At 52.9% G+C, this 219,510-nt stretch carries 166 protein-coding genes, 1 tRNA gene, 2 rRNA genes and 1 pseudogene (1 of these 170 cut by a window edge); 81 read left to right on the top strand and 89 right to left on the bottom strand.

What is annotated here, in order from left to right:
* From HW115_RS03925 to HW115_RS03955, 7 genes are all read left to right on the top strand, one after another.
* Positions 1 to 94, top strand: the final stretch of a protein-coding gene (locus HW115_RS03925) for a permease (RefSeq protein WP_178931254.1). It extends 1,208 nt beyond the left edge of the window; only the last 94 of its 1,302 coding nucleotides appear in the window; the start codon falls outside the window, past its left edge; it ends in the stop codon at positions 92 to 94.
* A 35-nt stretch (positions 95 to 129) separates the two neighbouring features.
* On the top strand, positions 130 to 366 hold the full coding sequence (locus HW115_RS03930) for a thioredoxin family protein (RefSeq protein WP_178931255.1): 237 nt from the start codon (positions 130 to 132) through the stop codon (positions 364 to 366).
* A gap of 36 nt (positions 367 to 402) precedes the next feature.
* The gene (locus HW115_RS03935; protein WP_178931256.1) at positions 403 to 942 is read left to right on the top strand and encodes a nitrophenyl compound nitroreductase subunit ArsF family protein; all 540 of its coding nucleotides are present in this window, start codon (positions 403 to 405) and stop codon (positions 940 to 942) included.
* Positions 902 to 1,618, top strand: coding sequence for an aromatic aminobenezylarsenical efflux permease ArsG family transporter (locus tag HW115_RS03940; RefSeq protein ID WP_178931257.1), 717 nt, complete (start codon positions 902 to 904; stop codon positions 1,616 to 1,618). Before HW115_RS03935 ends, HW115_RS03940 begins: the two co-directional genes overlap by 41 nt.
* 140 nt (positions 1,619 to 1,758) lie before the next feature.
* The gene (gene nagZ / locus HW115_RS03945; protein ID WP_178931258.1) at positions 1,759 to 2,856 is read left to right on the top strand and encodes a beta-N-acetylhexosaminidase; all 1,098 of its coding nucleotides are present in this window, start codon (positions 1,759 to 1,761) and stop codon (positions 2,854 to 2,856) included.
* A 19-nt stretch (positions 2,857 to 2,875) separates the two neighbouring features.
* Positions 2,876 to 3,586, top strand: a complete 711-nt coding sequence (locus HW115_RS03950; protein WP_178931259.1) for an alpha/beta hydrolase — start codon at positions 2,876 to 2,878, stop codon at positions 3,584 to 3,586.
* 859 nt (positions 3,587 to 4,445) lie between these two features.
* Positions 4,446 to 5,192, top strand: a complete 747-nt coding sequence (locus HW115_RS03955) for an NYN domain-containing protein (protein ID WP_178931260.1) — start codon at positions 4,446 to 4,448, stop codon at positions 5,190 to 5,192.
* Between the two features lie 8 nt (positions 5,193 to 5,200).
* On the opposite strand, the gene HW115_RS03960 is transcribed toward HW115_RS03955, so the two are convergent.
* The 3 genes from HW115_RS03960 to HW115_RS03970 all read right to left on the bottom strand — a co-directional run bounded on the left by HW115_RS03960 (position 5,201) and on the right by HW115_RS03970 (position 8,912).
* Positions 5,201 to 6,766, bottom strand: coding sequence for a sulfotransferase family protein (locus HW115_RS03960; RefSeq protein WP_178931261.1), 1,566 nt, complete (start codon positions 6,764 to 6,766; stop codon positions 5,201 to 5,203).
* Between the two features lie 54 nt (positions 6,767 to 6,820).
* Positions 6,821 to 7,543 (bottom strand): hypothetical protein, encoded by a 723-nt coding sequence (locus HW115_RS03965; RefSeq protein WP_178931262.1) that lies wholly within the window; start codon positions 7,541 to 7,543, stop codon positions 6,821 to 6,823.
* Between the two features lie 289 nt (positions 7,544 to 7,832).
* Positions 7,833 to 8,912: a substrate-binding domain-containing protein gene (locus HW115_RS03970; protein WP_178931263.1), complete on the bottom strand. Its 1,080-nt coding sequence runs from the start codon at positions 8,910 to 8,912 to the stop codon at positions 7,833 to 7,835.
* 121 nt (positions 8,913 to 9,033) lie between these two features.
* On the opposite strand from HW115_RS03970, the gene HW115_RS03975 reads away from it, so the two are divergent.
* Both HW115_RS03975 and HW115_RS03980 read left to right on the top strand, forming a co-directional pair.
* Entirely contained in the window at positions 9,034 to 11,817 is a 2,784-nt protein-coding gene (locus HW115_RS03975; RefSeq protein ID WP_178931264.1) for a sodium:solute symporter family protein, read from the top strand.
* Between the two features lie 34 nt (positions 11,818 to 11,851).
* Entirely contained in the window at positions 11,852 to 13,036 is a 1,185-nt protein-coding gene (locus tag HW115_RS03980) for an AGE family epimerase/isomerase (RefSeq protein ID WP_178931265.1), read from the top strand.
* 169 nt (positions 13,037 to 13,205) lie between these two features.
* On the opposite strand, the gene HW115_RS03985 is transcribed toward HW115_RS03980, so the two are convergent.
* Complete coding sequence (locus HW115_RS03985; protein WP_178931266.1) at positions 13,206 to 14,123, bottom strand: dihydrodipicolinate synthase family protein; 918 nt, start codon at positions 14,121 to 14,123, stop codon at positions 13,206 to 13,208.
* Positions 14,124 to 14,546: 423 nt separating this feature from the next.
* Between HW115_RS03985 and HW115_RS03990 the strand changes: the two genes are divergently transcribed.
* Complete coding sequence (locus tag HW115_RS03990) at positions 14,547 to 17,702, top strand: sialate O-acetylesterase (RefSeq protein WP_178931267.1); 3,156 nt, start codon at positions 14,547 to 14,549, stop codon at positions 17,700 to 17,702.
* A gap of 77 nt (positions 17,703 to 17,779) precedes the next feature.
* Here the strand turns inward: HW115_RS03990 and HW115_RS03995 are convergent, their stop codons facing one another.
* From HW115_RS03995 to HW115_RS04010, 4 genes are all read right to left on the bottom strand, one after another.
* Positions 17,780 to 18,424 (bottom strand): hypothetical protein, encoded by a 645-nt coding sequence (locus HW115_RS03995; RefSeq protein WP_178931268.1) that lies wholly within the window; start codon positions 18,422 to 18,424, stop codon positions 17,780 to 17,782.
* Between the two features lie 184 nt (positions 18,425 to 18,608).
* Positions 18,609 to 19,454, bottom strand: coding sequence for a hypothetical protein (locus HW115_RS04000; RefSeq protein WP_178931269.1), 846 nt, complete (start codon positions 19,452 to 19,454; stop codon positions 18,609 to 18,611).
* Between the two features lie 364 nt (positions 19,455 to 19,818).
* Positions 19,819 to 20,511, bottom strand: a complete 693-nt coding sequence (locus HW115_RS04005; RefSeq protein ID WP_178931270.1) for an outer membrane protein — start codon at positions 20,509 to 20,511, stop codon at positions 19,819 to 19,821.
* Positions 20,512 to 20,685: 174 nt separating this feature from the next.
* Complete coding sequence (locus tag HW115_RS04010; RefSeq protein ID WP_178931271.1) at positions 20,686 to 24,261, bottom strand: proline dehydrogenase family protein; 3,576 nt, start codon at positions 24,259 to 24,261, stop codon at positions 20,686 to 20,688.
* Positions 24,262 to 24,446: 185 nt separating this feature from the next.
* Here HW115_RS04010 and HW115_RS04015 point away from each other — a divergent pair, with 185 nt between their 5' ends.
* Positions 24,447 to 25,946: a sulfatase/phosphatase domain-containing protein gene (locus HW115_RS04015; RefSeq protein ID WP_178931451.1), complete on the top strand. Its 1,500-nt coding sequence runs from the start codon at positions 24,447 to 24,449 to the stop codon at positions 25,944 to 25,946.
* 49 nt (positions 25,947 to 25,995) lie between these two features.
* Positions 25,996 to 26,748: an AraC family transcriptional regulator gene (locus HW115_RS04020; protein WP_227021252.1), complete on the top strand. Its 753-nt coding sequence runs from the start codon at positions 25,996 to 25,998 to the stop codon at positions 26,746 to 26,748.
* Between the two features lie 22 nt (positions 26,749 to 26,770).
* Here HW115_RS04020 and HW115_RS04025 read toward each other — a convergent pair whose 3' ends face one another.
* Positions 26,771 to 27,850, bottom strand: coding sequence for a substrate-binding domain-containing protein (locus HW115_RS04025; RefSeq protein WP_178931272.1), 1,080 nt, complete (start codon positions 27,848 to 27,850; stop codon positions 26,771 to 26,773).
* A gap of 310 nt (positions 27,851 to 28,160) precedes the next feature.
* On the opposite strand from HW115_RS04025, the gene HW115_RS04030 reads away from it, so the two are divergent.
* The 9 genes from HW115_RS04030 (at position 28,161) to HW115_RS04070 (ending at position 39,689) form a co-directional block, all read left to right on the top strand.
* Complete coding sequence (locus tag HW115_RS04030) at positions 28,161 to 29,228, top strand: substrate-binding domain-containing protein (protein ID WP_178931273.1); 1,068 nt, start codon at positions 28,161 to 28,163, stop codon at positions 29,226 to 29,228.
* 155 nt (positions 29,229 to 29,383) lie between these two features.
* Positions 29,384 to 30,265 (top strand): LamG domain-containing protein, encoded by an 882-nt coding sequence (locus HW115_RS04035; RefSeq protein ID WP_178931453.1) that lies wholly within the window; start codon positions 29,384 to 29,386, stop codon positions 30,263 to 30,265.
* Positions 30,266 to 30,338: 73 nt separating this feature from the next.
* On the top strand, positions 30,339 to 30,956 hold the full coding sequence (locus HW115_RS20025; protein ID WP_319609272.1) for a PEP-CTERM sorting domain-containing protein: 618 nt from the start codon (positions 30,339 to 30,341) through the stop codon (positions 30,954 to 30,956).
* 264 nt (positions 30,957 to 31,220) lie between these two features.
* On the top strand, positions 31,221 to 31,895 hold the full coding sequence (locus HW115_RS04045; protein ID WP_178931274.1) for a PEP-CTERM sorting domain-containing protein: 675 nt from the start codon (positions 31,221 to 31,223) through the stop codon (positions 31,893 to 31,895).
* A gap of 382 nt (positions 31,896 to 32,277) precedes the next feature.
* The gene (locus tag HW115_RS04050; protein ID WP_227021253.1) at positions 32,278 to 33,816 is read left to right on the top strand and encodes a sialidase family protein; all 1,539 of its coding nucleotides are present in this window, start codon (positions 32,278 to 32,280) and stop codon (positions 33,814 to 33,816) included.
* A gap of 151 nt (positions 33,817 to 33,967) precedes the next feature.
* Positions 33,968 to 34,714: a PEP-CTERM sorting domain-containing protein gene (locus HW115_RS04055; protein ID WP_178931275.1), complete on the top strand. Its 747-nt coding sequence runs from the start codon at positions 33,968 to 33,970 to the stop codon at positions 34,712 to 34,714.
* 382 nt (positions 34,715 to 35,096) lie between these two features.
* Positions 35,097 to 35,735 carry a PEP-CTERM sorting domain-containing protein gene (locus HW115_RS04060; RefSeq protein ID WP_178931276.1) on the top strand — a complete coding sequence of 213 codons (639 nt, stop codon included), beginning with the start codon at positions 35,097 to 35,099 and terminating at the stop codon, positions 35,733 to 35,735.
* Positions 35,736 to 35,968: 233 nt separating this feature from the next.
* Entirely contained in the window at positions 35,969 to 38,029 is a 2,061-nt protein-coding gene (locus tag HW115_RS04065) for a family 20 glycosylhydrolase (protein WP_178931277.1), read from the top strand.
* A 46-nt stretch (positions 38,030 to 38,075) separates the two neighbouring features.
* Positions 38,076 to 39,689 (top strand): sialidase family protein, encoded by a 1,614-nt coding sequence (locus HW115_RS04070; protein ID WP_178931278.1) that lies wholly within the window; start codon positions 38,076 to 38,078, stop codon positions 39,687 to 39,689.
* A gap of 87 nt (positions 39,690 to 39,776) precedes the next feature.
* On the opposite strand, the gene HW115_RS04075 is transcribed toward HW115_RS04070, so the two are convergent.
* Positions 39,777 to 42,500 (bottom strand): DEAD/DEAH box helicase, encoded by a 2,724-nt coding sequence (locus HW115_RS04075; protein WP_178931279.1) that lies wholly within the window; start codon positions 42,498 to 42,500, stop codon positions 39,777 to 39,779.
* Between the two features lie 378 nt (positions 42,501 to 42,878).
* Between HW115_RS04075 and HW115_RS04080 the strand changes: the two genes are divergently transcribed.
* Positions 42,879 to 44,999, top strand: a complete 2,121-nt coding sequence (locus HW115_RS04080; RefSeq protein WP_178931280.1) for a TonB-dependent receptor — start codon at positions 42,879 to 42,881, stop codon at positions 44,997 to 44,999.
* Positions 45,000 to 45,011: 12 nt separating this feature from the next.
* Here HW115_RS04080 and HW115_RS04085 read toward each other — a convergent pair whose 3' ends face one another.
* On the bottom strand, positions 45,012 to 48,785 hold the full coding sequence (locus HW115_RS04085; RefSeq protein ID WP_227021254.1) for a CotH kinase family protein: 3,774 nt from the start codon (positions 48,783 to 48,785) through the stop codon (positions 45,012 to 45,014).
* Positions 48,786 to 49,015: 230 nt separating this feature from the next.
* Here HW115_RS04085 and HW115_RS04090 point away from each other — a divergent pair, with 230 nt between their 5' ends.
* Both HW115_RS04090 and HW115_RS04095 read left to right on the top strand, forming a co-directional pair.
* Positions 49,016 to 50,419, top strand: a complete 1,404-nt coding sequence (locus HW115_RS04090; protein WP_178931282.1) for an MBOAT family O-acyltransferase — start codon at positions 49,016 to 49,018, stop codon at positions 50,417 to 50,419.
* A 3-nt stretch (positions 50,420 to 50,422) separates the two neighbouring features.
* Positions 50,423 to 51,454, top strand: coding sequence for an SGNH/GDSL hydrolase family protein (locus HW115_RS04095; RefSeq protein ID WP_178931283.1), 1,032 nt, complete (start codon positions 50,423 to 50,425; stop codon positions 51,452 to 51,454).
* Between the two features lie 52 nt (positions 51,455 to 51,506).
* Here the strand turns inward: HW115_RS04095 and pyrF are convergent, their stop codons facing one another.
* The 3 genes from pyrF to HW115_RS04110 form a co-directional block, all read right to left on the bottom strand.
* Positions 51,507 to 52,286 (bottom strand): orotidine-5'-phosphate decarboxylase, encoded by a 780-nt coding sequence (gene pyrF, locus HW115_RS04100; protein ID WP_178931284.1) that lies wholly within the window; start codon positions 52,284 to 52,286, stop codon positions 51,507 to 51,509.
* A gap of 148 nt (positions 52,287 to 52,434) precedes the next feature.
* On the bottom strand, positions 52,435 to 52,992 hold the full coding sequence (locus HW115_RS04105) for an SET domain-containing protein (protein ID WP_178931285.1): 558 nt from the start codon (positions 52,990 to 52,992) through the stop codon (positions 52,435 to 52,437).
* A gap of 62 nt (positions 52,993 to 53,054) precedes the next feature.
* The gene (locus HW115_RS04110; protein ID WP_178931286.1) at positions 53,055 to 53,726 is read right to left on the bottom strand and encodes a hypothetical protein; all 672 of its coding nucleotides are present in this window, start codon (positions 53,724 to 53,726) and stop codon (positions 53,055 to 53,057) included.
* Positions 53,727 to 53,783: 57 nt separating this feature from the next.
* Between HW115_RS04110 and HW115_RS04115 the strand changes: the two genes are divergently transcribed.
* The 3 genes from HW115_RS04115 to HW115_RS04125 all read left to right on the top strand — a co-directional run bounded on the left by HW115_RS04115 (position 53,784) and on the right by HW115_RS04125 (position 56,569).
* Positions 53,784 to 54,632, top strand: coding sequence for a YitT family protein (locus HW115_RS04115; protein WP_178931287.1), 849 nt, complete (start codon positions 53,784 to 53,786; stop codon positions 54,630 to 54,632).
* A gap of 74 nt (positions 54,633 to 54,706) precedes the next feature.
* A complete protein-coding gene (locus HW115_RS04120) occupies positions 54,707 to 55,585 on the top strand; it encodes a ParB/RepB/Spo0J family partition protein (protein ID WP_178931288.1) in 879 nt (292 codons plus the stop codon).
* Between the two features lie 36 nt (positions 55,586 to 55,621).
* Positions 55,622 to 56,569: a M28 family peptidase gene (locus HW115_RS04125; protein ID WP_178931289.1), complete on the top strand. Its 948-nt coding sequence runs from the start codon at positions 55,622 to 55,624 to the stop codon at positions 56,567 to 56,569.
* A 165-nt stretch (positions 56,570 to 56,734) separates the two neighbouring features.
* Here the strand turns inward: HW115_RS04125 and HW115_RS04130 are convergent.
* The 6 genes and pseudogenes from HW115_RS04130 to HW115_RS04155 all read right to left on the bottom strand — a co-directional run bounded on the left by HW115_RS04130 (position 56,735) and on the right by HW115_RS04155 (position 64,158).
* Positions 56,735 to 56,810 (bottom strand) — tRNA-Phe (locus tag HW115_RS04130).
* Positions 56,811 to 56,999: 189 nt separating this feature from the next.
* Positions 57,000 to 57,347 (bottom strand): hypothetical protein, encoded by a 348-nt coding sequence (locus HW115_RS04135; RefSeq protein WP_178931290.1) that lies wholly within the window; start codon positions 57,345 to 57,347, stop codon positions 57,000 to 57,002.
* Positions 57,348 to 57,535: 188 nt separating this feature from the next.
* Positions 57,536 to 59,338, bottom strand: a complete 1,803-nt coding sequence (locus HW115_RS04140) for an arylsulfatase (protein WP_178931291.1) — start codon at positions 59,336 to 59,338, stop codon at positions 57,536 to 57,538.
* Positions 59,339 to 59,513: 175 nt separating this feature from the next.
* Positions 59,514 to 60,995, bottom strand: coding sequence for a sulfatase-like hydrolase/transferase (locus HW115_RS04145; RefSeq protein WP_178931455.1), 1,482 nt, complete (start codon positions 60,993 to 60,995; stop codon positions 59,514 to 59,516).
* Positions 60,996 to 61,425: 430 nt separating this feature from the next.
* Positions 61,426 to 62,394, bottom strand: a pseudogene (locus tag HW115_RS04150) (sulfatase family protein); the annotation flags it as partial.
* Between the two features lie 174 nt (positions 62,395 to 62,568).
* Positions 62,569 to 64,158 carry a sulfatase family protein gene (locus tag HW115_RS04155; RefSeq protein ID WP_178931293.1) on the bottom strand — a complete coding sequence of 530 codons (1,590 nt, stop codon included), beginning with the start codon at positions 64,156 to 64,158 and terminating at the stop codon, positions 62,569 to 62,571.
* 304 nt (positions 64,159 to 64,462) lie between these two features.
* Between HW115_RS04155 and HW115_RS04160 the strand changes: the two genes are divergently transcribed.
* Positions 64,463 to 65,944, top strand: coding sequence for a carboxypeptidase M32 (locus tag HW115_RS04160; RefSeq protein ID WP_178931294.1), 1,482 nt, complete (start codon positions 64,463 to 64,465; stop codon positions 65,942 to 65,944).
* Positions 65,945 to 66,059: 115 nt separating this feature from the next.
* Here HW115_RS04160 and HW115_RS04165 read toward each other — a convergent pair whose 3' ends face one another.
* The 7 genes from HW115_RS04165 to HW115_RS04195 all read right to left on the bottom strand — a co-directional run bounded on the left by HW115_RS04165 (position 66,060) and on the right by HW115_RS04195 (position 71,881).
* Positions 66,060 to 66,782, bottom strand: a complete 723-nt coding sequence (locus HW115_RS04165) for a class I SAM-dependent methyltransferase (RefSeq protein WP_178931295.1) — start codon at positions 66,780 to 66,782, stop codon at positions 66,060 to 66,062.
* A 99-nt stretch (positions 66,783 to 66,881) separates the two neighbouring features.
* A complete protein-coding gene (locus HW115_RS04170; RefSeq protein WP_178931296.1) occupies positions 66,882 to 68,216 on the bottom strand; it encodes a YiiX/YebB-like N1pC/P60 family cysteine hydrolase in 1,335 nt (444 codons plus the stop codon).
* Positions 68,217 to 68,284: 68 nt separating this feature from the next.
* Positions 68,285 to 69,565, bottom strand: coding sequence for a dihydroorotase (locus HW115_RS04175; protein WP_178931297.1), 1,281 nt, complete (start codon positions 69,563 to 69,565; stop codon positions 68,285 to 68,287).
* Positions 69,566 to 69,608: 43 nt separating this feature from the next.
* Positions 69,609 to 70,535: an aspartate carbamoyltransferase catalytic subunit gene (locus HW115_RS04180; RefSeq protein ID WP_178931298.1), complete on the bottom strand. Its 927-nt coding sequence runs from the start codon at positions 70,533 to 70,535 to the stop codon at positions 69,609 to 69,611.
* Entirely contained in the window at positions 70,504 to 70,911 is a 408-nt protein-coding gene (locus HW115_RS04185) for a hypothetical protein (protein ID WP_178931299.1), read from the bottom strand. Before HW115_RS04185 ends, HW115_RS04180 begins: the two co-directional genes overlap by 32 nt.
* Positions 70,911 to 71,447 carry a bifunctional pyr operon transcriptional regulator/uracil phosphoribosyltransferase PyrR gene (pyrR, locus tag HW115_RS04190; RefSeq protein WP_227021256.1) on the bottom strand — a complete coding sequence of 179 codons (537 nt, stop codon included), beginning with the start codon at positions 71,445 to 71,447 and terminating at the stop codon, positions 70,911 to 70,913. The genes HW115_RS04185 and pyrR overlap by 1 nt, the downstream gene beginning before the upstream one ends.
* Positions 71,448 to 71,473: 26 nt before the next feature.
* Positions 71,474 to 71,881 carry an AIR carboxylase family protein gene (locus HW115_RS04195; protein WP_178931301.1) on the bottom strand — a complete coding sequence of 136 codons (408 nt, stop codon included), beginning with the start codon at positions 71,879 to 71,881 and terminating at the stop codon, positions 71,474 to 71,476.
* A 185-nt stretch (positions 71,882 to 72,066) separates the two neighbouring features.
* On the opposite strand from HW115_RS04195, the gene HW115_RS04200 reads away from it, so the two are divergent.
* Positions 72,067 to 72,765, top strand: coding sequence for a hypothetical protein (locus HW115_RS04200; RefSeq protein ID WP_178931302.1), 699 nt, complete (start codon positions 72,067 to 72,069; stop codon positions 72,763 to 72,765).
* Between the two features lie 6 nt (positions 72,766 to 72,771).
* Positions 72,772 to 73,764, top strand: a complete 993-nt coding sequence (dusB, locus tag HW115_RS04205; protein ID WP_178931303.1) for a tRNA dihydrouridine synthase DusB — start codon at positions 72,772 to 72,774, stop codon at positions 73,762 to 73,764.
* A 236-nt stretch (positions 73,765 to 74,000) separates the two neighbouring features.
* Here the strand turns inward: dusB and HW115_RS04210 are convergent, their stop codons facing one another.
* From HW115_RS04210 to metK, 4 genes are all read right to left on the bottom strand, one after another.
* Positions 74,001 to 75,560, bottom strand: a complete 1,560-nt coding sequence (locus HW115_RS04210; RefSeq protein WP_178931304.1) for a M56 family metallopeptidase — start codon at positions 75,558 to 75,560, stop codon at positions 74,001 to 74,003.
* On the bottom strand, positions 75,557 to 75,982 hold the full coding sequence (locus HW115_RS04215; protein ID WP_178931305.1) for a BlaI/MecI/CopY family transcriptional regulator: 426 nt from the start codon (positions 75,980 to 75,982) through the stop codon (positions 75,557 to 75,559). Before HW115_RS04215 ends, HW115_RS04210 begins: the two co-directional genes overlap by 4 nt.
* 139 nt (positions 75,983 to 76,121) lie before the next feature.
* Positions 76,122 to 77,555 (bottom strand): adenosylhomocysteinase, encoded by a 1,434-nt coding sequence (gene ahcY, locus HW115_RS04220; RefSeq protein ID WP_178931306.1) that lies wholly within the window; start codon positions 77,553 to 77,555, stop codon positions 76,122 to 76,124.
* Positions 77,556 to 77,603: 48 nt separating this feature from the next.
* The gene (gene metK, locus HW115_RS04225; RefSeq protein ID WP_178931307.1) at positions 77,604 to 78,779 is read right to left on the bottom strand and encodes a methionine adenosyltransferase; all 1,176 of its coding nucleotides are present in this window, start codon (positions 78,777 to 78,779) and stop codon (positions 77,604 to 77,606) included.
* A gap of 76 nt (positions 78,780 to 78,855) precedes the next feature.
* Between metK and HW115_RS04230 the strand changes: the two genes are divergently transcribed.
* Together HW115_RS04230 and HW115_RS04235 are read left to right on the top strand one after the other, a co-directional pair.
* The gene (locus HW115_RS04230; RefSeq protein ID WP_178931308.1) at positions 78,856 to 79,770 is read left to right on the top strand and encodes an ArsR/SmtB family transcription factor; all 915 of its coding nucleotides are present in this window, start codon (positions 78,856 to 78,858) and stop codon (positions 79,768 to 79,770) included.
* Between the two features lie 105 nt (positions 79,771 to 79,875).
* Complete coding sequence (locus HW115_RS04235) at positions 79,876 to 80,610, top strand: TlyA family RNA methyltransferase (RefSeq protein WP_178931309.1); 735 nt, start codon at positions 79,876 to 79,878, stop codon at positions 80,608 to 80,610.
* A 4-nt stretch (positions 80,611 to 80,614) separates the two neighbouring features.
* On the opposite strand, the gene HW115_RS04240 is transcribed toward HW115_RS04235, so the two are convergent.
* The 5 genes from HW115_RS04240 to HW115_RS04260 all read right to left on the bottom strand — a co-directional run bounded on the left by HW115_RS04240 (position 80,615) and on the right by HW115_RS04260 (position 85,786).
* Positions 80,615 to 81,742, bottom strand: coding sequence for an endo-1,4-beta-xylanase (locus HW115_RS04240; protein ID WP_178931310.1), 1,128 nt, complete (start codon positions 81,740 to 81,742; stop codon positions 80,615 to 80,617).
* Positions 81,732 to 82,739: an NADPH-dependent aldehyde reductase Ahr gene (gene ahr, locus HW115_RS04245; RefSeq protein WP_178931311.1), complete on the bottom strand. Its 1,008-nt coding sequence runs from the start codon at positions 82,737 to 82,739 to the stop codon at positions 81,732 to 81,734. The genes HW115_RS04240 and ahr overlap by 11 nt, the downstream gene beginning before the upstream one ends.
* A gap of 100 nt (positions 82,740 to 82,839) precedes the next feature.
* On the bottom strand, positions 82,840 to 83,400 hold the full coding sequence (locus HW115_RS04250) for a Maf family protein (RefSeq protein ID WP_178931456.1): 561 nt from the start codon (positions 83,398 to 83,400) through the stop codon (positions 82,840 to 82,842).
* 108 nt (positions 83,401 to 83,508) lie between these two features.
* The gene (gene lexA, locus HW115_RS04255) at positions 83,509 to 84,126 is read right to left on the bottom strand and encodes a transcriptional repressor LexA (protein ID WP_178931312.1); all 618 of its coding nucleotides are present in this window, start codon (positions 84,124 to 84,126) and stop codon (positions 83,509 to 83,511) included.
* A 274-nt stretch (positions 84,127 to 84,400) separates the two neighbouring features.
* Positions 84,401 to 85,786, bottom strand: coding sequence for an AsmA family protein (locus tag HW115_RS04260; protein WP_178931313.1), 1,386 nt, complete (start codon positions 85,784 to 85,786; stop codon positions 84,401 to 84,403).
* A gap of 74 nt (positions 85,787 to 85,860) precedes the next feature.
* Between HW115_RS04260 and HW115_RS04265 the strand changes: the two genes are divergently transcribed.
* Positions 85,861 to 86,229, top strand: a complete 369-nt coding sequence (locus tag HW115_RS04265) for a hypothetical protein (RefSeq protein WP_178931314.1) — start codon at positions 85,861 to 85,863, stop codon at positions 86,227 to 86,229.
* 19 nt (positions 86,230 to 86,248) lie between these two features.
* On the opposite strand, the gene HW115_RS04270 is transcribed toward HW115_RS04265, so the two are convergent.
* From HW115_RS04270 to HW115_RS04280, 3 genes are all read right to left on the bottom strand, one after another.
* Positions 86,249 to 87,502, bottom strand: a complete 1,254-nt coding sequence (locus HW115_RS04270; RefSeq protein ID WP_178931315.1) for a L,D-transpeptidase family protein — start codon at positions 87,500 to 87,502, stop codon at positions 86,249 to 86,251.
* A 114-nt stretch (positions 87,503 to 87,616) separates the two neighbouring features.
* Positions 87,617 to 90,421: a glycoside hydrolase family 2 TIM barrel-domain containing protein gene (locus HW115_RS04275; RefSeq protein WP_178931316.1), complete on the bottom strand. Its 2,805-nt coding sequence runs from the start codon at positions 90,419 to 90,421 to the stop codon at positions 87,617 to 87,619.
* A gap of 209 nt (positions 90,422 to 90,630) precedes the next feature.
* On the bottom strand, positions 90,631 to 91,212 hold the full coding sequence (locus HW115_RS04280; protein WP_178931317.1) for an HNH endonuclease: 582 nt from the start codon (positions 91,210 to 91,212) through the stop codon (positions 90,631 to 90,633).
* A 149-nt stretch (positions 91,213 to 91,361) separates the two neighbouring features.
* Here HW115_RS04280 and HW115_RS04285 point away from each other — a divergent pair, with 149 nt between their 5' ends.
* Entirely contained in the window at positions 91,362 to 92,423 is a 1,062-nt protein-coding gene (locus tag HW115_RS04285; protein WP_178931318.1) for an Lnb N-terminal periplasmic domain-containing protein, read from the top strand.
* A 59-nt stretch (positions 92,424 to 92,482) separates the two neighbouring features.
* Here HW115_RS04285 and guaA read toward each other — a convergent pair whose 3' ends face one another.
* Together guaA and guaB are read right to left on the bottom strand one after the other, a co-directional pair.
* The gene (gene guaA / locus HW115_RS04290) at positions 92,483 to 94,006 is read right to left on the bottom strand and encodes a glutamine-hydrolyzing GMP synthase (protein WP_178931319.1); all 1,524 of its coding nucleotides are present in this window, start codon (positions 94,004 to 94,006) and stop codon (positions 92,483 to 92,485) included.
* Between the two features lie 102 nt (positions 94,007 to 94,108).
* Positions 94,109 to 95,563: an IMP dehydrogenase gene (gene guaB / locus HW115_RS04295; protein ID WP_178931320.1), complete on the bottom strand. Its 1,455-nt coding sequence runs from the start codon at positions 95,561 to 95,563 to the stop codon at positions 94,109 to 94,111.
* 384 nt (positions 95,564 to 95,947) lie between these two features.
* Here guaB and HW115_RS04300 point away from each other — a divergent pair, with 384 nt between their 5' ends.
* The 7 genes from HW115_RS04300 (at position 95,948) to trhA (ending at position 106,543) form a co-directional block, all read left to right on the top strand.
* Complete coding sequence (locus tag HW115_RS04300; protein WP_178931321.1) at positions 95,948 to 97,099, top strand: AAA family ATPase; 1,152 nt, start codon at positions 95,948 to 95,950, stop codon at positions 97,097 to 97,099.
* Positions 97,100 to 97,154: 55 nt separating this feature from the next.
* A complete protein-coding gene (locus HW115_RS04305) occupies positions 97,155 to 98,048 on the top strand; it encodes a DUF58 domain-containing protein (protein WP_178931322.1) in 894 nt (297 codons plus the stop codon).
* Between the two features lie 38 nt (positions 98,049 to 98,086).
* Positions 98,087 to 100,036, top strand: a complete 1,950-nt coding sequence (locus tag HW115_RS04310) for a BatA domain-containing protein (RefSeq protein WP_178931323.1) — start codon at positions 98,087 to 98,089, stop codon at positions 100,034 to 100,036.
* A gap of 16 nt (positions 100,037 to 100,052) precedes the next feature.
* The gene (locus tag HW115_RS04315; RefSeq protein ID WP_178931324.1) at positions 100,053 to 102,299 is read left to right on the top strand and encodes a hypothetical protein; all 2,247 of its coding nucleotides are present in this window, start codon (positions 100,053 to 100,055) and stop codon (positions 102,297 to 102,299) included.
* A 56-nt stretch (positions 102,300 to 102,355) separates the two neighbouring features.
* The gene (locus HW115_RS04320) at positions 102,356 to 104,068 is read left to right on the top strand and encodes a PP2C family protein-serine/threonine phosphatase (RefSeq protein ID WP_178931325.1); all 1,713 of its coding nucleotides are present in this window, start codon (positions 102,356 to 102,358) and stop codon (positions 104,066 to 104,068) included.
* A gap of 184 nt (positions 104,069 to 104,252) precedes the next feature.
* A complete protein-coding gene (locus HW115_RS04325; RefSeq protein ID WP_178931326.1) occupies positions 104,253 to 105,770 on the top strand; it encodes a pyruvate carboxylase subunit B in 1,518 nt (505 codons plus the stop codon).
* A 128-nt stretch (positions 105,771 to 105,898) separates the two neighbouring features.
* Entirely contained in the window at positions 105,899 to 106,543 is a 645-nt protein-coding gene (trhA, locus tag HW115_RS04330; RefSeq protein ID WP_178931327.1) for a PAQR family membrane homeostasis protein TrhA, read from the top strand.
* A 65-nt stretch (positions 106,544 to 106,608) separates the two neighbouring features.
* Here trhA and HW115_RS04335 read toward each other — a convergent pair whose 3' ends face one another.
* Genes HW115_RS04335 through HW115_RS04345 form a run of 3 tightly spaced genes read right to left on the bottom strand, consistent with a single transcriptional unit; the run spans position 106,609 to position 108,623 of the window.
* Positions 106,609 to 106,836, bottom strand: coding sequence for a hypothetical protein (locus tag HW115_RS04335; protein ID WP_178931328.1), 228 nt, complete (start codon positions 106,834 to 106,836; stop codon positions 106,609 to 106,611).
* Between the two features lie 45 nt (positions 106,837 to 106,881).
* Positions 106,882 to 107,679 (bottom strand): nucleoside triphosphate pyrophosphohydrolase, encoded by a 798-nt coding sequence (mazG, locus tag HW115_RS04340; RefSeq protein WP_178931329.1) that lies wholly within the window; start codon positions 107,677 to 107,679, stop codon positions 106,882 to 106,884.
* Positions 107,680 to 107,717: 38 nt separating this feature from the next.
* Positions 107,718 to 108,623: a rhomboid family intramembrane serine protease gene (locus HW115_RS04345; RefSeq protein WP_178931330.1), complete on the bottom strand. Its 906-nt coding sequence runs from the start codon at positions 108,621 to 108,623 to the stop codon at positions 107,718 to 107,720.
* A gap of 132 nt (positions 108,624 to 108,755) precedes the next feature.
* Here HW115_RS04345 and HW115_RS04350 point away from each other — a divergent pair, with 132 nt between their 5' ends.
* The 4 genes from HW115_RS04350 (at position 108,756) to HW115_RS04365 (ending at position 111,582) form a co-directional block, all read left to right on the top strand.
* Positions 108,756 to 108,971, top strand: a complete 216-nt coding sequence (locus HW115_RS04350; RefSeq protein WP_178931331.1) for a hypothetical protein — start codon at positions 108,756 to 108,758, stop codon at positions 108,969 to 108,971.
* Between the two features lie 137 nt (positions 108,972 to 109,108).
* On the top strand, positions 109,109 to 110,461 hold the full coding sequence (locus HW115_RS04355; RefSeq protein WP_178931332.1) for an LptF/LptG family permease: 1,353 nt from the start codon (positions 109,109 to 109,111) through the stop codon (positions 110,459 to 110,461).
* A 180-nt stretch (positions 110,462 to 110,641) separates the two neighbouring features.
* On the top strand, positions 110,642 to 110,872 hold the full coding sequence (gene rpsU / locus HW115_RS04360) for a 30S ribosomal protein S21 (RefSeq protein ID WP_178931333.1): 231 nt from the start codon (positions 110,642 to 110,644) through the stop codon (positions 110,870 to 110,872).
* 134 nt (positions 110,873 to 111,006) lie between these two features.
* Positions 111,007 to 111,582: a hypothetical protein gene (locus HW115_RS04365; protein ID WP_227021257.1), complete on the top strand. Its 576-nt coding sequence runs from the start codon at positions 111,007 to 111,009 to the stop codon at positions 111,580 to 111,582.
* Positions 111,583 to 111,686: 104 nt separating this feature from the next.
* Here the strand turns inward: HW115_RS04365 and HW115_RS04370 are convergent, their stop codons facing one another.
* The 5 genes from HW115_RS04370 to HW115_RS04390 form a co-directional block, all read right to left on the bottom strand.
* Positions 111,687 to 113,888: a sodium-translocating pyrophosphatase gene (locus HW115_RS04370; protein ID WP_178931457.1), complete on the bottom strand. Its 2,202-nt coding sequence runs from the start codon at positions 113,886 to 113,888 to the stop codon at positions 111,687 to 111,689.
* A 45-nt stretch (positions 113,889 to 113,933) separates the two neighbouring features.
* Positions 113,934 to 114,710, bottom strand: coding sequence for a hypothetical protein (locus tag HW115_RS04375; RefSeq protein WP_178931335.1), 777 nt, complete (start codon positions 114,708 to 114,710; stop codon positions 113,934 to 113,936).
* Positions 114,711 to 115,002: 292 nt separating this feature from the next.
* Positions 115,003 to 115,743 (bottom strand): biotin--[acetyl-CoA-carboxylase] ligase, encoded by a 741-nt coding sequence (locus tag HW115_RS04380; protein ID WP_178931336.1) that lies wholly within the window; start codon positions 115,741 to 115,743, stop codon positions 115,003 to 115,005.
* 14 nt (positions 115,744 to 115,757) lie between these two features.
* The gene (smpB, locus tag HW115_RS04385; RefSeq protein ID WP_178931337.1) at positions 115,758 to 116,216 is read right to left on the bottom strand and encodes an SsrA-binding protein SmpB; all 459 of its coding nucleotides are present in this window, start codon (positions 116,214 to 116,216) and stop codon (positions 115,758 to 115,760) included.
* A gap of 62 nt (positions 116,217 to 116,278) precedes the next feature.
* The gene (locus HW115_RS04390) at positions 116,279 to 116,494 is read right to left on the bottom strand and encodes a DNA-directed RNA polymerase subunit omega (RefSeq protein WP_178931338.1); all 216 of its coding nucleotides are present in this window, start codon (positions 116,492 to 116,494) and stop codon (positions 116,279 to 116,281) included.
* Positions 116,495 to 116,848: 354 nt separating this feature from the next.
* Between HW115_RS04390 and HW115_RS04395 the strand changes: the two genes are divergently transcribed.
* Genes HW115_RS04395 through HW115_RS04405 form a run of 3 tightly spaced genes read left to right on the top strand, consistent with a single transcriptional unit; the run spans position 116,849 to position 121,774 of the window.
* On the top strand, positions 116,849 to 118,516 hold the full coding sequence (locus HW115_RS04395) for a Ppx/GppA phosphatase family protein (RefSeq protein WP_178931339.1): 1,668 nt from the start codon (positions 116,849 to 116,851) through the stop codon (positions 118,514 to 118,516).
* A 19-nt stretch (positions 118,517 to 118,535) separates the two neighbouring features.
* Entirely contained in the window at positions 118,536 to 120,641 is a 2,106-nt protein-coding gene (gene ppk1 / locus HW115_RS04400; RefSeq protein WP_178931340.1) for a polyphosphate kinase 1, read from the top strand.
* 38 nt (positions 120,642 to 120,679) lie between these two features.
* Positions 120,680 to 121,774 (top strand): acyltransferase family protein, encoded by a 1,095-nt coding sequence (locus tag HW115_RS04405; RefSeq protein WP_178931341.1) that lies wholly within the window; start codon positions 120,680 to 120,682, stop codon positions 121,772 to 121,774.
* Positions 121,775 to 121,783: 9 nt separating this feature from the next.
* Here the strand turns inward: HW115_RS04405 and mtnP are convergent, their stop codons facing one another.
* From mtnP to HW115_RS04420, 3 genes are all read right to left on the bottom strand, one after another.
* Complete coding sequence (gene mtnP / locus HW115_RS04410) at positions 121,784 to 122,647, bottom strand: S-methyl-5'-thioadenosine phosphorylase (RefSeq protein WP_178931342.1); 864 nt, start codon at positions 122,645 to 122,647, stop codon at positions 121,784 to 121,786.
* Positions 122,648 to 122,707: 60 nt separating this feature from the next.
* Entirely contained in the window at positions 122,708 to 123,598 is an 891-nt protein-coding gene (locus tag HW115_RS04415) for an AraC family transcriptional regulator (protein WP_178931343.1), read from the bottom strand.
* Between the two features lie 136 nt (positions 123,599 to 123,734).
* Positions 123,735 to 126,776 (bottom strand): SUMF1/EgtB/PvdO family nonheme iron enzyme, encoded by a 3,042-nt coding sequence (locus tag HW115_RS04420; RefSeq protein WP_227021259.1) that lies wholly within the window; start codon positions 126,774 to 126,776, stop codon positions 123,735 to 123,737.
* A 445-nt stretch (positions 126,777 to 127,221) separates the two neighbouring features.
* On the opposite strand from HW115_RS04420, the gene HW115_RS04425 reads away from it, so the two are divergent.
* Complete coding sequence (locus HW115_RS04425; protein WP_178931345.1) at positions 127,222 to 129,999, top strand: SMP-30/gluconolactonase/LRE family protein; 2,778 nt, start codon at positions 127,222 to 127,224, stop codon at positions 129,997 to 129,999.
* 18 nt (positions 130,000 to 130,017) lie between these two features.
* Positions 130,018 to 130,647, top strand: a complete 630-nt coding sequence (locus HW115_RS04430) for a 3-keto-disaccharide hydrolase (protein ID WP_178931346.1) — start codon at positions 130,018 to 130,020, stop codon at positions 130,645 to 130,647.
* Positions 130,648 to 130,768: 121 nt separating this feature from the next.
* Here the strand turns inward: HW115_RS04430 and HW115_RS04435 are convergent, their stop codons facing one another.
* The 7 genes from HW115_RS04435 to HW115_RS04465 all read right to left on the bottom strand — a co-directional run bounded on the left by HW115_RS04435 (position 130,769) and on the right by HW115_RS04465 (position 138,472).
* A complete protein-coding gene (locus tag HW115_RS04435) occupies positions 130,769 to 132,139 on the bottom strand; it encodes a tetratricopeptide repeat protein (protein ID WP_178931347.1) in 1,371 nt (456 codons plus the stop codon).
* A 1-nt stretch (position 132,140) separates the two neighbouring features.
* Positions 132,141 to 132,839 carry an energy transducer TonB gene (locus tag HW115_RS04440; protein ID WP_178931348.1) on the bottom strand — a complete coding sequence of 233 codons (699 nt, stop codon included), beginning with the start codon at positions 132,837 to 132,839 and terminating at the stop codon, positions 132,141 to 132,143.
* Between the two features lie 39 nt (positions 132,840 to 132,878).
* Positions 132,879 to 133,283 carry an ExbD/TolR family protein gene (locus HW115_RS04445; RefSeq protein ID WP_178931349.1) on the bottom strand — a complete coding sequence of 135 codons (405 nt, stop codon included), beginning with the start codon at positions 133,281 to 133,283 and terminating at the stop codon, positions 132,879 to 132,881.
* 23 nt (positions 133,284 to 133,306) lie between these two features.
* The gene (locus HW115_RS04450; RefSeq protein WP_178931350.1) at positions 133,307 to 133,870 is read right to left on the bottom strand and encodes a MotA/TolQ/ExbB proton channel family protein; all 564 of its coding nucleotides are present in this window, start codon (positions 133,868 to 133,870) and stop codon (positions 133,307 to 133,309) included.
* A 45-nt stretch (positions 133,871 to 133,915) separates the two neighbouring features.
* On the bottom strand, positions 133,916 to 135,322 hold the full coding sequence (locus tag HW115_RS04455; protein ID WP_178931351.1) for a MotA/TolQ/ExbB proton channel family protein: 1,407 nt from the start codon (positions 135,320 to 135,322) through the stop codon (positions 133,916 to 133,918).
* 2 nt (positions 135,323 to 135,324) lie between these two features.
* Positions 135,325 to 136,122 carry a DUF3450 family protein gene (locus tag HW115_RS04460; RefSeq protein ID WP_178931352.1) on the bottom strand — a complete coding sequence of 266 codons (798 nt, stop codon included), beginning with the start codon at positions 136,120 to 136,122 and terminating at the stop codon, positions 135,325 to 135,327.
* 130 nt (positions 136,123 to 136,252) lie between these two features.
* Positions 136,253 to 138,472, bottom strand: a complete 2,220-nt coding sequence (locus HW115_RS04465) for a TonB-dependent receptor family protein (protein ID WP_178931353.1) — start codon at positions 138,470 to 138,472, stop codon at positions 136,253 to 136,255.
* 182 nt (positions 138,473 to 138,654) lie between these two features.
* Between HW115_RS04465 and HW115_RS04470 the strand changes: the two genes are divergently transcribed.
* From HW115_RS04470 to HW115_RS04515, 10 genes are all read left to right on the top strand, one after another.
* The gene (locus HW115_RS04470) at positions 138,655 to 140,022 is read left to right on the top strand and encodes a sensor histidine kinase (RefSeq protein ID WP_178931354.1); all 1,368 of its coding nucleotides are present in this window, start codon (positions 138,655 to 138,657) and stop codon (positions 140,020 to 140,022) included.
* The gene (locus HW115_RS04475) at positions 140,019 to 141,305 is read left to right on the top strand and encodes a sigma-54-dependent transcriptional regulator (RefSeq protein WP_178931355.1); all 1,287 of its coding nucleotides are present in this window, start codon (positions 140,019 to 140,021) and stop codon (positions 141,303 to 141,305) included. The genes HW115_RS04470 and HW115_RS04475 overlap by 4 nt, the downstream gene beginning before the upstream one ends.
* A gap of 103 nt (positions 141,306 to 141,408) precedes the next feature.
* Complete coding sequence (locus HW115_RS04480; RefSeq protein ID WP_178931356.1) at positions 141,409 to 143,571, top strand: TonB-dependent receptor plug domain-containing protein; 2,163 nt, start codon at positions 141,409 to 141,411, stop codon at positions 143,569 to 143,571.
* A gap of 87 nt (positions 143,572 to 143,658) precedes the next feature.
* Entirely contained in the window at positions 143,659 to 144,918 is a 1,260-nt protein-coding gene (lepB, locus tag HW115_RS04485) for a signal peptidase I (RefSeq protein WP_178931357.1), read from the top strand.
* A gap of 72 nt (positions 144,919 to 144,990) precedes the next feature.
* A complete protein-coding gene (locus tag HW115_RS04490) occupies positions 144,991 to 145,812 on the top strand; it encodes a phytoene/squalene synthase family protein (protein ID WP_178931358.1) in 822 nt (273 codons plus the stop codon).
* Between the two features lie 176 nt (positions 145,813 to 145,988).
* Entirely contained in the window at positions 145,989 to 146,291 is a 303-nt protein-coding gene (locus HW115_RS04495) for a hypothetical protein (RefSeq protein WP_178931359.1), read from the top strand.
* 199 nt (positions 146,292 to 146,490) lie between these two features.
* A complete protein-coding gene (locus tag HW115_RS04500) occupies positions 146,491 to 147,897 on the top strand; it encodes an efflux transporter outer membrane subunit (RefSeq protein WP_178931360.1) in 1,407 nt (468 codons plus the stop codon).
* A gap of 66 nt (positions 147,898 to 147,963) precedes the next feature.
* Positions 147,964 to 149,250, top strand: a complete 1,287-nt coding sequence (locus HW115_RS04505) for an efflux RND transporter periplasmic adaptor subunit (protein ID WP_178931361.1) — start codon at positions 147,964 to 147,966, stop codon at positions 149,248 to 149,250.
* A 59-nt stretch (positions 149,251 to 149,309) separates the two neighbouring features.
* Complete coding sequence (locus HW115_RS04510; protein ID WP_178931362.1) at positions 149,310 to 152,462, top strand: efflux RND transporter permease subunit; 3,153 nt, start codon at positions 149,310 to 149,312, stop codon at positions 152,460 to 152,462.
* A 51-nt stretch (positions 152,463 to 152,513) separates the two neighbouring features.
* The gene (locus tag HW115_RS04515; protein ID WP_178931363.1) at positions 152,514 to 153,875 is read left to right on the top strand and encodes a replication-associated recombination protein A; all 1,362 of its coding nucleotides are present in this window, start codon (positions 152,514 to 152,516) and stop codon (positions 153,873 to 153,875) included.
* Positions 153,876 to 153,911: 36 nt separating this feature from the next.
* Here the strand turns inward: HW115_RS04515 and HW115_RS04520 are convergent, their stop codons facing one another.
* The 3 genes from HW115_RS04520 to HW115_RS04530 are packed head-to-tail and all read right to left on the bottom strand — an operon-like array spanning position 153,912 to position 159,236.
* Positions 153,912 to 156,221 carry a hypothetical protein gene (locus HW115_RS04520; RefSeq protein ID WP_178931364.1) on the bottom strand — a complete coding sequence of 770 codons (2,310 nt, stop codon included), beginning with the start codon at positions 156,219 to 156,221 and terminating at the stop codon, positions 153,912 to 153,914.
* Between the two features lie 12 nt (positions 156,222 to 156,233).
* Positions 156,234 to 157,571: a DUF1501 domain-containing protein gene (locus HW115_RS04525; protein WP_178931365.1), complete on the bottom strand. Its 1,338-nt coding sequence runs from the start codon at positions 157,569 to 157,571 to the stop codon at positions 156,234 to 156,236.
* A gap of 12 nt (positions 157,572 to 157,583) precedes the next feature.
* Positions 157,584 to 159,236, bottom strand: a complete 1,653-nt coding sequence (locus tag HW115_RS04530; RefSeq protein WP_319609274.1) for a DUF1553 domain-containing protein — start codon at positions 159,234 to 159,236, stop codon at positions 157,584 to 157,586.
* A gap of 192 nt (positions 159,237 to 159,428) precedes the next feature.
* Between HW115_RS04530 and HW115_RS04535 the strand changes: the two genes are divergently transcribed.
* Complete coding sequence (locus HW115_RS04535; RefSeq protein WP_178931367.1) at positions 159,429 to 160,304, top strand: phosphodiester glycosidase family protein; 876 nt, start codon at positions 159,429 to 159,431, stop codon at positions 160,302 to 160,304.
* Between the two features lie 94 nt (positions 160,305 to 160,398).
* On the opposite strand, the gene HW115_RS04540 is transcribed toward HW115_RS04535, so the two are convergent.
* From HW115_RS04540 to HW115_RS04625, 18 genes are all read right to left on the bottom strand, one after another.
* Complete coding sequence (locus tag HW115_RS04540; RefSeq protein ID WP_178931368.1) at positions 160,399 to 160,908, bottom strand: hypothetical protein; 510 nt, start codon at positions 160,906 to 160,908, stop codon at positions 160,399 to 160,401.
* The gene (locus HW115_RS04545; RefSeq protein WP_178931369.1) at positions 160,905 to 161,633 is read right to left on the bottom strand and encodes a hypothetical protein; all 729 of its coding nucleotides are present in this window, start codon (positions 161,631 to 161,633) and stop codon (positions 160,905 to 160,907) included. Before HW115_RS04545 ends, HW115_RS04540 begins: the two co-directional genes overlap by 4 nt.
* Positions 161,634 to 161,668: 35 nt before the next feature.
* Positions 161,669 to 162,412 (bottom strand): hypothetical protein, encoded by a 744-nt coding sequence (locus HW115_RS04550; RefSeq protein ID WP_178931370.1) that lies wholly within the window; start codon positions 162,410 to 162,412, stop codon positions 161,669 to 161,671.
* A 59-nt stretch (positions 162,413 to 162,471) separates the two neighbouring features.
* Positions 162,472 to 162,951: a hypothetical protein gene (locus tag HW115_RS04555; protein ID WP_178931371.1), complete on the bottom strand. Its 480-nt coding sequence runs from the start codon at positions 162,949 to 162,951 to the stop codon at positions 162,472 to 162,474.
* 21 nt (positions 162,952 to 162,972) lie between these two features.
* Positions 162,973 to 163,419 carry a type II secretion system protein gene (locus tag HW115_RS04560; RefSeq protein WP_178931372.1) on the bottom strand — a complete coding sequence of 149 codons (447 nt, stop codon included), beginning with the start codon at positions 163,417 to 163,419 and terminating at the stop codon, positions 162,973 to 162,975.
* Between the two features lie 56 nt (positions 163,420 to 163,475).
* A complete protein-coding gene (locus tag HW115_RS04565; protein WP_178931373.1) occupies positions 163,476 to 163,889 on the bottom strand; it encodes a hypothetical protein in 414 nt (137 codons plus the stop codon).
* A gap of 18 nt (positions 163,890 to 163,907) precedes the next feature.
* A complete protein-coding gene (locus HW115_RS04570) occupies positions 163,908 to 165,041 on the bottom strand; it encodes a type II secretion system F family protein (RefSeq protein ID WP_178931374.1) in 1,134 nt (377 codons plus the stop codon).
* Positions 165,042 to 165,130: 89 nt separating this feature from the next.
* On the bottom strand, positions 165,131 to 166,822 hold the full coding sequence (locus HW115_RS04575) for a GspE/PulE family protein (RefSeq protein ID WP_178931375.1): 1,692 nt from the start codon (positions 166,820 to 166,822) through the stop codon (positions 165,131 to 165,133).
* Positions 166,823 to 166,933: 111 nt separating this feature from the next.
* The gene (locus tag HW115_RS04580; RefSeq protein ID WP_178931376.1) at positions 166,934 to 167,557 is read right to left on the bottom strand and encodes a hypothetical protein; all 624 of its coding nucleotides are present in this window, start codon (positions 167,555 to 167,557) and stop codon (positions 166,934 to 166,936) included.
* 27 nt (positions 167,558 to 167,584) lie between these two features.
* The gene (locus HW115_RS04585; protein WP_178931377.1) at positions 167,585 to 169,270 is read right to left on the bottom strand and encodes a type II secretion system protein GspD; all 1,686 of its coding nucleotides are present in this window, start codon (positions 169,268 to 169,270) and stop codon (positions 167,585 to 167,587) included.
* Between the two features lie 208 nt (positions 169,271 to 169,478).
* Positions 169,479 to 170,012: a hypothetical protein gene (locus tag HW115_RS04590; protein ID WP_178931378.1), complete on the bottom strand. Its 534-nt coding sequence runs from the start codon at positions 170,010 to 170,012 to the stop codon at positions 169,479 to 169,481.
* 8 nt (positions 170,013 to 170,020) lie between these two features.
* Positions 170,021 to 170,566 (bottom strand): hypothetical protein, encoded by a 546-nt coding sequence (locus HW115_RS04595; protein ID WP_178931379.1) that lies wholly within the window; start codon positions 170,564 to 170,566, stop codon positions 170,021 to 170,023.
* Between the two features lie 18 nt (positions 170,567 to 170,584).
* Positions 170,585 to 172,345, bottom strand: a complete 1,761-nt coding sequence (locus HW115_RS04600; protein ID WP_178931380.1) for a hypothetical protein — start codon at positions 172,343 to 172,345, stop codon at positions 170,585 to 170,587.
* Positions 172,346 to 172,563: 218 nt separating this feature from the next.
* Positions 172,564 to 173,061 (bottom strand): type II secretion system protein, encoded by a 498-nt coding sequence (locus tag HW115_RS04605; RefSeq protein WP_178931381.1) that lies wholly within the window; start codon positions 173,059 to 173,061, stop codon positions 172,564 to 172,566.
* A 120-nt stretch (positions 173,062 to 173,181) separates the two neighbouring features.
* Positions 173,182 to 174,453 (bottom strand): type IV pilus twitching motility protein PilT, encoded by a 1,272-nt coding sequence (locus tag HW115_RS04610; RefSeq protein WP_178931382.1) that lies wholly within the window; start codon positions 174,451 to 174,453, stop codon positions 173,182 to 173,184.
* Positions 174,454 to 174,542: 89 nt separating this feature from the next.
* Complete coding sequence (locus HW115_RS04615) at positions 174,543 to 175,460, bottom strand: hypothetical protein (RefSeq protein ID WP_178931383.1); 918 nt, start codon at positions 175,458 to 175,460, stop codon at positions 174,543 to 174,545.
* An 8-nt stretch (positions 175,461 to 175,468) separates the two neighbouring features.
* The gene (locus tag HW115_RS04620) at positions 175,469 to 176,131 is read right to left on the bottom strand and encodes a hypothetical protein (protein ID WP_178931384.1); all 663 of its coding nucleotides are present in this window, start codon (positions 176,129 to 176,131) and stop codon (positions 175,469 to 175,471) included.
* A gap of 166 nt (positions 176,132 to 176,297) precedes the next feature.
* A complete protein-coding gene (locus tag HW115_RS04625; RefSeq protein ID WP_178931385.1) occupies positions 176,298 to 177,002 on the bottom strand; it encodes an ATP-binding cassette domain-containing protein in 705 nt (234 codons plus the stop codon).
* A 258-nt stretch (positions 177,003 to 177,260) separates the two neighbouring features.
* Between HW115_RS04625 and HW115_RS04630 the strand changes: the two genes are divergently transcribed.
* The 11 genes from HW115_RS04630 (at position 177,261) to hemN (ending at position 193,648) form a co-directional block, all read left to right on the top strand.
* The gene (locus HW115_RS04630; RefSeq protein WP_178931386.1) at positions 177,261 to 178,496 is read left to right on the top strand and encodes a nucleoside recognition domain-containing protein; all 1,236 of its coding nucleotides are present in this window, start codon (positions 177,261 to 177,263) and stop codon (positions 178,494 to 178,496) included.
* 141 nt (positions 178,497 to 178,637) lie between these two features.
* On the top strand, positions 178,638 to 183,380 hold the full coding sequence (locus HW115_RS04635) for a 2-oxoacid:acceptor oxidoreductase family protein (RefSeq protein ID WP_178931387.1): 4,743 nt from the start codon (positions 178,638 to 178,640) through the stop codon (positions 183,378 to 183,380).
* A gap of 148 nt (positions 183,381 to 183,528) precedes the next feature.
* A complete protein-coding gene (locus tag HW115_RS04640) occupies positions 183,529 to 184,512 on the top strand; it encodes a peptidylprolyl isomerase (RefSeq protein ID WP_178931388.1) in 984 nt (327 codons plus the stop codon).
* A 48-nt stretch (positions 184,513 to 184,560) separates the two neighbouring features.
* The gene (locus HW115_RS04645; protein WP_178931389.1) at positions 184,561 to 185,340 is read left to right on the top strand and encodes an SDR family oxidoreductase; all 780 of its coding nucleotides are present in this window, start codon (positions 184,561 to 184,563) and stop codon (positions 185,338 to 185,340) included.
* Between the two features lie 83 nt (positions 185,341 to 185,423).
* The gene (gene hemW, locus HW115_RS04650; RefSeq protein ID WP_178931390.1) at positions 185,424 to 186,533 is read left to right on the top strand and encodes a radical SAM family heme chaperone HemW; all 1,110 of its coding nucleotides are present in this window, start codon (positions 185,424 to 185,426) and stop codon (positions 186,531 to 186,533) included.
* 145 nt (positions 186,534 to 186,678) lie between these two features.
* Positions 186,679 to 187,380 carry a tetratricopeptide repeat protein gene (locus tag HW115_RS04655; RefSeq protein ID WP_178931391.1) on the top strand — a complete coding sequence of 234 codons (702 nt, stop codon included), beginning with the start codon at positions 186,679 to 186,681 and terminating at the stop codon, positions 187,378 to 187,380.
* A 102-nt stretch (positions 187,381 to 187,482) separates the two neighbouring features.
* Entirely contained in the window at positions 187,483 to 188,028 is a 546-nt protein-coding gene (locus HW115_RS04660; protein ID WP_178931392.1) for a hypothetical protein, read from the top strand.
* Positions 188,029 to 188,035: 7 nt separating this feature from the next.
* Positions 188,036 to 189,229 carry a cytochrome c biogenesis ResB family protein gene (locus tag HW115_RS04665; RefSeq protein WP_178931393.1) on the top strand — a complete coding sequence of 398 codons (1,194 nt, stop codon included), beginning with the start codon at positions 188,036 to 188,038 and terminating at the stop codon, positions 189,227 to 189,229.
* 2 nt (positions 189,230 to 189,231) lie between these two features.
* Entirely contained in the window at positions 189,232 to 191,148 is a 1,917-nt protein-coding gene (locus tag HW115_RS04670; RefSeq protein ID WP_178931394.1) for a cytochrome c biogenesis protein, read from the top strand.
* Positions 191,149 to 191,181: 33 nt separating this feature from the next.
* Complete coding sequence (hemE, locus tag HW115_RS04675) at positions 191,182 to 192,204, top strand: uroporphyrinogen decarboxylase (RefSeq protein ID WP_178931395.1); 1,023 nt, start codon at positions 191,182 to 191,184, stop codon at positions 192,202 to 192,204.
* An 88-nt stretch (positions 192,205 to 192,292) separates the two neighbouring features.
* On the top strand, positions 192,293 to 193,648 hold the full coding sequence (gene hemN / locus HW115_RS04680) for an oxygen-independent coproporphyrinogen III oxidase (protein WP_178931396.1): 1,356 nt from the start codon (positions 192,293 to 192,295) through the stop codon (positions 193,646 to 193,648).
* 1 nt (position 193,649) lies between these two features.
* On the opposite strand, the gene HW115_RS04685 is transcribed toward hemN, so the two are convergent.
* Positions 193,650 to 194,573 (bottom strand): ThuA domain-containing protein, encoded by a 924-nt coding sequence (locus HW115_RS04685; RefSeq protein WP_178931397.1) that lies wholly within the window; start codon positions 194,571 to 194,573, stop codon positions 193,650 to 193,652.
* Between the two features lie 183 nt (positions 194,574 to 194,756).
* Between HW115_RS04685 and HW115_RS04690 the strand changes: the two genes are divergently transcribed.
* The 9 genes from HW115_RS04690 to rarD all read left to right on the top strand — a co-directional run bounded on the left by HW115_RS04690 (position 194,757) and on the right by rarD (position 211,734).
* Positions 194,757 to 195,965: a DEAD/DEAH box helicase gene (locus HW115_RS04690; RefSeq protein ID WP_178931398.1), complete on the top strand. Its 1,209-nt coding sequence runs from the start codon at positions 194,757 to 194,759 to the stop codon at positions 195,963 to 195,965.
* A gap of 60 nt (positions 195,966 to 196,025) precedes the next feature.
* Positions 196,026 to 196,529: a crossover junction endodeoxyribonuclease RuvC gene (gene ruvC / locus HW115_RS04695; RefSeq protein ID WP_178931399.1), complete on the top strand. Its 504-nt coding sequence runs from the start codon at positions 196,026 to 196,028 to the stop codon at positions 196,527 to 196,529.
* A gap of 66 nt (positions 196,530 to 196,595) precedes the next feature.
* Complete coding sequence (locus HW115_RS04700; protein ID WP_178931400.1) at positions 196,596 to 197,918, top strand: OmpA family protein; 1,323 nt, start codon at positions 196,596 to 196,598, stop codon at positions 197,916 to 197,918.
* A gap of 15 nt (positions 197,919 to 197,933) precedes the next feature.
* Complete coding sequence (locus HW115_RS04705) at positions 197,934 to 198,737, top strand: M23 family metallopeptidase (protein ID WP_178931401.1); 804 nt, start codon at positions 197,934 to 197,936, stop codon at positions 198,735 to 198,737.
* Between the two features lie 88 nt (positions 198,738 to 198,825).
* Positions 198,826 to 201,444: a protein kinase domain-containing protein gene (locus HW115_RS04710; RefSeq protein ID WP_178931402.1), complete on the top strand. Its 2,619-nt coding sequence runs from the start codon at positions 198,826 to 198,828 to the stop codon at positions 201,442 to 201,444.
* Positions 201,445 to 201,751: 307 nt separating this feature from the next.
* On the top strand, positions 201,752 to 203,644 hold the full coding sequence (locus HW115_RS04715; RefSeq protein WP_178931403.1) for a serine/threonine protein kinase: 1,893 nt from the start codon (positions 201,752 to 201,754) through the stop codon (positions 203,642 to 203,644).
* Between the two features lie 41 nt (positions 203,645 to 203,685).
* Positions 203,686 to 209,139 (top strand): excinuclease ABC subunit UvrA, encoded by a 5,454-nt coding sequence (uvrA, locus tag HW115_RS20030; RefSeq protein WP_319609273.1) that lies wholly within the window; start codon positions 203,686 to 203,688, stop codon positions 209,137 to 209,139.
* Positions 209,140 to 209,241: 102 nt separating this feature from the next.
* Complete coding sequence (locus HW115_RS04725; protein WP_178931404.1) at positions 209,242 to 210,807, top strand: S1 family serine peptidase; 1,566 nt, start codon at positions 209,242 to 209,244, stop codon at positions 210,805 to 210,807.
* A gap of 21 nt (positions 210,808 to 210,828) precedes the next feature.
* Entirely contained in the window at positions 210,829 to 211,734 is a 906-nt protein-coding gene (gene rarD, locus HW115_RS04730) for an EamA family transporter RarD (protein ID WP_178931405.1), read from the top strand.
* Between the two features lie 25 nt (positions 211,735 to 211,759).
* Here rarD and HW115_RS04735 read toward each other — a convergent pair whose 3' ends face one another.
* The 8 genes from HW115_RS04735 to HW115_RS19715 all read right to left on the bottom strand — a co-directional run.
* On the bottom strand, positions 211,760 to 212,953 hold the full coding sequence (locus HW115_RS04735; RefSeq protein WP_178931406.1) for a vWA domain-containing protein: 1,194 nt from the start codon (positions 212,951 to 212,953) through the stop codon (positions 211,760 to 211,762).
* Between the two features lie 285 nt (positions 212,954 to 213,238).
* Positions 213,239 to 214,042, bottom strand: coding sequence for an HAD family hydrolase (locus HW115_RS04740; RefSeq protein WP_178931407.1), 804 nt, complete (start codon positions 214,040 to 214,042; stop codon positions 213,239 to 213,241).
* Between the two features lie 25 nt (positions 214,043 to 214,067).
* Complete coding sequence (locus HW115_RS04745) at positions 214,068 to 215,387, bottom strand: OmpA family protein (RefSeq protein WP_178931408.1); 1,320 nt, start codon at positions 215,385 to 215,387, stop codon at positions 214,068 to 214,070.
* Positions 215,388 to 215,614: 227 nt separating this feature from the next.
* The gene (locus tag HW115_RS04750; protein ID WP_178931459.1) at positions 215,615 to 217,759 is read right to left on the bottom strand and encodes a polyribonucleotide nucleotidyltransferase; all 2,145 of its coding nucleotides are present in this window, start codon (positions 217,757 to 217,759) and stop codon (positions 215,615 to 215,617) included.
* 268 nt (positions 217,760 to 218,027) lie between these two features.
* Positions 218,028 to 218,288 (bottom strand): 30S ribosomal protein S15, encoded by a 261-nt coding sequence (gene rpsO, locus HW115_RS04755; protein WP_178931409.1) that lies wholly within the window; start codon positions 218,286 to 218,288, stop codon positions 218,028 to 218,030.
* 162 nt (positions 218,289 to 218,450) lie between these two features.
* The gene (locus HW115_RS04760) at positions 218,451 to 218,795 is read right to left on the bottom strand and encodes a hypothetical protein (protein WP_178931410.1); all 345 of its coding nucleotides are present in this window, start codon (positions 218,793 to 218,795) and stop codon (positions 218,451 to 218,453) included.
* Between the two features lie 114 nt (positions 218,796 to 218,909).
* Positions 218,910 to 219,025: ribosomal RNA gene (gene rrf, locus HW115_RS04765) — 5S ribosomal RNA — on the bottom strand.
* A 363-nt stretch (positions 219,026 to 219,388) separates the two neighbouring features.
* Positions 219,389 to 219,510: ribosomal RNA gene (locus HW115_RS19715) — 23S ribosomal RNA — on the bottom strand; the annotation flags it as partial.

Here is a 219,510-nt window from a genome sequence, read left to right on the forward strand (position 1 = left end):
CATCCTCGGAACCCGAAAAACCCTCACCTACATCACCCTCGTTGTTATCTTCAGCACCTTCGCCGGCTGGACCATCGCCCCCCTCCTCAACTAATCAACTAATCAACTAATCAACTAATCAACTACATCATGACCAAGATCCTTATCCTCGGAAGCGGCTGCGCCAAATGCGACTCACTCTATCAACAAGCCCAACAAGCAGCCGAAGAACTCGGCATTGAATACAACATTGAAAAAATCAGCGACATGCTGAAATTCATCGACTATGGCGTGATGATCACTCCCGCCATCGTGGTCAATGGCAAGCTGAAGCTCGCGGGCAAGCTTCCGACATCGGAGCAGCTTAAATCCTTCCTGACCCAGTAACCAGCATTCTGATCATTTTTCCCAATCACACCTACCATGAAACAAGCTAACAAGATCATCACCTTTGCCCGCATTGCCATCTACTTGATTGCCCTGGCTGGACTATCCCTCTGGGGCTGGAAACAATGGCAAATGGCACAATCAAAAAAGGAAACGGCTGAGTCATCTGCCAATGCCCAAAGCGAAGAAAATTACATCCTGAACCAATCGGAACACATCGTCCTGGTCACCTATTTCACATCAGACCAACGATGCGCAACCTGCAAGACGATCGAACAACTCACTCAGGAGGCCGTATCCGAAGGCTTTGCCGAGCAACTCTCGGCAAAGGAGGTCATTTTCCAAACCATCAACTTTGACCGACCGGAAAACGCACACCACATCGACCACTACCAATTGGCATTTAAAACCGTCGTCGTCTCCGAACGCAAAAAAGGAAAAGAGGTGAAGTGGAATAAATATGACCGAGTTTGGGATCTGGTCGACCAGCCGAAAGCATTTAAATCCTACCTTCAGAGCGGCATTCGCCAGTATCTTGAAAACCCGAAACAACCAAACCCCACTCCCGATGCCTGAGTATTCGCTTATCGCCGGAGCCCTATGGTTAGGCATCCTGACATCCATTAGCCCCTGCCCGCTTGCGACTAACATTGCCTCGGTTGCCTTCCTCACCAGACGGAACCCGGGAGAACGAAACATCATCGGCAGTGCCCTGGCCTACACGCTTGGCCGAATGAGCGCCTACAGCTTACTGGCCATCATCATCACCGCCGGATTGCTATCCGCACCACAGCTATCGAGTTTTTTCCGCTCCCACCTTGAGGGCCTTATTGGCCCCGGCCTACTCATTGTCGGTATGTTCATCACCGGACTCATCCGCATCTCTCTTCCCGGGTCCGGAAAGCTCAACGCCTTGGGGACCCAACTCGCCGAGCGTGGTCATGTGGGGGAGTTTTTAATGGGAGCCGTCTTCGCCCTTGCCTTTTGCCCGGTGTCGGCTGCGCTCTTTTTCGGAGCCCTGCTGCCGGGCATCATCCGTTCAGATTCCAGCGTCCTCTTACCTGTGACTTATGGCATCGGAACCGCTGTTCCCGTCCTGATCGCCGTGGCTCTACTCAGCGGCAGCCTCGCTGCAGCACAAAAACGGATCCAAACGATGCAGAACATCGGAGCCAAACTCCAGATGGGAACCGGCGTTATTATTTTACTCGTTGGCGCCTGGATCACCCTGCGGGACATTTTCGCCGGCTGACACGGTACCATCCCAGGGTTCCTACATGAGGGATATGATCTCGATGATGCCTGCGGCTATTAATCCCTGGTGTATTCACCCTGAGTATAATCCACCGTCTTCCCCCTTGACGCGACCTCCTGCCGCGGCATGATTTCCGTATGCACGGCCAGTTACTCATGCTCGGAGTCCCCGGGACCGAACTCACCCCGGAAGACGCAACGCTCTACAAAGCCATCCAACCCGGCGGGTTTGTGCTCTTCGGGCGCAATGTCTCCAGCCCCGAACAAGTCCGCAAGCTCACCGACGACCTCCGCGAACTATGTGACATTCCTCCTATCATTTCCATCGATCAGGAAGGTGGCCGCGTCTCGCGAACCCGCGAAATTGGAACCGAACCTCCATCGGCGCAGCAGCTGCGTGATAAAAACGACCCCGGCCTGATCGCCCAACACGGCCAACTCACCGCCCACCTGCTGCGCCTGCTGGGTTTCAATATGGATCTCTGCCCCGTACTCGACATCTCTTATGACGACGATGCCGATAACGCCATGCAAGGGCGCTGCTACGGATCCGACCCCCAGCAAGTCATCACCAACGCCGGCATCTTCAACCGCAACCTCCGCCACTGCCGAGTGCTCTCAAGCGGCAAACATTTCCCCTCGTGTGGACTCGCCGATGCCGACCCCCACCATGAACTTCCATGGATCGAAAAGTCGATGGACGACATGCTCAAATCCGACCTTTTGCCTTACACGGCTCTGATGCCGGAACTCGATTCCATCATGAGTTGCCACGCCCACTTTACGGCCATCGACCCAGACACCCCGGGGCTCCCCGGCTCTCTCTCTCATAACCTTCTGAGCAAACGACTCCGACTGCAATTAGGCTACGATGGGGTCATCATGACCGACGACCTGGATATGGGAGCCATCGTCAATACCTATGGCCGGGGCCCCGATGTTCAAATGGCCATCGAAGCCGGCAACGACATGGCGATGATCTGCCACCAGACCGACACAGCGGACATTGCACTCCAACACCTCAAAAAACTTCCCAGCTACAAAGTGGATGACGCCCTGAAACGAATCGAAAAAATGAAAAAGCGTCTCTACTCACCACTCACGTTCAGCATGGACATGTGGGAGAAAATCGATGCCGACATTCTGGAGCTGCGTATTCAGGTTCTCGGCCGGGAGAAAGCCATGATCACCACCGATTACTCAGGGGAAAAACGTTCACCCGTCGAAGGTTACTAAGTTCGCAACATCCCAAGAGGTGAAACAAACCATCCAACGCATCGGCTGCTTACGCCCCCCCATGCCATGGCACAAGCCACGGGTAGCCGACTCCGCCAACGGAGACAACGTCATCCTGCTCCACGGACTATGGCGCAGCCTCTGGGCGATGGATCCGATGGCTCGCTACCTGAACTCCGAAGGCTACCGAACCATCAACATTCCCTATCCCTCATTCAGAAAAGACATCTCCGCACTCATGGAACAAGTGCTTCAGGAGATTGAACAACACACCGACCCAGCGCAACCGATTCATTTTGTCACCCACTCGCTTGGAGGTATCCTCACCCGCCACCTACTCAGCAGCATACCAAACGACCGACTCGGCTGTCTGGTGATGCTGGCACCTCCTAACCGTGGCAGCGAAATTGTCGATTGGCTCGAAAATCACCCCGCATTGTTGGCCCTACTCGGGCCAAGTGGCAAACGCCTGGCTCGCAAACAACTCAACATCCCCCCGCTAGACTCCCATCTCGCCAGCGCAGTCATCATGGGTGACCGCCACCCCATCCCCTTTTTTCAAAAACTTCTCGATGAGAAAAATGACGGCATTGTCTCCGTTCGCGACGGTAGGCTCGACGGCCTCACCTGCTTTGAGGTAGTGCATTCCGACCACACCATGATTGCATCGGATCCCAACGTCATGCAGATGACCCTAAACTTTCTCCGATCCGGGCAGACAAGCCCCTGAAGCCACCATCACCGGACATCGTAGGACAGCTTTTCCAAGCTGTCGGCAGGTCTGGAAAACAACACCTCACTTGGCCAACCCCCAGGATGACGGCAGGATGCAATCCTGCCCTACCTTGCACCATTCACGACCTCTTCACGAGCATCGTAGGACAGCTTTTTCAAGCTGTCGACAGGTCTGGGAAACAGCACCTCACTTGGCCAAACCCCAGGATGTCGGCAGGATAAAATCCTGCCCTACCTTGCACCATTCACGACCTCTTCACGAGCATCGTAGGACAGCTTTTTCAAGCTGTCGACAGGTCTGGGAAACAGCACCTCACTTGGCCAAACCCCAGGATGTCGGCAGGATGAAATCCTGCCCTACCCTGCACCATTACGACCGCATCAACGGGCATCGTAGGACAGCTTTTCAAGCTGTCGACAGGCTTAGGAAACAGCACCTTACTTAGCCAACCCCCAAGCTGTCGGCAGGATAAAATCCTGCCCTACCCTGCACCAGTCACGACCTCATCACAAGTATCGTAGGACAGCTTTTCCAAGCTGTCGACAGGCTTGGGAAACAACACCTTACTTGCCCCCCCAGAATACAGACAAGGAACAGTTGTCTCCATTTTGATGGATCAAAGATCAAGTTGTTCACAAGTTATTTTGATGTTAATCACAAAATTTAAATGAATTAACCTATTCTTTTAGGATCTCTAGCATCAAAAATTAAAAAGTTATACCCAAACAACCAACAATTTATTCAGAAGATATAAAGATCGATTTGATGCTAAAAGTCATTTCCATCATCGCTAAAAATCCACCTCGACACAGCAACACAAAGCTCTAGGATATGAGCAGAAGTAATGCTCCTCATGCACCACCCTAACCAAAACAAAACCAATCAAAGCGTCGCCCTTTTGATCGATGCTGATAACGCTCCCGCTGCTAAAATTGAATTCATCATCGGGGAGTTGGCCACCCAAGGTGCTGTTAACATCCGGCGAGCCTACGGCAATTGGAAGAAGCGATCACTGGTCGGATGGGAAAAGGTCCTGCACGAATATGCCATTCAGCCGATCCAGCATTTTGATCTGGTCAAAGGGAAAAACGCAACCGACATGGCTCTACTGATCGATGCCATGGATATCCTCTACACCAAAAACGTCCATACCTTCTGTTTGGTATCATCCGATTGTGACTTCACACCGCTGGTGCATCGCCTCCGAAGCGAAGGCAAGCAGGTCATAGGTTTCGGGCGCCAAAGCACACCTTCCCCCTTCGTCAACGCATGCACGAAGTTCATATTCTTGGAAGATGAAGCGCCTCCACAAAGTGAGAAAGCCCAACAAACTATTTCGGTCAACAAACTCAAGCAGAACACCAAGCTGATGAACACGCTGCGCAAGGCGGTAAAAGCGGCAACGGATGAAAGCGGTTGGGCATCTCTCGGACCTGTTGGCTCACATATCTCAAACCAAGGCCCTTTCGACCACCGAACCTACGGTTTCCGCAAACTCAGTGATATGTTCGCAGCCATCGATCTGTTCGACGTCAAGACCTCGACAAGCGATGGACAACCCCGGCTTCGAGTCCGGATCAAGAAGCAAACGGAAAGCTAATGATCCGTTCACTCAATCCCATAGCCCAGGCGCAAGCAAATCGGCTCTAAGATGGGAAGAACTGGCTGCAACTGTTTTTGGTAATCACGCCAACGACCGATGGCATCACGGTAAATTTCCTTACCCACATCGTGGTATGTCGGGGATGTCACCACACGCTGCAGTCCCCTTTCCGGACGGGAAAGCACCCGCCCGTCCCAAGGCAAACTCAAAAAATCGAGCACCCGGCGAGCTTCGGCATCTGGCTCGTTAACCCAATCCTCATAGCGGGTCTCCAAAAATCCTGACGCCAGCGTGTCCCGGGTCTCTAGCCAAGCCTCCATCGTTAGGATATACTTTTCAGCGGTGGTTTTCAAATCCAGATAAGGCAGGCTACCCGGGTTCATTGGAAAATCCTGGAAATAACAAGAAAGGACAACATCCCTGGGGTCCCTGAGAGCCACCACCATTTTACCGGCAGGAAACAATTCATGATAGGTCCCAAGCGCCAAACTCATGTCCGGATATTTATCAAGAAACAGGGTCTCACCCGCAGCCTCCTGCCCCTCAGGGCCGCCGGGCAAATACCTCTGTAGCGCGGCACGATAATCCTGTTCATATCCATCTCTGGCTGTTTCCCCGAGATGCTGAATGCTCCCGGCAGCGCGTTGAGCATCCCCCCGCCCGCTAGCGGACAAGGGCGTCATCACCAAATCAAAAAACACACTCTGCTCCTCAACACTGGAAACAGCAGGATGCCGGTCCAACATTTGCTCAATCAATGTCGTCCCCGATCGTGGATGCCCACACAAAACGGCGAGCCCCTGACCGCGACCCGACATTGCTGGTGGAGCACCAACAGAGGCATTTAAAACGGCACGGTTCAACAACTTTGCTCGCTGTGCTGCCTGAGGTGCGGTAGTTCCACTGGGAGACCGGTTGATTTGTTTCGCTTGTCGCAACCACTGAAACACCTTTTCCCTCTCGCCCACTCGGTGACTCGCATGGGCTCTGGCGTAAAGGAGCGAAACTTGAAACTTGGGGACCAGGGTATTCATCGGCACCTTGTCTGCGGCTAACATAGCTTCGACCGCTGAACGGTGCTGCAATAACAATTGAACCCACAGAACCTGAAGAAAAGGAGTCCTGATACGAACCTCCTCCCCCAGAGAACTCAAATAATCCATAGCTTCATCCGCCCGCTCATGACGGGCTAAACTACTGGCATAAAAATATCCGACCGAATCCGGCAATGTATCTTTCCGAGGCTCCAGAAACGACAATAGCAAGGCATGCAGGTGGAGGGCATGAATGGCGATACAAACGTCCAGCACCACCTCTGGGTCTCCCCAGGACAAGTCCAAGGATCTTCTGAACTCTCGCTTGGCCTCAGAAGGATAATGAGTATCCAACAAACACAGGGCGTGTTCCTTGGCAAATTCAGGCTGGGAGGGATTCAAACGGCACGCCTTTGCATGCAATCGCAGCGCCATTTGGAGTTTCCCCCGTCTGGCAAAATCGAGAGCTTTACGATGCTCTGCCAAACCTCTGACCGATCCCTTTTTATTCATGTATCCATTGTCATCGGGGCTCATGGTTTGCCAAGCTCATATCGCCAGAAGGTTCCTCAGCTATACCGTAAAAAGCATTCAAGGTGCAGACATCATCACGGTTACACCTCCGATACTGATAACTGGAGCAAAAGGTCGCCCATGCCCTGACGTTCCTTCGGAAGCTACGAACTGTAATCGGGCATGATCCAAAACATACACCCCATTAGTCCCCTGGGTTCGACTCACCACTCTGACACCTACTCGCCCGGACTCCTTCCCGGTCGCTTGGTAACTCACGGTAAAATCCTTCAATTTTTGGCCTGGGGTCAGACCGTCTTCTATCAGTAAGGGCGTGCCCATCACGCGACCGGAACCATCAATAATCTCCAGTGCGATCCGATCAGGAATCGTAAAATTGGAACTTTGGGCCAATGCCACGGTAAAGGTATAGGTTCCGGGGCCCATGGCCGAAAAATGCTTATCACTCAGCTGGCTAACCGCTCCACCCTTGTTACTCAACCAGCACGCTTGCTTTCCATGCAAGGGTCCTATTTGCACTGGTTCCGTGTCGGCATACGCCTGAGTAATCAACGCCGCATCCCAATCTCCAAGTGGCCGGAAAACCGTCCAACCTTCAATCACAGAACTTCGATTATAATGATTTTCATTAAACGGCCCCGGAGGACTCGTTGCATGATTCATCGCATGACTCGGTGTAGACTCAAAACTGGCATTGATCAAAGGGATCGTCCCTGCCGTGAGCACCTGCCCATATAAGAGAGCAATCACAACGCCTTCGATCGGTAATGACTTTTTCATGATGATGTTCCTTCCATTCCGGAGTTCACATCATACTAGTCGCCCAGACCTAGGGAGCAAGCCAGGGCCTCCTGTCCCACAAGGGAACAGCCCTGCTGAAGCTGCTCCCGTATAAAAAACATGCCGGGCATGGGAAACTCCTAAAAAGATCGCCCGTGCCCAGCATGAAACACACAAATGAGCTTCATCCTATAGCGCTCACAGCTCAATAACTCAAGCGAGAGAACACCGGTCTCTTTTAGTTACAGGATCACAACGCCATAAAATGATCCAAGTTGACCGTATCCGATCAGGCACCGTATTTTTTCACCGACCCCCCAAGGACAAAATCGGGAATCAATAATTTTTCATCCAATCCCTGCCCCTTCATCACCGACTCTAACTTACGGACGCCACCACGGGCGATGGTGGCACGATCCATCGTGTAATGAGAAATACCTGGAACCAGCGCGTCAAACACATTGTCATAAGTCAATGAAACCAGAGACATATTCTGAGGAATCCGCAACTGATGAGAGGCCATCCAGGAAATCAAGGTCAAGACCTGGCGTGAGCGCGTCGCAATGATTGCCGTAGGTGGAATTGGTTCATGGCACATCTGATGCAAGGATGTTGCCACAGCTTCGGCGGTTCCCTGCTCCACAATGGTGTGCAAGGTGACATCCCCTGAAGCATTCGCCACCGCATTTTCGATCCCCTTCTGGGCTGCAAACAAACCCTGAAGCTGTGTATCCGGAACCATGTAACCAATCGAGCGGTGCCCATAGCGCATCAGCAAAGAAGCCGCATGAAACCCTGTCGCCTGCCAGTCAACATCCAGACTCGGCAACTTAACTCCCGGGTAAGCCAGGCCCCGAACCATGCACGGGATCTTCTGCTTGGCAAACCACGCCTGTACATGTTCGTTGGATTGATAAAGAATCCAAGCATCATACTGCAAACTATCCACCAATTCCTTGAGCCGTGAGCCAGGCCGCTTCAAACTGAAGATCGCCGGGGTGTGAAACTCCAAGGAAAATTCTTTGCGGGCCAACATTTCGCGCATGTGATCGATCTCCAGTAACATCGTCGGTGGTAGATCCTCCAGCCGCTTGGGCGATAAAAAGCCAACACGCCGGCTTCGATGTTCAGCTTGTTTGCTGGATGCCTTTTTGAGAATTTGCCGCCGCTTTCCATGCTCGCCCACGCTGAGCCATCCGGTTTTTTCCAATTCCGCCAATGCAGTTCGCAAGGTATCACGACCAATTTGAAGCCTCGCGGCCAAATCACGCTCTCCGGGGAGCTTCTGCTTGATCTCTCCGCTCCGGATCATCTCACGAATCACTTCGGCGGTTTCGGCAGTCAATGAACGGCGCTGAGGCAACTTCATGTTGGCATCCTATGTCAAAGTGGTAAGATAAACAAACCAATTGTTTCCATTGTTATTTTGCCTATCCCTGCTGTAGTTATAGCACGTCTCTTCAGTCCGCAATATCCTACGATTCCACATCATGAAACGACTCCGATTTATCTCTCTCTTTCTTACAGCCCTCTGCAGCTGGGCGCTCACTTTTGCAGGGGAAGCCATCGAATGGAATGACGACTTCCCACGCCTTCCTGATGCACATGGCTTTGCCGGTCCCTTCGCCGGAGTGGTCGGAGAAAAAGATAATCGCTGGCTCGTTGTAGGAGGTGGAGCCAATTTTCCCGACGGGGCTCCCTGGACCGTTGATGCCGAGGGATACAAACCACCCAAGATCTGGCACGACAGCCTGTTTGCTATTCAGCTGGAGGCTGACAGCCTGAAAGCCAAAGGGGCATGGAAAAAACTCGACCTCACACTCCCCGAAAAGCTGGGCTACGGATCGTCGGTAACGCTGCCTGCACGTAAAACGGCCCTCTTTATTGGTGGTAATCGCTCAACCGATGCCGGGATGTATCACTCACCCAAGGTCTTTGAAGTCAGCCAAACGAATGCCGGCATCGCCATCAACGAGGTCGCGTCACTTCCTGATGGAATTTCTGCTGCAGGCACCGCAATCATTGGCAACACCGTGTTTGTCTTTTCCGGAGCATCCGAAAAAGGAAGCCTCGCATCGTGCTGGGCCTTGGACACATCAGCCAAGGACAACAGCACCTGGACATGGCAAGCGATGCCTTGGCCTGAATCCGCTCCTGGCATTCCAGCACGGCCTCGAGAGCACTGTATTACCGGCGTTCAGGACGGCAAATGGTATGTATTTGCCGGCCGCACAGCCATCGATGAATCCATCGAAACGGACGCAAGTGACCGCAACCGCATGCATGGTGTGGACTTTTTGAGGGACGCGTATGTCTACTCCCCACCAGCCAAGGGCGCGATCCACACCGGCAGCTGGAAACGGGTTGCCGACCTTCCCCACGGCCTGTCAGCAGCGCCCCAGTCAGCAGTACCAGCAGGCGTTAGTCACCTCTTGGTTCTCGGAGGGGTGGACGTTCCCTTCCTCCGCCAGCAGAAAAAGGATCGCCCTGAACTGAACGGGCAAGGTGAAGCTCACCCAGGGTTCCCGTCATCGATCCTCGCCTACCACACCATCACCAACACCTGGATCCCATCCGGAAACGTCCCCCAGGGGCCGGAATCCGAACGCCGAGCAAACGATCGGGAAGTCAGCTACGCCCCGGTTACAACCCCCGTCGTCATCGTCGGCAAGGAGTTTTTGGTTCCCACGGGTGAAATCAAACCAGGCATCCGCAGCAACCAAGTGCTCTCCGGAATCGTCAAAGGTAAAAAACTAGGATTCGGAATCATCAATTGGATTGTCGTTGTGGTCTACCTGCTCGGTATGGTCGGTATCGGATACTGGTTCATGAAACATGAAGCGGCATCCAGCACCGACGCCTACTTCCGAGGAGGACAGCGCATCCCGTGGTGGGTTGCCGGACTTTCCATTTTTGCCACCATGCTCTCGGCCATCACCTTTATGGCCATCCCCGGAACAGCGTACGCCACCAACTGGAACGGCTACATCGGACAATGGCCGATTCTCGTCATCGTGCCACTGGTGGTCTTCTGCTACCTGCCATTCTACCGCAGGCTCAACATCACGACGGCCTACGAATACCTTGAAAAACGCTTCAACGTTGCCTCCCGGGTGATCGCCAGTATCACCTTCATGCTCTTCCACGTCGGCCGGGTCGCCATTGTGCTCTACCTACCGGCTTTGGCTCTCTCCAGTGTGACCAGCATCAATATCTATGCCGCGATCTTCATTATCGGCATCCTCTGTGTGATCTACACCGTAATGGGCGGAATTGAGGCTGTGGTTTGGACCGACGCCATTCAGGCGATGGTTCTGATTGGAGGCGCCCTTCTCTGCTTCGGACTGGTCGTCTTCCAAGTCGATGGAGGAATCGGAGCTGTTGGCGCTGCGATGACAGAACAAAGTAAGGGCATCACCAAATCCTTCGACCTGACCAACCTGTCGATATCAAAATCATCCACCTCCGGGATCATCTTTTTCCTCGCTTTCATGTTCGCCAATTTGCCGTCATACACAGCTGGTCAGGATGTGGTTCAGAGGTATGTCACCACCCCCACGGAAAAAGAGGCTGCCCGCTCACTCTGGCTGAACATTGTCATGGTCCTCTGCGGATCCGCCATCTTCTTTGCCCTCGGAACCGCCTTGTTTGTCTTCTATCAAGCACACCCGGAAAAACTCGATCCCGCCATGCCCGCCAAAGACGGCATCCTGCCATTCTTTATCATGCAGAATCTGCCCGTTGGTGTCGCAGGCATCATCATTGCCGGCGTTTTTGCCGCCGCCCAGTCCACCATCTCGAGTTCACTCAACTCCGTTGCTACAGCCTTTGTGACCGACGTCTATGGTCGATTGATCAAACCAGAAAGCGACGACGGCCAACGCCTCAAAGTTGCGCGCAATGTCGTGATCATTCTGGGATCGGTAGGCATTGTCGTCTCCAGCTACATCGCGTGGACCAAAATTGACTCGGCCTTCATGCTGTTCAATACCTTTATTGGCTTTGCCCTCGGGCCACTCGGAGGTCTGTTCGCCCTGGGTGTGTTCACCAAACACAGCTCAGGAAAAGCCGGCTTGATCGGCCTACTCTGCGGCGTCGTCACAGTCGTGACCGTACACATTCTCAACGAGACCAAAATCATTGACGTCATGCCCTTACTCTACGGATTCATCGGATTCACCAGCACCTTTATTGCCGGAGCTCTTTTAGGCTGCTTCATGCCGGCCAAAGCCGAGGAAGTGAATGGCCTGACCCTCCTGACCCAGAAGAAATAATCCGCACACAAACCCACACTCACCACTTCTTGTTATGTCCACATACACTCGACCAGACCTCGAACAACTTCGGGATTTCTATCGCGACAGCCTGATTGACGACACCTTAAAATTCTGGCTTCCCCGATCGATTGACACCACGCATGGAGGCTATCTCCTCATGCGGGATCAAGACGGTTCACTGCTGGACGATGACAAGTCCGTCTGGTTTCAAGGAAGATTCAGTTCCATTCTCGGCAACCTTTACAACCACGTCGAGCCCCGCCAGGAATGGCTCGACGGAGCCCGGGCCGGTGTCGACTTCCTGCGCGAGCACTGCATCGATGATGACGGCCAGATGTTCTTTCTCGTCACACGCGATGGAACTCCACTGCGCAAGCGTCGCTACTTTTTCTCGGAGGCCTTTGCCATCGCAGCCTACGCACACTACGCCAAAGCAACACAGGATGAATCCCTGGCCCAGGAAGCCCGCGACCTGTTCAAGCGCTGTACGGAATACGCCGACGGCTCACGACCGCTGCCACCTAAAACCACCGGAGCCCGCCCGACCCAAGGTCTGGGAGTCCCCATGATCTTCCTCAACGTAGCCCAACAACTGTGCGACACCGTTGGCTGTGACTTTGCCGCTTCACAAATCGACGACTACATCAGCCAGATTGAATCCTGTGTCGATGACGAGCTTCGCTGTGTCTGGGAGTGCACGGACCCCGAAGGAAACATGATCGACCACCTTCAGGAGCGCACCATTACCCCCGGACACGCCATCGAGGGCGCATGGTTCATCCTGCACGAAGCCAAACGCCGCGGTGGCGACAAACGCTTGGAAAAGCTGGGGCTAAAAATGCTCGATTATTCTTGGGAACAAGGCTGGGATCAAGAACACGGAGGAATCATCTACTTCCGTGACCCGACCGGCAAACCCGTCATGGAATACTGGCAAGACATGAAGTTCTGGTGGCCTCAGAACGAAGCCATCATTGCCACTCTGCTGGCCTATACCATGACCGGAGATGACAAATACGCTCGCTGGCACAAGATGATCCACGATTATGCCCACGCGCATTTTCACGACAAAGAGCACGGGGAGTGGTTTGGCTACCTTCACCGTGACGGCAGGGTCTCCACTGCCATGAAAGGCAACCACTACAAGGGCCCCTTCCATCTGCCACGAATGCAAACGTATTGCTGGCAATTGCTCGAAGAGCACCTGGCCAAGTAATCAAGCCAGCCCCTCAGCCCGGTCAGCCAGATCAGCCAGATCAACCCGAGGGGCAATGAACCAAGTCGGTGTGCCCTGACGGGCACACCCACAAAAAAACGAGCCCTGCAAAACAACAGGGCTCGTCACACAAAACAAAAAAACAAAAAGTCCTCAAAGGTCCTTCGACTTACACCGCTGGGTTCAGGTAAGGAGCCAAGCCCAAGTCCTGGAACTTCTCCCACAATTCGTCAGCCTGCGCTTGAGTCACTGGGCCCATAGGCAAACGAGCCGGGCCACATGGCACACCAAGGCGGCTAATCACCGTCTTCACCAAGGGGTGAAACGCCCCCACCTGGTTCAATACCCTGATCGCCTCCTCAGATAAATGCTGCAAGCGACGAGCCTCGTCCATATCACCAGCTTTGGCGGCTTCAACCAGCTTGGCATACAAGGGAGTCATGAAATTAAAGGTGCTACCCACATAGGCATCCGCCCCGGCAGACCATCCGGCGATCATCATTTCATCATAACCAAAGGCAATATCATACTTTCCACCCACGGCCTTTCGGCAGGCAAGGAAAACGTGGATTTGCTCATTGGTGAACTTCACACCTCGCAGGTTCGGAATCGCGGTGTCAGCCATCTCAAGGAAATCAAGCAAGTTCGCTCCGGCCGATGTCAGCGCCGGAATATGGTAATAGTAGAATGGAAGCTCTGGACAGGCAGCCGCAATCTGCTGCATCGACTGACACAAAATCTCGGTGCTGTTCATCGGGAAATAGGTCGGGCAAATCGCGGATACAGCAGCTGCTCCAATAGCCTGCGCGTGCGCAGCCAAGTCGGCTGAGTCCGCCAAACTATTGTGGCCAACATGCACAATCACATCACCGTCGTAATGTTTGACATAGGCTTCAGCAACCCGCTTGCGCTCGTCCGTCGTCAGGTTGCAACCTTCTCCCGTCGACCCGCAAATGAAAATCTGGGACGTTCCGGCCCCTTTCAAATAAGCCGCCATGGATTCAATGGCATCATAATTCACAGAGTAATCTGCGTTCATCGGAGTGTAGGCAGCGGGAACGATGCCTTTCATGGTAAATGACTTCATCAGTAAAAAAGTAGAGGTAAAAATTGGAAATACGGAAATGAGCGATTGTCTGAGACAATCAACATCGGCGGCTCATGCCCCTCCCGTTTCATACATCACCATCGATATAGGAACAGAGAGAAATTTTCAGCCGCTTGATGGAATGTATAGCAGCGAAAACAGCCTATTGCCAATATTACCATGTGGTATGGAATCTAAACCAGAATGTGGGTCGTTCGAACCACAGACTAGCATCCGGAAGTAAGACTAGGTAAGCCATTTGCCAGTATACTCAAGCAAGAATATTCATCAGGCGCGCAACACAGCCTGAATCAAGCAAACGATAAGCCACAAGACTTCCGTGCCCCCCGGAGGATTGGTTTGATAATGACACCAATGCAATCCTATTGAAACAGCCGCATGGGCACTCCAAAGTAATTCTCAATGAAGACCTTGACCGCCCTTACCGCTGGATTCGGCCTGTTGCTGATCACTCTCAGCCCCTGCGCACTCGCGGAACACCATCAACTCTTTATTCTCACCGGACAATCGAACTCTCTAGGCACGACCAACGGTGGAGAAAACGATCCAACATCCGGGTCAGACCCAGCGGATCAACACATCCTTTTCTCTTGGCATAATGTTGTTAACTCAAGCACCAGCATCGGCCATTCAGGCCAGACCTTGACTCCGGCTTCAGGCAGTGCCGATTTCACCACCCTACAGGATCAACAAGGTGGCCACTATGCCGGCAGCGCCACCCATTGGGGGCCGGAAATGGAATTTGCCCGCGGACTCTATCGTGCAGGTGTAAGAAACTTCGGCGTCATCAAAGCCAGTCGTGGCGGCGGGGGCAACACCAACTGGCACAAAGACTCTGGCGGACACATGTATCAACACATCCTCGACACGGTCAGCGAGGCTGTCGCCAGCCTCCCCCCCACTGACAGCTATGAGATTGCCGGCCTTCTCTACCTGCAAGGAGAAAGTGACAATGCCTCAGAAGCAGCTGCCGCCGGAACCCGACTGAAAGAACTCACCGACAACCTGCGGGCCGATCTGGCCCATGCCGCCAACCTGTACACTGTCGCCGCAGGAACCACCGCTGCGGGCGGAACCTCCGCCACCAACCAGGCCGCGATCGCAGCCAGCACCTCCTACATCGATTTTTTTGCCAATACCGACCTGAGTAACCAACTCGCTCCCGACGGACTCCACCTCAACAAAGAGGGAAAAACCATTGTCGGGCGCCGATTCACCCAGGCATTTCTCAACGCTGGAATCTCCGGCATCTCCCGACACTATGGCAAGTTAGTGTTTATCGGGGATTCCATCACCCAAGGAGGCAACGGCAATCCAAGCTACCGGTACCAGGTATTTAAAAATCTGGCCAATGCTTCGGTCGCAAAAAATGCCACCCCCGGCTATCTCTTCACCGGTAGTGTCTCAGGAGCCTACAAGTCCAACCCGGGGTCAACGCCCGATGTCAATGGGCAGTCCTTCGACAACCAGCATGACGGCCATTGGGGCTGGCGCGCATTCTGGGAAAACGGTCGTATCCCCTTACCCGCTGGCCGCTACAACGTCAACAACCTAGGCCAGGGAACCCTCGCCAACTGGACGGGCCAATCCACCACGTTCAACACTGCCGATCAAGGAGTCATCAGCTACACGGCCAGCAGCTACATCCCCGACACTGCGGTCATTAAAATCGGCATTAACGACCTCTCCGGAGGAGCCTCGGCCAGCCAAGTGCGTGATGACATCGCGCTCATCATCGATCAATTACGCGCGGCCAATACCAATATCCGGATCCACCTATGCCAGGTCCTCTATTCCAACAACGTCGCCTATTCTTATGTAGACGCCCTGAATGCCCTGCTACCTGATTTGGCCGCAACGAAAAACACCGCGTCCGCTACATCTCCTGTTTGGATCATCGATGCAAACAACGGCTTCGACCCAACCAGTATGACCTACGACAACACCCACCCGAACACGATCGGCGAAACCTATGTTGGGGACCGTATTTCTGGTGGGCTCGGAGTGATCGAGCTCCCCTTGATCCTTTCCACGCCAGCGGCCATTGCCGAAAAAGCAGGTGAAAGACTTGGCTGCAGTCGATTCGAAGGAAGCGACATCTACAATAGTGGTAGCTTTGCCAGCAACTGGGTAGGGACCGGCTTGACCCCCACACCGGTCGCTCCGAACAACCTGCAACTTCAACACCCGGGAAACCAAGGCTACGTGCTGGATGGAACCAACACCGGCTGGTCAGAAATCAACCACCAGCCATGGACTTTCGAAGCTAAGATCAAATTCAACAAGATTGATAATGGCTTCATCTTTTGGCTGGGAACCGGAACCCACAGAATTTTGATCGAAGCCCATCCCGACCGAACCCAGGACTTCGGGGCAAACAGCTTCAATGTCAGCCATAACAACCACGACGGCCAATATCATACGTTTAAGATCACCCATGACCCAGCCAACAACGTCTATCACCTGTGGCGCGACGGTGTCCTCCTCACCCCCGTGGCTGGAGCCGCCTATGATGCAACCGCCAGTGACAACAGACTACTCATGGGTGACTATACCAGTGGAAGTTTCGGTAATCACTTCGACGTAACCTTTGACTACGTCGAATTCTGCACGGGGTTCAAAGGCAACCAAATCTACAACGGAACCAGCTACATCAACGATTGGAGCTCCGTGGGATCTCTCACCTCCAACCTCGTCAACACCGATGATTTACAAATCGTCAACACCAGCTCAGGTGGCACTTGGCTTGAAGGAACCAACACCGGTTGGTCCGACCAGAACGATGCCGCCTGGACCTTTGAAATGCGTGCCAAATTCAACGCTATCGCCAATGGCTTTGCCTTCTGGCTTGGGACCGGCAGTAACCTGATACGAGTTGAGGTCTATGCCGACCGGACCCAAGACTACAACAACAATACCTTCAACGTCAGCCACAACAATCAGGACGGAGAATTCCACACCTTCCGTATTACCCATGACCCCGCAGCCGGAGTATACCATGTCTTCCGCGATGGCGAGCGGCTGACTCAGATCGAAGGGGTGCCCTATGACCAGTCATCTTCGGAACAACGCCTTATTCTGGGTGACACCACCGGTGGCAGCTTCGGCAACGCCTTCGATGTCACGATTGATTATATCAACATCGACTACAATGGAGTCTGGATCCCTGTCGGCACGGATACCGATGGAGATGGAATGTCCGACCTCTGGGAAGACACCCATTTTGGAAACCCTACCATTGCAGCCCCCGACAAGGATGAAGACAACGATGGCAAAAGCAACCTGGAAGAATATCAGGCAGATACCGACCCCTTCGACCCAGATTCTGTGATGAAAATCAGCGCCATCGAGGAAACGGATACCGAAAACGAATTCGATATCACCGTGGTCAATACCTCTTCGCGCAGAAACTACACCCTGTATGCGTCATCGGACCTTGGTATCACAGATCCATGGTCGCCGATTGTGGGCCCCACGGCGGGAGCCGACGGCAGCCTCGTATTCACCGACAGTCCAACATCTTCCCGCTTTTACCGGGTCCTTGTCAATACGCCGTAGAAGCGCCCGACCCGAGGCAGCTCCTCCCACGACGTCACCATCATAGGTAACACGCAAAGGTCACACCCGTTACCCCCTTAATCCAATACCAAGGTCATTCCACCCAGTCCTAGTATAGCGGACGGAACTTGAATCACAGGTGCGCTTCGCTCAAACGTTGCCTTGAACTCCAGATCCCACCCCCGACGCTTGCCTCTGGCGGTATAGCCATCCCCACCCGCGTAACTGTCCTGGGAGCGAAGCTCAAAAGCCCCGGGCACCAAGTGTTCATGATCATTGACCGTTGCCTCTTTCTCCCGATCCGAGGCCATGACAAAAGCGTATTGCTTCTCAGGATCCAAGGCTGCCTGACCGTCAAAAGACCATGAAAGGGTCTGATTTTTGCCAAACTGAGCTGAGTCAAGGCTATGACTTGAAGCTGTCACCAGCTTTCCAATTTGAATAATCTCGCCCTGCTGATTGATCTCAAAACCATCATACACCTGGAGAAACAAGTCCCCTTGGACCGTCTCAGTCCCGGTTCCCGAGCTTGATGACTGAAACTCCATTCGGGTAAGAAACAACGGCCCTTCGGCCTGCCCTGAGACGACCCCTATCGAAGGAGTCACACCCATTCCCCAGATAGGGCCAGCTTGGTCTGCATCATCCGAACCGGAAACGGTGCCATGTGACACCGTAACCGTCCCCGCCTGAAGAGTAGCTCCACAAAAGAGAAACGTCATCAGCATCTGCTCCTTTCGAAAAAATAGAGATTCAAGTCGGCTCATCAGCAGCACCCTACACCACTTCAGGAAAAATCCCAACGAAGCTCAATGGTCTTATATGCCTACCAATTGAACCACAAAATAAAAAACCCGGTGCGCTTTCACGCACCGGGCTATAAATTCAGAGTTGTTTAACTCAAACTTAGAAATTCACGGAAGCTTTCACACCCCAGAGGAACTCGTCGCCCTCGTCGATGCCGGATCCGAATACGTCTTCAGTGCCGCTCAATCCGTCGGTGTAAGTCACGTAAGGAGTCACGGTGAGGTATTCAGTGGCTTTGAGTGGAAGGTCAAGACCGATGAACCAGTGAGTGAAGTCGTCGTTGTTGGACCAGTAGTCGAATCCATAAGCGATTCCGCCGTAGATACCGAGGGAAGCCCACTCGTTGAGTTCGAAGGTCTTCTTACCGTTGAGCTCAAGGTAGTCGCCGTCAAGCACGTCGGAGTCACCAACAAGGTCACCAGCGTCAAGTCCGTCGAGGCTGTGTGCCCAGAAGAGGTTGAGGTTCGTGCCAGTCCATGGGCAAACGAAACCGAAGTTAGCATAGAGCTCATCGAGGTTGCCGGTGTCGACGATCGTGCGAAGGTCGTGATACTGGTAACCCACTTCGATGGAGAAGCAGTCTTCCTGCTGCCAAAGAGCACCGAAACGGTAGGTGTTGTGGTCGATGCTGGTGTCACCGAGGCTGCGCACGGTAGCTCCACCAACAAGGCTGAAGTTTTCAGTGAAGGCATAACCTGCGTTAAGCTCAGCAATCACGATGTTGTCGGTGTCGGAATTACCGTCAGTGAGGTAATCAACAGCGTCAGCAGCAGTGGTGGAAATTCCGCGGAAATCCCACTGGCTCTGGTAAGCGAGGCTCAAGTCTCCGGACAGACCCAGGTTGGATGGGGCTGGCTCAGGAGCAGTATAAGTAACAGGTGTACCTGCGATCGAAGGAGCAGCAAGCGCGATAGCGGCGGCTCCGGTGATGATGGTGTTTTTCATAGTTCTGTCTGGTTGTTGTTATGGTTGTAGGGGGTAAGACTTCGCCAAAATAAAATCGGAAAACTATCAACGGATAGCTTCCCGATCGGCTTCGGCGCCGAATGCACTAACAGCAGAATGTGCCGCAGGCAAGGCCTATATTGCGTTTTTTTATAGCTGAGACAAGTAAATTTTTAATAAATCTTAATATTATACAGCTGCTACATATAGCACTCAGGCTCTGTCTCTCCCCTTAGATTAAGGGATTCCACACCATTCAGCCCCCGCATTCGCCACTGCAGGTCTGGGCTTTTTTTGAGTAAAAAACTAAAAAGCCTCCCCGTCGAAGACCAACGAGAAGGCTTGAAAATGAACAAGTTAGCTATCAAAAATGAAACCGACCGCCAAGTTCCAACAAGACATCACCATCAATTCCGAAAGTATGTGTTGTCGGCTGGTTTGGCACATCCATCAGAGCGTCCCAATCATCCATAAAGATGTAGCGGACGCCTCCGAAGAGCTCAAAAGATTCGCTGATGTCATAGCTCAAACCGGCAAAAACCTGGCCATAAAACCGAACCTTTGTCTCATCTTCGCTGCCCCCACCCTGATTGAAAGGAGGAGCCACAGCCTGTGTCCATTGCCATTCGGCAGATGTATCGAGAATCACAATACCCAGACCGAGTCCTACATAGTAGTTCAGGCATTCCGTTATCGGAGCCTGATACTGATAGTTCAGCGTAATCGGAATGATGTCGGCATCCATATCAACCGTTTCGGTCCGGCCTCCGGTCATTCCCGGTGGTGGGCTGAACAAATAACCCTCGTCATCCTGGGTTAAGCCCACTTCCAAGTAGACCAAATGCGTTCCCCTCTGTGCAGGATGAGTGTATTCCACACCCGCATGCAAGGTGTACATCGGTTCTTCGATATCCGTCAAATAACCGATGCTACCACCGGCAAACCATTCCCAGAGCCCTTGGCTGGGCGCTGGTGTTGTTGTATATGTCTCAGTTCCTGCCTGAGTGGCAGAGGTCAGGAAGATTCCTGCCAGTATGGTGAACGCTGAATGTTTCATGGTTCTGGGTTCTGGGTTCTATCTGTTAACTTGTCAGAGAGAACACAGATAGGCAAATCAGAGGTGGCTCAGCACGAACCCCCCCCAATAAAGAGTCAAACCGTGGATTCTATCTGATCAAGCAATCCGAACCTAAGGTAAGGCCTACCAGATCACAAGAAGAATCGAAACCGTCTAGCCGTTTGCGTTTTCCAGCAATACATCCTTGGCCTTCGGAATCACATTGCCATATCGATGTGTGGTTTCTGATACAGCCTGCTCACGAAGATAATGCAATACCTCGAGACGGCCATTTGCTAGTGGTGGCGCGGTAATGGTCTGCAAGGCGGCGTCATTGGCTGCACGCTGCAGGTTCATGCTGGGATTGAGCACCCTGAGAATACCATATTGTTTGGCATCTTCGCCAAGACGGCCAATCAACTCAGATTCGCTTTCCACAACCACCGGCACACCCAGATCGACAAGGAAGGCTGAGGACTTTGCCACACTCACATCCACCCGCACACCCGCTGTGACACAAGCGATAAGGACTTTGGCCAATTGCACATCCTCCATTCCTTCAGATCGAAGCAGGATACGTGGGAATGGACGATAGCGGAAATGGTTGCTTTCTCCGTGCAGATGGCTCGGATCATGCTCAACAGAGAACTCCTCTTGCCACCATCGGGCACAACTTGATGCGGCAGCTTTCAATTGGTCTTTGGCGTCAGGAAGTTTGGCCACGATCTGATCCAAGACGGCCTTGACCTGACTGGCGGGCTCGGCAAGTGACTGCGGCAATGCATCCTGAGTCCAATCCGCCAACAAAGAAACATAGTTGGGACCTCCGGCTTTGGCTCCCGGACCGAACACCGACTGCTTCCATCCACCAAACGGCTGACGCTGAACAATCGCACCGGTAATACTCCGGTTGATGTAGGCATTACCGACTTCGACCCGATCACGCCAAATCTCAATCTCACGTGCATCCAGAGTGTGAATCCCTCCGGTCAAACCGAAGTCTGAATCATTTTGGATTCGAATGGCATGCTCCAGGTTCGCGGCCCGAACCAGACCTAACACAGGACCAAAACATTCGGTGCGACGGTACCAACTGTCGGGAGCCACATCCTTTTTAATCCCCGGCGACCACAAACACGGGTTGCCGTCGACCATCTTCGGCTCCAACAACCAGTTTTCCTTATCGTCAAGGGTCGTTTGAGCCCGGGACAAGTCCTCGTCCGGTTCATGAATCACGGGCGTCACAATCGATGCCGGATCGGATGACGGGCCGACTTTCAAGCTGGCAGCAGCATCGCGCAGCTGACGCATGAAGCCTGGGCTGTCATAAAGATCCGCTTCGATGATGGCCAGAGAAGCCGCTGAACATTTCTGTCCCGCGTGACCAAAGGCGCTCTTGACAAGGTCCTTGACCGCTTGATCCGGATCGGCGGCGGAGGTGATGATCAATGCATTTTTACCACTGGTTTCAGCGAAGAGTTTCATCTCGGGCTTCCACCCTTGGAACATACGGGCCGTCGGGTAACCTCCGGTTAGAATCACTCCGGAACAACGTTCATCCGTAAGCAACTTCTGGCCGGAACTGCGGTCGGCACACATCACAAACTGAAGCACTTTTTTCGGGATGCCGGCTTTCCAAAGCAACTGCACCATCTGCCAGGATGATAGCACCGCTTCGGATGCCGGTTTTAAAATCACGGAGTTACCGGCCATCAAGGCGGCTAACACGCCACCACAAGGAATGGCGAAGGGAAAGTTCCACGGAGGAGTCACCACAATCGTTCCCAACGCCTTGCAGGATGTTCCATCAAAGAAGGCTTCATCACTCAAGCTGTCAGCATAATAATCGGCAAAATCAATCGCTTCGCTCACTTCGGCATCGGCTTCGGGAGCTGCCTTGCCGCCATCGAGCATGGTGGCGGTAATGCAATCAGCACGCGCATTGGCTATTTCGACAGCTACCTGCTTGAGAATGCGTCGGCGCTCTTCCACCCCGAGATCTTCCCAGGCAGGTTGGGCGTCGGCAGCACATTGCAGGGCACGCTCAATGCCATCGGCATCGGTGCCGCTGAAACGATAGGCCTCCTTCTCAGGACATGAGGGGTCGCGTCCGACCTTGGTTTCCTCTGAGTGTTCGAATTCGCCACCAATTTGAACCGGGATGGGCTCGATCGGGGTGGCACGGTATTGCTCCACCGCCTTCAAAATCCAGCGCATGTTGTGACGCAAAGACCAATCGGTGTCTGCAGCATTTTTGAAAGGAGCATTCAAATCGAGTTCGTTTACTTCCGTTGCCCGATTCTGGGTTCTTGCCGGCAGGGTGCTCACTTCATCCCGGCGCTTACATGCCGTTAGGAACATCTTCCGTTGTTTTTCCCAACTGGCGTCCCCTTTTTTCATTCCAAAAATATCGTGCAGGAAATTCTCCTCGGCTGTATTTTCATCCAGTCGGCGCACCAGATAGGCAATCGCCGAATGGAAGTCCTCTTTTTTGACCACTGGAGCGTAAAGCAACAACCCATCAACCGCATCCCGCACGGCGCGAGCCTGATGGTTGGCCATCCCCTCCAACATTTCAAATTCCACGTGCTCTTCCACACCATTGCCGGCACGAAGAATCATGGCGTAGGTGATTTCAAACAAGTTATGACTTGCGATACCTAACTGCACAACCTTGGCATTGTCAGGATGACAGCCGTAATGCACCATCCGCTTGTAGTTGGCATCCACATCCGCCTTGTTGCTATATGGAGCGAGCTCCCAATCGTGAACGCTGGCTTCCACCTCTTCCATGGCAAGGTTGGCACCTTTAACAATGCGCACCTTGATCGTTCCCCCGCCCTGGGCAACCCGCTCCCGGGCCCAGGCCGTCAGATCTTTTTGCACTTCAAAGGAATCCGGCAAATATGCCTGCAGCACGATTCCGGCACGCAGTTTAAGAAACTCGTCCTCCATCAGAACCTGTTTGAAGGCATCACAGGTCAGATGCAGATCACGGTATTCCTCCATATCAAGGTTAACGAACTTCGGTGACGGAAGTCCATCTTCCGTGGTGAAGGTGTTCGCCAGAGCCGTGCGATACAAACGGCGGAGGCGTTCCTTGATTTGATCTAACGTATCATCATAAGCCACCAGGTTGATCTGGCTGAAAATCGCTGAGATTTTTACCGAGATATACTCGCAATCGGGACTCTCAAGACGAGCCACCACCTGGTCGAGCCGCTTTCCTGCTTCTTCTTCACCGAGAATAGCTTCACCCAATTGGTTGATATTCATGCGAATCCCCTGCGCCTTACGTTTTTTCAGGTGGGGGATCAGTTTTTCATCCTCACTCGGTAAAATCACCTCGCTACTCTCTCCCCGCATCTTCCACGTGATCGCGGGCATGACCAAATCGGGAGCAAGCGCCGAGGAAATGGCTCCCATTTTCATCGCCACCTGCTCATGCAGAGGCAAATAGGTGGGAACCCCATATTCATCGAGTAAGTAGCGGAACTGGGATGCCGAACGGGAGTCGCTGGGAGAACGGAACACCTGATCAGCCATCGCCAGGGTCAAGGTCTTACCCATCGGGTCATCCATCATTCTGGCCATCTTCCATCCCTGGTAACGCTCCGAGGCTTTCTGGCTTTTATTGGCCACTTCGAGAATCTTGCCAGCAAGCTCAACGGCAAGGTCCGCAGCCTGTTCGTCCGTCATCGGCTTGGCCTTCACATCGTTCAATAAGGTAGGTATGCTAGTTGCACTCATATTTCCAAGAGTAACACCCCAGTCTTGACCGAACCAGACATGCCCCCTGTCAATTTCTGCATAAAATACCGAATTCCATGCGTATGAGGGAGGAACAAGGATTCCAACCACTCACCATGCGTAGCTACATTCACCCCTCCTCCATCCTGCCTCTTGCCCTGCTCACCTGTCTGGGAGCTTCCACCATGGCTAAAGCTGACACCTCATCGGCATCGCCAAAACCCAACATCCTCTGGATCTTTTCAGACGACCACTCGTATCAAACCATCGGAGCCTACGGCAAACGCTTCAAATCGCTCAACCCCTCCCCCAATATCGACAGGATCGCCAACGAAGGCATCCGCTTCGACCGGGCCTATGTCGCCAACTCCATCTGCGCACCCAGCAGGGCCACCCTGCTGACAGGCAAACACAGCCACCTCAACGGCAAAATTGACAACCGGGGGCCATTCAACCACGACCAACAACAATTCCAGAAGATTTTACAACAACATGGCTATCAGACGGCAATGATCGGTAAAATCCATCTGAGTGGAAAAATGCAAGGATTTGACTATTGGGACGTGCTCCCAGGTCAAGGACGCTATAATAATCCGACCTTTGTCAGCGAAAAAGGCAACAGCCAGAGTGAAGGACACTCCTCTGATGTCATCACCGATAAAGCGCTCGCTTGGCTTAAAGGCCAACGCCAGAAAAACAAACCATTCATGTTAATGGTGCACTTCAAAGCGCCGCACCGCAACTGGACCCCGGCCAAACGCTTCATGGAAAAATACCAGGATGTCACCATTCCTGAACCCGAAAACCTCTTTGATGACTACGCCACTCGTGGCACGGCGGCCCACGAACAAACACTCAACATCGAACGTTCGATGCGCCTCGCCGGAGACCTCAAGATTGGAGGCCGCCACAGCAAACCCAACAGCCAGTTTTACTCCCGCAATCAATGGTTCGAAAAAAACAGGCCCAAGGGAAAGGAACTGGTTCGATGGAAATATCAAACCTACCTCAAGGATTACCTCCGCTGCACCTGGGGCGTGGATGAAAACATCGGCCGACTCCTGGACGCCTTGAAATCTCAGAATCTGGACGACAACACCATTGTGATGTATTCATCCGACCAAGGGTTCTACATGGGAGAACACGGGTGGTTCGACAAACGTTTTATGTATGAAGAATCCTTCCGCACACCTCTGGTCGCCCGCTGGCCCGGAAAGATCAAGCCGGGCAGCGTCAATACCGACCTGGTTCAGAACATCGATTTTGCCGAAACCTTCCTCGATCTGGCCGGAGCTCCTGTCCCGGAGGACATGCAAGGAAAAAGCCTCGTCCCCCTGCTCAAAGGAAAAACTCCGGACAAGTGGCGAAAAAACCTCTATTACCATTACTATGAGTTTCCGGGTGCCCACAGCGTGCGCCGCCACGAAGGGGTCTTCGACGGACGCTGGAAACTCATTCGATTCTACGGCCCGAAAGTGCCCAACGGTGAAGAGTGGGAACTCTACAACCTCGACAACGACCCCTCGGAAATGAACAACCTCGCCTCCAACCCGGAGTATGCCCAAACCATCAAAACGATGAAACAAAAGCTCTCCAGTTTGAGAAAACAATACAAGGTCCCCAAAGAATCCAAGGAAGATTGGGAAAAGAAACCCCAAAAGAAAAAAGCCAAGGCCTCCCAATAGGACAAAAAACAGTCTGTTTTCATCCCCCGATCTATGATTGGCTCTGCCTATGCCGCTCGCCGCTAAAGCCTTACGTGAACAATTCATCGCAGACCTCGACACCCCGATGGTGGCCGAGCGCTTGTTTGCAGAGGTTCCAGATATTGTCTTTTGCATCAAAAATCGGGACGGCCTGTATATCTCTGCCAACGCCGCGTTTGCAGAACGACTTGGGCTGAAATCCATCAACAGTATCCTTGGAAAAAGCGTTTCCGACATCTTCCCTCCTCCTCTGGCAAAAACCTACCTGGCTCAGGATCACTACGTTTTTAAAAAAGGCAAAGAGATCAACGACCGACTCGAACTGGTCTACAACCGGGACGGCACACTCGGTTGGTACCTTGCCCGAAAAGTTCCCCTGCATGGAAAATCCGGAGACATCATCGGACTCGCCTCCATTTCGCGTGATCTACTCACCCCGGGTGATGCGGATCTCCGATTTACCGGCCTTGCCAAGGTGATTGAAACCATCCACCGCAACTACTCCGAAGACCTCAAACCCGCGGAGCTCGCCAAGCTAGCGAAGCTCTCACAAACCCAGCTCGAACGAAGGATGCGCAAAGTCTTCAAGCTGACCACATCCCAATTCATTCGCAAAACCCGGATTGAGGCTGCAGCCCGTATGCTCGTCAATACCGATAAAGCCATCATCGACATCGCACTGGATTGTGGATACGGCGACCAATCGGCATTCACCCGCCAATACAAAGCCACAGTGGGTATGGCTCCCGGCGTCTACCGCTCGGTTTATAAAAACTCATAAGGAAGCTCGTCCGGCCCATCGCTTAGCTCAGTTTGGCCACAGTCCCACCTGGGATTTGTTCCGAAATCAAGAGAACCTGCCGGTGATCAGTCACCCCTGACACAGAGTCAATCACCTGGCGGACAAGCTTTTTTACCAACACATCGCCCAAACGATAACTCACCGGCCGAGGGCTGAAGCTCTCAAATACCACATCATCAGAGAGCGATATGATCGATACATCTCCCGGGACAGATAACCCGATCGAGGATAAATGGCTGATCATGGTCAACACATGATGAAAATTGACAACCACCAACCCGGTCGGCGGATCTGGCAGGGAAAACAAGCGGTCAAGCTCTCGCGTCAGTCTGGCCACATCATAGTTATGACTCATGACAACCGGAGAAGGCCTGGGCAAGATAGAACTTGGTGACATCAGGGCGTCGACCATACCTTGGTATGCCAAATCATCTCCAGCCAAGGTGGAACGAAACCTGACCATGGCCAATCGACGATGACCACGCGCTAACAGATACCCTGTTGCATGACGCCCAGCGCTTCTAAAATCCACATCCACACTCGGCAGATTGATCCCCGGAAAAGCCGACCCAAAAACCGTGGCACTGATCCCTTGCTCGAAAAACCAGAGCTGAACGAACTCAGGACATTGGTGCAGCACCCAATGCGCTCGATCATGGGACTCGACAAGTCGGGTCAGAACATCCTGCGAAACCTGGTTGTATTGAAAGATATCCGAACTTTCCAATTGGACCTCCAAGCCTACTTTCGATAAATAGTGGCACAATTGGGCATACTGTGACAGCACTTGAGCTGGTGATTCATGCGCAGGTTTCTGGGTCAAAAAAACAACCCGACTCACCGATTCAGCACCTGATTTTTTGGCAAGGATCGCCCTCCGCTTCGATCGTTCTGCAGCGGCAATCAAACCTTCATGCGTAAGTGAATCCAGCGCCTTGCGCAGAGTCACCCGGCTAATCTGCAGCTGCGACGACAGAACTCTCTCGCTCGGTAAAAACTCTTCCCATTCACCCTTGGCGATGGCAGAACGAAGAATCTCCGTTGCCTGGGCAATTTTGCTACTTGGAATTTGACGAGTCATCGATTCAAAACACAATTTCACCTACCTGCTAATCATTTGGCTTGCACATGCTTTCTCTGGTTCTCTGGAAGGCTCGTTTCATCATATCATCTGCCATCATGATTCTATCAGCCGTGAGTTCTCATCCTCCAGAGAAGATCCTGACTCCTTGACTTCAGGCTATCCGCTATCCGATCACTCACCTTTCTTGGACTTATTCTCTCTCCCACACCCCCGCGGATCTCAAGATCCTTGACTTGGTTTAAATTTGGACCACTTTGGTTCTGAACACGTATTGAACGACTGATCCAACCATCGGCAGCATTCTCCCATGCAAGGAATTCCAACCAGCAAGGCAACCCAGACCGCCCAGATCATCCGCGAATCCATTCAACGCGGGGAGTGGGTCGAATTCCTACCTGGGGAGCGAACCTTGGCTAAAGAACTGATGATCAGCAGAGCCTGCCTGCGACAGGCACTCGCCATCCTCACCCAGGAAAAAGTGCTCGCCCCGGTCGAAAAATCAAAACGCCGAAGCATTCGACAACAGTCCGACGTTCCGAAACAAAGCGACAAGGTGGTTTTTTTCACCCCCGAACCCGCACACCGGGCCGCCCCGATCGTTCTGGAGCAAGTCGCACAACTCCGCCACTACCTCAGCAAGGAAAACAAAACCGTCGAGTGGCTTTCCTCCCCGGTCTTCCGCAACCCGCAAACCACGGATTTAACCATCCAGCAAATCACCAGCTCCCACCCGCACGCACACTGGATTTTGCACCAAAGCCCCCAACACATCCAACAGTGGTTTGCTCAATCAGACATTCGCTGTTCGGTCTTTGGTTCTCTTTTCCCCGCAGTCTCGCTTCCCTGCATCGATATCGACTTCTACAGCGCCAGCCGCCACGCCACCGGACATCTGCTGGCAAAAGGCCACCAACGTATCGGACTGATCCGATTCCGATCCCAACTGGCCGGAGACAATCTCGCCATGCAAGGTATGCTCGACGCCATACATGCCCACGGCGGCGACGCCATCCCCCCTCCCGTGGAACTAAGCCACAATTTTCACACGGAGCGACTGACCTCGGCGCTGGACCAACTCTACGCATCATCGCGTCGCCCCAGCGCCCTGATCATAGTCAATCACCACCACTTCATCACAAGTTTCACCCACCTTATCTCACGTGGCCTGCAGGTCCCGAAAGATGTCTCTCTGATCTCTCTCTCACACGACTCGATCCTCGATTGTTTCAGCCCCCTGCCAACCTGTTATTCCGTCGGAAACCGCCTGATCCGCAATCTGGCACAGATGATCATCAATCCGGCAAGCCAAACCAAACCAGCTTTACTCATCCCCGAACTGCGATCAGGAAAAACCGTGAGCCTCATAGAGGTCTAAAAAGTGAACGCTTTTTAGACCCCATACACATGGTCTAAAAACGGACCACCTACTTTTAATTGTGGACAAACCACGTGGTTATATAAAAACTCGTGATAGGTGCATGCATTTTTCACCTCTCCCGAATAACAGCACAAAGCACAAATAGAACTACTATGAAACGCATAACTCACCCCGTATTAACCTTGATCACCTCAGCTGGCATCTCACAAGCAGCCTTGGTGCTCCACAGCTCAATGGACAACATTGACGTTGGTGCAGGTCTGGGAACAGATAATACAAACAGTGGTAATTTCAATGTGGGGAACGCCGTAGGAACTGACGGCACTGCAACAGCAGTCAATACAGGAGGCTCAGTCACCTCCGGAACAACAGGACAATTTGGAGAAGCCATCACATTCAGCACCGGGACAGGAGGAGATCGCAACGTCAACTATGGTAATAATTTCGACGTAGGCAATAGCAGCCAAACGGTTTCGCTATGGATCAATTCAAATAGCTCAGGCACTGGAGCCCGCTTTATAGCATCCAAGGGAAATGTCGGATCAGGAGACAATGGTTGGTCTATCTGGCTTGAAGGAAGCAGCCTGATCATGCGTGGCGAATATACAGGTAGCGATAACAGCACTCAGAATCTTGCTGTTTCACATGCGTTCGACTTCGATGACAACGTCTGGCACCACGTAGCCCTCGTAATCGACAACACAAACGGTACATGGACTGGCTATCTTGATGGTGATTCCTCAGCGGACCATGCATCCAATGGTTGGAGCATTGGTGGTGGTGGTGGTGAAAGCAATACGTTTGCGCCAGGAAGCGACTTTTCCAATACAAGTAGCTTACGACTTGGTGCATCCAACAGCTTAACAGCCGAGTGGGCCGGATCTGCCGACGACTTCGGCATCTGGAATGAGGCTCTCAGCGCTTCTCAAATTGATGAAATCGCACTTAACGGAGTGGCTTCAGTCCCTGAACCATCCTCCGTTGCCCTTCTTGGTCTTGGTGGTCTCGCCCTGCTTCTGCGCCGCCGTAAGTAATCCCTTTTTGTCAAATATCAGTTAGAACCCTAACTTCGCCCCAAATACAGCATCACCCCAACCAACAGACGACGTGATCAAATCCATTACTCACATCGCGCTGACTTTGTCAGCCACGGTTTACACAGCAAACGCCGCAACCACCCTGGCGACCTTGGATCCATTTATCTACGACAGTGAGATGGATCAAGGAACCTGGACTCACCAGTCACTGACTCTCAATGACGGCGGCTGGATTTCATCCGGAGCCCCCCTCAGCAATCCTACTCAAATCACTTCCTTTGAACTCTTCAGGGATAATAGCACTAGTGTAGCAGGTCAAATCTGGATGGCAGCACTCAGCATCCAAGGTGACCTGACCAGCACCGTCGCAGTGTCCTCCCACACCCTTGATGTCAATGGAACAGCTCAAGGTGGCATCCTGGCATGGAACTTCGCAGCCAACAGCCTCGACACCGGCACTCAATACTTCTTTACGCCTATCCTCGACGACGGCGATGGTATGTTTGAAACCGACGGCAGCGATACCGCAACAACTGTTCGCGTAGCCGTTCCGGGCGACATCATTTCCGGTGGTGCCGGTGGAGATACCAAAGATTGGGCCATGCGGATCACCGCTGTCCCAGAGCCCTCCTCCGCGGCCCTTCTTGGCCTTGGTGGACTCGCCCTGATCTTGCGCCGCCGTAAGTAAACAGACAGCAACTCATTTCATTTCGTGTTTTCCCCCTGGCTCTCTCTGTAGAGTCAGGGGGTTTTTCTTTCCACATCACCAAGCTCATTTCCCTCTCGTTTGACAATTTCTTTCACTTGTCACCCGCACTGGTTTAAAACCGAACCACTCACTCCCTTTTGAATCGGTGAGATGAACCATGTTTATATTTTAGTTGAAAGGGCATTATACTTTCCCTCTTAGCAGAGGAAGCCCCCCCCTGAAAAAACATCCAATATCCGTATTATGAAACAAACAATCCATTCACTTCTAATCCTGACGGCCTCCGCTGGAGTATCGAGTGCCGCCTGGACGGCCAGTAACCTTAGCTGGGAAGACGACGGTGTTTCCAACACCCCTCTTACAGGTTGGGTAGAAACATCCCTCGGCTCGGATCCGCTTGACGCGGGAGACTTCCGAGTTGCGCGTGACCCTGACAATTGGTTCCCGGACAGCACAGCCGGAACACACGTCCTCCTGCTTGAGGGAGATAACGGAAACGAATTCGGCAGCCTCAGCCAACTCCTCGGAGGCTCCGCGGAAGCCGGAACTTATACATTCAGCCTGGCCGACGTTGGCGTCACCAACTTTGCTGATAATGAGAATGCCCAGCTCTCGTTCGGATTTTCACTTGATGGCATCAACTTCATTGGAGGATCATCCCAGACACTCACCGAAGGAAGTGGTGGCTTTGGTTCTCCCGACAACGGAGCTACGGCTCTCAATCCATCCGTAAGCTATACTTCCGACGGCACAGAAGGAGCGCTCTACATTATGCTTGCGACAACAGGAGCCCACACTGGGCGCAGTGTGCCAAGCATTGGGTCGTCCAGCCTCGATTTTACGACCGTTCCAGAACCGTCCTCCACAGCCCTTTTCGGACTTGGAGGTATGGCTCTGATCTTACGTCGCCGGAAATAGGCGGCTCATTTCATCAACATACCCGATATTCCATTTGATATGATCACCCCGTATCTCCTCCCGAGATGCGGGGTTTTACTTATCCATCGCTGACCATCAGCCAAACCCATAGAAAATGCCCCTTTCCTGAATCCAGACCGTGCGAAAGCGCAGCACAAACTAAAATAGAGGCATTTCCAAACATCCATAACCCTTGGCTTTTTTATTCTCATGGGCTGCGGCTGCATCATCCTTAGTGACACTCTACATCCGTAGCCCCGGAATACAGCATCGCCACGGTCTTTTCTTCGGGCAAAGAAGGCTATCACACCTACACGCCCCCTCCCCACACAAGAGCTTCCATCCATCTTCTCACGACACATCATCTCAAGCAGCCAATAACATGAAACGCCTGGCCCTCATCATCGCTCTAACGCTGCCTCTTCAAGCGGCAAAATACGAAATCACCACCCATACGCTACCCATCCTCAATGATGGCGAGCCTGCCAGAGTTTTTGACTTTACCTTGCATACCGACAAAGCCCGAACCCTAACATCAATTCATTTCGATACATCACACACCAGTGACATCAGCGACATTGAGGAGATATCGATCATGCATCTGCGCAAGGCGGGTGACCGCCGGTATGCAAACATCAAACCGGATCGTCAACACATGCAGCTCAAGCAGGAGATGAACTTCCCCAAAGGGGGGCATAAATGCCGGGTGTTCGTCAAAGTTAAAAAAGGGTCGAACTTATTAAACCGAATCGGGATCCAGATTTCCCGATTCGAATTTGCCAATGGAGAACACCTCAATGTGGAGTTGAACAAAAATTACAAACCATCAAGGCTAGCTCACCGCATTCATCAACGCGGGGACCACCAATGCCACACCTTCCGTATACCCGCCATCACCAAAGCCAATGACGGAAGTCTGTTAGCCGTGTATGACATGCGCTACAACTCATCCAGGGACCTCCAGGAACACATGGACATCGGCCTGTCCCGCTCCACGGACGGAGGACAAACATGGAGCGCCCCCACCCCCATCATGGACATGGGAACATTCGGAGGAAAACCAGAAAAGGAAAATGGATGCTCCGACCCTGGAATCTTAGTCGACCGCAAAACCGGAGAAATTTTCGTAACCGCTTGTTGGACCCACGGCAAACCCGGCACCCACCAATGGCGGGGTAAAGGATCAGAGCCGGGACTGGATATTCTAAAATCAACCCAGTTCATGGTCGTTCGATCCAAGGACAACGGCATCACCTGGTCGAAACCAGAGAACTGGACCAAACAGCTGAAAGATCCGTCCTGGCAACTCTTCGCACCGGCTCCCGGTAACGGCATCACCCTGAAGGATGGCACTCTCGTCATGCCCACCCAGGGTCGTGACGCCAAAGGCACTCCATTTTCTAACATCACCTGGAGCAAAGACCACGGGAAAACCTGGACCGTTTCCAACCACGCTCGCGACAACACCACCGAATGCGCCGTGGCCGAACTGTCCGATGGTGCGCTCATGCTCTCGATGCGCGACAACCGGAACCGCAAACTCAAGGGAGACAACAACGGCCGAGCTGTAGGTCTCACCAAGAATCTGGGGAAAACATGGTCCATACACCCTGCTGACCATGGTGCTCTACCCGAGCCAGTCTGTATGGCCAGTCTAATCAGCCATACAACGCAATCAGGCAACAATCTTCTCTTTTTCTCCAATCCACACAACCAACATCACCGCCGTGACATCACCATTCAAAGAAGTTCCGATGACGGCAAGACCTGGCCGAAAAAACATCACATCCTGCTCGATCAAGGTGCTGGCTACGGCTACTCGTCACTTGTCATCATCGACAACAAAACGATTGGAATCCTCTACGAATCCTCCGCCGCCGATATGACCTTCCAGAAGATTCCTCTCGACGACTTTGATTAAACAATCAGGTAAAGGTAATCGCCCCTAAGATGTGGTCTAAAAGTTGACCAAGCGCATCCTTTTGCCGGCGAGCACCAACTCATTGTAATTTCATCTAGCTCAGGCGGCACACACCGCCCCCTCAAGTTAAACAACAGACAAATAAAACCATATGATGAAATACATGACACCCATTCTGCTGCCCCTTGCGGCTACAGCTGGAATCTCGCATGCGGCAACAGTCCTCGCCTCAGCGGACTTCTCAACCTTGCCAGATGGCACAGTCACTGACACCACATCCATCTCCGGCATTGGCAGCGGCACTTGGGACGGAGGAACATCCAACGTTTCGGGCGGAGTTGTTGACACGACCACTACAGACGGATACGTCAATTTTACATCGGCCGGATTCAATATGGATCTTGCAGGAGGGAATACCTACACCTTCACGGCAACGATTGATCCAGGCACATTAAGTGGCCAACGCGGTGGTCTTTTCGGTCAAATCGGCTCTTGGACAAGCAGCACAACCGAGTGGTGGGTACGTATCCAAGATTCCACGAACGACACCGTGTTCCTTCTTCGCGATACCTCCGGCAACCAGGTGGTAGCGAACTTCGACACTTCAGCAGCCCTCTCGGCGGACGGAACACACGTCCTGGAATTCACCATTGATTCCTCATCCATCTCCGCCACGGTCAACGGCGTTGCCCAATCGGGAACCGCTGACACCTCAAGTTTAACCAACACCATTGGTGATGCTTCCGGACGCATGGTAATGGGCGCCTACAACAGCACGGACAGCAATCGATTCGATGGACTGGCTAGCAGCTACGTCATCTCCGTTGTCCCGGAACCATCCTCCGCGGCCCTTCTCGGACTCGGCGGACTCAGCCTGATCCTGTGCCGCCGTAGGTAACTCGGAAGCAGACGAACATCGTTCTTTTTTATCATTCACCCCGCACCTTCTCACGGAGCTGCGGGGTTTTTGAATGAACATCATTGAATGAGCCAAGCTCAGTGATGCCCGCGACGATGTGATACCATTCTCCCAGTTAAATTGGCAGAATGGTTTGTGTTTAAGATGATGAGTCAGTCAGCAAGCTGATCAAATGGTATGAGACGAGGCCGAGTGGTCTATAATTGAACCTCCTACTTCATTTTGCCTCCCCCATCCACATAGCCTAATCTCACTTTAAGGATGAGAGGGATCTACGTTGCGGGCAGCAGTCATCGCTAACTAAAACATCTCCCCCCTCAAAAGCACCCTAACAAATACAATCACTAAGAAAAATACTACCATGAAACACACGACATCTATCTTGCTGGCACTCACCACTACTGTGAGCCTTAGCAGTGCCGCAGTCACGGTCATCTCTACAGACCCTACAACATACACAGATGCATCAACAGGAGAAGGGAACTGGCACTACCAGAGCCTTACTCTAAATGACTCTGGCTTCACCGTTACCGGGGGATCACTGGATGCTAATATGAATCTCGAAAGTGTCACATTTGCACATGATACTGCCAGCACAACAGATGGCCTTTACTTGGTAGCCATGACAGACGTCCAAGACACGGCCACAATCGTAGCCCAATCGACCAACTCAATCAACATGACAGGACTCTCTGGCGGAGACCTTCTGACATGGACCTTCGATAGTGACACGCTTAGCACTTCCACTCAGTACTTTTTCGCCTGGTATCAAGACACTAGCGGAGACGGCATCATTGGTGCCGGAGACACTGACGCTGACGCACGCATAGCAATGAAAGGCAACGTGATTGCAGGTCAATTGCGTAATGCACCAACCGGGGGCATTTCCACCAACGACGATGCAATGATGAACATCCAACTCACCGCTGTCCCGGAACCATCCTCCGCTGCCCTTCTCGGACTCGGCGGACTCAGCCTGATCCTGCGTCGCCGCAAGTAATTGAAAGCCTCATCAGGTGTGACCCACCTCAACACCTTTACCCCGCAGCTCTTCATTGAGATGCGGGGTTTTTCTTTGCATACCACCTGCCGATTGATCAAAAAGAATCCAGGCGCTCTCATCCATTCTGGTCTAAAATGAGACCAATCACTAAGTGATAGTGGTTCGGATGATGCCGGGTATTATGCTCATGCCCAAAGCCCCTGTAACTCCACTGAAATGACACACAACCGATGAAGCAGTTCACACAATTACTATGGTTGATTAGCGCAGTCCTCAGCGCTGGTCATCTGACCGCAAACGACCAGCAGGTCAACCCAAGCACCCCGGCCCTGCTTCCGTCGCCACAGAGTATCGAATGGAGCCGACAGACCATCGAAATCATGAAGGCCGGGCTAACACTCCCCAAAGCCTCGGCCAATCCACTCAAGCTGGCTCAACTCAAACGAGAAGCCAATGAGCTTTTCAAGCGGAACAACATCACAGCATCACAACATTCGGAACAACAAATCGTTTTCCGCCTCGGCAAGGTTACGGTTCCCAAGCACTGGAAAGGACAAGAACGAGAAGCCTACGAACTCATTGCTGAAGAGCGGGGTGTTGTCATCACGGCCAATCACATCGACGGCCTCTACCACGGTCTACAAACCCTCCGTCAACTCATTGTGCACAAAAACGGCAAAACCACTGTCGCCAGCTGCAAAATCACCGACTACCCCGCCTTCAAAATCCGGGGCTTCATGCACGACGTCGGTCGCAATTTTCAAACCATCGAACAGCTTAAGATGCAAATCGACATCATGGCTGCCTATAAATACAACATCTTCCATTGGCACCTCACCGACCACTTCGGCTGGAGGCTGGAAAGTAAGATCTTCCCGGATCTCCAATCCAAAAAGGCCTTTGGCCGCCATCATGGAAAATTCTACACCCAGAACGAATTCAAGGACATGGTCGACTACTGCTGGGCACGCGGCATCCGTATCATCCCGGAATTCGATTCCCCCGGCCACTCCGAAGCGTTCCGCCACGGCCTGAACATCAAAAACATGAAAGACCCTCGGGCCAAAGAGTCCATCTGCAAGCTCATCGATGAGCTCTGCACCCTCGCGGACAAAGAACGGATGCCTTACATTCACATTGGCACCGACGAAGTGCGCCACAAAGATGAATACGTCAATGCCGACTACCTTCCCGCCTTACATCAGGCGGTGCAGAACAACCACCGTGAAGTCATCGGCTGGTGGAAAGGTATGACGATCAAAGGGGACACCAAACAAATCCAGCAATCCTGGGCTCAATACCGACCGCTTCAGCACCTGCGACACATCGACTCACGCTCCAACTACGTCAACCACCTCGAGTCGCTCGACTTCGCCACACGTATGCTCTTCCAGCAACCCTGCCGCGTCCCTCATGGAGACAAACAAAACCTCGGTGGTATTCTCGCCCACTGGCCGGACACCCGCGTCGAGGATGAAAAACTGACCCTCACCAACAACCCGGTGATCCCGGCCATGGTCGCCTACTCTGAGGCTGTCTGGACAGGCATCAAAAAAGACCAACCCGAGTACTGGGCCTGTGTCCCGGCAAAAGGAACCAAAGAATACGAGGCCTTTGCTGATTTTGAAAACCGCATCGCCGAACAGCGCGACCGGTTCATGTCCGGTAAACCTTTCCCCATGGTCAAAACACACCAGATCGAATGGCGATTGTTAGGGCCCGTATCCAACCATGAAGTTCCAGAACTCGAACGTGGCATCATCAAAGACCTCTACGACGTAAAGGGTAAACCATACCGCTGGACCAAGCCGCTATACGGGGCAGCGATCCACACCCGGCACTTTTTCAATTTCAGCAGGCACTTGAACCACCACCCGAAAGGCAAGGATATCGTCTGGGGGAACACCCACATCTATAGCCCAATGGATCAAGAAGTGGACGCATGGATTGCCTTCAACACAATCTCCTCATCAGACGACCGAGCCGGGGCTGCTACACCTGGAAACTGGGGAGCCCACCCCGATTGTAATATCTGGCTCAACGGCAAACGCATCGACCCGCCCAAATGGAAAACCGATGGCAAACGAGGCAAGGAGACCCCGCTTGTCGATCAAGTCTACAGCTCTCGCCAACCGAGCAAAATCAAACTCAACAAAGGCTGGAACACCCTGTTAGTCAAATCCGCACGTAAATTCAAGTGGGTCTTCTCCTTCAGCCCTATAGTAAAAGACGGCCAGTCCTACCGCGAAGTGGACAAGCTCCGCTACTCAGCCACCACTCCAACAAACTAAGACCTCCTCAAGCTCCTATTCAATCGCACATCATCCTACGATCATCATGAAAATCACCACACTAGCCCTAACCTCACTCATCAGTCTGACCGCGCTTCAGCTCTCAGCAAAAACGCTCTACGTCGTCAAAGACGGAAAATTCACCGAACACGCACACCGACAAGGCAACTCATGGAAAGAGAGCGGTCAAGTGGCCATTGGTAAAAACACCGGACAGAGACTCGCGTTCAGACACAAGGTGCAAGGCAACGAATTTTCCGTGAGCACCAAACTTTCCCTAACCAAACTCAACCACACCTCCGCGGGCATCTACATGGGAACCGAATTTTTTGGATTCGATGGCCAACGTGGGCTCTTTACGGAAGGTGGCAGTTTTGGTGGTGTAAGCTTCTATAAAGGTCCTGAACTCACCGCAGGAGAACCCTTTACTTTCGTAGCCTCGGGAAAAGACGGCAAGATCAGCTTCAGCATCAATGGACAGCATATCGTCACCAAACCCTACGATCAGTCATTTGTCCGTGGCATTGCCCTCAGGCCACATCGAGGGGAAATGAACATTCACGAATTCAAGGTCAGCGGAACTATCAGCGAGCTGGAAAAACTCAATCACCTCTTCGCCTGTGGAACCGAAGGTTACAAATCTTACCGTATCCCCGCACTCGTCACCACAACCAAAGGCAGCCTACTCGCCTTCTGCGAAGGAAGAAAACATGGTTCAGGCGACCATGGGGACATCGATATCGTCATGAAACGGTCTACCGATGGAGGCAAAACTTGGTCCCCACTCCAAGTTGTCCACGACAACCACAACCACGTCGCCGGCAACCCGGCCCCTATCATCGACCAGCAATCCGGTCGTATCCATCTACTCTCCTGCACCTCGGCCCACCACGAGTATGCCATCTACCAAGGCAAGGGACGCCGCGGTATTTTCATCCAACATTCAGACGACGATGGACAAACCTGGAGCTCGCCTCGCGACATCGCCTCCAACATCTACCCCGAAAACTGGCGCTGGTATGCCACCGGACCTTGTTCCGGCATCCAAATCCGGGAAGGCAAACACGCTGGTCGCCTCGTCTGCCCGGCAAACCACACCTATGTCGAAGAAGGATCGGATAAAAACCACTTCAGAGCGCACTGTATCTTCTCGGACGACCATGGAAAAACCTGGCAGCTTGGAGGATCTTCGGCCTTCGGAGGGAACGAAAGTTCGATTGCAGAAGCTGGCAACGACCTTCTCTATCAAAGTATCCGAATGCAAAGCCACCGAAAAGGGGTGCGAGGTACCCGCTACAGTCGAGACGGAGGAGAGACATGGACCGAACTCAAGCATGATCAGAACCTTCCCTGCCCGATGTGCCAAGGCGCGGTCATTCGTGACTACTCACAATCCAAGCGCTTGATCCACTCCAACCCAGGCACACGCAACGGCCGCAACGGGATGACCATCCGCATCTCGGATGACGGAGGACAAAGCTGGCCATTGGCCAAAACCATCCTCAACACCTCCTCGGCATACTCTGACATCTCCCTGACCAAAGACGGAGACATTGCCATTCTCTTTGAAGGTGGCCACTACGCTTATTCTCAGGAAGGCATTATCTTCAATATCTACCCCCAAAAAGAAATAAAAGAAAAGCCTGCTGGTCAGAAATAGTCCTCGGGGCCATTGATCGGGTAGGCAAGGACCATCTGCCGCCCCTACCTCTCTTCATGTTTCACCTCTCGGTCAGGTGCTCTTGCACTACGGCATCATGCGGTATCGTTGATCATGTCTCAATTCATAACAGATCACGCTGATCGCATGGGCTTTCTGACTTTTCCACTCCGCATACCCGAGCGGAAACAGGCGGAACCCGGCACGCCTCAAAATCTTTCCTTTGTGCCTATCCACCGCTTCAAAACTTGACCCCGGGAAGCCGATTAAATCCAAGCCCATCACCCGCTCTCCATCAACAAGCACCAGGTCAATCCCCACTCCGGCAACATGCCTCATCGGCAAGACCTCAATCCCGCGACGCTCCAACTCACCTAGCACCTCCAGGGTGAAAGCATCAGGCTCAGCTTGCTGTGGGGCCGTCACCTTTTTCACACTCGCGCTGTTGAGGTAATCGGCAAGCAAACCTCGCCTCGGCAAGGACGTCACAGGCAGGGAGTGAAAGACCACTTGCTTCGACTTCGCGCGGGTGATGGAAACATTAAAAACATCCTCGCGCTCGACAAAGCGCAGGGTCGAGGCCCCCACACCAGGATCAACAGCAAAGGAAAGAAGCATCACATCTCGTTCCTCTCCTTGAAAGCTATGCGCCGTCCCCAGACAAAGGTCATGATCGTGAAACAAGGCATTCACCTCATTTGGTTCGAGTTGTTCACCCAGTGCATGCCGAATCGCCTCCACCTGATTTCTAAACGGAGACAACACCCCGATCGATGGATGCTTGACTGGAGTCCGGGAAGATGAAGAAACTAACAAAGACTTCAATGCGTCGATCACCGCATCGACCTCAATCTGGTTAACGCCAGTTGCCTCATCACGCGTTCCTTCACAGAACCGAACTTCGAGGGCATCACTTTGATCCCCCCAGGGGCGCTCCCGCATCAACTGCAAACCACCTCGGTAAAATTTCTGATTACTAAAATCAATAATCCCGGGTCGACTCCTGAAGTGCTCATTAAGAAAACCAATCCGAGATGAGTCGTCTACCATGGCTGATGCCAGATCCATGAGACTCACATCCCGGTAATTGTATTGCTCCTTCTCAGCATCCTTGATCCCAGCTTCCACGGCTAACGACTCTTGTCGGTGTCGAGGAAGAAACGACATGTGCCTTAGCTGCCGTCCGTCGCCGGCGATCACCAGGCGTTTGGCGCGCTGCATAACGGGTAACACACTGGCCAAATCACACTGGCTGGCTTCATCAATGATGGCCACATCAAAGAGCTGCTTCTCCATCGGTAGAACCCGGTGCAGGTCACTGAGATTGACTAACCACACAGGCAAAACATCGAGAATAGATCCCAGATCCATCTTTCGAAACTCCGCTTCCTGCTCGCTCCCCCGATACTTCCGCAGGGCCTTCAGTAAGGTTTTGAAATCTTTACGGACTTCTTTTTGCTGCAATGCCAGATGCAATAAATGCTTTCGTTGCATTCTGATGTATTTCCCTAAATCCTGCTCACGCTCGACATACAAGTCATTCAAATGAGCACTGAGTTCCATCAAAAGCGGCCTCCGATAAACAACATGCTCAGTCCAACGTCTCCGAATCCGGTCAAGTATGTTGGGGTCCGATTTTGCCATCAGCTTCCCCCGCCCCAATGCTTTGCACCATTCTTCTTCCAAGTCACGCTCATCGCCCAACAGCTCACGCATGGTCCCCTTGACCTTGGAAAACTGCCGGGCCAGACCGGCCTCCGACACGGGGTCCGCAGTCAATTGCCCGGATAAACAAGCTTCGATAAAACGTTTCAATGAGGATAGGTACCCGCGTCGTCCGGCACGAACCGTCACCTCCTCGCCACCAATCATCGACTCGATTTTTTCCTGAACCACATCCACCGCATGGTCCATGTGGGAAGCCACCAGAACCCTCTCCCCCCGAGCAACATGGTTCAAGGCAATGGCGGCGATCGTAAACGATTTTCCGGTTCCGGGAGGGCCATGACACAGGGTCACCGGGTTCACCCGGGCCGAAGCCAGGATGTTTTCCTGTGACCGACTCAATAAGGCAGGCACTGCAAAAAAATCATCAGAGCCCGAGTGCTCAGGAAGAACATCGCCCCCCAGCATGAATCTCAAGGGGGCAGACCACCCGCTCTCCCCTGCCTTGACCAATCCGCCCAACTCATCAATCACCCCACGGGACGACACCGAACGAGGCAGGATACCGATCCCTGCTGCTGGAAGCAACGATAACTGCAAGCCCTTGGCTGCCTTCTTCAGCGACTTGGCATCCACAAGATCAGGCCACGACCACAAAGCTTCTGTATCCACACCGTGACGCGCCCCCCACTCCCTCAATGATCCAATCACAGCATCATCCAACACCCCTCCCGCCAGCAGTTCATTCGCAGACTCGGCATCTGCATCCAAGATCTCAAGGCAGTTGGGGTTGATTCTCCAGCGACTGATATCGATCTCAAAGCGACCGGGGTGCTGCGGATCAAAGCACCCTTGATAAAACAGAAAAGGTGCACACCCGGCACGGCCCTCATGTTGGCCACAGAGAAATAAACAAGCATAAACCACCTCCTGCTCTCTACGGTAGAGAGCGGCGTGCTCTGATGCCTTTGCCGCATATTCCGGGGATACCACCACTTCCGGCATCCAGGCGGTAGCCAACTCCTCTCGACCAGCCAGCAAATGACGGTGCAACACTTTGCCCGAAAAGTAATCATGCACGCCTGTCCGGGAGCGATCTTCACGATAACACTCACGCAACCAAGAAACCACACGTTCAACGGACATGGCCTCTATTCAAAACCCAGCATCGGAACGCGTCAACCATTCACAGCCAGTCTTGACTCCAGGGCTCCTACATGAGGGAGAGGATCTCAGTGATTCCTGCGGCGCTGACAGGATTCACATGATTGAGGAGGATTTACAGATTTTTTTTAGAAGGTAGCGATAGGTTTTGGGCAAACCATGACCTTTGAAAATTAAAAATCCTGACAATCCTGTCAGCGCGCAGGCTGTTAGCCCCTAGTGTATTCGCTCTGGTCCTGCCCCCACACACGCTAGAATACCCATCAAAACATCGACCCATCCATCCCACGTTTTTTTCCTCTGGAAAGATCGCAGCATTCCATTGAGTATTGATGCACGGCTCCTGAGCTTCTCCACTTCATGCATTTACCTCGGAACATCCTCCACCCCATAGGCCTGCTACTCGCCATTCCAGTAGGCGCAGAGCAGGAATCGATCACGGCAGATTCATGGAACCAACTCGAGGAATCCGTCATCTCAGCTACGCGACTCGGATCGGATGCCTTTACCTCCCCATACTCGATCCAGACACTCAGCGCTGAGGAGCTGGAACAGCTCATGGCACGCAACTTGACCGAATCGCTGGAATCCACTCCCGGTGTGATGGTCCAAAAAACGGCCAACGGCCAAGGGTCTCTCTACTTGAGAGGCTTTACCGGCTACCGCACACTCGCCTTGATCGATGGCGTCCGCTACAATAACTCAGTCTATCGGGACGGCCCCAATGAGTATTTCTCCTTGATCGACTCCCAGTCATTGTCAGCTATCGAACTTCTTCAAGGACCATCATCGGTGCTCTACGGCAGCGATGCCATCGGTGGAGCCCTCAACTTAAAAACCAAGGCCTCGGATTACCAACAACGTGAAGGCGACTACTTGTCAGGCTCCCAATGGTATCGTTACTCCAGCGCCGAGGACAGCCACATCACCCGAAGTGAAATCGACCTCGGACAAGGAGAACGCTGGGGGCTGCGACTGGGACTCAGCTGGAAGCAATTGGGAGAGGTGGATGCCGCGGACATCGGAGCCCAACGTAAAACCGGCTACGATGAACTGGCTTGGGACAGTCGCTTCGACCTCCACATCAACGACTGCTGGAACTTCACCTATGTCCATCAGTCATTGGGCCAGGATGATGTCTGGCGGACCCACTCGACCATTTACGGTGTCAGCTTTGCAGGCAGCAGCATCGGAACCGACTTGCGCCGTGTCAAAGACCAAGAACGAACGCTCGACTACATCCAGTTCAAAGGCTCCGACATCAACCGCTGGATCGATCGAGCCAGTCTGACCTGCTCATACCAAACGTGGAACGAGGACAGCGATCGACAAAAAGCAAACAAGGAATCCATCGATGAATTTTTCGATTCCCGGATGTGGGGGCTGGACATTCAACTTGAATCCGAAACTTCGCTCGGGCGCTGGATCTACGGCGTTGATTTTTACCGGGATCAGGTTGACTCAGGCCGCAAGGATTTTCTAGCAGACGGGTCTCTGGACTCGATCCGCATCCAGGGCCCGGTTGGAGACGACGCGACCTATGATATGTTTGGCAGCTACGTTCAGGGAGAATTCCAGACGTCCGACAGACTCCAGTGTCTCGCCGGTGTGCGCTACAACTACGTTCGAGCTAAGATTGGGGCCTATGAAGATCCTCTGACGGGGAAAGCCGCCGATTATGACGATCACTGGGACACCCTTGTCGGGTCGCTACGTGCCATCTACGACCTCGATCCGGAAGCTCACTGGAAAGCCTGGGGCGGTATCAGCCAGTCGTTCCGGGCACCGAATATTGCCGACATCAGCCGCTATGGAAAAAGCCGGTCCGACGAAATCGAAGTGGCCGCCACCGATCTCGACCCTGAACATTTTACCACTCTGGAAATCGGCATCAAATCCCAGACCGACACCTCAACATGCTCTGTCTCCTATTACTATACGGACATGCGCGACTACATCACCAGCACTCCGACCGGAAACATTCGTGAGGGGCTACGCGAGGTCAGCAAACAAAACAGCTCGAGCGGCCACGTTCAAGGGCTTGAAGTAGCCGGACGTTTCCAGCTTTCCCCGGACTGGACACTCTGGGGGAATTTCACTTGGCTCGAAGGAGAGCTGGATGCCTATCAGGCAAACGGCCAGTCACTCACCGAACCTCTGAGCAGGGTGATGCCGATGACCCTGAATGCCGGCGTGCGCTGGGATCACCCGAACCGCAAGCTATGGGCGGAGATCTCCTGCACCATCGCCGATGACGCCGACCGCCTCAGCTCTGCGGATCAGCAGGACACCGAACGCATTCCTCCAGGTGGGACTCCGGGCTATCAGCTGGTTCATTTACGGGGAGGGTATCGCTTCAATGAATCATTCGAAATGACAGCAGGGCTGGAAAACATCTTCGATGAAGCCTACCGGGTGCATGGTTCCGGCAGTAATGAACCTGGTTTTGGCCTCACCCTCGCGCTTAAAGCCCAATTCTAACACAGCTCAACCTCACTGTTGGTCGACCACCCACCTGAAGAACTGCGCACTTGTTTCATCGTCATGGCTGGATTGCCAGATCAGAGTTGCGGATCCGTCACCATGAAACACGTGACTTTTCAGCGCCACGGCGCCTTCATCCCCTAGCCAAGTCTTCAAATCCTGCGACCAAAAGACCCCAGCTTGAACATCATCCGCCCCCACTTGATAGGTGAGGTGAAATTCAGGGTAGCGCAAGCCATCGGCAGCGGAAGTTTCGAACTCGACACGATATTGGCCACGCCCCTCACCCGGGTCCAGATCCGAACTTCCCAAGAAGTGCTCCACCAAAGCGCTCAAGCCATCACCATCATGGTCAGCATGCGGATCTCCTACAAATGCAGCACGGGCGTCCTCTGCTCCGGGTTCCCCGTCGTGAACCCGGCTGCATCGCCAGTTTTTTGCCAAGCTGTGATCGGGTTCCCGGTCTGGCCGCATCAAAACAAGAGAGTGGCCGCTACCATCCGCCTGTAATGGCCAGGGAGCATCATCATCATAGGTGAAATGCTGAATATCGATATCCAGCAACGCATCTCTCAACACGATCAAATCACCGGCATTATTTAAAGCCCCCCGGTATGCTCCCGCCACCACCACCCCCTGTCCATAACGATAGCGAAAGGCTGCCTCATTGCGAACCACAACCAGACGTTCCCCAGGTGCCAGAATAGTCACGGCAGATCCGGAGAACTCAAACCCAATCCCACCATCAAGAACCAAAGGCATAAGATCCGCAGATTGATCCCCTACATTAAGAATCTCCAAAAACTCAAAATCATCCGAGTCATCAAAGCCCGCCAGAATTTCAGCTTCGCTCGGATCTGCCGGATGGTAAGATATTTCACTCACCACCAGTCTGGGAAGATCGGAAAGCTGGTGATAGTTTCTCTCAATCAAACCACTCCACGCATCTCCATTCTTCACGCGAACCAACAAACGTGTCCTTTCCGTGAGTTCAAACACACCATCATAGAGGTGTGCAGCCCCAGACACAGCGCCATCGCGCAGACGAGGGTCCGAGCCGTCCACGGTATAATAAATGGACCCGGATGAGGCCCCACTCATGGTGACACTCACACTTCCAGCAAATTGTTCAGTTAGAGGCAATACCTCCGGCAGAGGTTCATACTGACGGTCGAGGTAACGGGCACGATCCACCACCCAGGTCCGCATACTCGCCACCTGGCTTTGCCACGCGGAATAGCTCAGGCCGCTGGCCACGATTTGATCTTCTCTCAAGCCCGCTGCTGCGGTATCAATCAGAGCCTCGAGCGCCGTATCGGTCGCCGATTCCTGACGTGTTTTCTGCCAAAGATCCTGATGGGTTTGCACAAAATATGAATCCTTGAACAGCCCCTTATACCAATCGCGGTCGGCCACGTGCAAGGGGCTGCTTGTCGCCGAGCCATTCTGAGTATACGCCCGGTCAAAATCCCAGACGGGCCCCATCTTGATTTTTTCCGAAGCCGATGCCTGATAAACGTATGTCGACAACACAATGGCATCCGTGTTTTTAGAAAAATTGTGGACCGCATACGTGCGGGCCCAACTCTCAAGATCCAGGTGCACGGCGTAGCCTGATAGCGGGTCGTCAAAATCAGGGGCCCAAACCGCAGCATCCATGGCTCGCACGCTGGACTGCACCGCTTGCCGCTGGGCCGGCAGAATGCCGTATCCGTTGGGGCTGGCAAAATTCAGATACGAGTGATAGTAGGTCGAAATATCGTCAACCGACTGACTCCCCCCGGAGTTCTGTTGGTCGTCCGGAATGCTCAGTATACCATCGGGACCGGCCGCATGGAAATTGGGTTGAATCGTATCCGCCGGCATGTCCTCTGGGATGGCAGCCATCCGATCGACGTTGATCATCCATCCTCCCTGGGTCCCGGTATCGTCCATCTTTTTAAAGTCGAGCCCCATACGTCCACGCTCCACCTTTTCCATCCAAACATATACCCCTGCGAGATCCTCCCGCTTCACCTTACCGCCATCGGTATTTTGAAACACGACAACCACCCGCCATTCGGGAGCCAGGGCCCCGATCATCTTGGCAAACTCGAATGACACCGGGTTGTGCAGCAAGGATTTATCATAGGTCGGGTTAGGCGCGTACAGCACCCAATCGGCCTCTTCCTTCATTCCGAATGGAGACAAGGCCTCATCCTCGTCACGTTCTCCCCAGAACTCCACCGACAACGGTTTTCTTGTGAAATTTGCCGAGCTGGATCCCCGGACCCTGCACCCGCTTCTGGATTCCAAGGTCGGAACCTGCGCAAACGGCTGGCTGTCACCCGCCGGTTCAAAGATACTCATCACATTCGCCTGACGTGGCACCTGCTGGACATCACGGCCATCATTGGTGCGACCCTTGTTCGGATAAGCCCCGGCATTAAAATTATCCATCACCACCACCGGAACATCAGACAAGTAATTCAACATCTCACTTTCAAGAAATGAGTAGTCGGCCACAGCCACCACACCCCCTACTTTCCCAGCCTGAAATGCCCGGGCACGCAAGCGGGAGGGGTCATCCAATATCATGGGGCCGCTGTAGAGGGCACTTGCTTCAGTGGGCTCGGAGCCATCCAGCGTATAACGGATGTCAGCATTTACATCCTCAGCAGTCACCGTAACACGAAGCGCCGAGGTTTTCACCCCGCTGGGTTCGGAAATGACCACGGCACATGAGGGCTCTCCCCTACCGGTGTTATTCACCCAGCCGGGAGTGGCTTCAGTAAAGTAATCATACTCGCCGGGGGCCGCCGTATCCAGCCGCCCCACATCCAGTCGGGGAATCATCAAAAAATCCGAACTGGTTTTCGTTCGGTTGAGCCAATGAATTGCCAAGATGTTTTCGCCCTCCACCAGATGCGGGATCAAGGCATCGGCATTCCATGTTTCATCATTGAGGAGGTCCGCCTCCTGTGAAGCCGTGGCGGCACTACTCCAAAGCGCCGGAGTCGGGGTATTCACCTTGGTGATGAGCTCTCCATTCAAGTAGGCCAAAAAGCCGTCATCATATTTTGCAGCAAAACTCAGAGAAGTCAGCTGCGAAAGATCACTCACCTGAAACGGGATACGTAGATACACACTCGAGTTCACCCCAAATACAAAATCTTCCACATCGGTGGAAATCCAAGGATCGTAACTGCCGCTGGCATCACGTTCGTAACCAAGCCCCGAGCGTCCGCTGATCCAGCCTGAATCATCAAAGCCCGAAAGCTCCCAACCTTCGACCGGAGCGGATGGAACGTGAAAAACAAGTTCAGTCCCAGGAGCAATCACGCCCTCGATGATCTCCCCTCCTTGAGGTAGCCCATATGAAACATCACTTTGCTGTGGTGGGTAGGGATGGAATGCACTTGCCGACGTCACCCCGTCAGGCTGAACCAAAGCAAGGAACTCCCCTGCAGCTGATAGTTTGAAATTCGTATGCAGTTCCTCACCCGCAACGCTCCGGTTTTTATCCGAAGCAAAAACCAGAATATAACCACCCGGAGGGAGGGTCACCGAAGGAAAAGTCCATTTGTTGAGTTCGGTCTCATCATCAGTCAAATGCCAACCGGCAAGATCAACGGCGCTCTCACCCGGGTTATGGATTTCAATCCAATCCGGATAATTGCCATCCTCATCCTCAAGGGTGGTATGATTGGATGCCATGAACTCGGAAATCACCGGCCCCGCTGACAATGAGCCAACACACAGACAGCACAAGCCCCAGACAACCACACAGGTCATCAGGATCATGTAACGCCTGTTGCTCCAATCTCTGTTCATCCCCCTGTCCCTGTATTTGCCCCGCAACTCTTGCACGCTTTCAGCGTAGGTCAAGGGCGAGCGGGTGGTATCATTTACATACCTTTCAGCGCCATCCGATCGATTTCAGGTAAAAATAAAAGTCCTGCAGCGAGCAAGAATCAAAACCAAGCCTACACTTCTGACTTGGTTTTTCACGATTCACCTCGTAAAGCAGGCGCGTGCTCTTCAACAGCTATGCATTCTGGCTCTTTCTCGCCCTGATCTGGGCGATCTACCGCCTGCTGCCCCATCGCGGGCAGAATCTGCTCTTGCTGGGGGCGAGTTATTTTTTCTACGGATGCTGGGACTGGCGCTTCCTCCCCCTGATCCTCACCACCACGCTGGTCAATTATTTCACAGCACTCGGAATCGAATCCAGTGACGACCCCAAACGCCACCGCATTCTCATGGCGGCATCAGCCACCGTTTCGCTCGGCCTGCTTGCCTATTTCAAGTACATGGGATTTTTTGCCGACAGTGCCGAAGAGCTCCTGACCTGGCTTGGCTTCAATGTCCACTGGAGCACACTGAACATCATCCTGCCGGTCGGGATCTCGTTCTACACCTTCCAGACGATGTCCTACACCATCGATGTCTTCCGAGGGCAAGTGAAAGCCACCCGATCATTGAGCGATTTCGCCCTCTACGTTGCCTATTTCCCACAGTTGGTCGCCGGACCCATCGAACGATCCTCGTCGCTGATGCCCCAGATCACCCACCCGAGGAGAAAACGAACCGGCGACTTCTCCGAAGGCCTGTACCTGGTGCTGATTGGCTTGTTCCTCAAGGTGGTGGTCGGAGATAACCTCGGATTCATCACCGACGGGATTTTTTCGGTCGAAGCAAGCAGCCTGAGTGGAACCGAAGCGCTCGTCGGCATCTATTGCTTTGCCTTCCAGATCTACGGTGACTTCGCTGGCTATTCGTCAATTGCCCGTGGGGTCTCGAAATGGTTCGGCATCGACCTGATGACCAACTTCCGCATGCCCTATCTCGCGCGTAATCCGTCCGATTTCTGGCAACGCTGGCATATCTCTCTCTCATCCTGGCTACGCGATTACCTCTACATCCCGCTGGGAGGTAACCGGGGAAGCTCCTTCAAGATATACCGCAACCTGATGCTGACCATGCTGCTCGGAGGGCTCTGGCACGGCGCCGGTTGGACCTTTATCGCCTGGGGGGCCATACACGGCAGCATCCTCTGCATTTACCGCGCCTGTGGCGACCGCTTTACCCTCCCCGGTCTTTGGGGACGCGTCCTGGCAACCGTCGGCTTTTTCCATCTCGTTTGCCTCGGCTGGTTGTTTTTCCGGGCCGATAGCTTTCCCCAAGCATGGGAGATGCTGATCCAGATCTTCAGTCACCAGGAAATGACCTCCCTTGCCCGCTACGGGTTCGGCATGCTCACCTTCTTCTGTCTACCGCTGATGGCCTATGAAATCTGGCTCGACCGGTCCGGTTCACTGCGCCGACTCGAGACCGTGGCCTGGGGTTGGCGTGCCGCCACCTACTGCTACATCATGTTCATGATTATTGTTTTCCCTCCGCCGGTCTTTGGTCAGTTCATCTATTTCCAATTCTAAGCCATGGCAAAATCACACCACGACTACGACGCACTGCCAACGGACGCCCACGCGCCACCGTTTCGCAAGGAAATGCGTGTCGTGGCCACGGTCATCATCTTCATTCTGCTGCTTGAAGTCATTGCCCGGATCATTGCTCCCCACCTGGATTACGACCGGGAACACATCCACCGTTTTCCCGAGATCATTGAAAACCTCGAACAGCATGCCAAGGAATCAGCAAAACCTAGAGTCGTTTTTTTCGGCAACTCTCTGATGATGCACGGACTGAAGGAAGAGATCTTCCACGATGAGTTAAAAAAGCTGAACGGATCCTCCGGAACGACTTCATTCGAAACCTGCAAAATCACCCCAGTGGGAACCGCCATGCTCGACTGGGTTTACCTCTACCGCCGCTACTTCGAGAGCGAAGGCAGCCACCCGGATATCCTGGTGGTCGGATTTGTCCGCCACCACATTCACGATCAGGAAGCCATCAAGCTACGCCGTTTGTCCCGTCACTTTGTGGCAGGCCACGACCTGCCCGATCTCTGGGACAAGGAACAGCTGGATTTCCACAACATCACCCAGTCAAGCCTCTGCAATATCAGTGCGTTGGAAGGAGACCAACCCGAACACCAACTGGGGATCCTCTACTCCATGGTTCCCGAATACCAAGAGGGCGTCAAAGCCAACAACCGCATGGTTGCAGAAGGTAAAAAACAAAAAGCCAAAGCCATGGGCATAGCGCCTGCAGCAGAGCCCGAGGAAAGTTTTCACCGGATGACCCGCTTCATTGAAACCTGTAAGCATCACGGGGTGAAGATCATCTTCGTCCCCATGCCCCAACCCGAAGTCTGGGATTTCAACCCGGATGCCGCAGAGCTGGCCAAAAACAACGGCATGGACGTTTACGATGCGCGCCAAATCGACGGCATGCAAGAATCCGATTTCTCAGACGGCTACCACCTCGGAGAATCCGGCGCAGACAAGTTCTCCCGCTGGTTGGCGAGAAAAATGCAACAAATTCCCGGACCGTCCGGAGTAGCGCGGTAGGGTTGATGGGCCTCAACCAGCCAGCGATGCCCCCTTCAACGCCCCCCTTCAGTTAGACCGCGAGTTGCCCGGCCCACTCTTTGGCCTTTTCAGCGAAGCTCTTGTCCATGTCCTTGTAGGTGATGCCGCGTGAAACGTTGACCACATCCGGTGCGGTGCGATTGCGTCCCTGCAAACTCGCCAAATCCCCACCCTGGGCACCCAGGCCCGGAATCAACAAAGGACTGTCAATGATCCGATCGAGCACTTCCTCACTGGCGTTTGTCAGTCCGACAACATAGCCAACATCGGTTGCCCGACCTTCCTGGCAGGCCCGCTTACCCAACTCCTGCACCAGTTCAAAAACAAAGCGACCATCGGCCAGTTTCTGGCGTTGAAAATCCTGGCTCCCGGGGTTGGAAGTCACCGCCAGCAGATAAATCCCCTTGCCCTCCCAATCGAGAAACGGCTCGATCGAATCATAGCCAAGAAATGGATTCAGCGTAACAGCATCCACATTCCAATTTTCAAAATACGACTTGGCGTAGTATTTCTGGGTCTCCCCGATATCCGAGCGCTTGGCATCCAGGATCACCGGCACCTCGTCCGGCATACCAGCCAACATTTCCTGTAAAATTTCTATGCCTCTCAGCCCCATTGCCTCGAAGTAGGCCATATTCGGTTTGAATGCCGCAGCATACTCCCAGGTCTCCCCCACCACACGCTTGAGGAATTCCGGCACCGCGTCAACACCCCCTGACAATTCAGGGCGTGGGTCAATTCCGACACACAGTCGCGAACCGACCGCTGCTATTCTCTGCGCTAGTTTCTCTCGATAATGGGTGGCTGACATGCCGGCATGTAAAACCGAATCCCCCGCCTTGACCAGCCCAAGATGAGACTTAATCACTCCTTCTCCTTAAGAGCAATCAGCAAGATCAACGGCTGGGGCCAGGGTGAATGCACTCGGGACGAACAATCTGAGGCGCCCCCCCCCCATGTCACGCCTCTTCTTTTTCGGCAACGCGCTTTTCAAGTTCGGGCCACTGCTCCTGAGTGACGATGTAGCCGACACAATTTTCACTACCGCAGCGACACGGGTGATCTTCATAACACTCGACATCAAACCCGTAATCAAACGTCAATTCCTCACCGTTCTTGATATCCCGAAGTGAATAAATACAGATCCGGCGACCGATGATCCACGCTTCACAGTTCGGATCACAGGAATGGTTGATCAAGCGTGCCGTGTTCCATGGCACATTGCCATCGATATCCCACTTTTCGTCCAAAGTGAAGATATACACAGCGGCATCACCATGCTCTTCATGCCGTGCATACTGATCCCATGCCCGGTTCTCACTGATCTCCTTGTTGATCGGCTCACCTACATACTCGATCACTTCCGTTTCCTTCGGAATGTCCTGCGTAGCATACACCCCACGCCCATGGATCTCCGAGCCTTGAACTTCACACAGGTCACTCTGTGCCCGATCATACAATTTTTTAAATCGACGCACCCACTTGGCATCGCGTTCAAGTTTTTGGTTTCTGGTCATGGACGGCAGCTAGAAAAAACCATTCATCCTGCGATGAAAAGGAAATATTTCACCTGTCTTGACTACTTGATCTCCACCGCACTCGGCGCGGGCAAGCCCAAGTCCTCTTCTTTGGGTGGCAACGAAGGAAACAAACTGCGCAAGTCCTGGATCGTCGGCTTCATCCCGGTTAGAAAATGCCATTCCTGGCTTCCCTTTTCAGAAATAGCCAAGGTGTAGCTTTTCTCTTCCAACACATAGTTCTTTCCTGGCACCTGCTTGTCCGGAATACTGACCCGGGTCGTCGTCGGGACCACCACCAACCAATGGTCGACAATGGTTTCGCGCCCGGTCGCGTCCAAGACGATCTCTCCCGTTTTCGGGTCGCGCTTTTTCGCCCGCCAAACCGTAAACGCAGAAGTGGGCACTCCCGCCTGATAGCCAATCACCCGCATCCCCAACTGGACCTGCTTTTGGGCAGAGGCCTCCAGACCTTTTTCCAATCGTTCCATCCCCCCGTAGCGCTTCGCCAAACGGCGCTTCCATCTCGGGTACATATGCTCGTGGCCATACTTAAAATTCCCTTTCATCATCTCCACCCCCATTTTCTGAACCGCAGCCTGAGCCGACTGGCCCAACACCGGGTCGATGATCCCCATCGCTGGATTCTGAGCACGTGCTCCTGTAGTCAAGACCAAGCCAACGGCAACCACCAGCCACAAGGAATTCAAATAGATTATCGTTTTCATCATCATGCTCTGCAGCTATTCATTCCCCCGCGCTTATCAAAAGTCAAGCCCGCCGATCGATCCATGGAAAGACAATCCCTCCACCCACTGACCCGAGCCAGTATGATCCTCTGCGGAATTGTCATTCTCGCATGGGGGTTCAACGCATTGCTCGCCACCAATCGGATCGTGACAGGTGGCCTGCCAGGATTATCCCTGCTGCTCAACATGCTCTGGAACGTCGACCCCTCCATCAGCCAATGGCTGATTGGTATTCCCATTTTCGGCATCGGTTGGATCTGCCTTGGAAAACGACAAATCCTTAACTCTCTTGCAGGCGCTTGTCTTCTGCCACTGGCGATCCTTATCACCAAAGACGTATTCCCGCTTTGGGTGGAAAGTCCGATTTTGGCATCCCTCTTCGGCGGGTTTACCTGCGGGATTGGCCTCGGTCTCGTCTTCCGAGCCAATGCCACCACCGGGGGATTCTCGATCCTTGCACGCATCATCGCCGGCCGGATGGGAATGCCCATCAGCCGCATCATTCTGGCATTCGACGCCGTGATTGTTCTGGCGACCGGAGCCCTCATCGGAGTGGAAGCGGCCATGCTTGCCATCCTCAGCGTCATTGCCCTGAGTAAGGCCATCGACATTGTGCAAACCGGCGTTACTTCCGCCAAGTCACTGACCATCATCACCGAGCGCCACGATGCCATCCGCGAACTGCTCCTGCACCATCTCGATTGCGGGGCCACCGAACTCGATGCCGACGGCTCCTACAGCGGCACATCGAAAACCGTTTTCCTGACGGTTGTCCCTCTAAGCAAAGTTGGCAGACTGAGGAGAAACATCCGGCAGGTCGACCCCGAAGCCTTCACCATAGTCAGTGATGCCTCCGAGGTGCTGGGCTATGGCTTCCAAAACCACGGCTGATCTGTAAAATTTTCGCTCCATGCTGTAAATTCGCCTTTGCCAAATGGGTCGATCTACGCCTATTCTCCCCGCCTATGGCAAAGAAGGCATTAGGAAAAGGACTCGGGGCATTGATCAAGCAACAACCGACTTCAACAGAAACAGCCAAGGAGAACAATGGTTCCCAGGCGAATGCCCAGACTGCGATCGACAACGTCGTTCCCAGCCCACTTCAGCCACGTAAACACTTTTCTGAAGAACAGCTCGAAGAACTGGTCGACTCCATCCGGCAACATGGAATCATCCAGCCACTCATCGTCCGTAAGGTGAATGGTAAAATGGAACTCATTGCCGGTGAACGCCGCTGGCGCGCCTCCAAGCAACTGGGCCTGAAGGAAGTGCCCATCCGGGTCCGCGAGGCCACCGACCACGAGGTGCTCGAGATGGCTCTGATCGAGAACATCCAGCGCAAGGACCTCGACCCGATTGAAGAAGCCCAAGGCTATGTCCGACTCGCCAAAGAGTTTGCTATGAAACAGGACATCATCGCCAAACGCGTCGGCAAATCCCGGGCCTCGGTGGCAAATGCCATGCGTTTACTCGAACTCCACCCGAGCATCCAGGACCACGTCGCCCAGTCCCGGCTCAGCGTCGGTCACGCCAAAGCCATCCTGAGCATCAAAGATCACGACACCCAGTGCCTCGCAGCCGACAAAATCCTGAAAAAATCCCTCACGGTCCGCGCCGCCGAAAAACTCGCACGCGATCTGTCGAAACCGAAAAGTGAAACTCCGAGTCAAACCACCAGCCGTGAGGCGGATGCCGTGATTCAACAAATCCAGAACACCCTGCGCGAGCGCTTCGCCACGGATGTCAAAATGGTGCACAACTCGAAAAAGGGAAAAATCGAGCTAACCTACTACGGGAACGATGACCTGCAGCGCCTTCTCGACCTGCTCGGGATTCAGCTGTAGGCGATCTCCGATATCCCACCCACACCCCCTCACACCATGGCCCTCTCCAAAAAATCCAGAGTTATTGCCATCGCCATCGGCCTTATCGCACTGGCTGGCTTTCTCGGCTTTTGTTTATCCAAACAAGATCAGCATCCGCACGGTCAACAAGCCTATGACCACACCGCAGCCATACTCGCCATCGGCCCCCGCACTGCAGGATCCGAAGGACTGAAAAAAGCCCACCGGTATATCTCGGAAGAATTAAAAAAATCCGGTTGGACCACCGTCACCCAGACCGTTGAACGGGATACCCCGGTAGGGAAACGAACCTTCATCAACCTGATCGCCCGCTATGATGCAGCTGGAATCAAAACCTTCGAAGATGCCGCCAAGCTTCCAGCCAAAGGCATTCTCTCCGCCCATCTCGACTCCAAGGAAATCCCCCATTTACCCAACTTCCTCGGTGCAGATGACGCGGCATCCGCCTGCGCCCTGATGATCGTCATCGCAGAAACCTTGGCCAAGGAAAACCCGGAACTTGCCAAACAGCTTGAACTCGTCTTTTTCGACGGAGAAGAAGCTTTTAACAAGGACATGAGTCTGGAAACCGGAGACGGGCTCTACGGCAGCCGAGCCTACGCCATCACCCTCTATCAGCGCGACCCCAAACCCAAGTTTGGAATCAACCTGGACATGGTCGGCCACCATGACCTCCAAATCGCCGTTCCCGCGGACAGCCCTACCCACCTCTATCACTCACTCCAACGGGCCGCTGCCAAATTCGGAGTCCAAAAACATTTCGGCATGGCCGACGGCGGCATTCTGGACGACCACTACTACCTCAATAAAGCCGGGGTCCCCACCATCGATATCATTGGAGCGGACTTCCATGACTCCCACTGGTGGCATCAGGAAGGCGACACCATGGAGCTCATTTCGGCAAAAAGCCTCGATATCTCCTATCAGGTAACGATCGAAATGTTACGTGAGCTTCTCCCCTAGTTCACCCCGGGCCCGTGCGACCAACCCGCTTGGATTCCTAAATCCAAACTCAACGTGCCCGTAGCCCCCAACTTGGGGTACCCCCTGTCGGAACCCTTCGTATGTCACCTTCGTATGTCAAACACCTGTACACAAAAAAGCCCTTATGGAATAAGGGCTAAAGAGTGGTGGCTCCACCCGGGTTCGAACCAGGGACACAAGGATTTTCAATCCTCTGCTCTACCAACTGAGCTATGGAGCCGTTGACCTTGCGGTGCGGGAGGTGTTTAGTGTTGGATCACCGAATTGACAATAGAAAAATAGAGAAAAATGCATTTTTATTGCCTCGGAGGAAGAACAAGCAAGCTCAGGTCAAAAAAGTTCCCCAAACCCATCAATTGCAGGTTTGGGGAAAAATGAATCTGGATCTCGTTAAAGGGCACCTCTAAGACTAGCTCTCTTTATCTTTTTTATCCTTCTTGGATTTTTCTTTCTTCGTTTTTTCTTTTTTGGCCTCACCTTCTTTTTTCTTTTCGCACTTTTTCTTTTCACCTTCGGGCTTCTTTTCCCCGCTCTTCTTCTTAGACTTGGCGGCTTTTTTCATCGCCTTTTTATCCTCGGGCGTCATCGCCTTCTTTTCCTTGCCACTAAGTTTGCCATCACCATCCTTATCGTATTTTTTGATCAGGGCGGTCATGTCAGCCTTTTGGGATTTCTTTTTCTTCTCTTTCCCCTCTTCGGCGTGCACGGAAAATGCAATGCTCAGCAGGGACAACATGGTAATCAGTAAGGTCTTCATCTTATGGTAATTCTGGTTTGTTTTTATGGTTTCTGGTTTGGCCCCGTTCATGAGGCCGGGAGAGACTATGCCGAGACATACTCTCTTGTTACCCTGTGATACCGAGACGAGGATCGGTCTTGGACAACAAAATCAAAAAAAATCCTCTTTCCGGTTCTCGGGATGCTCCACCGTACAATGACGGAGACTTAGCGGTGCATGATCCGCGCATGGTAAATACTCAAGGTCTCACCACTTTCAGAACGGATGCTTGGTTCAAATTTACATTTACCAGCGGGCAATTCAAGTGCCTCAAACACCCCCATCTTGGTTTCTGGATCAAAGGGAGCTGTAAACTCTTTGTCGCCAATCTTCAGCCTCGCCGTCCACTTCTTGGACTTGTCGATCTTATGCCCCCAGGCAGCCTCGACACGAACATCGAAGCGGCCACTGTGGGCAAAGTCCACTTTGTAGTATCCCACCACGGTCGGCCGCCACGTTCCTTCGATCATATCCTGCCAGGTTAGGACACACGGGTTTTCCTTTTCCTTGTCGATGACAATATACGGAGGTCCGGGTTGATCTGCTCTTTCCACGCTGACCGATGCATACCAAGCCTCATACTCCTTGATCAGTTCAGCGGCAAGCTCGGGCTCCGCAGCAAAAAGATTCTTACGTTCTCCAGGGTCTGACTTCAGGTTATACAACTCCCACGCTGGTTGCTCTCCGGTAAACTTCTCTTTCTGAGTCCCGCTCGGGTGAACCAACTTCCACGCTCCTTTGCGAACGAGGCAACTGTGGTATTTGCTGATTTCATCACCTCGGTGGTATTGAATCACCAACGGGCGTTTTTCCAGAGCAGCGTCAGGCTGCTTCAATTTTTGCAACACACTACGTCCATCGAGATTCGCCGGTATCTCTTCGACGCCACAGGCATCCAACAAGGTCGGCATCAAGTCGATGTGGGCTGCGACCGATTCCTTGACCACCGTGCCTGCTTTTAACTGGGCTGGCCACTGAATCCAAATGGGGGTGCGCACACCGCCTTCGTAAACCTCGGATTTTTTCCCTTGGAAACCGGCCACGTAACGCCGCGTGTTCGGGCCATTGTCGGTGAGAAAAATCACGATCGTGTTTTCAGTCACCCCCATGGAATCCAGCTCTTTGAACAGGCGCCCCATGTTGTCATCGATATTGGTGATCATCGACGCAATGCGGGCAAGCTTGTCGTTTTCCTTTTTATCCTTTTTCTGTTTTCCTTCAGTGATGATCGAAGCAAAATCCACATTTTTGTAGGATTCATAGAGTTCGGTCGGAACATCGTGAAACGGCGAATGCGGAGCATTCAATGCCACATACGCAAAAAACGGTTTCCCCTGCTGCTGACTCTTGCGCATAAACGTAAACGCCCGGTCAAAAAACACATCGGTGCAATAGCCGACGGTCGGAACCTCACGGTCATTTTCAAACAAGAGGGCATCGGTGTAACGCCCCTTGTTGTCACGAGGATCGGCAGGTTGTCCCAGCCCTCCCCCTTTGTGAACCAAAGAATACTCAAAGCCCTGATCACTGGGCCGCATCGGGTAATTATCACCGAGATGCCACTTGCCAAAGATACCCGTCCTGTAGCCAGCCCCCGACAACACTTCAGCAATGGTGACCTCATCCGTAGCCATCATCGAACGACCAAGGAAGGTATCAATACATTTGGTGCGATGGTTATAGCGCCCGGTCATCAAACACGCCCGGGTGGGTGAACACACCGGACTCACATAGAATTCCTGCCATGTCGCACTGCGCGCTGCCATCGCATCGATCTCAGGCGTCCGTATCCAATCGTTCCCCAAGCAGCCAAAGTCACCATAACCTTGGTCGTCGGTCATCACCAAAACGATGTTCGGACGCTCCTTGTTTGTTGGCCATGGCTCTGCAGCCCCAAGTGGTCCCATCATCAACGCCGCCCCGGTCAACAATCCGCCCCAGATACTCAACACTTTGAAATTTGTCATCATATTCAAATTCAGAAATACATCTGCGTGTAAGAGAAATTACCCCCCCTTCACTGGCGTCATCACCCGATGACGCAAACGACACGCGATGCCCCACTCTACGCAAAAAGCCAGAGCCGCGTAACACCTTTCTGCAAGTAACCAAAGGAGACCAGATCGTCCCCCTTCGCCATCCACCCTAGGATTTTGGTTGGGCTTTATTTGTCGCCTTTTTCTTTTTCGCCCTTGGCTTGATATCGAGATCATTATCACGCACCTCAGCGAGCTTCTCCGCGAGATGGGATTGGAACCGCTTCACCACAGGGGTGTATTCCGGGTTCTTGGCGAGGTTTTTAAACTGTCCGGGGTCCTTCTCCATATCGTAGAGCTGCATCCCACCCGAGGCATTTTCGCCATGCTGAATAAACGACCACTTTGCACTGCGCAGCAGGAAGGAGCGACCATTCACCGAAAAAGCCATATCCCGCACACTAAACGACGGGTTCTGGATCGTTTTAGCCAGACTCTCACCCTGGATGTGCTTGGGGATTTCCAGGCCACAGAGTTCAGCTACCGTTGGATACAAATCAATCAACTCGGTAAACGACTCACATACTCCCGGTTTCTGCCCCGGAACCTTAATGATCATCGGCACACGTGAGGATTCATCCATCAGCCCCACTTTCATCCAGAAATCATGCTCACCCAGATGAAAACCATGATCACTAGTGAAAATGACAATGGTTTTGTCCTCCAGGCCTTCATCCTTGAGTGTCTGCATCACTTTACCGAACTGGGTATCCATGAACGAGACCGATGCATAATAGGCGGCAATCGCCTTCTTCTCCTGGTCCAGGTTCAATTGCATGCCCTTGCTCGTGCGGTAATTGATTCCCATCTTCGGGATATCGTCCCAATCTCCGTCAACCTTCGGAGGCAGCTTCACATCCTGCCACGGGTATGGCTCATAATAAGACTTCGGAGCCACAAAGGGCACGTGGGGACGAACAAAACCGACAGCCAGAAAAAACCGTTTGTCTTTATGCGCTTTAATCAATTCACAGGCTTTGGCCGCAGTCTTGCCATCGGAATGAACCAGATCATCGCCATCGGCTTTCACATATTCCAAGTGGTTTCTTTTGCCGTAAGGTTTGCCTCCATTCGGGTTATCCTGTAAGCGTTCACCTTCTCCCGGTGCCATGACTTCGGGGCCCTGACTATTGTAGCGCTCCATCCATGATGCCTCGTCATCCGCTCCATTCGACCCCCGGACAATATCCCCAGGAACCCCCATATGATAGATTTTACTAACACGGGCAGTGAAGTATCCGTGTTTAGCAAAATACTGTGACCAGGTGAGACGATCGTCTCCAATCTGCTTCCGTCCGTTCGTGTATCCCATCACTCCGGTTGCATGCGGGTAATAACCCGTCATCAAGGAGGCCCGGGACGGACCACAAACGGGAAACTGACAAAACGTCCGCGTATAACGTGTCCCCTGTTTGGCTAACGAGTCAATATTCGGCGTCTGGCAGGCATCATTTTCATAACACGACAGAGCCGTGGCCGTCAGGTCATCCGAAATAACAAATAAAACATTGTATTTACCCTCTGCCTGTAAAGAGGGGGCAAGAAGAATCCCCCCATAGAGGGCCGACAACATCCATTTTTTCAGTTTCATCATATGCAGTTTCTATCAAATTGGTTTCAATCACAAGTCCGAGGCTGACAGGTTAGCGCTTTTTCTTTGCCTTTTTCTTTTTCCCGGCGGCTTCTCCACGACTCAGCTTTTCTTCGGGGCGGCTCCCCTCGCTTTTCATCTGCTCCACCACCTTGCGAAGCGCCTCCAACTCCTTGGCTCCACTCTCCGGAGCCTTTTTCAGCGGGCTCTTTTCAAAGTAATCTTCCGCCACATGATACACCGAACCACCACCGTATACTTTATACGATTGGTTTCTCGCAAATTGCCCGGTCTCTGGAGTCCCCCACTTCGGGTCATAGTGGCAATAGGTATAAGTTCTGGCCTGATAGCCATCATCACCACGGAACAACCCCAGCATGCTTCGACCGTCTACGGTGTAGTCTTTCGGCCCAGCCCCGCCTGTAATTTCCTGAACCGTCGCAAAGAAATCACTAAAATCGACCAAATGATCCGAAACCGAGCCCGGCTTCACTTGCTTGTTCCAACGCACGATAAAGGGAACATGGCAGCCGGTATTATCCAACCGACCCTTCCCTCCGGGGAAATCCATGCCACGCCAGGTGGAATGCAATCCGCGCATTGTCCCATTGTCGGAGGTGAACATGATCAAGGTGTCATCAGCCAAACCAAGGGAATCGATTTTACGGACAACCTTACCCACCAACTTGTCGGCATATTGAACCATATCGATATAATATTTTTTATCCTTCTTGGCTTTCGAAACCTTGGGGTCCCAGTCCTTACTGTCAGGAGTCGCTTCAAACGGGAAGTGAGGCAAAATCATCGGATAATAGAGAAAAAACGGCTTCTCTTTATTGGTATCGATGAATTTCAATGCAAAGTCATTGACGATGTCTGGCCCATAACCACCTTTGACCTCGATACTCTTGTTATCGACAACCAATTTGGGGTGCAAGTAGCGCGAACCATAATTCTTGTGGTTGAAGTACCACAGGCAATGGCTATCAAAACCAAAGTTTTTGGCAAAGCTGCCATCCTGCTCGCCATCAAGTTGCCATTTACCACACACAGCGGTGGTATAGCCCGCAGACTTGGCCACATGCCCGAAGGTCATCTGACTCGGATCCAGGTGCTTAAACTTCGTGTAATTGCGAAAATTATATCTGCCGGTCATGATTTTGACCCGCGAAGGCGTGCATAAAGGTTGGGAGTAACAATGGTTGAACTTCATCCCCTGCGCCGCCAGTTTGTCCAGAACCGGAGTCTTGTAGGTTTCAGCACCATAGGTGCTGAGGCATTCAATCCCCATGTCATCCGTCATAAAAAGGATGATGTTAGGTTTGCGGGCATCGGCAACGGCACAGGATAGGATCGCCAGCCCGAAGGCCACGGTAAATGGTTTCTTGATATTTCTCATCTGAATTTCTCTTCAATAATTAGATTACCTCTATGTCTCCCGGTCAGGGGCAATTGATCGAAAAATCATCCGACCCTACCTTCATACCACAGAATCTGCCTCTGATAGCAAAAAAACAACCCCACTTCCAAAACAAGACAAGCGGGGCTGGAATCATTGATTCACGGAGTCTGTTTACTTTTTTTGAGCTTTTCGTTTGGGAGCATACTCCTCGTAAGTCGGAGCCTCATACTGCTTTCTCAACCGATGATACTCCTTGGTCAAAGCCTTCCGAATTTCAGCATACTCGGGGTCATCATGCACACTTTTCATTTCCTCAGGGTCTTTCACCAGATCGAACATCTGCCACTCATCCGTGCCTGGAAGGTAGAACAGCTTGTGGGTCTCGGTCCGCACACCAAAGTGCTGCGGCACGGCGTGCTCACCAATTTCATAATAGGCGTAGTAGACGGACTCCCGCCAGTTCTTTGCTTCCCCCTTGAGCACCGGAACGATCGACTTCCCTTGCACATCCTCTGGAACCGACAGGGCGGCGACATCCAAAAAGGTCGGGGCGTAGTCGATGTTTTGAATCAACTCTTTGGGCCTGGACCCTGGCTTAACCACTCCAGGCCAACGAATCAGGAAAGGCATTTTGAATGACTCCTCAAACATCCAGCGTTTATCAAACCATCCATGCTCACCGAGATAAAACCCTTGGTCCGAGGAATAGATCACGATCGTATTCTCAGCCAGGCCATTCTTCTCAAGGTAATCGAGCATCCGCCCAACACTTTCGTCAACCGCCTTAACGGTGCCCAGATAGTTTTTCAAATAACGCTGGTATTTCCAACGGACAATCTCCTTGTGACTTAACTTACCCGCCTTGACATCGGCAAGAAAGGCTTTGTTCTTCGGACCGAAGTGAGCGTCCCAGACCGCTTTCTGCTTTGGTGTCATCCGATTGTATTCCGCTGGTCCACCTCGAGGAGCCGGTGGCAGCTTGACGTCACCCACTTCATCCTGTCTGACTTTCACATCGTAGCTCCACCGCAAATGCCGATCGATTTCCATCTCATTTTTTGGCAAGGTTTTGCTCCGGTTGGCATAGTCGTCAAACAAGCTCGGTGGCTCAGGGATCGTCACTCCATCAAAAGCATTCAAGTGGCGCAGGGCTGGAGCAAAGGTCCGGTGGGGTGCCTTGTGCTGGCACATCAGGAAGAAGGGTTTGGACTTATCTCGGTTATCCAACCACTTGATGGCCTTGTCCGTTGTAATATCCGTGGCGTATCCTTCAAATTTCTTTTTGCTCCCGTCCATCTGAATGAACACCGGGTTATAATAACTACCCTGCCCAGGCAAAATCTCCCAATAATCAAAAGCAACCGGATTGGTTTTCAAATGCCATTTGCCGATCACGGCCGTTGTGTAACCTCCCGCATGCAGGGCCTTGGCCACCGTCCACTGCGATTGATCAAAGCCCCTGCCCGTATTTCGCATGAAGCCATTTTTATGGCTGTGTTTGCCACTCAAAATACAAGCCCTTGAAGGACCACAAATGGAGTTGGCACAGAAGGAGTTCTCAAAGATCGCCCCTTCCTTGGCCAGGCGATCAATGTGAGGGGTTGGAGCCACATCTTTCAAATGCCCCCCGTATGCCGAAATCGAATTCAAGGCGTGATCATCAGAAAAAAGAAAAAGGATGTTCGGCTTATCTGCGGCCTGACTTTTACCTACGCTAACGCTCATTGCGCAGCTGAGTAAAATGGATTGAACGTATTTCATAATCTTTGGGAATCTATTGGAATCTATTGCGAATGCTTGATCCAGCGTTGGTTCAGCGATGTCTGCATCGCCAGCCCAAGTGGAGAGCATTGTCATAGACAAATATGTGATCACCATACACGAGGGCTGCGGCGGTTCTTACAACGATTTTCTGATAAAAAAAACGCTCTTCCATGTTCAAGGGTATGCAGCCAGATGAAGCCGCAACCTACTCAGCCCAGCGAACGGGCAATACCAATCACTAAAATTGACGCCAAGTTATTTTTTTCTACCCCTCAAACGCAATCACTGGTAGAGCTCGGCCATGTCAGCAACCGCCTACCAATCGCTTTGCCAAAAATCCCGCGAAATCGCCCTGCTCGGCAACACCATGGGTGTGCTCGGATGGGACCAGGAAACCTACATGCCGAAGGGAGGTGTGCAATACCGGGCAAAACAATTAGCGTGGCTCTCAGGAAAGGTGCATGAGCTAAGCACCAGCTCCGAATTCCAACAGGATTTGGAAGCTGCTGAAAATGGAACCGACGGCAAAGATCTGATCGAAGCCGCCAATCTCAGAGAGTTCAGACACCAATTCAACCGGGCAACCAAACTTCCCCAATCCTTGGTTGAACGAGCCTCGGAAGCAGCCTCACTCGCCAAAGTGGCCTGGGCTGAGTCCAGAGAGAAGTCAGATTTCACCCTCTTCGCCCCCCACCTCTCCATCTTACTCGACATCGCCAGAGAAAAAGCCGACCGCTGGGGATACGAGGACGAGCCCTACGATGCCCTGCTCTCCAACTACGAACGCGCGGCCAAAACTTCGGAAGTTGCCGCCATGTTCGATTCCGTTGCCCCTGAGCTGGCAGACATCGCCCGCGAAGCGGTCAAGCGCTCAGCCGAGACCCCGAACCTGATCCCCGACACCGAGTATCCCATCGAACAACAACAGCAACTCAATCGGGAAATAGCCGAAGATATTGGATTCGATTTCAACAAGGGAAGAATCGACACCACGACTCACCCCTTCTGCACCGGCATCGGACCAAAGGACACCCGCCTAACCACTCGCTATCTCTTAAACGATTTCACATCCTCCCTCTTTGGCGTTTTACACGAGGCTGGTCACGGGCTCTACGACCAAGGTTTACCCGAAGACCAACACGGGCTGCCGGTTGGAGATTCCAGCTCACTCGGCATCCACGAATCACAATCCAGACTCTGGGAAAACCACGTTGGCCGCTCCCGCCCCTTCTGGAGCAAGTGGCTGCCACGAGCCCAGGAGATCTTTCCCCAACTCTCGAAACTCGACCTCGACGGTTTCCTGACCAGCATCAACCGGGCCGAAACCTCCTTCATCCGTGTCGAATCGGATGAAGCCACCTACGATCTCCATATCCTGCTGCGCTTCGGCATCGAACGCGAAATTCTCAACGGTTCAATCGCCGTAAACGACATTCCTGAGGCCTGGAACAGCCGCTTCGAAAAACTCATGGGGATGACCCCACCAAACGACGGGCAGGGATGCCTACAAGACATTCACTGGGCGATGGGCGGACTTGGCTACTTTGCCACCTACACCCTTGGTAATTTCAATGCCGCCCAACTCCACCACCGTGCCATGCAAGATCAGAAAGTGGCCAGCGCCTTCAATCAAGCCGATTTCATCCCCCTGCTCAACTGGATGCGCACCCACATTCACAACCATGGCTGCACCTACCTTCCGCAGGATCTTATCGAACGGGCAAGCGGACAAACAACCACCCCCCAGTATCACATCGATCACCTCAAGCAACGATACCTTTAAAGGACCAAGGCTACGGCTCACTAGGGCAGCTTTTCAAGCTGTCGGCAGGCTATGGCCCGACACAATACAGACCGTGCTCAAAGCATCGTGAAGGTTGTCGCCGGGAGGAAGTAAGCTAAACCTCCACATGCCCGGAAGCGATCAGGCGTGTTGGCATCGCCAGACCGTGGGTCAGCATCCAGACATGAATCGACTGGGCTTCCTGCTTTAGGCGTTCCAACTCCTCATATCCTTCAGCCAATTGCAAGCGTTGGTCCACCCGCTCGAGGATGATAGCCATCTCCTGCTGTTCCTGCTCGGCGGTGTATTCCTCGTTGTAATCCTCCATTTGGCAATCGACCAACCCAAGAGAATCAATGATGGAGACCACCGCATTACGGTTGAGGAAATCGTAATGGTGAATACCACGGTAGCGGTCCACTTCCGCCAGCCACTGGTGGTAAAACACATAGCCCATCTGGGCATCCCTCTGCTGGTCACTGTACATTTCACAGACCATAAACTCACCTCCAGGTTTGAGCACCCGCTTCATTTCATTCAGCGTCAACTCGACAAACTCACCCGGAAGATGGTGCAGGACGCGGGCAATACAAACCAAATCAAACGAATCATCGGGAAATGGCAGCTGGTGCCCGTATGCCGTCACCCACTCTGCCACCGGATGATTCAATAAATCCTCGGGAACCAAGGTCCGGGGATCGACAATATCCACCCCTACCACACGTTTGGCCTCAGGCGACGAAGCAATCAATTGACGCAAAAAACTACCGTCTCCACAACCCACATCCAGAATGCTCTCAACTCGGCTACTCGTTGTCGTTTCCGCTAATTCTTTCATTCTCTTTAAGCTACAGATTTTTTATTCCAACCCCAGCCAAAAGGAGAAAAAATTTCTCTTTGAAGGAGACCGCATCAGCCAAGCGCGCGAGGTCCTTATTCAATCTTTATTCATCAAGCTCTCAAGACGCTTGCGGCCGTCCGCCCCCAATGACACCCGTGCCGAATGCCCGGGTCTCATCTTCGATTCATCCACAAACAAGATAAAGTCGAAGCTTTCGGGAGCCTCATCCAGCCAGTAGTGAATGATATCATCAGCGCTCAATGTGAGATGCCCGGTGTGACGGCTCAGCTGAAAATCGATCCCACCCCGACCATTCAGAGCCCGGTAAATAATCTCCGTGCATACCTGCCGACTGGAATCAGCAAAATCGAAACGGAAATCATACTCCTGCCCGAGGTACGTGAACAGCTGGCCGATAAACTGCAAGCGGTCATGCCCGGAGAGCCGGGGCCGAATCACCACCATCCGGTTCATGTGGGTGTCCATGATACGATCCAAATTACTGAACTTCACGCCGCTCAAATCGGCCTCGATCACATTGGCTGTTTCACCATCGCTTGTTCGGCCCTGGGAGTATTTGGCCTCCACACGTTTACGGGCCGACGCCCCACCAGGAAAATCAAGGCTGCCGGGAACCAAACCCAGCTGCTGTCGCTGCTCGGGCGTGCCCACAAAGACCATCGCATGTTTAAATTTCCCGGGGATAAAGACCGTGCTGGCATAACCAGCCGTAAAGGTCAGGATCAGGTCACCCGGCTCGACCCATTCCAGCACCTGGGCCTTCTGCTTGTCGCTGACGTTCAGCAAATAAGCCGTCGGATTTTTAAACTCTGCCACCCTGAGAATCACTTCTGCTTGCACTCCGTAGGAGGAGTCAAACCAGTCGTCCCCCATCTTACGACGCATCGCAGCAAAGCGCCGCTGTGCATCGGATCTAAGCATATCCTCCAATCGATCATAGGTGTGACGGGGAATTTCAGATCGCGGATAGGACTGGTTGAGCTTGGCGATGGCAACCGCATCCTTCGCGAAAACTTCTACGACATAACGGGCCTGTTCCATCTGCAGTTCATGAGCTTTAGCTGCAATTTCCCGACTACGGACAAGCGAAGCTGACTTCGAGCCATCCACTAACTGATGCCGCTTCGCAACCTCGGACAGCTCATGGTGCATCGTGTGAAATCGGTAGAGCAAGACCTCCAAGCGATCACTTTCCTGGGCAGAAAAATACCCCCGATCCTGCCAGCGACCAGAATCATGAAAGGACTCGAAGTCATCCTTCAAGGCCGCTCGGTTCACCACTAAGTCCTGCAAGAGCTGGTCATCATCGCGCTGAGCTTGGACCAACTCTTCAGCCGAAAGGACACGAACCGTATCGACCGGGGCACCCGGCTGGCACGCAGACAGGGCAAGCCCCAAAACTAGCGCCATCAGCACAGCAAACGGTGAGCCACCGGCCCCCAAATGACGAAACTCGGACAGAATCATCGATTCATCCTTTAACGTTCCAACAAAACAGCGTCTCCAAGAACAACCAGATCAATACTCCCATCCAAGGTCTTGTCCAGGAAGGGCGTATTCTGACTCTTCGAACGCATAAACTCGGAGGTAAAAGTCGTTTGTCCCTCGGGATCAAACAACAAGAACTCGGCAGCCCCGCCCTCCTCGATAGGAACTGGCTCAAGACTCATCATCCGACGGGGTTCGGCAGAGTAGCGTTTTACGATCAAGCCCCAACCAAATTCACCTGCTTTGATAAAATGATGGTAGAGGGAAACCAAGGCCGTTTCCAGGCCTGTAATCCCATTGGGAGAGGTCACAAAATCCTGGGCTTTTTCAAAGGGCGTATGCGGAGCGTGATCCGTGGCAATGATGTCGAACACCCCTTCCTTTAAACCTTCCAGCAGTGCCTTGTTATCCTCGGCGGTCCGAAGCGGCGGATTCATCTTGTAGTGAGTATCGTAATTCCCGATATCCTCCTCATTAAACAACAGGTGGTGAGGTGAGACCTCGGCGCTCAGCTTGGCACCCATCGACTTCCACCAACGAATGGTTTCCATCCCCAGCTTACTGGAGACGTGCTGGATATGCAGTCGGGCACCAGCAGCATGGGCAAGGCGGATGTCCCGATCCATGCAAATCTCTTCACTGCAGGCTGGAGAGCCCACAATCCCGAGCCGATGACTCACCACACCCTCGTTCAAAGCTCGTGGCCCGGACAAGTCAAGAACCTCACAATGTGAGGCAAAAAAACAATCGAACTCGGAAGCATACTCCATCGCCCGCTTGAGCAGAGACATGTCGGGAACCGCATCCCCGTCATCCGTCAGCATTTTCACACCGAGTTGCAGCATGCCGTCAATCCCGGCCAACTCCTTGCCTTCTCGCCCTTTGGTAATACAGCCGGAAGTATACACCGGGATTCGGGAGTCCCGTTTGGCAATATCATAGATGGTGCGAACCATCGCAGCCGAATCAATCGCCGGAGCCGTATTCGGCATAAGAACCACACCGGTTACCCCGCCGTTGATAGCCGCTTCGGTCCCTGACTGAATGGTCTCCTTCGCCTCCTGCCCCGGTTCCCGCATGTGAATGTGCGTGTCAAACATGCCGGGCAATAAGACCTTGCCGCTGGCATCCACCACCTTGGCTCCCGCCGGAGCTTCCACACCTTTGGCAATCTTGGAAATGATGCCATTTTCCACCAGCACATCCGCAGGTGTTAGCGTATCGTTTTCTTCGCAGGCAATCTGCGCATTTTGAATAAGTAAAGCGGACATGAGATAAGAATATATGAAAAAATGAACGTTCCGAGTTCCTGGACTATTGATCGGATTCCGGCTTCAACCAGTAAAGGACCGCCATTCGGGCGGCTATTCCATTCTCTACCTGCTGGTTGATCAGACAACGCTGGTAATCCATCACAGCATCGCACAACTCAACACCACGGTTCACCGGACCGGGATGCATAATGTAAGTCCCCTGATCTTCCAAACGTTTGAAGCGCTCGGGCGTTACGCCATACAGCTTCGTGTATTCACGCAGGCTGGGGAAATACGGAGCACTCTGGCGCTCCATCTGAATCCGCAAAAGATACACCACGTCCGGCCCCCACTGCATCGCTTCGTCGTAATTGGTGAAGCGCTTAATATCCCTCGGGCCATGTTTGGGAACCAGAGACCCCGGCCCTAACCAAGCGACCTCCACACCGAGCTTACGCATCAAGGTGGATGTCGAGCGTGCCACCCGACTGTGTAAAATATCACCAACAATCAAAATTTTCTTCCTCTGCATTTCGGGAAAAACTTCGCGGAAGGTAAACCCATCCAGCAACGCTTGCGTCGGGTGGGCGTGAGCCCCATCACCGGCATTGATCACGCTGGCCTTGGTCTCCCGGGCAATCACCAGGGGCAAGCCAGACATCGAATTACGCACAATGATGTAATCCGTCCTCATCGACTGAAGGGTGTCAATGGTGTCTTTTACCGACTCCCCCTTGACCACCGAGGAATGCGGCACATCGAAGGTTGTCACATCCGCCGATAAACGCTTGGCCGCCACCTCAAATGAGGAAAGCGTCCGGGTGCTCGGCTCGTAAAACAAGGTCAGCACCGACTTCCCTTTCAGGGCCGGGACCTTTTTCACCGATCGGGTGAAGAGTTCCTTGAAGGGGCCGGCCTGGTCGAGCAAATGCTCGATTTCCTCACGGCTGAGAGATTCAATATCTAAGAGGTCCTTGCGCGTCGTCATGGGGTGCTTGCTCAAACTGTTCAACGTAATACACAGATCCAAACACCAATACAAGCAATGAAATAATTGCTAGAATCACCGCATGGTGTCGAGACCGTGGTTTTTTCCAAAAGATCCAGAGTGCCAGCAGGATATTCACCGAGACACAAGCCACGCCGGCATAATAAAGGGTTTCATCTACCAAGCCTAGGGAATCGACAGCTCGGATCATCAATCCAGCGGCCAGCACACCAAGGACGTATCCCACGCCCAGAACCAATCGGTTCACCGCCATCTTTTGCAAATGTTGGACGGGAGGCCTGACGGCCATGGCATTGCGCATCCGAATTCGTTGCAATTCCTCGCGCTCGTGTTTTTTTTCTGGAAGGGTCGCCATTAGGCTGGGTTTTTGGTAACCATGACAGCATCCTCACCATCTGTCTGCACCAAGCGGACATCCACGTAATCCATACGCTCGGTTTCAAGAAACACCCCCGTGTAATCCGGGGCAAAGGGAAGCTCACGATGCCCACGGTCAATCAAAGTCGCCAGCTCAATCTTGGCAGGACGACCGTAATCCATCAACGCATCAATCGCGGACCGCACCGTCCGCCCTGTAAACAAGACATCATCAACAATGATGATGTGAGTCCCGTCCACCGGGAAATCGATCTCACTGCTCTGCAACTTCGGGTTGAAGTTCAAATGGGCGAGATCGTCCCGATAGAGGGAAATATCGAGCACCCCCATCGGGACCTCGATGCCGCGTGAGGCCAACTGCTCAAGAATGCGCTCGGCAACTTCGTCGCCTCTGCTACGCAACCCGACCAGAGCAAATTGCCCGTCCGAATTGGCACTGAGGATGGCCGTCACCAGCCGATCCACAGCCGAAGACAAATCCCCGGCATTCAGTTGCATGCTTGAATCTGACATCACGCGGAAAGATAACACCTTTACGATTAACTCGCGAGCGAGATAATCCGGTGAGCAGCCATGGCTGCGTTCATCGGAGCTTTGGAGTGTAATCCGACGGTCGTCGCGGGAACACCTCCGGGAAGCTGACTGATGGAAAGAAGGGCATCCACACCATTGAGAGGGCCTCCGGGAACCGGAACGCCAATCACTGGAAGAGATGTCTTCATCACGACCACACCGGGAAGAGCCGCGGCCAGGCCAGCAATCGCAAGGATCACAGCCTTTTCACCGGACTTTTCAAGCTCGGCCAGGAATTCAATCAACTCGCTGAGGTTACGATGTGCGGAAAGCACTGTTTCTTCGTAAGCAACTTCGTTGTCGGACAGGTATACGCGGGCAGGCTCCATGAACGGTTTGTCGTTCTCACTGCCGTAAATCATAATAACTTTCATCGCGCACACTGAGTAAACCTGCCTCGCGACCTTGGCAAGTTTTTAGCAAGTCAGCATGATAAGAATTTATGCACAGTGGCGAGCCTGCTCGACCATAAAACTCCCGGAAACAAGTGATCCTCCCCAGTCTGGATAATCTAAATCATTTCACTTGAAACTTCGGTGCCGAAACTTGAAACTTGCCTATGGCTCTTCACGAAACATGGTCGATCAAATCCCGGTCCCACACCTGCTCGATCACCGAGCGAAAATTTGACGACGGCGAATCGTTTTACACCGCCATTTTTCCCGACCCTGAATCCAGCGGATACCTACGTAAAGATTTCAGTACTGAGGCATGGAATGACCGAAACGAAGATGAAACGCCCCCCTTCTCTTTCTGGACCAGCATCTACCACGCCCCGGTCAAGGAAGAAGAAGTCCAAGTCACCGAGGAAAGCCCGGAAAACCTGCTGCGCCGCCTGATCGAAGAAGACGAGGAGCACACTGAAAACGCGCGGTATATTCTCGCCATCATGCTGGAGCGAAAAAAACAACTGGTCGAAGCCGATTCACAACCAACAGCCACAGGCATCATCCGCATCTACGAGCAACGAAAAACCGGAGACGTCTTCATCGTCAAAGACCCGAACATCCCGCTCGATGACATCGAAAAGATCCAGGAAGAAGTATCCGAACTCCTCGAGCACGGAGGCCGCAAACCCGAGCCTGAAGAAACAACCGACACCGAAAAAACCGATACCGAGAACCCGGATTCAGAAAGTCACGCGCAAGCAGACGAAGCTGAGCCCCGACAGGATGAGCCCTCACAAAGTGATGAGCCAGCATCAAACACCCCACCCGAACAACAAGCTCCGGGCGAAGACCACATTCCACATTCCTAATTCCCCATGCTTCCCTGGTTTACCGACAAGCAATTCCCTCTTTACCTCGCCCCGATGGCCGGGGTCACCGATGTCGTGTTCCGCACTATCTGCAAGGAGCTCGGCGCCGATGTCATGATCACCGAGTTTGTCGCCACGGAAGGTATCATGCAACAAGACGAGCGGACCCGCAAATATACCGAGTTCACAGATGAGCAACGCCCGGTTGGAGTCCAACTTTTTGGTGCCGATGGTGCCCGTATGGGAGAAGCGGCCAAAAAGATCATCGATTGGAAACAACCCGACTTCATCGACATCAATTTCGGCTGCCCGGTGAACAAAGTCGTTTCTAAAAATGGAGGCTCATCCCTCCTCAAAGACTGCGGCACTCTGGCCAGTGTGGCATCGGGAGTAGCCAAGGCCGTGGGGCACATCGTCCCGGTCACAGCCAAAATCCGGATCGGCTGGGATGAAAAATCAATCAATGCCCCCGATGTGTGCCACATCCTCCAGGAAGAAGGCATGCAAGCGATCTCGATCCACGGAAGAACCCGCTCGCAAGGTTACCGGGGGGAAGCCAACTGGCAGGTGATCGGTGAATGCGCCGAATCGGTATCGGTCCCCGTGATTGGCAATGGCGATATTGCCAGTGGGGCCGACGTTAAAAAACGCCGGGAGCAGACGGCCGTTTCAGGCGTCATGATCGGCCGCGCAGCCATGCAAAACCCATGGATCTTCCGCGAAGCCAAACAGTATCTCGAAACCGGAGAAACGCCTCCCCCGGTCCCCATTCAGGAACGCTGGCAGCTGATCACCCGCCACTGTGACATGGCGGTCAACTCCAACCGCTACGGCAACGAACGCCAAAGTATCATGGCCATGCGCTCTCGACTGATGGCCTACTGCAAGGGCTTCCCCGGGGCAAAACCCCTGCGCCAACGCCTCTGCACGGTTGCCTCTCTCATGGAAATCGAAGATCTGGCAGCGGAACACTTACAAAGTCTCAGAGCCGAAGAATAGAGCCCGGATCCACCATTCCCGCCTCATGGCTTCATACCGTGCTGTTGCACCACTGAAAGGCAACCTTAAAATTTTCACGCGACCATCTTGATCGATGATCACGTTCGCCCACTGCGCTGCCTCATTGGTATAACAAGGAGAACCCAACCGACGCATTAACTGACAGGACGTAGTAAAAACACTCCGCCCTGCCAGTTGTTTTCTGTCGTCAAAAAATTCAATCAAGCATCAACACCTTACTCAGCGCCGCTCTGGCGCTTCATGAACTCCTTAAGCCTGGCATCGGCTTGTTCTTGGGTCATTCTACCTGACTTCACAGCTTTGGCATGCGCCCGTTTAACCTCATCAATGCTGGGAGCCTTGTCTAACCTGTCACTTTGGCCCCGCTTCAGCCGCTCTTGATAGTGCTTCAGCTTGAGATCTGCGTCTTCCTGGCTTAGTTCCCCAGCTTCGACCGCAGCATCAAGCCGCCGCTTGACCTGCTCAATGCTTGGAGCGGCATAAGCGTCCTTTTTCTTCGAGGCCATGGCAATCCGCTTTTTCATATGCATAAGCTTCTCCTTGGCCTCTTCCTCAGACAACTCTCCGGCAGCGACCTTCTTTTTGAGTTCTTGTTCATATTCACGGTAGCGGGCACGCATTCCAGATCGTTTACCTTTTTGACCTTGATTTTTTTTGTAATACTCCAGCTTTTGGTCGGCCTGCTCTTGAGTGAGTTCTCCGGCTTTCACAGCGGCATCAAGTCGTTGTTTGATGACGTCCATCGTAGGTGCCTTGTAGGCATCCTTATAAGCAGCCTTCTCTTTGCGGTCATCCCCTTCGGCCGTAACGATGCCCATCGGCAAAGTCACGGCAACGCCGGCGAACACGCCAGCACGGATAAGCTTTGAAGTCTTACGTATTTTTTCTTGATTCATAATGATGTTTATTCGTTGTTCTAATTGTCCGCCACTGTTCATTTGGCTTGCCATCACCGGTGGGCGGCCCCCGGGAACAACAAGTTTTTCGACGACAGAAAGAAGCGCGTGCGCGTAATCTTTTGGCTGGGCCTCCATGACTTCGAGCACTTCGGTATCACAGCACCATTCTTCATAAATGCGAAGCTGCTTGCGAGCCCACCACATCACAGGATTCCACCAAAACAACACCCCGGCAAAACACTCAAGCCAACGCACGATGTGGTCGCGACGCTTCACATGCGTTAACTCGTGCACAAGCACCCAACAGCATTGATCATCACTCATGGTCTCAAACATCGCCTCGGGCAAGATCACACGCACCCTCTTCCCCATCCACCAGACCATGGGGGATAAATTCGCCGTAGTAACACACAACTCAGGCAATTTACGGAGCCCGATGGCCGAGGCGAGCTGCCGCGCCATTTTATCAACCTTCGGTGGAACGGGCCTCGTTTCAGCTATCACAAGATGGTGAAACGCTATCGCGCGAACGATGGTCCAGATCAAAACAACGACACTAACAAGCGAAAAAACCATCATCAAAGCACTCGACACCCCCAGAGAGGACGCACTCTCCACTGAGACGTTTTCCAATGCAGTAACTTCCATGGGAAGCAACCTACCTGCTTCATCCGATGCCACTTCGGCTGCTTGGATAGGTTCGATACAAGGGATCGAAACCACCGGAGGGGTTACCAACTTCACAAGAACCAGCAACCACAGTAAGTAACTAAGATGAGGGCGCTTTGCAAAGCGTCCCACCAGCCAGGCAAACACAGCAAGGACCGAGGCAAAAACCACGTTGCTCACCACTCCTTGTATGATTGCCTCCATCATACAACCTTCCCCTTTTCGTGTTGGTCTGGTTCAAGGATCGCCCGAATACGATCGATCTCCTCAGCTGTTATTCTGTTCTTCTCCACCAAATGCGTGATCAAGGGAGCAATCGATCCGGCCGTCAGATTGTTTGCCAGACTTTCTAACTGACCACCACCATACTCTTCTCGACTCAAGGTTGTCGAAAAAAGATTCACAGCCGTTTCCCGGTCTCGCTGCACACACCCCTTCCCCTCGAGACGTTGGAGAAGTCGCTGTACAGTCCCATTCTGAGAAGCCCCTTGGCCCGGGTAAAGCTGCTCACGAATCTGACGAGCCGTCAATGGTTCCTGCTTCCATAGCAGATCCATGACCGCCAGTTCAGCTTTGGCCAGATGAGTGACACTGGGGCTCAGATCAGGACTTTCATGTTTCTTCTTCATAACACACAGTAGGCTATTACGACAACCTGTCGCAGGTTTACGACTACTTGCCGTAAACGTCAACAAGAAAAATCCCCCGCTGAGTAATACAACGAGGGATGATGTTGTAGATATTACGATCTATGGCTCTTGAATATCCCTAATAGCGGTAGTGATCAGGCTTGTAAGGGCCCTCCTGGGAAACACCAATGTATTCGGCTTGTTCAGGGGTGAGCACCGTGAGTTTACAACCAATCTTCTCGAGGTGGAGTCGAGCGACTTCTTCATCAAGATGCTTGGGAAGCACTTTCACCTCACCAGGCTTGTAGCTGTCCCTGTTTTTCCAAAGGTCGATCTGAGCCAGTGTCTGGTTGGCAAAGGAGTTAGACATCACAAAACTAGGATGACCGGTGGCACATCCCAAGTTGACCAAACGACCTTCAGCAAGCATATACAGGCTATTACCCGTTGGGAAAGTAAACTTGTCCACCTGGGGCTTGATGTTGAGGTGGGTAACGCCCTCCGCTTTAGTGAGCGCATCCATCTGGATCTCATTATCGAAGTGGCCGATGTTGCAGACAATCGCCTGATCCTTCATCTTCTCCATATGCTCAAGGCGGATGATATCGAAGTTACCTGTGGTGGTGACATAAATGTCTCCCCATCCAAGTGTGTCTTCAACCGTCAGAACACGGTATCCTTCCATGGCAGCTTGGAGTGCACAAATCGGGTCAACCTCCGTGACCACCACCTGGGCGCCTTGTCCACGCAGTGCCTGGGCACATCCTTTACCGACGTCACCGTAGCCACAAACAACAGCCACCTTACCCGAGATCATCACATCCGTTGCACGCTTGATGCCATCAACCAGCGATTCACGGCAACCGTAGAGGTTGTCAAATTTCGACTTGGTTACGGAGTCGTTCACATTGATCGCTGGGACAAGAAGGGATCCTTCCTTGGCCATCTGATAGAGACGATGCACGCCTGTCGTGGTTTCTTCGGAAACCCCCTTCCAATCCTTGATAATCTTGGCAAAGACGCCAGGCTGCTCGGCTCCGATCTTCTTGAGAAGTTCTTTAATGACGCCCTCTTCGTCACTGGATGCCGGCTGATTCACCCAGTCGGATCCATTTTCCATTTCATATCCTTTGTGGATCAACAAGGTCGCATCCCCGCCGTCATCGACGATCAGTTCAGGCCCAAGGTCTCCAGGGAATTGAATCGCCTGCCAGGTGCACCACCAGTATTCTTCAAGGGTCTCCCCTTTCCAGGCAAAGACAGGAGTTCCTGACTTGGCAATCGCCGCTGCGGCATGGTCCTGAGTTGAGAAAATATTACAGGAAACCCAGCGGACATCAGCCCCCAGTTCAACCAGAGTTTCGATCAGTACAGCGGTCTGAATCGTCATATGCAATGAACCCATAATCCGGACCCCCTGCAATGGCTTTTCCGGACCATACTTGGCGCGGGTTTGCATCAGGCCGGGCATTTCGTGCTCAGCAATATCGATTTCCTTCCGGCCGAAGTCAGCCAGATTGATATCTGCGATTTTGTAATCGTTAGTGAGTGGTTTTTCGATCGTTGTTGTCATGGTTTTAATTGATTGGTTTAATTGATTAGATCTTATGTCTGCTTTATTTTACTGCGAAACAGCCGCTAACAGCTCTGTGACCTTATCGGTATTTTCCCAAGGAAGCTCTGCATTCTCGCGGCCAAAGTGACCGTAGTTGGTGGTTTTGCTATAGATCGGGCGAAGCAGGTCAAGCTGGGCCACAATGTCAGCGGGCTTGAAGGAGAACACCTCTTTGACAGCAGCAACGATAGCCGACTCCTCCACACTCGCCGTATTAAAGGTATCGATATCGATGCTCACCGGTTGGGGGTGACCAATCGCGTAGGCAACCTGGATTTCCACTTTCTCTGCCAGTCCGGCAGCCACGATATTTTTGGCCACCCAGCGACACATGTAAGCAGCCGAGCGATCTACTTTGGACGGGTCTTTACCGGAGAAAGCACCTCCACCGTGACGCCCCATCCCACCGTAAGTATCGACAATGATTTTCCGGCCTGTCAGTCCACAGTCACCAACAGGACCTCCGATCACAAACTTCCCGGTCGGGTTGACGAGGATTTCCGTATTCTCGGTGACCAGTTCAGCCGGCAGCACCTTGTGAATGAGTTTTTCCGTGATGGTTTGTTTGATTTCCTCATGCTCTACGCCCTCGGCATGCATGGTGGAAACGACCACTGCGGTGATCTCTTTCACCTGGCCGTCAACGTAGCGGCAAGACACCTGGGTCTTGGAGTCCGGACGGAGCCACTTAATCTCACCATCCTTGCGTAAGCGGGTCAATTCCTCGCCCAGTTGGTGGGAGTAAATCACCGGAGCGGGCATCAGCTGAGGCGTATCCTTACAAGCAAAACCAAACATCAGCCCCTGGTCACCGGCTCCTTGCTCTTCATGGTCCTTGCCATCCGCACCTTTATCATCCACTCCTTGGGCGATGTCGCTGGACTGCTGCCCCAGCGCATTGACAAAAACAAAGCGCTCGGCGTGGAAAGCACAATCGTCATAGGTGTAGCCGATCTCCCTGATCGCCTCGTACACAGCCGATTGATAGTTGAACTGGGAATCCGTGGAAATCTCGCCGGCCAGAACCACCATGTTGTCCTTAACCAGAGTTTCACAGGCTACACGGCTGTTGGGGTCCCCTTTGAGACATTGATCCAGAATGTAATCGCTGATCGTGTCACAAACCTTATCGGGGTGACCTTCGGTAACAGATTCAGAAGAAAAAATAAATTCGCGTGACATAATTTGCTTATTGGTTTTGATTGGCTTCAGATTTCGCATCAACAAATCTTGATGCGTTGATTTAACCCATATTCCCATGCCGTCAATCCTGAAATCCTTAAAACTTCTCTCGGATCCTACCCGGATCAGGATCCTGCTCCTGCTTGAGAGCGAGTCACTGAATGTGGCCGAGCTGCAGGAAATCCTCGGCATGGGCCAAAGCCGGATCTCTACCCAGCTATCTCAGCTGCGCCAAGAAGGGCTGGTCACAAGCTCACGCTCAGGAAAAAACAACGTCTACACCATGAGTGCGCCGGATGCCCTGATGCAAGTGGCCCGACAAGCCGCTGATGAAATCCCGGAAGTCGCGGCCGACTCCCAGACACTTGCCCACATTCTTCGCAAACGCCGAGACGCTGCCCGGTCTTACTTCGACACCTTGGCTGGAAAATTTGGTCGGAGCTACGTCCCGGGCCGGTCATGGAAATCACTGGCCGAAGCGATGCTCAAAATCCTCAACTACAAGGTGGTCGCCGACCTCGGAGCGGGAGAAGGCACTCTGGCCCAACTGCTGGCACCTCGGGCCGATCAAGTCATCGCAATCGACAACTCCCCGAACATGGTCCAGTTCGGCCAGCAACTCGCCAAAGAACACGGCCTCAACAACCTGGAGTATCGACTCGGCGATATCGAAGCCCCGCCCATCGATGACGCCAGCATCGACCTCACCATTTTTTCACAGGCACTCCACCACGCCGAGCACCCCGAACGAGCAATCACCTCAACCTACCGCATGCTCAAACCAGGAGGCACGGTTGTCATCCTCGATCTGCTCCAGCACAGCTTCGAACAGGCGCGTGAACTGTATGCTGACACCTGGCTCGGGTTTTCCGAAGTCGAACTCTACAAAATGCTCGAAGACGCCGGGTTCAAAAACATCGAGACCACCATCGTCGATAAGGAATCCGAAGCCCCTCACTTCCAAACACTGTTAGCCACTGCTACAAAATAGGGTTTCACCCTGCCTGCGAGCCAAGGAATCATCCATCTCATAGCCAGAGCTTCTAGTCCGCGGACAAATCTTGTTCATCTTTCTAAATCCTACTACCTTCCACCTATGGCAACCAAAGAACGCGCCGATGCCCTCCTCGTTTCACGCGGGCTCTGCGACTCCCGGGAGCAGGCAAAACGACTCATCCTCGCTGGTGAGGTACTTGCCGGAACCAACGTCGTCGCCAAACCCAGCACCAAACTCGCCACCGACACCGAGCTGACCGTCAAGGAACGCCCCAAATATGTCGGTCGAGGCGGCTTAAAAATGGAAGGAGCTCTCGACGCCTTTGACATTCACCCTGACGGCTACGTTTGCCTCGACGTCGGAGCTTCCACAGGAGGCTTTACCGACTGCCTACTGCAGCGCGGTGCCAACAAAGTGCACGCCGTTGACGTTGGAACCAACCAACTTGCCTGGAAACTGCGCAACGACCCCCGCGTCGTCGTGAAGGAAAAATTCAACGCCCGCCACATGACCCCGGATGACATTGGTGAACGTATCGATCTCGCCGTCACCGATGTTTCCTTTATCTCCCTGACACGCATCCTGCCGCCCATGTTTGCTACTCTCAAAGAAGAGGGTCAAATTATCTGTCTCATCAAACCCCAATTCGAACTGAGCCGTGAGGATATCAGCAAGGGGGGCATTGTTCGAGACCCCGCATTGCACCAACGCGCCGTCGATAAAATCCACCACTTTGTCACCGAAGAACTCGGCTACATCTGGATCGAATGCATTGACTCACCCATCACGGGAACCGATGGCAATAAAGAGTTCCTCGCCAGGCTTAAAAAATAGGCCCTCACTTGGACGGCGAAGTTTTTGCGGCCTGAAGCAACTCCCGCTGGATTGAATAATAGGCAGGTTTGGCGGCAAACTGATCATCAAACAAGCACCCCTCATACGCACGATTCCGAATCCATGCTTCACCATCGCTGAGGTTCCAGACATTCCAGGTCACCACCCCGGAGGCCCGATGCTCGAGAAGAATACGCAGGATTGCACCAAAGGTGGCCGCCTGCGCTTGGTAATCCTTATCCTTTTTTAACCAAACATTGTTTTCTGTCACGTGAAACGACAGTCCATTAGCATGTGACCAACGAATCAATTCATGCAAGGCCTCCACATTTCCCGGCTGCTTTTCCCAACCAACATCGACGTGTGCCTGCCACCCTATGCCATCCACACGAAGACCCTGTTTTCGGAGATAGAGAACGGTGGATTTGACCTTCTCCCACATGGCCTTTTCCATACTCCCATGCTGGTTGATGATGAGCTTTGTTTTCGGAGCATGTTTGTCCGCTAATAAAAAAGCCCGCTTGATATAGAGCGGAGGCCTCAATGGATCGCTGTCATCATAGCCCATTTTGGGCCATGGGTTCTCCCACTTGTCGACACCCGGTTTCGGGCCGAACCATGAACCATCTGTGCTCACCGCCTCATTCACCACATCGATCCACTTGACGTGATCGTAGCGATCGTATCGTTGACACAAACGGGTCATAAACTCATCCAGACATTGCGACAGCTCTTCGGCTGTTCGTTGGTCTTCTTTTGCCCACCGGGAAACCTGCGGGCTGATCGGCCCGTGCAGCCGCAGCACCTGCTGGCGCTCGGCGCAGCGTTTCACCCAGGCATCCGCATGCTTCCAGTTCCAGACGCCCGGACGTGGATTGATCATCTGCTGCTTAAAATCGTTTTCAGGAGTCACATACGAAAACTCCCGATCCAAAACAGTGCCGGAGCCGCGTTCGAGTTTGGCCCACCCCGTGGTGCCGCCGATGTACACATGTCCCTCAGGAAAATGCTTACGCACCAGTGTTCTCAAGCGCTCCCCATCAGGAACCGGCATCTCTGCTGCAGACAAAGAGGCGGCACCTGCCACACAGCCAAACCCCAAACAAACTAAAAAACTCCTGTTAGTTTTCATTACTCAGAACGATACGATAATGCGCCTTGCCACTGCGCAGACGCTCGATGGCTTCATTGACTTGATCCATTTTGAATGTTTCCACCACCGGTTGAATCTCATGCAACTTGGCAAACTCCAACATGCTCGCAATCGTCGCCGGACTTCCAATCGGTGAACCGGAAACCGATCGCTGCCCCATGATGAGTGAAAACACATTCAAATCAAGAGGCTCCAAAGTGGCTCCGACAAAATGCAAGCGCCCTTTGGCCTTTAAGGTATTTAAATAGAGGTTCCAGTCGAGCTTCACATTCACCGTCGACAGGATCAAATCGAATCGCCCTGCGGCAGCCTCAATCTCTGCCGCATCCCTTGAGTTCAGGGTGTCATGAGCTCCAAGCTCAAGCGCTTCCTTCCGCTTCGACTCACTTGAGGTAAATGCCGTCACCTCACAGCCCCAGGCATTGAGAAACTGTAAGGCCATATGGCCGAGCCCTCCGATCCCGATCACCGCCACCCGATCCGTCGGTTTGACATCAAACTGAACCAAGGGGTTGAACACCGTGATCCCGCCACAAAACAAAGGACCCGCAGATTCCAAATCCACCCCGTCGGGGATGGGAACCACCGCATCCACCATCGCCCTCACCTTGTCGGCAAAACCTCCATGGTGACCGACGATCGTTGCCTGGGATTCTGCACACAGGTTTTGATCCCCGGCATGACAATGGCCACAATCGTTGCAAAACCCCGACTGCCAACCGAGACCAACCACCTTGCCTAACCACTCTCCTTTCACCTCTTTGCCCACCTTGCCCACGGTGCCCACCACTTCATGCCCGGGCACCACCGGATACTGGGTCATCCCCCAGGAATCATCGATCACACTGAGGTCACTGTGACAGATACCACAGAACGTTACATCGATCTCCACCTCATGCGCCCCTAACTCGCCGGGGTCGTATTCAAATGCTTGGAGCTCTCCTTTGGCCTCGTGGGCTGCGTATGCCTTGATCATAACAACTAAACTACGGCATCAGCCCACCCCGTCAACCGGCAATCCACGATTGACAGTCTTCCGATTTTCCGGGTGATAGAGAGAACAGAGCGAGGCTCCATTAAAAACGGCGCAACTCTTGCAACACACGCTGCACGGGCAGACCAACGACATTGTCGTAGTCGCCCTTGAGCTGCTCAATGATGAGATCGCCATGCTCCTGAACCGCGTAAGCCCCTGCCTTATCCAATACATGCACCTTGGATAAATAGTCATCGATTATCGTCAAACTCAATGGTTTGAACACGACCTCGGTGATCTCATGAAAACAATGACTCTCGCCACCACGGGCCAAACACACGCCTGTGCAGACTTTACTCGTTCTGCCTGATAACTGTTGCAACATCTTACGCGCATGCGCCTCATCATCCGGCTTTCCCAGCGGCATCTGGTCGATATAGACCAGGGTATCCGCCCCCAACACCACAGCCTCAGGAAAATCCTTCGCCACCGCAAGCGCCTTGAGCTTCGCATTCCCTTCGCAAAGAACAGGCAATGGAATCGACGCATCATGCAACTCTTCCGCCGGAGAAACCAGCACATCAAAATCCAAGCCAGCAGCCGACAACAGTTCACGCCGACGCGGCGAACCCGATGCCAGAATCAAACGATCTAAACCCATCACAAATCACTAATTACTAATCACAAATCACAAATCACCAATCACCAATCACAAATCACAAATCACCAATCACCAATCACCAATCACCAATCACCAATCACCTGCCCCCTATGCCGCCGAACGCAGCAAGGCAACCAGAACGCCTTGGATAACTAACTCTCTCGCCGGGATCAGGTCGGGAAACTGTTCATTCTCTGCGCGAAGAAACGGTTTCCCATCTTCGATCACGTAGCGCTTCAGGGTTGTTTCTCCATCGATCAGAGCGGCGACTACATCTCCTTTACGCGGCTCGCGAAACTCCATCACCACAGTGTCTCCATCGCAAATATGTGCATCAATCATCGATTCCCCTCGGACTTTCAGAGCAAAGGTCCGGGCATTGCCATGCAGCCCCAGTGAAGAAACATCAATCGACAGGCAACCGTCTCGTTCGGAGTCCACGTCCTGGGACATCCCTGCCGCAATACTTCCGTAAATCGGAATATCCACGATTTCCTCTCGCTCCATTTCCTCGGGAAAGCCGATCCCGCAGGCTTTATTGGCCTTACGCACGATGGCTCCTTTTTTTTCCAAGGCGCGGAGGTGACTCATTGCCGCCGTCTGGCTGGCAAAGTTAAAGTGCCGTTGAATATCACGGGTCGATGGCATAAAGCCCTCAACCCGGTGGGTTTCCTTGAGGTAATCGAGAACCTCCTGCTGGCGTTTGGTAAGTGTAATCTGAGACATGGGAATGAGTGATTAATGATTAATGATTAGTGATTAGTGATTAGTGATTAGTGATTGTGGGGGGATGGATCACCACGATCGGGCAAAGCGTGACAAGCACAGTGGTTTGTTTTTGGAGCCCCCCATCTACCAGCGGCATAAGACCAGCGGCATAAGGGTCGGGCAAGCAATTGAACACTGTTCTTTGGAACAATAAACCAAAAACACACCATGACAAGCGCTAAACTCTCTTTAGGACACCTTTAAGAAGAGAATCATCTTCCGACCTTCCAGATCAATCCCCGAGCAAGCCTTTGAGAAGGCCTCCCGCCTTTTCCTTGATAAGTTTTTTTCCGGCTTCTTCAGCGGATTTGGCAAAATCCGGGATGCCATCGACCAGGCGTATTTTCGGGTCCGACAAGGTTTCTTTTGATTTCACTCGCACCAGAAAACGGTCACCGCGAAATAATTGCTTTTTCATATCCTTACCTACCATCGCCCGAATATCTTCCGGCAAATAATCCAAGCCTGAAGCAATCAACCCATAAAGCTTGGCACTGGCAGGTTTGGATGCCAGCAACTCGGCCTCGATCACATGCTGGTTGGTTTCCGTATGCACCCAGGAACCATCAATCATAGCTACCTCCCAATCACTGACCCAAAGCGACAAATCTTGTAGAACCGTGATTTTACCACGGTGGTAATGCGCTGCCACCGCTTCACTCCGACCAAACACCGCCTTCTCAGGCAAGGGGTCAATCTCTATCCCTATCTTTTTCAATCGATTCATTTCCTCCCAAGCCTCGGAAATCACGGGAATCCGAGTATTTAACCAGGAAGAATCCGCCAAATCAAAATGCCCCAACACATCAGGCTCCAGATCCCCTGACTGCGGGTTGAACAAGCGGGCCTTGGCCTTACCGCTGATATCGAGATTTCCATAATGCCAGCCCTTCACGGAATCCAAACGAACATTGACCGACATCTCAAGCTCAGCGGTATCCGTATCCTGAAGTCGCTTGGGGTCAATAGTCAAACGGCCGAGGGACACATTCAGTGAAGAGCCGCGCACCCGCAAACCGGATTGCTCCAGAGTCAGATCAAAGCGACAGTCGTGCATGAAAAAGCCCCCGAGAGAGGCCACAAAATCGTCGTGATCAAAGACGTTGAACCCGCCCGATTTCTCAGGACTATCCTCTTTCCTCCGTCTGGCTTTACCCGAGGTCCCGGGTCGTTCCTCTTTGTCCGGAGATTCAAACAAGGCCTCCAAGGAGGCTCCTCCCTCTTCATAGACGGTTCCGACCACATTGGCACCCCGCACCGTCATCCGGGAGATATCGACATGTTTCCGCATCAGCGACCACAGGCTGACATCCAAATCCACCTGATCCACTTCAACCCGGGCATCCTTCGCCTTTCGGTCATCCGGCAGCCCCGACAACGCAAGATCGTGCAAGGTGATCCTTGCAGGAGAACGAAGTAAGGATAACTCCAGTTTACCAATACTCGCCTTACACGTCAGGGATGATTCAATTTGCGACTCAAGAAACGACTCACTAATCATTCGGTTCACCAACCAACCGACCAGCAAAACCACCACCAGAAAGACACAGGCAATGAGCCCAAATAATTTGATGAGCACCTGCTTCCGGCGTCGTTGTCGACTCGTTTTCCCTCGCATGACAATGACCATACACATAAACCTCCACCCTAATCAATCCTTGCATCTGAACGTATCCTAAGAATAATCCGTGCATGTTTCTGACGATTCTTAATGCCGTGTGTTTGATCATCCTGGGGCTCGCCGGCTTTTTTAAATGGGAAAGCCTGAATGCCAGCGGGACTCCAACCGAAATGCTGATGCCTGTCTTCTTCGGTGGAGCCTTGCTTATCTGCGCCGGGTTCACCCGGGTTCATTACCGTCACGGACTCTACGGAGGCCTGATCATCGCCCTGCTCGGCGTCTGCTCCGCTATCTACCGCATCTACCAATACGGAGGCATCAGCAGCCTGAGTGAAGCCAAACCCCGACTGATCGCCGCCATGGGAGCCCTCTGCATCCTGCAACTGATCGCCGCTTGGAAAGCAGTGCAAGACGACCGAGAAATCGCCCCCCCGATCTAAACCCCGAGCCCAAACAAACTTAATCCTGAATTACCACCCGAGTGCCCGCAGGGGTCAGGCTAAACATCTTTTTCGCCGACTGATAAGGCATGCGGATGCACCCGTGTGATGCCGGGTATCCGGGGACATAGCCGGAATGGAAACCGATCGCTCCACAGCTGAGTCGTTGAAAAAACGGCATACTTACCCCGTAAATCGTTGACCGGTGGCTCCGATGCTTATCCGTGATCACGTATTCCCCTTTGGGGGTTCGGTATCCCGCCCGCCCGGTCGATACCCGGGAACTGAAAATCACCCTTTGCTGATCATCGTATAGACGGAGTCGCTGATCAGACAAATCGAGCACAATATGTTTGGTTTCCTTAGCCGGGTCGCGCCCCAACATCACCTGCATCGATTTTACATCACTTCGACGCGATGCAAAATTCAACGGATACAATCGAAACCGACCGGATCGAATGTATTTTTCAGCGCCATGGTCCAGCAAGGATTTTATGATCGCGAGGTCACCATTGTTAGCTGCCATCATCAAGGGAGTCAGTCGCCTCTCTTTTTTCAAAAACCACTGCATTGTTTTCGTCTCGGTGATCTCCAACAGCCCATCGGTGACTGGACGTAGGTATTGACGGTTAGGGTTCGCACCTGCATCCAGTAGGGCTCGAACCATCATGGCATCCCGCATGGCGATGGCCATTTGCAATGGCGTCGCCCCTTCCCAGCCCATCCGCTCAGGATCGGCTCCATACTGCAATAACACCACCAACATCTCGAGCTCGCGCTCCCTGACACAATGGGCAAGCAGACCGTCATCTCCGCTTCCCTCCCAGTGCAACAAACTGACACCGTCCCGGAGCAAAGATTCCAAACGCGCCAAATCCCTCTGCCTGACCGCTTTATTGAAGGCACTACCAAAACCCAACAAAGCAGGCTCTCGAAACTCCGATTCCCCAACCGATTCCGCATAGGTCTGGTTCGCCCTCGTGGCCAGGTCTTCAAGCACAGTGACACCCCGGCTTCCATCAACCCCAGTCCCGTCCGCACGGGCACCTGCTTTTGCAGGCGGAGACACCGATGCCAATTTTAAGTCTGACTGCGCCAAACCTTGCCAAGCAAGCACACACAGAGCTAAAGCGAGCACCCAAGCCACAGCCCCTCTTTCAGCCTGAACCCAGCGCATTCGGCGTAGGGAGGGTAGCCCCCGCAAGCCACGCAGCCTGAGCCTACGCGCACACTGATCGCGCTTGGCTGAGACTTGCCGACGTTTGCTTGACATGGCCATAGCATAGAAATCTTATCCATGATCATCTAATACGCAAACTGTTTTCTCTGCTCTGACAAAGGAATCCAACAAGCAGAAGAAACCGGCAGGCCTCACGACTCGGATCATTTACGAAGGAAAGAAAATCAGATGAATCTGCTGCTTGCCTTTGATCTTCGTTGGGAGCCCTGATGGCCCCCGCTGATCGGCAGCATGAAACTTGGTGCCAATCGCAGGTATGGCGTGCAGAAAGGACACGCCGCCATCGAAGTTGGCGGTTCGCGTGTGCAAGGGTTCAGTCCCATTACGCGGTTCAAACACCCGGGCAAACAACCCTGATTGATTGGTCACCACGTTCAGGTTTCCTTCATCCCTTTGAAGTTCCAGCCAATGCATATCAGCGAAGTAGCCTTTGAACTCCGGCAGTGGCCAGTGTTTGCCCGGAACGGCATCGTTGTATTCGCACTGCCACAGGCCAAACTGTGGCCCCCGCATTCGGTTTTGCCAAACCCGATAAGGCCCCTGCCCCAGCCAACGCTTACCCAGAACCCCTTGCTCCGGAAAATCAAAGGTGACTCCGTGAAAAGCATAGGTCTCATCATCCTCATTCCCTCCATAGGAGCACTGCATTTCCAGATACCCTTGCGGATGAATCTTCCAGATCAAACCATTGAGCCCTCCATTCACGCCCTCCACATCCAAGACAAGGACATCACCATCGTAGCGTTGCCGGATAAGAGTCTGGCTTTCGGGAAGTAATTCCATCAAATGAGCCAAGCGTGGTCCCCGGCTCAAGGGAATCACTTTTGCCCCCGAAGCCATCCCCATCAGCAGCCCCGTCCGAGGGTCAAAGTCCGCCGTAAAATCTCCCACCCGAGCCCGTAACCGCCCGGGACTTTCTTCAACTTGCACCGTCTGTTTGTCCCGACCTGCCAGCCCACACAGTGCCAGCGGGTTCGGAGGCTGCAAACTCCAGCACCAAGTAAACAACTCCTGTTTCTTTCCATTCGTCACCCGAACTCTGAGGGCTTGGGTCGAGCTCCAATCACCGGGCAAAAGCAGCTGCGTTCTTTCTCCGGGAGCCACTACCGGGCAGTCGAGACGCCCCCGCTGCACCACCTCTTCGCCTGAAATCGTATATCGCAATTTCTCCCATGCTAAAGTGCATGTATCCAAGTTGGTGAAATCGTAGCGATTCTCCACTTGCACCTTACCGCTGAATCCGGACTCAGCGGTCGACACCATCGACACTTGAACCGGCGACCATATTTCCTTCACCGTAAAAAAGCTTCCTTCCTTTTCCCGGTGTGGGCCGACCAGTCCGTCTGGCGCTCGGTTACCGGCGAGGTCAATCTCACCATTCCGATCTGTCCGAACAATCCCTTCATCAGCAAAAACCCATAAAAATCCCCCTGCGGCATGTTCATGCTGCAAGATGAGATTCCAATAATCATTCAAGCCGGATCCCGATCCGCCATCATAGAGACCGTGCAAAAACTCCGTAGGCATAAAGACCTGCTCACGCTTCGCCATGCCCTCCAAAAATGAATAATTCGGGTAATGCTTTGTATCAATTTCATTAAACAAAGACCACGGGTGAATCACCACCCGGTTTTGCTTATCCCATAGCGCATAGTCGTCGTCCAACTCGGTGTTCCACCCGCCTTCATTGCCATTGGCCCAAAACAGAATACTCGGATGCATTTGATCGCGCCGAACCAACTCACCCACCAGGCGCTCACCCACTTCCGTATCGTAAGCTGGTTGACTCCACCCGCAGAGTTCATTGATCACATACAAACCCAACTCGTCACAAGCTTCCAAAAAATGTTTGTCCGGAGGGTAATGGGACATCCGCACCGCATTCATATTCATCTCCTTGATCAGACGAGCATCCTGATAACTCAATGCCCGGCTCACGGTCCTACCAGTTTCGGGCCAAAAACAATGGCGGTTGACTCCCTTGAGACGGATTTTACGCCCATTGACAAACACCCCCTGCTTCGCCTTCAACTCCACCGTTCGAAAGCCAAATTTCCGCTCAATCCGATGAAGGCAACGGTCTCCGGACATCAAATCCAACCTCACGGTATAGAGATGAGGCGTTTCAGCTGTCCACGTCTGATGCCCCCGCACCTTGGTCGACACACTCACTTTTTTTACACCTGCACCCACCGGGCTGGAAAAGGGCTCACCCAGAGCATCCCCCTGGCTATCGACAATCTGCGCACGAAGACGATCCGCACCTTTGGCACCGACGATAAATACATCGAGATCAAACGACCCGTCCGCCTTCGCATCCACCGACGCCCAATCGATATATTCCTGGGGGAGAGCCTCTAAGAACACCGGCCTGAAGATGCCTCCCAGCACCCAGTAATCCGCCTGCCGCTCCGCCATCTCCACCGTCTTGTTTTTCGACACCTTACAGACATGCACCTCTAACTGGTTCTCCCCTGCTTTGAGCAAAGAGGTGATTTCATAGGCAAACCGATAAAATCCACCTTGATGAATCGGGCCGGCGAGTTGTCCGTTCACCCTGACCTGGGCATCCGTCATCACCCCTTCAAATACAATGCGAACCCGCTTCCCCTTCCACGCCTGAGGTATTTGAAAATTCCTCCGATAGATACCTTCTTCATCGTGATGCTCCACACCTTTCGGCCGGTAGTGATGATCATTTCCATAATCGTAATTGCCAAATCCCTGCTGCTCCCACTGAGAAGGAACACCGATCTTGGTCCAAGTGCCGCTCTTACGCCCTTTTGTACAGAAAAAGTCCCATAGGACAGGATCATCGTTCCCCTTACCCGTGAGATAACGGCTCTGAGTCTCTGCCCCCGATACGCCTCCAACCAAACTCACCATTACGAGTAGGCCGATAGCGAACCAACCAAACCGAACATTGCTGAACATCATCACTTTCATCTTCATGAACACCAAATACGCTAAGCCCAAGATCCTTTCACCATAAAAATCACCCTGTAAAAAGTAAATTGACCCATTCCTCAGTCAGACCGAACCATCCTGCCCATCATGGGCATTTCGCTGACAGCTTTAAGTCCACACACTCTCTCTCCGCCCCTTTACATCCCCGCCGAGTCTCGACACCCTGCATCTTTGAAAGAATACTCAAGGGCTCCTCAATAGAGAAAACTTTCCCAACTGTCATCCATCGTGCCGCCTCGACGAAATCCAAACAGTGGCCGCCAGCGAGGAGCCTCGGGCTGCTTGCGAGGAAACATCTTTGCTTCATGTGGTAGTTTGTTCGCCTTGCGGTTGTTGCACTGAAAACAAGAAGTCACTATATTCTCCCAAGACATCCTACCACCTCTGGCCCTTGGAATCACATGATCGAGATTCAGTTGATGCTCGGGCAGGCAATCCCCACAATACTGGCAAGTATGATGATCTCTTAAAAAGACATGCCGCCGCGTGAACCGCACCTCCTTCATCGGCAACTGATCATACATCGCCAACACAATGACCTTGGGCACACGCATGGCAAAACGCACCGAACGGACAACCCCCTCAGCCAATTTCTCAGCCGAGGATTCCAGCCAGGACCCCAGATCATGGGTTTGATACTTCGACGCCCCCTCGGCCTCGACAACCTGCGCATGCCCGAGACAAAGCAGCTTCAACGCCCGTCGTACCGAACAGGTGTGGATTGGTTGCCACAGTTTATTGAGAACCAATACATTAGAATCGAGAGCACTATCCATAAACTACCTATAATCGTTATCTCCCCACATACCAAAATGTGATGATTCTGACAAGTAGTAATTTAAGATCTCTTAACTAACTGCGACAAACACATCCATGCACCACATTTGCATCGCCACTTGGCGAAATCCGATATAATGATCTCTGTATGGATGCGATCAAACCCCATTCTAAGAAAAACAGCCGCGCCCGATCACGCCTAACACGCATCTTACTCTTCCCTCTGTCCTTCTGCGCGATCACCGCTACGGCATGGACCTTTGGAGCGCTCTACTACGATGGCCCGGCCCGGCTGCCGGGTGGCTGGAACCTGATACTCGCGCTCGTCTGGTTGACCTCGGTCTCCATCATCGCAGTCAAAGCCCAAATCCTCCGTCTCTGGCAAATCCGTCTACTTGTATGTTGTTTGCCCATCTATATCTATTGGCTGAGCATTCGCCCATCTAACGATCGGAACTGGAAACCTGAATTTGCGGAAACGGGTTACGTGGATATCGACGGCGACCAACTCACCTTCCACAAGGTCAGGAACTTCGATTATCGTGCCGACGGATCACCGGCAGGCATCATCACCGAGCGATGGGAAACCCGCCAACACCACCTCAGTAAGCTACGAGGTGTCGACCTCCACTTCGATGCATTCGGAGGAAAACTGATGGCGCACCCGATGCTCAGCTTCGACTTCGGCAAGGAAGGGCATCTGGTGCTCTCCATCGAAACCCGCAGGGAGCAGCATGAATCCTTTTCCGCAATCGGCGGGATCTACAAAATGTTCGAGCTTCAATATATTTTCGGAGATGAGGCCGACCTCGTCCGGGTAAGAAGCAACATCCGGGACGAGCCGATGTATCTCTATCGAACCATCACCAATCCGGAACAAGCACGCCAACTCCTGCTGGAGTGCGTCAGAACCCAAAACCAACTCAAAGATCACCCTTACTGGTACAATGCCATCACCGCTAATTGCACAACCAGTTACCGGGCCCAGACGCCGAGCGACCAACGCAACCCTTTTGACTGGAGACTGCTTGTCAATGGACAGTTAGACCAGATGCTCTACGAAAAAGGAGCCTTCGCCACCGACGGACTCCCCTTCGAAAAACTACGCGCCCAGGCCTTGATCAACGAAGTTGCCCAACAACACGCCAAAGCGGAGGGATTCAGCCAAGCCATCCGCAAAGGACGGGCCGGATTCACGGACAAAAAATAACCCGGCTGGATGGCCGGGTTATACGATCTCATTGTTCGAATCAAAGAAAGAGATCCCTGCTATTCCCACTCGATACTTGCCGGTGGTTTGGTGGAAATATCATAAAGCACCCGGTTGATCCCATCCACCTCATTGAGGATTCTGTTACTCGTTTCCCGCAGCAAGGCCGGTGGTAGCTCCACCCAGTCTGCGGTCATAGCGTCTTCACTCACAACAGCACGCAGGCTAATCGCCCACTCGTAGCTTCGCTCATCACCTTTGACTCCCACTGTTTTCACCGGGATCAGTCCGGCATAAGCCTGCCATACCTTATCATACCATTCATAATCCTTCAGACGACCAATAAAGATATCATCACACTCACGAATGATGCGCAGTTTCTTTTCTGTAATATCACCAGGGCAACGAACCGCCAGGCCTGGACCGGGGAACGGGTGACGGTTCAGAATATCACTCGGGATACCAAGCGACACCCCCAACTCCCGCACCTCATCCTTGAACAACTCTGCAAGGGGCTCGAGAACCTTCCCCTGCTCCTGCAATTCAAGAATCCGGGCAACCCGGTTATGGTGGGTTTTAATCACAGACGCCTTGGACTTGGCATTCGAGGCGGACTCAATCACATCCGGATAGAGCGTTCCCTGAGCCAACATCTCGGCATTCCCCACCGTATTCCAAAAGACATCAATAAAGAGATTCCCGATAATTTTGCGTTTTTCCTCAGGGTCCGCGACACCTGCCAGCTTACTCATAAACAACTCGGAGCAATCGACCGTTTCAATCTCCACACCCATCCGGTGAAAGTTGTTACGCACTTCGTCGCCTTCATCGAGACGCATCAATCCATGGTCGACAAAGATCGCGCGGACATTCACCCCGGCCTCTTTCAATAAAACGGCAAGCACCGTACTGTCGACCCCACCGCTCACACCACAAACCACCTGCTTGTCTCCGACTTTTTCACGGATGCCATCGATCAACTCACGCTTAAAATCTTCAATATGAAACTCCTCAAGCTCACCGGCCTGAAGCAGGAAGTTATGAAGGATACGCAATCCCTCGTGGCTATGGGTAACTTCCGGGTGAAACTGAATCCCGTAATAGCGCTCTCCCCACTTCAAAGAAACAGGAACATCCTCACGGTTCGAGGCAAGAACCACTGCATTGTCCGGCAGTTCACTGACGGTATCCGAGTGACTCATCCAGACCTGCGATTCATGCGAGATCCCCTCATACAAACCTTCACTCACAAGAGGCAACAATCCGGCCGGTCCATACTCACGACGGTTACTCGCTTTCACAGCCCCACCAAATTTAATGTTCAGCAACTGCATACCGTAACAAACCCCGAGAACCGGAACGCCAAAGGCATCGAGCTGATCAAAATCAATATCCGGAGCATCTTCGTCACTGGTACTCTTAGGTCCGCCCGATAGAATAATCGCCCCCGGTTTTCCTATCTGGGATAAGTCTTCCGGCTCATACAACTTGGCAAAGAAACCCAGTTCGCGCACCCTGCGGACGATCAACTGAGTGTATTGGGAACCGAAATCTAAAACGGCAACATGATTGTTTTCTGTCATAGCAATAAATAATAATAGGAAATAATAAAATGTTACGGGTAGCGGCAGCAACACCCGTAACACACAGGATCTATCCGACCCTCAAAGAAGAAACAAATGAGATTAACTCAGTGGTTGGTAATTGGTAGGTTCCTCGGTGATCACAATATCATGGGTATGACTTTCTTTAAGTCCACCGGCTGTGATCTGCGTAAAGATCGCGCGCTCACGCAGCTCATCCAAAGTCGACGCTCCAACATAACCCATTCCGGAACGAAGGCCACCCATCAATTGGAAAACAACATCCGCAAGCGGTCCTTTATAGGGAACCCGGCCTTCTACACCTTCCGCGACGAGCTTCCCGGAGCTATTCTGACCATAGCGGTCACCCGATCCCTTACGCATGGCTCCTAAGGATCCCATTCCGCGGTAGGACTTGAACCGGCGTCCCTGGTAGCGAACCATCGCACCGGGGCTTTCGCGCGTTCCTGCGAGGATCGACCCCAGCATCACAAGATCAGCACCAGCGGCAAGCGCTTTCACAATATCGCCGGAGTAACGGATTCCACCGTCGGCAATCAGAGTTACTCCACGCTCACGGCAATACGATGCCGCATTCTGAATGGCGGTAAACTGAGGCATCCCCACACCGGAAATCACACGGGTGGTACAAATCGACCCGGGGCCGACGCCGACCTTGACGGCGGCCGCTCCGGCATCGGCCAGATCCTTGGCACCTTCAGCCGTTACGACATTACCCGCAATCACGGGAACGTCACCAAGCTCACGCAATTGACGAATCACATCCACAACCCGCGTCGTATGCCCGGTAGCGGCATCAATAAACAAGGCATCCACGCCGGCCGCAATCAATGCTTTCCCCCGGTCGATACAATCAGGCCCCACTCCAACAGCTGCACCACAGCGAAGTTGCCCGTTCGGGTCCTTGGCGGCATTGGTAAAGGTGATACGTTTCTCAATGTCCGCTCCGGTGATCAAGCCAGCAAGCCGACCTTCGGCGTCGACCAAAGGCAATTTTTCAATCCGGTTTTCATAGAGAATACTGCGGGCTTCACTCTGGCATGTGTGCTCAGGCATCGTCACGAGCCTTTCGAGAGGAGTCATCACCTCACTGATTTTAGCATCATCATCGGCCATGTGACGAACGTCACGCCCGGTCACCATCCCTTCAAGCTTACCCGCGGCGTTCACCACCGGGAATCCAGAATACCCGTGCGTGAACATAATTTCACGCAGATCGGCCACCGTCTGATCTTTGGAAACGGTAAACGGATCACTAATCACCGCACTCTCCGAGCGCTTGACCTTGAGAACCTCAGCCGCTTGTTCCTCGATCGTGTTATTCCGGTGAATCACTCCGATTCCACCTTCACGAGCCAGAGCAATTGCAAGCTCACTCTCAGAAACGGTATCCATCGCTGCAGACACGACAGGAATATTTAATCCGATCTTGTCCGTCAGAGAAGTTTTCAAATTGGCCTCGCCGGGCAAAATGCCACTCATCCGCGGGGTCAGCAATACATCATCAAATGATAGTCCTAGGGAAATCTGCGCCATGGCAAAGTCAAGAGAACCGAAGCCCCGATGACAAGCGTGAAATGCGCCCTCGGTGATTTTTTTCCAACAACGACCAAACACCCGCACAAACAGCCAAATCGAATTTCCATCTCCCCCTTACTTTACCAAGCCTCCCAGCCCCAAGAGATCGAGAAAAATAAGTTTTTCCTGCCTCGACAAAATAAATCCCCCCTTTAGTTTCGCTAAGTCCACAACAGCTGCACTCATGGCATCGCAAACTGCCACGAAATAGCCACCAAACCGACGGCAACAACCCGTCATCAGCCAGTCCCCCAGTTTCCAGTTCCCCATCTCCCATACGCTTACCCACTGACTCACATCTCAGCCCAACCTAGCATTTCACCCCAGTTACTATCCGTCACCATGGACACACCTTCTTCCTCAGACGCCACCGAACCAACCGAACCCTTCGCAGCCACAGACGCTTCGGAATCTCAAGCACCCGAACCCTTCGCAGAAACCGCGCCAACGTCAAAAACCACGCCTCCACCAACGGCTACGATTTCCACGCCCGAAGGCGATTATTTGCCCAATGACGACGTTGCAGCCATCGACAAACTCGGGGAGGTCTACAAAGCGTTTAAAGAAGAGATTGGCAAGGTTATCATCGGCCAGGAAGAAGTCATCGAACAGCTGGCCATCTGCCTTTTCTCACGTGGTCACTCACTGCTGATGGGGGTCCCCGGACTCGCCAAAACCCTGCTTGTTTCCTCGGTTGCCGAAACCATGGACCTGACATTCAACCGAATTCAGTTCACTCCGGACCTCATGCCAGCCGACATTACCGGAACCGACATCATTCAGGAAACAGATGCCGGCCACCGGGAATTCGAATTCATCAAAGGCCCCGTCTTTGCCAATCTGGTTCTCGCAGACGAAATCAACCGAGCACCAGCGAAAACCCAGTCCGCCATGCTCGAGGCGATGCAGGAAAACATGGTCACCGTACTCGGTAAAACCTACCGACTCGACAAACCGTTCTTTGTCCTCGCCACCCAGAACCCGGTTGAGCAAGAAGGAACCTACCCTCTTCCAGAAGCCCAGCTCGACCGCTTCATGTTCTTGATCAACGTCGATTACCCAAGCCATGAAGAAGAGCTCCGCATCGCCCGGGAAACCACAGGTGTAGCCAAAAGCGCATTGAAGCACATCCTCAACGGCCAACAAGTCATGGACTTCCAAGACCTCGTTCGCAGGATGCCCGTTCCCGATCACATCTACGAATATGCTGTGGAAATCGTTCGCAAAACCCGCCCGGGAACCGAAGCCTCACCGGAATGGATCGGCGAATACGTCGCTTGGGGTGCAGGCCCCCGCGCCGTTCAATACCTCGTCCTCGGAGCCAAGGCCCGTGCGGCGCTCAATGGATCCTATATGGCAAGGTTAGAAGACATCGAAGCCGTTGCCCGCCCCGTGCTCACCCACCGAGTTCTCACCAACTTCGCAGCTGAATCCCAGGGAATGACCGCGGCCAAGGTCGTTGATCGACTCGTGGAAGAAATGAAGGAAGCCTGAACCGGATAAGCACACGTAAGTCCACACCGGCTTATCACCCACCTGTTCCTCCTTCATGAAATACGACTTCCTGGATCCGGATGCACTGGCAAGACTTGGGGCTCTGCCTCTCGAATCGCGCCATGCGATGAGCGGTAACGTCGCAGGACGACACCGCTCACCCCACCGTGGATCATCGGTTGAGTTCGCGGAATACCGGAAATACGTCCAGGGCGATGACACTCGCCGACTTGACTGGAAAGCCTACGCCCGATCGGACAGATACTACATCAAAGAGTTCGAAGCCGACACCAACCTTCGGGCCTACTTCGTGCTCGATGCCAGTGGCTCCATGGGCTTCAGCGCAGCAGATGAAGCCCGCATCCAGTTTGCACGCAAATTGGTCGCCAACATGGCCTACCTCATCGTCGACCAGGGAGACGCAGCAGGCCTCTCCGTCTGTAAGGAAAAAATCCACCTCGAGATTCCTCCGACCCGCAGAGCGGCCCACCTGAATCACATATTCGAAGTACTCGATCAAACAGAACCATCGGGAGAAACCGGACTGATTGAATCACTGCACACGATTGCAGAAAAAGTAGGCCAACGCGCCCTGGTCATCATTCTTTCCGACCTCTTCTGTAACACTCCGGCACTCGGGGACGCTCTCCAGCACCTGCGCTACCGCAAGCATGACATCGCAGTCTTCCACCTACTCGATCAACAGGAAATCAACTTTGATTTCGAACGCCCCCACCGCTTTGTCGACATGGAAGATAAAACGTCGATTGTCGCCGAGCCTACACTCGTCGCCGAGGAGTACCGACAGGCGATGCGCGACTTTATGAGAGATGTCCAGGTCAAGTGCCACGATGTGCACGCTGACTATCACCTCATAACGACCAACCAGAACTTTGAGGCCATCATTCACGATTTCCTCACCAGCCGACTCTCGAAAAAAGGAAAATAAGATCCCGATCTCCACCGATTCCGCCCATTTGACACTCCATGTCCTTCCTTCAACAATCTTTGCTCTGGGGACTCTTCGCAGCAAGCATCCCCATCATCATCCACCTGCTCAACCGCAGGAGGCACCGCACTGTGCAGTGGGCAGCCATGGAGTTCCTGCTCAAAGCTACCCGGGAATCACGAGGCAAAAAGAAACTCAAGTATCTCATCATCCTTGCCTGCCGAACACTCGCCATCGCCGCTCTCATCTTCGCCATCGCCCGACCACTGGTCGGCGGGTTCCTTGGCTGGGGCGGAGGAAAAATCGACACGGTCATTCTGATTCTTGACCGCTCGAGCAGCATGGAACAATTCTCCCCCGGAAGCACCCTGAGCAAAAGGGAAAGCGCTCTGGCCAGCGTCCACCAATCACTCAAAGAGCTCGACTCCCCCCGTCTGGTCCTGATCGACAGCGCGAGCGGAAAAGCCCAGGATGTTCCCAGCCCGGATGCCCTTCAGGAGCTCACGGCCACCTCGGCCACCGACACCCAGAGTTCGATCCCGGTTCTGATTTCATCCGCCATCGATTACATTCTCGACAATACCCCGGGACGAGCAGAAATCTGGGTAGCCAGCGACCTCCAGCAATCTGACTGGGCACCGGAACAAGGCCGTTGGGACGCCATTCAAGCCGGAATCAGCGACCTCCCCCAAGACACCACCCTGAGAATCCTTTCCCTGCCATCACCAGCCAAGGAAAACACCGCCGTTCGAGTCCACGCAGCAAGACGCAGCGGCGAAGAACTCGTTCTGGATATCGAACTCAAACGCAGCCACAATGACGGGCCGTCCTCGATCCCCGTCACCTACAGCCTGAACGGCACCCGCAGTTCGGATAAAGTCACCGTCAACGGCCAAACCTATCAATTTCAAAAACGCCTTCCACTTGGCAAACGAGAAGGGGTAGGCCATGGATTTGTCGCCATCCCATCAGACAGCAACCCGCGCGACAACGTAGCCTATTTTGCCTACGGCGAGGATGCGCCCACCGCGACCTACATCGTCAGTGAAGGAGGGGAATCACCCACTTGGCTCAGTTTGGCATCCGCTCCTCCCGGATTTGAAAAACAACAAAGCATCCAGCTCGACCCGTCGAAAGCCCACCAAATCAAATGGGCACAGGCTGCGCTCGTCATCTGGCAGGCCCCAATGCCCGAAGGACCGGTTGCCCAGGAATTCTCCCGCTACATCGAATCCGGAGGTGCCGCTGTTATGCTCCCACCCCGGGGCGACTCAAACCGATCATTTCTTGGCCTCAGCTGGGGAGAACTCAGCAATGCCCCCCGTGGTCAGTATTTCATCGTCGACCAGTGGGATCATGCGGATGGTCCCTTGCGTGACGGCATGGAAGGCACACCGGTTCCTGTCCCCCGGCTCAAAGCCATCAAACGAAGAAATATCGATGGAGAGGCCCTGACTCTCGCCTCCTGGGATGACAAACAGCCGTTCCTCGTCCGCAGAACCCTTGGGGAAGGCACCGCCGTGTTTGTATCAACCCTCCCCGATTACACCTGGTCGAACCTTGGCGATGCCGATGTTCTGCTCCCGGCCATCCAGCGCATGATCGCCGTGGGTGACACCCGCTTCGGCTCCGCATTTGCGGCCATTGCAGGAAGTCAACAAAGCTTCACCTCACACGGAGAAAACCGATCCCGACTGGACACCTACGCCAAATCAAATTCAAGCAACGCTCCCTACGAAGCGGGCGTCTGGAAACTCGGAGACCGACTGATCGCCAGCAACCGGCCGGCAACAGAGGATCAGTGGCAAATCCTGACCCAAAACCAGCTTGACCAAATGCTGGAGGATATCCCCTACAAACTCTTCGAAGACCAAGGACAAGCAGATAGCCTGACCCGGGAAATCTGGCGAGCCTTCCTCATCGCCACTCTCGTTTTCCTGATCACGGAAGCCCTACTCTGCCTGCAACCGAAAATCAAAAAGTCTTGATCACCCACCGCTCACTTTGAACTTCTCCATCTCCAATTTGATCTTCTCCCCGACTCCGCTGACCTTCTGGCTCGGAATCATCTCCTTGTGCATGGTTGCCATCCTCTGTGGCATCGCCATCCGGAGAGCCACCAGGCCGTTACGGACAGGAGGACTGGAAACCCTGCGCTTTCTCTGCACCCTGATCGTTGTCCTGATGCTCTGGCAGCCTGAATGGAGAGAAATCACCGAACCGGACACCAAACCCGAAGTCGCCATCCTCTATGATGCCTCGCGCTCCAGCACCACAGCCGATGCCATTCTACCAAGCGAGATCAGCCCAACTCAAGACGTTGTCACCCGCGCCGAGTGGATGGAACAAGTCCTCTCCAGCGAGTTGTTCACGCCCTTAAAAAGCAACGAAAACAACCGCGTATTCGAGCAGGCATTCTCAAGCCCCCCGGAAGATGCTGATCCCAACGTTCAAGCTCTCGCCGGAACCGATATCTACGGAGCCATCGACACCCTGCTCGAAGAACACAATAACCTGCGGGCCGTTGTCCTTTTGACCGACGGCGACTGGAACACAGGCCAGGCCCCCGTAGCGGCAGCCCAGAAAATGCGCAGCCGCAACATCCCGCTCTTTGCCGTCCCCGTTGGCAGTGACAAACGCCTGCCCGACCTCGACATCACCAATGTCACAGCCCCCACCTACGGTATTGTTGGCGAAAATGTCCAAATCCCATTCACCATCATCTCCTCTCTGGATCGCGATGTTCGCACCCTCATCCGCTTACGCGATGTAAAATCCGGGACCGAACGGAGTAAAAACATCACCATTCCGGCCGGCCAGGAATACCACGACTCCATTCTCTGGCGTCTCAATACCGAAGGATCCTCAACCCTCGAACTGAACATCCCCGTGGCCAACGGCGAGATGGTCAGCAAAAACAACCAAAGAAAGTTTACCATTTCCGGCAGGAAGGAATCACTCCGGGTTCTGGTCATTGAGTCCACCCCCCGCTGGGAATACCGCTTCATTCGCAACGCCCTCTACCGCGACCCCGGGGTCCACGTCGACTGCCTGCTCCTCCACCCGAAACTGGGCCCGGGTGACGGCCCAGGCTACATCCAACAGTTCCCGGAAAAACTCGAAGAGCTGCAAAAATACGATGTCATTTTCCTCGGAGATGTCGGCATCAGCAGCAGCGGAAAAGACGGCATTACCATGGAACAAGCCGAACTGCTCAAAGGGCTGGTCGAAAACCAGGCGAGCGGCATCGTCTTCATCCCAGGCTCCAAAGGCAACCAATTCTCACTGGAAGACAGCCCGCTGGGAGAACTCATTCCCGTGCTGCTCGATGAAAACCGGAAAGAGGGCTACAGCGACATCTCAACCTCCAAACTCAACCTCACCAGCGAAGGAAAAGGATCACTGCTCACCATGCTCGGCAATGCCGAGGACGAAAACGAAACCATTTGGAAAAGCCTACCTGGCTTTTACTGGCATGCCCCGGTGGTCAAAGCCAAAGGAGGCACCGATGTTTTGGCCGTCCACGCCAACCGCAGTAATGAGTTCGGAAGAATCCCGATGCTCGTCACCCGCACCGCAGGAAATGGCAAGGTCCTCTTCCTCGCTCACGATTCTGCATGGCGCTGGCGCCGCGGTGTCGAAGACCTCTACCACTACCGTTTCTGGGGGCAGGTCGCACGCTGGATGTCCTACCAGCGCAACATGGCGGCCGGAGAACGCATCCGACTCTACTTCACCCCGGACCGGCCCCAACCCGGAGACTCCGTCACCCTCAACGCCAACGCCTTCGACCAATATGGAGCCCCATTGAAAAAAGGAGAGGTGCTCATCGATATCACGGCTCCGGATGGAACCTCACGCCGGATTAGCCTCGATCGAGCAGAAGGCACCTGGGGGAATTTCAGTGGCCGCTTTAAGGTTGCCCAACCGGGAGCATGGAAAATCCAGGCCAGCATCGACGGGGATACTACCCACGGAGTCAAAACCACCCTACTGGCCCAAGGGAATGAAATTGAAAAAACCGGCATGCCGGCAAAATCCGACGTCCTCGAAGAAATGGCACGCGTGGCCAAAGGCCGACTCATGGATGGAGACAAGCTCAGCTCGCTGGTCAAGGAAATCCACGCCCTGCCCGAACCCACCCCTCAGGAATCGCGCACCCCGCTCTGGTCACACTGGCTGACAGCTACCATACTCATCACCCTGCTCGGCTTGTTCTGGGTCGGACGAAAACTCAACGGCACATTTTAAATCCGAAATGAAAAATATCCGTGACCTGTCAGATAAAGCCTGCTAGAGTCTGACTGTTGAATACAACTCCTCCATCAACATCAGCCGACCACAAGCAGAACACCAGCGAAAGCTCCCACAAAAGCGCTCCCAAAAGCTCCCACAAACTTGAGCTCAAGCTGGGCGTTGGCTTTGCGGTCATGGCGATTCTCATCTCCGCCTTGCTCACGGCCGGACTGTATAAACTTTCGGTCGGATGGCTACGCGACAGTCTGGACCAACGCATCCGTGACACCGTGGCTATTGGTAGCACCTGCTTCAGCGGTGAGGATTTCAACCAATTCACGGAGCCAGAGCAAGAGGGATCCTCCGAGTTCCTCCAACTCCAAAAACATCTGCGCCAAATCCGCGATGCGGCAAACGGCTACCGCTTTGTCTACGCCGTTCGCAAAGCACCAGACGGCAGCATCATCTTTATCGTCGATGCCGAAGAAGATCCGGCCGAGGTCAGCCATCTCGGAGAAATATACGGCGATGCCGGCCCGAGCCTGAAGACCCACATCGATACCATGCAGGAGCCCATGGTCGAACAAGATTTCTACACGGACAAATGGGGAACCTGGCTCACCGGCTACGCACCGATCAAAGGCAAAGATGGAAAAACCTGTGCCATCCTTTGTATGGACGTCGCTGCCAGCACCATCAAAGAACAAGAACGTGCCTTTCTTTGGGCTGCCATCACTGCTTTTGCCATCACCCTGCCCCTGTCACTTCTGGTCGGAGTTCAACTCGGCCGCACCTTGGCCAAGCCAATTAAAGCGCTTACCCAAGGGGCCGAACGCATTGCCGGGGGAGATCTCGATTACACCGTGAAGGCCGACAGCCATGATGAAATCGGAGAACTTGCCGATGCCTTCAACACCATGACGGGCAAACTAAGCCATACCCTTGATGACCTTCAAAAAAGTGAAAGCGAACTCATCGAACACCGCGACCACTTGGAAGAACTGGTCCACAAGCGTACCGCCAGCCTCGAGGAAGCCAACCAGAGAATGCGCAAGGACCTGATGTCCGCAGCCGAGGTCCAACAAGCATTCCTCCCCCAACACCCGCCCCAAATGCCAGGTGTCGACTTTGCGTGGAATTTCACCCCATGCAATGAACTGGCTGGAGATATGCTCGACATCTGTAAAATCGACAAACACCGCGTCGGCCTCTGGGTCGCCGATGTGTGTGGTCACGGCGTCGCATCCACACTGGTATCGGTCAGCCTCAGCCGGCTACTCAGCAATCTGCAGGACAATGGCGAAACGGAAGCCCCCTTCTCCCTTCCCGATGGGGCCGCATTCCTCAATGAACATTTCTCATGGAACTCCGAGTCCATGCGCTACTTCACCCTACTCTACGGCATCCTCGACACCCGCACCCACGAATTCCGCTACGTCTCAGCGGGACACCCTGGCCCAATCCGGGTGACAAAGGACGGTAAGGCCGACAACCTTCCCATGTCTCCTCCCGCCATTGGCATCCTCCCCAACCCGGAATTCATCGAACATCAGGTCACCCTGGAACCAGGAGACCGCATCTACCTCTACACCGATGGCATCACGGAAGCCAGCAACAGTGAACAGGAAGAATTCGGAGAACTGCGACTCACCGAAAAACTCGGCAAGCTGCGCTCCAACACACTCACCGGAAGCATCGATGCCCTGCTCAAGGAGCTGTCAATCTGGCAAGACGACGAACAGCCGGCAGACGACCTGTCAATCGTCGCGCTGGAATTGAAATAATCGGTACAAACTTGTGGCCGAGGATCACCCCCACCCTCTGCCACGAAGCAAAGGATCATGTCACAAGGTCTGGCTTTTTGAGGAATCTGGCACAATTTGATTGTCAGCCCCCCTGCTACTTAGATTAGTCTTATAGCGTCATCTTTTTATTGGATGTATATTCATCACCTATTTCAGACAAACCATGGAAACGAAACCAGTTATCTTCAACAACACCGTTCTTAGAGACGGCCATCAATCCCTCGCAGCGACTCGAATGAAAACCGAGCAAATGCTCGATGCCTGCCCGATTCTTGACAGCATGGGCTACGGATCACTCGAAACCTGGGGCGGTGCCACCATTGATGCCGGCCTCCGTTTTCTTAACGAGTTTCCCTTCGACCGCCTCGATGCCCTCAAAGCAGCCTGCCCAAAAACCCCACACATGATGTTGCTGCGCGGCCAAAACATCGTGCAATATGCCCACTTTCCCAACGACGTGGTTGAAGCCTTCATCCACAGTTCAGCCAAACACGGCATGGACATCTTCCGGATTTTTGACGCCCTCAATGATCCTCGCAACATGGAGTGCGCCATCAAAGCGGCCAAAGCCGCCGGCAAACAAGCCCACGGGGTGATTTGCTACACCACCAGTCCCGTGCACAACGTCGAAAGCTTTGTCCAGCTCGGCATCAAACTCGAATCCATGGGCGCCGATGCCATTGTCGTCAAAGACATGGCGGGCTTGATCCCACCACAGTCAGCCAAGGAGATCGTCTCCGGGCTCAAAGAAAACATTCAGATTCCCGTCTGGATTCACACCCATGAAACCGCCGGCCTCGGAGCCGCCACGTATCTGGCAGCCATTGACGCCGGAGTCGATGCCATCGATGTCTCCATCGCACCTTTTGCCAACGGCACAGGACAACCCGACGCCTTGCGTATGCTCGCACTGCTCGATGGCCACCCACGCAAACCTGAAATCAGTCCAGAATATCTGGAACAACTCGAACAACTGCGCCAGCACTTCACCGAGGTTTACGGAGAACTCTCAGACTACACCAACCACCGCAACGAGGTGGTCGACAGCGACACTCTGCGATACCAAGTACCAGGTGGCATGCTCAGCAACTTCCGCAACCAGCTCAAAGAGCAAAAGATGGAAGATAAATTCGAAGACGTCTTCGCCGAAATCCCGGTCGTGCGAGAAGCTCTCGGCTGGATTCCGCTGGTCACCCCAACATCCCAGATTGTCGGTGTGCAAGCCATGCTCAACGTCAAGTTCGGACGCTGGAAGAACTTCTCACCTCAAGCGATGGACATCGCACTCGGTTACTACGGCAGCACCCCTGCCCCGGTCGACCCCGAAGTTCAAAAGCTCGCAGCCAAACAAGCGGGAAAAGACCCGATCACCTGTCGCCCGGCCGATCTCAAGGAGCCAGGGATGGACAAATTACGGGAGGAACTCGAGGCCAAGGGATATCCAAGCGACGATGAACACTGCGTTATCCACGCCATGTTCCCAATGCAATTGGACGACTATTACAACAGCAAAAAGAAAGCGGAAGAAAAAGCCGAGGCTCCAGCCAAGGCAACCCCGGCTGCAGAAACGGCTGCTGTAACGACTCCGACTTCTCCAGCTGGCCATCCGGACGCCAAGGTTCGCAATATGTCACTGACCATCAACGGAACCGCCCACCACGTTCTGGTCGAAGAACTTTAATCATTGCCTGAGGATTGACAACCTCTGCGCAAGCATACGGATCACCACTCCGAACCCGGAATTTTGCCCACGGCGAATTCCGGGTTCTTGCTTTTCTAGCGATCCATGCTTTATTCCTCCCGCACCATATGAGCAAAGAACGATCCCATCTCTGTGACTCACCGGCCGAGGAAATCGCCAGTGTCGTCACCCACACCATCGCCGCCCTGCTCAGTATCGCCGGCTTGGTGGCCATGATCATCGCATCCGAAGGAGAAGCTCTGAATATCGTCAGTGCCAGCATCTTTGGAGCCTGCCTGATCCTACTCTATTCTGCATCCTCACTCTACCATGCCTTCAGCAGTCCGAAGGTTAAATCATTTTTTCAAGTGCTGGACCATGCCTGCATCTACCTGTTGATTGCGGGTTCCTACACCCCTCTGACATTGGTCGCCATGCAAGGAGCCTGGGGCTGGTCCATCTTCGGCATTGTCTGGTTTTGTGCCATTGCAGGTGTCCTGTTGAAGACCTGCCTCAAGGGCAAAAAGGACTCCAAACTCTCGACCATTCTCTATCTGGTCATGGGCTGGATGATTGTCGTTGCCATCAAACCACTGATGGCATCCATCGATCCCGGAGGCCTCGCATGGATCGTCGCCGGTGGGGTCACCTACTCGCTAGGGGTCATCTTTTACGCTTGGGAAAAACTCATCTTCAACCATGCCATCTGGCACCTCTTTGTCCTGGGCGGCAGCGCCTGCCATGTGATTGCTTACGTGTTTTACGTCCTGTAACAACCAGGAGCAACAACGACCCCTTTGTGTCCCTCTGACGGCTGCGCCCTGCTCTCACGCCTTTGTCAGATGAGCCAAACAAACAAAGCGACCAGGGAGCCAAACATCATCGCCCAAAGCAATACGACCCCGAGCATCTTCCCCCAGCCCATTTCCGGTAAGGGGCTGTCCGCGAAAGGTTTATACCCCCGGCGATGCCGATGCTCAGCCTGCCGTTTCTCATGACTCGCGGATTTACGGACCACCGTTTTCAGCGTTCCGTCACGGCGCATCACCAGTTTTTTCTTTGGCATACCTGTTAGTATTTCACAGCTGTCAACCTCGAGATCGATCGGGCGTCATTTTGCGGCCTGCCATTGGGTCTCCATCTGTTCCAGCGTGGCCGAGGATAAATTCACTCCTTCGGCAACCAGAGCCTTATCCATGGCATCGAAGCGCTGCTCGAATTTGACATTCGTGGACTCAAGCAGCAACTCAGGGTCCAAGCGGTGCCTGCGTGCAAGGTTCACAACAGAAAACAACAAGTCGCCAATTTCCTCAGATAAAGCCTGCTTGTCTCCGGCCTCCAATTCGTCTTCAACCTCGGCCAACTCCTCTTTGATTTTATCGATCACACCCGCATCATCCGGCCAATCAAAGCCCACCTTGGCCGCTTTTTTTTGCAACTTGAATGCCCGTAACATCGCCGGCAGTCCCTTCCCGGTCTTATCCAGATAGGCTTGATCCTCTCCTCCTTTTTCCAAGCGCTTGATCGCTTCCCATTGGCTGAGAACGCCATCCGTGTCCTCAACCTGCGCCTCTCCATAAACATGTGGATGACGCCGCACCAGCTTATCACTGACCCCTCGAGCCACATCATCAAAACTATACCTTCCCGCCTCTTCAGCCAACTCACTGTGAAAAACCACCTGCAACAACAAATCGCCAAGCTCTTCCTTGAGGTGCTCCCAGTCACCGCGCTGGATCGTATCCACGGTCTCATACGCCTCTTCAATCAAATTGGTCAATAAGCTTTCATGCGTTTGCTCCGCATCCCATGGGCAGCCTCCCGGAGCACGAAGCCGGTGCATAATGGCTCTCAGCCTTTGCATCTGAACCCCGTCTTCGGGGCAATCAATCATTTCCTGGTCTGTCATCTCTGTTGCTTCCGCTTGTTCCTTGCTTTGCCTTATCATCACTCACCCGCAGCACGACGAAGGGTTTCGCGCTCCTTCTCCGTCAAACTCTGCAAGCCTTCCCGATTCACTTTGTCGAGAATGCGGTCCACCTCCGAATCGTCGAGGTTAATCTTCACCCGGGGGCGGATCTTTTTTCGACGAACCTCCTGGGCATCCACCACCCGACCTTGCCTTCGCCCCCCTGTTGCAGGGCGTCCAAAACGGTCGATCCATGACAAGCAGGCGGGATAACGCATCAATAAATACCCCAGAACAGCCCCCCCCAGATGGCCGGCTTCACCGCCAGCATTGTGCCCATTGGTCAGCGTCATAAACATGGCAATAGCCAGAGCCACCATCGCCAAGGTCTTCATCTTCATCGCAATGGGAGGAAAAAGCAACCGCACCTGTAAATTCGGAGCAATCACCGCAACGCCCACCAAACAAGCATAAATCCCGGCTGAAGCCCCAACCAGCGGGATAAACTCCGCAGGCATCTCAAAGCCATTCCCAAGGTCGATCGGACTCTTGCCAAATAAACCCATCTGATACAGCACGCTATACAACAGCGCGCCCGCACAACCCGACAGCAAATAAAACACGATAAATTTGCGACTTCCCCACCAACGCTCGACAAATGAGCCAAACATATACAACGCAAACATATTGAATGCCAGATGCCCTAAATGCCCATGCAAAAACTGAAAACTCAAAAAACGCCAGACTTGGCCCTCCCAGAAAACCGTTGCCACACTAAAATGACCGTAAACGGTGAGCCACTTGCCAAAAAACAAGATATCGAGAAAAAAAATCGCAATGTTGCTGATCAGTAACCACTTGATCACAGGCGCCCCGTCCAAACGGGATGGCTGGCGTGGCATATTCGGCGGAGCTTGATGATAGTAGCGGTCGGCAATTCCCATAGGATATCCATGCCATAACACGCCTCCCTACCCGCCGCAAGGCAGGGCGAACACTTTTTCTCCCGAAACTCCAAAAAAAAGACAAGATCGCACCTTGCCCTGACCTAAATCATCCGTTATTGTTCTAGGATCATGGAACCGAAACCTCATATGCGCAAAGTCGAAGTCAGCCTCAGTGACGCCGAAGACTTGACTCTGGACAGCTTGAAACGAATGAACCCCGGCTGGGTTCGTAAAAACGGCGATTGTCCGGAATGTGTCACACTACAACACGAAATGGCAGACACCACCCGGCCGGAATCGGCTGCAGCAGCCTTGCAAGAGTCCGATCAGACAGATTCACCGTAATCGAATTCTAACGCCCCCCGCATCCCGCCCATGCCCGTCATCCACTCCGGATGTAAGCAGGAGAATCCTCTTTCCAGAGCTCGATGACCTAACTCGTGACTCGACACTGTCCCGGCTCCGAGGCAATATCCCCGCGCATGACTGATCTTCCGGCGATCAAACGATTTTTCTGGCCCGCTCTCCTGACCGCTCTGGGTCTGGCGGCATGCCTCTGGATTGTGCCAAGAGAAACCGTCGCCGTTGAAGAGCACATTCTGGGCTTTCCCGACACAGACATCCAGGCACACAACATCCGCCCCTGGCTGCTCGCCTTTCTCTGCATGCTCCCTGCCATCGGAGCATGGATGTATAGCTTTTCTGGAACACTGGACCGCTATATGTCCCGCCAGTTCCTGGGTTCCTTCCTCCTCTGCATGGGAACCCTGCTCGGAGTCTTTGTTTTGATGGACCTACAGAACAATATGTCGGACTTCAAAGAAGCCGAAGATACCATGGGGCTGATTCTCACCTACTACGGGATCAATGTTCCGGCCATTTTTGTTTTTCTCCTCCCCTATGTACTCTTACTGGCGCTGCTTTATTGCCTGGGAAAAATGTCCAGGCATCAGGAGATCGTTGCCATGATCCAAACCGGACGCGGCGTCTTCCGCATCGTGGTTCCCCTGCTCATCACCGGAGCCTTCACCTCCCTCATCTGCCTGATTTTCAACTACCACTGGGGACCTTGGGCCGAAGGCCACAAGGACATCATGATCGACATGGCCAAGGATGGACAAGCGGATCGCGCACGGGCCGTGCTCTACCGCGACGGAGACTCCAGACGAATCTGGTTTGTTGGAGCCTTCCCCTACCGCTTTGAAAAATCCGGAACCGTGCGCAATGTCATGGTCAAAGAGTTTGGGGCCGATGGCCATCCAAGCACCCAACTCAAAGCTGACCAAGCCACCTGGTCCAGAGAAGACAAACAATGGACATTCAGCGGTGTAAACTTACTCGACTTAGAGGCCTCACCCGTGCCACGTAAAATTCCAGTCAAAGGAACACTCGTCCGAGATTGGCAGGAAACTCCATGGCAACTCGTCAAACCAGGCCTCGATCAAAGTCACCTCGGCATCCCGGAACTCAATAGCTGGCTCAAAGCCCATGAAGGGGTCGACTGGGCCAACCGTCTGCCCTACCTCACTCAGTGGCACTATCGCTTTGCCCAGCCGGTGATCTGCCTGATCACCATCCTACTAGCCGCGCCACTCGGCATTGTCTTCAGCCGGCGCGGCATCGGAGGCGGGGTCTCCATCGCCCTGTTTCTCTGTGCGGGTATGCTCTTTGCGTCTTCCTTTTTCCTGACCTTCGGAGAAGCGGGCCACCTTCCACCGGCACTCGCTGCCTGGGGAACCAACATCCTGTTTTCTCTGATTGCCCTTTACCTCTTCCACCGACGCCTGACAGGTCGACCGATTTACCAGAGCCTCATCAAGCTGCTCGGCTCTTAAGCCCCAAAAATAAAGGTATTTTTCCATCTTTCGTGCTTGACCAAGCTCTGATTGCCCCCTAGTTTCCGCGTCCCGTCGCCGAGCATTCCTTGCTCAGGACTGAAAAATCAACCGCTTTCCCCGGCAGAGGCCAAGGAGAGCTCACAGCCAACCCATCAATCATTTACACCCATAATTCTCATGAGAGGTATCGAAATCCAAAAAGGTGAGCCCGTCGACCGCGCCCTCAAGCGTCTCAAAAACATGCTGGACAGCGAAGGCATTCTCGAAGAAATGCGTCGTCGTCGCTCATTCGAGACCGTTACTCAGCGCAAGCAACGCAAAGAGCGCACCGCAGCCAAACGCCACGCCGTTCGCTGGCGCTTCCAACGCAACAAGCCAGCGGCTGAAGAAACCTCCAGCGCTTCCTAAGCTGATTTTTTCACGCTGATCCCTTTTCAGAAGCACTCCTTTCCGGGAGTGCTTTTTTGCGTACCTGCGACAACAAATGCCGGACCAGGCTTTCGTATTGCCCTTGAAGAGTCATCAGGCTAGTATGGGGTTCTATGTTCAAACCCATCATCCTAGCCCACACAAGCCTCGCTATCGCCATGCTCAGCCTCAGTCAGTGTTCACCGCCTGAGGGCACGGCCTCCACCAACAGCAGCAGCCAAGTCAACCAGGCCTCCTACCAAAGAGGCGTTCAAAAAGGCAAACTCGACGGAGCCTCTGGTCTGTCTCGCACCCCGAACCGCCACGCCGCGGACTACTCGGAAGCCGACCGTGACGATTTCTTTCGTGGTTATGAAGACGGATACAAGCGTGGCATCCATAGTGGACCACGGATCATGCCTCCCACGAGCTCCCAGTACGGCCAGCCACTCAAAGCCGTCAAAAGCCAAGGGCAAGTCGCCATCGTCGAAGGCAAACGAACTATCGCCATCTGCCGCACCGCTCTACCCAACATCGAAACCACCCGCTTCATCAGCGAGCAGGAACAAATTGTCATCAAGTCAAGGGGTGCCCACGGCCCTGCCGAAGTTCAATTGTTCAACTCCCGCAATGGTGCCGTGCTTGGCCAAGTGAAAGCCTACGAGTTAAGCAACGGTGGTCCAACATGGGCCGCAGGCATGGCCGACTAAAAATCTGCCATCAGCAGCATGGCCGCCCGACAGACCATCGCCTAAACGGAAAAATCCCCGCCTGACGATAACGTCAAGCGGGGATGAAATGGATCACTTTTAAATTAGATCAGGCTCATGGCGACGGTCACACCGGCCATGGCGATAGCCACAATGCTCATCAGTTTAATCAGGATATTCAAGCTCGGACCGGAAGTATCCTTGAAAGGATCACCAACCGTGTCTCCGATCACCGAAGCCTTATGGGCCGGTGAGCTCTTACCACCGTGATTTCCCTCTTCAATGAACTTCTTGGCGTTGTCCCAGGCCCCTCCCGAGTTGGAAAGGAAGACAGCCAACACAAAGCCGGTGGCAAGGCCACCAACCAGCAGACCAATCACACCGCCTACACCGAAGATCAAACCAACGGCAATAGGAACAATGATCGCAATGATCGAAGGCACGATCATTTCTTTCTGAGCCCCCACGGTTGAAATGGAGACACAGCGGGCGTAATCAGGCTCAACCGTCCCTTTCAGGATACCATCGGACTCACGGAACTGACGGCGAACTTCCTCCACCATCAGTCCAGCAGCGCGGCCAACAGCCTGCACGGTCAGGCCGCAGAACAGGAAGGCCACCATCGACCCAATGAAGACACAAATAAGCACCACCGGGTTCAACAGGGTGACATTGTAGTAAGCCATAAAATCCATCAAGGTTGCATCCTTGGTCGTCACAGCTTCCATTCCATTGCTGAACTCAAGCATCTTGGTGCCTCCGTTGATCAGCTCGATACGAACCACTTCGATGTAGGAGGCAAGCAAGGCCAACGCTGTCAATGCAGCAGAACCAATGGCAAACCCTTTACCGGTAGCAGCGGTCGTGTTTCCAAGCGAATCCAAGGCATCGGTGCGCTCACGCACTTCCGGTCCAAGGTTGCTCATTTCAGCGTTACCGCCTGCGTTATCGGCAATCGGGCCATAAGCATCACTGGCAAGGGTGATACCCAGTGTGGATAGCATACCCACGGCAGCAATCGCGATACCATACAATCCCTTACTCAAGGTGCCAGCATCTGCCAGATTGGAGATGTCAAACCCAGCACCACAGAAAAATGCGGCAGCGGTTCCAATCGAGACAGCCAACACGGGAACGGCCGTCGAAATCATACCCACGGATACCCCGGAGATGATAATCGTAGCGGCTCCTCCCTTGGCCTGCTCAGCAATGGACATCGTCGGCTTGTAGGAACTCGATGTGTAATATTCCGTGGCCTTACCAATCACAATACCAGTAATCAATCCGGAGGCAACAGCACCCCAAACGCCCCAAATATTATCAATCCCCAAAACATGGAGAATACCTGCAGCGGCAACGAGAATCAGAACCGCACTACTGTCGATCCCCAGAGAGAGCGATTTCAGAAGTTGCTTCTGAGTGGCACCTTCTTTGGTGCGAACGAAATAAACGCCCACGATGGAAAGCAAAATACCGATACCGGCAATAATCATCGGAGCGACAACAGCCTTGATCTGCATGGCCTCATTCCCAACATAAGCGGCAGCACCGAGAGCGGCAGCAGCAAGAATCGATCCGCAGTAGGACTCAAACAAGTCAGCCCCCATACCGGCAACATCACCGACGTTATCACCGACGTTGTCGGCAATCGTGGCTGGGTTCCGCGGGTCATCCTCGGGAATCCCGGCTTCCACCTTACCCACAAGGTCGGCTCCGACATCGGCAGCCTTGGTGAAAATACCACCACCCACTCGAGCAAACAATGCCTGCAGGGAAGCGCCCATACCAAAGGTCAAAACCGTGGTCGTAACAATCACCAGATCTGCATCCGGTTGCAATTTACGCACCAGGAAAAACCAGAAGGAAATATTGAGCAGACCAAGGCCAACAACGACCAAGCCCATCACCGCACCACTGCGGAATGCCACTTTTAATGCACCGCCCAATGACTCACGCGCTGCAGCTGCCGTCCGGGTAGACGCCAATGTTGCCGTCCGCATTCCAAAGTAACCTGCAAGAGCCGAGAAAAACCCTCCACAAATAAAGGTCACAGGAAGCCATTGGTTCAACATGCCCAGGCCATAAGCCAGCACAGCAAACAAAATCGCCACCACACCAAACACCACCAGCATCACCCGGTACTGCTGCCCGAGGTAGGCCATCGCCCCCTCGCGAACGTGTTGACCAATCTTACGCATCAAGTCCGTGCCTTCATCGCACTTCACCATCTGCTTGAAATAATACGCCGCAAACGCAAGCGCAATCAGCGAGGCAACCGGAGCGACCCAAAATAGTTGTTCATTCATCATAATTTCTTAATAATAATTGTTAGTCTTTAAAATGTATGGGGATTAAAGATGGGTTGTCTGGGCGGAGCGCCACCAATCGTAGTGCTCACTGTTCAGAGACTCTTGAGAAGGCATGGGGTAATAGCTCATCTCATTCTGATCTCCGACAAAGAAACCATTGCGAATGGTTCGGAAGAAAAAGTCCCTCTGAATCCGTCTGAAGATGATCTTGTTCTGCTTCTCATCCTGGCCCGCAAGTTCCATCAAACCTGAACGCAAATGGTCGATGTGATTGTATGGAAGCTCTCCAATTCTGCCGTGTTCCGGATCCGTTGCAAAGTCACGTAGGATCAACTCGGAAAAGACAACACGAGGCAACTGCACTGCCGCGTCCGGAGAAGTTACCTTCTTACAGAAATCAACGGCATTGAGTGTGCTGGCCACCGTGGGGTGCACGGGCCCAAACTCCTGATACAAATGCAACTGGCGATCTGCTTCAGGCTCATAAGTCTGCTTCTCCAAGGTCAACACCCGACCATCATCCGTCGCCAGATGAAGATTTCCGAGAGCACTAACCGGAACATGCTCAAGCACCCGGTAAATAGATAGATACAAGGAGTTTTTCGGACGTCCGTCAGCGTGCGGAACACATTGTTCCTCAATCAATTGCATCGGGAAATGGTCCGACTTAAAACTGGGGTCGACTTCAAAGAAGATCGCTTGCCCCCTATAGTGTGAAGTGGATCCAACCGCTAGGTAGGCTCCGAACTCCTCCGGCGATAACATCGATGCTACCAAACTCTCTGGCACCAGCGGTAAGTAAAGGTTTCTCTCATTCATAACTCTATAATTCTATTGTCTGGTTTATCATAATTCATGTCTAATTTTCGGTTCACCCCAACACCGAACTTCTCCCCCAGCTGATCTTAACCTGAAATCAGAAAACAGTGCTGCCCACAGCCAACCCAATACTACGCATATCCTACCATACGCAAATTAACCCCATTAAACGCAATCCAACCCACTGAGGATTAAGCCCTAAAGAAAAACAAGACTAACAGATTCTAACATAAATACAGAGCACCCAACCCCTCCAAACCCAACCTAACCGAAACCTAAAACCCGAAACCCTCTAGACCACCCGAATCAACTCAGCTTGCTGGTAAGAACGCTCAACACCAGCGACACGAACCATCAAATCACCTTCGTTCCCAATCCCGGTCACATGCCCATGAATCTTTTCGCCATTCGAAACAAAAGAAACGTCCTTTCCAGTCAACCAACAATAAGACCGCATTCTGACCACCTGGCTGGCAAACTGATCTGCACAGCCTTTCGACTCTTGAAGCACCGCATCGAGAACTGACACCAGCACCTCCTCGCGCGAGACCTCCACTCCCACTTGCTCATGCAGTGACGTGGAATCGCCCCCTTCCGGAGAAGAACTCACATTCAACCCGATCCCTACCACCGCAAAGCCATCCTGCGATTCAACCAATATCCCCGCACATTTTCGACCTTGAATGTAAACATCATTTGGCCACTTGATTGAGGCTTCAATCCCCCATGCAGATCTCAGGGAGTCAACCATACCCAGACCTGCAGCAAGCGCCAAACGGCTCCAGTAACGCCTTGAATAGTCCGGGCGTAAAATCAGCGAAAACAGCAAACCCTCTCCTGGGGCCGACGCCCAAACCGCACCACGCCGCCCACGACCGGAGTGCTGAAGGTCAGCGAGAACCACAGTCCCATGATCAGCTCCTTGTACAGCTAGATCTCGAGCGGTATCATTCGTCGACTCCAACTGCTCATAGTGATGAACCAAACGGCTCCATCTGGGGGCAAGTCGATGCAATTCGCCGAGATCAAACATAGTGGGACGTGCGACTAACGCCGGTTAAACCGAGCCATTTCCCTCTGAGCTTCCCTCATCTCGGTTTTCTTTTTCAGGTCCTGCCTCTGGTCGGCATGGCTCTTACCTTTACCCACTCCGATCTGAACCTTCACCCGGCCACCTTTGAAGTACATTTTCAAGCATGGCAAGGTGCAACCTTTTTGGGAGGTAACCTCCCCCAGCTTCAAAATCTCATTTTTATGCAGCAGTAAGCGTCTCGGGCGGGTAACCCCGTGCTGAAACCACTCACCCGCCGTCTGCCACGGCTGGATATGGCATCCATATAAAAACACCTGCCCGTTCTCAATCCGGGCGTAAGCATCGGCAATATTCGCTTTTCCTTCGCGAATTGATTTAACCTCGGTCCCCTTGAGTTCGATACCGCACTCGTAGGTTTCCAGAATATGATAATCACGACGAGCCTTCCGATTGGTGGCAATATCCGCGCTCATCTTAAAATCCGTCGTTTTTCAGCCGGCCTTGGAATTCTCAGCCTCCAGCCGGGAATACTCAATTATTCGCTGTCCGCATCATCGTTCGAAGCGGCAAGAACCACTTTCCCCTCGATGATTTCGGTCAAAGCGATATCAGCAGCACCCATACTGGGCACGGTATCGATCAGTGGTGCCCGCCCTTGATTGAGCTGAGCCACACGTCGTGAGACCATGTTGATAAGAATCTGGGGATCTTCAATGATCTCGGAAGCTTGGACAATAAGACTGTTTTTCATAGGTTTTGCTGAGAACCGGGGAGCCTGATCAGACTGATCAAACGGAATAATGTTTGATTCTTCCATATCAGGTTACCGTTGAATGTGGTGGTCGATGTGATGGTCGGAAAGGAAAGTGCCTTGAGAAGACACATCGCGGGACGCAGTGGAAAGCATTTTTCAACCAAAAAATCAAGCGTAATATATGCAAAAATCACAATTCGTGTAATTTTCAGCCTCTTCAATCACCCCTCCGGCATCTCTGCCGAATGCTTGATTGTCACGATTTTAAGCAAGACATTTCTCCAACAACTATGCTAGATTGATTCATCTTCGGCCCACTGGGCGAAAATCGACTCCAGAGATCCTTCAAGGGTGGCTGATGCATCCACAGATACGCTCAGGGCCAAGCTTACCCTACCGGCCATCCCAGCCAGCAACGCCAACGCTTTAATTCTTTCCCCAGCCTCCACCATCGACCGACCCTCATCCCAGTCCACCCACATGACGCAAAACCCACCTCCAACGCTCCAAGCCGCGATTCACATCGGAGCATGCTCAGTTTCCCTCCTCGTCGTCGAAAAACACCCGAATGTCGAAGAAGGTCCTGGAGATTTTCTCGAACAATCCATCCCTCTGGGGCGCGACATCTTCCGCCGCGGTGCCATCAGGCGCAATACCATCGAGCGCTGCGTAAAAATTCTCAACGGCTACCGGGAGACCCTGAAAGAACTCGGAGCCACCGAAGACACACCCATCCGAGCCGTCGCCACCAACATCCTATCCGAGGCAAAAAACAGCGACACCTTCCTGAACCGCATCCGGATCGGTTGCGACTTGAATGTGGAAACCATCGACGAAGGGGAAATGACGCGGCTCATTTACCTCAAAACCAGGCGACGACTGCGCGACACCCCGTCGATGAAAAAACGCACCGCACTGGTCGTGCACGTCGGCCCCGGAAACACCCGGGCGCTACTCTTCAAAAACGGACGCATCTCCGACTACAGCAATTACCGTCTCGGAGTGTACCGGACAGGTGAACCCTTGGCGGGAAATGGAGACAGCGACATCAGCCAGAACAAACTCATCCGTGAGCACATCCGTAGCCAAATCAGTCAAATCCACCACGACTACATCGATGCCGGAGTCGAAGAACTCGTCATCATTGGCTACGAAATCCAGCATTTGGCTCATGAACTCGCGAAACCGGGAAAAACAAAAAGCAACTACCGGGCTCTCGCAGATCTCTCTCATGAGATCAGTCATATGACCGAAGAAAATCGTGTCAAAAATTACCAGCTCGACTACCACACCGCTCACTCAGTCATTACCGCTTTGGAGATGAATCTCGCGATCGCAGAAACCTTGCAAGTGGAAACCCTGCGCGTCCCGGGAAGCGACTACGAACGAGGCCTGCTCCTCGATCTCCCAACATCCCAATCCCTTTCAGACGGCTTTCAAAAAGAAGTGCTTCGCTCTGCAGAAAGCCTGGCCCGGAAATTCAGAGTCCACCGGTCCCACTCAGCTCAGGTAACCCGCCTCAGCGAAACCCTTTACGACCAGACAAGGGAGCTTCACCAACTCGGCGAACACGATGCCCTGCTACTGAAATGCGCAGCCATCATCCACGAGTGTGGCAACCACATCAGCACCCGCGCCCACCACAAACATTCCCATTACATCATCCGGCACAGCGAAATCTTCGGCTTGGCCCAAAAAGATATCACCCTCGTCGCCCTGATTGCCCGCTATCACCGGAAATCCGAACCCCGCCTCAGCCATCAGGAATACCGATCGCTCAATGCTCAAGACCGCATGCGGGTGTCCAAACTCGCAGCCATCCTGCGAATTGCTGACGCACTCGACCGCAGCCACTCATCACGCATCGGAGATATTCGGATCCGCATCGACAAACAGAAATTGCACATTGACCTGCTCGGCATCACCGATGCCTCGGCAGAACGACAAGCCATGCGCTCCAAAGCCTCCCTCTTCCAAGACATCTACGGCCTGACCGTATCGCTCCACGAATCCCGCTAGCCCGCCCCCGACTTCCACCATGTCCTACATCAACCGCGAACTATCCTGGCTCGAGTTCAACCAACGTGTTCTCGATGAAGCCCTGCTCCCCGACTTGCCACTCCTCGAGCGCCTCAAATTTCTGGCGATCACCGCATCCAACATGGATGAATTTTTTCAGGTCCGGGTGGGTGGTCTTCACCTCATGCGCACCTCGGGTGCTCGCAAACGCGGGATCACAGGCATGACCCCGAACCAGCAGCTCAAAGCCATCCGCGAACGAGCCCAAACCATGATCGAGGATCAGTATCAGCTCTTCAATAAGCAGTTGCTTCCCGCCATGGCAGAAGAAGGGCTGCTTCTCAGTCACAGTCGGGCCATCACCCCGGAACAACACAAAACGCTGGCGAGCCGCTTTGAAGAGGCCATTGCACCATTGCTTACCCCGCTGGCATACACCCCGGAGACGCCTCCCCCATTCCTGCCGGCCCTCAGAATCATTGTCGCTTTCGAACTGGAAACCCCGGACCAGGAAGCCCCCCGGATTGTCTTTATCCCGGTTCCGGAAAGCCTGCCTCGTTTCTACCACATCCCGGCATCCCAGACCAATTCCCAGGCTTCGGAAGAACACCTCATTCTTGTAGAAGAGATCATCGCCCTTTTTGCTGGAGAGCTTTTCCCGGATGAAAAAATCATCAGTTCGATGCCATTCAGGATTACCCGCAATGGAGACATTGCCGTTCAAGAGGAGGACGCCATCGACCTCGCCGGGGAAATGGAAGAGGTCCTCGCCGCGCGGATCACCAGCAACACCGTGCGCCTTGAACTCCCCCACCGCACTCCCGCTCGACTTCAATCAGCGGTCCGGAAAATTCTCCAAGCCGGAACATCCGAGTGCTATCGTATTCCAGGCCCTCTTGCCCTGACCGACTTTATGTCCGTTGCCTTTGCCTCCGGATTCGATCACCTCCGGGATGAGCCTTGGGAACCCCAACCATCAGCCCAAATTGATCCGGGAGCCTCCATCTTCGATGTGCTTGCCGAACGTGACATCCTGCTCAACCACCCGTACGAAAGTTTCGAACCGGTCCTGCGATTCCTCGAAGAGGCTGCCGCCGACCCCTCAACCATCGCTATCAAACAAGTCCTCTACCGGACGGCATCGCAGTCACGCATCATTGACGCGCTTATCAAAGCCGCCGAAAATGGCAAACAAGTGACCGTCCTGATCGAACTCAAAGCCCGCTTCGATGAAGCGCGGAACCTAATGCGGGCAGATGAACTCCAGCGTGCCGGCGTGCAAATTGTGTATGGGGTCAAAGGCCTGAAAACCCACGCAAAAATCGCCCTGGTCATCCGCAATGAAGATGGACAACTCAAACGCTACGTCCACCTGGGCTCCGGTAATTACAACGAGTCCACGGCCAAACTCTACACCGACATTTCCTACATGACGTCCAAGCCGGCCTACGGTGCTGACGCCTCACTGATCTTCAATGCCGTGACCGGACGATCAAAGCTCACCCGCTTTGCCAAACTGGTTCCAGCCCCGACCCACATGAAGCCAAGGCTACTGGATCTGATTGCCGCAGAAGCCAAGCGGGCAAAACAAGGAGAGCCCGCGAGCATCACAGCAAAAGTCAACTCCCTACAGGACAAGGAAATCATCGACGCCCTCTATCAGGCATCCAGAGACGGGGTCAAAATCCGGCTAAATATCCGAGGGCTCTGCTGTTTAAGAACCGGCAAACGCAAGGAGTCAAAAAACATCAGGGTGGTATCCGTCATTGACCGCTACCTCGAACATGCCCGCATCTTTTCCTTCCACCACGGAGGCCAGCCACTCGTCTATATTGCCTCGGCCGATTGGATGACCCGCAACCTTGACAAGCGAGTCGAGTTGATGATCCCGATCGAAGATAAAACCAGTCGCAAGCGACTACTCGGCATTCTCGAGGCCGCGTTCAAGGACAATTGCAACGCTCACGAAATACTCCAAGACGGCACATCCAAGAGAATCGAACGGACAAAAGGCAAAAAGCGCTTCCGTCTTCAGGAATACTTGCAGCAGCAGGCAAAAACGGCAGCGAGAGCCAGCGCCCATGAACGAAGCACCACCTTCGAGCCTCACACCCCACCAAGCTAAGGCGGCTCCTAGCGTTCTTTTTCAATCACTCCAAGCTTATGCACAGCTATCAATGGTCCCCGATCTCCAAAAAGGAAGGGACCTTGATTCGAGCTCTGGCTATTCTGGCCATTGTCTTCCACAACTACCTCCACTTGGTGGAATCCCTTCCCGGAGAAAATGAATTCAATTACCGAGCTGAAAAAGCACAGGCCTTGATCCATGGCCTCCGGGATACTCCATGGGATTGCTTCAGGATCCTGGCATCCTACTTCGGCCACTACGGTGTCCAGATCTTCTTTTTCCTCAGCGGCTACGGCCTGAGTATCCAATACCGGCTAAAACCGTCCTCCTGGTGGGCATTCCAAAAACGTCGCTGGGCAGGGATCTACCCCGCAATCCTCGTCGCGGCACTCGGCTACCTCATCTACGATAGCCTGCGACTCGACCCCTCCACCGTCATCCAAACTGAAGGCCTCAACCTGATCCGGCAAATCATCGGAGTCTCCAATTTCATCCCTGACAACATCTATCACCCGATCGGGCCATGGTGGTTCATCGGCGTCATCCTCCAGTTCTATCTACTGGTACCCCTCATCCTCAAATGGACAAGCCGGCACGGAAACCGAACCCTTTACATCATCATCGGTCTCTCCATGCTCAGCGAATATTTGCTTGGTCCAGTGCTGGCGAAACAATTTGATTTTAATATCAACCACAGCATTCTTGGCCACCTCGATGTCTGCGCTCTCGGCATCTTATTTGCCCGCAAAGAACGTTTCGAACTTCACCCAGCCATCCTCACGGCCGCCGGCATCCTCTTCATCCTCGGAAACACCCATGCCACACTTTGGATTAGCACGGGTGTCAGCATCACCCTGATCCTGATCCCTCTGCTTCGAACCACCGCTGCCAACATCGCAACCATCCCATGGCTGGATGTTTCGATGACTCAAATTGGCCAACTTTCACTCTACATCTTCCTCTGCAACGGCTACCTCAGGCGACCCTTGATTGGATGGGCACAGCAACAACAAGATTGGTGGACCTCTCTCTGGACCAGCCTGCTTTTCCTCGGCCTGGTCCTGTGCTGGTCGCTGTTGCTGAGATTTCTGGTCAACCAATGCCAACAGCGGCTTGGGATCAAGCGATAAGCCCCCCCTTTAGGTGTATTTCCCAAGGATGGGTTTCAGATTTTCCATCGTCTCATCCGGCCAATATGATCGATCCGTCATAACCGCACCATTCAAGGCATCGTGCTCCGGCCAGGTCGGGGTCCCCGGAATCTCAGCAACCGCAACCCTCAGGATTCCACGTGCCATCTCGGAATTTGCCTTGAGATGACTGACGACGGAAACAGCACTGACATCATCCTCCTCTTCATGCCAGCAGTCATAATCCGTCACCATACACAAGGTGGCCAATGCGATTTCGGCCTCACGCGCCAACTTGGCTTCAGGCAGGTTGGTCATACCAATCACATCAAAACCTAACTGACGATTCGCCTCACTTTCCGCACGCGTGGAAAATGCCGGCCCGTCCATGTTCACATAGGTTCCTCCGTCATGCACACGCGCCCCACGTTTGACAGCAGCATCCAACAAAACGGCTCGCAAATCACTACTAACAGGATCACCAAAACCAATATGGGCCACAATCCCATTACCAAAAAAAGTATGGTGTTCCCGACGACTGGTTCGATCAAAGTATTGATCGGGTAAAACGATATCACGGGGCGCATATTCCTGCTTCAGGCTTCCCACGGCGGTGACACATATTAACCAACGCACCCCCACGCTACGCAAGGCCCAGATATTCGCCCGATGATTAATCTCATGAGGCATGATCCGGTGACCGCGACCATGACGGGGTAAAAACCAAACCTTGCGACCTTCAATCTCCCCTCCGACCAAGGCGTCGGATGGATATCCGAAGGGAGTCTCCACCACTCGCTCTTCAAATTTTTCGAAGCCGTCCATTGCATACAATCCACTACCGCCAATGATTCCTATCGCATGTTCGCTCATGGCCGAAGTTTAATCCACCATGCCCCCCCTTGCCAACTTCCAACTTCCAACGTTGCCCGCTTACACCAGCAAATCTGCCTCTCTGGTCAACAAGCGGAGGGCACGGGGGGTCATGGACCAGCGTTCCTTGAACAGACGGTTGAAATGAGAAATGTTGGAAAACCCGGAAGCATAGGCAATTTGAGTAATCGGATCATCGGTATTGATCAACATGTTCCGCGCCGTAACTAATCGAATCGAATGTACAAATTGAGTGTAATTCTGCCCCACAGCCCGTTGAAAATGGCGGGAGAAGGTAGCCCTGCTCATCCCCACATAACTCAGAACCCTCTGAATAGTCATCTCCTCCTGTGTCGCATTTTCGACAATATATTGAACGGCCTTTTTCATCATGGCACTGTGGCTCTTACTGATCGCCTGTGGTTCCGACGAGGAAATTGATTCAGCGGGAGCATCACAGAGGGTTTTCATGATTTGAAAAAAACGAACCAACCTCTCAAGGTCATCGCACTGCACACAATGTTGAAGTAACAAAAAAACCTCATCCCTGCACTCACGGGAAAACACAAGCCCCCGGTTTGCCTCCTGCAGGAGATCTCGAAAATAAATGCTTTCATGTAGATTGGCCAGGGGCGAGACCGCATCAAAAGGAAACTGAATACAAAAACCCGATGAACGTTTCACGGTCCAGTGGTGGGGAAGGTTCGATCCCAACAAAACCAACTGAGGAGCTTCAAAAGCACAAATATCATCCCCGATATAGCGGAACCCCTCCCCCTCGGTAAAAAAGGTCAGCTCGACTTCAGGATGGTAATGCCAAACGTTCCCCATCCCGGAAACCGATATCGAATCCCCCTGCCCAACGTGTTGAACAACATTCTCCAAGCTATCTTTCCATGAAAAAAAACGAAAAGACTGTGACAAATTGGATGGAATGATCTCCTTTTCCATGTCTGGATATTAACCGAATCCCGATGAATTTCTACCCTTTATCGGGCATACTCAGACAGATTCACCATGATCGACGCCTGGCTACCGTGCTTCCCTAGTAATTTTTACTTAGCACGATCAAGAACACTTACTGAACCTATTCCTCAATGATCACACGAAACCCAACATTGTAGACTTTTTGCCATGCGGGAAATTCCAAAGCATAGCCCGCGGCTGCACGATGGGGTCGATCCCTCCAGGAACCTCCGAGTACCTGCTTTTTCCCATCAGCACCACGAGTTGACACCCACTCCGCGACATTGCCGTGCATGTCGAAAAGCCCCCATAGATTCGCTTGGTAAGTGCCTACTTTAGCCAGATGAAGAACGCCATCATCCACATCCGTCCGTTTAGGGATAAAGTCCATACGAGGCGACGGATTCCTCACCGGCTTGGGGTCGATTCCATATACCGCCATTTTCTTCAACTGCACATCCGCCAAGTTCGCGTGATTGCCAAAGTCACTCGTGGTGTCGCCATAGTTCATGGGGCTGTCTGATCCAGCACGACATGCCCACTCCCACTGTGCGGCATCGGGAAGCCGAATGGTTTTTCCTGATTGTTGTTCCAGCCATGCGCAAAACTTCTGGGCATCATGCCAACTCGCACGAATCACCGGGAAAGCCGGATCATTCATATAGTATCCACGGTCACATTGATCTTTCCAATGCATATCATAGACACCGTTCAAATGCTTAGGATTGAAACGTTGATACTGAGCAAAAGTCACCTCGGTCTCCGACATCCAGAAAGCTTTGTCGATGGCCACCTTCTTCCCTGTCGCATTGATATACTCACCACGGGGCACGTAAACAAACTTCATCTTCTGACCATTGCCAAGATCCAACTCAACTGGTGGTTTGTCATCTTGCATCGCCCGGGCCTTTTCTGCTGCAAGAGGCCAAGCATCTAAGGTTTCCACCTCAACTTCGTGGGTCTCTGGAACATCCGGGGCCTCAAACGCCTTTCGTTTCAAGTAAGGGGAGTGAACGACTTCCGGTTGAATATCCACATTGGCATACTCGCGCCTGGTTTCCTCCCGCCGGGCCAGATAGCCACTGGCATCATAGTTCTTGTTTTTCGGAGCTTCCGTCCATGTTCCGTGTTGAGGAACATTCATATCGATCCAAGTGATCAATTTCTCCCATGCCTTGTCATCCAGCTTCACATGATAGTGTCCTTGTTGAAGGATCTGAACCAACTCACTGGTATCGGCATGAAACTCGAGAGGTGTCAGCATGTGGTAGTCACCTTCCGGTCCGTTTCTTCGAACATACGGATGCAATTCATAATACGATTTTTGCATGTCTTGAAAATCTGGTCGACCATCTTTTTTTGCCAACTCCGTCGTGTGGCAACCGACACAGAACTGGTCCAACACCGGCTGAACCTCTCTCTTAAAACTAAAGCCCCTCGGCTTTTCACCTAACCATGGTTCAATCGCCAACGGTTGCATCGATGAAGCCATCGTGGGTTTCGGCTTCGGAGCCGTGTTCTGGGACTCGTGACAACCGATGCAGGAAACCACCTCACCCGGCATACCCACCGTCCAGGAACGCATCAATTGCATGGCCTTACCTTCTTTATCCAAAGGAAGAAATGCAATCGGAGTATTTGCCGGAGCCTTAAACATCACAGATCCGTCAGCGTGAACCGGCACAGTCCCAAGCACGGTCCTCACATCCCACGGCCCTTCAATACCAATTGCCTGGTGGCTCCCCTGGCGCCTTGGGGCATATTCATAGGTATAGACCTTGAGTCGCTTGACCGAACCTCTGGGAACTCCACGCAAACCCGGCCCTTCATAAATGTCCTGAATATAAAAAGTCGCCTCTTTCTGCTCGAGTCGAACAAGGTCAGGTTTCAGCGGAGGTTTGGGTGTTTTACGCAAAGGAATGGCTTCGACAATCGACTTACCGGGAACCACTTTGATCGGCACGATATTATCGTATACATCCACGAGATAGAGCCCGTAATGCTTTTTATCCAGACTCATGGAAACCAAGAAATGTTTCTCACTCAAAGGATAGGGATGTAGAAACAAAGGAAAGGAATCGTTCACCAAAAAATCCTTATACACGGGCTTCACGATTTTTCCTCGCCCCGGGATCCGTTGGATGACTCCGTCCGCTTCAAAACGGCCTTTGTTATTATCAAATAAAACCAACTCTCCCGCCCGGCGAATGCCGTGATGACCACAAACGATACTGATGAACTTATTTGAACTCCCCGGAATAGGGCGGGCAAAAAATAGAGAATTCGGCCAATAGGAATTACTTCCATAAAACTCCTTCTGATTCGTCCCATCCGGGTTCATATGCATCAGAATCCTGCTGAAATAATGCGCTGAATCCGTATATTCCCAACGCAAATACAGAACCTTTCCATTTGGCAGCACCGTGGGATGCCAGCTGTTGTCCTGATCAAAACAAAGCTGTCGTACTTGACTGGTTTCCAAATCCATCAAATGCAGCAGAGCTACATAATCGTCACCATTGTTACACGGCACCCCCTGAAAGCTAGATGTCGACGCAAAGATGATTCTTCCGTCTGGCAAGTAACACGGGTCCATGCAATCAATATCCGAAATGGCAGGCGTCAGCTGTCTCGGCTTGCTCATTTCCTTCCCTAAATCCAATTCCAGCACCGCCCAAGCATGATGTTCACCGATCGAAGAAAACATCAGTCGGTCGGCATCAAAATGCAGTTCAAGATCTCCAACAAACTGTCCGCCTTCAGGCTGATAGATGGTTTTTAACTCTCCGTCGTTCAGCGACAAGCTCGCGACCCTGTTCTGATGACCTTTTTTCGGTAAACTGGCATTGCTTTGATAATTCTCCGGAAGCCAACGGGTCGATCCCGACCGTTCCACGACGATCATTTGATCAAAATCAACCAGCGGGTTGTCCATCAAAGCTTCCTTCCTCAACCGAGCGAGCTCGACCTCACTGCTGACGGTCTCGAGTCGGCGAAGATAGGACGGCCCTTTGGGATATTGATCTCCATAGGTTTGAATCAAATCCTCGACGGCCAAACGCAAAGATTCCTTGCTTCCATAACTCAATGACTTGGGAGCGGCCTCAAGGGAGGACAGGCAGGCGAACCATAAAACAACACTCACTAATTTTTCAGAATACATCACTCAATTTGGTCTTCAATTTTCTACAAATGAGAGCCTTTTTCCCAATACGGGTTCGGTTCTCGGCTTATCGTCGGCAAGATGAAAAGGTTTCCTTGTCGCGGCATCCTCGTTTTCAACAAGGAAGCATGGCCGCGTCATCGCACTTCAAGCGACTCCTGTATATCAAGGCTCCACTCCAACTGGCTACATCTCTAGGTATCAAGATTCGATACTTTCGACTCATTTTTCGAAACCAAAGGATAATTATGCGCTCGATCTACGCAAAAATGAGACGAGAGCATCAGTATATTGACAACAATGTGGTGGTTGCTTCCTTCAAAGGGGTTATCTTTGAAGGGACTTACACCTGCCCTCAACCTGCCCTCAACCTGCCCTCACCCACCACGCCCCTGCATCACCATCTTTCATGTCAGCCTTGCACCGTCTCCTTCTTGCATCACCCATGCTACTGACTCTCCAATTTGGTGAGTGCAGCCAGTATGACGCCCTGCCCCTGCGTGCCCCCTTGGCAAACGAACCCCACTTCCAAACATCGCAAGGCCGTGAAGGACACCGATTTGCTGATGCTGAAATCAATCGCTATCGTTTGTATGATTTTTATACGAGGCAGGCCGAGTATCAATTAGGTCAAACAAACGCACCACAAATCCTCCTCCCTTATCCCGGACTGGAAGGAGGACGCCGTGGTCACTGGGGAAACACCAATGAAAAACTTTCCAGCACTGTCTTGAACCGGACTCAAGAACCTCGATATCATAGACTGCTCAACCGAGGACCTCATGGGGATCAGTATGTGTGTATCGGGAAAGAGCCATCCCAATCGGTATGCCTTTTTAAAGCTTCATCGCCCAGCATGAGCCAGGTCATGTTGAATGCCGAACTGCGGGCTCCCGTCCATGCCTTTGCCCACCAGGTTGACCGCTATGGCTTTGATATGCAGGCCCAGGGAGACCTTTACCTTATAGGCGACCGTTTCGAATGGTATAATGCATCGGAAAAAGCAGTCAAAGTCACAAGCCATGGATACCATCTACACAACGATAAGGTGATCTTCCGCAGGCAAATCGACAATCACAAGGTCCTCGACTGGCCATCGGTTTCCCGTGATGAAGACACTGCGGTTTATACCAGACAATGGGAGTGGCTGGATGATGCGCCTAGGCTTCGTTTTCTGTTACCGGTTTCAGGAAAGGAGATGAAGAATGCCAAAGTATCCATCCGTCGGGACGGAAGCAGCTGGCTGGCAGAACTAAGTGCGGGCAACAAAAAACTAAATCACCGAATCACAAGTTCAGCGCCTGCGAATAGCCTCTCTTTGGTTCATCAATCCGGACGCATCTGGGTGATCTTCCCCGAAGTCAAAAAAGGCACGCTGATCAAAATGGAATCCTGGCTTGGCACCTTGGACTCCCACTTCACCCCCAAGACGTCGGAGCCGGCCATCTTGTCTGAGTTTCTGGGAGGGGCAACGCGCTATTTCACCCAAAGTATCACCGTTAAAGGAACACTCAACGCTGACCCGGCGGCAAGTGGCACAGCGTATGAATTTGATGAGATACCGGTTCCGGATAATAATCCTTACGGAGTTCCCATGACAACCTGCGGGCTGACGTTTTCAGATGACGGATGCGCATACATCTCCACCCTCGTCGGAGATATATGGAAAGTCAGCGGGCTGAATCATTCACTCGAAAAAGTTCAATGGCAGAGGTTCGCCTCCGGACTCAATTCTCCGCTCGGATTGGAAATGGCCGACGGCATTCTTTACGTCCTCACCCAACACCAGATTCTCAAACTACACGATCTAAACAACGATGGAGAGGCTGACTTCATTGAGCCCTTCACCCAGATAAAACTTCCACCGGGGCGACTCCATGACTTAACCAGGGATGACGATGGAAATTTCTACTGCTCCCACGTCCGTGGAATTCATAAAATCAGCCCGGACGGATCAAGCATCTCCATTGTTTCCACCCCCTGCCGCAATCCACTCGGCATGGGAGTGCGTGGTGATGGCCTCGCGCTCTCTGACTCCTCCGAGGGAAACCAAAGCAACGGCACATGCAGCATCTTTGAATCCATTCATCCCGAAAATGAACAGACGGTGGCAAAGAACCGGAGAATCCTCTATCTGCCACGGGGTGTGGACAACTCACCGGGCAGTAGAATCTTCACCCATAGCGAGCGCTTTGGCCCACTTGGCAGCAGCATTCTCGGCCTCAGCTACGGCACCGGCCGCATCTATCAAATCATACGTGACACGAACAACGGAACCCCTCAGGCAGCCATGCACATGCTCCCTGGAGAATTTTCAAGCGGTACGGCCCGACTGGAAACCAACCCGAAGGATGGGCAGGTCTATGTCGTCGGCTTGGACGGTTGGGGAGACTTCGCGGTGAACGAAGGCTGTTTTACCCGGATCAGATACACAGGTAAAAAGAGCCTGCTTCCCGTAAGCTGGAAAGCCAAATACAACGGATTACTCATCGGTTTCAACCAAGCCATTGATCCGGGAAGCATCAAGCCAGAACGTTTTTTCCTGCAACAATGGAACTACCGGGACTCGCACCATACGTACGGATCAGCGGAGTATTCAGTACGCCAGCCTGAACAGATCGGACACGATCGAGTGAAAATTCAGTCCATTCACCTTTCAGAGGACAGGAAGTCCATCTTTATCAATGCCCCCGACCTCCTCCCGGCCATGTGCTCCCAGCTCTATGGATCACTCACGTCCAAGGACGGGGCTACACTTCAACTCAACCTTTTTGCCACAATCAATCAACTTTCCGTGGACAATGGACAGGGAGACTTGGCAAGCAAAGATAAGATAAGAAATCTCAAAGTCCCTTATTACCAGAGCAACGGAGACACCTACGCCGTCATCACCGGATTTTTTGACAAGCGCGCCGGACGAGCCGGCGTCCAACGCCCTGTCGGGCCAGTCGTGAAGTACCAATCCAAAGAGCTCAACTACGCATGGGTCAAAGACAACATCATCATGAAAAACACGTGCATTGCGTGCCATGGGCCCGGAAGCCAACACGACTTCTCCTCCTATGCGTCACTGATGAAAAGCGTCGATCTTAAAAACCCCGGAAAAAGCCACCTCCTCGGCATGCTTAAAACCGGCAGTATGCCCCCCTTCCCCATGCCAACCGTAGCACCTGAAATGCAAAAGGCGCTTGAGACATGGATTCAAAATGGAGCACCGGAATAAGCCCATATCGATCACATCATGTCCAACATCATTGCTATCCTGCTATCGACGAGTCTTGGGCTCGGCCACTTGTTTGCTGAAGACCCCGACAAGCAAAAAGAGAAATGGGTTCATCTGACCCAATGTGTCACCGAGGGCAATTGGAAGGTAAACGACGAGGGTATCATCCAACTTCAGCCGCGTCATGGCGAACAAGGATGGAAACGATATGGTTCCTACCTCTGGCTAAGACAAAGCTATGCTGATTTTATTTGCCGATTTGAATACCTCCACCCCAAAGGGGGGAACAGCGGTTTTTACTTCCGAGTAAAAGACAAAAACAATCCCGTAGAGACGGGTATCGAAATCCAAATTCTCGATTCCTTTGGCAAAAAAGGCAAACTCACCCACCACGATTGCGGAGGGGTGATCTTCACCCAAGGCCCGGCCAAAAATATGTCCAAACCGGCCAATCAATGGAATCAAATGACTGTGCGCTGCGTCAAAAGCCACCTGCAAGTCTGGCTAAATGGAGAAAAGATCCAAGACCTACAGCTAGACAAAACAGAGTTAAACAACCGCCCCCTCAACGGACACATCGGTTTTCAAGACCACGGACTGCCAATGCAATTGCGCAATATCAGTATCCAGGAGGTATCAAAACCCTGAGCCTGACAGCCCGATTTGCGCCTTCACCTGAGATTTATACCAAGGGCCAACACAGATGGGCCGATTGCCGAGATGGATGTCAGCAATGGTCTAATACCAAGTAGTCATTGGCGTAGTGGTATTACTCCGAGGCCTCGGCCAGTCCTTGGACTGCTGAACGATACTGCTCAAGGTGTTCACTTGGACGAAGCTCTAACGCTTGATCCAAGAGATCCAACGCATCACGGTAACGCTTGGTCGTCACGCACAGTTTGGCCGTCTCGACATGGGAGTCATAAGCAACGTCCTCAACCTGTGAGGCCTGCTTCAACAACATTTCGGCTTCTTGGTACCGTTTCTCCGACACCCTGAACTTTGCCAATAAAAGCAATGACTCCCCGTCCAACGGGTCGCGTTTGATGAGAGAGGCCAACACCCCGGCTCCTCGTGAGGGGTTCTGCCCGGAATCAATATCGATGAGAGCACCCAACCGTTGCTGCTTTTGCTTGAGTTTCCCATCCGGTAAATCTGGAAAGGCGTTGACCAAGGCATCGGCAAACTCGCGAGCCAGCTCCCAATTTCTCACCCGAGTGACAAACTCAAGAGCATTGACCGCCGCTTGGACATCTGGTTTCCCCTCCATCTCAAGCGCAGCCAGCATCAGAGGTCGCGCCAACAGTGGCCGCCCGGCGCGCAAATGTAAACTGGCCAGAAGTAAATGGTTCTCCGCATCCAATTTTTCTATCCGTCGGACCCACTCCAGGTTGCTGATGGCCTCGTCGCTCTGATCCATCGCCAAATGAATCGAAGCCTGCATCAGGTAATACGACGGCTCCAAGGGACGCACCTTGATCACTTCCTCAACCAACACCATGGCTTCTTGGTTGCGATCCAAATGCTGCAAACACTGGGCCACCCCCGCTTTCCAGTCGATTGCTTGAGGTTGCGTCACTTGGGCGAGTCGGTATGCCTGCAATGCTGAAGCATACTGCTCGTCTTGAAGTCGTCCATAAGCCAGCAGACCATACGTGCTGCCATCCTGGTCACCCAAACGAATGGCCTCCTCCAAGCGAGGTATGGCCTTATCCCACTGGTCCATGCGGGCATACAAGGACCCCAGATTTCTATGAGCCCGCCTGAATTGGGGAAAACGCTCTAATGCCTGAAGGTAACTCTTTTCAGCCGCCTCAAGCTGGTCGAGTTCAAACTGAATATTCCCGGCATTGTAAGCCAAGGCTGCAGAGGTCTTGAGCAAGGGACTTGCTTGAAGCTTTTTCAGGGCGTCTTCCCGCTTACCTTCCGCCATGAGCTTTTGGATAGACACGAGCAAGCCTCGTTCTTCGGAACTCACCGATGGCTCGATCCTCGCATTAATCTGATAAGATCCATTAAACGATTTTAAAAACGCCTCATCCTTCCAATACTCCTTGGACAATGGCAGAGGCTCAGCCGCAACGGATATACAGACTACAGCGAGGCTGAATACGGAACATAGAAAACTAACAATATTCATCTTATTTCTTAATCGTAATAGGCCAGGTCATAACGGCCTTAACAGCCTTCCCCTGGCGGGTGGGATTGGTAAAACGTGAGCCGTTGGCGATACGCCGGGCCGCTGGAATCAAATCCGGATGGGTCGAAGAAACGACAGATAAAAACTGACTCTTGCCGGAAGGTAGAATGGTAACCCGAACAACGACACGACCACTTGAGGCGTTGCGGATGCTTCGGGGAAAGGTAACCGACGGGTTACGCAGCAGGCGAGGTTTTTGGTCGAGCTCGCCCAAGGAGTACTGGGATTTCACTTTCGGCCTTACATTCACCTGCGGTGACGGACGTGCTGATTTTTTTGGCCCTTTCACCTGCTTGCGGGGAGCTGTCGGTTGAGGCAAGGGCGAGGGTGGCTGATCGGTAAAAAAGGCGTCCACCGCGGTTGTCGGGTCGATCTTCACCTGAGATACTGGCACCGCAGGCAACTGCACGTCCGGCAGCGCGGTTAAATCAGCCAGTGCCGGCGGGGGTGGCGGAGGAGCATCATCTGTCACTGGCTCCTCTGCAGGCGGAGGCGGAGGTTCAGGCAAGGTCACGGTATCCACCTCCCGAATTTCATATTCCACCTCCGGTGAAACAAGCACCATCATCCGGGTAAGCACCAGCGCCGCTAATAACACGACGGTGATGGCAATACCCAAAAAGATGGAAGCGAGGCGCATGATGGTTTGAGATTAGTGATTAGTGATTTGTGATTTGTCTTACTTTACGGTGGCGAGACTTACGGATTTGGCCCCGGCAATTTTTGCCGCGTCAATGACCTTGACGATCGTCCCGTGGTTGGCGTCGGCATCACCTTGGATAATCACGGGCATTTCCTCATCCCCCTCGAGTAGTGCCGCAATCACACTACGCACGCCTCCTACTCCAATATTCCGACCTCCTTGATAGACTCGACCATTGGCCGTCACCGCGATGAGAATCGCATTTTTTTCCAAATCCTCAGACGAAGCCGCTCTCGGTTTATTCACCTCCACTCCGGCTTCATCGACAAACACCGTTGTCACAATAAAAAAGATCAGCAAAATAAAGACCACATCAATCAAGGGGGAAATATTGATTTCCGAGGTGGAATCACTCGATGTAAAATGTCGAAATCGGCGCATAATGTTTGAAAGTGGGTTGGTGCTTATTCGGAAAGAGCAGGCTGAGGAGGAGGAACGGAACACCCCGAATGATTCGGAGAAGCAGCCAATGATTGATGCAGGTGCTGCTGGAGCTGGGCGTGTGTCGACTGGGTCTGACTACGTAAAAGAGCCAAAAGAAACGCCGCAGGAATGGCAATTAAAAGACCTGCCTGGGTCGTAATCAACGCCTCTGAGATTCCGACAGAAATACGATCAATCGGCTGAGCTTCACTCGCTGTCGCCAAACCTGAAAAAGTGACCAACATCCCCGAAACCGTTCCTAACAAACCAGCCAGTGGCGCGGCGCCAGCCAGGACGCCGATAAAGGGCAAGCGCCTCTCTACCCAGGCAAGACGATCCAATTCAAAAATGGCAAATTTACGCACAAGGCTTCGGTTCCCCTCACCTTCTTGACGCGTAAACAATTCAACACGCACCTCCTTTTTCACCTGCCACAAACCAAACCAGGTAGCTGCCAACATGGAGTAAAGCCCGACGCCTAACAACAGAAGACCCCACAAGACGGCACCGCCTTGGTTCAACACGTTCTGTAATTCTGTCAGCATACTTCGTTTATTCCCGATTTCTTCCCATCATTGGGTGGTCCATGGTTATTTGAATTTTTCTCCCCGCAGGCCATTGACCAATGTCAGGCCCAGCTTTTCTGTGTTCTGGATAATCCCCTGACAACGACGGGACAAAAGGGCATGAATAATCAATGCCGGGATCGCAACCACCAAACCAAACAGGGTCGTAATCAAGGCTTCGGAAATCCCTCCGGCCAATGGTTTGGCATCACCGGTTCCCGATACTGTGATCACATTAAAGGTCCGGATCATTCCGGCAACGGTGCCCAGCAAACCTAACAGCGGAGCTGTCGCCGCCGTGATCGCAATGAAGGGCAAGCCACTTTGCAATTTATTTTGAACCCCGATGAGTTGTTCATAAAGAACCTCCTCAACAACATCAGGGCCAGCCTTCACATACAGCAAACACTGCCCTACGACGTCACCCACCGGGTGGATAGCTTTAGCTGCAGTCGCTTCAGCTTCATCAAGCTGATCCTCACGCAAAGCCGTCAAAATCCGTGAAACCCAATCGGGCTGAGGTGTCCGGATCCTTACAATCTGAATCAATTTCACCACTCCGGAGAGTGCGGAGATCAATGCAATGCCGAGAATAGGCCAAATCCAGAAACCGCCCTTCCGGAAGATGTCTAGTTTATCGGCTTCGAGGGATGCCAGAGCGGAGGCTTTACCGCCAGTGACATCCACGCTGAGCGTCGACTCGCCACCGGCAATCAACGTTTGGATAGCCGCCCGTTCGCCCGGAGTAACTCTTGGGCTCAGATTCCCTTTTTCCCGGGAAATGGAACCCGCCAGCTGTTCATCATCTGAGACAAACCATATTGCGGGTCCAGCTAACGCAAAGGTGCCAGTCTTCACCTCTCCGCTTGGAGCAACGGCCTCCGCTTGGAGCTGGTGCCCCCCCAACAACGATTCTAAGCGGTTCAATCCGGCATCCACAATGGCCAAGCGCTGTTCAAGCCTTTGAGCCGGATTCCCTTCCGATTGATGCAAACCTTTCAGAGCTTCAGCATATTGTTTTTCCTCACCCGGAAGCAAAAAGGTTTCCAAAATCAGACCGTAATCACCGAGTTGCCGATCAGCAAACTGATGGTCCTGGGCCAATTGATACTGTTTTTTTTCCAGCTCCTTGATCAGGGTTTGCCGGTCATCCTTTGCCATCCGGGCAATCCTGACTTTTCTTCGTTGCTCCAACAGTCTAACGCGAACCTCCTCAAACTCCTTGGCCAATGCCGGTTTCTCCTCAGCGATCGCTGCACGCTGGCTCGCCAACCTCGTCTGGGCATCCTTGAGGTCCTTATGAATGACCGCCACTTGTTGCTGGGCCAGCACAAGATCTTTTCCGCCCCCAGCCTCGTCCTGTGCAAAACCTGTCCCGCCAATAAACACAGACGCCAGACTGGCTACTCCCATTTTTTTAAATCCGTTCATCCTTACTTATTGTTAGCGTTGCTATCCTTGGAGAGTTGAATCGGTAGTTCGACCAATTGAGGAGGACTATCTTTGCGATACACAGCAAAGGCCTTCCTGACCGAATCGGCCAACGCTGGTTGGTCCTGCCACTGCCAGCCATCCTTGCCCGGCGTCCCAAGCCCTGCGGTGTCACCTTGTTCCGCTGCGTAAAAGGCACGCGCCAGCCCAAGATAGAGCACATCCACGGTCATCTTTTTACCGGATGCCAACACTCGGGTTTCCTCGGTCACTGTGATCGTCCGGTTGAACCGACCGCATGCAGCGAACACACTCAAAATTGATTTCAGAGTTTCACGGGGTTTCCCTAACGCCTCATCCGACTCCAGCAACTCTATATCGGTCTCAAGATTGTTTTTGAGAGGTTCAGGCAAGCGCTTCAATAACGTGCGCGTTCGGGGCAGCACTCTTGCCAAGTATTCATCCAAGGTTCTCTGGGCTGCTCGATACTCCGAGATCTGCTTCTCCAGTTGCTGCTTACTGGCATCGACGAGTTCAGCTGATTTTCCAGCCTGATTCATTTCATCATCCAAGAGGGCCAGCTCTTTTTGAAACAAACCCAACAAATCCTGCATTCTTTGGCGTTCGACCTGCCAAGTATTTTTTTCCTCTGAGATCAACCCTTCGGTTTGCACCCACTGATGGATCAATTCACGCACAGCTGCTGGGTCAAGTTGTGCCGCAGGGTCGTCCTGAGCTTTCGGCTCGTCCTGACCAAAAAGAGGCAGGGAGATCACGGTGATTAACGCAAGATATTTCATAAATGAGATGGGATTTCGTGGCAACAAGCCAGAGGGATGAATCTCTCCGGTGGGCAATCTTATAGACGATAAAGCGGCGTCTGCAAGAATGCAAACGCCGCTAATGATAACAATCAATCAGAGAAAACCATTAGAATTGGACTTCAAATCCACAGTAGAGATTACGGCCTTGATTGGTCCGAGGACCTTCAGGCAAACGGGAGACAACACCCACTTCATCGAAGATATTGTAAACCCCGCCGATCAGACGCCAATTGTCATTGATCTGATACCAGGCGGAAAGATCCACCAGGAACATCTCATCAATCTCCCCTTCGCGGGATGAGACCACTTGGTCAGAGTAATTCCCTCCGGTTCCATACATCTCGCTGGTCCAGGTGGCGTCAAGAAACGCACCCCATTGGGTGAAATCAACACCCACACCGGCTGCGAGTTTCCATTCGGGGATGTATGGGATGTCATTTCCGGTTTCGTCTCCACCACGGAAATCCGTGTAAACATTACCCGTATCTGTGGCTAGATTCTCCTGTAAAGTCGCGCTGGTCCAAGTGGCACTGATATACATCGGCACCCGATAGGCCTGGCCGCTAGCGACCGCTGGATCATAGGTGATCTGCGCCTCAATCCCGTAGACTTCAGCTTCCCCACCATTGGCCGGATCACCCAAGCCGGCACCCGCTGCTGGAGCTAACAGGTTATCAAAATCCGTGTAAAACCCGACCAGTTCAAAACCAACAGCATTGTCCGTGTTCTGGTGACGCCATCCCAATTCATAAGAAATGGAGGTCTCCTCGTCGGTCTGCTCTGCAGGATCCGGGTCGGTGTATCCCTTTGGACTCGGGGTGGAAATACCACGGTAAATACCACCGAAAATACGGTCCGTTTCACAAAGCTCATACGTTCCGCCCATGCCTCCAGCCCAGGTGTTCAAATCATCTGAGCGAGAAGTGCCATTGTTGTAATCGTCATAGTCAAATTGCATGAATTCAAAACGAACTCCGGGACGCAAGGTCAACTTGCCGGACTTGATTTCGTCTTCAATAAACACCGAAGTGGCAACGGTTTCCTGACGGCGATTGGAGTCCGAGCCATGCACCCCTTTGGAATCAAGGAAGAAGTCACCGGTTCCCGTGGACTCATAGGTGTCCACCCACTGGTAACGGTCGACATAGTCCTTATGAACCCGGACCCCTGCTGTCAGACTGTTCTCAACCTCACCGACCAAAAAATCATAGGTGCTGGCGAACTGCGCGCCGTAGCTGCGGTAGTCACGGTTGTTCGCCTTGACGTCAATGATGTCGCCCGCTGTCAATCCTTTCAGAGATGTCACCTTCGCAGGATCCAACAACGCAGAGTGAAGGCTGGAACCATTCACCTTGTTCAGCTTATACCAGTTGCGGTTAAAACGGTTATAGTAACCGGCAGCCTCAAGCCTGAAATCAGAGGTGGGCTCAGCGGTGTATTTCAAATAAGTCCGGTGGTGAAAGGTATCAATGTTATCATACTTCGTTGCCGCATAACGATCGTGCGGATTGCGTTTCACATCACGTTCCGACAAGCCAAGGTAGGTTTCGTCCGCATCAAACTCAGTATAACCATACTTGAACTCAAAACGCTGCTTGAGTGCGGTGTCCGGCTCCCAGAAAAGCTTGAGCATCGGTTCGATCCGCTGGAATCCAGTGTCCTGGTTAAGCCCTTGAATGTCACGAAACCCGTCCGTCTGATGGTAGAACATCTCAAGCAGGTAACCAAAGGTTCCATTGTTTTCCGTTTGAATCGTATCTCCAAAGTGAGCGTGACCAAGGAAAGTATTGTCGGAACCATAAGTAAACTTAGCGTAAAAAGCCTGCTCATCAGGAATCGGAGTGGAAAGGTAATTGATAACCCCACCTGTGGTATGTGGCCCATACTTGATCTGACTGGATCCTTTCAAAACCTCAAACGCATTCATGCGGGCTGCATTAGGTGAATAGTAAGCAGCAGGTGCGGAATACGCGGCAGGTGAGCTCAGGATTCCATCCTCCATAATCGTGGTTTTCTCACTGCGTGTTCCCAAGCTACCACGAATAGAAATGTTCGGAAAATTGCCGTAACCGTCCTCTTCACGGATATAAACTCCGGGAACCTTGGCCAGAATACGGTTAATACTCGTGTAGTTCTGCTGTTTGAGATCTTCCTCATCGATATAGACAGCCGAGCCCACCAGATCGAGAACCCGATCCTTGCTGCCGACCACTGTCAACGGCGACAGTTCGCCCTCCTCCTCTGCCGCGCTCAGCGCCGCCATGGCTCCCAGACTCATCACGGAGATGGCCCATACCTTCGTTGTTGTTTGAATTGCTTTGTTCATAAACTTGTAAATTAATCAAATGAGCAGCGCTGAAGCCGCTGACGCGCCCAGAACTATTGCGAATGATTCTCAATAGCAAGTATTAATCTGCATTTCTGTCATACTTTTTCTATATTGGCAAATCAGCCAACGACTGAAACGCTTTACAAAGCTAAGGATATGAAGCAGGTCTTTGTAAGAGTATGGGAGACAGCCAATCACATTCATCATCAGGACGCGGAGGATTATTCCGAAAATTCATCCTCCCCCAAGTGATTGTCATCGGATTGGCGGGAGTTTGCGGCATGTTATGGTCGGGAGTCACCCAGGCGAAAAAAGATCACGAGCATCTGGTTCGGGTTGCCTCATCCAATGCGGAACTGGCACGCAGCCTCAACCTTCCCTACTCAAAACGACTGGCGTCTCACCTCAGCTCGATGACCGGATTTCAAATGGGCTTCGTCACGAGTGAGCATCTCATCATCTCAGCTGAAACCTGGAATGAAGAACAAATCGAGCTTGCTAAACGTGCAGTCGCTAGCAGTGGCGAAGTTGTGCGTGGGAATACGACTCAAGCTGCGGCATCACCAACCGCCCCCGGTGGCCCCCATCTCGTGGCCATGCAAACACGCCCCCCGCTGATCAGTTTCTCAGAAGGCAACAAACGAACGCCTCTCATCGCGGCCATTCTGCTGGCGATCGCCTCGGCCTTCATCACCGCAAGGACCGTGGTCAAACCTCTATCCCAATTGGCTACCAGCCCCGCCCTGAACACCTCGGATGGTGAATGGCAATTCCCGCCGACCCTGACCGATAGACGGGATGAAATTGGACTTCTGGCAAACACGCTCAATAAACAACGATCGGCCTTGATCGAAGAGCAAAAACTCCGGCAGGAATCCGAGAAAATGGCCCTACTCGGAAACATGGCAACCTCTCTGGCGCATGAAATCAAGAACCCGGCAGCAGCCATCATTATGCATGCCAAGGTCCTGGAACAACACAGGCATTCCGAACAAGGGCAATGGATCCGTGAAGAGGGAGAACAAATTGTTTCCCTTGTCAACCAGTGGCTGTATGTCGCCAAACCCCAGCCCCCCAACACATCCAACACAGACCTCGCCGGTATGCTTCGCGACCTGCAGGAAAAAATGCGTGCCCTGCTCGATTTTCATCATTGTTCTCTCAACTTATCCAGCCCGGATTCGCTCATGCTGGTATGTGACCAACAACGCATCGAGCAGGCCTTCCGCAACCTGATCCACAATGCGGTTCAGGCCATGCCTGAAGGTGGTCAGATCCGGATCATCCTGGAATCCAAGCACCCTGACGAGGTCGAATTCACAATCTCCGATGAGGGGCCAGGCTTTACGGACAGTGCTATCGCCAACTTGGGAAAAACGTTTTATTCCGAACGCGAAGGAGGTATGGGTCTCGGGCTGTCCCTGGTTGCCGGCGTCATCCATGCCCACGGAGGCAGCTTCACCGTAAAAAACCAAAGCTCAGGTGGGGCTACCGTCTCGGGCAGGCTGCCATCTCTGCAACCAGAACGATCACCGTCAGCAATATGAACAAGTCCACCATCCTGATTGTCGAAGACAACCGATCTTTAGCCGTAGCCATGGCTGCGGCAGCTGAAAATGCAGGCTTAAAAGCTGAACTTGCCCCCACTCTGGCCAGGGCAAGACAAGCACTGGACAAGTATCGATTCGCAGGCCTCTTACTCGACATCGGGCTTCCTGACGGCCACGGTTTGGAACTCATCAATGATTGGGCATGGGACCACAAACCTGAAATTGCCGTGATTACAGCCCATGGAGAAATTGAAAACGCCATCGCAGCCCGCAAACTGGGAATCGCACATTTTCTCGACAAACCTGTCGATTTTGAATCCTTGGAATCGTTTTTTCAAACACTTGGCTCCAGAACCCCTCCCAATCCCACCGGAAAAACAGAATCACACCCCACGCCATTTGTCGGAGCTTCCCCTGTCATGCGTCCGGTATTTCGCCAAATCTCCCATGCCTGTGCTTCCACCCAGCCGGTTGTGATCACCGGGGCTTCCGGCACGGGGAAATCACACGTCGCCGGTTTAATCGCCCAAAGCGGTCCCACCCCTGCTAAACTAGAAACCATCCATGCTTCATCCCTACTTGAAGCCCACCAACTCGAACAAGCCCTCGACCGAACCAAAGGGTCCACACTGATTCTCGAGTCGGTTCACACCCTGCAATCCTGCCTGCAAGATCTACTTGTATCCTCGATTGACCAGCAAGAAGCACCGCGCTTGGTAGTGACATCGGATGACACAGGCCTCCTTACCAAAGTTGAACAAGGAGCGTTCAACCGTGAGCTCTGTTTTCGGTTGCAGGTGCTTGAAGTCAAACTTCCACCACTCAAAGAGCGAAACGAAGACATACCGGCACTCACCGATTGCTTTCTTGGAGAACTCAACAAAAGCTCCCATGCCCGAATCGACGAGCATAGCCTCAGTGCACTCTGTCGTTACGACTGGCCCGGAAACGTGCGCGAACTCAGGAATACCATCCAACATGCCATCATCACCAGTGCAGGGCAAGCAAGCATCACCCTTGATCATCTCCCCCCCCACCTCGCAACGCCACAAACGCATCGGCTCAGCAACGACGAAGATCTAGAATACGCCCTGAAACTGTGGCTCGACAAGCAGCTGGAAACCGGGGCCCACTACAAGCAAGTTAGCGCACGTCTCGAGCGTCTTCTGCTTCGGATCCTGCTGGATCGCTACGACGGCAAACCGTCCCGGCTCGCAGCAGCACTGTCCATCAACAGGTCCACATTGAGAAAGAAACTCAAGCAAGCGTCTGAAGAATGAACAAATTTTGTCCATAATTCAGTTTCTCCCGATGTCTGATTGATCGGCAAAAGCAGTCAGGATAGTTGATGTAAACCCTACAGCAAACACATCAATCGATCCTATGCATCAACACGATTCAACCCGATACCGAAAACTGGCAGCTCCACTCATCCCCTTGCTCTTGAGCCAATGCTTGACCACGGCATCCCATGCCGAAACCGAAGCAGCCAACACACCGTCACTCAAACCTGATTCAGAACTCCCGGAAAGCGTTATCACCGCGCTCCGCTACCAAGAAGACCTCACTAACACCCCCTACAGTGTAGAGTCTCTCGATGCCGAAGCCATAACGGCTCCGCAATACCGGACCCTTCCAGACGCCCTGGGCTCCCTTCCAGGCGTAATGAATCAAAAAACCGCCTATGGCCACGGCTCCCCCTATATTCGAGGGTTCACCTCTTTCCGCAACCTGATGCTCATCGACGGCATCCGTTTCAATAACTCTGTGTTCCGCGACGGCCCCAACCAATACTGGAACACGATTGATTCCTACGGGCTCGAAGGCGTCGAACTTGTCCGTGGCCCTGGATCCACACTCTACGGATCCGACGCCATCGGCGGCACAGTCAACGCCCTGACCCGAGGAACCCGCTACCTCGAATTCGACCAAGGTGAATCCTTCTGGGGAGCCACCCTCGATTACCGCTACGACACCGCAGGAGACTCTCATGTGCTCAGGCTCGAAGGCCTCGTCGGCCAAGGCGAACAATGGGGACTGCGAGTCGGCTATACCCTCAAGGATTTCAATGACGTCCGCTCCGCTGGTGTCGGAACCATGGAAAAGACCGGCTATGACGAATGGGCAGCCGACCTCCGCTTCGACTACGCTTTCAACGACTGCACCAGCATGACCATCGTCCACCAACAAGTGGATCAAGACGACGTCTGGCGCTCACACAAAACCATCTACGGATTCGAATGGGAAGGGACCGATTTCGGCAGTGAACTCGAACGATCCTTCGACCAGGATCGCAGCCTGAGCTATATCCGCTTCGAAGGAAAAGACACCGGCCACTGGGTGGATGCATGGCAACTTACCGCATCACTGCAAACGCTCGATGAAGAGCGCTACCGCAACCGAAGCAACAAAGGCAAAGGGATGGACCGCCAAGGCTTCGATGTTGACACCTACGGCCTGGCACTGCAAATGGAATCCGACACCCGTGTCGGCCGCCTGATTTACGGTTTCGATTACTATCAAGATCAAGTTGACTCCTTCAACAAGAAATACGACGACGACGGCAACTTCACCGGATCCGCGGTGCAGGGACCTGTTGGGGACGACGCCAATTACGACACCTTCGGCGCTTACGTTCAGGACGTCTGGGAAATCAACGAACAATGGACACTGAACTTAGGCGCCCGCTACTCCTACGTCGCAGCCGACATTGGCAAAGTCGATACAGAGGACGGCGTCATCTCCATCGATGAAAACTGGGATACCCTGGTCTTCAGCGGCCGGGCCCTCTATCAGGCAAACGATTGCTGGACCCTCTTTGGCGGCATCTCCCAAGGATACCGTGCCCCCAACCTCTCGGATCTGTCACGTCTCGATTCGGCTCGCTCCAATGAAATCGAAACCCCGGCCCCGGGACTCGACCCCGAATACTTCACCACCTTCGAAATCGGTGGTCGTTACGGAACCGAGACCGCCGGCATCAATGCCTCGGTGTTTTACACGGACATCCGCGACATGATCGTGCGCACCCCGACAGGGCAAGTCATCGACGGAGACAACGAGGTCACCAAGCAAAATGCCGGTGACGGTTATGTCTGGGGATTTGAACTCAGCGCCGACTGGACCTTTGCTCCACAGTGGACGCTCTTTGGGCAGGCTGCCTGGATCGATGGTGAGGTCGATACCTATCCGACCTCCGACCCGGTCAAAGTCTCCGAACCTCTCGACCGGACCATGCCACTGACCGGCAACGTCGGAGTCCGCTGGATGCACCCCGACGGTCGCATCTGGGTGGAAGGCGTTGTCAATGCCGCAGCCAAGGCGGACGAACTCTCGACCCGTGACGAAAGCGACACCAACCGCATACCCCCGGGAGGCACTCCATCCTACGTGGTTCCATCTCTCCGAGGTGGCTGGCAGGCCACCGACAACCTGCTGCTGACCCTCGCCCTTGAAAACCTGACCGATGAGGAGTACCGCATCCACGGATCCGGAGTCAACGAGCCCGGATTTCACGCCGTAGCCGGAGTGACTCTCACCTGGTAAAGGAAGATCAAGCACATCAATAAAAATCCCCCCTCCCGCATTTTTCCCTTGCTGGATCGGGGGGATTCAAGGCTATTTGCACGCGACATGTTTGCACCCAAGTGGAAAAAGGAAGCAAAGCTGCTCGATAAGGCGGCGAAAAAGTTTCTCAACTACAAACGCGACCTGCTGGAAGAGAAGCAGATTGCCGAGATTGAGTCCCGCCGCATCGACCTCCGCAGCTCGGTCAAGTCAGGAGACAAAGAGCGCACGGCAGAAGCCTCGAAACAGCTCCAATCCACGTGTGAATCCGCGCTCCCCCGCTACCAAGCCCAAGGCTGGGTGGAAGAAAACATCGAAGTCTTTTTTGTCGCTATCGTGGTGGCTCTGGGGCTCCGGGCCTATGTGGTTCAACCTTTCCGCATCCCGACAGGGTCCATGCAGCCCACGCTGAATGGGATCATTGCCACCAAGGTTGACTCCAGCGACGATTTTCCTGCCTTGCCAATTCGCACCCTGCAGTGGGCAACCCATGGACGCTCCTATGTGGATTTGGTCTTGGAAGAAGATAAAACCCTCCGCAAGGAGGACCCGATTGAAGAAATCCACACGATGCATTTCTTCACCCGGACGAAGATTCATTTCTCGGATAATACCTCGGTCACCTTTCCCGGACCCAAAACAGCGCTGTTGAGCGCCAATGGCATGGGCTTCGGCGAAATCTGCGGCTACCCCCCCCATCCCAACGACTCGGAAGCCCTTACCCGATTCCAACAGGATTTCAACACCACCCCAAAATCGGAAATGGCCTACGAAACCGTGGGTAAAAATAAAAACCCCATTATCCGACCAAAACTCAAGGCCGGAACCGTCATTGCCCGAGGGTTTATTGATAGCGGAGACCTGATTCTGGTGGACAAGATGTCCTACCACTTCCGCAAACCAAAACGCAGCGAAGTCTTTGTCTTCGACACCCGGGAGATCAAAAAGATCCGGGCCCAAGCCAACCCGGGCTCACACTATATCAAACGCCTTGCCGCCGTCCCTGGCGAAGAGTTGGAAATCAAGGGCAACGACCTCTATATCGATGGCCAACGTGCCCAGGACCCCGGTTTCCTCAAGGTGATGAGCGAACGGGAAGGATACCACTACGGATACAAACCCATTGGTCGTCTCGCACACGGACGCACCTTCAAAGCCAAGTGGTCTAAACACCCCGGTATGAATGAATACATCGCCCTGGGAGACAACAGCTTTAATTCCTCCGACTCCCGGGATTGGGGAACCGTTAAAGAGTTCAACGTCATCGGCCCGGCCTCCTTCTCTCTCTGGCCCTTTGGCAGCGGCCACTGGGGAATCATCAAATAGGCATAGAGTAGAGCACGAATGCTCACGCCGGGCCATTCAACGGTCATTCTTCTCCCCCTTCTTCGTCCTCCCATGTCCTCGGCACAAGACATCACCCGTAAGGCCAAATCGAATCTGGCGATTGCCTTGACCTGCTTACCCGAGCAGCGCAAACAGGACATGGTGGTCTTTTATGCCTTCTGCCGGGTCATTGACGACCTTGCCGATGACCTCGAACTCCCCATCGAGCAACGACGAAAGAGCCTTCAACAATGGCGTGAGGGCATCGCCGAAGGCTTTCAAAACCCCGACGAATTACAACAACAGATCATCCGTCTGATCGAAGACTACGACATTTCCCGTCAACCCTTTCTCGACCTGATCGACGGCTGCAGCTCCGACCTCGAGCCTCAATCCTTTCAAACCTGGGGTGATCTGGAACGCTACACCTACCAGGTGGCCTCCTGTGTCGGACTGGTATCCATCCGCATCTTCGGCTGCAAACACCCGGATTCGGAAACCTATGCCGTCGCGCTCGGACACGCCCTGCAAATCACCAACATCTTGCGTGACGTCCATGAAGACCTCGACAATGGAGGCCGTATCTACCTCCCGACCGAAGACTTGGAGCGAGCCGGCCTCAGCGAACAACACTTACGAGATCACGTCCACGACGAACGATTCATCTCTATGATGAACGGATTGGCAGATCGGGCTGAGGCCTATTACCAGAAAGCCCAAGACCATCTACGCACACAAGATGCCAAAGCGCTCAAAGCAGCGGAAGCAATGCGGAAAATATACCACACCTTGTTGCTCAAGATGCGTCGAGACCAATTCAAAGTCTTTGATCAACGCTATTCGGTATCGAAATTTCGCAAGGCCCTGATCTTACTCCGAACCATGTTGCCGTAACATGCCTTACTCGATCTGCGTGTGCGCTTGCCGAATGGCTTGGTTTTTGTATACTTCGGACAATCAAGCGATTCTTGTAGGCAGCTCAAGATGAACAAGGGAACCCAAGAGAGGCCCCGATGGCTCTATCGACAGCTCCAACCAAGGCTCAATACCAAGGCACTCTCAATCCTATTATGAAAACAACCCTGCTTCTCATCCCCGTCATTGTCTCCTGCCTCTTCACCTCCTGTGGTTCCACAACAGGCACCGGCACCGTGCCAGCGCCCGATGTCCCCGATCTGAAAGATGTTCCGGTCGGTCGCCCTGACCCACTGGGCCGAAAAAATATGGTGATCAGCCCGTTTCGACCGTATAACCTGATCGACGTCAAAGGATACCAATCCGGGGATGTCGTCGGAGATCCGTCCACCGCCAGGCGAGACCCTAAAACGGGCAAAATCATCGAAAGCACCTCCAAGTATTTCCTGATCCCCTGATCGGCAAACTGCCTGGACGTCCGAACGTATTTGCCTGTATCCAGCCATTTCTGAGCAGACATGACTCCCGGATTGTCCAGACAGAGAGCCATGGTTCACTCCTCCCCCGCTCGTTCATTTCGCAGGGGAGGATTTTTTTCGCAACTTTTCCTCTCAAATCCGTTAATACTCTGACGCGTTCATGATCAACCCATCCTGCATGAGGTCCCCCCACTTGTATCTGACCCTGCTTGGCTTGGTCGGGATCATTGCGTCCTGCCAACCCGGGGGAACGCCGAGTAGCACGAGCCATATCGATATACCCACCGCCTGGAAGGCTACGGGAAAATCATCATCCCGCTCCATTAGCTCCGGATGGGTGAAGGACTTCAATGATCCGCAACTTTCGCGTCTGGTGGGAGAAGCGATGCAACGCAACCCCGACCTGCTCGCCACGGCCGAACGCTTGGAGGCAGCACGCGCCAATGTCACTCAGTCGCGGGCTCGCCGCATGCCAAGCGTCAACCTCAGCGCGTCGGGAAGCCGGACCCGACTCGAAGACGGAGGCCCCGGAAGCAATGGTGCCAGCTACACCAGCAGCCAGGGAGTCAACATCGGAGCCAGCTGGGAAATTGATCTCTGGGGGAGATTACGTCATTTACATACGGCGGCTCAGGCAGACTACGACAGTACCGTCGCAGATTTCCGAGGCACCCGGCTCTCGCTCGCAGCCAGCACATCCAGCGCATGGTACAATCTGATCACCAGCGAGAACCAACGCAAACTTTCCGAAGAAACCTTGGGACGCTACCGCAAGGTGGAAAAAATCATCGAACGCAACTACAAAGCCGGAACCGCCCGATCCCTGGACCTCCAGCTATCGAGAAACAACGTCTACAACGAAGAACGCACACTGCGGGCACGCAACCGTGACCGTGACGATGCCCGCCGAAATCTGGAAATTATCCTCGGTCGATACCCCAAGGGAGAAATCAAAGCCCGAACAGCCCTTCCCGTTGTCCGCAAGGATGTCCCCGCCGGCCTCCCGGCGGACCTGATCACCCGCCGGCCAGACCTCGTCCGTGCCCAGCAACGACTCTACGCATCGTTCCACCGAGCCAAAGCCGCACAAAAAAACCTACTTCCCGCAATCCGCCTGACCGGTAGCAGCGGTAGCCGATCTCCGGACATCAGTGACCTGATCGACATCGATCAGCTGGTCTCATCCATTACTGCATCCTTAAGCCAGTCGATCTTCGAAGGGGGAGCCCTGAAGGCCGAAGCGGAGGCTGCCGTAGCGCAAAACCGCGCAGCCATCTACGATTTTGCCAATGTCGCCCTGCGAGCCTTCCGTGAAGTGGAATCGGCTCTTGCCGCAGAGGAATCGCTCGCCCAACAAGAACATTTCCAACGAAAAAGTCTCGAACAGGCGTCCCTCGCTGAGAAACAAGCTGGCCGGGACTATGCCGAAGGCGTTGAAGGAACCGACATCATCTCGCTGCTCGAAGCCCAGCGGAGGGCATCAAATGCTCGTAACTCATTGATCCTTCTGCAAAACCAACGGATCCAAAACCGTATCAATCTTCATCTGGCGCTGGGTGGCGATTTTCGTTCAACCGCTAAATAAGCAGCCAAGCCGACTTGACAGCAGCGACTTTCATCCCAGATTCACCACATCATTCATTCTCATTCCATGCGAGCCTTACTGCACATCATCCTGCCCATCGCCATTATTGCCTTGGGAGCGTGGGGTTATACCGAGCTCAAAGGTCTCAAGAAGGAAGGCTACAAGCTGCGCAAAGATCCGGCAAAAGAACAAAAACGACCGGTTGAACAACCAAAAATCCGCACCCGGGTGATGCCGATGGATCTCCAAGATTTTACGATCACCCTGCACAGCCAAGGGGTTGTCCGCCCACACAATGCCACAACGCTGACCTCCCAGGTCAGCGGACGCATCGTAGAAATCACTCCGAGCTTTGAAGATGGTGCCTATTTCAGCAAAGGTGAGATCCTGATCAAACTCGACACCGCGGATTACCTGACGGACCTCGAGTCAGCCAAAGCACAGCTCGCAAGGTCGGAAGCCTCATTTGCCCAAGAACAGGCACGGGCAAAACAAGCACTCTTGAACTGGAAAGATGCCGGGTTTGAAGAAGAAGCAAGCGATCTGGTCCTTCGCAAACCTCAACTGAGGGAAGCGGAAGCCAACGTCAACTCTGCCAAATCGTCACTTGAACGAGCCAAACGCAACCTTGCCCGCACCCAGGTCAAGGCTCCCTACGACGGCAGGGTTCGCAAACGCAACGTCGGCCTGGGACAACAAGTGGGAGCCAGCACACCGCTCGGGGAAGTCTTTTCCACCGACTTTGCCGAAGTTCGGCTTCCGCTCACCAGTAGGGACCTCCAGTACTACAACCCGCCAAACAAACCGGAGGCCGTCACAAACAAGGATAACATCCACTTTGAATCCATCCTGAATCAAGCAGAAGAGCATGCCACCCCTCCATGGGTCGGTAGCATCATCCGTGCTGAAGGAGAGCTGGACACCGATTCAAAACAGCTTTTTGTCATCGCCAAAATCGATGACCCCTTTGGCCTGAACAACGGCAAGGCCCCGCTATTTATTGGGCAGCCCGTTCGAGCATCCATTCCAGCTAAAACCCTGTCTGACGTCTATACCGTGCCAAGAAAACACCTAAAGGAACTCAACGAAATTCTAGTGCTGAGAAATGGTTTACTCAAATCCGTAACCATCACGCCGATCTGGACTTCCGCGGAGAACATCATCACCCGGGAAGGGATTGAACCCGGGGATTTACTCTGCACAACCCGCCTTCCTTACGCTCCCGAAGGAGTCCCCGTGGAAATCATTGAAGATGCCAGAGAAGACAGCTCCGGTGAAGTATCACCAACCCAGCAAGCACAAGCCGGAGACTCCGGCAAAGTGGGCAAAAAACGCACGAAACCACGCCGCTAAGCCAAAGTAAGTCTCACACTTCAACCACTAAACTTTCAGCCCAACACTTCTGACTTCTCATGCTTCGCTGGTTTGCCCGCAACGATTACGCCGCCAACTTCCTGATGGTGGCCATTTTACTTGCTGGCGCGTATGCCGTCTTGTTCAAAATCCCGACCGAAGTCAGCCCGTCCTACCGGATGTCCTTTCTCAAAGTGAATGTCCCCCTCCCGGGAGGCACGCCAAACGAGGTAGAAAGCAAGGTGGTCATCCCGATTGAAAATGCGCTGAAAGGCCTCTCCGGCATCAAATACATCAATGCCGAAGCCCGCCGGGGAAAAGCCGAATTTCACATCGGCACCGAAGAGGGAGCGGACCAGGAAAAGCTTCGAACTGAGATCGAATCCAGAATCAATAAAATCAACACCTTCCCGAGAGAGATCGAGCCCCCACGAATCTATATCCCGGATACGGCCCACTGGATGGAAGTTATCTCCGTCGTCGTTTCCGGTGACATGTCTGAGAAGGATTTGTTAGCGGCAGCCCGCCAAGTGCGAGATGATCTCACAGCCTTACCCGGCATTTCCAAAGTCGATGTCATTGGCACAAGGGACCGGGAGGTTTCGATCGAAATCAATCAAGAGACGCTGCAAGATTACGGGTTGACGCTCGACAGCGTCTCACGCGCGATTCAACAAAACTCGATGGACCTATCGGCCGGTTCAATCAAGACAGATGCCACCCGCGTTCTCCTCCGCTCGACCAATCAGGCTCTGAACCGATCCCAGTTTGAACAAATCATCATTCACCGGGGAGATGGAGCCGAGATCAAGCTAGGAGACGTTGCCAACATCAAAGACAGCTTTGACGAACAACGAAAGGTCACCCGCTTCAATGGTGAACGCTCCGTCATCGTCGAGGTCAAACGTCTCGGCGATGAAAAAGCACTGAAAATTTCCGACCTTGTCCACCAATACGTGGAAGAGTCAGCCAGTCGCTTTCCCAAAGGGGTTAAACTCCACACTTGGGACGACGATTCCGTCAGTCTACGCGGACGCATCTCCACCCTGTTCTGGAACCTTCTCCAAGGCTGTGTCCTCGTCTTCATTCTCCTCAGTGTGTTTCTGCGTCTCTCTCTTGCCATCTGGGTGATCATCGGTATCCCGGTCGCATTCGCCGGAGGATTAATGCTCATGCCAACCCTGGGCATTACCGCTAACATCATGAGCTTGTTTGGCTTTATCATCGTGCTCGGCATCGTCGTCGATGATGCCATTGTCACCGGTGAACACATTTTTTCCAAACTCAAAACCGGGATGGATCCGCTGGAAGCGTCCGTTACCGGAGCCAAGGAAATCGCCGTCCCGGTAACCTTCGGCGTGCTGACCACCGTTGTCGCCTTTATCCCGCTTGCCTACATCACGGGTTGGTGGGGAACCTTCGCCAAACAAATCCCCTTTGTGGTCATCCCGGTGCTTGTTTTTTCACTGGTCGAATCCAAGCTCGTCCTCCCATCACACCTTAAACACCTCAAGGTGAACCGAACGAGCAAAGCTCCCCTCACCAGAATCCAACAAGGAGCCACCCGCTTACTCGAAGGCTTTGTTGCCCGAGTCTATCAACCACTGCTCCGTTTCGCAGTCCGCTGGCGCTACGTCACCCTGTCGATCTTCTGTGCGCTTGGTTTTGGAACCTATGGAGTCCTCTCTAGCAATATGCTGGGATTCCAGTCGCTTCCATCCGTTGACCGCTATTACATCTACGCCAGACTCGCGATGATGGAAGGAACCAACTTTGATCAAACAACGGAGAAAGTCGAAGAGATCACCGAAGCCGCCTACCAACTGCGAACACGTTTCACCGATGGCGAAGGAGGCCCCAGCCTGATTGGCAATGTCATGTCATCCACCGGCGGCTGGCCAAGCTGGGGACACGCCAAGGATACCCGAGGGTATGTCCTGGTCGAAATCCTGCCACCGAGCAAACGCAAGTCCCCCGGCCCAAAAAACCAGGAAATTGCCGACGCATGGAGGGATCTGGTCGGCGAGGTTCAAGGAGCTCAATCATTCAGCATCCGGACCGAACGCTCAGGTGGAGGGTTCATGAGCGAACGTGACGACGTCGAAATTGAACTTCGCGGACAAAACGACGAAGTCATGATCCCTGTCGCCAGAGAGATGCAGGAAGCACTGCAAAGCACCGAAGGCGTTAGAAGAACCTCCACCAGCATCGAAAACGCCCAGAATGAATTCCAGATCAAACTGCTTCCCTACGGCCGGGATCTCGGCCTCACCCAGGAAAGTCTCGCCCGTCAAGTCCGCCGTGCCTTTTACGGAGAACAGGCCCAAAGGATTCAACGTGGAGAAGACAGCGTGCGTGTGATGGTCAGGCTCCCGAAACACCAACGTGAATCACTCCACACTCTGGACAACCTGCAAATCACGTTGCCAAACAAATCAACCGTCAACCTCCACGAGGTGGCAGATATCACCCAAGGCCACTCCCCCCCGACGATCCGCCGCCGCGATGGTTCGCGCTATTACACCATCTCCGCCGTGCCAAAAAGCAGGGACACCAACATCACGGATATCGGGAACGCCATCACTCCGAAACTCGATGCCATCACCGCGGCCCACCCTGGAACCTCATGGCGATTCGACGGTTTCCTCGCTGAAGATGCCGAAAACCAACAACGCTTTGCTGTGCTTGCCGCGCTCCTGATCTTCACCTTGTACACTCTGCTGGCCATTCCATTTCGCTCTCTTAGCCAACCCATCTTCGTGCTCCTCGCCATCCCCTTTGGCGCCGTTGGTGCTGTGATCGGACACATGGCCCTCGGCATCACCCCCTCATGGCTGAGCTACCTCGGCATGCTCGCCCTGGCTGGAGTAGTGGTCAACGACTCACTCGTCATGGTTGATTTCACCAACCGTAGGCGCAACGAAGGTAAATCAGCATACGATGCCGTCATTCATTCCGGATCAGCTCGATTCCGGCCTATTCTTCTGACCTCCTTGACCACCTTTGCCGGTCTGCTACCGCTGATTTTTGAACGCTCGATTCAGGCACAATTCCTGATCCCGATGGCGGTTTCACTCGCCTTTGGTATCATGTTTGCCACCTTCATCACCCTTTTCCTCATTCCTTGCGCGTATCTGGCCACGGAAGACATCAAGCGCTTACTGGGCAAAGCCTACCGCTGGTATACTCGCCCGTTTACCTCGAATGAGTAAATTTCACAGTATGCTTTGGCCCCATTCCGTGGTTCAATCTCGGCACACGTCATGACGGATTCTTTGTTTCCAGAGCCACTTGCCGAGGCCTCAGGCCCAGCAACAAGCCACAGCAACTCACCCTTACCCGCAAGGATGCGTCCGCGAACGCTCAACGAGGTGGCGGGACAACAACATATCCTCGGCGAAGGCAGTCTGCTGCGCCGGGCCATCGAGGCCGACCGCTTTTCCTCCCTGATCTTTTATGGCCCTCCGGGAACAGGCAAAACAACCCTCGCCGGCGTGATCGCCAACACCACCAACAGCCGCTTCGAAGCCCTTAACGGGGTCGAGTCAAACGTCTCCGAAATTCGCGAAAAAATCGGCCAAGCTCAACAGTGGAAACAACTCCGCGACCAAACCACCATCCTCTTTATTGATGAAATTCATCGTTTCAATAAGGCCCAACAGGATGTGCTTCTGCCTCACGTTGAACGTGGAACCGTGCGCTTCATCGGAGCCACCACCCACAACCCGTATTTTTACGTCAACTCACCACTGGTCTCCCGATCCCAGATCTTCCAGCTCGAAGCGGTCCCAGAACAAGAAATCATCCAACTCCTCGAACGAGCCATCGCTGATGAGGAACGAGGATTGGGCCGGCAATCGATCACCGCCGATCCCAAGGCGCTCAAACACATTGCCGGTATCTGCGACGGAGATGTCCGCAAGGCACTGACCGCCCTCGAGCTCGCAGCCCTGACTACCCCTGAGGATGGCGATGGCAGCATTCAGATCACTCTGGCCATTGCAGAGGAGTCGATCCAACAAAAGGCCATTGTCTATGATGCTGATGGCGACGGGCATTACGACACCATCTCAGCTTTTATCAAATCGATCCGAGGATCCGACCCGGATGCCGCTCTCTATTGGCTGGCAAAAATGTTAGTCGCCGGTGAAGACCCGCGTTTCATTGCACGCCGTCTCGTCATCTCAGCGAGCGAAGACATCGGGCTCGCAGACTCCAACGCCCTGCGTGTCGCCATGGATGCGCACAAGGCATTCGAATTCATCGGCATGCCCGAAGGCCGAATCCCTCTCGCCCACGCCACCGTTTACCTCGCCACCGCTCCAAAATCCAATAGTGCCTACGCCGCACTCAGCGAAGCAATGCAGGATGTTAAATCCGGCCGCACCCTCGCCGTGCCCGAACACCTACGAACCAAAACCCGCAAAAAACTGGCCAAGGGGTCAGGAGCGAGCGACGAAACCCTCGAATACCACTATTCCCACAACTACGAAGGAAACTACGTCCCCCAAGCCTATCTACCGGAAGGCAGGCAATACTACCAACCAAGCCAAAACGGACTGGAACTCAGGATCAAAGAGCGCCTCGATTATTGGCGTGGGCTGTGGCAGGAAGACAAAAAGTAAATCCATTTGAATGAGGGTGGTGTCGGGAGAATGGTATTACTCCACCACGAAGGGCACCGCAGGCATCACTCCGATTGATGAGCTTCGAACCTTACCGTTATTCTTCGCCTTGTATTCGCGGAAGACCTCAATCATCAGATTTCCTGAAGTTCCGGCCTTCACCTTATCACTGGCTTTTAATGCCACACTCATCGAGTTCTTACTCGACCGGATCTGTTCAAGCGTGATCCCCTCAGGTGGCTGATAGAGCTTGAGCACCAGCCGGGACTCCGACTTTTTCCTTTTAATCCTCAAGGAGGTCTCGCCTCCCCTCGGGATGCGGACCCGGGCATTTTTCGAAGTCTCCACTTCCACAACCTCGCCCCAGCCCCCGACATAAACCATCATTTGCTCAAATGGCACCACATGATGTGTAATAAACGCCTGGGTCATCGCCTGACCGGGCAGCACTTCCCGCGTTACAACACCACGGTCGATCTTGGCCCGACCTTGAAGGCGAATCGGAAACAGCTGGTTTTTCGTATCGGTCGGAGCGGTCAAGGTGAGCATCACCTTATCTTGCCCAGCCGGAATCGTCGCTCCATTCAAGTGAAAGCCCTTGGGGGCGTCTTTCAATACAAGATCAATCTCACCATCGTAACCATCCTTGCGAACGGCATGCACAGTGAGTGGAACCGTGCACCCCATGCGAACAGTCAAACTTGCTGGCGTGGAGGTCACTGCAAAATCAGGGTGCGGCCGGCTGATCCTCAAACGGTAGGCATATTCCGGACCTCCCTGTCCCTGGGTGTCAGCGACCGACACCGCATAGCGTCCCTGTCGCGGCAAGCGTAGGCTGAGCTTGGAATCGGCATGGTGGGTTTGCATGCCAAGGTTCAGCTGTTCGGCATCATCATTCCATGCGAGCACCGTCCCGGACTCGTCAATCACCTTAATCTTTGAATCCAATGGTGAGTTTAATCTCCTGGCCATCACTTCCACGACAACCCGGTCACCAGGCCGACCTTCAAATTGATAATAATCCACCTCCCCTGGTTTTTCGATCCGACCATTCACCATCACCGGCCATTTTAATTTTTGCGCACGAGCCAGACGATGATTGTCATCAGCTTCCCTCCATTCTGGAAACTCATCCACCGCATAAGGAACCTGATTGGAGAAATCGAGAGCAAATGAGTGAATCGACCCAGGCTCCCCCTGCATACTCAGGTCAGCTTTGGTTTTGGGAAGATTCCAACCAGACAACTGGCAGGTCAGATCCTGCCCCTGACGCCCCCCCAGGGGAAAAAGGTGGGAAATAAACGGATCTTCGCCAACGGTGATACGGTACACAAAGTCCTCTCTTCCCCGAAAAATCGAATCCCTGATCTGCACCGTGTAAATGCCATCGTTTTCAATTTGATAGAACAGCACCGGGTCCGGACTAAAACGATAATCATCGACGTAGCTCAACTCTTCACCCGTCTCATCATACAAGGTCATCACCGCCTGAAACCACCCCGGAACAGCATCCGCCAAATAGGGAATCAATGATCTGGCATGTCCTTGTATCAAGAGTTGCTGCCCAGCCTTGGCCCGAAAGCGAAACTGGTCGATATCGCCAGGCATGATTTGACCGTTGAAGACAAGCGGAGCTTCGAGCACAGGGTTGTTTGCCTGTTTCTCGTTGGGCTCACGTTCATACATCTCCGGCTTATCCCCAATATAAAAACGAATCGGATTACTCAGTCCCTGATTTGTCCGAATGCGCATTTCCCTCATGCCCGGCTCGGCATCGGAATCGACCGTCACCTGAATCAAAGCTCGTTCATCCATCTCCCGATTCCGCTGACGGTTTTCCTTATAGAAACGCTGCTGCAAATGAACCAGTTCAGGTAAGCTCCGCTTTTTCAAATCCCGAAAAATAGGATGGTCGGGAGCAGGAGGCAGAGCCTCTTTTGTCGACTCCTTTTTCTTTTTAGGTTCCGATTTTTTGGTTCCTTCTTTCGTCCCTCCTTTTGTCCCTTTTTTCGAGCCTCTTTTCTGTTTGGCGGCCCTCGCGGCCCGGTCTTCCTTCGCCTTCGCTGTTTTTGCCTTCTTCGTATAATCCCTGAGATAATCTCCGTAGGTTTTCTTAAAATTAGGGATGGTTCGAAGCGCCTTGGCCTTTACCCCGGTCCCGGAAACATACACCTCCTGAATATTCCTCAGCCCCTGACCCCCTGCAGTAATTTCCAAAGAACTTCCCTGTTTCGCCCCCGCCGGATAAACATACGCGATATGGGACGCGGATTGACCGGGCTCAACACACCACCCAGCCGACGGAATCAAGAGCGATAGCAGAAAAACAAAGGTATATCGATGCATGATAAAATGAAACTACATGATTTCTTTCAGGCGACCTTTACCTTTGGTGGCGATCGTAATCGGCACCTGCTCACCCCGGCCATTTGGCAGGGTTCCTTCGGGATTAATACCCAACTTATCGTAGATGCTACCAAGAAAGTCCTGAGGATAGACCGGGCGATCGGCAACCTCCATCCCCTTGTCATCGGAGGCCCCCACCACATGGCCTCCGGTAAAACCGCCACCACCAACGAAGGCGGAAAAACAAGCTCCGTGGTGACCGCGCCCACCGTTCCAAGGCTCTTTCCACAGCACCTTGGGAGTTCGCCCGAATTCTCCGGAACACCAAACAATCGTGCTGTCCAACAATCCACGCTGCGCCAAATCTTCAAACAAGGTGGCAATCCCCTGGTCCATCTGTGGCATCTTCTGGTTCATCTCATTGAAGTGCCTTTTATGCGTATCCCAGCCCTTGCAATTAATCGTGATATATTTCACTCCATGCTCGACCAAACGGCGAGCCGTTAAACAGGACTGGCCAAAAGTATGACGCCCATATTGATCGCGTAGGGCATCGGGTTCCGAACTCAAGTCAAAGACCTTGCGAGCATCCCCGAGAATCATCGAATAAGCCGCCTCCTCACACTCATCGAGCTTTTTGAAGTCGCGACAATTCGGATTGGCCTTACCAAGCGTATCCAGCGAGTGCAACAAATCACGCCGGCTCTGTTGGCGCGCGTCCGTAATACCTTTGGCAATGATCCCCTGTACGGAAAAGGGATCTCGGTTAGGATCACCCCCCGTGGAAAACGGCTTGTATCTTGGCCCGAGAAATCCTTCCTCGGAAAAACGACCATGTGGTTGAGTCAAAACAATGTATGGGGGAAGCAGTCCCTTATACCCATGATCGTATCCCTTGAATTTCGATACCACCGATCCGATGCAAGGGTATACCTGACCATCCCCCGGTGAGCGCCCGGTCTGCATCAGGTAGGATGCGGTTTCGTGGGCATTGACGCCATGGGTCATACTGCGGATCAATGAAAACTTGTCCGCCTGCTTCGCCATCAATGGCAGACGGGAATTCAACTGCATTCCATCGGCAACCGTCGAGATCACTTCATTGTATGGGCCACAATAATCCGATCCCGCTTTCGGTTTCGGGTCAAAGGTGTCAAGATGGGATGGCCCACCCCACATCCAAATTTCAATCACCGCTTTGGCACCCGTTGAGGGTGCGTCGCCTGACGCAGCTTTTTGTTCGGCTGCCACGCCCAAGGACTGAGCCAGTGGCAGGCCTACTGCGGCGGCGGCCCCGGTTTTCAAGAGTTCTCGCCGTGATATTCCGTTCGCTAATGATCCATCTGCCATGATTCGAATGTGTTAGTGTTTATATAAAAACTCCTTGGTATTGAGTAACGCCCAGGCAAGGTCATGGGTTCCGGACCACAGCCCGCTCTTATTGCTTTTTTGATCAAAATACCCCAGAGCGATCTTCATCTCCTGATCTGTTGGTCGACGGGATAAAACACGCAAGTAGACTTTCCGGACAATCCCCTTTCGGTCTCCTCCCCCCTCTCTCAAAACCCGCTTTAAATACGGGCTATTGCTCACTCGCTGATGCATTTCTGCTGAGTTCAACATGTACATTCGCTGGAAATCCGTCGGGTTGTGTTCCCGTTCCGATTCATACCCCTTATCCCGACTCGGGCGTCCGAACATATCCAAAAACTGGCTGGTGATGCTCCCATCGGCCAAGGTGATCGTCCGGTAATCTTCAGGGATAAAAGTAAAAGGCTCAGGGATCGGACTCCAGTATTTTTCATGCGTCCCTCCAAAGCCATTCAGAGCATCAATCAGAACCTCGGCATCAAGCCTCCTCATGGTGTAGTGCGCGAAGTATGCTCCCGCATAAGGGCTCTTGCTACGTGGAATACACGACTGCTGATAGGTCTGGGAATTCAAGATCATTCGAAACAGCGACTTGAGATCATATCCGCCCCCCACAAACTCAGTCTGCAAGTATCTCAGCAACTCGGGGTTGGCGGCCGGATTATTCGGCCGGATATCATCAGGTTCGTGAATGATGCCGCGTCCCAGCAACCAGTACCATACCCGGTTACAGATCGCGCGGGAAAACCATGGATTTTTCTCCGTGATCAACCAGTCGGCAAAAGCAACCCTGGGATCATCACCTACCGCTACGATCGCCTTTTTGCGGTCGGGAAACATGACGGCCAGCGGCGTGTTACTCGCTGGGTCAAGGTGCACAATCTCCTCTTTCCATTCGACGGTTTTTTTGTAGGCCACCCTCGTAAAGAGATTGGCCATGGCCTTGCGGTCAGCATCCGACCAATGCTCGATGCGAACTCCCATGAAGGTGAGCGCGACCATCTCGGCGATAGCCTCCGGCTCCGTCCCCTGCACCGCACGGTAGAAATTCACCGCAGGCACCCGAAAATTACTACCACTTGCCGTCAATAACTCGCGTGCAAACTGGTCATAGGGTCGGTTTTCCTTAATCGCATCCCTAATCCAACGATGATAGCTCTGAACTCCGTTAGGCCACAGGTTTACTGGAAATTCCGATTTCACCCGTAGCAAATCACACCACTTCAAGGTCCAATAATCCGTAAATTCGTCCTTCTCCAGCAAGGCATCGATCAGCTTTGCACGCTTTTGTTCGTCGCTGCTGTTTAGGAAATAGAGCACGTCTTTGGATGGAGGGAGTGTCCCGGTAACATCCAGATAAACGCGCCGGATAAACACCTCGTCCGAACAAGGGCGGGCGGGCTCAATCCCTTTCTGCTTCAGCTGCTTGCGAACAATCAAATCGATTGGAGTGGGGCGAACTTCACGGCCCCCTTCGTATGGTCGCACCAATCGATCAGCAACACGGTGATCTGACTTCGATACCTCAGCCTTCCTGGCAGCTGAAGACGTTCGGGAGGCTTGAGTGGAACCGGTGTCTGATGCAGCCTTCCGAGCGAGTGGATTCGCCTGATCCGCCGCCGCCAACGAGTTCCCGCTTAACACAAGCAACAAGATAATACCCACCACAGACAGACCTCTGGACTGCCTCCCCCTCTTCGGTTTAAAGCACAAATGCATTCGCTATGGGGAAAAACCTTTCCCAGTGCATATAAACGTAGTGCCGCAAGAAATATTGCACAGAAAAAAAATACTTTTTTGTGATGACAGGGCGTATGCTCTCCCTAGCGTGTATGTATGACCCCTCGTTATGGTTCAGTGGCTGTGATCACCCTTCTTTCCCTGGTTTCATGCTCGACAAACACACAGCAACAACAGCGCCCCCCCAACATTCAACCACCCTCCACGGCTCTTCCTAGACCCGCAAGCACTCCAGCACCAGAAGACCCCACTCCCGAACCTGCGGCATACCCTCCTGCAAAACAAGCACGGTGCCCACTACGCTACCACCACACCTCGCGCAACGGCATCGTTCTCTCTTTGGTTTCATTCGACGACCGACAGTTCCGGCTTCAGGTCGCAGACCAAGCCAATGGTCCTGGATCGATCTGGCGAAGTTCGGAAGCCGCAGCCGCAGCCCATGACGGAATCGCCGCCATCAACGGAGGCTTTTTTACCCCCGAAGGAAAACCCCTCGGCCTCGTGGTTAGTCGAGGTAAACAAGGTGGGTATGTCAACAAATCCTCTTTGGGCACTGGGCTCTATCTCAGCACCGCCGAAGTATCCCGGATTGTCAGCCGCCAAAGCTACCAACATTCACCCGGCCAATGGGGCAAGGTTCAGGATTTGCTCCAGACCGGCCCCTATTTATGCCGTCAGAGCCAACCGGTAAGTGGACTTTCCTCCAATAGCCAAAGACCGCGCAGCTTCATCGCTTGGGACGGCCAACACCACTGGGCCATTGGCCATGCCGCAAACTGCAGCCTCAAAGCCTTGTCGGCAGCTCTGGCAGGCAAAGCTCCGGCAGGCTTTGCCATTCACACCGCCATCAATCTCGACGGCGGCAGATCCTCCGACCTCTGGGTCGGTTCTCAGGTTGAAAATGGAAACCACACACATCGCGGGTTTCTCAATAAACCCGTCAGAAACTATCTCATTCTCAAACCCAAATAATACCACTCCAGAGTCGAGGGATGGTCGGTTTGGGGGAACTAACCACCACACTCAACAGAAGCCCCCTGCTACCTTACGGGCAGTTTTATACCAACTACGGCTGCTTGGGCGGGAGTAACTGCCCCGAACCAATGGCCGATCCAAATTCATCATCCGGAACAATCAAAGCCCTTGGCCGGCCGGACTCAGCCTGCAGGGGACGGAACTGGGTGCTATGAGAGTCCACACGGAATGTCAGCTCATCCATATCCCGGTTCGTTTCGGATAGTTGCGCCCTCATCACTTTTTGTTCCTTCCGAATTTCCTTCAAAAGCTCCACCAAAGCCGACTCCCTGGCATCGAGGGATGCTGCTTGATCCGCCACCGCAGAAGAAGCATGTTGGGTAATTGCGGGGCCGGGTTGCTCCGTGGCGACTAGTTTAACCGAAACTTTCTTGGAAGGATCCGAAACCAGCGGACTGCTCTTGGGACTGACCTGCGCAGGGGCGACAACCGGAGCCTCCTTATGGGAAAGCATGCCTTGGACCTGCTGGTAATGAGTGCCGGTAATACCAATCATGGCTCCGAGCGCCATGGTGGACGAAATGAGGTTTAGCGTATTCATGGTTGTGGTGTTTGTGGTAAGGATGAAAGAAGTTGCTGCAAGCGGTTGATTGCCTGGGACGTTTGTTTTTCGGTGTGTTCAATTTCCTCGGTCGAGTGCTGTAGGATCGCACCGATCGTCTCATTCTGCATGTAGGTCAGCTCCGGCCGATACCCAGGTTCTGCAATGCGGATCACATTGCGCCCGTCACTGGCGGGAACCAAAACGTATGGAGTAATGGATAAATCAACCGACTTTTCGTCTGAGAGTTTAACGGTTGTGCGGTAAGGATCAACTCCAGAAGAAGCTGGAACAAATTTCCACCCCAGAGGGGGCGTATCCAAAGGCTTGGCTGGAAAGGGCGAGTATACCTTGATTTCTCCTCCGTTATTGGTGCCCCCGGAAGAGGATGCCACTTTTTCCACCTGAATCTGAATCCCCTCATGCTCGGGAACAACCACCGGTTCCGTTTCATCGTTAGAGCTTTCCTCCGCGTTCGCATCCACGCCTTCGGCTTCAGCGGGGTCAACCTCAGGTGAACTACCCTCCTTCGGTTTAACCAGTTTGGGTTCTTCTGTTTTTTCGGTTTTTGGATCCGGCGCGGCTGACGTTTCATCTTCCTCGATCACCTGAGCCCGCGGAGGAGCGGCTTGAGTGTCGTCAGCCGTCGAAGGCTCTTTGCCGTCTTGGGCATGAACTCCTGCCGTAGCCAGCAATGCTGTAATAATAATCGGTGATTTTTTCATCCTCGTTTCAGACTTAAAGGGTTAAAGAAGTGGATTCAGGGTTCGATTTTAATGGTGGAGCCACTGTCCGGCAATCCCTCCCCGGACGAGCGTTGGCTATGGTTATACGGCAAAGACGGGCTGTCTGCTCGAAGCGAACCGGCTGGAACCGTTTTCTCCAAGAGCTTGTTCCAATCGCTAAGCAAGGCGTTTCCCTCCTGCTTTACACGAGCAAGATTGCTCTCGTAGACCATCAAGCGTCCCAAAATATCCCGAGCCTGCTGGATATCCGTCTGGGTCCAACGCATCGTGCGGGTTTCGTAGATCACGGGAACGTTCAAAACAATTTTAGCAATCTCCCCGTCACCCGCATCGGCAGATAAGATGTGCTGCACCCGGGCATTGGTTTTCTCCCAACCTGATCCGTCTCCTGCGGTTGCCAGCTTTCTGGGGTCAAGCGGCTTAGGCGAGCCAGCCCCTCCAGATATGGCAGAGCCCTTTCCTGCAGCCTTTTTTCCTGCCATTCCTGGCAAGGCATCATCAGAAGGCAAAAGATCCGACGGCCCGCTGCTCTTTGAGTTTTCGCTCCCGCCCCCGGATGATAAAACGCCCTTGCTTGGAGCCGAGGATCCTTGGGCTTGAACTTCGCCGCTTGAGACGATGACGGGCTTGGTCACATACAACCAGCACAGCACGCCAGAAAAACACACGCTGAGGGCAAGCAACCATGGATAGGCACGTTGGCCCGCCGATCCATGCGGTTTGCTTGCAGTTTTGTCTTGCTCCTTGGAATTGTTCATAGCGTTAAATCGTCACCTCCCGCGAGGCAACTTGTCAAATAAAAGTCTGAGTGGTGATTTTAATCGGTTTTGGGAATGGCTCCTGTCGAGCCTACAGAAATAGCGCGTGTTACCAGAACACGATGAGATCGAGGTGGCATTTTCACCATGGTCAGGCTGGTTCTTGTCACACTGATTTGGCGCATCATTTCACCTTTTTTGCAGATCCCTTGCACCCCGGCAATCACCTGCAGTTCGCCTGACGGCTTGGCCACTCCAATGCCATCAGAGCGGTAAATTTGGTAACTCGTGTAACTCTCCTCACCTGCCGTCCGGCAATAAACCCGAACGTCAATTCCATCGCTGTAGACTCGGTATTTTAAAGGTGAAATCACCACCGGCATCGCCTCTCCATTTTCCACCTTGATCTTGGATTTCAACTGGTAATGACCAATCAATCGAAACCCAGCTGGCAGGTTCGGAGGTGTATCCTGAGCCCACAAAGCCCCCGCCCCGCTGGCAATCACCATCAGGACCGAGAAAAAGGTCAATTTTACCATGTTCATCAATTGCATACTTCCTTAGGTACCCACATCCCACAGCCCATCATCCGTCTTACCGGACGGGTCGTAATCCCCCTCAATATAAGGAGGCGACTTGTCCACTTTGATCTGCAACGCATTGTCATCCAAATCAAAAACAATGATGTCACCCTCTTCAAGGTCATCGGTAGTTGGTTTTGTGTCGGTCAGAAAACCACCCCCATCGGCAAGATAGGGAATAATGTCGGCCATGGTCAGATCCTTGACCTCCTTCTGAGGATTATCGGCAAGGTATGTTCGCTGTGCTGAATATACGGCCCGCAAGCGGGTGCCAGCCTCAGACCCAGCCTGCCAATCACTGTAGCCCCCATAGATGTACACACTCACCGACAACAGCGTCAGCAGAACAGCTATGACCACTGTGAGCTCCATCAACGAAAATCCTGACACTTGTCCTGAAGCCTTTGTTTTTAATAATGTCTTCATCCTGATTTGTTATTACTTAAATTTAAACGGCTCATGTTTCTACCCGCCCATCTCGTTTATTGGAAATCCTTCATCGTCTCATCAAGAACCCGCATCAGGCCTTGATTTTGCATCAGTTTGAACGTGCCATAAAGAAACCCCAGTAATAAAACCAGACCGATCCCTCGCATGATCCACATTAAACTGAAGCTTTTCCCTTCAGGGGCAATCAATCTTTTATAACTCTTCGGGACTTCCACCACATGCGTGGCATACATCATATTATTTTCCTTCAAATGCGCGATCACCTGTTCCACTTTTTTTCCTGAAGCGATCTCGAGACAGTACCGATAATCCGCCTTCGACTTCTGATCCAGTTCCTTGATCACTACCCCGCGTGGCAACGGATCATCAGGAAGACGCATCGTCAGAATATGCGTCTCATAAAGAAACGTTTCCTTCAGCCATTGATCGAATTTAGTCTGCTGCATGGTATCAGGATCTCGGATTTACATCGCATTCTTCATCATCTGCGGCCCCATCATGAAGATCGGCAGAAAGGTTCCAATGAACACAGCTGCAATCAGGAGCACCGCAATCATCATGACGGAAAAACTAACCAGCTGACTGAAATCATCCATCAACTGCTCGGCATCCTCCTCATACATTTCAGCGAGCAAACCAAACTGGGTTCCCAGGGATGAGGATTTTTCACCGATGGCCACCATGTGTACCACCTGTGGGTCAACCGAAGTGTATTTATCAAAAGCCGAAGAAAGGGGAACTCCTGATTTTTCATACATATCGGCGGCTTTGCGTAATTCTCCATAGAAAGGAGTCTTCTTCACACTGTTGGCTGCCACCCTCAAGGATTTCGCCAGATTAATGCCGTTGGTGTAGAGCAGCTGGATCGTTGCGAGCACCGACATCTGCCGAAGGCTCATGATCATCAAACGAATCACCCGAAATCGGGCCATTGCAAGGTTCGTCGCGGCATTTCTCAATTTGAGGGAACGCCAAAACGCGATCACAATGGCGAGGATAATCGCCACCATATACGGCCAAATCTGCTGCATCAGATGACTCAATTTAAACGAAAGAGCCACAAATCCTTCGGGCTCGATCGACCCCATCATTTCCTTCACCTTCGGAACAATCTTGACCTGCGAATAAATAAAGGCACCAAACAAAACGGGAATCACAATACAAGGCATCATGATTAATTTGCGAATTTTTTTCCGGAACACAATCTCGGTTTTGATGCGTTTACCCAACTCGGCAAAAGCCGTATCCAGCTGTCCCGCATCACCACCGGCCTGGATCAATCCGACGATCATATCGTCAAATCGCTTCGATTTTTTAAAAGCGGTATGAATCGGAACCCCCTTGTTCAGGTCGTCATGGATCTGGGTCAGCGCAGAAACAAGCTCCTTGTTTGGGTGACCATGAGCATAATATTTGAGGGCGTCCGAGGTGTTGATCTGAGCCTTAAGCATGGACGCCAAGGACCGGAACATCTGCACCAACTCCTTGCGGGCAAATGGCTTGGTCTTCGGGGTAAACAAAGACGACTTGGTCTGGGCCTTGGCCGGGGTCTTCTGACCAGCTTTCGCCGCTAGGGTGTTGGATCTCGTGCTACTCATCTCAATGCTTGGTGCTTGATACGTGGGGCTCAGTGCAATAACGGGTATCCAGGGGGGATTCGCCAGCGCAAAAAAAGAATATTCTCGATCTAATCGTCAGTGCTCATGTCAATCATCTTACTAATCGCTGCCAAGTCCGTCTTGCCTTCGCGTAAAAGCTTCAAACCGTTATTTCGAAGATTCGGTAACTTTCCTTCCTCCTGAATCCTTAATTCCAGTTCATACGGTGTGATCTCTCCTTTGGAAAGCATATCCGAAACTTTAGGTGTGATCGGTATAATTTCCAAAATGGCCGTCCGGCCAGAATAACCCGTCTGATTGCACTCCTGGCAACCGTCGGCCGGATGTTCATACACCGTCTGGGTGGCCCAGGATTCATCAAGACCGTAGATCATTCTGTCTTTTTCAGATACGCCCTCGACCTCGATTTTACAATAGGGACAGAGCGTTTTGATCAAACGCTGGGCACAGGCTGCTTTGAGAGTCTGGGCAATTTTCCAGCGTTCGATTCCCAACTGCTCAAATCGCTCAATAATTTGGGACGCACGCGGCGTGTGAATCGTGGTCAGCACCTTATGACCTGTGACCGCAGCCTCAATCGCCAACTCGGCGGACTCGATGTCACGCACCTCACCCATGAGAATAATATCCGGGTCACTCCGCATGAAACTGGCGATCATCGGTTTAAATTCTCCTGGATTTTTCAAATCGCAGTGAGTGACCCCTGGAATTTCATCCTCCACTGGGTTTTCCAAGGTCAGGATGTTGACATCCGGAGTATTCATTTCCCGCAAAATCGCGTTCAAGGTCGTCGATTTTCCGGAGCCGGTAGGACCACTCATCACAATAATCCCAGCCGGGATTTTCATCACCTTGTCGATTGCCAACATCGTCTGGTCATCAAAGGCCAAAGAACCTTTACCCATCGCCACATTCAAGTGCCCTTTATCCAAGAGACGCATCGTGATGTGATAGCCCCGGTAGGTCCGGTGGCGCTCATAACGAATGTCAATTGGCCGACGGAAATAAGAAATAGTGAAACGACCGGAAATACCTGGCGTCGTGTGGCGAATCTCAGCCGGTAGTTTCATCAAGTTTAAAAGAAAAGCGTCCAAGCGATCCTTGAGCTTCATCGGAATCTCGGTCTTTCTGCCAAGATCTCCATCCAGACGGAAGGAATAATAAAAACTTTCCTTTTCCACTTTGAAGTGAATATCCGATGCCCGCTGTTTCACAGCGCGCGCCATAATCGTCGCAATCAATTGCGCCATCGGCTCGTCGTAATCCTTGGTAACATCGAAATCCTTGATTTCCTCACCTGTGTCCTCAACTTCGATCGACTCGAGCTCATCTTGGCTGGGACCGACATTCCCTGAGAGGGTTTCAACCGCCCGACTCACCTCGGAGGTCAGAGTCACGATCTTGACCATCTCAAGATCCGGAAAATGCATCGAGATATACTCGTCAGCAGCCGGACTCCACGGATTGGCCACAGCCACAATAATCCGGTATTCGTCCACACAAATCGGCGAAAAACCTCCACGGGTCAACACCGATGGGTCACACTTTTCAAGCAGTGCGACTTCAGTAAAATCGGCAACCTTTGGAAAAAAAGGCAGGCTGTTCACCTTGGCCACAGCCGCCATAAAGACACTCTTGGTGACCTTGGCATCCAACTGGGCATCATCAATCTCGCTTAAGGACGCATCGTGTTCCTCAAGTGCCTGCCGAATTCTCTGACTGATTAAGTCATTAAATTGGATTCCATCAAATTCTATCATTATCTTAATCCCAAGGGATGGTTTGAGTCTGGTTCTCTCTTTTCTTTTGCCTGCATCAAACGCCCCGATCCGGCATCCATATCATCAAGCGTTCAAGCTTTTTTCTCGCCCTTAGCTAGGGAAGTGTTTTTCACACATCTTCATCCAGCTGATTCGATCCAGACGCACGATACTGATGATCGGCTGGATCCCTCCCTCTTTTTTAAATTGTTCCTTGATCTCAGCAGCCAAGGAATCGGCAAAATAGGGGTTGATAGAGGCCAAGCCAATCACATCAAAATCCTCGGCAAAAGCAACCGGCACCATCATCAGTTTACACAAGCGATGGATCTCAGGCAGTTTGTCATAAAAACCATTCGGAGGAATCAACCGTGAGGCAAAAGGAACACGGGCTGGAACCTCAGGTAAGGAGCGGGCAAGTTTCATCGAGGCCATTTCCACCATCGAATCCAACATCGCACCTTCCGCAGCACGCATCCTGGTCAGGCAGTCAATGGGGTCCGCTCCCAGGCCTTGCGACCATTTGGCATGAACTTTCGCTGTGATCTGAGTGCAGGCCTCGGGGTCGGCCAAATCAAATTGCTGCAGCATCGTCAATGTCTGCATCAAAGCCAGTTCCATCACCATCGGCACCGGCTCCGCCGTCATTGTTGACGGAGCTGGTGCTTCGGATTCATCTGGCGAGGATGCGGCAAGCGTTGCCGCATCCTGCACCTTATGGTCTTGATCATTCATGAATGAATCAATTCGTTATTCCTCAAACTATCGCTGAGGGTAGCAATCCTGCTTAGGAGGCGCAGGGTAACAAACGGGTCCTTTTGGCTTCATGCCACGCACAGTCCGATCCCAGTTAGCCTCATGGGCTGGCCCTGGGTTATTTGCATCAATCCAATCATGGTCGTGTGAAATCGAATGATTCGCACGCACCCGCTCGGTCTGCTTGCGGTTGCTAGCAACACAGGCTGGATTGTAAGCAGTGGGAGTCACCACAAAGGCAAGACTGGCCTGTTCCTTGGTCTTGGATTTTGACTTAAAGAAGAAGTTCACCACGGGAATATCTCCCAGGAGAGGCACCTTGTTTTTGTCATTGCGCTCCTCAATTTTATAGAAGCCACCCACAATCAAGGAGTTCCCGTCAGGAATACGTGCAATATTCTCAACGGTGGCCTCACTGACCCGCGGGTAATTGTTTCCAGTCAAAGCACTTTCGACATACTCCACCACTTCAGCGTTACGAGGGCGCATCTTCATCCGGATTGTTCCGTCAGGCAAAAGACTGGGAGTCAGTGCAATCGTCACACCGATTTCGCGGGTTTTATCAGGGTCCGTTGAGTCCGACTCGTCGATACGGTAACGAACTTCCTCTGACACCTGAGAAGTGGACGTTCCCTGTGAAGTTGTCTGGGTAATGATTGGCACACGGTCGATCAAGGAAATATGGGCCTTTTCATTGTCCTCGGTGATGATCACTGGGTTGGACTTCTGGCTAAGCAGCCCACCTTCATTCAGAGCACGCAGCACAGCATTCAATTGCACAGGTGATAAAATGATATTTCCGGTTCCAGAAGGAACGGTCTCGTTACCTGTCACAGTTCCGGCAATACCGGCAAAGTCACCAGGCAGGCCAAACACACTGTTCAGACTGCGAACGATGTCAATGGACACACCTTGGGAGCCTAGGGAATTGGACCAGTCCACGCCGAAGTTTTGACCAACACCACTGTTCACACGAAGAATTTTCACTTCAACAACGATCTGGCCTTTCGGCTTGTCGATCTTACGTAGCAGACGATCCACCATCTCAATGTGATGGGCGGTATCAATCACCACAATCGTATTGGTTTTCGGCTCATAGTTCACGATGCCGCGTCCCGCCGTCAACATAGGCTGAACCAATGCCTTGATCTGCTCAATGTCCGTGGGACGAAGATAACGCAGAGAGTATGTCCATTCCTTGGCCGGCAATTGCTCCAATTGATCAGACATCATGGCATAGACGGTATTGCCTTTCACATACATACGTAGGCCATACTGGAATGCCAATTCTTCCATCTGGGTCAGAGGACTGGCATCCGCATTCAGGTGACCGGTTACTTTGTATTCTTCCGTGTTCAACTTATTGTTGTGGAAATACTGTTTGTTGGCCCGCTTCGCAAGGAGCTGGAAGATATCGTTCAACTTGGCATCGTTGATCATATATCCACCATCAGCTTCTTCAATCGGATTGGGCGCAGCTTCCTCTCCATCCGCAGTCACCGGATCCCCGGTGTTGGGCAGAGTATCTCCTGCTGCGTTGTCCGCAGGTGGGGCCACCGGGGTATCAGGTGCGTCTGCCGGTTCTTCGGCCGGAGGTGCGACCACAGGAGGCGCTGCCGCTCCTCCATCCTGGCCACTCACCATGGGCGAGACCAGCAGGCCACCCATCAACATGAATATGGTTTTTTTCATAATTTATTATGGTTGTGTTGGTTGTATTGTTCTTTGCTTATTCTATTATCAGGGGTTGCTTATGTATTTGGGTATCCGGGTCGTCCATTCCGGGAGGATGCCCAGAGGCGAATGAACAAAAATCGATGATGTTTGGTTGGAAAATATCAGTGGTTAATCTGAAGAGAAAGGTGATTGATTCGTTGTATGGATAGATCGGGCATCGCGTTTAGTCCTTCACTTCGACTTTACCCGGATCTTTTTGATTGGCCGGCACCACCCCATCAACTTCAAAACCCTTGTCGGGCTTCAATACATTATTGTTTCCCAGTTGCTTGATGACTTGCTGTCCGGTCTCGACATTTTTCAGGATGATTTGCTCAGTACTAACTGAGATAACCTCTACGTTAAAGCTAATCCCCTTGCGTTCAAGAACAAAAACTTGACCTTTCTTAAATTCTCGGGATCCAATAACAAACACATTTCCCATCACAATCGGCACCCGCATAGCCGCCACGGCCTTGGCATAGGCCTGTTCATCCTGTTGTTGAACCACCTTTTTGGGCGTAACTTTTTTCGCACTCGGATCCTGAGAAAGACCAAACGGCCCTGTTTTTTGTTGCGTAATCGCCAATGCCGAGCGCATGTTTTTCACCCACTCTTTTCCTTCTGCATCGAGAAGGTAGCGCGATTCAACGGCTTCAAACTTCGCTTCATCTGCTGCCGATACCGGCAGGCAAGCCAAGGCCAACAAAGCAAGCATTCGGATGATTAACGTTCGGTCCATAGGGTAAAGGTGGTTTCAAAGTTAAGGGTTTTCCCGTTATCGGACGGCTTCATCTTCATCGAATCGAGTTGTAACTGCGGCAATCGGGTCTCGATTTCCATCAATGCGGTTTGCATTGCCCGAAAGGTGGCATTGAAACTCATTTTTACCTGACTTGCGGGTTGATCGGGAAGCGCCTTTCCAAGGCCTCGGCTCTGGTTTTGCCAGGTGGGCAAATCCATGTTGAATTCATTCGGTTTGAACGTTTGTCCAACATCTTTCCAGTGCTGGGTAAAGCTTCTCCGATTCTCCGCAGCCAAGAGCGCTTCCCACTCAGACAGCGTTTCATTCTGACTTACCACCTGCTTCTTCAATAGCGAAATCTCGCGTTGCACCACTTGGTCCTGTTGATAGTTTCGGTTTTTCAGCTGATACGTCTTGTTAACATAATTCAGACCAATAAACAGGCCAACCGCGCACAAGACAGCAAAGAGCATCGGCAGCACCAAGCCAAAAACCGTTACAGATTGTTTATAATTCCGTTCCATCATCAATGTAGCTATTCTCAATTATTGAAGCTTCAACGGATCGTATTCAGAAAAATTCTGAATGATCCTCAGGGTAAAACCCCGGTTAAGCTTGGCGGGGGTGCCCCCTGTTCCTCGGGCTGCTTTTCCCTTGTGTTCAAATTTCACCGTAAGATCGCGATCCTTGATATCCGGCCAGTACGCCCCATTTCCGGTACGCTTTGCCACCTCACGAAACAAGGCCTTCATTTTCTTTCCGTCCAGTGCGTTATAATCCTCAAGTGCAATCATTCCCGCTTCATCGGTCAGCCCACTAACTTCCCACGTTTTCTCAATAGTTTGGCGTGCTTTATTTCGCCCCTGAGCCTTCATCTTCACATCGTGATTCACATCAGTCAACACCATGGAACCGTCATCGGGAACCAAAACATTGAGCATTTCCAGGCATACCCATGCCTTGGAGCGGTCCTTCATCAAGCCATCCCAGCGCTGATACTTCTGAATCTTTTGTTGCAAGGCTGTTTTTTCACCGAGCCCATTACCTCCCTTCTGATAATGCCACACATCGCTCGACAATTTTTCAGCAATACCAAGCCCCATAAAAGCGAAGAGTCCAGCCAAAGCCAAGGCCGCACAAATTTTAACAAACCGGCTGAGCTTTAACAGGCGCATCGCCTGGGCATCGGGAACCTGATTCAATTCTTCGGCCGAAGGAGAGAGAAAATCTTGGTATGGCCAGGATTGACCGGCAAAATCAGAAAACGTTTCATTGCCTGCCAGCGGATACACTCCGGGATCCAGCTCCTGGGTTGAGGTCAACATCTCCAGAGGAATGGAGGTTTCAACCCCACGGCTTTGAAGAATATCGGCAGCCTCAACCAGCATAATCGGAGATTGCTTCATCGCAGTCTGCAGACTCAGCACCTCATTTTCGACATCCACACCCGTCATCGGCAAGACGTAAATTTCCGGATTCTCCAATTCAAAGGAGGTCGCCCCGGAAAAAACCAGAGGGCCTAGATTACGAGGCAAACTTGCCCCTTGGGAATGCGCCAGATGCCGCAGCATCATCAACTCACACGAAGCATTAAAAAAGGCCAGCAAAGTGAATTTTTGGTAGTTAAACACGGCAACTGTGCCATCCGGATTGGCGGAAGCACTCCATGGTAATGAGGCGACCGCACATAAGGGAGCACTCAAGGCCGAAGTCCTGATTGGAAAATTCTTCTCATTTCCCACCTCGCGCCATCGCTCCAGAATAGAGTCAAGCGCCCTCGAAACCGCCACAGCGGTGACAAACTCTCCGCCACCACCAAAATACGGAAACAGTCGCCATGCATGACTGTCCGATGTCGCCGTCTTATCCTCAAGAACCTCTCTTGGGTCCTCCTCCATCAATTCCCGCAGTCTAGGTAACTCTGCTGGATCTTGATGTTCGGGCCCAAGACCCGCCAAAGAAATTTCATCCGCAAGGTAAAAAACGCAGCCCAGCGATTTGGCCTTTGCTGCTTTGACGATCGGATGCCCCAACACTTCCTCAATCCAGGAATCCAATGCGGCATCATCTTCAAGCTGGCGCAAATCCAAACGCCCGAGCGCTTCATAGCTTTGTCGCGATTTTACATGCAGATAACAATCCATGTGGACATCATCATGCACATAAGCGTGCAACTGCACATTCAGCTCAAGAGCACCTCGATACCAGTCCTTGTTTTTCATACGGCTCGTGGTTTTGTCCACCTTGACCGTATGCCGGTACTGCTGGAACAAATTCATCGAAGCCGAATCGCTCTCCTCGCTCATAAATTTTGTGTAAGGGTTCTTTGTTGGAGGTTACTGAATAGCCCCCCCAAAAACCGATCTTTCCATGATCATTCGTCCATCTGGATAAATAGTCATCATGGCCTTCCTTTCTTCTCCCCCCCTCAATAAAACCTACCTGATTGGTTGGCTGCCGGCCACGGATGACCGGCAGCGCAACGAAGTTTCAATTGGTTTGATTGAAATCAAACCCTCTCGGATTACCAGTTTCCAATGTCAGCTGGTGTGTGCAGACCACCGTCAGCATCAGTCTTGGCAACACCTGCAGCGGCCACGGCTCCTGCAGCTGTTGTTGGCTTATAATCGGCATCTGGACAGACAACCACTTGAGCACCTTGTGGTGGATTAGTGATAGCAGCATCCAAAACATATAGAGTCTTGGCTGTCGGGCAACTCATGGCAGCGGTATCTCCGATGAAGCCATCAGTCGTAAGCGTATCCCAGCCCACAGCGATGCCTGCACCATCCACCACAGCTTTACCAGCTTCGATTTGCTTCAAGGAAGCATATCCGCGGATAGCCTTTTGGAAGGTTGTTTGGTTGGCAAGGCAAGCAGTCCGGTTGGAGGACTTGATGTAGGCGGTTCCTGCGAAGAACAGAACCGAGATCAGGGTGAGCAGAACGATAATCACAACCGTGAGTTCGATCAGGGTCATCCCTGGCTTCAGGTTAGCTTTTGCTTTTGTAGTCAGTTTCATGGTATTAGTTATGTTGTTGTTGTTGTTGTTGTTGTTGTTGTTGTTGTTGTTGTTCGTGGTTGAAAACCACGTGGTGTGGCATCCTGCCACGGTGGATTGAAAAGTCCAGATTACAATCGATCAAAGATATTCATTATCCTCACGGTGCATTCTGGCATTTTCAAAAACGTCTTGGGAGATCTTACCCTCCCGGTAAATACTGAGCAGCTTGTCATCCCAGGCAATATTGCCTGCGCGTTTGATCGCATCCTCCAAGGCCCGGGCTCCACGGTCATAACCACCGATGGCCGAAGTCACGGCATCCTCATTGTTCTGCAAAAATTCATAGGTCAACACCCGCTTGTCGATCCCGTTGAGCAATCCTTGGGAAAGAATAAAAATAAGCACCTCACTCAAGCGGTTCAATACCGCAGGGTGGTTCTCCCGTGGATACATCTCCAATATCCGTCCCAGCGTCTTCACCGCACCGGTCGTGTGCAGCGTCGATAAGACCAAGTGTCCGGTCTGAGCAGCCTCCATACAGGTCTCCATCGCCTCGCGGTCACGAATCTCACCAAGAAGAATCACATGAGGAGCTTTCCGCAACACATCCTTCAAGCCCTGACGGTAAGAGGTTACGTCACGTCCGACCTCCTGCTGGGTCACAATACTCGGAGCCTGGATTTTTTGCCCCGGCGTGGCTGGATCATCCATATCAAACGGATACTGGTATTCCACCGGATCCTCAACCGTGACAATATGTTTGGAAAAATTCTGTCGCAACCAATCGATCACCGAAGCGAGGGTGGTTGATTTACCTGAACCGGTCGGCCCGGTCACCAGACACAAACCCGCACGCTTCTGCACGGCAATCCTCAACATCTCCGCCGTATCTGGGTCGATCCCCAAAGAAGCAATCGTGGGGATGACATCATTCAAAATACGAATCGTCACCCCGATCCCGCTCGCAGACAAGTGAACCTGCACACGCAGACGACCTGAGCGTTTACCAATGGTGGCGACATAAATACCATTACAGGAAAAATCATCCACATGCCGCTCATTGAAAACTTCGACCAATTGATCAATCTTCTCCTCACCCTCTACCTCATCCTGAGTTTTACCAAAACCATGGCTCCCCACTTCCCTGTGGCGCAGAAGCTCACGGTAAACCTCATAGACCTCCTTCCCCTCCAACTTCCCCAAACCTTGAAGACATTCCATGCCTTGATTGGTTTCGATGTAAACCGGCATATCAGATCGAATCTGAATATCCGACACACCCATGGAATCACAAATCTGAAATACCACGGCCAAATGCTCAGCCGCGCTCATGCCTGGCTGAAATCCAAACGGTGGAGGTCCAGCTTGGGGGGCAGCCAAACCCGGGGCCTCTATCGTTAATGCGGTCATATGGAATGATTTATTAAATATATAATACTAAAAAACCTAACTGTGGGAGAATCTATAATTGAAATCTATTGAGGTATTCAGTTTAATTTTTATTGCTTATCAGGGGTGATTTGATTCTTTTTTTTAACTCCTTCACTTTCCCTGATACTTCTCCTAACATAGACCTGCTGGGCCTTAAGTCGGGTTAACAACTGGGATGCTCGCTCCATCATTAAAACAAGCCGTTCTTCGTCGACTAAAAACCCTTTTTCATGAGATTCGTCAAGCAGATTTTCGTATTTTCTAAGACAAAAATCAAAGTCGGATAACGCTTTATCAGCTTCCTCCATCGTAAATTTCTCAGGGTATTGACTCATGTAATAAGCAATGTCGTGAGCCGCCGCCGCACCGGTCAACCAGACAGAAGGGTCCACCTCTTCCTGCCGACAATACGCCAAGGTCCGACGTGACAAATCCAGGGCCGCATCATCATCGGCACCGGAATGCCCCAAACCTTTGGATGTTAGATAGAGATACAAACCTTCATAGTTTTGATAGTTTGCCGGATCCAACTCATAGGCAAAGCGAAGCTTTTCTTCAATCACCCCTTGCAAATAAGCTTTATGGGCTGGGGACAATTCCCCGCCATCCGTTTTCCGGTGGGCAAAGGCATCCAAACGCTTGAAGTATCGCCTCAATCTAACATGCAGCGCATTTTCATCCACTTCCCCCTCGCTTGAGTCCACTTCACAGCCGCAATTTTCACCATGTTCGTGATGTCCATCTTCTGTATTTGGACGAAGAAACTCCATATCCTCGTGCCGCTCCCCCTCATGAAAATAAACTTCAATTTTTCCCTGCATCATGAGGACCAACACCTTACCATAAGGACTCCCTTTGAGGGCTGCAATGTTAGGATCAAAATCCAATTTTTTCTGATCGTCGAAGCGCAGAGCAAAACCAAGCCATAACGCCCCCCCAAGCAGGAAACCCATAGCACAAACAACACTCTTGATCATCGACCTCATATCTTTATCTACACTGCGGATTTCGCCCGAAAGTACAAGGCCGAAAAAGAGCTCAACACCATCCCTAAACCTACAAAATATCCAACAATTTGAAAAAGCTCACCCCAGATCATACTCCCATGTTTGAAGATCAAGCGCTCTGTCAAATCAGCCAAATGGTAATGCGGGGAAAGGATATACAGCCAATTGAAAACAGCGGCCTGCCCCGAGCTGGCCATCGTCGCCAAATGATCCACTCCATACAAACCGTATAGCAACATCGCCATCGGCACAATGTAACCAACCGCACCACCCAAGCGACTCCCCAAGGCAATCGCCAGAAACAATAAAGGCATCGTCACCAATAGGAACAATATCGAATACTGCAGATTCAAGATCACCCACATGCGAGCCTGATCAGAGTCACCAGGCATTGCCCCAATCAAACAAACAGCCACAGTCACCAGTAACAATGGTAGCAAACAAGTCATACATGCCAGCCATAGGTTGAGCAGCTGCCGAAAAGAAGAATCACCCGCACTTAAAAAATACGACCCCAGCCCCGAACGAGCCACATCATCCCCGAGACGAGCCGCCTGAAAAAACACCCAGGTCATGGTGATCCCCCACAAACTAACCCACACAGCCTGTGCGCGGGCTGGCTGGACCAAAGACTCATTGGTCGCCGCCATAATATTGGGCAACACTGCCGGAAGCAGAATCAACCACAACAATGCCACCACCCAGACTTTTCTCTGGATAATAGTTGCTAATGATAACCGATAGAGACGCATAAAATTAGTAATTCTGTTATTCGTAATTTGTGATTGATTCGTCCGCAAACATTTCCACGACCATTCAGCTTAGCTGTTTTTTCAACTCCCCCCACTGCTTTGGCGCCTCATCCCCCATCAGGTGAACAATTCTTCCTTCGGTAATCAGCACCGAACTCTTCATCACCATACTGTCAAAATCCGGGTGCGCACTAACCAATCGCAATACGCCATCGCGACGGTCCGCCCATAGTTCCTGAAAAATCTCACGGGCAAAAGCATCGAGCCCGGTGAAAGGTTCATCCAACAAGAGAATTTCAGCCTGACCGGGGACAACTGAGAACTCGGCCACAAGCAATGCCACCTTACGCTTGTTTCCTGTGGATAGTTTTCCGTATGGCTTTTTTACGTCCAGTTCAAGACGATCAGCGAGATCAAGCGCCTCCTGGTATGATGCTTTGGGAAGCAAACTACGAAGGACAAGCTTCGGCGGCAGCTCGCGGTCAAAAACGAGATCCTCACCCAACAATTGACATCGGCCATCGCAGGAAAACTTCCCTCCAAGAGGACGCAGCACCTTGGCAAGAGTCCTCAAGAGCGTGGTTTTTCCCCGACCGTTCCTAGCCAATAAGTAATGCGTCCCGGCCCGAAGGGTGATCCCCTTGTCAACTTCTGCCAAAACTTCCTTGTACCCGATCTTTAACCCGAGTGGCATTTCAATGACAGGTTGCTTGCTGGTTTGCGTGCTCTCTACATCCATAGGTGACGAGCAAAGACTGTGCATTTTCATGTTTTTTTCAACCCTCTTTTTCAGCAAGCAGGCACACGGCGCACTCATTTCCAAAACCGCTAGACACTTTTCCTCATCCCAACCTCCTAAGGCTAAACAATTTTCATATTTCTCACTTCAAACTCACGCGATCCACCCGAACAAGCACCCCTTTCCACCCTTTTTTATAAAGGTATTTTTTTTGCATGCGTTCCTCATGCATTTCAAGATAGAGTCCCCCTCAGATCGCCCCCAACGGTTCCCACCACATCCCGCACCATGGTTCTCAACTTTATTTTCGCCGCTTTTTTTCTTACCGGTTTCCTATTCGCCCTCTGCCAATGGGCGCTGTATGGCAATCAGGAGATTTTTCCGGCGATGCTGGAGTCGACCTTTACCACCTCAAAATTAGCCTTTGAGATCTCCCTCTTTCTGACCGGCGGCATGTGCTTATGGCTGGGCATCATGAAAATCGGAGAGCGAGGCGGCGCAGTCAACATCCTCGCCAGACTTGTGCGCCCCCTGTTCCGCAGACTCTTCCCCGAGATTCCAGCAGACCACCCAGCCCACGCCAGCATGCTGATGAACATCAGCGCCAACATGCTGGGGCTCGACAACGCCGCCACGCCGCTCGGGCTGAAAGCCATGCAAGAGCTTCAAACACTTAACCCTGAAAAAGACCGGGCCACCAATAGCCAGATCATGTTTCTCGTCCTGAACACCTCAGGACTTACCCTGATCCCGATCTCCGTCATGATCTACCGCTCCCAGCTTGGGGCAAGCAACCCGGCAGACGTCTTTCTCCCGATTCTGCTCGCGACAGCTTTCTCTACACTTGTCGGCTTGATCGCTGTCTCCTTCTGCCAGAAAATCAAACTTTACGACCCCGTGATCATGGCCTGGCTCCTTGGTATCGGAGGCGCTCTGTTTACAGCACTCTGGGGACTTCAGCAACTCCCCCAGGACCAAATCGCCGCGCTGTCACGCTCCTGGTCCGCCTTCATCATTTTCGCCCTGATCAGCAGCTTTATCGGACTCGCCCTCTTCCGGAAGGTCAACGTCTACGACGCCTTCATCGATGGGGCCAAAGACGGGTTCTCCGTCGCAACCCGCATCATCCCCTATCTGGTCGCCATCCTCGTTGCCATCGCCGTTTTCCGAACCGCCGGCGTTATGGACATCCTGCTCAACGGTCTCAAAACGGGGGTCGCCGCAACCGGACTCCCCACCGACTGGGTGGAGGCCATGCCCACGGGGCTAATGAAGCCACTCAGTGGAGCGGGAGCCAGAGGCATGATGATCGACGCCATGGAAACCCACGGAGCCGATTCCTTTGTCGGCCGCCTCGTCAGCACCATGCAGGGCAGCACCGACACCACATTCTTCGTCCTTGCGGTCTATTTTGGCTCCGTCGGCATCAAGCGAACCCGGCACGCTGTTGGCTGTGGTCTTCTCGCCGATGCCGCCGGCATCACCGCCGCCATTTTCATCGCCTACTTGTTCTTCGGAGCCTAAAGACAAAGATTCCAGTATTCGCACACTGATCCCCTTTGACATTGCATCCGATTCGCATAAGCTTCCTTTAGCCCCCGTCGATTTCTTCGACCCCACGATTTTTCATACGTTTCCGCATTTTTTCCGTATTTTTCCCTAATCATGTCCGATCATTCTCAAGAGCCTGCCGCTTCCATCAACTCAGAAGATAACGAGCCCCAACACACAGCCCACAAATACCCGGGCATCCCGATCACCTGCAACGGCAACCAACTGGTGGCCACTCATGTTGAGGCTCGCATCACAGACGGCGGTATTTTCTACCCCATCACGCCATCAACCGAAGGGGGCGAACTTTACCAGCAATCCTGGGCTCAGGGGGACCTCAACGTTTTTGGACAACAAAAAATTGCGGTCGAAACCGAGGGGGAACACTCCGCTCAAGGCGGAGCCACTGCCTTTGCCATCACCGGCCGTCGCACAGTCAACTTCACCTCCGGCCAGGGGATCCTCTACGCCATGGAGCAATACCACCACGCTCCGGGCAAACTCTCGACCATGGTGCTCGAAATTGGAGCCCGGGCCCTGACCAAACACGCCCTGAACGTGCACTGCGGCCACGACGACATTTATTCCGCCCTCGACACAGGCTGGACGATGCTCTGCGCCAAGGACGCCCAACAAGCCGCTGACCAAGCGCTTATCCTGCGTAAAGTCAACGAGCTCAGCCTGAACCCTGGGATGAACATCCAGGACGGTATGCTCACCACCCACGCCGAGCGTGTCTTCCGCAAACCGGAAGCCGAACTCCTACGCGAATTCCTCGGAGCCCCAGACGACATCATCGATTGCCCGACTGATGCCCAGAAGGAACTCTTCGGAGCAACCCGCCGCCGGGTGCCCAAAATGATGGACCTCTGTAGCCCGGTTCTGGTCGGACCGGTGCAGAACCAGGAGCATCACATGAACGGCGTCGTTGGCCGTCGCAACCATTTCAACGAACCGATCCTCGGAATGCTGGAAGATGCCTACCAGGAGTTCGCCGAACTCACCGGTCGCGAATACGGGCTTCTCACCGAGTATAAAACCGACGATGCCGACACCGTCTTTATCAGCATCGGCTGTGCTGCGGAAAACATCGAAGCCGCCTGTGACTACATCCGTGACACTCGTGGCGAGAAAGTGGGATCCATCCATTTCAACGTCTTGCGCCCCTTCCCCGAAGCCGTGCTCATTGAAGCCATTCGGGGTAAAAAAACACTGATCATTCTGGAACGCACCGACGAAGGGCTCTCCGGTGACAACCCACTGTCCCGAGACATCCGTGCAGCCATCGGAAAATCCCGCGACGCCCGCCAATGGGCCGGCAACATCCCCGCACTTGCCCCTGAGGAGACCCCGCGACTCTTCCGCGGTGTCTATGGGATCGGATCCCGGGATTTCCGACCGGAACACGTGCTCGGAGCCTACGAATTCTCACAAAATAAAATCGCCCGTAAAGACGGAAGCAAAGCATCCGACGGCAAAACGTTCTTCACGCTCGGCGTTGACCATGTCTATTCGGTCATTTCCGACGACACGCCGTCACTCCTACCGGAAAAATCCATCGCAGTGCGTTTCCACTCGATCGGAGGCTGGGGCATGATCACCACCGGCAAAAACCTCGGCAATATCCTGGGAGAGTTCGGCAGTATGCTCGCGGAACGCAACCCGGAATACGACGCCGAAACCGGACAACTGTTGCCCAAGCTCCACATCGCAGCCAACCCCAAATACGGATCCGAGAAAAAAGGAGCCCCGACCAACTATTTCCTGGTGGTCGCACCGGAGCGGGTCCGCGTGAACTGCGAACTCAACCACGTCGACGTCGTGCTGTGCTGCGATCCAAAAGCCTTCACCCACTCCAACCCTCTAGCTGGAATCAACCCCGGCGGTTGTCTGGTCTGGGAGTCCCATCAGGATCCGAAAAGCGCCTGGGAATCCATCCCGCAGCAGCACCGGCAATTCATCCGCGATAACAACATCCGCATCTTCATCCTCCCCGGCTTCGATATCGCCAAAAAGGCAACACACCGCGAAGATCTGCAAATGCGCATGCAAGGGAACTCCTTCCTCGGGGCGTTCTTTAAAGTTTCCCCCTTCCTCTCAGACAACGATATTTCGGAAGAAGCCTTCCTCGAAATCGTCCGCAAGCAATACGTCAAAAAATTCGGCCGTTTCGGCGATGCCGTCGTTGAAAGCAACATGACGGTGATGCGCGAAGGAGCCGCCCGGGTCCAGGAAATCCCATACGGTGAGCTTGACGCGCCGGACACCTCCTCGCTGCGCCTGCCACCACTTGCCCCGACCCACGCCCCCGAACCGGTACTACCCACGATTTCCTGCACCGGCATGGAATGCTATATCCCCCAGCCGGAAGACCAGCGCCCTCGCTCCCCGATTCAGATGCAATCGAAATTCGACGGCGAATTCCGCGCCGGCCTTGGCTACCACCAGCCGGCCAGTGCCCTCGCCAGTGTTGGCGTGATGGCAGCGGCCACAGCAGCCACCACCAGCAAGTACGTGGCCCGCCGGATGACCCCGAAATTCATCCCGGAAAACTGCACTCAGTGCATGGACTGCATCACCGCCTGCCCGGATACCGCACTTCCCAACACAGCCCAGGAAATTGGCACAGTCTTACGCACAGCGGCCAAGGCCTACGTCACCGACCCGGATCAGAGCAAGGCTCTGATGCATCATCTTCCAGAGGTCGAGGCCAAGGCCCGCAAGCGCATGGCAGACGCCATCGCTGCCAAGGAAAGCACTCCCTTCAAGGATATCATCAAAGACGAAGTCATCGCACTCAACGGCTCGGTTTCCGAAAAAGCCAAAGATGAATTTTTCGCCATTCTCGATGTTGTTCCCATCGCCTACACCAAAGTCGCCGCCATTTTCCGGGGCAAAGAGAAAAAGACCGGAGACGGTGGACTCTTCTCCATCTTCGTCGCCGACCTCTGCAAAGGCTGTGGCGAATGCGTCGAACAGTGCGGTCACGGAGCATTGGAAATGATCGAGGACACCCCCGAGCTCAACCAAAAACTTGCCTCCGCCCAGCTGTTCTCACGGATGCTACCGGACACCCCGCAGAAATACCTCGGACTTTACAACGACGACACCCCGGAAGACTCACGCCCGGCCGCCCTGCGCAACCACCTGATGGTACGCCGGAACTACGAAGCCCTGGTCTCCGGAGACGGTGCCTGCGCTGGTTGTGGTGAAAAATCCATCCTGCGTGCGATCGCCTCGGTCACCGAGGCCTACATGCGCCCGATCTACCACAAAAAAGCGGACCGACTGATTCAGAAAGCCGACCAGATTGAAGCCACCGGGGCCGAGCTCCTGGAGCAACTCAAATCTCGGTCAGAAGAAGAATACCTTTTATTCAAACGCGCCGTTGCCCACGTCATCATGGGTCTCGGTGGTGAAAACGACGCCGATACCGACCTGCGCCTGAAACAGAATGGCATCATCACCGATGAGGACATCATTTCAGCTCTGGTTTCCATCATGCGAGTGGACGCTTACAATCACAACTCCCTCCAAAGTGTCGATGGCCGACTCGCCAACGGTATGTCCGTCATGCTCATGGGGGCCAACACCGGCTGCAACACCGTTTACGGATCCACACCACCATCCAACCCGCACCCCTATCCCTGGATGAACTCCTTGTTCCAGGATGGAGCCACCATTTCCTGGCTCATGGGAGAATCCCTGATCCTGCGCCATAGCCGCCGTTCCGTCGCACCGGAACGACTTGCAAGCAAACTGGTGCAACTTGCCGACAATCCCGACGCCACCGTCATGAACGAGCAAGGTTATTTCGACGTCACCCACCTGAGTGACTTGCAAATGACAGATTTGGAACTGCGCGAACTGCCGAAAGTCTGGTGCGTAGGGGGAGATGGTGCGCTCGGCGACATCGGATTCCAGAACCTCTCAAAAGCCGTGCTTCAAGGGCGACCAAACATCAAGTTCCTGATGCTCGACACCCAGGTCTACTCCAACACCGGTGGCCAAAACTCCGATTCATCCTTCATGCCCGGAGGCTACGACATGAACCAATTTGGTGAAGGCACCCAAGGGAAAATGACCGAACGCAAATCAGTCGCTGACACCTTGACCGCCGGCCACGGCTCCCCGTACGTCGCTCAAATCTCCATCGCCAATGCAGCCAAACTCTACCAAAGCCTGTTCGAAGGTCTGGAATACCGAGGGGCCGCATTCTACCAGTGCTTCACCACCTGCCAACCCGAACACGGGGTCGGAGACGACGCCTCCGCCATCCAGGCCAAGCTTTCACGGGACTCACGCGCCATGCCCGAGTTCATCTTCAACTCCTCACTTGGAGAGACCGCGCAAGAATGTTTCGACATCAAAGGCAACCCGAATAACACCCGCGACTGGCAACAGGTTCGCTCAAAACTCGAGAAAGGCCTCACCTATGCATTCACGACGGCTCACTGGGCGATGACCGAGGCCCGCTTCCGTCAACACCGGAAGGCAATTTCGGAAGAAGAAGCCGCCAAGCTCATTCCTCTGGAAAACATCCTGCCTCTGATCACTCAGCTGGACGTCACCCACCGACACTTCGCCAACCCAGAATCTCCTGCCTACGTGCCCGATTTCGAAGTCATGATCCGCACCGAGTTTAACGGCAAGGTTCAGCACTTCTCCATCAGCCGCCAACTCGTCCTCTTCTGTGTCGAGCGCCGAAAATCCTGGCGAATGATCCAATCGCGTGCCGGCATCGACAACCCCGACTACCAAAACCAGCGTGCGATTCTAGCAAAACTCGAGGCCGGCGAACTCTCCCGTGAAGAGATCCTCCTCAAAGGGGCTGAAATCCTGACATCCGATTCATAGCCCTACACAAAACACCCACCCTCCAGCGCTGGAATATTGTATCCTCCATCCCTTGGAGCTGTCACAAAACAGCCTTCAAGGGAGGCAAAACTCCTTGACTCAGCAGCTCTCCCTGTCACAAAGATATATCGTCAACATCAGCATATTCATGTCTCTCCTCAAGTACACCCTCGGTCTTTCCCTCGTCGCCCTGACAACCATCAGCCAGGCCCGTGAAGTCACCGGTATTGCCGCCAAAGTCAACGGACGCGTGATCACCAAAAACGAGATCAATTACCACCTCACCCCGTACCGCCAACAACTGGATGCCCAAATGCCACGTAAAGGCCCCCAGTATGAAAAATTCATGGCAGAGGCCACCAAAGACATTCTCGACAGCCTGATCGAGCGGGAGCTGATTCTCTCAGAGTTCCACCACAAAATCAAAGGGCGCATTCCGGCCCACGCCATTGACGGTGAAATCAAGCGCCAGATCCGAGAACTCTATAACAATAACCACAGTGAGTATGTCAAAGCCCTCAAGGCCTCCGGCATGACCCCACAACAGCACCGCCGCGAGACCGAGAAAAAACTCATCGTTCAGGCGATGCGCGCCCAGCAGTTTGCCAATGCCGTGCCACCGCTTCCCAGCGAGATCCAAGCCGAATATAACGAGCACAAAATGAAAATGCGCGACATCACCGGCGATGCTCTGGAAGGACACAAGATCTATATCCCGAAAGCGGACCCCAATAACCCTCTCGCCACCCCGGAGACTCAATTGGCTCTGGCAGAGGATATTGTCACCAAATTAAAAAAGGGAGACGACTTCGAAGAACTGGCCCGCAAGCACTCTGCGGATTCATACGCAGATGCCGGTGGCAAAGTGGAAAAAACTCCTCGGACGGACCTTTCTCCCGCATTTGCAGCCATTCTCATGGAAACGGACATCGGCAAGATCCTCGGACCTCTCGAAGATGCTCGAGGGTTCACCATTGTCCGAGTCGATAAAAAATACTACGGCCCGGCCCCCGCACTGAGCAAAGTCAAAAAGAACATTGAAGCCCGCGTCCGAACCAAAAAGAACAAAGCCAAACAAGACCGCTGGATCAAGCGCCTCAAAGGCAATGCCATGATCGATATCAAAATCTAATCTCCCCCCCTAGTCGCTCAGACTTCACTTTTTAACACACAACACACCATGTCTTATCTCGAATCCCTCTTTTCTCTCGAAGGTCAAGTCGCCGTGATCATCGGTGGCACCGGTCACCTCTGCGGCAGCATGGGCGTTGCCTTGGCCCGCGCAGGAGCCGAAGTCGTACTCGTTGGCCGCAACCCGGAAAGTGCCATCGACAAACTGGCCGCCATTGACGAATTTGGCGGAAAATCCTGGTTTTTCCAGGCCGACGTCACCAAGCGGGATGAGCTTCAGAAACTGCTCGACCAAGTGGTGGCACGCTCAGGCAAGGTCGACATCCTAGTCAATGGTGCCGGAGCCGGCTCCAGCACGCCCTTCCTCAAAATCACCGACGAAGAATACAAACAACTCGTCGATATTAACTTCTCCAGCGTATTCATGGCCTGCCAAATTTTTGGCGAATACTTCATCCACAGTCTGGAACGCAACAGCATCATCAACGTCGGATCGATGGCCGGCATGCTACCGGTTTCGGGACTCTACGGATACTCCGCAGCCAAGGCCGCCGTGCACAACCTGACGAAAAACTTGGCCCGCGAATGGGCCGAACACGATATTCGCATCAACACTCTGGTTCCCGGTTTCTTCCCCGCTGGACAAGCCACCAAACAGGGTGACGAATCCCGGGCTCTGGAAATCCTCCGCCATACGCCCATGTCACGCTTTGGCAATGCCGAGGAACTCACCGGAGCCACGCTGCTGCTGGCATCCAACATCATGGGATCGTTCATCACCGGCACCGAAATCGTCGTCGATGGCGGATTCTCCTCCATGACCATCTAAACGACATCCGGGTTCGGAGATCCATTCGCACCACTGAGCGCAAATCGGAATGCGCGTTTCCCTTTTCCTGTTTCCTCCGGTCATTGATCCTGTACGTCCACATCCCCTTTTGCCATCGCATCTGCCCGTATTGTTCGTTTTATAAACATACTCCGGGCAATACTGACCTGCGTGCCTTTATCGCCGCCATTACAGACGAGGCCCAGTGGCAGCGACAGTCGCTGGAACAACACAAGGCAACGCTCGGGACCATCACCTCCTTGTATCTCGGTGGCGGAACACCCTCCATGCTCTCACCCAGACACCTGGATCTGCTGTTTGGCGGGCTCAACGAGGCCTTCGACCTCAGCCAAACCCACATCACTCTGGAAGCCAACCCGGCCACCTTCAACCACAGCAAGGCCAAACGCTTCAAGGAACTCGGAGTCACACGAACATCACTCGGAATTCAATCGTTTTCCCCCCATGTCCTACAAACCCTCGGACGCGAACACAGCCCGCAACAAGCTCGGGAATCCGTACACATTCTCCGCGATGCCGGCATGGAGGAAATCAATATCGACCTGATGTTCTCGGTCCCCGGCCAAAGCGAAGAAGATTGGCAGCACTCACTCGACACCGCCATCGGCCTCGAGCCGGATCACATTTCAGCCTACAACCTCACTTACGAAGAAGACACTGAGTTCATTCAACGACTCACCCACGGCGAGTTCCGCGATGACGAGGCCACCAATGCCGAATATTACTCTCTGGCCGACCGCTCACTCAGCGACGCCGGATTCCTTCACTACGAAACCTCCAACTACGCACAGCCCGGTAAAGAATCCCAACACAACCGCTCGTATTGGCTCGGCCACGACTATCTGGGCCTCGGGCCATCCGCAGTCTCAACCATTCAAGGGCGCCGATGGCAAAACCTGCCCGACACCGCCCGCTACATCCAGAACATCACCAGCGTCGGCCACGCCATGGCAGACAGCGAAACCATCGACGAGGAAGCCTACCGGATCGAACGCATCGCCTTGCTGCTTCGCACCCGGGAGGGCGTCCCGGTGAAATATTTACAGCACTCACCAGCCGGATCCGTTCAGGAACTACTGGATAACCGGCTGGCGGAAATCGACAACCACCATCTGCGGCTGATCCACGAAGGGCCGATGCTCGTCGACCCCATCGCAGCCAAACTGATATAGTGACTAAACCCGCTCCCAAGTCTGGCGCCGTGGCAAACTCATGCTATATTCCCCGCGCCAGCGACGTATAGACGTTTCGACGCTGACACTTCACCCGTTTCTTCCCATTGACAATCAACCACAAACCCGCTTTTAAGCTCCACGCATGAGGCTCGCACTCTACTCGATCATCTTTCTTGGCTCTGTTATTCTCGGCTTGGACCTCATGCAGGAGGTAAAACAAATGCCCGAACCGGAAGAACCCACACCGCATAAGGCCACCAACTCCTCTCCTTCGGACCAAAACCCGGCAGCATCACCATCGGAGATGCCCGATGGCCACCCCGACTTTAAAGAAGCACTCGGTATCTACACCAAGGCGATCGAGGAAGCTCCTGACAAAGCCGACGGATACGCTGACCGGGCCAATGCCTACATCGCCAACCACCAGCCAGCGCTCGCGATCGTCGACTTCGATCAAGCCATCAAGCTTGACCCCAAGAACACGGACTACCTGCTTCAGCGCGGCTACCTCCTCTTCAATCTCAATCAAAAAGAGAAAGCACTGGCTGACTTTGACAAAGCCATCGGTATCGATTCCGCATTAACCAAGGCCTATGTCTACCGGGCCATGGCCAATTTTCTCAGTCAGTCATACCAACCGGCGCTGGATGACTGTTTGAAAATCCTGGAGCAGGATCCCAGCTTCACCGATCTGCACCTCACCATCGCCAAATGCTACGATGGCCTGAAGCAAAAAGACAAGGCTCTGGAACATCTGGAACTCTACATCAACTCAAGCAAAGACGCACAAGGGATCAAAGAGGCCCAAGAGCTCAAACAATCGCTTCAAGCCCCAAGCCCTTGATTCCCATTCCTTTTGTCTCACCAGTAGCCTCCCAAGTAGCCTTGCCCTTCAGCCTTGCCCTTCCAGACGCTTCAACCGTCACTCACCTGCCTGACGCATCCCATGAAAGTATCCATTCTCGTATCCACCCTCGCCCTTTGCGCCCTTAGCTCGTGCCAGAAAAAAGGTGAAGTAAACCATTACCAGGTTGAAAAAACCAAAGCCGCCCCTCACGCCGCAGTGGAAGTCACTCAAACCGCCCAAGCACCCTATACTTGGACACTGCCCGCCGGATGGTCTGCGAAACCTGCCAGCGGCATGCGACTCGCCACCATCGTCATTCCGGCCAATGGCTCCACGCTTGAAGCATCCGTCACCGAGTTTGGTGGAGACCTCGCTGGCAATATCAACCGCTGGCGTGGACAACTCGGCATGACTCCACTGCCGGAAGCCGAAGTGATCTCCAGCCTCGAAAAAGTCCAAACCGGGCTCGGTGATGGCTACATTGCCCAATTGGTAAACAAAGACAGCCCGGAAAAGGCGATGCTTGCTGCAATCATTCCGCGTCCATCCGGCACCTCGGTTTTTGTCAAACTATCTTCCGATGCCGAAACATTGAACCGCATCGCCCCGGCCTTTACCCAGTTCACCCAATCGATCAGCCAATAACCCGATCATGAACCCTATCGCCAAAACCTTGCGCCCGCTCGCATCGGCCGCCATTTTTTACTACACCACACTCTGGCTGGTCTCGCTGGTCGTGGTGGGCACGATTGCACAAAAATACTTCGGCCTGCAAGCCAGCCTGGAAAAATACTTTTCCGCCTGGTTCATCCAGCCCATGGAGATGCCGATCTGGCTTCCCAGTGGACGATTCACCATGGCGCTCATCCTTGTCAACCTGACAGCCAAGATGCTGTTTTCCACCAAATGGAAATGGAAAATGGCAGGGATCAATATCACCCACCTCGGTGTGATGATTCTCATGATCGGCGGTGTGATGACAGCCTACACGACGATCGAAGGCAACCTCGCCATCCAAGAGGGGAAATCATCATCGGTCTTCAAAGACTTCCACCAACTGGAACTTGCCGTCACCGACCACTCGGATCCGGAATTCGACCACGTTACCACCTTCAGTGAAGGCTTCTTCACCGAAGGCAATACCTTCTCCGACAGCAAGGTGCCCTTCACCTTCAAAGTACAAAAGCACCACAAAAACTGCGAACCCGTTGAACGCACACAGGGTAAACAAAGCCCCCGCCTTAAACAACACGCCACCCGCTACCAGTTCGAAGCCCTGCCACCAGATAAACAAGACCAAAACGCAGGAGGTATCGAAGTCGAAATCACCGGCGTCCCAGCCGAAGCCGAAGGGATCTACCTCTTCTATTTCGACCCTCGTCGTGGAGGCATCGCAACCACCATCCAAGGCAACGATGGCAAGGACTACTCGATCCAACTGCGCCCCCGACAGTATGAACTCCCGTTCAGCGTTCACCTCAAGGACTTTGAAAAACTTGACCATGCCGGAACCATGATGGCCCGAGCCTACAGTTCAAAGGTCACCGTCACCGATGGAGATTCCAAAGATGACATCAAGATTTACATGAACCACCCGCTTCGGCGCCATGGCTACACGCTCTATCAAGCGTCATTCATCCAACCTAACCAAAGCGGCATCGAAACCAGTGTCTTCCAAGTGGTCTACAACAAAGGACGATACATGCCCTACATCGCTATTGCCGTCATCACCCTCGGCCTGCTCGTCCACCTTTGCATCCAGATACCAAAGCTACTCAGTGCCTCCGCCCAGAAACCAACGATCGGGCCAAAAGAACCGACAAAGCCGACCGAACATTCCATCTAACCATGACCTCCATGTTTCGACTTTCCATTCTCATCTCTCTTTTTCTATCCGGGGTTCTTCTCGGGCAGGAAAAACCTACTCCCCGCAGCTTGTCTCCGGATGCAGGAAAAACCCTGTCCAGTATTCCGGTTCAAAATGCCGGACGACCAAAACCACTCGACTCTTTTGCCCGCTTCACCCTGCTGGCATGCTATCACAAATCGAAAATGGAAGACATGAGTGCCGCCAACTGGATGGCCCAACTCCTGCTCGACCCTGACACAGCCTACGATGTCAAATGCTTCCGTCTGAAAAATGAAGACCTGATCGAAGACCTCGGGCTCACCCCGAGCCCCGACCACAAACACGTCTACAGCTTTAACGACCTGCGCACCATCATCGATTCCCAGCGGGAGCGAATCATGGATATCAGTGCCCGCCCAAAAGAAAGCCGCTCGCTCATCGAGTCCCAACTTCTCAAACTCAACGAAGCCGTCCGCCACTACTTTTCCGTCAGCCGCTCGTTTACCTGTCTGACTCCGGAACTCACCATCCACAACGAGCAACTGGCCAAAGAACTTAATCTTCCTAAAGACAAGCAATTCAGTTTTTTCGAGCTTTACCAACGTTGGGACCAACTCCGTGAGATCGTCAACAAGATCAACAAGGACTTCGACCGCAGTGATGTGTATCACAATGCGGTATTCTCACTCGCCGCATCTCTCCGGGACATGCAGCAACATGAAGGAACCTTGGCATCACTCAGCATTGTGCCGCCAAAGGATGACCAAATCCATGACGAATGGAAAACACCATGGCAGGTTCTCGCCACTGATAGCCAAGCCAAAGATCACGAAATCGCCTACCTCAAAGACCTGCAGGAAACCGTCAACTCTCTGATCTCGGGTAAAGACCAAGACAACAAAGCCCTCGCCGAAAAAATTCGTTCCTATTCATCTGATAAAATCCAATCCCTGACCAAAGCCGAACTGGTCTACAACCGGATGGACGCTTTTACGCGCAGCCTGGCCTTCTACCTGCTTGGATTTCTCTTCCTCTGCGCCAGTTGGATGTTCGCAGGCAAGCCTCTGCGCTGGACGAGCTGGGGCCTCGTCTTACTTGGACTTCTTATTCACACTGCTGGCATTCTGCTGCGCATGTATATCCGTGGACGCCCCGCCCCCGTCACCAATATCTACGAATCCGTCATCTTTGTGGGATTCACCTGTGTCCTCATCGGCCTGATCCTTGAATGGATCCGCCGCGACGGTCTCGGATTGATCATCGCCATTTTCCCCGGGGCCATTCTCCACTTCGTCGGTTTCAGATACGCCTCCGATGGTGACACCATGGGACGTCTGGTCGCCGTGCTCGATTCCAACTTCTGGCTCTCCACCCACGTGGTGACGATCACCTTAGGTTACGGTTTTGCTGCCGCGGCTGGACTACTGGCCAACATTTACCTCTACATCCGACTCATCAAACCGGATGATAAAAAATTCTACCAGGGAATATCCAAAGCCTTCATTGGCATCACTCTGTTTGCCCTTCTGCTCTGCATCGTAGGCACGATCCTCGGTGGCATCTGGGGTGACCAGTCGTGGGGCCGTTTCTGGGGCTGGGACCCGAAAGAAAATGGAGCTCTGTTGATCTGCCTGTGGCTCTTGATCATCCTGCACGGAAAATGGGGGAAACAACTTAAGGAACTCGGCATTGCCACCATGCTCTCCCTGACCAACATCACCGTGCTTCTTGCCTGGTTCGGGGTGAACCTGCTCAGTGTCGGTCTGCACAACTACGGCTTCACGGAAGGTGCGGCTCGTAACCTGACGATTGCCTGCGGAGCCATCGTGGTGTTGACCTTCATCCCGTCAGCCGCCATTTTCATCCGCGACCAGTCAAGGGCACCCAAACAAGTTCCCCCCACTCCTCAGCCCTGATCCCTCATCCCCAATCTCTCTTTTCTTCATTCCATGACATCCAAAGAACGCTTTCTCGCCTCTGTCCGCCGTCAAGCCACCGATCGCACCCCGGTCTGGGTCATGCGCCAGGCCGGACGCTACCTGCCTGAATACCGCGAGCTTAAGAAAAAATACTCGTTCATCGAATTGGCCCAAACTCCTGAGCTTGCAACACAAGTCACCCTGCAACCACTCAAACGCTTCCCACTGGACGCCGCGATCATTTTTTCCGATATCCTCATTATCCCCGAAGCCCTCGGCCAGCCGTATCACTTCAAAGACGGCGGAGGTATCGCCATGGACTACCTGCTCGACTCCGCCGAAAAAATCAACGCACTCGACGCCTCCGATATCGAAACCAAACTCGCCTATCTCCCCGCCGCACTCAGAATGACCCGACAAGAAATCGGCGACGAAAAGGCATTGTTAGGATTCGGAGGATCTCCCTGGACTCTCGCAGCCTACATGACCGAAGGTGGCTCACTCAAAGATTGTGCAGCGCTAAAATCCCTCTTTTACTCGGATCGTCCTCTCTTTGACCAGCTCATGGAGAAGGTCACCACTGCGGTCATCGACCTGTTTAAAATGCAAATCGATGCTGGGATCGATGCCGTGCAGATTTTCGATTCGGCCGGAGCCTTCTGCCCTGCCCCCCACTACGAAGCCATGTCGCTGCAATGGATCAAACGCATCACCTCAGCGCTCCCCGATGACTTCCCCGTCATTATCTTCGCCAAGGGAATGGCCCACCGCAAAGAGGATCTCGTTCAAACCGGGGCCAGTGTCCTGAGCATTGACTGGACCATCGACCTACCAAGCTACTACGACACACTACCCGAAACCGTAGCCGTTCAAGGTAATCTGGATCCCCTGATTCTCACGGCCTCTGCCGACGTCGTTCGCAAAGAAACATCCCGCCTACTGCAATCCATGAAAGGACGCCACGGCCATATCCTCAACCTGGGACACGGCATTCTCCCCAGCGCCAAGCCGGAGAACATGCAAGTGCTCTGCGATACGATTGCGAATTTCTAAAAGATACAAGACAACAAGATAGAAGAGTCAAGATCCCCAACATCCTGTTCATCCTGTCTGCTCCGCAGGCTCCATATCACACTGATTTATGCTCATTCCCGACCTCGACCTCATCAGGAAGTATAACCAACCAGGCCCCAGGTATACCTCTTACCCGACGGCCCCCCACTTCTCGCATGATACGGATAAAACCGAGCTGGCCAATCAAACAGAATCCGAGGACAGCGACCTGTCGCTCTACTTCCACATCCCATTTTGCCGCTCACTCTGCTGGTTCTGCGGGTGCACCAAGATCATCACCACCAAACAGGAACAGGCGGATCATTACCTCGACCTGATGGAGCGGGAAATCGATCTCTTTATCCCAAGGATCAAAGCCGGACGCAAAGTTCGACAGTTGCACTTCGGAGGAGGCACTCCGAATTACTTGAGCCCATCCCAAATCGATCGCTTTGCTTCCTTTCTTCACGAGCGCTTTGACTTCCACCCGGATGCCGAACTGGGGACCGAACTCGACCCTCGCACCCTGACGGCGGAACACATCGATGCCTTTCGCCGCCTTGGTATCAACCGGGCGTCCATGGGAGTGCAAGATACCAAAACCGAAGTCCAGCAAGCCGTTCACCGGATTCAAACCGATGAGCATAACCGCAACGCCCTGCAGTGGCTGCGCGAGGCAGGCATCAGCTCCTGCAACCTCGATCTCATCTACGGACTGCCCAAACAAACCCCGGAGTCATTCGAACAAACGCTCTACAACATCCTGGAATACAATCCGGACCGACTCGCCGTCTTTTCCTACGCCCACGTTCCGTGGATCATGCCAGCCCAGAAAATCCTCGAAGCAAAAGACCTGCCGGACCCCGAAGCCAAACTCAGGATGCTCGAAAAAATCATTACCATCCTCACCGACAACGGCTACCACTACGTTGGCATGGATCACTTCGCCAAGCAGGATGACGAGCTGGCCGTTGCCCAGAAAAACAAAACCCTGCAACGCAACTTCCAAGGGTACTCGACACATGGCGGAGTCGAAATCTGTGCCTTTGGCATGTCCTCCATTTCCCAGACATCCCGCTCATACCGCCAAAATTTCAAAGATCTCACAGATTATGGCCAAGCCCTTGGTGAGGGCCAATACCCGATCGACCGGGGGATCATTCTCACCGATGAGGACGTCCTGCGCCGAGATCTGATCATGTCGATCATGTGCCAGTTGGAGCTCAACTACGAAGCCAAATCCAAACAACACGGCATCGATATCCGTTCCCACTTTGCCGACTCCATCGAGTCACTCAAACCGATGGAAGACGACGGCCTGGTTGAACTCAATGATGACGCCTTGCTGGTCACCAACCAAGGACGCCTGTTCATACGTAACATCGCCATGGCCTTCGATGCCTATCTCGACTCGGGCAAGGCGAAGTTTTCAAAAACTGTCTGATTCAATCCCTCAAACTCACCTTTTCGGCCGTAGGGAAGTCCTCGGGAACCGGAGTCGTGACCTTTCCGGTCGCAAGCCATTCCGTCACACGTAGCAAGAGTGTTTGAAATCCGGCACAGCGAATCGCCGGGGGATTGGAAGCGTTTGCCCAGACATGACCGAAGGTGGAGTTATACACTCGGCCTTTACCATATTTCACCACCCACTCGATCGGAAAATTCAAGCCTGTCTTGGGTTCCCGGGCATAAGATAATACCGTGAGATTTTCAGCCGGTCCCCGGGCATAGCTGTAGACCTCCAAGTCCGCCGCCTTCCATTGCTTTGGAAACCCTTTGTGCAAAGGATGCTCCCCGATACGCATAATGGTAGCATCCATCCGCTTTCCGTGACTCGTGCCCCCGCCCTGCCCGGCGGGAACCCGGACCTCGCCCCCCTTATCGTCAATCGTGATCGCCACACCAAAATCCTTCTTTCGCCAGCCTAAACCAATCATCTGATTATACTCCTTCCACTCGGGAAAGGCATTGTTCGCCGAGTGCAGAATATACAGCCCTCCACCATCACGAACATACTTCTCCAATGCTGTTTGCACCTCCTTTGGCCATGACGGTCGTCCCCCGTGGCTGTTACAATTCTGAACCACCACATCATAGTCTGCAAACGACGGCCGCCACTGGTCCCACCCGTTCGAGTCCTTGCTTGCAGGCGCCGTGGAAACATCCACCTGAAAGCGTCCCGTCTTTTCCAAAAAGCCCTTCACCCAAGCTGTGGTTTGCTTCCAGTCGTGGTTACTGAACCCATCCACCACCAAGACTCGGATTTTTGGAGCAGTCGATTCATCTGCCTGAACCACTGCACCCATTCCAACAAAACTCCCGAGCAGCAAACAGATCACCAACGCCCGCATCTTCAAACAAATAACCATAACGAAAATACCTATCGGCAATCTCTCCATAAGGCAAAGGAAAAACCATCACCATCACGACGGCTCTCACACTCACCCGATACAACGATGCCAAGCAAGGCTAAGCCCATAGGCTTGACTCCGCCAAGCCCCACAGACAAAGGTTCTTCTTTACACAACCCAGCTAAAGCCCTAGGTAGGCGCATGTCTTTTACCGATCTCGGCCTCTCCGAAGCCGTTCTCCAAGCCGTCACTGAGTCCGGCTACGAGAACCCAACCCCCATTCAAGCCAAAGCCATCCCTCTCATTCTCGAGGGCAAGGATGTCATTGGGGCATCTCAGACAGGGACAGGTAAAACCGCAGCCTTTGCCCTGCCATCACTTTCAAAAATCAAACCTCTGGGCAAACCCCAGATCCTCGTTCTTGAACCCACCCGTGAGCTTGCCCATCAGGTGGCAGAGCAGTTTGAGCACTACGGCAAACATACCGGATGCAAGGTCGCCCTGCTTCACGGCGGAGTCGGCTACGGACGCCAGGACGAACAAATGAAAGTAGCCGATATCGTCGTCGCCACTCCAGGCCGGTTGATCGACCACTTCTACCGCGCCACCATGCGCTTCGGCAAAATTGAAATTCTGATTCTGGATGAAGTCGACCGCATGCTCGACATGGGCTTCCTACCCATCGTTCGAAAAATTGTCAGCCTCTGCCCATGGAATACCGAAGAGACATCGCGCCAGACGCTCTTTTTCTCGGCCACCATGCCTCCGGCCATCCAAGGTTTTGCCCAATGGTGTCTCAAAGACCCGGAGGAAGTTGAAATCGCCCGCCGCGCCGTTGCAGCCACAGTTAAACATGCTTTCTACCCGGTTTCGATGGACCAACGCGACGAACTCCTGCTCGCACTGCTGGAAAAAACAGACTTTCACTCGGTCATGATTTTCACCCGCACCCGCAAAGAAGCAGACGCCCTCACCGGCCTCATCAAAGGCACCGGCCACGACGAGGTGGTTGCGATGCACTCCGACATTAAACAAACCGACCGGATGAAGGCTCTCAAGGGCTTCAAGGAAGGAACCTATAACATTCTTGTTGCCACCGATGTTGCAGCACGCGGGATTGACATCTCGGGAGTCACCCATGTGATCAACTACCGGGTGCCGGAAAACTCGGAAGACTACGTTCACCGGATTGGACGGACCGGTCGGGCCGAAGCTGAAGGTGATGCTTTCACCATCCTCACTGCGGACGAACTCGACTTCGCCACCTCCGTTGAAAATTTCATCAATAAAAAAATTGAGCGGCGTAAACTCGAAGATTTCGATTACAAATACACAGCTTTGCTCGATGACTCTCCAGCAAAACCTGTCCGCCGCAAACGCCCGCCGGCACCACGCCGCCGCCGCCGCTAGTCACGACCCCGGGTTGCTCCAACCCAGCTGATAGCCTAGGCCCGCTCATTTTTTCACTGGATGAAAGTTCTCGCGATCGACCCCGCCATTCGAAACACAGGCTATGCCCTGTTGGAGGGGGACCATCAACAGCAAGACGTACTCGACTTCGGAGTCATCTCCATTCCGCCAAAAATTCCGCAGTCTGCGGCTCTGTCAGCCGTTCACACCGGCATCAACAATCTGATTTCCCAGTGGCAACCCGATGAGGTCGCTGTCGAGGGCATCATCTACGTCCAATCACACCGCACCGCCATTACCATGGGGGCCGCTCGGGCAGCCAGCTTGATCAGCGCAGCAGAAGCCGGCTTACCCATATTCGAATACGCACCTCGCAAGGTAAAACAAGTGGTCACCGGCAATGGTTCCGCCGACAAGCAACAAGTGGCATTCATGGTCAGAGCTCTGCTGGGACTAAACGAAACGCCCCCCCACGACGCTGCGGACGCCATCGCCATCGCAGTGGCCCATTTGACAGCAAGTGATCCACTCAAAGCGGCCCTACTTAAAAGACAGCAAATTTAACGTATTCTACACCGGAATAGTCGCTTTTTCGATTGGAGTTCATCGGTTTATGCGTAAAGTTCAGGCATGCCGCAGTCACGACCTCAAACGCCCGTTCTTATTTTTTTCGCGATCGCTGTGGTCGCGATCATCGCGGTGGTTGTTCTTTTGTATCGCTTAAACTCAAGTGATGCCGAATCCCAAAGTGATTCAACGCAGGCATCGACAGAGGAAAAGGATCCCATGTCGATGACCGTCAACGGCAAACACGTCGACGACACTGAAACCAACTACCGGGGGACCCCGGAGGAATTGGTCGGGTATATCAGCGAAATTGTCATCAAAGCCAACGAAACCGGGGATCTGACACCCTTCATCGATTTAATCGGAGAAAAGAACCTCACACCGAAACAAATCACCCGGCTTCGCTCGCTCGCTGGAGAATCACGACTTCAACTCAATCAAGAGCAGCCGTTTTCCCCGGTGGATGATTCCAGAAACGACTGGGCTCTCAACCTCGCAGACGAAGAACGCATCCTGCTCAAACTGGCAAAAAACCCACAAGGCAGCTGGCAGGTCGATGGCATTGCCCTGCCCCTAAAAAAACAAATGGCCGATCCGCCGAAAGCCGCTGGTAAGGACGATACCGACCCTCAGCCAAAAACACCCGAACCCAATCCTGAAATGGAGCTGGCCACCGCCACGGTTCAAGCATTTCTAAATGCCATCCTCCAACTTGACCCCACAGAAGCCAGCAAACATGTCGATGCCAGCCAGGTTTCCTATGCCACCCTTGCCGGGCTTTGTATCCTGTTCGAAGAGGGCAAATACCAGCTGCGCCAAGAAAAAGCGATCCGGAACATGTTTCTGAGCAACAACGCAGCCGGCTGGATGATTCGGATCCAACCTCCCAATGAGGAAAAAAGTGCCATGTTTGCCCTCAGCTCAAAACGCCAATCCCAGGAAGAGCCTTGGAAGGTCACCGAAATCAACCTCGACAAACTCCTCTCAGATTATGCCAGCCGCCTCTCCGGTGGTGATATCCACTACGTCCCTCTGATCAAAAACCTACGCGGGGGAGATTCCATTGTGCTCTTTTTTAAACTGGATTCCAACGAGTTAACCCGTCGAACGAAGCGCCAGCTCAAAATCGTAGCCAAGCTCCTCAAAGCTTCTGCAGACAAAAAACTCACGATTTCCGGCCACACAGACGCTTTGGGATCGGATTCATACAACCTCAAGCTCTCGCGCAAACGAGCAGAAGCCGTTGTCCAATTTCTCACCGAAGTAGGAGTGCCCGCTCAACAAATGCAAATCACAAGCCACGGCAAATCCCAACCCCGGCAACCCAATACCACGGATGACGGCCGCCGGGCCAACCGCCGGGCTGAAATCATCCTCGACTTTTAACCCCCGCCGCCACCAATGAAACAACGCCTCATTCATTTTGGAGTCGCATTCCTTTTTGTTGCAATAGCAGTGCTGATTGCCCGTGAGTTTTTAAAACCTGCCGTCGATACCGAGCGCCCGATCAAATCTCTCACCTCGCATCAGGATGCCGATGCCCCACTCGGCTTCCCAGTAAACGACCAACCGGCACCTTTTGACTCCCGCTTTATCCAGCTTAGTGGGTTTGAACGAACACTCATACCGAAGGTCTCACGGATGAGCCAACCCATGGGAACCGAGCATGGAGCGTTAACCTACAACGCGCAGCCATTTTGGGCTGACAACCCTGCACGCGGCGGCCACCACACCGGAGATGATTTAAATGGGATCGGCGGAATGAATACCGACCTGGGTGACCCAGTCTACGCCATCGCCAACGGCCTCGTGATCTACCGTGGTGAACCATCACTTGCCTGGGGAAACACCCTGATCATTGCCCACCGAACACCGGAAGGTGAAGTCATTCAATCCATGTATGCCCACCTGGACCAACTCCACCTTGCCTACGGAGATGTTGTTTACCAAGGGCAAACCATTGGCACCGTCGGAACGGCCAACCTCAACTACCCGGCTCACCTGCACTTTGAGATCCGGAAAAGTTCGAGCTCTCACATAGGTTATGGCTATGGACCGTCCCCAGGCACCAGGCAAAATCCGAATGAAACTTTAGCTAAATACCGGGGTTTAATCGAAGATGCGTTCTATGCCGCCCCCCTACAAACCACTCTGGATGAGCAGCTTAATCAACAACGAATAAAAAACCTCATTCCTACACAATAAAAAACCCAAGATTTTACGGCCCCGAACGTTACATTGCTATTGCACGCGATCCAAACCTCCGTTAGAGGCCTTCTCAAACCTGCACACCATGAGTTCCGATCCATCTCCCTCTGATTTTACACCGCCGACCATAGAGGAAATTTCCAAGCTGCTACCGGCATACGAGGTCCTGTCTTTTATCGCAAAGGGAGGGATGGGTGCAGTGTACCTGGCAAACCAAAAATCCCTGGACCGCCCCGTCGCCATTAAAATTTTGCCCCGCCACTTTGGTGAAGATGCTGAATTCCGGGCATCCTTCGAGGCTGAAGCCAAAAGCATGGCCAAGCTCAACCACCCAAACCTGATTGGCATCTACGATTTTGGTCAGGTTGACGGCATGCTCTATATCATCATGGAAATGGTTCAGGGAAAATCCCTGTATCATTCAGCCTACGGCAAAACCATTGACTCGGCAGAAGCTGCCCGCATTGTCCGTGATATTTGTAGAGGGCTGTCCAATGCCCACAAACACGGTATCCTCCACCGTGATATCAAACCTGCCAATATTCTCCTCGATCCATCAGCCTCCCCAAAAATTGGAGACTTCGGCTTGGCCCGCCCAGTGGGAGAACACGAAAAAGACTCCGCTTTTGGAACCCCAGGATACACTGCGCCCGAAGTCCTGCACAATCCTCAGGCTGTTGACGAAAGCACCGACATCTATGCCGTCGGGATTCTACTCTACGAGCTACTCACCAGCGAACTCCCGGAACGTGCGTATTCCCCGGTTGCAACACGCTGCCACTGCAACCCTAAATTCGACCAAATCATCCGCAAGGCGATTCACCCAACCCCTGCGCTCCGCTTCCGCTCGGCTGAAGCCATGGCCGATGCCCTCGAGCCCTTAACCAAGGAAGATAAAACCAACAATCCCCTACTCACAGCAAACCAGCCGGCAGGATCCGCTGGAGGCCCAAAGTCTCTGGTAACGGCAACTACATCCAATGCCCCGCTGCAGACCCAATCTGGAAGCTCTGCCCCCACGGGCAATGGACCGGCGACCCCAATGCCACAGGTCAAAGTAGGGTCAAACGTCCCATTCATTCGAAATATCATCATTATTATCGCGCTGCTTGCCGCCATCGTGGTCGCTTGGGAAGGACTCAAACAAGTCAAAATCCATCGCGCAAATAAACAGGCAAAGCTGGAGCAGAAAAAAGAAGAAGAGAAACTGGAAAAAGAACGCCAACGCAAGGAACTAGCCGCGGCCAGAGCCAAGGCCAGAGCCGACGCCGCCGCGCAAGCTGCCAAGGCTGCACAAAAAACCCCACTGCCACCCGTCAAAGTCGAAACCCCGCGCGAAGCACTCAGCCGCCTGCGCCCACAACTGATACAAGGAAATTTCAACGCTCTACCCAAAGGGTCTCTTCGTCGCGACACATCCTCCTATTTCTTTGTCTCAGAAAAAATGACCTGGCACGCGGCCAGAGCCTTCTGCGAATTCCACGGTGGTCACCTGGCAACCACTCCGGCCCAAAGCGATCTAGCCTGGTTATGCTCCCAACTGGGTTCGGGCGACAGCATTTGGTTAGGTGCTGGCTGCGCGGGCAGAAAGCAATGGACATGGATCGATGGATCCCCATGGACATTCAATACCCGATCGTCATCTAACTCCGTTGGAGTCACCGTGGATGACACCGAAGTTCTCATGCCTGTTCGCATGGACGAAACCCGTTCTTTTTTTATCGAGTGGAACAAACAAAGCCAACAATCTGCAACGATCGAAAGTCAGCTCAAACGCTGCGCCGATTCCATCCCGTCTGGCTCGCCTGAATTTCCGGCAGGAACCGTTACTTATGACGGACGCAACTACCTGCTTGTGGGAGAACCAGGCAACTGGACAAATGCCCGCAGACTGGCCCAACTGGCGGGAGGAGTCCTCGCAGTCCCATCCAACGCCGATGAAAACCAATGGCTGCTGAGTTTTGCAGCTAAATCGGTCAGAGCCGACGAAGCATGCTGGATCGGCGGCTTCCGATCATCGGGGAAAACCTGGCAATGGGCGACAGGCGAACCATGGAGCTTCGCACATTGGGCCCCGGGCGCACCCGACACCGATACATCCTACGATGCGGCATGTGGCGTGACCCGTGACGAACAATGGCAAGACTTTCCGGCCGATACCGAACATCCCTTTTTCCTGATCGAATGGAGCCAAGACAACCAAGGGCACAAAGCAGTGAAGACAAACGTCCAGCCAACTTCGGGCCTCGCCCCCAAACAAAAAAAGTGCGCCGTCTTGATTGAAACCATCAAGAAAAAATACGAGAAGCTCTTCACTTCTAACATCAAAGGATACGAGGCCGACCTCAGATCCTTCCAACGCAGCCTACCAAAAAGCCAACAAACGGCCTACACTGCCGGAATTCTTGAAATGCAAAGTCGCTACGTGAACAACCGCATCCCCGATGACCTGTCACGCATCAACATGCCAGCCAAGTTGCAAAAAATCCTGGACTCCCGGCTAGCAAAACAAACGCGCCACAGTTCAGATTACTACAACGAAACTGAGACCATCCGGGAAAAATACAGAATCAGCCTGTTTAAAACCGCCGAGGAACTCAAAGCCAAAGGGCTGACCTCCAGTCTCAGAGAGGTCGAAAAAGAACTCGAAAATACAAAGACCAAAGGGACTTCATTTGTTGACTACATTCTAGAATCTTCATAAGGCCCTCAAACCCCATGATTGTTTGAAAACCTTTCAATAACCCATACAATCAACAATGGCGTATTTTTATGGTTTTTGCCTTGCCCCGCAAGGGTTCCAGCCAGTAGTTTTGAATTACACATCAACGGTGCTGATATGTGAGATTCCTCCAATCACTCGGCAGCGTCAGGAACGGTTCCGAACTGAGCTCATTACAATATCTCATCAGGTATCATCCTTATGAGGCCCCGCCCGGCCCACCCGCCGGAAAGGTCCGAATCACCCCGTCTTGCAACATAAGCAATGGCGCTGAATGATAGTCAATACCATGACGCCTTATCCCGAATCCACATGCCCAACCACGGAGGAGTTGTCCGATTTACTGAGCGGTTACGAGGTCCACGAGCTCATTTCCCTCAACCAACACGGTGCCCTCTACCGAGCAAATCAGGTCTCGCTGGATCGAGCCGTCACCATCAAGGTGCTGCCCCCTGAAATCGCACAGGCTCCCGACCTTCGCCAAGCCTTTGAAACCGGGGCAAAGAGCATGGCCAAGCTCAAACATCCCAATCTGGTGGACGTGTTCGATTTTGGAATTTCCGGAAACATGCTCTACATCATCATGGAGCACATCCCAGGGAGAACACTGCATGAAACGACCCATGGCAACTATGTGAAGGAACATGAAGCCCTCACCTTGGTCCTCGCCATCTGCAGAGGATTAAGCCTGGCTCATCGCGAAGGGATTGTCCATGGGCGATTGCACCCGTCGAACATCCTGCTCGACAACGATGGTCATCCAAAAATTGTCAATTTTGGGTTTTCCAATCTGGATGAGGGGGAACTGGATGAAAGCTTGGCGGCCTACCTCGCCCCCGAACTTGCTTCGGCGGACACGGAGGCCTCGACATCGAGTGACGTCTATTCGCTGGGCATCATGCTCTATACCTTGCTCACCGGCGTTTTTCCACAAAACCCGTATCAACCACCCTCATCGATACAGTCACTTTCCCCCGACATTGATAACATCGTCGCACTGGCAATCCAACCGGACCCCTTGCAACGCTACAACTCGGTATCGGATATGGCAGACGCTCTGGAAACGATTCTGGAAAAAACCACTACGCCCCGAACTCCGCAAATCATTGCCGCGGCTCCCGTTTCACGTCAGCCAGGCTTAGGTGGCCCCCAACTCCGGGCGTCCACCCTTTCTTCCGCCAATAGCTCGAGCAGCTCCGCGCCTCTCATCATAATCCTGGTGGTGGTCGTTGTCATCGCGATCATCGCCATCGCGGTTAATTCATCATCCTCTCCAGAAAAAGAGAACACTCCCGATCCTCAGCCAAACGCTCAACCGGATTTCCTCGACCGTTCGTCCCCATCAGCAGAAAAAAGAAACAAACAAGATCAAAAAACTTCCGAGCTTGGTGAGGATTGGCACAAGCCGGTGAAAAATCGGGACGCCGACACATCACCAGATGAGGGCACAACATCCGCCGAAACGGACATATCTCCAGACAGCGATGCGACACCTGACATCCCCGACCCTCTGGAAGATGAAAAGGCAAAAGATCAACTCGCCGACAAGGAATCGGACAGCCCCGAATCCGAGGACTCAGCCCAAGAAGATCCTGAAGATCAACCGGCACCTCCCGAATTCGACATCGAAGCTTACCTGGTAAAAGCTCGAACCTTCATGCAAGGGCAGGCAAAACGCACCCTCTCCAACTACGATGAGGACCTCAGCAAAAACATCGATAGCTTCGAACGCGATGTCAAACGCGTGCTCAGAAAGCTTGAGCGCAACATCCGTAAACCGATGGAAATCAAGTCGACTGCGGCCTTTGCCGAATTCAGGCAATTGGGACGTATCCCTGAAACAATCGATCTCACCGACATCAAGGAGCTCAAGGCCATCAATCCCATTCACAAAGAGGCACTCGCCAACCAAACAAAAATCGACAACAAATACCTCATCGATTTCACTAAATCACGGATCACTTACTTCCAAGGAATCGACAAGCAAATCGCAGCACTTCGAAAAGAAGGCAATGATGCCTACGCCGAAATGCTCGAAGCAGAAATTGACGTCACCCAGAAAAGCATGGAGCGCTACATCCGCATCCTGAGAGGTCTCGACCCCGACCCTCCGGAAGAAGAAGTGGATGAGGAAGAAGACGGCAAAAAGAAAAAGAAGAAAAAGAAGCAGGAGGAAGACTAGGGTGTGTTTGCAATTCGCCAGAGAAGTCCCATATTCCTCGCGTGCCAGCGAAAAAAAAATCTTCAATCAGCTCTCAATCCAAAGGACAGGCATCCAGGGAGGCCATCCGTATTCACGGGGCCAGGCAGCACAATCTCAAAAACCTGGACCTCGACATCCCCTTGGGACAACTGACGGTCATCACCGGCCCCTCCGGATCAGGTAAATCATCACTCGCCTTCCACACCCTCTATGCCGAAGGACAGCGTCGCTACGTCGAAACGTTCTCCCCCTATGTTCGCCAATTTCTCGATCGCATGGATAAACCGGCGGTCGACCGCATTGACGGCATCCCTCCGGCAATCGCGATTGAACAGAAAAACACAATCCGGTCCACCCGATCCACGGTGGGGACACTGACCGAACTCAACGATTATCTCAAACTTCTGTTCCCCCATCTTGCGACGGCATTTGACCCACACAGCGGGCAGGAAATCAAACCTGACACGACAGACAGTATTGCTGATTACTGCAAAAGCGATCTCGACGGGCAAACCATCATGGTCCTCTTCCCGGTCCGTTTCCCCACAAATACAAAAACCGAAGAACGCCTGACCCTACTGAACCAGCAAGGATACACCCGCATTTTCTATCAAGGCAAAGCACTCCGAACCGATGAAAGCCAAGCTGTCAAGCTAGAGAAAAACTCCACACTTGTCGTTCAGGACCGGGTAAAGGTCACGGCTCGCAACCAAGCCAGATTGCACGAGGCCATCGAAACGGCACTTACCTTGGGTAAAGGGAAAGTCAGTATTGCCAGTGATCAGGCAGAGCGAGCCTTTTCCTCTAACTGGACCAACCCGGAAACCGGGTTCACGCTGCACCCCCCGAGCCCGGCTTTATTTTCGTTTAATTCCCCGCTCGGTGCCTGCCCCCACTGCCGGGGCTTCGGCCGAACCATCGGCATTGACCTTCTCAAAGCGATCCCCGACGAGAGCCTCAGTATCAAGGACGGCTGTGTCAGCCCTTTTACCACAGCCCGGGGGGCCGAATGCCAGCGGGATCTGCTCCAAGCTGCCAAGCTTACCGGCGTGGACATCCACGCTCCTTTTCGGGAGCTCACCGCATCCGAACGCGACTGGCTCCTCTACGGCGAACGGGCTGATGCTCAGGACGCTTGGGAAAATGGAGAGTGGTATGGAGTCAAAGGCTTCTTCGATTGGTGCGAAACCAAGTCCTACAAAATGCATGTCAGGGTGTTTTTATCGCGCTACCGAGCCTACACCACCTGCCCCCAATGCCATGGCAGCCGCCTTCAACCTGAAGCGCTTTGCTTTAAAATCAATGGAACCACCCTTCCGGAACTCTGGCAGATGCCAGTCAACCAACTACTCGCTTGGTGCCAATCAAACCTCAACCTCAAAACTGCCAACAGCTCACTGAAGCACGCCATCCGGGAGGTCACCTCCCGCCTGCAATACTTAAGTGATGTCGGGCTCACCTACCTCACCCTTGACCGACCGGCCAACACACTCTCCGGGGGGGAAATCGAGCGAGTCAACCTCACGACCTGCCTCGGGGCCGCATTGACCAATACCTTGTTTGTCTTGGACGAACCAACCGTCGGACTACATCAGCGGGACATCCATCAGCTGATCCGCGTCATGCACGACCTCAGGGACAAAGGCAACACCGTGGTCGTAGTCGAACATGAAGCCTCCGTGATGCATGCCTGCGACCACCTCATCGACCTTGGCCCTGCGGCGGGAGAACACGGGGGTAGCATCGTGGCCAGCACCCCAGGAAATCAAGTGCGAAAAGCATCCACCGCGAATCGCTACCCGGACTCCACCACACTTCCCTATCTGAATGGCAAACTGAGCCTCCCCGTTCCCTCGCAACGTCGTAAAGCCAAACATTGGCTCAAGCTGAAAGGGGCGAACAAACACAATATCCAGAACTTGGACTGCCAGCTTCCGCTGGGAGTGCTGACCTGCCTGACCGGAGTATCGGGGTCTGGAAAATCCACTCTCGCCCACGATATCCTCTACCTGAATCTGGCAAGAAAACTCGGCATCAACAACAACCAGGAAGCTGCCACGATACGCTCACTCACAGGAAGCCAGCATCTTTCCGATGTAGAGCTCGTGGACCAATCTCCTCTCACCCGCACTCCACGCTCGACCCCCGCCGTGCATGCCGGCGCTTTTGACTCCATCCGCCAGCTTTATACGCTCACCCCGGATGCCATTGCCGAAGAACTCACTCCTGGATTCTTTTCCTTCAATTCCGGTAACGGTCGCTGCCAGCGCTGCCTAGGCAACGGCTACGAAAAAGTGGAAATGCAATTTCTCTCCGACTTGTTCATCACCTGCCCGGAATGCCAAGGCAAACGCTACAGCAACAACACGCTTGAGTTCCGATACCATGGCCGCAACATCGCCGAAACCCTGGAGCTCACGATCACCGAAGCTGTTGCCTGGAGCTCAAACCCCACCCAAGACATCTCCCCCAAAGAGCAAAAGCTACTGAAAAAAATCACCACCAGTCTTCAACCATTAATCGACGTCGGACTGGGATACCTCCGTCTCGGTCAACCACTGAACACACTGTCCGGCGGAGAGTCACAACGCCTCAAACTCTGTAAACTCCTCACATCCGCTGACCGGGCATCTGCCAAGCTCCTCATCCTCGACGAACCAACCACCGGGCTTCATTTCACCGATATCGAAAAACTGCTCGAGGTGTTCCACCGACTCGCCGACGCCGGCCACTCGCTACTCGTCATCGAACATAATCTGGATGTCATTCGAGCAGCCGATTATCTCATCGACCTCGGCCCGGGCCCTGGCGCAGAAGGTGGCCAAATCGTTTTCTCCGGCACACCCGAAGAAATCCTTGGCTCGGATACCGAAACAGCAAGGGCTCTCGAGCCAGCGACAAGCAGCAGCCGAAGCAAAACCAGCGCTGTTCGAAAGCGGAAAGCAAACAACAAGCAACATATCTCCATCCATGGAGCCAGAGAGCACAACCTGAAAAACATCTCGGTGGAAATCCCCCGCGACGAACTCGTTGTAGTCACCGGACTCTCAGGATCGGGAAAATCCACCCTCGCCTTTGACATTATCTTTGCCGAAGGCCAACGGCGATTCCTCGACTCCATGTCCCCCTACGCCCGCCAATTTGCCGGACAGCTGGAAAAACCGGACATCGACAGCATTCACGGCTTGCCTCCCACGGTGGCCATCGAGCAACGGGTGTCCCGCGGTGGTGGCAAATCCACCACTGGAACCGTCACCGAAATCTATCATTTTCTCAGACTCCTCTATGCCAAACTCGGAACCCAACACTGCCCGGTATCGGGAGAACCCGTCGTATCCCAAACCGTGGATGCGATTGAACAACAAGTCCAAAAACTTCGTAAACAACACAGCAAGCTGAAGCTGCTTGCACCTCTCGTACGAGCACGCAAGGGATTCCATACGGATGTGGCAGCAGCAGCCGCCCGCCGAGGCATTGACCTCCTCCTCGTTGACGGGGAACTCATGGAAACCGAAGGCTTCGAACCTCTCGCTAGATTCAAACCTCACGACATCTTTGCCGTCTGTGAGTCCGTCGATCAGGCGCTTCAACTTGGGAAAGGAACTTTTTCCATCCAACTCAACAGCCGGCGCAAAAAACTGGAGACCTTCTCGACCCAACGGGTATCCCCCACCACGGGCCAGTCATTTGAAGAACTCGACCCCCACCATTTTTCGTTCAATTCCCACCGTGGCTGGTGCCCTCATTGCCGGGGATATGGTAGTATTGCAGCAGGCTCTTCCAAGTCGTCTAAACGACGAAATAAAAACCCATACAACTCCGAGCTCGAAGCTGAAATTCACGAAACCCTGGGGAACACCGACTCATCAAGCAGACGTCCCTGCCCCGAATGCCGCGGCGCCCGCCTTCGGGAGTCGTCCCGCCACGTCCTCATCCAAAACACCCCGATTCAGGACATCAACCAATTATCCATCGTCGATGCAATCAAGACGCTGAAACAATGGACATTTTCAGGCCGTGAAAAACTCATCGCCCGGGACATCCTTCCCGAAATCATCCAACGCCTCGAATTCCTCGATCACGTCGGACTCGGCTACCTCCAACTCGACCGCTCCGCAGATACCCTCTCCGGCGGCGAATCCCAACGCATTCGTCTGGCTGCCCAGTTAGGCTCGAACTTGCGTGGTGTGCTCTACGTACTCGATGAACCAACGATCGGCCTGCACCCACGCGATAATGTCAAATTACTCGACACCTTGGAGGCTCTGCGCCAACGCGGCAACTCCCTGATCGTGGTGGAACACGATGAGACCACCATCAACCGAGCCAGCCAACTGATCGAGCTCGGACCAGGTGCCGGTGTGCTCGGCGGAAAAATCATTCCTCCGAGACCCCAGGTCTCAAGCAAAAATCCAGACTACCCAAGGAGGCCACTTCCCGCTGCCAGCGACACCAAGGCATGGCTCCGACTGGAAGGCTGCCGGGCAAACAACCTGCAAAACATCTCGGCTAAATTTCCCATTGGCCGCTTGAGTGTTCTCACCGGAGTCTCCGGCTGTGGGAAATCATCACTCATGCGCGGCTGCCTCAGCCTTGCCGCCAACAAAAAAACCAACAAAAACAAACCCTACACCTCAGCCAGCGGCTTCAAGCACATCAAACATTGTTTTGAAGTCGACCAAACTCCGATTGGTAAAACGTCTCGCTCCTGCCCAGCCACCTACGTCAAACTGCTCGACGCCATTCGTCAGCTCTTTGCCCAGCTACCCGATGCCCGAGCCCGCGGCTTCACCGCCTCACGTTTCTCATTTAATAACAAAGAAGGGCAATGTCCGGAATGCAAAGGCAATGGCCGAATCAAACTGGAGATGGACTTCCTCCCAACAACTTGGGTCCCCTGCGAGGCTTGCAGGGAAATGCGCTACAACCCAGCCACCCTCGAAGTCCGCTACCAAGGGAAAAATATCGGCGACGTACTCCGCATGAGCATCCGCCAAGCCTCTGAATTTTTTGCTGCTCAACCCAAACTGCATCGCACCCTCAGCCTGCTCAACGACACTGGACTCGGGTATCTCCAACTGGGTCAACCAAGCCCCACTCTCTCCGGAGGAGAAGCCCAGCGGATCAAACTGGTCAGCGAACTCACCAAGGGACGGAAATCGGTCACCAAAGCCGCACTGCAACAAAACAACCTCTACCTGATTGAAGAACCCAGCATCGGCCTCCACCAGCAGGACGTTGAAAAACTGATCGAAGTGCTGCACCGACTGGCCGATGAAGGTCACACCGTGGTCGTCATCGAACATCACACCTCCATCATGGCCGAAGCCGATTTCATGATCGACATCGGCCCAGAGGCCGGTGCGGGTGGAGGGAAAATAGTCACCCAAGGAACACCGGAGCATGTCGCGAAATCCAAACGTTCACGCACCGCACCTTTCCTGAGAGATGAATTCAAGACCGTAACAGCTTGAGCAGCAATCATAGACCTCAGCCCATCTCAAAGAATCGAACACAAAAATTAAACAAGTCGAAGGAGAGTTTTCGCTACTATGGTCAGGTTCACCCCACGATCGATGACAACACCATTACGCATTCTCTTAAGCCTCCCTCTCTGCGGCCTGCTGCTGACAGCCAGAGCCGACGAAACCTCACGGCAATCACAGCCGAAACCACCATCTCCGGTATCCCTCTGTGCACAGGTCCAAAACAGCCTGAAGCAGGTCAAATCGAGCTGCGTATCCGTATCATCCAACGGTTATGGCAGTGGTGTCATCATTTCCCGCGACGGACTGATCTTGACCGCTGCCCATATGATGCGAGATCATGATCCAAAGAAACCTCTACAAATCAAACTCGAGGATCATACGCAAGTATCGGCCGTCCTCCTCGGGCTCAACCGTGAAACCGATCTGGCGCTGCTCCGTATCACTACAGACTCAGACAGAGAGTGGCCTCACTGTCCGTTGGCTGAAATGGCACCAACCACTGGCCGATTTTGCTTCACCCTAGCCCATCCGTCGGGTTGGCTCAAAGGCCGCCCCGCCCAGGTACGAATCGGACGAATCACCAGCCACAGCATGAGACAGGGCAAACCCTTCTACTTGTTTGCTGATTGCAATATCCAACCCGGCGACTCAGGAGGACCGCTCTTCTCCATCGACGGCAAACTCATCGGCATCGCCAGCAGCGCGGCCAACATCCCTGGGTTCAATATTTTTCCCGCAATCGACCAATATCATTTGGATAAAAAACGTTTGCTCAACAGTGAGCGGTGGGGTGATGACGCCAAAGCTCCGGACAGCCCGGCATTCACTCAAACATCCATCGATAAAAAGGTCTTCAACCGCATTCAGGAGGAGTTCATGCGCCGGGTGCAAATCCAGTATGCCCCCACTCTCGAATTCGTCCAGAAGCTGGCCGACGAAACTGGAGAGGTCAAACTCAATCAACAGGACATCGTCGATCATATGACTCGGGATGCGCTGGCTCTGGCAAACAACCAAGAACTCAGCCTGGGTTTGGATGCCCCGGAATTGATCCTTCAGCTGCCAGACATCCCCAAGCATGCGCCCAAAGCTATCCCGCTCTATCGAGGCAAGGCCCATGGTGCATTTGGAGTGCTGATCGACGACCGGCACATCCTCACTAAAGCTTCGCTCTTTCCCAAAGGAGAAGCGGTCACGATCAAACGCGCTGAGGAAACCATCCCACTGCAGAAACTTGCGGAATCAAAGCAATGGGACATTGCAATCTATGAATCCCCAAATCAACTGGAGCATCAGGCGATCAGCTGGCCAAAGGATCTGAAGCCGGTCACAGCCGGAGATTTACTGATCTACAGGGACCGGTACCAGCGGCTTGGCTGGAATATCGCCTGTGACCAGGCCCGTATCGTTTCCAAAAAGCTTTCCATCGGACCATTAAAAGATAAAACGATCATCAGTAAACACCGGGCCCCCTATCCACTGGCCATCCGTCACGCCCTACCACTCCATGCCAGTGATGCCGGAACCCCCGTTTTCAATCAAAACGGCCAATTCATTGGGATCCACATCGCCCGCTTCTCCCGCACCCTGGGCTTGATCATTCCAGCCAAAGAATTAAAAGAGGAATGTGACCGCCTCCTCCAACAACGCTAATCCTCACCTCCATGTCAGCAAATGACATGCCACACAAAAGGTGTAGCGGCAGCCATCGCCGCATTCACCCTCTGGGGGATTTTGCCTGTCTACTGGAAATGGTTTGGAGGTATCCCCATCCTGCAGGTCACTTCACACCGGGTCATCTGGACCTTGCTCATCCTCATCCCTGTTCTTCTCTTCAGAAAAAGAGCAACAGACCCTAAGCGAACGAGGGTTTGTAAAAAAACACTAGCAATCCACACTCTTGCAGCTTTTTTGTTAGCTGGCAACTGGTTGATTTATGTCTGGGCTACTCTAAACGACCGGATCATTGAGGGCGCTCTTGGTTACTACATCAATCCCTTCCTGAATATCCTGCTCGGGTTTCTTTTTCTGGGTGAGCGTCAGCACCGCTTGCAGCTATGCGCCATCCTGGTTGCCGTGGTGGGAGTCATTTTACAATTCCCCGCGATCAACGGAGTCCCCTGGGTAGCACTCGGCCTCGCCTTCAGCTTTGCTCTCTATGGATTGCTACGCAAACTCTCGCCGATGAAAGCCTTTTCAGGGCTGAGTCTGGAAATGGGGATCCTGCTTCCTTTTGCCCTTGCCTACCTCTGGCTTCATGAAGGGGTCAATAACTCCGCCTTCGGCTCCGACATGTTCACCACTATGATGCTCTGTGCCACCGGACTGGCGACCGCCGCCCCCTTGCTTTGTTTTGCCCGGGCAACCCGATCGATTTCACTCTCGCTTCTCGGCATCCTCCAATTCATCGGCCCCAGCGGGCAGTTTCTCATCGGCTGGCTGGTCTACAACGAAGCCCTGCCACCAATACGTCTGGCCTCATTCACCCTGATCTGGTTCGCCGTACTATTATACATCCTGAGCCTACGGCAGACCAAGGGATTCAAAGATAATAAATCAACGCTTAAGCAAGCCGGATGACGTAATACCATCCCCCCGGTGGGGCTCATTTCTTGTCTCCCTTTTTACCTTTATTGCCAGCCTTCTTTTTAGCTGGGGCCTTTTTCTTTGGCGTCGGTTTAGCTGGTTCTACTTTTTTGGGTGCTGGTTGAGTGGCGGGTTCTACTTTCTGAACTCTACCATTTTTGATGGTCGACCTACTTCCGTCTTTATTGACCAAGACAAAGGTGCCCCCAGTTCCTTTGGCCAGTGTTTCCATGGCATCCGCGGCCTTCGGCTCCATCAATGCCACGGTGTTCACCACAATATTGTTTTTCTTTGCCAATGCTGCCGTCCGCTTGGCTATACCGACAGGGTCGCCGCTAGCCAAACCATCCGTCATAAAAACAATCGTATCCGGTAAGGGCTCCATATCAAAGGCCATCTTCAGAGGGTTCTCCCAATTCGTCCCCCACACCAGCTTGTTCCGTTTAATGATCAACTCACTGGTTTCCACCTGACTATCCGTCGCACGAAGCCAAGGAGCTTTCTCTCGTTTCCCTTTGGGATCCCATTTGTGAGCTTTACCATTGCTGCTCCATGCAAATTTATTTCCCCCCGACACCACGGTGGCAGACTGCTTTCCTTTCATCTGCACCTTGTCGCCAGCGACCCAGGCGGGTCCTGCAAAGAAAATCATTTGAAACTGTTTATCAGGGGGTAATCGCAATACCGAGTAGGCCAGTTCCTTTCTCATCAAACGCTGCCGTTCCCCCCCCATCGATGCAGAATAATCAATCACATAAAGAATCCGGCTTCCCCGAACCTCCTGACCAAAAAAGCTGGTACTGCCTCCGCCACCCCAACCACTGCCATCCCCCCAGCCATCACCAAAGTCATCGCCATTTCCAAATTCCATGGAATCCACCGGTGTAATTTCCTCGGGAACCGGAATGGCCAAATCAGACACCGTGCTACTGGCAATCACCCTGGCCATCGATGATGATGGCGATGATGGCTTGCGCTCAACATTGCGCTGCATTTGTGGTCGCTTCACCGGCCGATCGTCCACATTCCCAGCCTGATACGACACAATTTCGGGTGTAAAATTGTCGATCGGAGGGAGTAAAATCCAGAGTAAAATAATGCCGATCAGCAGAACGACCAAAATAGAAATAATGATACTCGTGATCGTAGAATTCCGTTGCTGCACGTGCAGTCGCTTCAAGGCTTCAGGTGATAATTGGGCATGTAAACTCATGACGGATCAAATAAACGATTTTTTCCCATGTCTTCATTGCACAGAAAACAAGGGGTACAACTACGCGGTAATGTCTAGAATCTTTCTGGGCTACGACAGACTTCCTAACTTAGGAACTACGCAGCTCTGATATTTCTTAGAGTGCAAAAAAACAAAACCAACGAGTATCTATCTTTAATTCCAGTTCTGGCCCCCGTGGTTACATCTATTTCCGCCTTTTTTATCCATTGAGCCTCCACAATCACATTCCCAACCCCTCACATCACAGCCCCAGCACATACGGGCTCACATCTTCAGACCAAAAAGCTGCTTCAGTGCCTGAGCGGCACCTTCACTGGCCTCGTGGTCTGCCAAGTATCCACCAAGCTGGAAAATCCGCTCTTTCACCTCGGCACAAGCATTGACCGGACATGCCAGATGAGCAGCCAAATCCACATTCATCATATCGAGATCGTTGTGGCCGTCACCAATCGCAAACCGGCGATCTCGAGCAACCCCAAGCAAACGCCCGATTTCAGCCATCGCACTCCCCTTGTGATAATCGGCGTGACTGAATCGAAGATAAATACCATTTCTCTGATACGACAAATTTTTCCGCTTGGGCAATTCCTCATCGAGGCGAGCCACGATCCCGTCCATTTCACTGGCGGTTGATGCCACGATACCCGCAGGTTCTTCCTCTTGAAATCCCCACACCGCAGCGGTCTCAGATTCCACCCACTTTTTCACCCGCTTGAGAAACCGCCCATGGCGCCAAAACAAACGACGATGCTCTTTCTCACATTGTTTATTCCATCCTCCAATCGGAACCCAACGCTGAAACGCATTCGGCACATAAATTTCGCGCTCCCGGACGACCAAAAAGTCAGGCAAAAAGGGCATCTTTACATCTGCCATCCCTTGAACGGTAAACATCAGTGAACGCCCGGTATTAATCCCCCACACCGCCTTATGGGAAACCCTCAAGGAGCGAAGCAATGCATACAATTCCGGTGACACCGGAGGGTTCCTATCCGGCATTGCCAAGGTGCCATCAAAATCAAAAGCCAGCAGCCAATCAGGGGAGTCTACAGGTTCCAGTGTTTTCACAGCACACAAAAGGTCTTACCCGACATCATTCGACTACGGGGATCGCCCGTCCGGGTGTCTGCTCATCCTCGGGAACAACCAAGGCCCTGGGTTCGTCCTCAGGCACGACCAATGCCCGTGGGCCATCTTCAGGCTCAACAATCGCACGGGGACCAGTTTCGTCATCCTCAACAGGAATCGCCTTCGGCATCGGTTTTTTGGGTTTAACCAGCACGGCCTTGACCGGTGGCTTTTCATCCGGCTTTGTTTCTGGCTTGGCTAGCTTCGGATTTGTCCGCTTCGTCACAGGCAGCGGTTCAGGCCGGTAGTTTACTTCTTCGCTTGGCCGCTGCTTCCTCATTTTAATCTCAACCCGCCGGTTCGGTGCTTGCTGCTCCTTACTCCCACCTGTGACAATCGGATGAAGTTTACCAAACCCGCGAACCGCAACACGGTCCTCAGGTAAATCCATCGCCTTTACCAACCACCGTTTCACGGACATCGCTCTGCGCACAGACAGCTCCATGTTGGGTTCCTGGCCGCCAATTAAATCCGTATGACCATCAACCCAACACACCAACTTCGGATGTTTGTGAATCAACAAAGCCACTTTCATCAAACTCAATCTGGCACTCTGCCGTAACTCAGAAGAGTTGAACTCAAATAGCAAATCACTACCAATCAATGCCTTGCTTTTCAACAGCGCATTGCCGTCCATATTTGCCATTTTGTCCAAGGAAGTAAAATCCTTGAGCAACCCATCTTCGGCCTCTCCTTCCGCCCCTTTGCGCATTTGCTCGGTAAAGGCATCCGGGTCATATTCCTCTGCCATCCGAGCTCCCGGATCCACCGTCACTTGGGAATCACTGGCCCGAGGAAAAAAATCTTCGGTTTTTCCCATCTCCGGCAACTCCGGCTCAAAATTCTGAGAGGTCATCGGATCCATCATTTCACTCTCGATCTCACCTGCTGCCGCGGAACTGATCTCAGGCACCTGAACGGTCTCCAGATCAGGCAACACATCAATGTCCATTTCAGGAAGGTTTTCCAATACTTCCAATTCATCCGCAGGAGGCACCACTTCAACCGGAGCTTCGACCTCGGCCGTTTCAGGTGCAGACACCTCAGGCCGGTAATCTTCAAAATCCACCGGGTTCACGCGAACCACCTCAGTCAACATCTCACTCTCTTTCGCTGACTTCGGCAGCAACACATCAATCCTACTCAATCCGAAAAAAGCAAGAACATGCAATGCTACGGCAACACAAAGCGCAGTCAGGACCCATCGGCCCTGGCCTTCACTCTGCGGCAAGCGAAAAGAGGATGCCCCCCTGCTGCCACCATTCCAGCTATAGTCTTGCTGCATTGCGGTCAATCTTAACGTACCAGCGGTCAAAAGCAACCGACGGTTTCAGCTCTCGCCAGGGACGAACTATACCCATTTTCGTTTAAAAACCAGCACAGAATCCCTCCGTGATTACGTCTGCAAAGTGGTTCAACATTCAAAGAACCGAAAAAAAGCGGGTTACCCGTATTCCAGGCAACCCGCTTGTTGATCATTCTCTGCGCTTAAACATCAGAAAACTTCCAGCCTTACTCGGCGGAATCTGATGCAGCAGCCGCTTCCTGCTGCTTAGCCTCGCGGGCTGCAGCACGGATCGACATCTTAACCCGACCACGGTCGTCTACGCCAATGCACTTGGCGGTAACCGTGTCACCTTTTTTGACCACGTCTTCGGTTTTTTCAACCCGACCTTCGGCCAATTCGGAAATGTGGATCAAGCCATCCTTACCAGGAAGAACCTGCATGAAGGCTCCAAAGTTCGTCGTGGAAACAATAGGTCCGGTGTAAGTCTTACCAACTTCACACTCAGCGAACATTTGTTCGATCATTTCCATCGCGCGGTCGAGGCTTTCCTTCTTGGAAGCGTAAACGTGCACGGTGCCATCATCTTCGATGTTGATGTCTGCACCAGACTCAGCCTGAATACCTTTGATGTTCTTGCCACCAGGTCCGATGAGTTCACCGATACGCTCTGGGTCGATCTTGGTGGACTCAATACGTGGTGCGTGCTCACTAAGGTCAGCTGGACCAGCAATGGTGTCTTCCATTTTCTTCAGAACGATACCACGAGCATCTGTCGCTTTCACAAGAGCTTCCTCAAGGATGGAAAGTGGGATACCTGGAAGCTTAAGGTCAAGCTGGTAACCCGTCACACCTTCGCTGGTTCCACAAACTTTGAAGTCCATGTCGCCGTAGAAGTCCTCACTACCGATGATGTCGAGCAGGGTCTTGTATTCCTTGATGTTGTCGTTTTCATCCATCTCGGTAACCAGACCAACCGCGATCGCACCAACAGGGCGAATGAGTGGCACACCTGCATCAAGCAGAGCCATGGTGCCGGAACAAACGGTTGCCATGGATGATGAACCATTGGACTCAAGCACCTCGGAGGTCACACGCATCGCATATGGGAAGTCCTCAACAGATGGGATCACAGGCTCGATCGAACGTTCAGCAAGAGCACCGTGACCAATTTCACGACGATTCATGCCGCCAAAACGACCGGCTTCACCCACGGAGAATGGAGGGAAGCTATAGTGCAGGAAGAAACGCTTACTGTCAGCTCCGCCGGCGTAGTTATCATAATACATACACTCATCAGCTGGTGCGAGAGTGGCAGTCGCCAAAGCCTGAGTCTCACCACGGGCGAAAATCGAAGATCCGTGCACACGTGGAAGCGCTCCTGCCTCAGAGTAAAGTGGGCGGAGTGTATTGATATCACGGCCATCAGCGCGGACGCCTTTTTCCATGATCGCGATACGGAACGCCTTCTTCTGAATGTATTCAAAGCACTGTTCGATTTCGAACTCGGAAACGGTAGGAACGCGTTCCTTAAGCGTAGCTTCGACTTCGTCGCGGAGAGCTCCGACTTTCTTACCACGCTCAACCTTGTTAGGAGCGTAGATAGCGTCTTCGATGCGATCACCTGCTACTTCGTAAGCAATCTCAAGGAGGTCTTCCTTGGCAACCGTGACGGTGTAGTCACGCTTTGGCTTGCCAATTTTAGCAGCAAGCTCCTCGATAGCGTTCACGATGACCATGACGTTCTCTTGAGCAAAGTGGAGCGCCTTAACAAACTCAGCTTCTGGAAGCTCGTTGGCAGCACCTTCGATCATGATAACCTCGGTCTTGTTCCCCACGTAAACGAGGTCAAGATCGCTGTCTTCACGCTGTTCAAAAGTTGGGTTCACGATGAACTCTCCATCGACACGACCAACACGCACAGCACCGATTGGACCGGCGAATGGGATGTCAGAGATCGCGAGAGCGGCAGAGGCACCGTTCATGCTGAGGATGTCAGCGTCATTCTCACCGTCAGCGGCAAGCATGAGAGCGATGATTTGAGTGTCGTAAAGGTAACCTTTGGGGAAAAGCGGACGCAGTGGACGGTCTGTCATGCGGCAGGTAAGAACCTCCTTTTCGGTAGGACGGCCTTCGCGCTTGAAGTAGCCACCAGGGAAAGTGCCCGCTGCAGCAGCGCGCTCTTTATATTCAACAGACAGGGGGAACCATGTCTGACCTTCGCGGATTTTTGATTGTGAAACAGCGGTTACGAGAACAACAGTTTCGCCGGATGTAATTTCTACAGCGCCGTCGGCCAACTTGGCCAATTTACCCGTTTCAATCGTGATCGGGTTCGACCCCACAGGGATCGTGATGGTTTCAATATTCATTTCCATTATCTTATTTCTTTCTTCTTGGTTTGTTATCCCGCTTACACCGAATGTGCGCACAGGATGACGTCTCTATGTTTTGTTTCGATCAATGCCTCTGGCGCTATCCATGATAGTTCCAGGAAAGGGGTTAGCGAGAAATACACTCGTAGAAATTTTTCAAAGGCAATGCCGAATCCCCATAGGATGGACGAGACAATAATTCCGATCCAAAGGGGGCATAAGCAAAACGGCCACGGAGACCCGTGACCGTTTGCAAAAATTTGAATTAGCGGCGAAGTCCAAGGCCCTTAATGAGCTTTTGGTAACGCTCTTCGGATTGCCCTTTGAGGTAATCGAGAAGTTTACGGCGCTGAGCCACCATTGTGAGAAGTCCACGACGGCTGGCGAAGTCTTTTTTATGCTCACCCATGTGCTCGGTGAGATGCTTGATGCGCTTAGTAAGAAGCGCAATTTGGTAATCGGCGCTACCAGTGTCCTTGTCGTGTTGTTGGTAGTCTTTCGGGTTGATTTCAGTTTCTGTACTCATGGTATTAGTTCTGTTCCAGACCAGCTCCTTGCCAGTCGGCCCTTGTGCGGGAGGCGGCAATAAAACAGAAAACTGCAAAATTGCAAGAGATAAGCATGCTTATTTTACCCTGAATATATGCTTTGAGAGACACTGAGCAGACGTGTAAAAAGCCTCTATAAGTCATTCATTTGGATAACGCTCATAGCATATCTGAAAAGACTCGGCAGCCATGCTAAACCAACGCCGGGCCAAGGTCTCATCACCACGTTTTCGTTCCTGCATGGCTAATTTAAGTTCAGCCAACCCTTTTTTGTAATAGATTTCGCCAAACTTGGATCCCATCACTACCCTGCCTCGTTGACCGTAAACATCCACCACATGTTCCAGCGTTCTCTGACAGCTCCGGTAGTCTTTATCCACCCATGCCTGATTCGCCCGCTGAACATAGCTCGATAAATTCTCTGCCGAGATAGAACTCGCTCCGAATAAAAGGGCGATCAATAAGGTAAAAAGGTAAGCTTGCATAGCTACACAACTGCTACAGCGCTCAGCATCTTAGGTTTTTCCGCCCCTCCCTTTCTTGGCTCAAAGGGCACAAAAAAAGCCCGGTTTCTTCCGTCAGGAAAAAACCGGGCATAGACCTGGCAACGACCTACTCTCACAGGGCCTATCGCCCCACTACCATCGGCGCAACAGCGTTTCACTTCCGGGTTCGGGATGGGACCGGGTGGTTCCACCATGCTATGGTCACCAGAGGTCGGGCTACGTGTTCCTGTTAACAGTTATCTGTTATCCGCTATCAGGATTGTATCGCGACCTCCAATTACCCTAGCCTTGTGGCTTCGATGATTAGAGTGTTCGTTATTCGGTCTTGGGAAAGATCGGAGTAATCAACCACTGATAACTTAATATCCGGTAACTGATAACCTGAACGCGCAGCGTTCGCTGACAACTGTAGAGAATGATATTTCCTTTTACTTTTAAAACCATGACCAAGTTTTGTCTCAGTCCTTGTCTTACTCGTTTAACATGGCTTTCACCAATCAAACTTGAATTTCAATTTTGCCTTCCTTGAAATCATCGTTTCACCCAGAGGGCGAAAAAACTAGAATTTCGAAGGAATCAAGCCAGACAGACGATTAGTACTGGTGAGCTGCATACATTGCTGCACTTCCACCCCCAGCCTATCAACGTGGTGGTCTTCCACGGTCTTTCAGGGAAAATTAATCTTAAGAATCGC

The sequence above is a fragment of the Oceaniferula marina genome, from assembly GCF_013391475.1.
Taxonomy (GTDB): Bacteria; Verrucomicrobiota; Verrucomicrobiia; order Verrucomicrobiales; family Akkermansiaceae; genus Oceaniferula; species Oceaniferula marina.

Coding starts and splice junctions, on each gene's coding strand:
- HW115_RS04655 (WP_178931391.1), top strand. CDS start 186,679: ATGAGGCTCGCACTCTACTCGATCATCTTTCTTGGCTCTGTTATTCTC.
- HW115_RS04690 (WP_178931398.1), top strand. CDS start 194,757: ATGTCTTTTACCGATCTCGGCCTCTCCGAAGCCGTTCTCCAAGCCGTC.
- HW115_RS04180 (WP_178931298.1), bottom strand. CDS start 70,535: ATGACGACGCGCAAGGACCTCTTAGATATTGAATCTCTCAGCCGTGAG.
- HW115_RS04405 (WP_178931341.1), top strand. CDS start 120,680: ATGCACAGCTATCAATGGTCCCCGATCTCCAAAAAGGAAGGGACCTTG.
- HW115_RS04135 (WP_178931290.1), bottom strand. CDS start 57,347: ATGAAGACCTTACTGATTACCATGTTGTCCCTGCTGAGCATTGCATTT.
- HW115_RS04075 (WP_178931279.1), bottom strand. CDS start 42,500: ATGTCCGTTGAACGTGTGGTTTCTTGGTTGCGTGAGTGTTATCGTGAA.
- HW115_RS04535 (WP_178931367.1), top strand. CDS start 159,429: ATGACCCCTCGTTATGGTTCAGTGGCTGTGATCACCCTTCTTTCCCTG.
- HW115_RS04420 (WP_227021259.1), bottom strand. CDS start 126,776: ATGTATTCTGAAAAATTAGTGAGTGTTGTTTTATGGTTCGCCTGCCTG.
- HW115_RS04550 (WP_178931370.1), bottom strand. CDS start 162,412: ATGAACAATTCCAAGGAGCAAGACAAAACTGCAAGCAAACCGCATGGA.
- pyrF (WP_178931284.1), bottom strand. CDS start 52,286: ATGTCAGCCACCCATTATCGAGAGAAACTAGCGCAGAGAATAGCAGCG.
- pyrR (WP_227021256.1), bottom strand. CDS start 71,447: ATGTCAGATTCAAGCATGCAACTGAATGCCGGGGATTTGTCTTCGGCT.
- HW115_RS04495 (WP_178931359.1), top strand. CDS start 145,989: ATGAAAACAACCCTGCTTCTCATCCCCGTCATTGTCTCCTGCCTCTTC.
- HW115_RS04630 (WP_178931386.1), top strand. CDS start 177,261: ATGGTTCTCAACTTTATTTTCGCCGCTTTTTTTCTTACCGGTTTCCTA.
- ahr (WP_178931311.1), bottom strand. CDS start 82,739: ATGATCAAGGCATACGCAGCCCACGAGGCCAAAGGAGAGCTCCAAGCA.
- HW115_RS04745 (WP_178931408.1), bottom strand. CDS start 215,387: ATGCAGCAAGACTATAGCTGGAATGGTGGCAGCAGGGGGGCATCCTCT.
- HW115_RS04300 (WP_178931321.1), top strand. CDS start 95,948: ATGGACACACCTTCTTCCTCAGACGCCACCGAACCAACCGAACCCTTC.
- HW115_RS04250 (WP_178931456.1), bottom strand. CDS start 83,400: ATGGGTTTAGATCGTTTGATTCTGGCATCGGGTTCGCCGCGTCGGCGT.
- HW115_RS04710 (WP_178931402.1), top strand. CDS start 198,826: ATGAGTTCCGATCCATCTCCCTCTGATTTTACACCGCCGACCATAGAG.
- HW115_RS04610 (WP_178931382.1), bottom strand. CDS start 174,453: ATGACCGCATTAACGATAGAGGCCCCGGGTTTGGCTGCCCCCCAAGCT.
- HW115_RS04095 (WP_178931283.1), top strand. CDS start 50,423: ATGGCAAAATCACACCACGACTACGACGCACTGCCAACGGACGCCCAC.
- HW115_RS04615 (WP_178931383.1), bottom strand. CDS start 175,460: ATGAGGTCGATGATCAAGAGTGTTGTTTGTGCTATGGGTTTCCTGCTT.
- HW115_RS04310 (WP_178931323.1), top strand. CDS start 98,087: ATGTCCTTCCTTCAACAATCTTTGCTCTGGGGACTCTTCGCAGCAAGC.
- HW115_RS04580 (WP_178931376.1), bottom strand. CDS start 167,557: ATGAATGATCAAGACCATAAGGTGCAGGATGCGGCAACGCTTGCCGCA.
- HW115_RS04140 (WP_178931291.1), bottom strand. CDS start 59,338: ATGATGACAAATTTCAAAGTGTTGAGTATCTGGGGCGGATTGTTGACC.
- HW115_RS04430 (WP_178931346.1), top strand. CDS start 130,018: ATGTCCAACATCATTGCTATCCTGCTATCGACGAGTCTTGGGCTCGGC.
- HW115_RS04390 (WP_178931338.1), bottom strand. CDS start 116,494: ATGAAAAACAGTCTTATTGTCCAAGCTTCCGAGATCATTGAAGATCCC.
- HW115_RS04555 (WP_178931371.1), bottom strand. CDS start 162,951: ATGGTAAAATTGACCTTTTTCTCGGTCCTGATGGTGATTGCCAGCGGG.
- HW115_RS04505 (WP_178931361.1), top strand. CDS start 147,964: ATGCGAGCCTTACTGCACATCATCCTGCCCATCGCCATTATTGCCTTG.
- trhA (WP_178931327.1), top strand. CDS start 105,899: ATGAGCAAAGAACGATCCCATCTCTGTGACTCACCGGCCGAGGAAATC.
- HW115_RS04455 (WP_178931351.1), bottom strand. CDS start 135,322: ATGAACGGATTTAAAAAAATGGGAGTAGCCAGTCTGGCGTCTGTGTTT.
- ahcY (WP_178931306.1), bottom strand. CDS start 77,555: ATGACAACAACGATCGAAAAACCACTCACTAACGATTACAAAATCGCA.
- HW115_RS03995 (WP_178931268.1), bottom strand. CDS start 18,424: ATGACGTTTCTCTTTTGTGGAGCTACTCTTCAGGCGGGGACGGTTACG.
- HW115_RS04265 (WP_178931314.1), top strand. CDS start 85,861: ATGTTTCTGACGATTCTTAATGCCGTGTGTTTGATCATCCTGGGGCTC.
- HW115_RS04200 (WP_178931302.1), top strand. CDS start 72,067: ATGGCTCTTCACGAAACATGGTCGATCAAATCCCGGTCCCACACCTGC.
- HW115_RS04375 (WP_178931335.1), bottom strand. CDS start 114,710: ATGAATGAGAGAAACCTTTACTTACCGCTGGTGCCAGAGAGTTTGGTA.
- HW115_RS04045 (WP_178931274.1), top strand. CDS start 31,221: ATGAAACAAACAATCCATTCACTTCTAATCCTGACGGCCTCCGCTGGA.
- HW115_RS04005 (WP_178931270.1), bottom strand. CDS start 20,511: ATGAAACATTCAGCGTTCACCATACTGGCAGGAATCTTCCTGACCTCT.
- HW115_RS03930 (WP_178931255.1), top strand. CDS start 130: ATGACCAAGATCCTTATCCTCGGAAGCGGCTGCGCCAAATGCGACTCA.
- HW115_RS04055 (WP_178931275.1), top strand. CDS start 33,968: ATGATGAAATACATGACACCCATTCTGCTGCCCCTTGCGGCTACAGCT.
- HW115_RS04240 (WP_178931310.1), bottom strand. CDS start 81,742: ATGAAAACTAACAGGAGTTTTTTAGTTTGTTTGGGGTTTGGCTGTGTG.
- HW115_RS04470 (WP_178931354.1), top strand. CDS start 138,655: ATGGGAGACAGCCAATCACATTCATCATCAGGACGCGGAGGATTATTC.
- HW115_RS04645 (WP_178931389.1), top strand. CDS start 184,561: ATGTCTTATCTCGAATCCCTCTTTTCTCTCGAAGGTCAAGTCGCCGTG.
- hemN (WP_178931396.1), top strand. CDS start 192,293: ATGCTCATTCCCGACCTCGACCTCATCAGGAAGTATAACCAACCAGGC.
- HW115_RS04185 (WP_178931299.1), bottom strand. CDS start 70,911: ATGGCGACCCTTCCAGAAAAAAAACACGAGCGCGAGGAATTGCAACGA.
- HW115_RS04275 (WP_178931316.1), bottom strand. CDS start 90,421: ATGAAGATGAAAGTGATGATGTTCAGCAATGTTCGGTTTGGTTGGTTC.
- HW115_RS04465 (WP_178931353.1), bottom strand. CDS start 138,472: ATGAACAAAGCAATTCAAACAACAACGAAGGTATGGGCCATCTCCGTG.
- ruvC (WP_178931399.1), top strand. CDS start 196,026: ATGAAAGTTCTCGCGATCGACCCCGCCATTCGAAACACAGGCTATGCC.
- HW115_RS04515 (WP_178931363.1), top strand. CDS start 152,514: ATGACGGATTCTTTGTTTCCAGAGCCACTTGCCGAGGCCTCAGGCCCA.
- HW115_RS04215 (WP_178931305.1), bottom strand. CDS start 75,982: ATGAAGAAGAAACATGAAAGTCCTGATCTGAGCCCCAGTGTCACTCAT.
- HW115_RS04520 (WP_178931364.1), bottom strand. CDS start 156,221: ATGCATCGATATACCTTTGTTTTTCTGCTATCGCTCTTGATTCCGTCG.
- HW115_RS04660 (WP_178931392.1), top strand. CDS start 187,483: ATGAAAGTATCCATTCTCGTATCCACCCTCGCCCTTTGCGCCCTTAGC.
- smpB (WP_178931337.1), bottom strand. CDS start 116,216: ATGAGCGCGGATATTGCCACCAATCGGAAGGCTCGTCGTGATTATCAT.
- HW115_RS04510 (WP_178931362.1), top strand. CDS start 149,310: ATGCTTCGCTGGTTTGCCCGCAACGATTACGCCGCCAACTTCCTGATG.
- HW115_RS03980 (WP_178931265.1), top strand. CDS start 11,852: ATGTCCACATACACTCGACCAGACCTCGAACAACTTCGGGATTTCTAT.
- HW115_RS04490 (WP_178931358.1), top strand. CDS start 144,991: ATGTCCTCGGCACAAGACATCACCCGTAAGGCCAAATCGAATCTGGCG.
- HW115_RS04010 (WP_178931271.1), bottom strand. CDS start 24,261: ATGAGTGCAACTAGCATACCTACCTTATTGAACGATGTGAAGGCCAAG.
- HW115_RS04030 (WP_178931273.1), top strand. CDS start 28,161: ATGCAAGGAATTCCAACCAGCAAGGCAACCCAGACCGCCCAGATCATC.
- HW115_RS03935 (WP_178931256.1), top strand. CDS start 403: ATGAAACAAGCTAACAAGATCATCACCTTTGCCCGCATTGCCATCTAC.
- HW115_RS04210 (WP_178931304.1), bottom strand. CDS start 75,560: ATGATGGAGGCAATCATACAAGGAGTGGTGAGCAACGTGGTTTTTGCC.
- HW115_RS04155 (WP_178931293.1), bottom strand. CDS start 64,158: ATGAAATACGTTCAATCCATTTTACTCAGCTGCGCAATGAGCGTTAGC.
- HW115_RS04440 (WP_178931348.1), bottom strand. CDS start 132,839: ATGCGCCTCGCTTCCATCTTTTTGGGTATTGCCATCACCGTCGTGTTA.
- metK (WP_178931307.1), bottom strand. CDS start 78,779: ATGTCACGCGAATTTATTTTTTCTTCTGAATCTGTTACCGAAGGTCAC.
- mazG (WP_178931329.1), bottom strand. CDS start 107,679: ATGACAGACCAGGAAATGATTGATTGCCCCGAAGACGGGGTTCAGATG.
- HW115_RS04540 (WP_178931368.1), bottom strand. CDS start 160,908: ATGAATACGCTAAACCTCATTTCGTCCACCATGGCGCTCGGAGCCATG.
- HW115_RS04325 (WP_178931326.1), top strand. CDS start 104,253: ATGGAAACGAAACCAGTTATCTTCAACAACACCGTTCTTAGAGACGGC.
- HW115_RS04335 (WP_178931328.1), bottom strand. CDS start 106,836: ATGCCAAAGAAAAAACTGGTGATGCGCCGTGACGGAACGCTGAAAACG.
- HW115_RS04145 (WP_178931455.1), bottom strand. CDS start 60,995: ATGAAACTGAAAAAATGGATGTTGTCGGCCCTCTATGGGGGGATTCTT.
- HW115_RS04365 (WP_227021257.1), top strand. CDS start 111,007: ATGTTCAAACCCATCATCCTAGCCCACACAAGCCTCGCTATCGCCATG.
- HW115_RS03970 (WP_178931263.1), bottom strand. CDS start 8,912: ATGAAGTTGCCTCAGCGCCGTTCATTGACTGCCGAAACCGCCGAAGTG.
- HW115_RS04070 (WP_178931278.1), top strand. CDS start 38,076: ATGAAAATCACCACACTAGCCCTAACCTCACTCATCAGTCTGACCGCG.
- guaA (WP_178931319.1), bottom strand. CDS start 94,006: ATGACAGAAAACAATCATGTTGCCGTTTTAGATTTCGGTTCCCAATAC.
- HW115_RS04380 (WP_178931336.1), bottom strand. CDS start 115,743: ATGTTTGATCTCGGCGAATTGCATCGACTTGCCCCCAGATGGAGCCGT.
- HW115_RS04085 (WP_227021254.1), bottom strand. CDS start 48,785: ATGATCCTGATGACCTGTGTGGTTGTCTGGGGCTTGTGCTGTCTGTGT.
- HW115_RS04635 (WP_178931387.1), top strand. CDS start 178,638: ATGTCCGATCATTCTCAAGAGCCTGCCGCTTCCATCAACTCAGAAGAT.
- HW115_RS04570 (WP_178931374.1), bottom strand. CDS start 165,041: ATGAGTAGCACGAGATCCAACACCCTAGCGGCGAAAGCTGGTCAGAAG.
- nagZ (WP_178931258.1), top strand. CDS start 1,759: ATGCACGGCCAGTTACTCATGCTCGGAGTCCCCGGGACCGAACTCACC.
- HW115_RS04195 (WP_178931301.1), bottom strand. CDS start 71,881: ATGAAAGTTATTATGATTTACGGCAGTGAGAACGACAAACCGTTCATG.
- HW115_RS04080 (WP_178931280.1), top strand. CDS start 42,879: ATGCATTTACCTCGGAACATCCTCCACCCCATAGGCCTGCTACTCGCC.
- HW115_RS04750 (WP_178931459.1), bottom strand. CDS start 217,759: ATGAATATTGAAACCATCACGATCCCTGTGGGGTCGAACCCGATCACG.
- HW115_RS03985 (WP_178931266.1), bottom strand. CDS start 14,123: ATGAAGTCATTTACCATGAAAGGCATCGTTCCCGCTGCCTACACTCCG.
- HW115_RS04260 (WP_178931313.1), bottom strand. CDS start 85,786: ATGCGAGGGAAAACGAGTCGACAACGACGCCGGAAGCAGGTGCTCATC.
- HW115_RS04160 (WP_178931294.1), top strand. CDS start 64,463: ATGTCAGCAACCGCCTACCAATCGCTTTGCCAAAAATCCCGCGAAATC.
- HW115_RS04620 (WP_178931384.1), bottom strand. CDS start 176,131: ATGGCGGCGACCAATGAGTCTTTGGTCCAGCCAGCCCGCGCACAGGCT.
- HW115_RS04685 (WP_178931397.1), bottom strand. CDS start 194,573: ATGGTTATTTGTTTGAAGATGCGGGCGTTGGTGATCTGTTTGCTGCTC.
- lepB (WP_178931357.1), top strand. CDS start 143,659: ATGTTTGCACCCAAGTGGAAAAAGGAAGCAAAGCTGCTCGATAAGGCG.
- HW115_RS04015 (WP_178931451.1), top strand. CDS start 24,447: ATGGCTAAAGCTGACACCTCATCGGCATCGCCAAAACCCAACATCCTC.
- HW115_RS04175 (WP_178931297.1), bottom strand. CDS start 69,565: ATGTCCGCTTTACTTATTCAAAATGCGCAGATTGCCTGCGAAGAAAAC.
- HW115_RS04115 (WP_178931287.1), top strand. CDS start 53,784: ATGGAAAGACAATCCCTCCACCCACTGACCCGAGCCAGTATGATCCTC.
- ppk1 (WP_178931340.1), top strand. CDS start 118,536: ATGTCCTACATCAACCGCGAACTATCCTGGCTCGAGTTCAACCAACGT.
- HW115_RS04065 (WP_178931277.1), top strand. CDS start 35,969: ATGAAGCAGTTCACACAATTACTATGGTTGATTAGCGCAGTCCTCAGC.
- HW115_RS04435 (WP_178931347.1), bottom strand. CDS start 132,139: ATGAATATTGTTAGTTTTCTATGTTCCGTATTCAGCCTCGCTGTAGTC.
- guaB (WP_178931320.1), bottom strand. CDS start 95,563: ATGGCGCAGATTTCCCTAGGACTATCATTTGATGATGTATTGCTGACC.
- HW115_RS04280 (WP_178931317.1), bottom strand. CDS start 91,212: ATGGATAGTGCTCTCGATTCTAATGTATTGGTTCTCAATAAACTGTGG.
- dusB (WP_178931303.1), top strand. CDS start 72,772: ATGCTTCCCTGGTTTACCGACAAGCAATTCCCTCTTTACCTCGCCCCG.
- HW115_RS04105 (WP_178931285.1), bottom strand. CDS start 52,992: ATGACCAGAAACCAAAAACTTGAACGCGATGCCAAGTGGGTGCGTCGA.
- HW115_RS04270 (WP_178931315.1), bottom strand. CDS start 87,502: ATGTCAAGCAAACGTCGGCAAGTCTCAGCCAAGCGCGATCAGTGTGCG.
- HW115_RS04500 (WP_178931360.1), top strand. CDS start 146,491: ATGAGGTCCCCCCACTTGTATCTGACCCTGCTTGGCTTGGTCGGGATC.
- HW115_RS04525 (WP_178931365.1), bottom strand. CDS start 157,571: ATGGCAGATGGATCATTAGCGAACGGAATATCACGGCGAGAACTCTTG.
- HW115_RS04450 (WP_178931350.1), bottom strand. CDS start 133,870: ATGCTGACAGAATTACAGAACGTGTTGAACCAAGGCGGTGCCGTCTTG.
- HW115_RS04600 (WP_178931380.1), bottom strand. CDS start 172,345: ATGAGCGAGGAGAGCGATTCGGCTTCGATGAATTTGTTCCAGCAGTAC.
- HW115_RS04565 (WP_178931373.1), bottom strand. CDS start 163,889: ATGCAGCAGACTAAATTCGATCAATGGCTGAAGGAAACGTTTCTTTAT.
- rarD (WP_178931405.1), top strand. CDS start 210,829: ATGACATGCCACACAAAAGGTGTAGCGGCAGCCATCGCCGCATTCACC.
- HW115_RS04625 (WP_178931385.1), bottom strand. CDS start 177,002: ATGAAAATGCACAGTCTTTGCTCGTCACCTATGGATGTAGAGAGCACG.
- HW115_RS04110 (WP_178931286.1), bottom strand. CDS start 53,726: ATGATGATGAAAACGATAATCTATTTGAATTCCTTGTGGCTGGTGGTT.
- HW115_RS04050 (WP_227021253.1), top strand. CDS start 32,278: ATGAAACGCCTGGCCCTCATCATCGCTCTAACGCTGCCTCTTCAAGCG.
- HW115_RS03960 (WP_178931261.1), bottom strand. CDS start 6,766: ATGAGCCCCGATGACAATGGATACATGAATAAAAAGGGATCGGTCAGA.
- HW115_RS04700 (WP_178931400.1), top strand. CDS start 196,596: ATGCCGCAGTCACGACCTCAAACGCCCGTTCTTATTTTTTTCGCGATC.
- HW115_RS04350 (WP_178931331.1), top strand. CDS start 108,756: ATGGAACCGAAACCTCATATGCGCAAAGTCGAAGTCAGCCTCAGTGAC.
- HW115_RS03975 (WP_178931264.1), top strand. CDS start 9,034: ATGAAACGACTCCGATTTATCTCTCTCTTTCTTACAGCCCTCTGCAGC.
- HW115_RS04545 (WP_178931369.1), bottom strand. CDS start 161,633: ATGAAAAAATCACCGATTATTATTACAGCATTGCTGGCTACGGCAGGA.
- HW115_RS04305 (WP_178931322.1), top strand. CDS start 97,155: ATGAAATACGACTTCCTGGATCCGGATGCACTGGCAAGACTTGGGGCT.
- lexA (WP_178931312.1), bottom strand. CDS start 84,126: ATGTCTCAGATTACACTTACCAAACGCCAGCAGGAGGTTCTCGATTAC.
- HW115_RS04370 (WP_178931457.1), bottom strand. CDS start 113,888: ATGAATGAACAACTATTTTGGGTCGCTCCGGTTGCCTCGCTGATTGCG.
- HW115_RS04585 (WP_178931377.1), bottom strand. CDS start 169,270: ATGAAAAAAACCATATTCATGTTGATGGGTGGCCTGCTGGTCTCGCCC.
- HW115_RS04000 (WP_178931269.1), bottom strand. CDS start 19,454: ATGAAAAACACCATCATCACCGGAGCCGCCGCTATCGCGCTTGCTGCT.
- HW115_RS04760 (WP_178931410.1), bottom strand. CDS start 218,795: ATGCAAGCTTACCTTTTTACCTTATTGATCGCCCTTTTATTCGGAGCG.
- HW115_RS04595 (WP_178931379.1), bottom strand. CDS start 170,566: ATGATGGAACGGAATTATAAACAATCTGTAACGGTTTTTGGCTTGGTG.
- HW115_RS04035 (WP_178931453.1), top strand. CDS start 29,384: ATGAAACGCATAACTCACCCCGTATTAACCTTGATCACCTCAGCTGGC.
- HW115_RS04480 (WP_178931356.1), top strand. CDS start 141,409: ATGCATCAACACGATTCAACCCGATACCGAAAACTGGCAGCTCCACTC.
- HW115_RS04345 (WP_178931330.1), bottom strand. CDS start 108,623: ATGGGAATTGCCGACCGCTACTATCATCAAGCTCCGCCGAATATGCCA.
- HW115_RS04575 (WP_178931375.1), bottom strand. CDS start 166,822: ATGATAGAATTTGATGGAATCCAATTTAATGACTTAATCAGTCAGAGA.
- HW115_RS04285 (WP_178931318.1), top strand. CDS start 91,362: ATGGATGCGATCAAACCCCATTCTAAGAAAAACAGCCGCGCCCGATCA.
- HW115_RS04560 (WP_178931372.1), bottom strand. CDS start 163,419: ATGAAGACATTATTAAAAACAAAGGCTTCAGGACAAGTGTCAGGATTT.
- HW115_RS04025 (WP_178931272.1), bottom strand. CDS start 27,850: ATGACTCGTCAAATTCCAAGTAGCAAAATTGCCCAGGCAACGGAGATT.
- HW115_RS04715 (WP_178931403.1), top strand. CDS start 201,752: ATGACGCCTTATCCCGAATCCACATGCCCAACCACGGAGGAGTTGTCC.
- hemE (WP_178931395.1), top strand. CDS start 191,182: ATGACATCCAAAGAACGCTTTCTCGCCTCTGTCCGCCGTCAAGCCACC.
- HW115_RS04735 (WP_178931406.1), bottom strand. CDS start 212,953: ATGAGTTTACATGCCCAATTATCACCTGAAGCCTTGAAGCGACTGCAC.
- rpsU (WP_178931333.1), top strand. CDS start 110,642: ATGAGAGGTATCGAAATCCAAAAAGGTGAGCCCGTCGACCGCGCCCTC.
- HW115_RS04460 (WP_178931352.1), bottom strand. CDS start 136,122: ATGAAATATCTTGCGTTAATCACCGTGATCTCCCTGCCTCTTTTTGGT.
- HW115_RS04020 (WP_227021252.1), top strand. CDS start 25,996: ATGCCGCTCGCCGCTAAAGCCTTACGTGAACAATTCATCGCAGACCTC.
- HW115_RS04605 (WP_178931381.1), bottom strand. CDS start 173,061: ATGAAACTGACTACAAAAGCAAAAGCTAACCTGAAGCCAGGGATGACC.
- HW115_RS04640 (WP_178931388.1), top strand. CDS start 183,529: ATGTCTCTCCTCAAGTACACCCTCGGTCTTTCCCTCGTCGCCCTGACA.
- mtnP (WP_178931342.1), bottom strand. CDS start 122,647: ATGAGCGAACATGCGATAGGAATCATTGGCGGTAGTGGATTGTATGCA.
- HW115_RS04425 (WP_178931345.1), top strand. CDS start 127,222: ATGCTACTGACTCTCCAATTTGGTGAGTGCAGCCAGTATGACGCCCTG.
- HW115_RS04590 (WP_178931378.1), bottom strand. CDS start 170,012: ATGCTTGCTTTGTTGGCCTTGGCTTGCCTGCCGGTATCGGCAGCAGAT.
- HW115_RS04230 (WP_178931308.1), top strand. CDS start 78,856: ATGCCGTCAATCCTGAAATCCTTAAAACTTCTCTCGGATCCTACCCGG.
- HW115_RS04060 (WP_178931276.1), top strand. CDS start 35,097: ATGAAACACACGACATCTATCTTGCTGGCACTCACCACTACTGTGAGC.
- HW115_RS03990 (WP_178931267.1), top strand. CDS start 14,547: ATGAAGACCTTGACCGCCCTTACCGCTGGATTCGGCCTGTTGCTGATC.
- HW115_RS04125 (WP_178931289.1), top strand. CDS start 55,622: ATGGCCCTCTCCAAAAAATCCAGAGTTATTGCCATCGCCATCGGCCTT.
- HW115_RS04670 (WP_178931394.1), top strand. CDS start 189,232: ATGACCTCCATGTTTCGACTTTCCATTCTCATCTCTCTTTTTCTATCC.
- HW115_RS04445 (WP_178931349.1), bottom strand. CDS start 133,283: ATGCGCCGATTTCGACATTTTACATCGAGTGATTCCACCTCGGAAATC.
- HW115_RS04475 (WP_178931355.1), top strand. CDS start 140,019: ATGAACAAGTCCACCATCCTGATTGTCGAAGACAACCGATCTTTAGCC.
- HW115_RS03955 (WP_178931260.1), top strand. CDS start 4,446: ATGCACCACCCTAACCAAAACAAAACCAATCAAAGCGTCGCCCTTTTG.
- HW115_RS04170 (WP_178931296.1), bottom strand. CDS start 68,216: ATGGCGCTAGTTTTGGGGCTTGCCCTGTCTGCGTGCCAGCCGGGTGCC.
- HW115_RS04355 (WP_178931332.1), top strand. CDS start 109,109: ATGACTGATCTTCCGGCGATCAAACGATTTTTCTGGCCCGCTCTCCTG.
- HW115_RS04705 (WP_178931401.1), top strand. CDS start 197,934: ATGAAACAACGCCTCATTCATTTTGGAGTCGCATTCCTTTTTGTTGCA.
- HW115_RS04120 (WP_178931288.1), top strand. CDS start 54,707: ATGGCAAAGAAGGCATTAGGAAAAGGACTCGGGGCATTGATCAAGCAA.
- rpsO (WP_178931409.1), bottom strand. CDS start 218,288: ATGAGTACAGAAACTGAAATCAACCCGAAAGACTACCAACAACACGAC.
- HW115_RS04665 (WP_178931393.1), top strand. CDS start 188,036: ATGAACCCTATCGCCAAAACCTTGCGCCCGCTCGCATCGGCCGCCATT.
- HW115_RS04165 (WP_178931295.1), bottom strand. CDS start 66,782: ATGAAAGAATTAGCGGAAACGACAACGAGTAGCCGAGTTGAGAGCATT.
- HW115_RS04235 (WP_178931309.1), top strand. CDS start 79,876: ATGGCAACCAAAGAACGCGCCGATGCCCTCCTCGTTTCACGCGGGCTC.
- HW115_RS04415 (WP_178931343.1), bottom strand. CDS start 123,598: ATGGAAAAGGAGATCATTCCATCCAATTTGTCACAGTCTTTTCGTTTT.
- HW115_RS04725 (WP_178931404.1), top strand. CDS start 209,242: ATGACAACACCATTACGCATTCTCTTAAGCCTCCCTCTCTGCGGCCTG.
- HW115_RS03965 (WP_178931262.1), bottom strand. CDS start 7,543: ATGAAAAAGTCATTACCGATCGAAGGCGTTGTGATTGCTCTCTTATAT.